201 protein-coding genes, 3 pseudogenes and 2 riboswitches (2 of these 206 cut by a window edge) are annotated in these 227,468 nt (G+C 70.9%); of the genes and pseudogenes, 113 read left to right on the forward strand and 91 right to left on the reverse strand.

Annotated elements, in window-relative coordinates; genetic code table 11:
• On the reverse strand, nt 1–968 hold the 5' portion of the coding sequence (locus ACQPXS_RS28120; RefSeq protein ID WP_433452009.1) for an NlpC/P60 family protein. Its footprint begins 223 nt before the window's first position; the window shows 968 of its 1,191 coding nt (coding positions 1–968); the start codon lies at nt 966–968; its stop codon lies beyond the left edge, outside the window.
• 7 nt (nt 969–975) lie between these two features.
• Nucleotides 976–1,144, reverse strand: a riboswitch (cyclic di-AMP (ydaO/yuaA leader).
• Between the two features lie 261 nt (nt 1,145–1,405).
• Between ACQPXS_RS28120 and pcrA the strand changes: the two genes are divergently transcribed.
• Complete coding sequence (gene pcrA / locus ACQPXS_RS28125) at nt 1,406–3,898, forward strand: DNA helicase PcrA (RefSeq protein ID WP_351802054.1); 2,493 nt, start codon at nt 1,406–1,408, stop codon at nt 3,896–3,898.
• A 58-nt stretch (nt 3,899–3,956) separates the two neighbouring features.
• Here the strand turns inward: pcrA and ACQPXS_RS28130 are convergent, their stop codons facing one another.
• On the reverse strand, nt 3,957–5,495 hold the full coding sequence (locus ACQPXS_RS28130) for a peptidoglycan DD-metalloendopeptidase family protein (protein WP_433455974.1): 1,539 nt from the start codon (nt 5,493–5,495) through the stop codon (nt 3,957–3,959).
• A gap of 260 nt (nt 5,496–5,755) precedes the next feature.
• On the reverse strand, nt 5,756–6,607 hold the full coding sequence (locus ACQPXS_RS28135; protein WP_433452011.1) for an alpha/beta fold hydrolase: 852 nt from the start codon (nt 6,605–6,607) through the stop codon (nt 5,756–5,758).
• 224 nt (nt 6,608–6,831) lie between these two features.
• Between ACQPXS_RS28135 and ACQPXS_RS28140 the strand changes: the two genes are divergently transcribed.
• Complete coding sequence (locus ACQPXS_RS28140; RefSeq protein ID WP_351802048.1) at nt 6,832–7,254, forward strand: cobalamin B12-binding domain-containing protein; 423 nt, start codon at nt 6,832–6,834, stop codon at nt 7,252–7,254.
• A gap of 104 nt (nt 7,255–7,358) precedes the next feature.
• Here ACQPXS_RS28140 and ACQPXS_RS28145 read toward each other — a convergent pair whose 3' ends face one another.
• Both ACQPXS_RS28145 and ACQPXS_RS28150 read right to left on the reverse strand, forming a co-directional pair.
• Nucleotides 7,359–9,011 carry a DUF5691 domain-containing protein gene (locus ACQPXS_RS28145; RefSeq protein ID WP_433452012.1) on the reverse strand — a complete coding sequence of 551 codons (1,653 nt, stop codon included), beginning with the start codon at nt 9,009–9,011 and terminating at the stop codon, nt 7,359–7,361.
• 186 nt (nt 9,012–9,197) lie between these two features.
• On the reverse strand, nt 9,198–10,553 hold the full coding sequence (locus ACQPXS_RS28150; protein ID WP_433452013.1) for an SWIM zinc finger family protein: 1,356 nt from the start codon (nt 10,551–10,553) through the stop codon (nt 9,198–9,200).
• Nucleotides 10,554–10,694: 141 nt separating this feature from the next.
• Between ACQPXS_RS28150 and ACQPXS_RS28155 the strand changes: the two genes are divergently transcribed.
• The 7 genes from ACQPXS_RS28155 to sucD all read left to right on the forward strand — a co-directional run bounded on the left by ACQPXS_RS28155 (nt 10,695) and on the right by sucD (nt 21,354).
• Entirely contained in the window at nt 10,695–11,870 is a 1,176-nt protein-coding gene (locus ACQPXS_RS28155; protein ID WP_433452014.1) for an ATP-binding protein, read from the forward strand.
• A complete protein-coding gene (locus tag ACQPXS_RS28160) occupies nt 11,867–14,494 on the forward strand; it encodes a DUF5682 family protein (protein WP_433452016.1) in 2,628 nt (875 codons plus the stop codon). The genes ACQPXS_RS28155 and ACQPXS_RS28160 overlap by 4 nt, the downstream gene beginning before the upstream one ends.
• Nucleotides 14,491–15,669: a VWA domain-containing protein gene (locus ACQPXS_RS28165; protein WP_399176987.1), complete on the forward strand. Its 1,179-nt coding sequence runs from the start codon at nt 14,491–14,493 to the stop codon at nt 15,667–15,669. The genes ACQPXS_RS28160 and ACQPXS_RS28165 overlap by 4 nt, the downstream gene beginning before the upstream one ends.
• A 130-nt stretch (nt 15,670–15,799) precedes the next feature.
• Nucleotides 15,800–16,663 carry a hypothetical protein gene (locus ACQPXS_RS28170; RefSeq protein ID WP_433452017.1) on the forward strand — a complete coding sequence of 288 codons (864 nt, stop codon included), beginning with the start codon at nt 15,800–15,802 and terminating at the stop codon, nt 16,661–16,663.
• A 209-nt stretch (nt 16,664–16,872) separates the two neighbouring features.
• A complete protein-coding gene (locus ACQPXS_RS28175) occupies nt 16,873–18,735 on the forward strand; it encodes a hypothetical protein (protein ID WP_433452018.1) in 1,863 nt (620 codons plus the stop codon).
• Nucleotides 18,736–19,259: 524 nt separating this feature from the next.
• Nucleotides 19,260–20,441 (forward strand): ADP-forming succinate--CoA ligase subunit beta, encoded by a 1,182-nt coding sequence (sucC, locus tag ACQPXS_RS28180; RefSeq protein WP_351802032.1) that lies wholly within the window; start codon nt 19,260–19,262, stop codon nt 20,439–20,441.
• A 28-nt stretch (nt 20,442–20,469) separates the two neighbouring features.
• On the forward strand, nt 20,470–21,354 hold the full coding sequence (gene sucD, locus ACQPXS_RS28185; protein ID WP_356302048.1) for a succinate--CoA ligase subunit alpha: 885 nt from the start codon (nt 20,470–20,472) through the stop codon (nt 21,352–21,354).
• A 155-nt stretch (nt 21,355–21,509) separates the two neighbouring features.
• On the opposite strand, the gene ACQPXS_RS28190 is transcribed toward sucD, so the two are convergent.
• Nucleotides 21,510–22,670: a sigma factor-like helix-turn-helix DNA-binding protein gene (locus tag ACQPXS_RS28190; protein WP_433452021.1), complete on the reverse strand. Its 1,161-nt coding sequence runs from the start codon at nt 22,668–22,670 to the stop codon at nt 21,510–21,512.
• 96 nt (nt 22,671–22,766) lie between these two features.
• On the opposite strand from ACQPXS_RS28190, the gene ACQPXS_RS28195 reads away from it, so the two are divergent.
• The gene (locus ACQPXS_RS28195) at nt 22,767–24,635 is read left to right on the forward strand and encodes a cell division protein PerM (RefSeq protein WP_433452022.1); all 1,869 of its coding nucleotides are present in this window, start codon (nt 22,767–22,769) and stop codon (nt 24,633–24,635) included.
• A gap of 41 nt (nt 24,636–24,676) precedes the next feature.
• Here ACQPXS_RS28195 and ACQPXS_RS28200 read toward each other — a convergent pair whose 3' ends face one another.
• Nucleotides 24,677–25,510 (reverse strand): hypothetical protein, encoded by an 834-nt coding sequence (locus ACQPXS_RS28200; RefSeq protein WP_356302042.1) that lies wholly within the window; start codon nt 25,508–25,510, stop codon nt 24,677–24,679.
• A gap of 269 nt (nt 25,511–25,779) precedes the next feature.
• Between ACQPXS_RS28200 and purN the strand changes: the two genes are divergently transcribed.
• Together purN and purH are read left to right on the forward strand one after the other, a co-directional pair.
• On the forward strand, nt 25,780–26,469 hold the full coding sequence (gene purN, locus ACQPXS_RS28205; RefSeq protein WP_356302040.1) for a phosphoribosylglycinamide formyltransferase: 690 nt from the start codon (nt 25,780–25,782) through the stop codon (nt 26,467–26,469).
• On the forward strand, nt 26,466–28,034 hold the full coding sequence (gene purH / locus ACQPXS_RS28210; RefSeq protein ID WP_433452023.1) for a bifunctional phosphoribosylaminoimidazolecarboxamide formyltransferase/IMP cyclohydrolase: 1,569 nt from the start codon (nt 26,466–26,468) through the stop codon (nt 28,032–28,034). The genes purN and purH overlap by 4 nt, the downstream gene beginning before the upstream one ends.
• Nucleotides 28,035–28,111: 77 nt before the next feature.
• Here purH and ACQPXS_RS28215 read toward each other — a convergent pair whose 3' ends face one another.
• The 4 genes from ACQPXS_RS28215 to ACQPXS_RS28230 form a co-directional block, all read right to left on the reverse strand.
• Nucleotides 28,112–28,594: a hypothetical protein gene (locus ACQPXS_RS28215; RefSeq protein ID WP_433452024.1), complete on the reverse strand. Its 483-nt coding sequence runs from the start codon at nt 28,592–28,594 to the stop codon at nt 28,112–28,114.
• Between the two features lie 97 nt (nt 28,595–28,691).
• Nucleotides 28,692–30,236 (reverse strand): protein kinase domain-containing protein, encoded by a 1,545-nt coding sequence (locus ACQPXS_RS28220; RefSeq protein ID WP_433452026.1) that lies wholly within the window; start codon nt 30,234–30,236, stop codon nt 28,692–28,694.
• Nucleotides 30,233–30,979: an FHA domain-containing protein gene (locus ACQPXS_RS28225; protein ID WP_433452028.1), complete on the reverse strand. Its 747-nt coding sequence runs from the start codon at nt 30,977–30,979 to the stop codon at nt 30,233–30,235. Before ACQPXS_RS28225 ends, ACQPXS_RS28220 begins: the two co-directional genes overlap by 4 nt.
• Before the next feature lie 150 nt (nt 30,980–31,129).
• The gene (locus tag ACQPXS_RS28230; RefSeq protein ID WP_433452029.1) at nt 31,130–31,723 is read right to left on the reverse strand and encodes a hypothetical protein; all 594 of its coding nucleotides are present in this window, start codon (nt 31,721–31,723) and stop codon (nt 31,130–31,132) included.
• Between the two features lie 260 nt (nt 31,724–31,983).
• On the opposite strand from ACQPXS_RS28230, the gene ACQPXS_RS28235 reads away from it, so the two are divergent.
• From ACQPXS_RS28235 to ACQPXS_RS28260, 6 genes and pseudogenes are all read left to right on the forward strand, one after another.
• A complete protein-coding gene (locus tag ACQPXS_RS28235; RefSeq protein ID WP_351802010.1) occupies nt 31,984–32,838 on the forward strand; it encodes a bifunctional methylenetetrahydrofolate dehydrogenase/methenyltetrahydrofolate cyclohydrolase in 855 nt (284 codons plus the stop codon).
• Nucleotides 32,828–33,289: a DUF3017 domain-containing protein gene (locus tag ACQPXS_RS28240; RefSeq protein WP_433452030.1), complete on the forward strand. Its 462-nt coding sequence runs from the start codon at nt 32,828–32,830 to the stop codon at nt 33,287–33,289. The genes ACQPXS_RS28235 and ACQPXS_RS28240 overlap by 11 nt, the downstream gene beginning before the upstream one ends.
• Nucleotides 33,290–33,408: 119 nt before the next feature.
• Nucleotides 33,409–33,555: pseudogene (locus tag ACQPXS_RS28245) on the forward strand (histidine kinase dimerization/phosphoacceptor domain-containing protein); the annotation flags it as partial.
• 326 nt (nt 33,556–33,881) lie between these two features.
• Nucleotides 33,882–35,153 carry a DUF2690 domain-containing protein gene (locus tag ACQPXS_RS28250; RefSeq protein ID WP_433452032.1) on the forward strand — a complete coding sequence of 424 codons (1,272 nt, stop codon included), beginning with the start codon at nt 33,882–33,884 and terminating at the stop codon, nt 35,151–35,153.
• Nucleotides 35,154–35,673: 520 nt separating this feature from the next.
• Nucleotides 35,674–36,663, forward strand: coding sequence for a malate dehydrogenase (locus ACQPXS_RS28255; protein ID WP_433452033.1), 990 nt, complete (start codon nt 35,674–35,676; stop codon nt 36,661–36,663).
• 210 nt (nt 36,664–36,873) lie between these two features.
• On the forward strand, nt 36,874–37,077 hold the full coding sequence (locus ACQPXS_RS28260; protein ID WP_433452035.1) for a hypothetical protein: 204 nt from the start codon (nt 36,874–36,876) through the stop codon (nt 37,075–37,077).
• Here the strand turns inward: ACQPXS_RS28260 and ACQPXS_RS28265 are convergent.
• From ACQPXS_RS28265 to ACQPXS_RS28275, 3 genes are read right to left on the reverse strand one after another with little or no spacing between them, the layout of a single operon-like run.
• Nucleotides 37,029–37,949, reverse strand: a complete 921-nt coding sequence (locus ACQPXS_RS28265) for a GNAT family N-acetyltransferase (protein ID WP_433452036.1) — start codon at nt 37,947–37,949, stop codon at nt 37,029–37,031. The genes ACQPXS_RS28260 and ACQPXS_RS28265 overlap by 49 nt on opposite strands.
• Nucleotides 37,936–38,562 (reverse strand): DUF2637 domain-containing protein, encoded by a 627-nt coding sequence (locus ACQPXS_RS28270; RefSeq protein ID WP_433452038.1) that lies wholly within the window; start codon nt 38,560–38,562, stop codon nt 37,936–37,938. Before ACQPXS_RS28270 ends, ACQPXS_RS28265 begins: the two co-directional genes overlap by 14 nt.
• A 22-nt stretch (nt 38,563–38,584) precedes the next feature.
• Entirely contained in the window at nt 38,585–38,764 is a 180-nt protein-coding gene (locus tag ACQPXS_RS28275) for a hypothetical protein (RefSeq protein ID WP_351801998.1), read from the reverse strand.
• 306 nt (nt 38,765–39,070) lie between these two features.
• Here ACQPXS_RS28275 and ACQPXS_RS28280 point away from each other — a divergent pair, with 306 nt between their 5' ends.
• The 5 genes from ACQPXS_RS28280 to ACQPXS_RS28300 are packed head-to-tail and all read left to right on the forward strand — an operon-like array spanning nt 39,071 to nt 46,144.
• Nucleotides 39,071–40,591, forward strand: coding sequence for an aldehyde dehydrogenase family protein (locus tag ACQPXS_RS28280; RefSeq protein ID WP_433452040.1), 1,521 nt, complete (start codon nt 39,071–39,073; stop codon nt 40,589–40,591).
• 37 nt (nt 40,592–40,628) lie between these two features.
• Complete coding sequence (locus tag ACQPXS_RS28285; RefSeq protein WP_433452041.1) at nt 40,629–42,161, forward strand: GMC family oxidoreductase; 1,533 nt, start codon at nt 40,629–40,631, stop codon at nt 42,159–42,161.
• Nucleotides 42,158–43,258, forward strand: a complete 1,101-nt coding sequence (locus tag ACQPXS_RS28290) for a quaternary amine ABC transporter ATP-binding protein (protein ID WP_433452042.1) — start codon at nt 42,158–42,160, stop codon at nt 43,256–43,258. The genes ACQPXS_RS28285 and ACQPXS_RS28290 overlap by 4 nt, the downstream gene beginning before the upstream one ends.
• A complete protein-coding gene (locus ACQPXS_RS28295; RefSeq protein ID WP_433452043.1) occupies nt 43,258–45,186 on the forward strand; it encodes an ABC transporter permease in 1,929 nt (642 codons plus the stop codon). Before ACQPXS_RS28290 ends, ACQPXS_RS28295 begins: the two co-directional genes overlap by 1 nt.
• Before the next feature lies 1 nt (nt 45,187).
• The gene (locus ACQPXS_RS28300; RefSeq protein ID WP_433452044.1) at nt 45,188–46,144 is read left to right on the forward strand and encodes an ABC transporter substrate-binding protein; all 957 of its coding nucleotides are present in this window, start codon (nt 45,188–45,190) and stop codon (nt 46,142–46,144) included.
• Nucleotides 46,145–46,150: 6 nt separating this feature from the next.
• Here the strand turns inward: ACQPXS_RS28300 and ACQPXS_RS28305 are convergent, their stop codons facing one another.
• Nucleotides 46,151–46,300 (reverse strand): hypothetical protein, encoded by a 150-nt coding sequence (locus ACQPXS_RS28305; RefSeq protein WP_433452045.1) that lies wholly within the window; start codon nt 46,298–46,300, stop codon nt 46,151–46,153.
• On the opposite strand from ACQPXS_RS28305, the pseudogene ACQPXS_RS28310 reads away from it, so the two are divergent.
• A pseudogene (locus ACQPXS_RS28310) lies at nt 46,268–46,405 on the forward strand (PLP-dependent aminotransferase family protein); the annotation flags it as partial. The gene ACQPXS_RS28305 and the pseudogene ACQPXS_RS28310 sit on opposite strands and share 33 nt — an antisense overlap.
• 7 nt (nt 46,406–46,412) lie before the next feature.
• Here the strand turns inward: ACQPXS_RS28310 and ACQPXS_RS28315 are convergent.
• Nucleotides 46,413–46,940, reverse strand: a complete 528-nt coding sequence (locus ACQPXS_RS28315) for a hypothetical protein (RefSeq protein ID WP_433452046.1) — start codon at nt 46,938–46,940, stop codon at nt 46,413–46,415.
• A 185-nt stretch (nt 46,941–47,125) separates the two neighbouring features.
• Here ACQPXS_RS28315 and ACQPXS_RS28320 point away from each other — a divergent pair, with 185 nt between their 5' ends.
• Nucleotides 47,126–49,552, forward strand: coding sequence for a hypothetical protein (locus ACQPXS_RS28320; protein ID WP_433452048.1), 2,427 nt, complete (start codon nt 47,126–47,128; stop codon nt 49,550–49,552).
• Nucleotides 49,553–50,246: 694 nt separating this feature from the next.
• Here ACQPXS_RS28320 and ACQPXS_RS28325 read toward each other — a convergent pair.
• The gene (locus ACQPXS_RS28325) at nt 50,247–51,077 is read right to left on the reverse strand and encodes a DMT family transporter (protein WP_433455976.1); all 831 of its coding nucleotides are present in this window, start codon (nt 51,075–51,077) and stop codon (nt 50,247–50,249) included.
• A 159-nt stretch (nt 51,078–51,236) separates the two neighbouring features.
• Here ACQPXS_RS28325 and ACQPXS_RS28330 point away from each other — a divergent pair, with 159 nt between their 5' ends.
• Nucleotides 51,237–51,572 (forward strand): hypothetical protein, encoded by a 336-nt coding sequence (locus tag ACQPXS_RS28330; protein WP_433452049.1) that lies wholly within the window; start codon nt 51,237–51,239, stop codon nt 51,570–51,572.
• Nucleotides 51,573–51,585: 13 nt separating this feature from the next.
• Nucleotides 51,586–52,770 carry a glutathionylspermidine synthase family protein gene (locus ACQPXS_RS28335; protein WP_433452050.1) on the forward strand — a complete coding sequence of 395 codons (1,185 nt, stop codon included), beginning with the start codon at nt 51,586–51,588 and terminating at the stop codon, nt 52,768–52,770.
• An 11-nt stretch (nt 52,771–52,781) separates the two neighbouring features.
• Here the strand turns inward: ACQPXS_RS28335 and rocD are convergent, their stop codons facing one another.
• On the reverse strand, nt 52,782–53,987 hold the full coding sequence (gene rocD / locus ACQPXS_RS28340; RefSeq protein WP_351801976.1) for an ornithine--oxo-acid transaminase: 1,206 nt from the start codon (nt 53,985–53,987) through the stop codon (nt 52,782–52,784).
• 114 nt (nt 53,988–54,101) lie between these two features.
• Nucleotides 54,102–54,190, forward strand: a riboswitch (ZMP/ZTP riboswitch).
• Nucleotides 54,191–54,222: 32 nt separating this feature from the next.
• Here rocD and ACQPXS_RS28345 point away from each other — a divergent pair.
• The 3 genes from ACQPXS_RS28345 (at nt 54,223) to ACQPXS_RS28355 (ending at nt 57,616) form a co-directional block, all read left to right on the forward strand.
• Nucleotides 54,223–55,674, forward strand: a complete 1,452-nt coding sequence (locus tag ACQPXS_RS28345; protein ID WP_365321679.1) for a glycine hydroxymethyltransferase — start codon at nt 54,223–54,225, stop codon at nt 55,672–55,674.
• A gap of 141 nt (nt 55,675–55,815) precedes the next feature.
• Nucleotides 55,816–56,832 (forward strand): tryptophan--tRNA ligase, encoded by a 1,017-nt coding sequence (trpS, locus tag ACQPXS_RS28350; protein ID WP_433452052.1) that lies wholly within the window; start codon nt 55,816–55,818, stop codon nt 56,830–56,832.
• 202 nt (nt 56,833–57,034) lie between these two features.
• Nucleotides 57,035–57,616 (forward strand): 2'-5' RNA ligase family protein, encoded by a 582-nt coding sequence (locus ACQPXS_RS28355; protein ID WP_399181898.1) that lies wholly within the window; start codon nt 57,035–57,037, stop codon nt 57,614–57,616.
• Nucleotides 57,617–57,659: 43 nt separating this feature from the next.
• Here the strand turns inward: ACQPXS_RS28355 and ACQPXS_RS28360 are convergent, their stop codons facing one another.
• Nucleotides 57,660–58,394: a decaprenylphospho-beta-D-erythro-pentofuranosid-2-ulose 2-reductase gene (locus tag ACQPXS_RS28360; protein WP_433452054.1), complete on the reverse strand. Its 735-nt coding sequence runs from the start codon at nt 58,392–58,394 to the stop codon at nt 57,660–57,662.
• Nucleotides 58,395–58,539: 145 nt separating this feature from the next.
• On the opposite strand from ACQPXS_RS28360, the gene ACQPXS_RS28365 reads away from it, so the two are divergent.
• The gene (locus ACQPXS_RS28365) at nt 58,540–59,460 is read left to right on the forward strand and encodes a YihY/virulence factor BrkB family protein (RefSeq protein WP_433452055.1); all 921 of its coding nucleotides are present in this window, start codon (nt 58,540–58,542) and stop codon (nt 59,458–59,460) included.
• Here the strand turns inward: ACQPXS_RS28365 and ACQPXS_RS28370 are convergent.
• Entirely contained in the window at nt 59,408–60,631 is a 1,224-nt protein-coding gene (locus ACQPXS_RS28370) for a D-alanyl-D-alanine carboxypeptidase family protein (protein ID WP_433452056.1), read from the reverse strand. The two genes, ACQPXS_RS28365 and ACQPXS_RS28370, sit on opposite strands and share 53 nt — an antisense overlap.
• Nucleotides 60,632–60,722: 91 nt before the next feature.
• Between ACQPXS_RS28370 and ACQPXS_RS28375 the strand changes: the two genes are divergently transcribed.
• From ACQPXS_RS28375 to ACQPXS_RS28385, 3 genes are all read left to right on the forward strand, one after another.
• Entirely contained in the window at nt 60,723–60,962 is a 240-nt protein-coding gene (locus tag ACQPXS_RS28375; protein ID WP_356301960.1) for an SCO4848 family membrane protein, read from the forward strand.
• Between the two features lie 124 nt (nt 60,963–61,086).
• Nucleotides 61,087–62,406, forward strand: a complete 1,320-nt coding sequence (locus tag ACQPXS_RS28380) for a metallophosphoesterase (RefSeq protein WP_433455978.1) — start codon at nt 61,087–61,089, stop codon at nt 62,404–62,406.
• A 246-nt stretch (nt 62,407–62,652) separates the two neighbouring features.
• On the forward strand, nt 62,653–64,197 hold the full coding sequence (locus tag ACQPXS_RS28385) for an ABC transporter substrate-binding protein (RefSeq protein WP_433452058.1): 1,545 nt from the start codon (nt 62,653–62,655) through the stop codon (nt 64,195–64,197).
• Here the strand turns inward: ACQPXS_RS28385 and ACQPXS_RS28390 are convergent, their stop codons facing one another.
• The 9 genes from ACQPXS_RS28390 to ACQPXS_RS28430 form a co-directional block, all read right to left on the reverse strand.
• Entirely contained in the window at nt 64,198–64,968 is a 771-nt protein-coding gene (locus ACQPXS_RS28390) for a TetR/AcrR family transcriptional regulator (protein ID WP_433452060.1), read from the reverse strand.
• 32 nt (nt 64,969–65,000) lie between these two features.
• Nucleotides 65,001–65,510, reverse strand: a complete 510-nt coding sequence (locus tag ACQPXS_RS28395; RefSeq protein WP_433452062.1) for a thiol-disulfide oxidoreductase DCC family protein — start codon at nt 65,508–65,510, stop codon at nt 65,001–65,003.
• 5 nt (nt 65,511–65,515) lie between these two features.
• A complete protein-coding gene (locus tag ACQPXS_RS28400; RefSeq protein WP_351801946.1) occupies nt 65,516–65,923 on the reverse strand; it encodes a hypothetical protein in 408 nt (135 codons plus the stop codon).
• A gap of 74 nt (nt 65,924–65,997) precedes the next feature.
• Nucleotides 65,998–66,420 (reverse strand): VOC family protein, encoded by a 423-nt coding sequence (locus ACQPXS_RS28405; RefSeq protein WP_433452064.1) that lies wholly within the window; start codon nt 66,418–66,420, stop codon nt 65,998–66,000.
• A 123-nt stretch (nt 66,421–66,543) separates the two neighbouring features.
• Nucleotides 66,544–67,323, reverse strand: a complete 780-nt coding sequence (locus tag ACQPXS_RS28410) for a succinate dehydrogenase iron-sulfur subunit (RefSeq protein WP_351801942.1) — start codon at nt 67,321–67,323, stop codon at nt 66,544–66,546.
• Nucleotides 67,323–69,077, reverse strand: coding sequence for a succinate dehydrogenase flavoprotein subunit (gene sdhA / locus ACQPXS_RS28415; RefSeq protein ID WP_433452065.1), 1,755 nt, complete (start codon nt 69,075–69,077; stop codon nt 67,323–67,325). The genes ACQPXS_RS28410 and sdhA overlap by 1 nt, the downstream gene beginning before the upstream one ends.
• Nucleotides 69,078–69,096: 19 nt before the next feature.
• Nucleotides 69,097–69,579: a succinate dehydrogenase hydrophobic membrane anchor subunit gene (locus ACQPXS_RS28420; RefSeq protein ID WP_351801938.1), complete on the reverse strand. Its 483-nt coding sequence runs from the start codon at nt 69,577–69,579 to the stop codon at nt 69,097–69,099.
• 5 nt (nt 69,580–69,584) lie between these two features.
• A complete protein-coding gene (gene sdhC / locus ACQPXS_RS28425) occupies nt 69,585–69,965 on the reverse strand; it encodes a succinate dehydrogenase, cytochrome b556 subunit (RefSeq protein ID WP_076087831.1) in 381 nt (126 codons plus the stop codon).
• A 191-nt stretch (nt 69,966–70,156) separates the two neighbouring features.
• On the reverse strand, nt 70,157–70,729 hold the full coding sequence (locus ACQPXS_RS28430; RefSeq protein ID WP_433452067.1) for a 2-oxo-4-hydroxy-4-carboxy-5-ureidoimidazoline decarboxylase: 573 nt from the start codon (nt 70,727–70,729) through the stop codon (nt 70,157–70,159).
• Between the two features lie 208 nt (nt 70,730–70,937).
• On the opposite strand from ACQPXS_RS28430, the gene ACQPXS_RS28435 reads away from it, so the two are divergent.
• The 3 genes from ACQPXS_RS28435 to ACQPXS_RS28445 all read left to right on the forward strand — a co-directional run bounded on the left by ACQPXS_RS28435 (nt 70,938) and on the right by ACQPXS_RS28445 (nt 73,724).
• Nucleotides 70,938–72,536, forward strand: a complete 1,599-nt coding sequence (locus ACQPXS_RS28435) for a beta-N-acetylhexosaminidase (protein ID WP_433455980.1) — start codon at nt 70,938–70,940, stop codon at nt 72,534–72,536.
• Between the two features lie 101 nt (nt 72,537–72,637).
• A complete protein-coding gene (locus tag ACQPXS_RS28440; protein ID WP_433452068.1) occupies nt 72,638–73,192 on the forward strand; it encodes a hypothetical protein in 555 nt (184 codons plus the stop codon).
• A 145-nt stretch (nt 73,193–73,337) separates the two neighbouring features.
• Nucleotides 73,338–73,724, forward strand: coding sequence for a hypothetical protein (locus tag ACQPXS_RS28445; protein ID WP_433452069.1), 387 nt, complete (start codon nt 73,338–73,340; stop codon nt 73,722–73,724).
• A 42-nt stretch (nt 73,725–73,766) separates the two neighbouring features.
• Here ACQPXS_RS28445 and ACQPXS_RS28450 read toward each other — a convergent pair whose 3' ends face one another.
• Together ACQPXS_RS28450 and ACQPXS_RS28455 are read right to left on the reverse strand one after the other, a co-directional pair.
• Nucleotides 73,767–76,466, reverse strand: coding sequence for an FG-GAP-like repeat-containing protein (locus tag ACQPXS_RS28450; RefSeq protein WP_433452070.1), 2,700 nt, complete (start codon nt 76,464–76,466; stop codon nt 73,767–73,769).
• 82 nt (nt 76,467–76,548) lie between these two features.
• Entirely contained in the window at nt 76,549–77,025 is a 477-nt protein-coding gene (locus ACQPXS_RS28455) for a hypothetical protein (RefSeq protein ID WP_433452071.1), read from the reverse strand.
• A gap of 1,429 nt (nt 77,026–78,454) precedes the next feature.
• Here ACQPXS_RS28455 and ACQPXS_RS28460 point away from each other — a divergent pair.
• The 10 genes from ACQPXS_RS28460 (at nt 78,455) to ACQPXS_RS28505 (ending at nt 93,933) form a co-directional block, all read left to right on the forward strand.
• Entirely contained in the window at nt 78,455–86,176 is a 7,722-nt protein-coding gene (locus tag ACQPXS_RS28460) for a DNRLRE domain-containing protein (RefSeq protein ID WP_433455982.1), read from the forward strand.
• Between the two features lie 93 nt (nt 86,177–86,269).
• Complete coding sequence (locus ACQPXS_RS28465) at nt 86,270–86,992, forward strand: Imm52 family immunity protein (protein ID WP_433452073.1); 723 nt, start codon at nt 86,270–86,272, stop codon at nt 86,990–86,992.
• Between the two features lie 32 nt (nt 86,993–87,024).
• The gene (locus tag ACQPXS_RS28470; RefSeq protein WP_433452074.1) at nt 87,025–87,426 is read left to right on the forward strand and encodes a hypothetical protein; all 402 of its coding nucleotides are present in this window, start codon (nt 87,025–87,027) and stop codon (nt 87,424–87,426) included.
• Between the two features lie 417 nt (nt 87,427–87,843).
• Nucleotides 87,844–88,536 (forward strand): hypothetical protein, encoded by a 693-nt coding sequence (locus ACQPXS_RS28475; RefSeq protein WP_433452076.1) that lies wholly within the window; start codon nt 87,844–87,846, stop codon nt 88,534–88,536.
• Nucleotides 88,537–88,861: 325 nt separating this feature from the next.
• Entirely contained in the window at nt 88,862–89,716 is an 855-nt protein-coding gene (locus tag ACQPXS_RS28480) for a hypothetical protein (RefSeq protein WP_433452077.1), read from the forward strand.
• Nucleotides 89,717–89,768: 52 nt separating this feature from the next.
• Nucleotides 89,769–90,311: a hypothetical protein gene (locus ACQPXS_RS28485; protein WP_433452078.1), complete on the forward strand. Its 543-nt coding sequence runs from the start codon at nt 89,769–89,771 to the stop codon at nt 90,309–90,311.
• A 92-nt stretch (nt 90,312–90,403) separates the two neighbouring features.
• Nucleotides 90,404–90,901 carry a DUF1877 family protein gene (locus ACQPXS_RS28490; RefSeq protein ID WP_433452079.1) on the forward strand — a complete coding sequence of 166 codons (498 nt, stop codon included), beginning with the start codon at nt 90,404–90,406 and terminating at the stop codon, nt 90,899–90,901.
• 215 nt (nt 90,902–91,116) lie between these two features.
• Nucleotides 91,117–91,512, forward strand: a complete 396-nt coding sequence (locus ACQPXS_RS28495; RefSeq protein WP_433455984.1) for a hypothetical protein — start codon at nt 91,117–91,119, stop codon at nt 91,510–91,512.
• Nucleotides 91,509–92,765, forward strand: a complete 1,257-nt coding sequence (locus tag ACQPXS_RS28500) for a DUF4241 domain-containing protein (RefSeq protein WP_433452081.1) — start codon at nt 91,509–91,511, stop codon at nt 92,763–92,765. Before ACQPXS_RS28495 ends, ACQPXS_RS28500 begins: the two co-directional genes overlap by 4 nt.
• Nucleotides 92,766–92,769: 4 nt before the next feature.
• Nucleotides 92,770–93,933 (forward strand): hypothetical protein, encoded by a 1,164-nt coding sequence (locus ACQPXS_RS28505; protein WP_433452082.1) that lies wholly within the window; start codon nt 92,770–92,772, stop codon nt 93,931–93,933.
• Here the strand turns inward: ACQPXS_RS28505 and ACQPXS_RS28510 are convergent.
• Nucleotides 93,909–94,334 (reverse strand): hypothetical protein, encoded by a 426-nt coding sequence (locus tag ACQPXS_RS28510; protein WP_433452084.1) that lies wholly within the window; start codon nt 94,332–94,334, stop codon nt 93,909–93,911. The genes ACQPXS_RS28505 and ACQPXS_RS28510 overlap by 25 nt on opposite strands.
• A 209-nt stretch (nt 94,335–94,543) precedes the next feature.
• On the opposite strand from ACQPXS_RS28510, the gene ACQPXS_RS28515 reads away from it, so the two are divergent.
• From ACQPXS_RS28515 to ACQPXS_RS28530, 4 genes are all read left to right on the forward strand, one after another.
• Nucleotides 94,544–95,470, forward strand: a complete 927-nt coding sequence (locus ACQPXS_RS28515; protein ID WP_433452085.1) for a L,D-transpeptidase family protein — start codon at nt 94,544–94,546, stop codon at nt 95,468–95,470.
• Between the two features lie 170 nt (nt 95,471–95,640).
• Complete coding sequence (locus ACQPXS_RS28520; protein WP_433452086.1) at nt 95,641–96,243, forward strand: RNA polymerase sigma factor; 603 nt, start codon at nt 95,641–95,643, stop codon at nt 96,241–96,243.
• A gap of 370 nt (nt 96,244–96,613) precedes the next feature.
• Nucleotides 96,614–97,276, forward strand: coding sequence for an RNA polymerase sigma factor (locus tag ACQPXS_RS28525; RefSeq protein WP_351801917.1), 663 nt, complete (start codon nt 96,614–96,616; stop codon nt 97,274–97,276).
• The gene (locus ACQPXS_RS28530) at nt 97,276–98,376 is read left to right on the forward strand and encodes a hypothetical protein (RefSeq protein ID WP_433452088.1); all 1,101 of its coding nucleotides are present in this window, start codon (nt 97,276–97,278) and stop codon (nt 98,374–98,376) included. The genes ACQPXS_RS28525 and ACQPXS_RS28530 overlap by 1 nt, the downstream gene beginning before the upstream one ends.
• A 253-nt stretch (nt 98,377–98,629) precedes the next feature.
• Here ACQPXS_RS28530 and ACQPXS_RS28535 read toward each other — a convergent pair whose 3' ends face one another.
• Nucleotides 98,630–99,496, reverse strand: coding sequence for a L,D-transpeptidase family protein (locus ACQPXS_RS28535; RefSeq protein ID WP_433452089.1), 867 nt, complete (start codon nt 99,494–99,496; stop codon nt 98,630–98,632).
• Between the two features lie 81 nt (nt 99,497–99,577).
• Here ACQPXS_RS28535 and ACQPXS_RS28540 point away from each other — a divergent pair, with 81 nt between their 5' ends.
• From ACQPXS_RS28540 to leuE, 3 genes are all read left to right on the forward strand, one after another.
• On the forward strand, nt 99,578–101,158 hold the full coding sequence (locus ACQPXS_RS28540; protein WP_433452090.1) for an acyl-CoA mutase large subunit family protein: 1,581 nt from the start codon (nt 99,578–99,580) through the stop codon (nt 101,156–101,158).
• 81 nt (nt 101,159–101,239) lie between these two features.
• Nucleotides 101,240–101,833, forward strand: a complete 594-nt coding sequence (locus ACQPXS_RS28545) for a Uma2 family endonuclease (RefSeq protein ID WP_433452091.1) — start codon at nt 101,240–101,242, stop codon at nt 101,831–101,833.
• 46 nt (nt 101,834–101,879) lie between these two features.
• Nucleotides 101,880–102,533 (forward strand): leucine efflux protein LeuE, encoded by a 654-nt coding sequence (gene leuE / locus ACQPXS_RS28550; protein ID WP_433452092.1) that lies wholly within the window; start codon nt 101,880–101,882, stop codon nt 102,531–102,533.
• A gap of 24 nt (nt 102,534–102,557) precedes the next feature.
• Here the strand turns inward: leuE and ACQPXS_RS28555 are convergent, their stop codons facing one another.
• Nucleotides 102,558–103,940, reverse strand: coding sequence for an FAD-dependent monooxygenase (locus ACQPXS_RS28555; protein ID WP_433452093.1), 1,383 nt, complete (start codon nt 103,938–103,940; stop codon nt 102,558–102,560).
• A gap of 71 nt (nt 103,941–104,011) precedes the next feature.
• Here ACQPXS_RS28555 and ACQPXS_RS28560 point away from each other — a divergent pair, with 71 nt between their 5' ends.
• Nucleotides 104,012–104,662 carry a TetR/AcrR family transcriptional regulator C-terminal domain-containing protein gene (locus tag ACQPXS_RS28560; protein ID WP_433452095.1) on the forward strand — a complete coding sequence of 217 codons (651 nt, stop codon included), beginning with the start codon at nt 104,012–104,014 and terminating at the stop codon, nt 104,660–104,662.
• 4 nt (nt 104,663–104,666) lie between these two features.
• Here the strand turns inward: ACQPXS_RS28560 and ACQPXS_RS28565 are convergent, their stop codons facing one another.
• From ACQPXS_RS28565 to ACQPXS_RS28580, 4 genes are all read right to left on the reverse strand, one after another.
• On the reverse strand, nt 104,667–105,611 hold the full coding sequence (locus ACQPXS_RS28565) for a class I SAM-dependent methyltransferase (protein ID WP_433452097.1): 945 nt from the start codon (nt 105,609–105,611) through the stop codon (nt 104,667–104,669).
• Nucleotides 105,612–105,715: 104 nt separating this feature from the next.
• Entirely contained in the window at nt 105,716–106,858 is a 1,143-nt protein-coding gene (locus ACQPXS_RS28570; protein ID WP_433452098.1) for an acyltransferase family protein, read from the reverse strand.
• A 132-nt stretch (nt 106,859–106,990) separates the two neighbouring features.
• Nucleotides 106,991–108,325: an alpha-2,8-polysialyltransferase family protein gene (locus ACQPXS_RS28575; RefSeq protein ID WP_433452099.1), complete on the reverse strand. Its 1,335-nt coding sequence runs from the start codon at nt 108,323–108,325 to the stop codon at nt 106,991–106,993.
• Nucleotides 108,322–109,296 (reverse strand): glycosyltransferase family 2 protein, encoded by a 975-nt coding sequence (locus tag ACQPXS_RS28580; protein WP_351798743.1) that lies wholly within the window; start codon nt 109,294–109,296, stop codon nt 108,322–108,324. Before ACQPXS_RS28580 ends, ACQPXS_RS28575 begins: the two co-directional genes overlap by 4 nt.
• Before the next feature lie 198 nt (nt 109,297–109,494).
• On the opposite strand from ACQPXS_RS28580, the gene ACQPXS_RS28585 reads away from it, so the two are divergent.
• Genes ACQPXS_RS28585 through ACQPXS_RS28600 form a run of 4 tightly spaced genes read left to right on the forward strand, consistent with a single transcriptional unit; the run spans nt 109,495 to nt 114,230 of the window.
• On the forward strand, nt 109,495–110,817 hold the full coding sequence (locus ACQPXS_RS28585) for a DUF6716 putative glycosyltransferase (protein ID WP_433452101.1): 1,323 nt from the start codon (nt 109,495–109,497) through the stop codon (nt 110,815–110,817).
• 17 nt (nt 110,818–110,834) lie between these two features.
• Nucleotides 110,835–112,064 (forward strand): N-acylneuraminate cytidylyltransferase, encoded by a 1,230-nt coding sequence (locus tag ACQPXS_RS28590; protein WP_356301868.1) that lies wholly within the window; start codon nt 110,835–110,837, stop codon nt 112,062–112,064.
• 13 nt (nt 112,065–112,077) lie between these two features.
• A complete protein-coding gene (locus tag ACQPXS_RS28595; protein WP_365321753.1) occupies nt 112,078–113,016 on the forward strand; it encodes an N-acetylneuraminate synthase family protein in 939 nt (312 codons plus the stop codon).
• Between the two features lie 44 nt (nt 113,017–113,060).
• Entirely contained in the window at nt 113,061–114,230 is a 1,170-nt protein-coding gene (locus tag ACQPXS_RS28600; RefSeq protein ID WP_366486247.1) for a hypothetical protein, read from the forward strand.
• A gap of 179 nt (nt 114,231–114,409) precedes the next feature.
• Here ACQPXS_RS28600 and ACQPXS_RS28605 read toward each other — a convergent pair whose 3' ends face one another.
• Nucleotides 114,410–115,075 (reverse strand): class I SAM-dependent DNA methyltransferase, encoded by a 666-nt coding sequence (locus tag ACQPXS_RS28605; RefSeq protein ID WP_433452102.1) that lies wholly within the window; start codon nt 115,073–115,075, stop codon nt 114,410–114,412.
• 234 nt (nt 115,076–115,309) lie between these two features.
• Between ACQPXS_RS28605 and ACQPXS_RS28610 the strand changes: the two genes are divergently transcribed.
• From ACQPXS_RS28610 to ACQPXS_RS28645, 8 genes are all read left to right on the forward strand, one after another.
• Nucleotides 115,310–116,545, forward strand: a complete 1,236-nt coding sequence (locus ACQPXS_RS28610; protein WP_433452104.1) for an amidohydrolase — start codon at nt 115,310–115,312, stop codon at nt 116,543–116,545.
• A gap of 299 nt (nt 116,546–116,844) precedes the next feature.
• On the forward strand, nt 116,845–117,900 hold the full coding sequence (locus ACQPXS_RS28615; RefSeq protein ID WP_433452106.1) for a BMP family lipoprotein: 1,056 nt from the start codon (nt 116,845–116,847) through the stop codon (nt 117,898–117,900).
• A 236-nt stretch (nt 117,901–118,136) separates the two neighbouring features.
• Nucleotides 118,137–119,663: an ABC transporter ATP-binding protein gene (locus ACQPXS_RS28620; RefSeq protein ID WP_433455986.1), complete on the forward strand. Its 1,527-nt coding sequence runs from the start codon at nt 118,137–118,139 to the stop codon at nt 119,661–119,663.
• Nucleotides 119,660–120,787 (forward strand): ABC transporter permease, encoded by a 1,128-nt coding sequence (locus ACQPXS_RS28625; RefSeq protein WP_433452107.1) that lies wholly within the window; start codon nt 119,660–119,662, stop codon nt 120,785–120,787. Before ACQPXS_RS28620 ends, ACQPXS_RS28625 begins: the two co-directional genes overlap by 4 nt.
• Nucleotides 120,787–122,073 carry an ABC transporter permease gene (locus ACQPXS_RS28630; protein ID WP_356301849.1) on the forward strand — a complete coding sequence of 429 codons (1,287 nt, stop codon included), beginning with the start codon at nt 120,787–120,789 and terminating at the stop codon, nt 122,071–122,073. Before ACQPXS_RS28625 ends, ACQPXS_RS28630 begins: the two co-directional genes overlap by 1 nt.
• Nucleotides 122,070–122,474, forward strand: coding sequence for a cytidine deaminase (locus tag ACQPXS_RS28635; protein WP_351798773.1), 405 nt, complete (start codon nt 122,070–122,072; stop codon nt 122,472–122,474). The genes ACQPXS_RS28630 and ACQPXS_RS28635 overlap by 4 nt, the downstream gene beginning before the upstream one ends.
• Before the next feature lie 81 nt (nt 122,475–122,555).
• Nucleotides 122,556–123,833 (forward strand): thymidine phosphorylase, encoded by a 1,278-nt coding sequence (locus tag ACQPXS_RS28640; protein ID WP_433455988.1) that lies wholly within the window; start codon nt 122,556–122,558, stop codon nt 123,831–123,833.
• 74 nt (nt 123,834–123,907) lie between these two features.
• Nucleotides 123,908–124,483 carry a Uma2 family endonuclease gene (locus tag ACQPXS_RS28645; protein ID WP_433452108.1) on the forward strand — a complete coding sequence of 192 codons (576 nt, stop codon included), beginning with the start codon at nt 123,908–123,910 and terminating at the stop codon, nt 124,481–124,483.
• 7 nt (nt 124,484–124,490) lie between these two features.
• Here the strand turns inward: ACQPXS_RS28645 and ACQPXS_RS28650 are convergent, their stop codons facing one another.
• The gene (locus ACQPXS_RS28650) at nt 124,491–125,411 is read right to left on the reverse strand and encodes an AEC family transporter (RefSeq protein ID WP_433452109.1); all 921 of its coding nucleotides are present in this window, start codon (nt 125,409–125,411) and stop codon (nt 124,491–124,493) included.
• A gap of 67 nt (nt 125,412–125,478) precedes the next feature.
• Here ACQPXS_RS28650 and ACQPXS_RS28655 point away from each other — a divergent pair, with 67 nt between their 5' ends.
• Nucleotides 125,479–125,865 carry an STAS domain-containing protein gene (locus ACQPXS_RS28655; protein ID WP_433452110.1) on the forward strand — a complete coding sequence of 129 codons (387 nt, stop codon included), beginning with the start codon at nt 125,479–125,481 and terminating at the stop codon, nt 125,863–125,865.
• On the opposite strand, the gene ACQPXS_RS28660 is transcribed toward ACQPXS_RS28655, so the two are convergent.
• Together ACQPXS_RS28660 and ACQPXS_RS28665 are read right to left on the reverse strand one after the other, a co-directional pair.
• Complete coding sequence (locus ACQPXS_RS28660; RefSeq protein ID WP_433452111.1) at nt 125,749–126,762, reverse strand: sigma-70 family RNA polymerase sigma factor; 1,014 nt, start codon at nt 126,760–126,762, stop codon at nt 125,749–125,751. The two genes, ACQPXS_RS28655 and ACQPXS_RS28660, sit on opposite strands and share 117 nt — an antisense overlap.
• A gap of 162 nt (nt 126,763–126,924) precedes the next feature.
• Complete coding sequence (locus ACQPXS_RS28665) at nt 126,925–128,208, reverse strand: MFS transporter (protein WP_433452112.1); 1,284 nt, start codon at nt 128,206–128,208, stop codon at nt 126,925–126,927.
• 63 nt (nt 128,209–128,271) lie between these two features.
• Here ACQPXS_RS28665 and ACQPXS_RS28670 point away from each other — a divergent pair, with 63 nt between their 5' ends.
• A complete protein-coding gene (locus ACQPXS_RS28670; RefSeq protein ID WP_433452114.1) occupies nt 128,272–129,234 on the forward strand; it encodes a LysR family transcriptional regulator in 963 nt (320 codons plus the stop codon).
• A 26-nt stretch (nt 129,235–129,260) separates the two neighbouring features.
• Here the strand turns inward: ACQPXS_RS28670 and ACQPXS_RS28675 are convergent, their stop codons facing one another.
• Complete coding sequence (locus ACQPXS_RS28675; protein ID WP_365321782.1) at nt 129,261–130,022, reverse strand: alpha/beta hydrolase; 762 nt, start codon at nt 130,020–130,022, stop codon at nt 129,261–129,263.
• 123 nt (nt 130,023–130,145) lie between these two features.
• Between ACQPXS_RS28675 and ACQPXS_RS28680 the strand changes: the two genes are divergently transcribed.
• The gene (locus ACQPXS_RS28680; RefSeq protein WP_433452117.1) at nt 130,146–131,309 is read left to right on the forward strand and encodes an adenosine deaminase; all 1,164 of its coding nucleotides are present in this window, start codon (nt 130,146–130,148) and stop codon (nt 131,307–131,309) included.
• A gap of 150 nt (nt 131,310–131,459) precedes the next feature.
• Complete coding sequence (locus tag ACQPXS_RS28685) at nt 131,460–131,828, forward strand: ATP-binding protein (protein ID WP_433452119.1); 369 nt, start codon at nt 131,460–131,462, stop codon at nt 131,826–131,828.
• An 84-nt stretch (nt 131,829–131,912) separates the two neighbouring features.
• Here ACQPXS_RS28685 and ACQPXS_RS28690 read toward each other — a convergent pair whose 3' ends face one another.
• The 5 genes from ACQPXS_RS28690 to afsQ1 form a co-directional block, all read right to left on the reverse strand.
• A complete protein-coding gene (locus ACQPXS_RS28690) occupies nt 131,913–132,113 on the reverse strand; it encodes a PspC domain-containing protein (protein ID WP_351798800.1) in 201 nt (66 codons plus the stop codon).
• 112 nt (nt 132,114–132,225) lie between these two features.
• Nucleotides 132,226–132,792: a VanZ family protein gene (locus ACQPXS_RS28695; protein ID WP_433452120.1), complete on the reverse strand. Its 567-nt coding sequence runs from the start codon at nt 132,790–132,792 to the stop codon at nt 132,226–132,228.
• Between the two features lie 117 nt (nt 132,793–132,909).
• Nucleotides 132,910–133,527, reverse strand: coding sequence for a hypothetical protein (locus ACQPXS_RS28700; protein WP_365321791.1), 618 nt, complete (start codon nt 133,525–133,527; stop codon nt 132,910–132,912).
• On the reverse strand, nt 133,527–135,131 hold the full coding sequence (locus ACQPXS_RS28705; RefSeq protein ID WP_433452121.1) for an ATP-binding protein: 1,605 nt from the start codon (nt 135,129–135,131) through the stop codon (nt 133,527–133,529). Before ACQPXS_RS28705 ends, ACQPXS_RS28700 begins: the two co-directional genes overlap by 1 nt.
• On the reverse strand, nt 135,128–135,805 hold the full coding sequence (afsQ1, locus tag ACQPXS_RS28710; protein WP_031024517.1) for a two-component system response regulator AfsQ1: 678 nt from the start codon (nt 135,803–135,805) through the stop codon (nt 135,128–135,130). Before afsQ1 ends, ACQPXS_RS28705 begins: the two co-directional genes overlap by 4 nt.
• A gap of 240 nt (nt 135,806–136,045) precedes the next feature.
• On the opposite strand from afsQ1, the gene ACQPXS_RS28715 reads away from it, so the two are divergent.
• On the forward strand, nt 136,046–136,786 hold the full coding sequence (locus ACQPXS_RS28715; RefSeq protein WP_351798810.1) for a SigE family RNA polymerase sigma factor: 741 nt from the start codon (nt 136,046–136,048) through the stop codon (nt 136,784–136,786).
• Between the two features lie 159 nt (nt 136,787–136,945).
• Here the strand turns inward: ACQPXS_RS28715 and ACQPXS_RS28720 are convergent, their stop codons facing one another.
• The gene (locus tag ACQPXS_RS28720; protein WP_433452123.1) at nt 136,946–137,581 is read right to left on the reverse strand and encodes a uridine kinase family protein; all 636 of its coding nucleotides are present in this window, start codon (nt 137,579–137,581) and stop codon (nt 136,946–136,948) included.
• Between the two features lie 127 nt (nt 137,582–137,708).
• On the opposite strand from ACQPXS_RS28720, the gene ACQPXS_RS28725 reads away from it, so the two are divergent.
• Nucleotides 137,709–138,113 (forward strand): hypothetical protein, encoded by a 405-nt coding sequence (locus tag ACQPXS_RS28725; protein WP_433452124.1) that lies wholly within the window; start codon nt 137,709–137,711, stop codon nt 138,111–138,113.
• A gap of 87 nt (nt 138,114–138,200) precedes the next feature.
• Here ACQPXS_RS28725 and ACQPXS_RS28730 read toward each other — a convergent pair whose 3' ends face one another.
• Genes ACQPXS_RS28730 through deoC form a run of 3 tightly spaced genes read right to left on the reverse strand, consistent with a single transcriptional unit; the run spans nt 138,201 to nt 141,504 of the window.
• Nucleotides 138,201–139,085, reverse strand: a complete 885-nt coding sequence (locus ACQPXS_RS28730; RefSeq protein WP_433452125.1) for an aldehyde dehydrogenase family protein — start codon at nt 139,083–139,085, stop codon at nt 138,201–138,203.
• Nucleotides 139,078–140,508, reverse strand: a complete 1,431-nt coding sequence (locus ACQPXS_RS28735) for an aldehyde dehydrogenase family protein (protein WP_356301802.1) — start codon at nt 140,506–140,508, stop codon at nt 139,078–139,080. The genes ACQPXS_RS28730 and ACQPXS_RS28735 overlap by 8 nt, the downstream gene beginning before the upstream one ends.
• Before the next feature lie 6 nt (nt 140,509–140,514).
• Nucleotides 140,515–141,504, reverse strand: coding sequence for a deoxyribose-phosphate aldolase (gene deoC / locus ACQPXS_RS28740; RefSeq protein WP_433452127.1), 990 nt, complete (start codon nt 141,502–141,504; stop codon nt 140,515–140,517).
• Nucleotides 141,505–141,639: 135 nt separating this feature from the next.
• On the opposite strand from deoC, the gene ACQPXS_RS28745 reads away from it, so the two are divergent.
• Nucleotides 141,640–142,338, forward strand: coding sequence for a PH domain-containing protein (locus ACQPXS_RS28745; protein ID WP_433452129.1), 699 nt, complete (start codon nt 141,640–141,642; stop codon nt 142,336–142,338).
• A 60-nt stretch (nt 142,339–142,398) separates the two neighbouring features.
• On the opposite strand, the gene ACQPXS_RS28750 is transcribed toward ACQPXS_RS28745, so the two are convergent.
• The 5 genes from ACQPXS_RS28750 to ACQPXS_RS28770 form a co-directional block, all read right to left on the reverse strand.
• On the reverse strand, nt 142,399–142,887 hold the full coding sequence (locus tag ACQPXS_RS28750) for a hypothetical protein (RefSeq protein ID WP_351798828.1): 489 nt from the start codon (nt 142,885–142,887) through the stop codon (nt 142,399–142,401).
• 374 nt (nt 142,888–143,261) lie between these two features.
• On the reverse strand, nt 143,262–143,792 hold the full coding sequence (locus ACQPXS_RS28755) for a hypothetical protein (RefSeq protein ID WP_433452131.1): 531 nt from the start codon (nt 143,790–143,792) through the stop codon (nt 143,262–143,264).
• Between the two features lie 446 nt (nt 143,793–144,238).
• Nucleotides 144,239–145,870: a phospho-sugar mutase gene (locus tag ACQPXS_RS28760; RefSeq protein WP_433452132.1), complete on the reverse strand. Its 1,632-nt coding sequence runs from the start codon at nt 145,868–145,870 to the stop codon at nt 144,239–144,241.
• Nucleotides 145,871–146,239: 369 nt separating this feature from the next.
• Nucleotides 146,240–147,064, reverse strand: a complete 825-nt coding sequence (locus ACQPXS_RS28765; protein ID WP_351798837.1) for a purine-nucleoside phosphorylase — start codon at nt 147,062–147,064, stop codon at nt 146,240–146,242.
• 131 nt (nt 147,065–147,195) lie between these two features.
• Nucleotides 147,196–147,633: a gamma-glutamylcyclotransferase gene (locus ACQPXS_RS28770; protein ID WP_351798840.1), complete on the reverse strand. Its 438-nt coding sequence runs from the start codon at nt 147,631–147,633 to the stop codon at nt 147,196–147,198.
• Between the two features lie 96 nt (nt 147,634–147,729).
• Between ACQPXS_RS28770 and ACQPXS_RS28775 the strand changes: the two genes are divergently transcribed.
• A complete protein-coding gene (locus tag ACQPXS_RS28775) occupies nt 147,730–149,178 on the forward strand; it encodes an NAD(P)H-quinone dehydrogenase (protein WP_433452133.1) in 1,449 nt (482 codons plus the stop codon).
• Between the two features lie 166 nt (nt 149,179–149,344).
• A complete protein-coding gene (locus ACQPXS_RS28780) occupies nt 149,345–150,289 on the forward strand; it encodes a DeoR family transcriptional regulator (RefSeq protein WP_433452134.1) in 945 nt (314 codons plus the stop codon).
• Nucleotides 150,290–150,466: 177 nt separating this feature from the next.
• Here ACQPXS_RS28780 and ACQPXS_RS28785 read toward each other — a convergent pair whose 3' ends face one another.
• Nucleotides 150,467–152,239 carry an acetyl/propionyl/methylcrotonyl-CoA carboxylase subunit alpha gene (locus ACQPXS_RS28785; protein WP_433452136.1) on the reverse strand — a complete coding sequence of 591 codons (1,773 nt, stop codon included), beginning with the start codon at nt 152,237–152,239 and terminating at the stop codon, nt 150,467–150,469.
• Nucleotides 152,240–152,606: 367 nt separating this feature from the next.
• Between ACQPXS_RS28785 and ACQPXS_RS28790 the strand changes: the two genes are divergently transcribed.
• Nucleotides 152,607–153,173, forward strand: a complete 567-nt coding sequence (locus ACQPXS_RS28790) for a hypothetical protein (protein ID WP_433452137.1) — start codon at nt 152,607–152,609, stop codon at nt 153,171–153,173.
• Here the strand turns inward: ACQPXS_RS28790 and ACQPXS_RS28795 are convergent.
• The 4 genes from ACQPXS_RS28795 to ACQPXS_RS28810 all read right to left on the reverse strand — a co-directional run bounded on the left by ACQPXS_RS28795 (nt 153,159) and on the right by ACQPXS_RS28810 (nt 155,912).
• Nucleotides 153,159–153,776 (reverse strand): Maf family protein, encoded by a 618-nt coding sequence (locus tag ACQPXS_RS28795; RefSeq protein ID WP_365321819.1) that lies wholly within the window; start codon nt 153,774–153,776, stop codon nt 153,159–153,161. The two genes, ACQPXS_RS28790 and ACQPXS_RS28795, sit on opposite strands and share 15 nt — an antisense overlap.
• 33 nt (nt 153,777–153,809) lie before the next feature.
• Complete coding sequence (mmpB, locus tag ACQPXS_RS28800) at nt 153,810–153,938, reverse strand: morphogenic membrane protein MmpB (RefSeq protein WP_351798858.1); 129 nt, start codon at nt 153,936–153,938, stop codon at nt 153,810–153,812.
• A gap of 135 nt (nt 153,939–154,073) precedes the next feature.
• Nucleotides 154,074–154,283: an acyl-CoA carboxylase epsilon subunit gene (locus ACQPXS_RS28805; protein ID WP_351798860.1), complete on the reverse strand. Its 210-nt coding sequence runs from the start codon at nt 154,281–154,283 to the stop codon at nt 154,074–154,076.
• Between the two features lie 9 nt (nt 154,284–154,292).
• Nucleotides 154,293–155,912 carry an acyl-CoA carboxylase subunit beta gene (locus tag ACQPXS_RS28810; protein ID WP_365321822.1) on the reverse strand — a complete coding sequence of 540 codons (1,620 nt, stop codon included), beginning with the start codon at nt 155,910–155,912 and terminating at the stop codon, nt 154,293–154,295.
• A 110-nt stretch (nt 155,913–156,022) separates the two neighbouring features.
• Here ACQPXS_RS28810 and ACQPXS_RS28815 point away from each other — a divergent pair, with 110 nt between their 5' ends.
• Both ACQPXS_RS28815 and ACQPXS_RS28820 read left to right on the forward strand, forming a co-directional pair.
• On the forward strand, nt 156,023–156,883 hold the full coding sequence (locus ACQPXS_RS28815) for a biotin--[acetyl-CoA-carboxylase] ligase (RefSeq protein ID WP_433452139.1): 861 nt from the start codon (nt 156,023–156,025) through the stop codon (nt 156,881–156,883).
• 306 nt (nt 156,884–157,189) lie between these two features.
• Nucleotides 157,190–158,335 carry an adenylate/guanylate cyclase domain-containing protein gene (locus tag ACQPXS_RS28820; protein WP_351798869.1) on the forward strand — a complete coding sequence of 382 codons (1,146 nt, stop codon included), beginning with the start codon at nt 157,190–157,192 and terminating at the stop codon, nt 158,333–158,335.
• Nucleotides 158,336–158,349: 14 nt separating this feature from the next.
• On the opposite strand, the gene ACQPXS_RS28825 is transcribed toward ACQPXS_RS28820, so the two are convergent.
• Nucleotides 158,350–158,979: a hypothetical protein gene (locus ACQPXS_RS28825; RefSeq protein ID WP_433452141.1), complete on the reverse strand. Its 630-nt coding sequence runs from the start codon at nt 158,977–158,979 to the stop codon at nt 158,350–158,352.
• 209 nt (nt 158,980–159,188) lie between these two features.
• On the opposite strand from ACQPXS_RS28825, the gene ACQPXS_RS28830 reads away from it, so the two are divergent.
• The 3 genes from ACQPXS_RS28830 to hutH all read left to right on the forward strand — a co-directional run bounded on the left by ACQPXS_RS28830 (nt 159,189) and on the right by hutH (nt 162,859).
• On the forward strand, nt 159,189–159,983 hold the full coding sequence (locus tag ACQPXS_RS28830; protein WP_433452143.1) for an enoyl-CoA hydratase/isomerase family protein: 795 nt from the start codon (nt 159,189–159,191) through the stop codon (nt 159,981–159,983).
• A 91-nt stretch (nt 159,984–160,074) separates the two neighbouring features.
• Nucleotides 160,075–161,220, forward strand: a complete 1,146-nt coding sequence (locus ACQPXS_RS28835) for a diguanylate cyclase domain-containing protein (protein WP_433452144.1) — start codon at nt 160,075–160,077, stop codon at nt 161,218–161,220.
• A 100-nt stretch (nt 161,221–161,320) separates the two neighbouring features.
• Nucleotides 161,321–162,859, forward strand: coding sequence for a histidine ammonia-lyase (gene hutH / locus ACQPXS_RS28840; RefSeq protein ID WP_433455990.1), 1,539 nt, complete (start codon nt 161,321–161,323; stop codon nt 162,857–162,859).
• Between the two features lie 54 nt (nt 162,860–162,913).
• On the opposite strand, the gene ACQPXS_RS28845 is transcribed toward hutH, so the two are convergent.
• Nucleotides 162,914–163,690, reverse strand: coding sequence for a hypothetical protein (locus ACQPXS_RS28845; RefSeq protein WP_366486238.1), 777 nt, complete (start codon nt 163,688–163,690; stop codon nt 162,914–162,916).
• Between the two features lie 42 nt (nt 163,691–163,732).
• Nucleotides 163,733–164,056 carry an LPXTG cell wall anchor domain-containing protein gene (locus ACQPXS_RS28850; RefSeq protein ID WP_356301757.1) on the reverse strand — a complete coding sequence of 108 codons (324 nt, stop codon included), beginning with the start codon at nt 164,054–164,056 and terminating at the stop codon, nt 163,733–163,735.
• A 109-nt stretch (nt 164,057–164,165) separates the two neighbouring features.
• On the opposite strand from ACQPXS_RS28850, the gene ACQPXS_RS28855 reads away from it, so the two are divergent.
• The 5 genes from ACQPXS_RS28855 to ACQPXS_RS28875 all read left to right on the forward strand — a co-directional run bounded on the left by ACQPXS_RS28855 (nt 164,166) and on the right by ACQPXS_RS28875 (nt 171,864).
• Complete coding sequence (locus ACQPXS_RS28855; RefSeq protein WP_433452146.1) at nt 164,166–164,510, forward strand: hypothetical protein; 345 nt, start codon at nt 164,166–164,168, stop codon at nt 164,508–164,510.
• A 233-nt stretch (nt 164,511–164,743) separates the two neighbouring features.
• Nucleotides 164,744–165,991 (forward strand): L,D-transpeptidase, encoded by a 1,248-nt coding sequence (locus ACQPXS_RS28860; RefSeq protein ID WP_433452148.1) that lies wholly within the window; start codon nt 164,744–164,746, stop codon nt 165,989–165,991.
• Nucleotides 165,992–166,134: 143 nt separating this feature from the next.
• Complete coding sequence (locus tag ACQPXS_RS28865) at nt 166,135–167,589, forward strand: ABC transporter permease (protein ID WP_433452150.1); 1,455 nt, start codon at nt 166,135–166,137, stop codon at nt 167,587–167,589.
• Nucleotides 167,590–167,642: 53 nt separating this feature from the next.
• Nucleotides 167,643–168,326 (forward strand): ABC transporter ATP-binding protein, encoded by a 684-nt coding sequence (locus ACQPXS_RS28870; RefSeq protein ID WP_433452152.1) that lies wholly within the window; start codon nt 167,643–167,645, stop codon nt 168,324–168,326.
• Nucleotides 168,327–168,627: 301 nt separating this feature from the next.
• The gene (locus ACQPXS_RS28875) at nt 168,628–171,864 is read left to right on the forward strand and encodes a S8 family peptidase (protein ID WP_433455992.1); all 3,237 of its coding nucleotides are present in this window, start codon (nt 168,628–168,630) and stop codon (nt 171,862–171,864) included.
• Nucleotides 171,865–171,983: 119 nt separating this feature from the next.
• On the opposite strand, the gene ACQPXS_RS28880 is transcribed toward ACQPXS_RS28875, so the two are convergent.
• Complete coding sequence (locus ACQPXS_RS28880) at nt 171,984–172,601, reverse strand: hypothetical protein (RefSeq protein WP_433452153.1); 618 nt, start codon at nt 172,599–172,601, stop codon at nt 171,984–171,986.
• 13 nt (nt 172,602–172,614) lie between these two features.
• Nucleotides 172,615–173,562 (reverse strand): helix-turn-helix domain-containing protein, encoded by a 948-nt coding sequence (locus tag ACQPXS_RS28885; RefSeq protein ID WP_433452154.1) that lies wholly within the window; start codon nt 173,560–173,562, stop codon nt 172,615–172,617.
• Nucleotides 173,563–173,732: 170 nt separating this feature from the next.
• Here ACQPXS_RS28885 and ACQPXS_RS28890 point away from each other — a divergent pair, with 170 nt between their 5' ends.
• Entirely contained in the window at nt 173,733–174,773 is a 1,041-nt protein-coding gene (locus tag ACQPXS_RS28890; RefSeq protein ID WP_433452156.1) for an NAD(P)-dependent alcohol dehydrogenase, read from the forward strand.
• A gap of 110 nt (nt 174,774–174,883) precedes the next feature.
• On the opposite strand, the gene ACQPXS_RS28895 is transcribed toward ACQPXS_RS28890, so the two are convergent.
• The 4 genes from ACQPXS_RS28895 to ACQPXS_RS28910 all read right to left on the reverse strand — a co-directional run bounded on the left by ACQPXS_RS28895 (nt 174,884) and on the right by ACQPXS_RS28910 (nt 178,372).
• Nucleotides 174,884–175,600, reverse strand: coding sequence for a hypothetical protein (locus ACQPXS_RS28895; protein WP_433452158.1), 717 nt, complete (start codon nt 175,598–175,600; stop codon nt 174,884–174,886).
• A gap of 102 nt (nt 175,601–175,702) precedes the next feature.
• A complete protein-coding gene (locus ACQPXS_RS28900) occupies nt 175,703–176,446 on the reverse strand; it encodes a methyltransferase domain-containing protein (RefSeq protein WP_433452159.1) in 744 nt (247 codons plus the stop codon).
• Between the two features lie 133 nt (nt 176,447–176,579).
• A complete protein-coding gene (locus ACQPXS_RS28905) occupies nt 176,580–177,173 on the reverse strand; it encodes a DUF4291 domain-containing protein (protein WP_433452160.1) in 594 nt (197 codons plus the stop codon).
• Between the two features lie 80 nt (nt 177,174–177,253).
• Nucleotides 177,254–178,372 carry a hypothetical protein gene (locus ACQPXS_RS28910; protein WP_351798917.1) on the reverse strand — a complete coding sequence of 373 codons (1,119 nt, stop codon included), beginning with the start codon at nt 178,370–178,372 and terminating at the stop codon, nt 177,254–177,256.
• Between the two features lie 195 nt (nt 178,373–178,567).
• Between ACQPXS_RS28910 and ACQPXS_RS28915 the strand changes: the two genes are divergently transcribed.
• Entirely contained in the window at nt 178,568–179,722 is a 1,155-nt protein-coding gene (locus ACQPXS_RS28915; RefSeq protein WP_433452161.1) for a cystathionine gamma-synthase, read from the forward strand.
• 103 nt (nt 179,723–179,825) lie between these two features.
• Here ACQPXS_RS28915 and ACQPXS_RS28920 read toward each other — a convergent pair whose 3' ends face one another.
• The 3 genes from ACQPXS_RS28920 to ACQPXS_RS28930 form a co-directional block, all read right to left on the reverse strand.
• Nucleotides 179,826–180,074, reverse strand: a complete 249-nt coding sequence (locus tag ACQPXS_RS28920; protein ID WP_433452163.1) for a hypothetical protein — start codon at nt 180,072–180,074, stop codon at nt 179,826–179,828.
• Between the two features lie 130 nt (nt 180,075–180,204).
• Nucleotides 180,205–180,708: a sigma factor-like helix-turn-helix DNA-binding protein gene (locus ACQPXS_RS28925; protein ID WP_351798926.1), complete on the reverse strand. Its 504-nt coding sequence runs from the start codon at nt 180,706–180,708 to the stop codon at nt 180,205–180,207.
• Nucleotides 180,709–180,865: 157 nt separating this feature from the next.
• Complete coding sequence (locus tag ACQPXS_RS28930; protein ID WP_356301722.1) at nt 180,866–181,390, reverse strand: MarR family winged helix-turn-helix transcriptional regulator; 525 nt, start codon at nt 181,388–181,390, stop codon at nt 180,866–180,868.
• A gap of 144 nt (nt 181,391–181,534) precedes the next feature.
• Here ACQPXS_RS28930 and ilvA point away from each other — a divergent pair, with 144 nt between their 5' ends.
• The 3 genes from ilvA (at nt 181,535) to ACQPXS_RS28945 (ending at nt 184,845) form a co-directional block, all read left to right on the forward strand.
• On the forward strand, nt 181,535–182,764 hold the full coding sequence (gene ilvA / locus ACQPXS_RS28935) for a threonine ammonia-lyase (RefSeq protein WP_433452165.1): 1,230 nt from the start codon (nt 181,535–181,537) through the stop codon (nt 182,762–182,764).
• A 240-nt stretch (nt 182,765–183,004) separates the two neighbouring features.
• Nucleotides 183,005–183,991, forward strand: a complete 987-nt coding sequence (locus tag ACQPXS_RS28940) for an ATP-binding cassette domain-containing protein (RefSeq protein WP_433452167.1) — start codon at nt 183,005–183,007, stop codon at nt 183,989–183,991.
• Entirely contained in the window at nt 183,988–184,845 is an 858-nt protein-coding gene (locus ACQPXS_RS28945) for an ABC transporter permease (protein ID WP_390680395.1), read from the forward strand. The genes ACQPXS_RS28940 and ACQPXS_RS28945 overlap by 4 nt, the downstream gene beginning before the upstream one ends.
• 104 nt (nt 184,846–184,949) lie before the next feature.
• Here ACQPXS_RS28945 and greA read toward each other — a convergent pair whose 3' ends face one another.
• Both greA and ACQPXS_RS28955 read right to left on the reverse strand, forming a co-directional pair.
• A complete protein-coding gene (gene greA, locus ACQPXS_RS28950; protein ID WP_351798939.1) occupies nt 184,950–185,450 on the reverse strand; it encodes a transcription elongation factor GreA in 501 nt (166 codons plus the stop codon).
• Between the two features lie 194 nt (nt 185,451–185,644).
• Entirely contained in the window at nt 185,645–186,043 is a 399-nt protein-coding gene (locus ACQPXS_RS28955) for a DUF4307 domain-containing protein (protein WP_433452168.1), read from the reverse strand.
• 124 nt (nt 186,044–186,167) lie between these two features.
• Here ACQPXS_RS28955 and mca point away from each other — a divergent pair, with 124 nt between their 5' ends.
• Both mca and ACQPXS_RS28965 read left to right on the forward strand, forming a co-directional pair.
• Entirely contained in the window at nt 186,168–187,028 is an 861-nt protein-coding gene (gene mca, locus ACQPXS_RS28960) for a mycothiol conjugate amidase Mca (protein ID WP_351800141.1), read from the forward strand.
• Nucleotides 187,021–187,260 carry a hypothetical protein gene (locus ACQPXS_RS28965; RefSeq protein WP_351798945.1) on the forward strand — a complete coding sequence of 80 codons (240 nt, stop codon included), beginning with the start codon at nt 187,021–187,023 and terminating at the stop codon, nt 187,258–187,260. Before mca ends, ACQPXS_RS28965 begins: the two co-directional genes overlap by 8 nt.
• Nucleotides 187,261–187,268: 8 nt before the next feature.
• Here the strand turns inward: ACQPXS_RS28965 and ACQPXS_RS28970 are convergent, their stop codons facing one another.
• Nucleotides 187,269–190,472 (reverse strand): tetratricopeptide repeat protein, encoded by a 3,204-nt coding sequence (locus ACQPXS_RS28970; RefSeq protein ID WP_433455994.1) that lies wholly within the window; start codon nt 190,470–190,472, stop codon nt 187,269–187,271.
• A gap of 205 nt (nt 190,473–190,677) precedes the next feature.
• Between ACQPXS_RS28970 and ACQPXS_RS28975 the strand changes: the two genes are divergently transcribed.
• Nucleotides 190,678–191,088 carry a PPOX class F420-dependent oxidoreductase gene (locus ACQPXS_RS28975; protein ID WP_433452169.1) on the forward strand — a complete coding sequence of 137 codons (411 nt, stop codon included), beginning with the start codon at nt 190,678–190,680 and terminating at the stop codon, nt 191,086–191,088.
• A gap of 27 nt (nt 191,089–191,115) precedes the next feature.
• On the opposite strand, the gene ACQPXS_RS28980 is transcribed toward ACQPXS_RS28975, so the two are convergent.
• Nucleotides 191,116–191,523: a hypothetical protein gene (locus tag ACQPXS_RS28980; RefSeq protein ID WP_433452170.1), complete on the reverse strand. Its 408-nt coding sequence runs from the start codon at nt 191,521–191,523 to the stop codon at nt 191,116–191,118.
• A 119-nt stretch (nt 191,524–191,642) separates the two neighbouring features.
• On the opposite strand from ACQPXS_RS28980, the gene ACQPXS_RS28985 reads away from it, so the two are divergent.
• Nucleotides 191,643–192,230, forward strand: coding sequence for an ArsR/SmtB family transcription factor (locus ACQPXS_RS28985; RefSeq protein ID WP_433452171.1), 588 nt, complete (start codon nt 191,643–191,645; stop codon nt 192,228–192,230).
• A 282-nt stretch (nt 192,231–192,512) separates the two neighbouring features.
• On the opposite strand, the gene ACQPXS_RS28990 is transcribed toward ACQPXS_RS28985, so the two are convergent.
• Nucleotides 192,513–192,653 (reverse strand): hypothetical protein, encoded by a 141-nt coding sequence (locus tag ACQPXS_RS28990; RefSeq protein WP_433452173.1) that lies wholly within the window; start codon nt 192,651–192,653, stop codon nt 192,513–192,515.
• 179 nt (nt 192,654–192,832) lie between these two features.
• Here ACQPXS_RS28990 and ACQPXS_RS28995 point away from each other — a divergent pair, with 179 nt between their 5' ends.
• The 5 genes from ACQPXS_RS28995 (at nt 192,833) to ACQPXS_RS29015 (ending at nt 201,580) form a co-directional block, all read left to right on the forward strand.
• On the forward strand, nt 192,833–194,875 hold the full coding sequence (locus tag ACQPXS_RS28995; RefSeq protein WP_433452174.1) for a thioredoxin domain-containing protein: 2,043 nt from the start codon (nt 192,833–192,835) through the stop codon (nt 194,873–194,875).
• Between the two features lie 216 nt (nt 194,876–195,091).
• On the forward strand, nt 195,092–196,360 hold the full coding sequence (locus ACQPXS_RS29000; protein WP_433452175.1) for a glycosyltransferase: 1,269 nt from the start codon (nt 195,092–195,094) through the stop codon (nt 196,358–196,360).
• Complete coding sequence (locus tag ACQPXS_RS29005; protein WP_433452176.1) at nt 196,357–198,003, forward strand: ArnT family glycosyltransferase; 1,647 nt, start codon at nt 196,357–196,359, stop codon at nt 198,001–198,003. The genes ACQPXS_RS29000 and ACQPXS_RS29005 overlap by 4 nt, the downstream gene beginning before the upstream one ends.
• The gene (locus ACQPXS_RS29010) at nt 198,000–199,169 is read left to right on the forward strand and encodes a glycosyltransferase (RefSeq protein WP_433452177.1); all 1,170 of its coding nucleotides are present in this window, start codon (nt 198,000–198,002) and stop codon (nt 199,167–199,169) included. Before ACQPXS_RS29005 ends, ACQPXS_RS29010 begins: the two co-directional genes overlap by 4 nt.
• Nucleotides 199,166–201,580 carry a galactose oxidase-like domain-containing protein gene (locus ACQPXS_RS29015; RefSeq protein WP_433452179.1) on the forward strand — a complete coding sequence of 805 codons (2,415 nt, stop codon included), beginning with the start codon at nt 199,166–199,168 and terminating at the stop codon, nt 201,578–201,580. Before ACQPXS_RS29010 ends, ACQPXS_RS29015 begins: the two co-directional genes overlap by 4 nt.
• Here the strand turns inward: ACQPXS_RS29015 and ACQPXS_RS29020 are convergent.
• From ACQPXS_RS29020 to trhA, 4 genes are all read right to left on the reverse strand, one after another.
• A complete protein-coding gene (locus ACQPXS_RS29020; RefSeq protein ID WP_365321882.1) occupies nt 201,564–201,896 on the reverse strand; it encodes a hypothetical protein in 333 nt (110 codons plus the stop codon). The genes ACQPXS_RS29015 and ACQPXS_RS29020 overlap by 17 nt on opposite strands.
• A gap of 47 nt (nt 201,897–201,943) precedes the next feature.
• A complete protein-coding gene (locus tag ACQPXS_RS29025; protein ID WP_433452180.1) occupies nt 201,944–202,675 on the reverse strand; it encodes a Mut7-C RNAse domain-containing protein in 732 nt (243 codons plus the stop codon).
• A 33-nt stretch (nt 202,676–202,708) separates the two neighbouring features.
• The gene (locus ACQPXS_RS29030; RefSeq protein ID WP_433452181.1) at nt 202,709–203,350 is read right to left on the reverse strand and encodes a TetR/AcrR family transcriptional regulator; all 642 of its coding nucleotides are present in this window, start codon (nt 203,348–203,350) and stop codon (nt 202,709–202,711) included.
• A gap of 324 nt (nt 203,351–203,674) precedes the next feature.
• The gene (gene trhA, locus ACQPXS_RS29035) at nt 203,675–204,388 is read right to left on the reverse strand and encodes a PAQR family membrane homeostasis protein TrhA (RefSeq protein ID WP_433452182.1); all 714 of its coding nucleotides are present in this window, start codon (nt 204,386–204,388) and stop codon (nt 203,675–203,677) included.
• A gap of 286 nt (nt 204,389–204,674) precedes the next feature.
• Between trhA and ACQPXS_RS29040 the strand changes: the two genes are divergently transcribed.
• On the forward strand, nt 204,675–206,495 hold the full coding sequence (locus tag ACQPXS_RS29040) for a phosphoenolpyruvate carboxykinase (GTP) (RefSeq protein ID WP_433452183.1): 1,821 nt from the start codon (nt 204,675–204,677) through the stop codon (nt 206,493–206,495).
• Nucleotides 206,496–206,695: 200 nt separating this feature from the next.
• Here ACQPXS_RS29040 and ACQPXS_RS29045 read toward each other — a convergent pair whose 3' ends face one another.
• Nucleotides 206,696–207,124, reverse strand: a complete 429-nt coding sequence (locus ACQPXS_RS29045) for a GtrA family protein (RefSeq protein ID WP_433452185.1) — start codon at nt 207,122–207,124, stop codon at nt 206,696–206,698.
• 127 nt (nt 207,125–207,251) lie between these two features.
• On the opposite strand from ACQPXS_RS29045, the gene ACQPXS_RS29050 reads away from it, so the two are divergent.
• A complete protein-coding gene (locus ACQPXS_RS29050) occupies nt 207,252–208,310 on the forward strand; it encodes a glycosyltransferase family 2 protein (protein ID WP_433452186.1) in 1,059 nt (352 codons plus the stop codon).
• Between the two features lie 101 nt (nt 208,311–208,411).
• Here ACQPXS_RS29050 and ACQPXS_RS29055 read toward each other — a convergent pair whose 3' ends face one another.
• Nucleotides 208,412–209,692: a hypothetical protein gene (locus ACQPXS_RS29055; RefSeq protein ID WP_433452188.1), complete on the reverse strand. Its 1,281-nt coding sequence runs from the start codon at nt 209,690–209,692 to the stop codon at nt 208,412–208,414.
• Between the two features lie 133 nt (nt 209,693–209,825).
• On the opposite strand from ACQPXS_RS29055, the gene rfbA reads away from it, so the two are divergent.
• The 4 genes from rfbA to rfbD all read left to right on the forward strand — a co-directional run bounded on the left by rfbA (nt 209,826) and on the right by rfbD (nt 214,344).
• A complete protein-coding gene (gene rfbA, locus ACQPXS_RS29060; protein WP_433452190.1) occupies nt 209,826–210,758 on the forward strand; it encodes a glucose-1-phosphate thymidylyltransferase RfbA in 933 nt (310 codons plus the stop codon).
• Nucleotides 210,759–210,787: 29 nt separating this feature from the next.
• Nucleotides 210,788–211,432, forward strand: coding sequence for a dTDP-4-dehydrorhamnose 3,5-epimerase (gene rfbC / locus ACQPXS_RS29065; protein WP_433452192.1), 645 nt, complete (start codon nt 210,788–210,790; stop codon nt 211,430–211,432).
• A 1,029-nt stretch (nt 211,433–212,461) separates the two neighbouring features.
• A complete protein-coding gene (gene rfbB / locus ACQPXS_RS29070; protein ID WP_433452193.1) occupies nt 212,462–213,436 on the forward strand; it encodes a dTDP-glucose 4,6-dehydratase in 975 nt (324 codons plus the stop codon).
• Nucleotides 213,433–214,344 carry a dTDP-4-dehydrorhamnose reductase gene (rfbD, locus tag ACQPXS_RS29075; protein ID WP_433452194.1) on the forward strand — a complete coding sequence of 304 codons (912 nt, stop codon included), beginning with the start codon at nt 213,433–213,435 and terminating at the stop codon, nt 214,342–214,344. Before rfbB ends, rfbD begins: the two co-directional genes overlap by 4 nt.
• A 68-nt stretch (nt 214,345–214,412) precedes the next feature.
• Here rfbD and ACQPXS_RS29080 read toward each other — a convergent pair whose 3' ends face one another.
• Nucleotides 214,413–215,006 (reverse strand): tetratricopeptide repeat protein, encoded by a 594-nt coding sequence (locus ACQPXS_RS29080; protein WP_433452196.1) that lies wholly within the window; start codon nt 215,004–215,006, stop codon nt 214,413–214,415.
• A gap of 202 nt (nt 215,007–215,208) precedes the next feature.
• On the opposite strand from ACQPXS_RS29080, the gene ACQPXS_RS29085 reads away from it, so the two are divergent.
• The 3 genes and pseudogenes from ACQPXS_RS29085 to ACQPXS_RS29095 all read left to right on the forward strand — a co-directional run bounded on the left by ACQPXS_RS29085 (nt 215,209) and on the right by ACQPXS_RS29095 (nt 219,431).
• A complete protein-coding gene (locus tag ACQPXS_RS29085; protein WP_433452197.1) occupies nt 215,209–216,345 on the forward strand; it encodes a glycosyltransferase in 1,137 nt (378 codons plus the stop codon).
• Between the two features lie 143 nt (nt 216,346–216,488).
• Nucleotides 216,489–216,851: pseudogene (locus ACQPXS_RS29090) on the forward strand (transposase); the annotation flags it as partial.
• Between the two features lie 504 nt (nt 216,852–217,355).
• The gene (locus tag ACQPXS_RS29095) at nt 217,356–219,431 is read left to right on the forward strand and encodes a PA14 domain-containing protein (protein ID WP_433452198.1); all 2,076 of its coding nucleotides are present in this window, start codon (nt 217,356–217,358) and stop codon (nt 219,429–219,431) included.
• A gap of 248 nt (nt 219,432–219,679) precedes the next feature.
• On the opposite strand, the gene ACQPXS_RS29100 is transcribed toward ACQPXS_RS29095, so the two are convergent.
• From ACQPXS_RS29100 to ACQPXS_RS29115, 4 genes are all read right to left on the reverse strand, one after another.
• Nucleotides 219,680–220,954, reverse strand: coding sequence for a glycosyltransferase (locus ACQPXS_RS29100; protein ID WP_433452199.1), 1,275 nt, complete (start codon nt 220,952–220,954; stop codon nt 219,680–219,682).
• A gap of 52 nt (nt 220,955–221,006) precedes the next feature.
• Nucleotides 221,007–221,561, reverse strand: a complete 555-nt coding sequence (locus tag ACQPXS_RS29105; protein WP_433452200.1) for a tetratricopeptide repeat protein — start codon at nt 221,559–221,561, stop codon at nt 221,007–221,009.
• A 251-nt stretch (nt 221,562–221,812) separates the two neighbouring features.
• Nucleotides 221,813–222,235: a hypothetical protein gene (locus ACQPXS_RS29110; RefSeq protein ID WP_433452202.1), complete on the reverse strand. Its 423-nt coding sequence runs from the start codon at nt 222,233–222,235 to the stop codon at nt 221,813–221,815.
• Between the two features lie 111 nt (nt 222,236–222,346).
• Nucleotides 222,347–223,558 carry a pyridoxal phosphate-dependent aminotransferase gene (locus ACQPXS_RS29115; protein WP_351799027.1) on the reverse strand — a complete coding sequence of 404 codons (1,212 nt, stop codon included), beginning with the start codon at nt 223,556–223,558 and terminating at the stop codon, nt 222,347–222,349.
• A gap of 281 nt (nt 223,559–223,839) precedes the next feature.
• Here ACQPXS_RS29115 and ACQPXS_RS29120 point away from each other — a divergent pair, with 281 nt between their 5' ends.
• From ACQPXS_RS29120 to ACQPXS_RS29130, 3 genes are all read left to right on the forward strand, one after another.
• Nucleotides 223,840–224,625: a hypothetical protein gene (locus ACQPXS_RS29120; protein WP_433452204.1), complete on the forward strand. Its 786-nt coding sequence runs from the start codon at nt 223,840–223,842 to the stop codon at nt 224,623–224,625.
• Nucleotides 224,626–224,797: 172 nt separating this feature from the next.
• On the forward strand, nt 224,798–224,926 hold the full coding sequence (locus ACQPXS_RS29125) for a hypothetical protein (protein ID WP_433452205.1): 129 nt from the start codon (nt 224,798–224,800) through the stop codon (nt 224,924–224,926).
• 502 nt (nt 224,927–225,428) lie between these two features.
• Nucleotides 225,429–226,274 carry a trypsin-like serine peptidase gene (locus ACQPXS_RS29130; protein WP_433452206.1) on the forward strand — a complete coding sequence of 282 codons (846 nt, stop codon included), beginning with the start codon at nt 225,429–225,431 and terminating at the stop codon, nt 226,272–226,274.
• On the opposite strand, the gene ACQPXS_RS29135 is transcribed toward ACQPXS_RS29130, so the two are convergent.
• On the reverse strand, nt 226,271–227,468 hold the 3' portion of the coding sequence (locus tag ACQPXS_RS29135) for an N-acyl-D-amino-acid deacylase family protein (RefSeq protein WP_433452207.1). Its footprint extends 422 nt past the window's final position; 1,198 of the gene's 1,620 nt are visible here — the last part of the coding sequence; its start codon lies beyond the right edge, outside the window; its stop codon occupies nt 226,271–226,273. The two genes, ACQPXS_RS29130 and ACQPXS_RS29135, sit on opposite strands and share 4 nt — an antisense overlap.

The raw sequence follows: 227,468 nt of genomic DNA on the forward strand, positions 1-227,468 counted from the left end.
AGCGTGACGCCGGCGGCCTTCCAGGCGGCCTGGGTGAGGCCCGAGCAGTCGTAGGAGTCCGGCCCGGTCGCGCCCCACACGTACGGCTTGCCGATCTGCGCGCGGGCGAAGGCGATCGCCTTCTCGGCCTTCGTGTCGTACGAGCTGGATGTGGTGGTGGACCCGGACGAGTCGGAGCCCGTCGAGCCCGATCCGGACCCTGACCCCGTGGACGAGGACGACGACGAGTCGGCCTGCTGCTGCGCTGCCTGCTGCTGGGCCGCCTGCTGCTTCGCCAGCTCGGCCGCCTTGCGCGCCGCCTCCTGCTGCTTCTCCCGCTCGATGGCGGCCAGCCGCGCCTTCTCCTGGGCGTTCAGCTGCGACAGCAGCTCGCGGGCCGACGCCAGCTTCTTCTGGACGGTGGACTTGGCGGTCTGCAGGTCGTGTTGGGAGTCGTTCAGCGTCTGCAGGCTCTGCGCGGCTTCCCGCCGCTTCTTCATGGTCGTGGCCTGCTCGCCGATGTAGTCGTCGACCGCGCGCTTCTCCCGCGAGGTCAGCCGGTTCATCAGCTGGGTCTGGTCGAAGTAGTCCTGCGGGTCGTTCGCCAGCAGGAAGGTGGCCGTGTCGGGAGCGGCGGCGCCGGTGCGGTACTGGGCCGCGGCGAACGAACCCAGCTCCTCGCGGGCCTTGTTGAGGCGTTCGGTGCGCCGGGCGAGGTCGTCGCGCAGGGCGTCGACGCGGCCCCGCTGCTTACCGGTCCGCTCCTTGGCCGCGTTGTACTTCTCGGTCGCCGACTCCGCCTGGCGGTAGAGATCGTCGACCTTCTTCTCGACCTCCTCCAGGCTCGGCTTGGCGTGATCGGTACGGGGGGCGGCCTCTGCGGTCTGCGAGAGCACGGCCATGGAGGTGAGGGCGGCGGTGGCGAGGGCGGGGGTGCGAAGGCCCGTTCCGATGGTCCCGCCGGGGCGCGGCTTGCGGTGCGACGCCAAGGGAGGCGACTCCTTCCAATGGGCCGCCTACCGGGTTAGCTGTCGGGTTCGGGCGGTGGTTCGGAAGGGTTGCCCTACGGCGGCGTCCCGGGTGGGAGCCGGCCGATTCACCCCAAGGTCGGTGGGTCCCCGGCTCCGGGCGCCCTGCGGCGCGCCGGACTCGGCGGAGGCCGCGCGGCCCGGCGGGGTTCGCCGGTAGGGGTCGTACGGCCCGGACGCACGCTAGCCAACTCGTGTGACTCCTGTGAAGGTTGGTGCGTGATATGTCCGATACATTTTCGTGACCTGGGCCGGGTTTCGCTCCTATGTCATCGGACGGTTCCCCTGTGTGAGCAGGCCGCGGGCCACTCGGCGGTGAAGACCGGCTGCGTTCCGGGCCCGCCATGTTCCGGGGACGGCGACCGGTTGTCGGTGGGGCGCCCTAGACTCGTAGAGCGATGAGCAGCCTCTTTGACGACAGCTTCCTGGCGGACCTCCAGGCCCCTCGCGGGCACGAGGAGGAGCCCCCGCCGCCGCCCGAGGACGATCACGCTCCGGAGTCGCTTCCGGACGATCTGTTCGGCGGGAAGTTCGACGTGCCGCCGGACCGGGACGCGTACTACCGCGACGGCGCCCCGCGCCCCGCCCTCGACGCCGCGGCCCTGCTGGCGGGGCTGAACGACAACCAGCGCGCCGCGGTCGTGCACGCGGGCTCCCCGCTGCTCATCGTGGCCGGCGCCGGCTCCGGCAAGACCCGTGTGCTCACCCACCGCATCGCCCACCTGCTCGCCGAGCGGCACGTGCACCCGGGCCAGATCCTCGCGATCACCTTCACCAACAAGGCCGCGGGCGAGATGAAGGAGCGCGTCGAGCAGCTCGTCGGCCCGCGCGCGAACGCGATGTGGGTGATGACCTTCCACAGCGCGTGCGTGCGCATCCTGCGCCGCGAGTCCAAGAAGCTCGGCTTCACGTCGTCGTTCTCGATCTACGACGCCGCCGACAGCAAGCGCCTGATGGCCCTGGTCTGCCGCGACCTGGACCTCGACCCCAAGCGCTTCCCGCCGAAGTCGTTCAGCGCGAAGATCAGCAACCTGAAGAACGAGCTGATCGACGAGGAGGACTTCGCCGCCCAGGCCACCGACGGCTTCGAGAAGACCCTCGCCCAGGCCTACGCGCTCTACCAGTCGCGGCTGCGCGAGGCCAACGCGCTCGACTTCGACGACCTGATCATGACGACGGTCAACCTGCTGCGCGCCTTCCCGGACGTCGCCGAGCACTACCGCCGCCGCTTCCGGCACGTCCTGGTCGACGAGTACCAGGACACCAACCACGCCCAGTACGCGCTGGTACGGGAACTCGTCGGCACCGCAGAGCGCTCCGCCGAGGACGGCGACACCCCGCCCGGCGAGCACGACCTGCCGCCCGCCGAACTGTGCGTCGTGGGTGACGCGGACCAGTCCATCTACGCCTTCCGGGGCGCGACGATCCGCAACATCCTCCAGTTCGAGGAGGACTACCCGAACGCGACGACGATCCTCCTGGAGCAGAACTACCGCTCCACGCAGACCATCCTGTCCGCCGCCAACGCGGTCATCGAGCGCAACGAGTCCCGCCGCCCGAAGAACCTGTGGACCAACGCGGGCCAGGGCGCGCGGATCACCGGCTACGTCGCCGACACGGAGCACGACGAGGCCCAGTTCGTCTCCGACGAGATAGACCGCCTGGTCGACGCGGGCGAGGCCAAGGCGGGCGACGTCGCCGTCTTCTACCGCACCAACGCCCAGTCCCGTGTCTTCGAAGAGGTCTTCATCCGCGTCGGCCTGCCCTACAAGGTCGTCGGCGGAGTCCGCTTCTACGAGCGCAAGGAGGTCCGGGACGTCCTGGCCTACCTGCGCGTTCTCGCCAACCCCGAGGACTCGGTGCCGCTGCGCCGCATCCTCAACGTGCCCAAGCGGGGCATCGGCGAGCGCGCCGAGGCGATGATCGACGCCCTCGCCCAGCGCGAGAAGATCAGCTTCCCGCAGGCGCTCAAGCGCGTGGACGAGGCGTACGGCATGGCCGCGCGCTCCACCAACGCCGTCAAGCGGTTCAACACGCTGATGGAGGACCTGCGCACCATCGTCGAGTCCGGCGCGGGCCCCGCGACCGTCCTGGAGGCCGTGCTGGAACGCACCGGCTATCTCGCCGAGTTGCAGGCCTCCACCGACCCGCAGGACGAGACCCGCATCGAGAACCTCCAGGAACTCGCGGCCGTGGCCCTGGAGTTCGAGCAGGAGCGCGGCGAGGGAGAGGCCGGCACACTCGCGGACTTCCTGGAACAGGTCGCCCTGGTCGCCGACTCCGACCAGATCCCCGACGAGGACGAGGAAGGCTCCGGCGTCATCACCCTGATGACCCTGCACACCGCCAAGGGCCTGGAGTTCCCGGTCGTCTTCCTCACCGGCATGGAGGACGGCGTCTTCCCGCACATGCGCGCCCTCGGCCAGACCAAGGAGCTGGAGGAGGAGCGGCGCCTGGCGTACGTCGGCATCACGCGCGCGCGGGAGCGGCTCTACCTCACGCGGTCGGCGATGCGCAGCGCCTGGGGCCAGCCGTCGTACAACCCGCCCTCCCGCTTCCTGGAGGAGATCCCGGCCACCCATGTGGACTGGAAGCGGACGGGAGGGACGGCGCCGGCGTCCTCCGGACCCGTCTCCGGGATCGCGGCCTCGCTGTCCTCGACCCGCTCGCGTTCCTCGGCGTCGGGCGCCTCCGGGTTCGCCACGCGGCGCACCACGGAGAAGCCGGTGGTCGCCCTGGCCGTCGGGGACCGGGTCACCCACGACCAGTTCGGGCTCGGCACGGTCGTCGCCGTGAAGGGCACGGGGGCGAACGCGGAGGCGACGATCGACTTCGGCGACGCCAAGCCGAAGCGGCTGCTGCTGCGGTACGCGCCGGTGGAGAAGCTGTAAGCCGTAGGGGGCCCTCGCCGCACGGCGAGGGCCCCCTACGGAATTCCTGCGTGGGCTCCTACGTCGGGTCGAGCCCGTGGCTCCGCAGCCACGGCAGCGGGTCTATGGCCGCCCCGCCCGCGGGCCGTACCTCGAAGTGCAGGTGCGGACCGGTGGAGTTGCCGGAGTTGCCGGAGTAGGCGATCGGCTGGCCGGCCTTGACGTATGTCCCGGCGGGGACGCGGTAGCTGGACAGATGGCAGTACCAGGTCTGCGTGCCGTCCTTCGCCGTCACGATCATCATGTTGCCGTAGGCGCTGTTCCACTTGGTGGAGACGACGCCGTCGGTCGCGGCCATCACCGTGGTGCCGTACGACACCGGGAAGTCGATGCCCGTGTGCACGGACATCCAGTTCACCCCGGCCTGGCCGAAGTAGGCGCTGAGCCCCTTCTGCGTGACCGGCAGCACGAACTTGGGACGCAGCCGCTCCTTGAGCGCGGCCGCGGCGGCGGCCTTCTTCTTCTCCAGCTCCTGCTGGTTCTTGAGGTCGATCCGCTCCTGCGTACGGCTCGCCCGGTCGGCGAAGTCGTGGGCACCGGCCGACAGGGTGTTGAGCTGGGTGTCCAGCTTGCTGTTGGCGACCGAGGCCTTGACCGTGTGCGTGTCCGAGGCGGAGGCAGTGGTGTCCTGGCCGTCGTCGGTCAGCGCACCGACCGAGGCGGCGGCGATCCCGGCGACGCCCATCACACAGACCGAGGGCACGGCGACCGTCAGCAGCGCCGAGCGCTTGGCGGTCGTACGACGACGGGAGCGCGCGGCGCTGCGCGATCCGGCACGCGGCGCCGACGCGACATCTTCCTGGTCGTCCAGCAACTCGGCGGCAGGCTGTTCACCCGTGGTGACCGACTCGTCGTCCCCGGCGCCCTGTTCGTCGAAAGCCGTGTCCGCGTACAGCGCGTCGTCCGCGTACAGCGACTCGTCGGTGTACGGCGCGTCGTCCGCGTACGGTGTGTCGTCCTCGTACGGCGCCTGCTGCTGGTACGGCACCTGCGCGAAGGCCGCGGTCGCCTGCGGGTCGCCGACCTGGTCGAAGAGGGCGGTGGCCTGCTGGTCGAACGGTTCGCCAGCCTGCTCGGGCTGTGCCGGCACGGCCTGGCCGCCGGAGTTCCACTGTGTGGCGTCGAACGTGCCCGACTCGAAGGTCTGGGTGCCCCATGCCCACTGCTGGGCCGGTTCGGCGGTGCCGGACTGGTCCGGCTGCAGCCAGGCGCTCGCGTCCCACTGGCCGCTGATGTCGTTGCCCGTGGCCTGGGCGGGGATCGTCCAGGCGGTGGAGTCGTAGACGCCGGAGTCGTACGCGGCGTGGTGCTGGGCCGCGTACGGGTCGTGGGTCAGGGCCTGGCCGGTCTGCCAGTGCGTGCTGTCGTACCCGCCGGTGCTGTGCTCGCCGGGCATGCTGCCGAAGAGCGGGTCCGAGGAGAAGGTGCCGGTGCCGTCCGGAAAACCGGTGGTGTCGTAGCCGCCGTACGTGGTGAAGTCGCCGTAGGGGGCTTCGTGCGTCCCGTACGGCGCGTAGTGCGCGGCCGAGGCGTCGGAAGCCGGGGCCGGGGTGGTCATGGTCCCCGACGGGTGACGGTCGTTCACCAACTTCTCTTTCGCCTCGACAACAGGGGCTGCCAGAGCAGTGCGGCGACTGTACCCGCCGGTACCTGGGCACGACAATCTTCGGCTGGTTTCGCGTGGGCCGGAAACGGGCATTCGGCGGTGTTTCGGGGGGCGCCGGACACGAGTTTGGCCGAGAGTTCGATTGGTGTTCGATGTGTGGTGACTGTTCGTCACCTGTGCGTCACTCCGCCGTCGGGATCCTCACGCCACCGTCAGGCCACTGTCAGGCCGCCGGTGGCCCGCTCCCCGGGCTGCGGGGCGTCGAGCGCCTCGCGTATCCCGGCCGCGACGGCGGGGTGCACGGGCAGTGCGAGATGTCCGATGCCGGTCACCCGGACGTTCTGCACGTCCAGGTCGGGGTGCTCCAGGCGGGCCGACTCCAGCGGCACCACCACGGAGTCCAGGTCGCTCCAGAAGCTGACGAACCGGGTACGGCAGCCGGGCGCGGGCCGGGCCAGATCCTGGATCACCCCCGAGCCGGGCCGCATCTGGCGCACGATCGGATGGGCGTTGGCCAGCGGCGCCGCACTGGTCCCCGAGTGCGGTGTACCCAGCGTGACGAGGACGCGCACCCGCAGGTCACCGCCCAGACACTGAACGTAATAGCGCGCGATCAGCCCGCCGAGGCTGTGGCCCACGATGTCGACCCGGTCGCTGCCGGTGCGCTCGCAGATCTCCTCGATGTGCCGGCCGAGCAGCTCGGCGGCGGCGCGGATGTCGCAGGTCAGCGGGGAGTAGTTCAGGGACACGACGCGCTGCCCGCCATGCTGGGCGAGGCTGCGGCGCAGCAGCAGGAACACGGAGCGGTTGTCGATGAAACCGTGCAGCAGCACCACCGGCGGGCCGAACCGGACCGGCAGCTGGGCGGTGCCGTCGCGGGCGGGCGGGGCGGCGGTACGGCGCTCCTGGATGAGGCCGGTCGGATAGAGCAGGAGATGGCCGGCCAGGATCGCGGCCTCGAGGGCGGTCGCCTTCAGCAGCGCCACGGAGATTCCGGCGAGTCTGCCGGGCCACAGGCGCCGGCAGAACGGGAGAAAGAGTGGCAGTACCCCGGTGACCTTCATGGGCCGACCTCCTGTCGGCACGCCGGAGGACGGCTCGACCCCCGTGTGCCCTGATGTCCCACCATGTGATTTCCCCCTCGCCGCGCACCGTAAAACTGCCGGTTGCGGGATGCTGGAGATAACGTTCGTTCACTTCGCGACGGGTGGCGGGACGCGCCAAAAGTGCGGTACTTGTCGTTACGGACGGAAGCGATCGCTTCCGTGATCGTTTGATGGAGGCAGTGATGGGTGTGGCAGCCGGTCCGATCCGCGTGGTGGTCGCCAAGCCGGGGCTCGACGGCCACGATCGAGGGGCCAAGGTCATCGCGCGAGCCCTGCGCGACGCCGGTATGGAGGTCATCTACACCGGGCTCCACCAGACGCCGGAACAGATCGTGGACACCGCCATCCAGGAGGACGCCGACGCGATCGGCCTGTCCATCCTCTCCGGCGCGCACAACACCCTGTTCGCCGCGGTGATCGACCTGCTCAAGGAGCGCGAGGCCGAGGACATCCTCGTCTTCGGCGGCGGCATCATCCCGGAAGAGGACATCCCGCCGCTGAAGGAGAAGGGCGTCGCGGCGATCTTCACGCCGGGCGCGACGACCACGTCGATCGTGGAGTGGGTGCGGGAGAACGTCCGACAGCCGGCCGCGTCGGGGGGCTGAACGCCTCCCTCCGTCGGTTGGACCGATGCTTCGGTGAGCGGGCGGCCGGTGTCCCCGGGCACTGCCGCCCCCGCAGCCCCGCATCGGTGTGAGCGGTATCGCCCTCACGACCCGGACGGGTGGTGTGCGCCGACCGGGGCCAGTTCCTGCGCCATCTCCGCCCGCAGCCGCAGGGTGGTCACCAGCCGCTGGAACGCCTCCGCCCAGTAGCCCCCCGCTCCCGGCGCCGCGTCCTCCCGTTCGTCGGGTATCGCCAGCAGCGCCTCGAGCCGAGTGGCCTCCGCGGGGTCCAGGCAGCGCTCGGCGAGCCCCATCACCCCGCTGAAGCTCCACGGGTAACTGCCCGCGTCCCGCGCGATGTCCAGCGCGTCCACGACCGCCCGGCCCAGCGGCGCGGCCCAGGGCACCGCACACACCCCGAGCAGCTGGAACGCCTCCGACAACCCGTGCGTGGCGATGAACCCGGCCACCCACGCGGCCCGTTCCGCCGGCTCCAGGGTGGCCAGCAGCTTCGCGCGTTCCGCCAGCGACACCGCGCCCGGCCCGCCGGCCTCCGGCGCCGACGGCGAGCCGAGCAGCGCCCTCGACCACTCGGCGTCCCGCTGCCGCACCGCCGCCCGGCACCAGGCCGCGTGCAGCTCGCCCTGCCAGCCATCCGTCACCGGCAGCGCCACGATCTCCGCCGCCGTCCGTCCGCCGAGCCGTCCCGGCCATGTGCCGAGCGGGGCCGCCTCCACCAATTGACCCAACCACCACGAGCGTTCCCCTCTGCCTGCGGGAGGCGTGGGCACCACACCGTCGCGCTCCATGCCGGAGTCGCACTCGAGCGGCGCCTCCACCGCGATCGCCGGCGAGTTCCCCGTACGGTCCAGGGCCACACACGCCGCCGCCCGTACGGCCATGCGCGCCGCGAGCGCCGAAGCGGGCAGCGCCGACAGCAGCTCGGCCGCCGTCGCCCGCACATTGCGGCTGCGGTCGCCCAACGCCTGCTCCAGGAACGGCTCGTCCGCGGCGGACAGGCCCGCGCGCAGCGAGTCGAGGAACATCAGCCGGTCCTCCGCCCGCTCCGTCGGCCAGGTCGACGCGAGCAGCTCGCGCGCCAACGCGGGCGTACCGGCGCGCAGCGCGCCCAGCAGGGCCACCCGCTCGGCGAACAGCCCCTCCTGCCACAGCCTGCCCACCGCCTCGGTGTCCTCCGGGTCGGGCAGCGTGGCGCCGCCGCCGGGGGCCGCGCGCAGCGCGAAACGCCAGTCCGTGTTCAGCCGGGCCAGCCACAGCGCCCGCGGACCCGCGAACGCCAGCGCCGCCGGGCGCAGGTCCGTACGGCCCCGAGCCGCGTCCAGCAGGGCGGGAAGGGTCTGCGGGGGTGGTGCGTATCCGTGCGCGTTGGCCGCCGCGAGCCACTGCGGGAGCAGCTCCATGAGGTCCGGCGAGCTGCCCCGGCGGCCGCTTCCGCCGCCGGAACGGTCGGCCAGCAGCGTGGTGAGTCTGCGGGCCGCCGCGGGCGGCAGGGCCGGGCGGGGATCCTCGGGCGCCGGGTCCGGCCGACGCGCCGCCCGTGCGGGCCGCAGGCCCGCCCGCCGCCGCACGGCCGCCACGGCGGCCTCGTCGAGCAGCGCCAGCGGTGCCTCCCGGCCGGACCCTGCGTACGCACCCGGGCGCCGGTCGGTGCCGAGAAGAGCGGTGGTGACCAGGTCCTCCCAGGAGCTTGCCTGGGCCCTGGTCTCCACGTCGGTCGGGGTCGTCGTCCCGTTCATCGCGTTCCCTTCCCTGCGCGTGTCCGAGGGGTGCCGGTGCTTTCCGCCGGTCCGGTCAGCACGGCGGTGCTCCTTCGGCGAGAGGTGCCTGAAGGCGTCGGCGGGGTTCTGGTGGGTCGGTCGGCGGCAGCGGTGCGGCTCGGTACGTTGCCCGGAGGTGCAGGTGCTTTGCCGGCGGGCGGCCGGTCAGCACAGGGGCACCGCTTCGCCCGTGCCGTCCGGCCAGGCCGTGAGCGGGGTGAAGCCGCGGTGGCCGCACTCGCCGAAGACCGTGACCGGGGCGCCGCCGGACAGGGCGACCAGCCGCCACAGGCCGGGGCGGGTGTGGGCGGCCCGGGTCAGCGGCAGGGCGGAGTCCTTGTCGGCGTCGGCCAGCTGCCACTGCTCGCCGTCCGGGACCGGTATCACCCGGTCCAGCGTCGCCGGGACGGACTCCAGCCAGGGGTCGTCGCGCAGCGCCTCGCCGTACCGGGCCGCCGCCTCGGCCGTGCTGATGCCGGGCGGGCGGAACGCGGCCGGTGCGGGAGGGGCGAACCGCTCGCCCAGGGCGGCCCGTGACTGACCGGCCCCCGGATAGGCGCACAGCTCCGCGTCCAGGGCCAGCCCGACCGGCAGGGACAGCTCGGGAGCACGGCCGGCCGCGCCGTAGGACAGCAGCAGCCGGGTGCGGCCCGAGGCGGCGCCGTGCAGCCATGTCCGGCGAGTCGTCAGTTTCGGGTCCACGATGTCGTACTGGGCGAGGACCAGCCAGTGGTCGCGAAGCGGTGCGCCGTCCGCCGTTGCGGGCAGGCCCAGCCGGGAGCGGACCGTGGCCGCGAGGGCGTCCGGCAGCCGGTCGTGTCGCAGCCAGCCCTGGTCGAGCAGGTGCAGCAGCGCGCACTCCTCCAGCAGTCGAGCCGGCCAGCCTGCACCCGATGCCGGGATCGCCCCCAGCTCCCGTACACGCGCGGCCAGTCCGGGTGCCTGGGCGTCGACCATGCGGGCCGCCGTCTCGTCCCACAGGCCGTACCCCGCCTGCTCGGCGGTGGCCAGGCCGCCGCGCAGCAGGTCCGCGAGGCGCTGCTCCAGCTCCGTCGCACCCGCGGTGACCCGCTCGGCCCGGCGCTCGGCCCGCCGCCGAGCCGCCTCCGGATCGGCGGACCCGCTCCCGGAACCGCCCTCGCTCCGGCCCTGCTTGCTCCCCTCACGACTGCGTCTGCCCGCGAGCCACTGCTCGGCCCAGTCCGGCGCCTCCGCGGACGCCGGCACCGAGCCGTCGCCGCCCGCCCACAGCAGAAGCAGCCCGAGCGCGTGCTTGCACGGGAACTTACGGCTCGGACAACTGCACTTGTACGCCGGACCGGCCGCATCGGCGAGATCGACCACCGTCTGGTACGGCCTGCTGCCACTGCCCTTGCACAGCCCCCACACCGTCCCCTCTCCACTCCCCGCCTCGGACCACGGACCGGCCGTGCCGAGCTTGCCTCCCGCTGTGCGTGACGCCGCGTCAGGCGCCAGTGACAGCACCTGCTCCGCGGTCCAGCGCACCCCCTGCTCAGTCATGTCTCCGACGGTAGGTCCCGCCACTGACAATCGGTCCGGCGCGGGCGTTCGTGCAGGTCAGAGCGATTGTCAGTGGCGTGGTGCACGGTGGATGCCAGATCCGAACCGGCCGAGCTGGAGGGGGCCTCAGCCATGTCAGCCATGCCTGCGTCTGCCACGTCTGCCACGTCTGCCACGTCTGCGTCCGTGCGACCGACGACCGCCGAACCGACCGACGGCGAGGGCGCGTCCGAGAGCGCACAGGCGCTGCGCCCGCACGCCGAGCACGCCTTCGCCGCCGAACTCGCCGCACTCGCCGCGCAGGACGACCGCCCGCGCCCGGCCCGCTGGAAACTGTCGCCGTGGGCGGTGGCGACATACCTGCTCGGCGGCACCCTGCCGGACGGCACGGTGATCACACCCAAGTACGTGGGCCCGCGCCGGATCGTCGAGGTCGCCGTCACCACGCTCGCCACCGACCGCGCCCTGCTCCTGCTCGGCGTACCCGGCACCGCCAAGACCTGGGTGTCGGAACACCTGGCCGCCGCGGTCAGCGGGGACTCCACCCTGCTGGTGCAGGGCACCGCCGGCACCCCCGAGGAGGCGATCCGCTACGGCTGGAACTACGCGCAGTTGCTCGCGCACGGACCGAGCCGCGACGCCCTCGTGCCCAGCCCGGTCATGCGCGCCATGGCCGAGGGCATGACGGCGCGCGTGGAGGAGCTGACCCGTATCCCGGCCGACGTGCAGGACACACTGATCACCATCCTGTCCGAGAAGACCCTGCCCATCCCGGAGCTGGGCCAGGAGGTCCAGGCGGTCCGCGGGTTCAACCTCATCGCCACCGCCAACGACCGGGACAGAGGGGTCAACGACCTCTCCAGCGCGCTGCGCCGCCGCTTCAACACCGTGGTGCTGCCGCTGCCGGAGAGCGCCGACGCCGAGGTCGACATCGTCACGCGCCGGGTGGAGCAGATCGGCCGCTCCCTCGACCTGCCGGCCGCGCCCGACGGCATCGAGGAGATCCGCCGGGTCGTGACCGTCTTCCGCGAGCTGCGCGACGGCATCACCACCGACGGCCGCACCAAGCTCAAGTCGCCCAGCGGCACACTGTCCACGGCCGAGGCGATCTCCGTCGTCACAGGCGGCCTCGCTCTGTCCGCCCACTTCGGCGACGGCGTGCTGCGCCCGGGCGATGTCGCCGCCGGAATCCTCGGCGCCGTGGTGCGCGACCCGGCGGCCGACCGGGTCGTCTGGCAGGAGTACCTGGAGACGGTCGTCCGCGAGCGCGAGGGCTGGACGGACTTCTACCGCGCGTGCCGGGAGGTCAGTGCATGACCGACGACACCCGCTGGCCCAAGGCCCACGGCTCCGGACCGCTCCTGCTGGGCGTGCGGCACCACGGTCCCGGCTCCGCCCGCGCGGTGCGCGGCGCCCTGGACGCCGCCCGGCCCGCCGCCGTCCTGATCGAGGGGCCGCCCGAGGCCGACGCGCTGATCCCGTTGGCCGCCGACCCGGACCTGCGGCCCCCGGTCGCCCTGCTCGCCCATGCCGTGGACGAGCCGGGCCGCTCGGCGTTCTGGCCGTTCGCCGAGTTCAGCCCCGAATGGGTGGCGATCCGCTGGGCCCTGGAACACGGCGTCCCGGCCCACTTCATCGACCTGCCGGCCACCCACACGCTGGCGTGGCAGGAGGAGGGGGAGGAGAAGAGGGGACTTCCTGCCGAGCCCGGCTCGTCCACCGGACCCGGCACCGAGGGGACCGCGGCGGACACGGAGCATGCCGATGCCCGTGGGGACGACGAGGAGAACCAGGACGCTGATGACGGCCGGGGAAGCGGCGAGCAGGTCCGGGTCGACCCGCTCGCCGTGCTCGCCGGGGCCGCCGGATACGACGACCCCGAGCGCTGGTGGGAGGACGTGGTCGAGCACCGCGGCCCGGGACAGCGGGACCCCTTCGCCCCCTTCGCCGCGCTGGAGGAGGCGATGGGCGCACTCCGCGAGCGGTACGGCGTCGGCGGGCACTCCCGGGACCTGGTCCGCGAGGCGCACATGCGACTCCGGGTGCGCGCCGCGCGCAAGGAGTTCGGCGACCAGGTGGCCGTGGTCTGCGGGGCCTGGCACGTGCCCGCGTTGCGCGAGAAGACCACGGTCACCGCCGACCGGTCCCTGCTGAAGGGGCTACCCAAGGTCAAGGCGGACCTGACCTGGGTGCCCTGGACCCACCGCAGACTGGCCCGGTCCAGCGGGTACGGCGCGGGCATCGACTCGCCGGGCTGGTACGGCCATCTGTTCCACGCCCCCGACCGGCCGGTCGAGCGCTGGCTGACCAAGGTGGCCCGGCTGCTGCGCGAGGAGGACCGGATCGTGTCCTCCGCCCACGTCATCGAGGCCGTCCGGCTCGCCGAGACCCTGGCGGCACTGCGCGGGCGTCCGCTGCCGGGGCTGAGCGAGACCACCGACGCGGTGCGCGCGGTGATGGGCGACGGCTCGGACGTGCCGCTGGCGCTGGTGCACGACCGGCTGGTGGTCGGGGACGTCCTCGGAGAAGTCCCGGAGTCGGCGCCCGCGGTGCCGCTCCAGCGCGACCTGGCCCGGCAACAGCGTTCGCTGCGGCTCAAACCCGAGGCGCTGGAGCGCGAACTGGAGCTGGACCTGCGGAGTGACACCGACGCCGGCCGCAGCCGACTGCTGCACCGGCTCAGGCTGCTCGGCATCGGCTGGGGCGAGCCGGCGCGGTCACGGGGGAGCACGGGCACGTTCCGGGAGACGTGGCGGCTGCGCTGGGAGCCGGAGTTGTCGGTGCGGGTCGCCGAGGCGGGCGTGTGGGGGACGACCGTACTGGGCGCGGCGCAGGCCAAGGCCGAGGCGGACGCGTCGGCCGCGCGCACTCTCGCCGACGTGACCGCGCTCGCCGAGCAGTGCCTGCTCGCCGGGCTGCCGGACGCTCTGCCCGTCGTCATGCGGGTCCTCGCCGACCGGGCCGCGCTCGATGCCGACGTGGGCCATCTCGCCCAGGCCCTGCCCGCCCTGGTCCGCTCCCTGCGCTACGGCGACGTGCGCGGCACCGACACCGGCGCACTGACCGACGTCGCCGCGGGCCTCGCCGAACGCGTCTTCGTCGGCCTGCCCCCGGCGTGCGCCGCGCTCGACACGGACGCGGCGCAGGAGATGCGCGGGCACGTGGACTCCGTACATACGGCGGTGGGACTGCTGGCGGAGACGGTGGCCGCAGGGGGAGTTGGGGCCGGTGCCGGAGGGCGTGCCGGTGTCGGTGCGGGTGCCGGTGTCATCCCCGCTGCCGGGCACGGTGGTCTGCGCGGCCGTTGGCGAGGGGTGCTGCGGACCTTGTCGTCGCGCGACAGCGTGCCCGGTGTGCTGCGGGGGCGGGCGGTGCGGTTGCTGTTGGACGACGGTGAGTTGGGGGCCGACGAGGCGGCGCGGCTGATGGGGCTCGCGCTGTCCCCGGGGACTCCGCCGGCCGACGCCGCCGCCTGGATCGAGGGCTTCGTCGGCGGCGGGGGCGGGCTGCTGCTGGTGCACGACGAGCGGCTGCTGGGTCTGGTGGACAGCTGGCTGACCGGGGTCTCGGCGGAGGCGTTCACGGACGTACTGCCGCTGCTGCGCCGCACGTTCGCGGCGTACGACCCCGGGGTGCGCAGAACACTCGGCGAACTGGTCCGGCGCGGACCGGGAGACGGGACGGCCGGCCGGGCGGCCCACGGGGCCGTGATACCCGGCTTCGCCGCCGAACCGGACACCGAACGCGCCGACGCCGTCCTACCGGTGCTGCGATTGCTGCTCGGCCTGACCGACCCGGCCGAGCGCGAGACGGCCGATCCCCGTACGGCGGCGGTCCGGGGGGCGGCTGGGTGGGAGAGGTCCGAGGCGGGGGCGGTCGAGCCGGTCTCGGCCGGCGGGGAAGCGAGGGATGACAACAGCCTTGCGGGGGTGGCGGTATGACGAGTGAGGCGATCGCGGTGGGCGGCGGCGATCCGGCGCGGGAGCGGTTGCGGCGGTGGCGGCTGGTGCTCGGCGGGGACCAGGCCGACGGCACCGGATGCGCGCTGTCCGGCCGGGACGCGGCGATGGACGGCACGCTCGCCGCGCTCTACGGCAAGGGGGACAAGCCGCAGGCGGGACGGGACCGTTCGGCGGGACTAGGCGCCTCGGCGCCGTCGGTGGCGCGCTGGCTCGGGGACATCCGCACCTACTTCCCGTCCTCCGTCGTCCAGGTCATGCAGCGCGACGCCATCGACCGGCTCGGCCTCGCCGCCCTGCTGCTGGAGCCGGAGATGCTGGAAGCGGTGGAGGCGGACGTGCACCTGGTCGGCACGCTGCTCTCGCTGAACAAGGCGATGCCGGAGACCACGAAGGAGACGGCGCGCGCGGTCGTGCGCAAGGTCGTCGAGGACCTGGAGAAGCGGCTCGCGAACCGTACGCGGGCCACCCTCACCGGCGCCCTCGACCGCAGCGCGCGGATCAGCCGGCCGCGCCACCACGACATCGACTGGAACCGCACCATCGCGGCAAACCTCAAGCACTATCTGCCCGAGTACCGCACGGTCGTGCCGGAACGGCTCGTCGGATACGGGCGGGCCGCGCAGTCCGTGAAGAAGGAGGTCGTCCTCTGCATCGACCAGTCCGGGTCGATGGCCGCGTCCGTGGTCTTCGCGTCCGTGTTCGGCGCGGTCCTCGCCTCCATGCGGTCGATCAGCACCCGGCTGGTCGTCTTCGACACGGCGGTGGTCGATCTCACCGACCAGCTGGACGACCCGGTCGACGTCCTCTTCGGCACCCAGCTCGGCGGCGGAACGGACATCAACCGGGCGCTGGCCTACTGCCAGTCACAGATCACCCGGCCCGCCGAGACCGTGGTCGTGCTGATCAGCGACCTCTACGAGGGCGGCATCCGCGACGAGATGCTCAAGCGGGTGGCGGCGATGAAGGCGTCCGGGGTGCAGTTCGTGGCGCTGCTCGCGCTGTCGGACGAGGGCGCGCCCGCGTACGACCGGGAGCACGCGGCGGCGCTCGCCGCCCTCGGCGCACCGGCCTTCGCCTGCACGCCCGACCTGTTCCCCGAGGTGATGGCGGCCGCGCTGGAGAAGCGGCCGCTGCCGATACCGGACACCGTGTGACGCCGGACACGAAAGGGGCGAGAAAAGGGACATGACTACCCATCGGTAACAGGGGACTTGCGCGGCTTCGGGCGTGCCGTGCAAGGATCGGCGGAGCCCGTGTCGTGCCGAGCCTAGGATGTCCAGCTCCTTGACGTTCCCCGCAGCCCTCCTTGGTACCACCGTGCGCGTGCTGCGTACGGCGGCCGGGCGGCGTGCGCTCCAACTGGTGCTGCTGGTGGGCGGACTGTTCGCGCTGGGTTTCCTGTGCGGAGAACAGGCACACGCGGCCGACGGCGCCCCGGTGCCGGCGCGGGCGACGTCGGTGCGGTCCGTGGGAGCCGCCGGGCACGGGGACGTTGTACGGGCGGTCCGCACGGTCACCCACCGGGTTGCCACCCAGGCCCACACCGTCGGCGGACAGGCCGTCACCCCCGTACGCGAGGTACTCACCACCGTTTCGCGGACCGTCGACACGGTCGGGACCGTCGAGGAGACGGCCGCCCGAGCCGTGGTCGACACGCCCCGGACCTCTGCGCCCTCCCTGCCCCTGCCCGACCTCCCTCACGGCACGGACGTCCCCGTCGACCTGACACCGGAGCCGGAGTCCACGGGGCCCCGCCCGCAGCGGTCCGGCGGGACGGCGGCGTCCGTCGCGACGGAGCGTCAGAAGCAGCGGCACACTCGCGTCCAGGGCCGTACCGCGGTCGGCGCTCCTGCGCGGGCCGCCGTGTTCGGGCCGGAGACCGCCCCCGTGCCGCGGCCCGCGGCGCACACCGTCGCGCGCCACGGGGCCGCCGCCCTGAGCGTGCCCGGCGGGCCCGTGCCCGCCGGCGACTCCGACGGCGTGCTCGGCAAGCAGGCCGCCGACGGCAACGCGTCCCGCCACAGTGACGCGCACGCCGTCGCCCTCGACTGCCGGGCACCCCTGCGGCTCGTGCCCGGCGCCGCCGCGCGCGTCGACGCGCCCCGCACCCGGGACCGGCACCGGGACATCCCCGTCTTCCCCGGCTAGGCAGCGGGGCCGACCTCTCCGCCACACATCTGTCGCGCGGGGCGGAACAGGTCTGCCCGCCCGTCCGGACCCTGCCGGCGATCGACTCTGCCGGCCGTCGAAGCGCGTTCACCGCGACCGGCGTTCAGCGGTCTCCGGACGGCCGTCCCCAACCGCTTCCAGCCGTCTCCGGCCGTTCCCGGCCGCTCCCGAAGGACTCGACGCACGCAATGAACAAGAACATCCGCCGTTCGATCGTGATAGCCGCCGGTGTCACCGGCGCGTGGGCGCTCGGCTCGGCCGTCGCCAGCGCCGACGAACTGTCCGCCACCTCCCTCTCCGTGCCGGACGCGGGCACCGAGTCCGACGGTGCCACCGACAGCGTCGCCGGGACGGTCGACGGCGTCCTCACCGGCGTCCACGACACCGTCTCCGGCGTCCGCAACACCGTCACGGACACCGTCTCCGACCTGACCGGCACGGCCACTGCCGCCACCGCGGCCGGCCCCGCCCCGTCCTCCACCTCGCTCACCTCGACGGCGTCCACCGGCACCGGCGCCACCGACCAGGCCCGTCGCCACGTCGACGCCAAGGTCCCGACCGCCGCGAGGATCCGCGGCGCCGAGGCCGTCCGGGGCGCCCAGGCGGCCCGCACGGCGCAGGGACAGGTCCAGGCCCAGGTCCGGACGGACGGCACGCGGGTCACCGGCCACGCCGCCCACGCGGCCGCGCACGCCGCCCCGACCGTCTCCCCGGCCGTCCCGCACGTCGAGCCGCAGGACGAGATCGACTACCTCTTCGGCCCGCTCTCCTCCTTCGCACCCGAGGTGGAGGAGGCCTTGGCCGCCGCCCAGACCAGGCTCCAGGCCACGCAGGCGGCGGCCCGCCTGAAGGCCCAGGGTGTCGAGGGCGCCGTACGGACGACGGCGCAGCGGACCGTCGCGGGCGCGCAGGGGCGGACCGCCGGTGCGGCGGCCGTCGTGCGCGGTACGGCCGCCCGGGCGACCGGCGTGGCCGAGGCCTCCGTCGCGGGTGTGCCCGCGCAGGTCACCGGTACGGCCACGGGTGCCGAGCAGCGGGTCGTCGGCACGGTCCGGACCGTGCTCGGCGCGGTCACGCCGGTGGTGGACGAGACGACCGCCGCCGCCGTCCCGCCGGTGGCCTCCGCGGCGATCAACGGCGCCGTGCCGGTCGCCGGCCAGGCCGTCTCGGGCGTCCGGACCACGGCCGGACACGCGGTGGCGGGCGGGTACGGAACCGCCCAGGGCACTGTCTCCTCCGTGCACGGGGTCGCCGAGGGCGCCGTGTCCGGCGTCCACGGGATCGCCGCGGGTGCCGTGGGCGACGTACAGCCGGTGGCGGCGAGGTCGACGGCGTACGCCGGCGGGCTGGCCGGGCAGGTCTCGCGGGACGCCGCCGACGCCGTGCTGCCGCCGGTGGCCGCCGGTGCCGTGCGCGGGGTCGTGCCGGTCGCCGGGCAGGCCGTCGCGGACATGGGCACCCTCGGTCACGGCGTGGCCGGTGACGTCCGGCCCTTCGCGGGCGGTGTCGTCGGCGCCGTGCCCCCGCTCGCGCACGGTGTGACCACGCGGACCGGAGTCTTCGCCGAGGGCGTCACCGCCCAGGTGCCCCCCTTCACGGCCGGGGTCACCGGCGCGACGGCACCGCTCGCCGACACCGCGACGTCCACGCTCACACGGACGGCGGACACCGCCATGGGCACCGTGTACCAGGCGGCCTTCACCGCCACCGGGACCGTGTCGCCCGTCACCGGCCAGGTCACCGGGGTCGTGCCGCCGATGGCCGACGGGGTCGGCGGCAGCACCGTCGGTCTGGTCCATGGCGTCACGGGCGAGGCCGGGCCCTTCGTGGCCGGCGTCGCCGGGTCCGCGGCCGCGCCGGTCGTGCGGCAGGCCGGAGGGTTCGCCCACGACCTCCACGACACGGTCCGGGGCGCCGGGGGCTCGCTCGCCGGGCATGCCGCCGGCGGGGCCGGCGAGGTCGCCCGTACGGCCGTACCGACGTACCTGCGGGACTTCGAGGAGGGGTACGGCGTGCAGAACGCGACATCGGGCATCGAATACCAGGGCTGAGTGCCCCGAACCGCTCCGCGGGGTGTCCGGACCCGGACGGCCGAATGCCGTCGGCGCGTCCGGCCGGGGGCCCCGCGGCCCGGGCGGGTGGTCCCCATTGGGGTGGGGATCAACCACCCCGGCTCCGGCACCACCGGGGTCGCCCAGAGGCCTCACCGGGTCAACCCCAGCCCGGTGAGGCCTCGCACATGCCCCGAAGCCACGGATCCACCGCCGATCCGCCCCCCATCCGCCGAAGTCGCGGATCCACCACGCATCCGCCACCAACCCGCCGAAGACACCCGTCCGCCCCGATGCATCGGCACGCCGTGCCAGGAAACCCGGCATCATGTGACAGGTATCACCGCTCGGGTGTGACCCTCGATTTAGGGAGCCCCCGCAAGCGGCGATAACCTGCGAGACGGACATGCCGCGCGCTCGGACACCGTGTGCGCCCCCCTTGTGACAAGCGGACGTCACGTTGCCCTTCGCGGCACGCCCACGCATCCAACGAACCGCGAGATCACTGATAGGGACGGAAGCGCGTGGACCTGTTCGAGTACCAGGCGAGGGACCTCTTCGCCAAGCACGATGTACCGGTGCTGGCCGGTGAAGTCATCGACACGCCTGAGGCGGCGCGCGAGATCACTGAGCGTCTGGGCGGCAAGTCCGTCGTCAAGGCGCAGGTGAAGGTCGGTGGTCGCGGCAAGGCCGGTGGCGTGAAGCTGGCCGCCTCCGCGGACGAGGCCGTCGCCCGCGCGACGGACATCCTCGGCATGGACATCAAGGGCCACACGGTCCACAAGGTCATGATCGCCGAGACCGCTCCGGAGATCCTCGAGGAGTACTACGTCTCCTTCCTCCTCGACCGTGCCAACCGCACCTTCCTCTCCATCGCCTCCGTCGAGGGCGGCATGGAGATCGAGGAGGTGGCGGCCACCCGTCCGGAGGCCGTCGCCAAGACGCCGATCGACCCGATCGACGGTGTGGACGAGGCCAAGGCCCGCGAGATCGTCGCTGCCGCCAAGTTCCCGGCCGAGGTAGCCGACAAGGTGGCGAACGTCCTCGTCAAGCTGTGGGACACCTTCATCAAGGAGGACGCCCTCCTGGTCGAGGTCAACCCGCTGGCGAAGGTCGCCTCCGGCGAGGTCATCGCCCTCGACGGCAAGGTGTCGCTCGACGACAACGCCGAGTTCCGCCACCCCGACTTCGAGGAGCTCCACGACAAGGCCGCGGCCAACCCGCTCGAGGCCGCCGCCAAGGAGAAGAACCTCAACTACGTCAAGCTCGACGGCGAGGTCGGCATCATCGGCAACGGCGCCGGTCTCGTCATGAGCACCCTGGACGTCGTCGCGTACGCCGGTGAGAAGCACGGCAACGTCAAGCCCGCCAACTTCCTGGACATCGGCGGTGGCGCCTCCGCCCAGGTGATGGCGAACGGCCTGGAGATCATCCTGGGCGACCCGGACGTCAAGTCCGTGTTCGTGAACGTCTTCGGTGGCATCACCGCCTGCGACGAGGTCGCCAACGGCATCGTGCAGGCCCTGAAGCTCCTGGAGGACCGCGGCGAGAAGGTCGAGAAGCCGCTCGTCGTCCGCCTCGACGGCAACAACGCCGAGCTGGGCCGGCAGATCCTCACCGACGCCAACCACCCGCTGGTGCAGCGCGTCGACACCATGGACGGCGCGGCCGACAAGGCCGCCGAGCTGGCCCACGCCGCCAAGTAAGCACTCAGGACGAGGACACCAACACACCATGGCTATCTGGCTCAACAAGGACAGCAAGGTCATCGTCCAGGGCATGACCGGCTCCACCGGCATGAAGCACACGAAGCTCATGCTCGGTGACGGCACCAACGTCGTGGGCGGCGTGAACCCGCGCAAGGCGGGTCAGACCGTGGACTTCGACGGCACCGAGGTACCCGTCTTCGGCACCGTCAAGGAGGCCATCGACAAGACCGGCGCCAACGTCTCCGTCATCTTCGTGCCGGAGAAGTTCACCAAGGACGCGGTCGTCGAGGCCATCGACGCCGAGATCCCGCTGGCCGTCGTGATCACCGAGGGCATCGCCGTGCACGACACGGCGTCCTTCTGGGCGTACGCCGGCAAGAAGGGCAACAAGACCCGCATCATCGGCCCGAACTGCCCCGGCATCATCACCCCGGGCCAGTCGAACGTCGGCATCATCCCGGGCGACATCACCAAGCCGGGCCGCATCGGCCTGGTGTCGAAGTCCGGCACGCTGACCTACCAGATGATGTACGAGCTGCGTGACATCGGCTTCTCGACCGCCGTCGGCATCGGTGGCGACCCGATCATCGGCTCCACCCACATCGACGCCCTGGCCGCGTTCCAGGACGACCCGGAGACCGAGCTCATCGTGATGATCGGTGAGATCGGCGGCGACGCCGAGGAGCGCGCGGCCGCGTTCATCAAGGAGAACGTGACCAAGCCGGTCGTCGGCTACGTCGCGGGCTTCACCGCGCCCGAGGGCAAGACCATGGGTCACGCCGGCGCCATCGTCTCCGGCTCCTCCGGCACCGCGCAGGCCAAGAAGGAGGCCCTGGAGGCCGCGGGCGTCAAGGTCGGCAAGACCCCGACCGAGACGGCCAAGCTCGCACGCGAGATCCTGGGCGGCTGAGCTTCTCGGCTCCCGTCAGGTCCAGTTCGGTAGGCCCGTCCCGTCTCCTGGGGCGGGCCTACCGGCGTTTCCCTCACCGCACCGCAGCTCCCCGGGGGGGCGCGGGGAACGCCCCCACCGCAGGGCAGCCCTGTCGCGCCCACCGGGCGACAGCCTTATCGCGCCTCCGGAACCAGCCGGTCCGGCCCCTTCGCGGCGGCGCTCCGCAACTTCGCCTGCAAAGCCCGCTCCTCCCGCGACAGCGGCCCCATCACCCCCACCGGCGGAACCCCCTGCACCGCCTGCGCCGGAGCGATCGGCGCCTCGTAGTGCGTCGGCGCCGACCGCACCGCGAGCGCCATCGCGCCGATGATCGTCACCATGAACGCGACCGCCGCCCACGTCCGGAACGCATTCCGCCGTTCGGCCTCCCGCCGCACAGGCTCCGGATCCGCCGTGCGCGCCTCCTCGTTCGCGGCCGGCAGCCGCAGCCGCGGCCGCAGTTGGCGACGCAGCTCGCCGGGCTCGGCCAGGGTCGGCACCTGCGCGGCCAGGGCCTCGCGGGCGTAGGCCAGCCGGTTCGCGGCGGCCGGTGTGCTCGCCTCCGTCTCCGCCGCCGCCTCCGGCAGGTCGAGGCCCACGCCGTCGTACAGGACGAGCGTGCGCCGGTACACCGGCGGCAGCGTCAGCAGGGCGTCCAGCAGCGCCCGGTCGGCCGGGTCGGCGGGCGGCGGCTCCGGGCGCCGGTACCGGGGCCGGAAGCCATGCCGGGGCGAGAGCGCGCAGTCGTGCGCCGCCGCCCGCACCCAGCCGCCCGGATCCCGGTCCCGGGCCACCTCGGGCCAGCGCTGCCAGGCCAGCTGAAAGGCCCGCTCCACGGCCTCGCGGGCCGCCTCCGGGCGCCCGGTGAGCAGATAGGTCTGGCGCACGAGCGCGGGGGCCAAGAACGTGTACAGCGCGTCGAAGGCCTGAGCGGGCGTCAGGGGGTGGGGGATGACGGCCTCTGGAGTCTCCCGGCCCGCCTCGACCGCTGACGCCACTTCGACCGCTGACGCCCCCTCGACCGCTGACGCCCCTTCGACCGTTGATGCCCCTTCGGTCGCTGTCGGCCCATCGACCGCCGTCACCCCTTCGGCCGCGAACGTCGTCAGCAGCCTGGTGTACGTCTCGCCCTCGCTTCCGTGCGGGACGAGGCGGCCGGACTCCCACGCGCGCAGCGTCGAGGGGCCGATGCCGACCTGCGCGGCGAGCTGAGCGTGCGTCAGCGACCGTGACTGGCGCAGGCGTCGGCGTTCCGCCGGCGGTGGCAGCGGACCGGCGGTGTTCTGCGGCGTCACCGCACGCCCTTCCGTACGAAAAAGCACATAAACGTATATTGAGCGACACTACGGAGGTTCGCCTGTTACGACGGGAAAGAGCGTGTCGTTGGGAGCATGGCGTGCGTGATCCAGATGACCGCTCGCCCACCGTCGCTCTCGCCCTTGCTGACCCGGATGCGCAACCGCGAACCCGGCCTGGCCGCCGGCCTGCTCGGCGGCGCCGTCGCGGCCGGACTCGGATTCGGCACGTTCGCGGTGCTGGTGATGGTCCTGTGGGTCAGCTCGCCGTATCCCGACAGCGGGCCGGGCGGCGCGCTGCACGTCGCCGGCGCGCTGTGGCTGCTGGCCCACGGCGTCGAACTGGTCCGCACCGACACGCTCTCCGGCGCGCCCATGCCGGTGGGGATGACCCCGTTGCTGCTGCTCGTGCTGCCCGTGTGGCTGGTGTACCGGGCGGCGAGAGTCGCGGTGGACGCGCCCGCCGACGCCGACGGTCCGCCGCCGGTTCCGGCGCAAACCGTGTGGACGGGGGTCGTTCTCGGCTACCTCGGCGTCGGCGGCGCGGTCGCGCTGTACTGCGCGGGCGCGGAACTGCGGCCCGACTTGTTCTGGATGACGGTGTGTCTGCCGCTGGTCGCGGCGGGCTCGGCGGCGGCCGGGGTGTGGTCGGCGTACGGCTGTCCGCGCGAGCCGGTACTCAGCGCGCTGGCGGTGCTGCCGGTGTCGCTGCGGCGGCTGCTGTTCGGCGCGGACGAACGGGCCCGGCTGGGTACGGCCGTACGGGCCACCGGTGCTGCCACGGCGGTGTTCTTCGGCGGCGGGGCGCTGCTCGTCGGGGTGTCGCTGGTGTGGCACGGCGGCGCGGCCCGGGCGTCCTTCGTCCAGCTGACGGAGGGATGGACGGGACGGTTCGCGGTGCTGCTGCTCGGCGTCGCGCTGATCCCCAACGCGGCGTTCTGGGCCGCGTCCTACGCCCTCGGCCCCGGCTTCCTCCTCGGCGTCGGGCATCTGGTGCAACCCTTCGCCTCCCATCCTGCCCCTCTGCTGCCGCCCTTCCCGCTGCTGGCCGCGGTGCCGGACGCCGGTGCCGGGACGCCGGCGAACTGGACGGCGGGACTGGTGCCGATGGCGGCCGGGGTGACGGCGGGGTGGTTCGTGGCGCGGGGGGCCGTAAGACGGCCGGAGCCGGGCGCGCCGGCACCGGCGCACTGGTCGGCCGGCCGCACCGCCGGGGTGGTGCTGGTGACGGCGATGCTGTGTGCGGCGGCCCTCGCCCTGCTCGCCGGCCTGGCCGGCGGCCCGCTGGGGGTGGCCGCGCTGGCCCGCTTCGGACCGGTGTGGTGGCAGACCGGGGGAGCGGCGGGGGCGTGGACGGCGCTGTTCGGGATGCCGGTGGCGCTGGTCGTGCGGGCGTGGCGGCTCTGGCGCCGGCGCACGCGGGACGGGGAGATCCCGATGCAGGGGACCGGAGTGGGGACGGGGACGGGGAGCGCCGGGAGCGGAAAGCAACAGGACAAGATCAGCGTCAAGGCCGGGAAGGCGGGTCGGGAGGAGGGGGCCGCCAAGGTCGAGGGCAGGCTCGCGGGCAGGGCCAAGGAATCCGGCAAGGGCGGGACCCCCCCACCCCGACCGGCGTCGCCCGAGCCCGACGAAGAGGAGATGTACGGCATCCTCCCGGCCGACGACCCGTTCCCCGGGGAGTGGCACGACGACCTGGCCCGCGCCTCACGCTGGGCGGCCCTGCGCGAGGCAGCCGCCCCCCGCGACCTGCCCGCCCGGACAAGCCCCGCAGTCGCTTCAGTGCCTCCGGCGCAGACGGCACCCCCGGAGGAGACGGCACCCCCGGCGGAGTCGACGCTCCCTCTGGAGGCAACGCCCCAGACGGAGCCGGCGTCCCCGGCAGGGCCTCGCCCGGACCCGGCCGACTCGTCGCCGAGCGACCCCGGAACTCCGGAGTCCCCTGACACGGCAACGGGCAAATGACCCGCCGGCGTACCCCCCGGCGATGGACGCCAGGGGGAGGCTCAGCCGTTCCCGACTCCCAGAACCCCCCGCAGCTCCTGCGGCAGCAGTTGGTCGCAGGACTGTTTCGCCTCGTGGGTGAGGGCGTCGTTCACGCACGTGTAGTAGTCGCGGTAGACGAACTGGACCGTGAAGGTCGAGGCCACCAGGACCAGGGCCAGGGATGCCGTGACCAGGCCGCCGATGGCCGCAGTCGCCTGGGGCCGGCCCGCACCCGGCGGAGGCGCCGGGGTGTCCGGGTTCGCGCCGCGGGGCTTGGCGCGCAGGGCGCTGATGCCCCAGTAGAGCGCCAGCGCGCCCAGCAGCAGGGCCACGTACGTCCAGCTGAACAGGGCGAAGAAGACGGCCCACATGCCGGACAGCAGGGCGTAGCGCGCGCGGCGCTGGGCGGGGTCGGTCGGGTCCCAGCGCATGCCGCCGGGGCCGCCCGTCCCACCCGGGCCCTGGGGACCGCCGCCGGGCCGCTCGCCGAAGCCGCCGGGGGAGCGTCCGGGCTGGCGGTCGCTCCACTGGTCGCCCCACGGGGAGCCGCCCCCATGGCCGGTCCCGTGACCGGAGCCCTGGGAGCCCTCGGGGTGACGGGGCTGCCAGGGCCGGTCCGGGGTGCCCTCGGGCGGCGGCGCGAAGGGGTTGTCGTCCTGCCGCCCGCCGCCGCGTCCGTCACCGCCCCGACCGCCGGGACCCGCAGTTCCGCCCGGACCGCCTGCACCACCGCCGTGCCCACCCTGGGGAGCCTCCGGCGGCGAGGTCGGCCGCTCTCGCAGCACGGTGCCACGCTCGCCTCCCTGGGCCGGGCTCGGAGGGAACGTGAGGAGTCGCAGACTGCGAGCGGGCATGAAAAGAGCGTCTTCCCCTAGGCGAATACGGCTGTGCATACGGCGGTGCGTACGGCTGTGAACACGGCTGGCCGATATGAGCTTCTCCCCCCGACAACGCACCGCACGACCGCCGCGTTCCCGAGGCCGCCCTCCGTGATTCCTTGCCGAACGCTACCTTCCGGCCACGCCCCCGTCCCGTGGGGGCCTTCCCGTGTGCCGGTATCGTTGCTGACGGCCGGCCGCTTCGTAGACTTCCCTGTATCGAGGGGCGTAAAGCATTCGTGCGAATGTACAAAGCTCCGGCCGGTACCGTCGCCACCCCGAGAAAGGGCCCCATCGTGGCCGCCACCCCCGCTGGCCCAGCGGTCAAGCGCCTTGTCGTGCTGGTCTCCGGATCCGGCACCAATCTGCAGGCGCTCCTGGACGAGATCGAGCGCACCGGAGCCGAGCAGTACGGCGCCCGGATCGTCGCCGTAGGGGCCGACCGCGCCGGTATCGAGGGGCTCGCCCGTGCCGAGCGGGCCGGGCTGCCGACCTTCGTGTGCAAGGTCAAGGACCACGCGAGCCGCGAGGAGTGGGACGCCGCCCTCGCCGAGGCCGTGGCCGCCTACGAGCCGGACCTCGTGGTCTCCGCCGGGTTCATGAAGATCGTGGGCAAGGAGTTCCTCGACCGGTTCGGCGGGCGGTTCGTCAACACGCACCCCGCCCTGCTGCCCAGTTTCCCGGGGGCCCACGGCGTCCGTGACGCGCTCGCGTACGGCGCCAAGGTCACCGGCTGCACCGTCCACTTCGTCGACGACGGCGTCGACACCGGCCCGATCATCGCCCAGGGCGTGGTCGAGGTCCGGGACGAGGACGACGAGAGCGCGCTGCACGAGCGCATCAAGGAAGTCGAGCGAAGGCTGCTCGTCGAGGTCGTGGGGCGGCTCGCCCGCAACGGCTATCGCATTGAGGGACGAAAGGTAGTTATCCAGTGACCGCCACCGCCGAGAGCACCAAGCGGCCCATTCGCCGGGCGCTCGTCAGCGTCTACGACAAGACCGGGCTGGAAGACCTCGCGCGCGGGCTGCACGAGGCCGGTGTCGAGCTCGTCTCCACCGGGTCCACGGCCGGCCGGATCGCCGCCGCCGGCGTTCCCGTCACCAAGGTCGAGGAGCTGACCGGCTTCCCCGAGTGCCTGGACGGCCGGGTGAAGACCCTGCACCCGAAGGTGCACGCGGGCATCCTTGCCGACCTGCGGCTGGACAGCCACCGGGAGCAGCTCGCCGAGCTCGGCGTCGAGCCGTTCGACCTCGTCGTCGTCAACCTCTACCCCTTCCGTGAGACCGTCGCCTCGGGCGCGAGCGACGACGAGTGCGTGGAGCAGATCGACATCGGCGGTCCCTCCATGGTCCGCGCCGCCGCCAAGAACCACCCGTCGGTCGCCGTGGTCACCAGCCCCGAGCGGTACGCCGACGTCCTCGCGGCCGTCAAGGACGGCGGCTTCGACCTCGCCGCCCGCAAGCGGCTGGCCGCCGAGGCCTTCCAGCACACCGCCGCCTACGACGTGGCCGTCGCCTCCTGGTTCGCCTCCTCGTACGCGCCGGTGGACGAGTCGCAGTTCCCCGACTTCCTCGGCGCCACCTACGAGCGCAAGAACACCCTGCGCTACGGCGAGAACCCGCACCAGCCGGCCGCCCTGTACGTCGACGGCAGCGGCGGACTCGCGGACGCCGAGCAGCTGCACGGCAAGGAGATGTCGTACAACAACTACACGGACACGGACGCCGCCCGCCGTGCCGCGTACGACCACGACGAGCCGTGCGTCGCGATCATCAAGCACGCCAACCCCTGCGGTATCGCGGTGGGTTCGGACGTCGCCGAGGCGCACCGCAAGGCGCACGCCTGCGACCCGGTCTCCGCGTACGGCGGTGTCATCGCCGTCAACCGGCCGGTGAGCCGGGAGATGGCCGAGCAGGTCGCGGAGATCTTCACCGAGGTCATCGTCGCCCCGGACTACGAGGAGGGGGCCCTGGAGGCCCTCGCCAGGAAGAAGAACATCCGGGTGCTGAAGGCCCCGGGCGCGCCCTGCAACCGGGTCGAGGCCAAGCAGGTCGACGGCGGTGTCCTGCTCCAGGTCACCGACCGGCTCCAGGCCGACGGCGACGACCCGGCGAACTGGACGCTGGCCAGCGGCGAGGCGCTGACCGCCGAGGAGCTCAAGGAGCTCGCCTTCGCCTGGAAGGCGTGCCGCGCGGTGAAGTCCAACGCGATCCTGCTCGCCAAGGACGGCGCCTCGGTCGGCGTCGGCATGGGCCAGGTCAACCGGGTCGACTCCTGCAAGCTGGCCGTCGAGCGGGCCGGTGAGGAGCGGGCGCGCGGCTCCTTCGCCGCCTCGGACGCGTTCTTCCCCTTCCCCGACGGGCCGGAGATCCTCATCGAGGCCGGCGTGCGGGCGATCGTCCAGCCGGGCGGTTCGATCCGTGACGAGCAGGTCGTCGAGGCCGCCAAGGAGGCGGGCGTGACGATGTACTTCACGGGCACGCGCCACTTCTTCCACTGACACGGCGCCGTGGACAGGCCGACGGCCTCCGGCCCTCCCCCGAGGGAGCCGGAGGCCGTCGGCCTTGCCAGGTCGGGTCAGCAGGGGCGCAGCGACCAGATCGGGTCCCAGGTCGCCGTGCCGGCCTGGTAGGCGGTCGAGGTCCAGCGGACGCTGCCGTCCCGGTTGAAGAACCTGGCGACCGTGCCGGGCGTCTGGTTGTTGGTGAACGGGCCGTCGCCGGTCCAGTTGTTCACGGTCCAGGTCTGGCACTTGTAGAAGTCGAACCTGGTGCCCTTGACGATCATGCACAGATGACCGTAGGCGCAGTCCAGGTCCCTGGCGGCGGCCTTGCCCCGCGGGGCCCTGGTGAGGGTCAGACCGTCGTAGCGGACCTTGTCGGCGGAGGCCGAGAGGGGCTTCGGGTGGCCCGCGAGGACCTGGTCGGCGACCTGCTGGACGCCGGTGACCCGGGTGCCGTCCGGGGCGGCGGCGGTGGCCGCGACCGTGGAGCCGGCGAGCAGTGCGGTGGCCGCGACGAGCAGTGCGGCGGGCTTGGCGATGTTCACGTGTTCCCCCATGTGAACGAACGGTGTGGTCGCTCCGCCGCAACGCTCCGGCGGAGTGGTCCCACCGTGGCAGCCGTATCCCTCGGCCGGTACCTCGGACGTCTGAGGGTCACTTCTTCCCCGGCGGCGCGTACTCCTTGAGGTAGTGGGCGACACGGGCGCAGTAGCCGCGGTACTTCGGGGGAACTCCGTTCGCGGCGTTCACTTTCCTGTACGACGTCCGGTACGCGGCGGAGAGCAGCACCCGCCTGTCCCCGGGCAGGCCGGACTTGAGGTTGGGCGCCATGAAGCAGAGGTAGCGGCCCATGGCCGGGATGGAGACGGAGGGGGTGAGGGGCGGGGTGGGCGTGGCCGACGCGGGAACGCCGTCGTCGCGCATGTACCAGCGCAGGACGGCGGGGGTCCAGCGGGCGATGCCGAACTCGTGCTTGGCCGGGTCGGAGAGGTCCGGGTCGAAATCGCTCTCGGCCTTGAGCATCGCCGCCATGAGCGCGGGGGTCACGTCGGGCTCGGGGCAGGCGTGGGCGGAGTCGACGATGAGCTTGCGGTAGCGCGCCGGGATGCCCTTGTCGGTGCGGAGTTCGGAGGCTCCGTAGGCCGCCGGAGCCCTGTCGTCCATGCCGCCACCGCCGTCGCCCGCCCAGGTGCTGATGCCGTAGCCGAGGGCGGCGACGGTCGCGGCGGCGGCGCCCGCGATGGCCGCCCGCCGGCGTCCGCGGCGCGGGAACCGCGGGAACAGCCGGCGGGGCAGGCGCGGCGAGCGGCCGGTGCCGGCGGCCGCCTCGACGCGGCGCAGCAGCGCCTCGGTGCCGATGCGTGCCTCGTGCGTCCGGGCCAGGCAGTCCCGCACGATCTCCCGCCAGGCGTCCGGGAGCCGGGGCGACAGGCGCAGTTCGTCGGTGCCGCGCGCATAGGCGGCGGCCGCGTCGCGGCGGGCGGTCGGGGTGGCGCCGGACAGCGGGAAGGAGTCGGTGAGCACGAGATGGGCGAGCACGCCGAAGGCCCAGACGTCGGCGGACGGCCGGATCCGCCGGCCGCGTTCGCCGATCTCCGCCCACAGCAGCTCGGGCGGGGTGTAGTCGGGGGTGGAGAAGGCGGGAGTGTAGGCGTGGGTGCCCTCCAGTTCGGCGGCCATGTTGAAGTCGGCGAGCCGCGCCGAACCGTCCGCCATCAGCAGCACATTGGCCGGTTTCAGATCCCCGTGCACCCAGCCCGCCCGGTGCAGCTGGGCCAGCCCCTCGCAGATCTGGGCGAGCAGGGCGGGCCCGGCGGCCGGGCGCGGCGCGGCGGCGAGCAGGGCGGACAGGGAGCCCTCGGCCCGCTCCAGGACGAGGACGGTGGCGCCGTCGAGTTCGGGGCGCTCCGGGTCGTCGACGACCAGCGACTCGTACATCCGGATCAGCCGCGGCCGTCTGAGCCGCCGGTGCAGGTCGACCTCGCGCTCGATGAGGTCGCGCAGATGGGCCAGTTGGCGCGGGGTGCCGGTGCCGGTGGGCAGGAACTTCAGCGCGGCGGCAGCGGGCAGGTCCTCGGAGCCGCCGGTGCGCCGGCCCGCGTACACGCTGCCGAAGGCGCCCGTCGCGATCGGCTCGCGCACCTCCCAGGCGCCGACCCGGTAACCCCGCGGCACCGGCACGGCGTACGGCTCGGTCACCGGGCCGTACGGCTCGCGTCGGCGGCGGGCAGGACGGCCAGGTCGTCCTCCCGTACGAGGTCGAAGCGGAGCGCCAGGGACACCAGGGACTCCTTCTTGCCGTTCAGGCGCGGACCGGTGTCCGCGGTGTCCGGGCCGGGCTTGAGCCGCAGCTTCACCGCCAGGTAGTCGATGTTCCACTGCACCGAGGTGCGCGAGGCGGCCGGCCAGGCGGGGCGCAGCCGGTCGACGACCTGGTCGACCGTGGGCAGCGGGGCGTGCGGATCGCCGCGCAGCCGCGGTTCGCACAGGGCGGCCAGGACCGCGAAGTAGCGCTTGGTGCGGTCGACGGAGAAGGCGGGGGCGGTGGTGTCCCCGTCCGGCCCGGCCCCCTGCGGCAGATAGTCGTGCCGCGGCGCCCACACCTCGATCGTCAGCAGGTCCCCGGCGGCGGGCAGCACGATCCGCGAGAACTCGAACGGGATGGGCGCGTCCAGCCGGCCCGGGCCGACCTTGACGTGCTCGCCTGCGCCCTCCGGGTTGTCCACGACGTACGTCTGACGCGCTGACAGGTTGCTCAGTATCCAGAACGCGCCCTGGGCGATGAGTTCGCCGGCCCGGCGGGAGACCCCGTCGTGCGGGATCATCAGGTCGTTGCCGGACGCCCTTCCGAAGGTGAGGCGCTCACCCGGGGCGAGCCGGATCCGGGTGCTCGGCTGCCGGTCCTCCGAGGTCGGCGGAGGTACGACGATGATGCTGTACAAGGTGCGTCTCCCCGTGCCGACGGACACCCCGGCCGCAGCGGCCGACCCGGCCAGCCTAGGGGGACACACCAGGGCCGTGCCTCCCCTGGACGGGTGAGACACGGCCCTTGGTGTGGAAATGGCGCGAACTGTACTGCCGCGCGGGCGGGTTCAGTAGCGGGGGCGGTTGAACCAGTAGCTGCCGCCCTTGTTGGCGCAGAAGACGATGATCAGGATGCTGAGCACCAGGCTCACCAGCGCGAAGACGTTGCCGCTGAGCAGGCTGAGCACGCTCAGCAGAGTGACGATGGAGGCGTACACGATCGCCGAGACACGCGCACCCCCGCCGCCGTTCGCGAACTTGGTGCCGGTGAAGATCGCCCAGAACGCGAATCCCAGGACGATCACGCCGAAGACGATCATCACACCGACGCCGATGCTGGCGGCCTTGTCCGCGTCGCTCGACGAGACGGTGCCGTCCGACGACACGATGTCCCTGATCCGGTCGGTGAACCAGGAACTGGCCACGACCATCAGCAGGCCGCCGAGCACCTGGAAGCCGCCCAGGATGTACAGGAACACCCGCGCGGCCTTCACGCCGCCCGGCATCTGCGCGGGCATGGCGGGGTAGCCGTAGCCGGGCTGCTGGACCGGAGGAGCGGCCGGGTAGCCGTAGCCGGGCTGCTGGGGCTGGGACGGGTAGCCGTAGCCGGGCTGCTGGCCCTGCGGCGGGCCGTAGGGGTTGTTCGGGTCGCCGAAGCTCATGGCGCTCTTCCTCCGTTGATCCAAGTGCGGGGACGACGCGGAGCACGGTTCGGAGGAGATTTCTACAGATGCGGTCCGTCCCCCCGGCACTGCCCGCGGCACTGTCTGCTCATCGTTCTTTAGGCGGGTCTTACTTGTCCAGACGGAATCGTGAGGTGTTGTGCAAGTGCAACATCGCTGATCATGCTGTGACATAGCGGGGGAGGGCCGTGGGGCACCCGGATTGGAACCGGGGCCGGGTCATCCGCGAGGATGGGGGTATGACCGCCCAGATTCTCGATGGCAAGGCCACCGCAGCCGCGATCAAGTCCGATCTGACCGCCCGCGTGGCGGCGCTGAAGGAGAGGGGCGTCACGCCCGGCCTCGGCACGATCCTGGTCGGGGACGACCCCGGCAGCCAGAAGTACGTCGCCGGCAAGCACCGCGACTGCGCGCAGGTCGGCATCGCCTCCATCCAGCGCGAGCTGCCTGCCACGGCCACCCAGGAGGAGATCGAGGCCGTCGTACGCGAGCTGAACGAGGACCCGGCCTGCACCGGCTACATCGTCCAGCTGCCGCTGCCCAAGGGCATCGACGAGAACCGCGTCCTTGAGCTGATGGACCCGGCCAAGGACGCCGACGGTCTGCACCCGATGAACCTCGGCCGGCTGGTGCTGAACGAGCCGGCCCCGCTGCCCTGCACCCCGAACGGCATCCTGACCCTGCTGCGCCGCCACGGCGTGGAGATCAAGGGCGCCGAGGTCGTGGTCGTCGGCCGCGGTGTCACCATCGGCCGGCCCATGCCGCTGCTGCTCACCCGGCGCAGCGAGAACGCCACCGTGACCCAGTGCCACACCGGCACCCGCGATCTGTCCGCCCATCTGAAGCGGGCCGACATCGTCATCGCCGCGGCCGGCTCCCCGCACCTGATCCGCGCCGAGGACATCAAGCCGGGCGCCGCCGTCCTGGACGTCGGTGTCTCCCGCAACGCCGAGGGCAAGATCGTCGGCGACGTGCACCCGGACGTGGCCGAGGTGGCGGCCTGGATCTCCCCGAACCCCGGTGGCGTGGGCCCGATGACCCGGGCGCTGCTGCTGGTCAACGTGGTCGAGGCGGCGGAGCGCAGTGCCGGCTGAGGGCGCCCGCGCGGGGGCGGTCACCCGCGGTACGCAGAGCGCAGGGGAAGATCCCGGGCGGAAGACCACGCGCCGCTTCCCCCGCATCACCAGGGACACCGCGCGGCCGGAGGGCGGCGGCCGCGCCGCGTCCGGTGCCGCCCCGGCCCCGGCGCGGCAGTGGCCCCTGCTCGTGGTGCTCGCCGGGGTCGCGCTGGGCCTGCTGCTGACCGCCCTGGACCTGTTCCGCGCCGGCACCCTGCTGATCGGCGCGGCCCTGCTGGCCGGCGCGGTCATGCGCTGGATGCTCCCGAGCGTCGGCATGCTCGCCGTGCGCTCCCGCTTCACCGACATCGCGACCTACGGCGTGCTCGGCCTCGTGATCGCCCTGCTGGCGATGATGGCCCAGCCCGACCCGTGGCTGCGGATCCCGTTCCTGAAGGGCATCCTGCACTTCACGCTCAACCAGTAGGGCTGTTCGTGACGCCGGTGGCCCGCGCCTCCCCCGGGGACGCGGGCCACCGGCGTACCCCCGTGCCCCGACGGCAAGGCCGCCCACCCCTGCCCCGCCTCCGGGTCCGGACATGACCGGCCGGTCGCCCTGTTGCCGAGGATCGGGGCCGGGTCGCCCGCGAGTTGCACGACGTGGTCGCCCACCGCATGTCCGTCGTCTCGGTGCGGGCAGGTCTCGCCCGGTTCGTCATCGACTCTCGCCCGGGCCGGGCGCGCGGCGTGCTCCGGTGGTGCGGGAACCGGTGGCCCGCCCCCTCCCCCGATGAGGGGCGGGCCACCGTCGCAACTCAGCCTTCCCTGCCGGGAACTGCCTGTTCAACGCCTGTCCGTGCGCTGTGGCACGGAAGTGACCGTTCCGCTACCGTGTCCACGCACTGCCACATGTGTCCTCACCATGTCGATGTCTCGACAGTTCGGGATACGTTGGGGCATGACCGGCGGCAGTGGTGCTCCTGTGCGCCCCCAGTCGGGGAACTGGGATCCCGGGTCGGCGCATCCTTGTGGGTAGCCAGGACGGGGAATGCCGGGGGGAAAGCAAGAGGGGGGAATCGATGCCTCGCTGGAAAGATCTGCCCGAGGACCTGGACCCGCAGATCAAGGAGTTCACCCAGCAGGTGCGGCGGCTCGTGGACCGCAGCGGCCTGAGCGTCGCGGTGCTCGCCGACCGCACGGGTTACAGCAAGACGTCCTGGGAGCGTTACCTGAGCGGCCGGCTGCTCGCGCCCAAGGGCGCGATCGTCGCGCTCGCCGAGGTCACCGGCACCAACCTGGGCCATCTGACCACCATGTGGGAGCTGGCCGAACGCGCCTGGAGCCGGGCCGAGATGCGGCACGACCGCACCATGGAGGCGATCCGCATCTCCCAGGCGCGCGCCGCGCTGGGGGAGTTCGGGGCGGCGGAGGCGACCGGCGGCCCGTCCGGCCGCAAGGGTGCCGATGCGGGTATGGGCATCGCCGGCCCGGCCGGCGTCTCCCCGACGATCCCCACCCAGCCGACGGCCCCCGACGCCGACGCCCGGGAGGGGGCGGGGCGGGCTCAGGGGGCGGCCGGCGGTGCCGACGGAGCCGGCCCGGGTACGGCCGGCCCGGACGGCGCCGGGCGTGGCGGGACCTCGGGCGGCAACTCCTGGGGTCTGGCCGGGTATCAGGGCCCGTCCAAGGCCGGCACCCGCCCCGGCGCCGGCGCCACTGCCGCGAACGGTGTGCGGCCCGCCGGCCCGACCGAGGTCCCCGGCCGGACCCCGACCACGCCGGACGCGTACGACGGCCGGCCGCAGGAGCCCCGGCCTGCGGGGGGTACCCCCTCGGAGGGCGGCGCCCCGGCTCCGGGGAACGCCGGCCGGCAGCGGCTGATCATGTTCCTGGCGGGGCTGGTCGGCGTGCTCGTCGTCATCGGCGCCGTCTTCTTCTTCACCAACCGGAACGGCGCGAAGCACGAGAAAGCCGCCAAACCGTCCCCGAGCGCCACCCCGCACACGACCCCGCCGCCCGGGGTCAAGTGCACCGGCTCCGCCTGCGACGGCAAGGACGCCGAGGCCATGGGGTGCAGCGGCGACCTGGTGACCACCGCCAAGACCGTCACCATCGGCACCACCACCCTGGAGGTCCGCTACAGCAAGGCATGCGGCACCGCCTGGGGCCGCATCACCGGGGCCGCCCAGGGCGACAAGGTCCAGGTCTCCGCCGGGAAGGCCCGGCAGGCCGGCGAGACCTCCGGCGCCGGCGACACCATCGCCTACACCCCGATGGTCGCCGTGAAGAACCCGGCAGAGGCCAAGGCCTGCGCGACGCTGGCGTCCGGGCGGACGGGGTGCACCAAGTAGGACGGGTGGGTGCACCGGGCGGAACGCGCAGTCCATGGCACCCGGCGGCCGATGTGCCGGGTACCGCCCGCCCGATGTCCCGTGTCCGGCCTGCCCTGTTCGGGGTACCACGTGGCCCGGCACGCCCTGCCTCGACCGCGCCGTCCGGTACGCCGTCACAGGGTTCGCGGCGCCGGCCGTCGGCTCCTGGACGGCGCGCGGAGAATCGGGGGGAGGAAATTCCGGGGACGGGTGCATGGCGGGCCGGATTCTGGGCACGCGGCCCGATACCCCCCCACGGGAGTCCGGCAATCCGGTACCCCCACCTGGCGGCCGTCTCCGTCCTCTCCCCCTCTCCCGGACGGGCGGCCGCCCCTTCGTCGCCTTCTGTCCGACTTGTGGGGTGAGCCACACGGCCCTGTACGTCTCGCATGCCGGATGCGCGATAGCCTGACCGCTGGATCGATCTCTTGACGCCAAGAGATCGATCATCCGTCCGGGGCAGGGACGCCCCACCGCCAGCTGTCATACGGAGAACGCCATGACCCGCACTCCCGTGAACGTCACCGTCACCGGCGCGGCCGGCCAGATCGGTTACGCCCTGCTCTTCCGCATCGCCTCCGGCCAGCTGCTCGGCGCGGACGTTCCGGTCAAGCTGCGCCTCCTGGAGATCACGCCCGCGCTCAAGGCCGCCGAGGGCACGGCCATGGAGCTGGACGACTGCGCCTTCCCGCTGCTCCAGGGCATCGACATCACCGACGACCCGAACGTCGCCTTCGACGGCGCCAACGTAGCCCTCCTGGTCGGCGCCCGCCCCCGCACGAAGGGCATGGAGCGCGGTGACCTGCTCGAGGCCAACGGCGGCATCTTCAAGCCGCAGGGCAAGGCCATCAACGACCACGCCGCGGACGACATCAAGGTCCTGGTCGTCGGCAACCCGGCCAACACCAACGCGCTCATCGCGCAGGCCGCCGCTCCGGACGTCCCGGCCGAGCGCTTCACCGCCATGACCCGCCTGGACCACAACCGCGCGCTCACCCAGCTCGCGAAGAAGACGGGTTCGACGGTCGCCGACATCAAGCGCCTGACCATCTGGGGCAACCACTCCGCCACCCAGTACCCGGACATCTTCCACGCCACGGTCGCCGGCAAGAACGCCGCCGAGGTCGTGAACGACGAGAAGTGGCTGGCCGAGGACTTCATCCCGACCGTCGCCAAGCGCGGTGCCGCGATCATCGAGGCCCGCGGCGCGTCCTCCGCGGCCTCCGCCGCCAACGCCGCGATCGACCACGTGCACACCTGGGTCAACGGCACGGCCGAGGGCGACTGGACCTCCATGGGCATCCCGTCGGACGGCTCCTACGGCGTCCCGGAGGGCCTGATCTCCTCCTTCCCGGTCACCACCAAGGACGGCAAGTACGAGATCGTCCAGGGCCTGGACATCAACGAGTTCTCCCGTGCTCGCATCGACGCGTCGGTGAAGGAGCTGGAGGAGGAGCGCGAGGCGGTTCGCGGCCTCGGCCTGATCTGAACCCCCTGGGCCCCGCTCCGGTTCCCTCCGGAGCGGGGCCCAGGTGTTTTCCCGGCCATCCGCCGGAGGGGCGGAGCCCTTCCCGTACCCGATGATCACCAGGACCGTGCCGGTGACGGCGACGCCCAGCGCCTGCCGAGATGTGTTCGCGCCGGGCCGCGACACCGACCTGCGGACCGGTCCGGGCTGATCACCACCTGCAGCCGGCCGATGGCCGACTCCCTCGGCCCGGTCACCTTCGAGATCCCGCTGCCGCGCCCCGCGGTGGAGGTGGGCTTCGCCTGGCACCCCCGGCACGACGCCGACCCCGCCCATGCCTGGCTGCGCGGCTGCGTACGGGAGTTGATGCACGAGGTGTCGGCCGGTCAGCCGCTTCGGCCGGTCAGCCGTTTCTCGAACCAGTGGGCGGCGTAGACGTTGTCGTCGTAGCGCGGGATCTCGGTGTACCCGCACGCCCGGTACATCGCCTGCGCCTCGGTGAGCACGGCGTGCGTGTCCAGGCGTACGACCGCCAGGCCGCGCGCCAGCGCCTCCCGTTCCAGCCCCGCCAGCAGCCGCCGCGCGAGCCCCAGCCGGCGTGCCCCGGGGTGCACCCACACATGCCGGATCTCACCGGTCCGGGGGGCCAGCCGTCTGAGGGCCCCGCAGCCCACGGGCCGCCCCTCCTCGTACGCCACCAGGAAGGCGCCGGCGTCCCCGGTCACCTCCTCGGGGCGTACCAGGGCCGCCTTGTCGAAGCCCTCGGGGAAGCGCGCGGCGATGTCCGCCGCGTAGGCGTCCAGGCAGGCCCGCGCGTCCGCCGAGGCGCCGTCGACGGTCTCCACGGTGATCCCGGCCAGCCGCAGCAGCCGCTGCGCGGTCGCCATGGCCCCGGTCAGCTCGGCCCGCTGGGCGGGGGTGAGGCCTTCGAGCAGGCCGGCGACGAGGGCGTCCGCCAGGCGCTGCTGCTCGGCGACCTCGGCGCGGCCGGCCGGGGTGGGTTCGATCACCCGCAGCCGGTTGTCGTGCGCGGGCACCGCGAGCCGGACCATGCCCTGCGCCTCCAGGGCCTTCGCCATCCGGCTGAGGTAGCCGGCGTCCAGACCGAGCCGCCCGCGCAGCTCCCGCAGGGACACTCCGTCACCGATCTCGAACAGCAGCCGGGCCTCGCCGAGCGGGCGGTCCTGACCGAGGTAGTGGTCGTCCAGGACGCCGATACGGCGCGTGAAGTACCGGTTGAAGCGGCGGAAGGCGGCCACGTCCTCGGCCCGGACCGGTGGTCTTTGACTCAGGTCAAAGTTTTCCATTCCTCGACTGTAGTCCCGGCTCGGTGGGGATGGCATGCCTGGGGCGGCTCCTCGACGAAATCTGGCCGACGAGTTCCCAGAAGCACACCAGAGCGGTGACCGGCGGGATCCCGAAGATCACTAAAGAGAGCAGCGCATGGGACGAGTGGCTGACGCACAGCGCCACGGCCATCGCGGAAGCGGCCAGCACCACGCACCACGAGCGCCGCGCACTGCGGCGCTGGGCGGTGGCCCGCACGACGGAGAGGGCGGCCACGAACCATGGCCCGTACACCGTCAGCGGCCAGCACTGCGCCAGTCTCGTCGGCAGCACCGACGAGGCGATCTCGCGCAGTTGCCCGTAGGAATAAGAGACGGACCAGCCCAGCATGAACACCGCGCACAGGGAGACCGTCGCGATCAGCAGCGTGATGTGGGTGAAGCGCCGGCCGCCGTCGAGCAGGTGCGAATCCTGGCGGAGCCGCCGGCGGCTGCTCCGGCGCGGGGACGGAATGCCCAGCGGGGTGGTGACCGGGCTCACGCTGGTCGGCGTGGACAGTATCTGGGCCAGTTCTTCGACCGGGTCCCAGTCGTTCGACGCGATGTCCTGTTCCGGGACGTGCCAGGTGTCCATCGATTTACCTCCTTACCCCGCCTCAGGACGTCTGGTACAAATCTGCCATCGTCCGCCGATATTCATTTTCCATGATGTTGATTCTCTTCAGGAAATCATCGAGCAGGTCCGAGCATGACGTGACGTCCACATCACCGCTCCAGCGGAACGTCGTCGTCGGATGATCCTCTGCTGTGTGCCAGTCCAATCGCGTCACGGTCACCTAACGAGGGTCACCGGAGGCGGGCTTTGGGGCATTCGGGCGAATACGCATGACCTGAAGGAGGGTTTTTCGAGTGTGTGTTGACGCACGTTTGAAGGGGTTGTGAATACGCAGGAAATTACATTCCGTGAATTCTGGAATTAAATGATCTCTGCTCGCCTTGTGGTGGTTCCGGTGTGATGCCGCGCACTTTCGGCCATTGATTGCGCATGCGATGTCCGCGTCCTGGGCAGGCGGCGACGGTCCCCGAGCGTGACACACGTGTGACACAGGGGCACGGATCAGGAACGGAAGGCAACACCGATCATGGCGGACAGAGCGGCACGACAGGCCCAGGCGACCATCCACGCGGGAGGCGAGTGGCTGGAAGCGATCTCCGGCGCGACGCGCGAGGTCCTCGACCCCGCGGACGCCCGACCGTTCGCCGTGGTCGCGGAGGGCGACGAGAAGGACGCCGAGCGCGCGGTGGCCGCGGCCCGGCAGGCCTTCGACCACGGCCCCTGGCCACACACCCCGGTCGCCGAACGCGCCGCCCTGCTGCGCCGCGTCGCCGGCCTCCTCGTGCGGGACCGCGAGGAACTCGGCCTGCTGGAGAGCCGGGACGCGGGCAAGACCGCCGAGGAGGGCCGGATCGACATCGACTGTGTCGCCGATGCCTTCCGCTACTTCGCCGACCTGGTGGCCGCCGAGGCACCGGGCCGGGTCGTCGACGCGGGTTCCCCCGACGTCCACAGCGTCGTCGTGCACGAGCCGGTCGGCGTCTGCGCCCTGATCACGCCCTGGAACTACCCGCTCCTCCAGGCCAGTTGGAAGATCGCGCCGGCGCTCGCCGCCGGCAACACCTTCGTGATCAAGCCCAGCGAGATCACCCCGATGACCACCATCGCGCTCATCGAGCTGCTGGCGGAGGCCGGTCTGCCCGCAGGAGTGGCCAACATCGTCACCGGCCCCGGCCACACCGTCGGCGCCCGGCTCGCCGAGCACCCCGACGTCGACCTGGTCTCCTTCACCGGCGGCCTGGTCAGCGGCACCAAGGTGGCCCAGGCCGCCGCCCCGACCGTGAAGAAGGTCGCCCTCGAACTCGGCGGAAAGAACCCCAACGTCGTCTTCGCCGACGCCTGCGCCACCGAGGAAGGCTTCGACACCGCCGTCGACCAGGCCCTCAACGCCGCCTTCATCCACAGCGGCCAGGTCTGCTCGGCCGGCGCCCGGCTCATCGTCGAGGAGTCCGTAAGGGACCGCTTCGTCGGCGAACTCGCCCGCCGCGCGAGGAAGATCAGGCTCGGCCGCGGCACCGAGGACGGCGTGGAGTGCGGCCCGCTCGTCTCCGAGCAGCAGCGCGCCAAGGTGGCGGCGTACGTCGCCTCCGCGCTGGAAGAAGGCGCCGTACTGCGCTGCGGTGGCAAGCGGCCGGAGCCGTCACCGCAGCGCCCCGAGGCCGGCTACTTCTACGAGCCGACCGTCCTCGACGCCTGCCACCGCGAGATGCGGGTCGTCCGCGAGGAGGTCTTCGGCCCGGTCCTCACCGTCGAGACCTTCCGCACCGAGGAGGAGGCCGTCTCCCTCGCCAACGACACCGAGTACGGCCTCGCCGGCGCCGTCTGGACCACCGACGCGGGCCGGGCCCGCCGCGTCGCCGGCCGGCTGCGCCACGGCACCGTCTGGATCAACGACTTCCACCCCTACCTGCCGCAGGCGGAGTGGGGAGGCTTCGGCAAGAGCGGCACCGGCCGCGAGCTGGGGCCCGCCGGACTCGCCGAGTACCGGGAGACCAAGCACGTCTACCAGAACCTCGCGCCGAGGCCGGTGCGCTGGTTCGCAGGCTGAGTCCCTCTTCTTTCCGCACCCCAGGAGTAGTACCCCCATGTCCCACACCCCCCACGTCTACGACTACGTCGTCATCGGCGGCGGCACGGCGGGCTCCGTCATCGCCTCCCGCCTCACCGAGAACCCGGACGTCACCGTCGCCGTCATCGAGGGCGGCCCGAGCGACGTCGGCCGCGACGACGTCCTCACCCTGCGCCGCTGGATGGGCCTGCTCGGCGGCGACCTCGACTACGACTACCCGACGGTGGAGCAGCCCCGCGGCAACTCCCACATTCGGCACAGCCGCGCCCGCGTCCTCGGCGGCTGCTCCTCCCACAACACCCTCATCTCCTTCAAGCCGCTGCCGTCCGACTGGGACGAGTGGGAGGCGGCCGGTGCCAAGGGCTGGGGCGCCGTCCCCATGGAGGCCTACTTCGCCCGCCTGAAGAACAACATCGTCTCCGTCGACGAGAAGGACCGGAACGCCATCGCCCGCGACTTCGTCGACGCCGCCCAGGCCGCGCTCGGCGTCCCCCGCGTCGAGGGCTTCAACAGGAAGCCGTTCACCGAGGGCGTGGGCTTCTTCGACCTCGCCTACCACCCGGAGGACAACAAGCGTTCCTCGGCGTCGGTGGCGTACCTCCACCCGGTGATGGACGAGCGCCCGAACCTGACGATTCTGCTGGAGACCTGGGCGTACAGGCTGGAGATCGCCGGGGGTCGGGCCGAGGGCGTGCACGTGCGCACCAAGGACGGCGAGGAACTGCTGATCCGCGCCCGGGGCGAGGTCGTCCTGTGCGCCGGCGCCGTGGACTCGCCCCGTCTGCTGCTGCACTCGGGCATCGGCCCCCGCAAGGACCTCGAAGCCCTCGGCATCCCGGTCGTGCACGACCTGCCGGGCGTCGGCGAGAACCTGCTGGACCACCCCGAGTCGGTCATCGTCTGGGAGACCCACGGCCCGATCCCGGAGAACTCCGCGATGGACTCCGACGCGGGCCTGTTCGTGCGCCGCGACCCCGAACACGCGGGCCCGGACCTGATGTTCCACTTCTACCAGATCCCGTTCACGGACAACCCGGAGCGGCTCGGCTACGAGCGCCCCTCGTACGGCGTCTCGATGACCCCGAACATCCCCAAGCCCAAGAGCCGCGGCCGCCTCTACCTCACCAGCGCCGACCCGACCGTCAAGCCCGCCCTCGACTTCCGTTACTTCACCGACGAGGACGACTACGACGGCCGGACCCTGGTCGACGGCATCCGCATCGCCCGTGAGATCGCCAGGACCGAGCCGCTCGCGAGCTGGCTGAGGCGCGAGGTGTGCCCCGGCCCCGGGATCCAGGACGACGCCGAGCTCGGCGAGTACGCCCGCAAGGTCGCGCACACCGTCTACCACCCGGCCGGCACCTGCAAGATGGGCGCCGCCGACGACGAACTCGCCGTAGTGGACCCGGAACTGAGGATCCGCGGCCTCGACGGCATCCGCATCGCCGACGCGTCCGTCTTCCCGACCATGACCGCCGTGAACCCGATGATCGGGGTGCTCATGGTCGGGGAGAGGGCCGTCGACCTGATCGGAGGTGACGCCCGATGACTCTCACCGTCCCCACCCGCAAGCCGCCCACCGCCGGCACCCCCGTCTTCTCCGTCTCCGGCCTGTGGAAGGTCTTCGGCCCCAAGGCCCAGCGGATCCCAGCCGACCCCGAACTCGGCGCCCTCGACCCCGCCGACCTGCGCGCCCGCACGGGCTGCACGGCGGCCGTCCGAGACGTCTCCTTCGACGTCCGCAAGGGCGAGGTCTTCGTGGTCATGGGCCTGTCGGGCTCCGGCAAGTCCACCCTCGTCCGCTGCCTGACCCGCCTCATCGAACCGACGGCGGGCACGATCTCCATCGACGGCGAGGACGTCCGCGCGATGGACAAGGCCCGCCTGCGCGCACTGCGGCGGCACCGGGCCGCCATGGTCTTCCAGCACTTCGGCCTGCTCCCGCACCGCACGGTCCTGGACAACGTGGCGTACGGCCTGGAGATCCAGGGCGTCGGCAAGGCCGAGCGGCGCGCACGGGCCGCCGAGGTCGTCGCCAAGGTCGGCCTCGAAGGCATGGAACACCGCCGCCCCGCCCAGCTCTCCGGCGGCCAGCGCCAGCGCGTGGGTCTCGCACGGGCCCTGGCGGTCGACCCCGAGGTGCTGCTGTTCGACGAGCCGTTCAGCGCCCTCGACCCGCTGATCCGCCGCGACATGCAGGACGAGGTGGCCCGCCTGCACCGCGAGGAGGGCCGCACGATGGTCTTCATCACCCACGACCTGTCCGAGGCACTCAAGCTGGGCGACCGCATCGCCCTGATGCGCGACGGCAAGGTCGTCCAACTGGGCACGCCGGAGCAGATCGTGGGCTCCCCGGCCGACGACTACGTCCGCGAGTTCGTCCGCGACGTTCCGCGCGAGCAGGTGATGACCGTGCGTACGGCCATGAAGCCGGGTGCCTGCGGCGGCCCGGAGCACCCGGGCGCCCTCGCCCCGGACGCGGTGGTGGCGGACGCGATCAAAACCGTGGCCGGGCTCGGCACACCGGCGTGCGTGCTGGAGAACGGCACCTGCGTGGGGAGCGTGGACCACGAGCGGCTGCTGGACGTCGTAGCCGGCATGGACGTGTGCGTACCCGGCCCCCGCACCAGCCCGGAGGACGTCTGATGGCAACGCTCACCGTCCCGGCCTCCTCCCGCACGACCACCCTCCGCCTGCTGAAGAGCCGAACCGCAGCGAAACTGCTCCTGCTCGCGCTCGTCACCGCCGTACTCCTGCCCCTCCTGCGCGGCGGACCGTGGCCCCACCACCTGACCGTCAGCCTGGACAAACCCCTCACCAGCGCCAGCAACTGGGTCATCGACAACCGGGACAGCCACCCCCTGTTCCTCTACTTCTTCGGCTACATCAGCAACGCGGTCGTGCTCTCCGTACGCGCCGTCTACCTCGCCCTGCTCGCCGCGGGCTGGACCGGCGTCACCGCGTTCGGCGCGCTGATCGCCTGGCGCGTCGCCGGCCCCCGCCTGGCCGCCGGCACGGCGCTCGCCTTCCTCACCTGCGGCGCCCTCGGCATGTGGGTGCCGACCATGCAGACCCTCGCGCTCATGGTCGTGGCCGTCCTCGCCTCCGTCGTCGTCGGCGCGCTCCTCGGTCTCGCCGGCGGCCTGTCCGACCGCCTGGACCGCGCCCTGCGCCCGGTCCTGGACACCATGCAGGTCCTCCCGGCCTTCGCCTACCTCCTCCCCGTCGTCCTGGTCTTCGGCATCGGCGTCCCCGCGGCCGTGCTCGCCACCGTCGTGTACGCGGCCCCGCCGATGGCCCGCCTCACCGCGCTCGGCCTGCGCGGCGCCGACCCCGAAGTTCTGGAGGCCGTGGAGTCGCTCGGCGCGACCCGCCGCCAGCGGCTGCTGACCGCCCGGATCCCGCTGGCCCGGGGAGAACTCCTCCTCGGCCTCAACCAGACGATCATGATGGCGCTGTCCATGGCCGTCATCGCCTCGGTCATCGGCGCCGGCGGCCTCGGCGACCGCGTCTACCAGGCCCTCGCTTCGGTCGACGTCGGCCAGGCCCTCGCCGCGGGCATCCCGATCGTGCTGCTCGCGATCGTCCTGGACCGCGTGACCGCGGCGGCAGGCGCCGGCACCGCGCGCCCGAAGACCACCGGCCGGGCCTACGCCCTCGCCGGCACCGTGGCCCTGGCCCTGGCCGCCCGGCTCCTCGGCGGCCTCGACTGGCCCGCCGGCTGGACCCTGGACATCGCCGAACCGGTCAACCGCGCCGTCGACTGGATGACCAGCCACCTCTACTCCGGCGTCCCGGTCATCGGCGGTACGGCCGACTGGGCGGGCCACTTCACCACGTGGATCCTGGACCCCGTGCGCGGCGGACTGCAGTGGCTGCCCTGGTGGTCGGTGCTGCTGATCGTCGCCGCCCTGGCCTGGTCGCTCGGCACCTGGCGCACCGCCCTGACCGCCGTCCTCGCCATGGCCGCGATCGGCGTCCTCGGGGTCTGGGAGCCGGCCCTCGACACGCTCTCCCAGGTGCTCGCGGCCGTCGCCGTCACCCTCGTCCTCGGCTTCGCCACCGGCATCGCCGCCGCCCGCAGCGACCGCGTCGAACGCGCGCTGCGCCCGGTCCTGGACGTGTTCCAGACCATGCCGCAGTTCGTGTACCTGATCCCGGTCGTCGCCCTGTTCGGCGTCGGCCGCGCCCCCGCCGTCGCCGCGGCCGTCGTCTACGCGCTGCCCGCCGTCGTCCGGATCACCGCGCAGGGCCTGCGCCAGGTCGACCCGGCCGCCCTGGAGTCCGCGCGCTCGCTCGGCGCGACCGGCCGGCAGCAGCTGTGGCAGGTCCAGCTCCCCCTCGCCAAACGGTCGTTGCTGCTCGCCGTCAACCAGGGCGTGGTCCTGGTCCTCGCCGTCGTCATCATCGGCGGCCTGGTCGGCGGTGGCGCCCTCGGCTACGACGTGGCCTTCGGCCTCGCCCAGGGCGACCTGGCCACCGGACTGGTGGCCGGTGCCGCGATCGTCTGCCTGGGCCTGATGCTCGACCGGGTGACCCAGCCGACCGAGCGACGCGCGACGAAGGGAGCCTGACATGCGCGCACGTACGACACTCGCGGTGGGCTCGCTGCTGCTGCTGACGACGGTGACCGGCTGTGGCGCCGCCGACATGACCAAGCAGGCCAGCCCGTTCGCGAACGCCCGCAGCTCGAAGACCGTCACCCTGTCCGTGCAGTCCTGGGTGGGCGCGCAGTCCAACGTCGCCGTCGCCCAGTACCTCCTGGAGCACAAGCTCGGCTACCGCGTCGACACCGTCCAGGTCGACGAGGTGCCCGCCTGGGACGCGCTCAGCCAGGGCCGGGTCGACGCCATCCTGGAGGACTGGGGCCACCCGGACCAGGAGAAGCGGTACGTCCAGGACAAGAAGACGATCGCGCGGGGCGGCGGCCTCGGGGTGACCGGTCACATCGGCTGGTACGTGCCGACGTACCTGGCCAAGCAGCACCCCGACATCACCGACTGGAGGAACCTGAACAAGTACGCCTCCCTCTTCCGCACCGCGGAGAGCGGAGGCAAGGGCCAGCTGATGGACGGCTCCCCGTCGTACGTCACCAACGACAAGGCCCTGGTGAAGAACCTGAAGCTGAACTACCAGGTCGTCTTCGCCGGCTCCGAGGCCGCCCAGATCACCCAGATGAAACAGTTCGCCAAGGCGAAGAAGCCCTTCCTGACCTACTGGTACGCCCCCCAGTGGCTGTTCGAGAAGGTCCCCATGACCGAGGTGAAGCTGCCGCCGTACAAGGACGGCTGCGACGCGGACGCGGCGAAGGTCGCCTGCGCCTACCCGCACACCCCGCTGCAGAAGTACCTCAACGCCGGCTTCGCCGAGTCGGGCGGCAAGGCGGCGGCCTTCCTGAAGAAGTTCCGGTGGACGACCGAGGACCAGAACGAGGTCTCCCTGATGATCGCCGACCAGAAGCTGTCGCCCCAGGACGCGGCGAAGAAGTGGGTGGACAGCCACCCCGACGTCTGGAAGGGGTGGCTGTCCTGAACCCCCTCAGCCCTTGAGGGTGGCGGCGATGTCCCGGACCGCCGCGGTGGCCAGCCGCTGCAGTCCCGGTCCGAACGTGATGCGGATGGCCCCGAGTTCGCCGAGCTCGGCGAACTCGGGGCCCTGGCCCTGCACGGCCTCGCCTTCCACCGCCATCCGGAGGCCGTCGCCGAGCCGTTGGACGTCCTGGTCGTGGGGTACGCGACACCGCCGGACAGCGCGTGGGCGGGGGCGCTGGAGGCGTTGTGCCGGGTGTTGCCCCAGCGGGTCAGGCGTCCGACGCGAGCCAGGGGCGGAGTTCGTCGCGCCAACCCTCGAAGTGCTCCAGGGCGACGCCCAGATGGGAGTTCTCCGCCCGGTAGAGGGCGCCGACGATCTGGTGCGGATCGACGGTCGGGAGTAGGGACTCGCCTTCCTCCTCCGACGCGGCCACGGCGTCGGTCTCCGGCCCGGTGAGCCGGTCGTACGGGTAGGTCAGGGACGGGCACGACCGTTCCCGGCTGGGGCAGGGAGTGTCGGGCGGCCACACCCAGACCGCGTCGTGGTGCCGTACGAGGACTTCCCCCAGGTACCAGGCGACCGCCCGCAGGAACGGGCCTCGCCGGTCGTCGTACTGCTCCTCCCAGGTGGCGTAGCGGTCCAGGACGAGACGTTCGAGGCGGGGGAGGGAGCCGGGGGAGAAGTCCCACCGGCCGCCGGTCTGTTCGGCGAGGGCCGTGAAGTCGGCGCGGGCGGTGTCCAGCCAGGCGTTCAGATGCGGGTTGTTCCGGTAGGAGGGGGCGTCGATGGGGCGCATGCCCGGCACTCTACGACCGGCCGGAGCGGCAGGTTGTGACGATCCTGTGTGCGGGGCGAGTTGACGGGGGCGCGTCAACCGGCCCGGTGCATAGGGTGAGGGCTCCTGCGGCGCCACACATGCAACGGGGGCCCCTGGCGCCGTACGAGAACCCACATCGCGTGGGCTCCCAGTGGAGAAGTCTCGTGACTCAACAGATACTTGCGGCCCGCCGACCGGTGTGGGCGCGTGCCGTGCTGGCCTTAGCCGCGGCCGGTGTGCTGACCGTGACCGGGCTGCCCGGCCTGCCGGGCGACGCCGCGTACGCGGCCAAGGGCAAGCGCTGTGACAGCCTTCCCGAGGTCACCGCGACGAAGCCGGGCACGAACGATCTGCCGTGGGACCGCAACATCCACGTCCGCGCCCCGGGCGACTGGGACTCCTACCCCTTCGACGCCCCGCGGCAGACCTTCGACGGACTGACGCTGCCGGGCGATGCGGAGAACCCGACCGAGGAGCAGATCAAGCAACGCGACGCGTTCCTCGACAAGTTCGACAAGCCCTACACCAAGTACCCGGAGAACAGCGAAGAGCGTGCCTTCGCCCGCTACAAGAAGTACCTCGCCGACAACCAGGGCAAGACGCCGAAGTACTCGACGTTCTCGAAGTGGCTCTCGGACGGTTACATCCTGCCGCACAACAACAACAAGCGCGGCGCCGCGTTCGAGACGAAGGTGATCAACGATCTCGGCCTGGTCGGCGAGGACTGGCTGTGCCAGGAAGAGATCGAGATCAAGGACAAAGACGGCAAGACCATCATGGTCAAGGACCCCAAGACCGGCCGGATGAAGCCGCTGGTCCGCAAGTTCGACGCCGTCAACTACAAGACGGGCCAGTTCCTGGAGTTCAAGGCGGGACCGGGGCGTGACACCGGGCAGGACTTCGCGAACCAGAAGTTCCTGGAGGACCCCCGCTTCAACAACGGGAAGATCGCCTACGTCAACGGCCAGTCCAAGGACTCCGCCACCACCAAGTACCTCGGCCGCATGGCCGACGCGTACAAGGACGCGAGCGGCCAGTCCCGCGTGCGGGCGTACGAGCACGTGTCCACCGACATCCCCAGGTACAAGTCCGTCAGCTACAAGAACGTGCCGGGCTCGACGCTTCCCGACCCGAACTTCGCCGCGAACGGCGACAACCGGGCCGCCGGCGGCGCCGCCCGCACCATCGGCCGGTCCCCGGCCACCCCCCTCGACATGGAGAAGCAGCTCCAGCGCATCGGGAAGAACGGCGCTTCCAACTTCGGCGTGCGCGGGCCGGGCGGAGTGGACTTCTCCACCCTCGACCTCTCCTACGTCGGCAAGCCCGTCAAGGGCAAGGGCCTGCCCTACGCCTTCTCCGCGAACAGGATCCAGGACGAGAGCAAGGACTACGGCTGGGGAGGCAAGGCCAAGGCCCAGCTGATCTCCGACTCCTTCTTCACCTGGCTCGCGCTCACCCCGGACAAGTTCTGGGTCAACCTCAACCCGGACCAGCCCGACACGATCATGGACAAGACGTTCGGCAAGACTGACGCCGGTCGCGTCCTGCTGGAGGCCGATCTCCAGATGAAGCACGACTACGCCAAGGACGTCGACCCCCGCAAGGACCCGGGCAAGAAGTACTGGGACGCCATGCAGGCCGCCGGACTCGACTGCGGCGACACCATCCGCCTGTGGATCACGCCCAAGACCGCCAAGGTCCGCGCCGACGACGACGGCCTCTACATCCTCGACACGCCGCTGAAGGTCAACGTCGCCCACATCGAGCGCAAGACGCCCGACCCCAACGGCACGTGCACCCTGACCAAGGCCCAGCAGAACACGGCGAACAACCTGCTCAAGCAGTACATCATCCCCGGCGTCGAGCAGAAGGTGAACACCGCGCCCCAGTACGCCGACCTGCGCCGCGTCTACAGCGCCCGCGTCGCCGCCGAGTACGTCCGCCAGCAGGACGCGCAGCAGGCCTCCGACTACCACTCCGTCATCAACAGCGGCAACGTCAGCCGGTGGCCGCTGCGCGCTCCCAACGCCAAGTGGACGCCGAAGAAGACCTGGGACGAGTACATGGTCTCCTTCACCAAGGGCGACTACTCCTACCCCTGCCAGTTCGGCGGGCAGCAGAAGATGTGCGTCATGGGCGGCGTCGACTTCGGCAAGGCGCCCCGTCGCAACGTCACCCGCGTCGAGTTCCAGGTCGAGCACCCGCATCTGAAGAAGACGACCAGGATCGCCACTCAGGCCCAGGCGGAGAGCGCCGACAACCCGAAGCTGGCCCTGCTCGGCGGTGGCAGCGAGTCCACCGGCACCGGCGGCGGGGACAACCCGACCCCGACCCCCGCCCCCACGCACACCAGCACCCCCACCCACCAGCCCACCACGTCCCCCACCGGCCACAGCCCGGCGCCGGGACACTCCACCCCCGCGGGAGGACACACACCGCCCGCCTCCCCGCCCACCGATGAGGACCAGGGCGGCGGCCTCGCGAGCACCGGAACCCGGGTACTCGGCATCGCCGGGATCGCCGCCGCACTCCTCGCGGCCGGAACGGTCCTGCTCTGGCTCAAGCGCCGCCGCACCACCGGCGAGAGGTAGAGACCCGAGCCGACCGGCCCCCACCCGGTGGATTTCCCTGGGTGGGGGCCTTCCGTGTCTCGTGGTGAGGGGCGGCAGGAGGTTCGCGTCCGGCCGGGTCTGCGCAGGGGAACCTGCCCGAGGGACGGTCCTGCTCTGGTTCAGGCGCGGCCATGTCATGGGCGAGGGGTGGGGGCCTGAGCCGGCCGGCCCGGCACCTGTGAGGCCCTCACTCGGGAGGTTTTCCCTGGGTGGGGGCCTTCCGTGTCTCGTGGTGAGGGGCGGCAGGAGGTTCGCGTCCGGCCGGGTCTTCGTAGAGGAACCTGCCCGAGGGACGGTCCTGCTCTGGTTCAGGCGCGGCCGTGTCACGGGGAGGGGTGGGGGCCTGAGCCGGCCGGCCCGGCACCTGTGAGGCCCTCACTCGGGAGGTTTTCCCTGGGTGGGGGCCTTCCGTGTCTCGTGGTGAGGGGCGGCAGGAGGTTCGCGTCCGGCCGGGTCTTCGTAGAGGAACCTGCCCGAGGGACGGTCCTGCTCTGGTTCAGGCGCGGCCGTGTCACGGGGAGGGGTGGGGGCCTGAGCCGGCCGGCCCGGCACCTGCGAGGCCCCCGCCCGGGAGGATTTCCCTGGGTGGGGGCCTTCCGTGTCTCGCCGTGAGGGGCAGCAGGAGGTCGCGTCCGGTCGGTCTGCGCTGCGGAGCCCGCCCGAGGAGGCGGCCTCAGCTCTCCTCGGCCACCACCGGCGCCTCGCCGAAGCGCGCCAGCGCCATCGCCCCCACCACGGCCACCACGAACCCCAGGACCGCCAGCCAGGTCAGCCCCTCCCTCGTGCGGTCTCCCAGCCACACCACCCCCACCGCCGCGGGTCCGATCGTCTCCCCGAGCACCATCCCGGCGGTCGCGGTGGTCACCGAGCCCCGCTGGAGAGCCGACGTCAGCAGCATGAACGCGGCGCCGCCCCCGATCAGCAGCGCATAGACCGCCGGGTTGGTCAGCAGGTCCAGTGGCGCGAGGCTGTCGATCAGCCGGACCGACACCTCCACCACCCCGAACCCGAAACCGGCCCCGAGCCCGAGCGCCAGCGCCCGCCCCGGGCCGGACAGCCGCCCGCCCGCGAGGGCCAGCAGCAGCATCCCGACCGCCACGGCGAGCATCACGTACCCCAACGCGTCCGAGCCGCCCTCCTCGCCCTCCGGGCCGGACGCCAGTCCGAGCATCGCCAGCCCGGCACACACCACGGCCACCGCGGTCCACTCCGTGCCGCTCAGCCGCACCCGCAGCAGGCGCGCCGCCACCACCGCGGTCACCGCCAGACTCGACGCCAGGGCCGCGCTGACCGCATAGATCGGCAGGGACCGCAGCGCCGCGATCTGGAACAGGAAGCCGAGCCCGTCCAGCGCCAGTCCCGCCAGATACCGCCACTGTCTGAGCGCCCGCAGCAGCAGGGCCGCCTCGCCGCCGGCCCCCTCCGTGCCCGCCGCCCGCGCGGCCACCGCCTGCAACACCGTCGCGGTGCCGAAGCAGACCGCCGCGCCAAGGGCGCACACCATTCCAAAGACCACAAAGGGACTCTAGGAGACGGCCGATCCGGCCACCCCCCGTGGCCTGCGCTCTTACCGTTCTCTAGGCTGACCGCCGGCATCACGCCACACGGACACGTCCACGCACACGGACACGGCCACGGACACGGACACGGGGGAGACACGAACATGGCTGACACCCGGCGGCGGCTGCGCTCCGGCACGGTCGTCCTCGGCGGCATGGGCCTGCTGGCCGCCGCCCTCACCGCCTGCTCGTCCGACCCGGACAAGCGCTGCGTCGACCGCGACAGCTACACCTACGCCAAGGGCTACAAGGTCGTCTCCGACAAGAACTGCAAGACCTCCTCCCTCAAGACCTCGGTGAACGGCGGCTGGTACTACGGCGGCAAGAAGAAGGGCTCCTGGGTGAGCGGCGGCTCCTTCATCAAGCCCCACAAGAGCTCGGGCGGCACCGGAGTCCACCGCGGCGGCTTCGGCGGCGGCCACCACAGCTCCGGCGGCTGACCGGCACCGGCCCATGGAACGCCGTACCACCACCCCCCGCCCCGGCTGGCAGCGGACCGTCGAGGAGCAGGGGCTCGTCTACCCCCTCACCCGCCACCCCGACGGCTCCCTGCGCCCCTACTGGGACGAGAGCGCCTACTACGTCTTCACCCTGGACGAGATCGAGGCGCTGGAGGAGACCGTCGAGGAACTGCACCACATGTGCCTCGCGGCCGCCGAGCACATCGTGGCGAAGGACCGGCTCGCCGACCTTGGCATCACCGACCCCGGCGTGGCCGCCGCCGTCACCGAGGCCTGGCGGCGCCGCACCGAACTCCCCTCCGTCTACGGCCGCTTCGACCTCCGCTACGACGGCACCGGCCCGGCCAAGCTGCTGGAGTACAACGCCGACACCCCGACCTCACTGGTGGAGGCCGCCTCGCCCCAGTGGTTCTGGATGGAGGACCGCTTCCCCGGCGCCGACCAGTGGAACTCCCTGCACGAACGCCTCGTCGAGGCCTGGCGGACCCAGGCCGCGCTGCTGCCTCCCGGCAGCCCGCTGCACTTCGCGCACTCCTCGGCCGACGAACTCGGTGAGGATCTGATGACGGTCGCCTATCTGAAGGAGACCGCCGAACAGGCCGGCCTCGACACCGACTGGCTGTCCATGGAGGAGATCGGCTGGGACACCCTCTCCGGCCGCTTCGTCGACAACCAACTCCGGTTCATCCGCGGCATCTTCAAGCTCTACCCCTGGGAGTGGCTCACCACCGACGCCTTCGGCGGGCACGTCCTGGACACCCTCGACAACGGCGGCGGCACCGGCAGCACCCTGTGGATCGAACCCGCCTGGAAGATGCTGCTCAGCAACAAGGCCCTGCTGGCGATCCTCTGGGAGCTGTACCCCGGCCACCCCAACCTCCTCCCCGCCTACCTCGACGGCCCGCGCGAGCTGGCCTGCGCACCCGGCTACGTCGCCAAACCCCTGCTCGGCCGCGAGGGCGAGGGCGTCACCGTCCACCAGGCGGGCGCCCCGGCCGTACTCCGCGACGAACCCTGCTGCTACCAGCAGCTCGCCCCGCTGCCCGCCTTCGACGGCAACCACGTCGTCCTCGGCGCCTGGGTCGTCCAGAACGAGCCGGCCGGCCTCGGCATCCGCGAGTCCTCCGGCCTGATCACCGACGAGTACGCCCGCTTCCTGCCCCATGTGATCCTCTAGCGCGCCTGCTGTCAGCCGCTCAGTACCGCCCGGAACTGCTCCAGCCCCCAGTCCAGGTCCTCCTCGCTGATCACCAGCGGCGGAGCGATCCGCACGGTGGCGCTGTGGGTGTCCTTCACCAGCACCCCGCGGTCCATCAGCCGCTCCGAGACCTCCCTCGCCGTGCCGGCCTTCCGCGCGATGTCCACGCCCGCCCACAGCCCACGCCCGCGCACCGCCGTCACCGCGCCCGTGTCCAGCAGTGCCCCCAGCGCCCGGTGCATCCGCTCGCCCAGCTCGGCGGCCCGGGCCTGGAACTCGCCCGTGCGCAGCATCGCGATCACCTCCAGCGCCACCGCGCAGGCCAGCGGATTCCCGCCGAACGTCGAGCCGTGCTCGTTCGGCCGGAACACCCCGAGCACCTCCGCGCTCGACACCACCGCCGACACCGGCACGATCCCGCCGCCCAGCGCCTTGCCCAGCACGTACATGTCCGGGACCACCCCCTCGTGCTCGCACGCGAAGGTCCGCCCGGTACGGCCGAGACCCGACTGGACCTCGTCGGCGACGAAGAGCACGTTCCGCTCACGGGTCAGCTCCCGGACGGCGGGGAGATAGCCGGCCGGCGGCACGATCACCCCGTTCTCGCCCTGGATCGGCTCCAGCAGCACCGCCACGGTGTTCTCCGTCAGCGCCTGACGCATCGCCGTGAGATCGCCGTACGGCACGATCTCGAAGCCCGGCGTGTACGGCCCGAAGTCCGCCCGGGCCTCCGGATCGGTGGAGAAGCTGATGATCGTCGTCGTACGCCCGTGGAAGTTGCCGCCCGCCACCACGATCTTCGCCATCTCCCCGGGCACCCCCTTCACCCGGTAGCCCCACTTCCGGGCCGTCTTCACCGCGCTCTCCACCGCCTCCGCGCCGGTGTTCACGGGCAGCACCATCTCCATCCCGCACAGCTCGGCGAGCTCCGTGCAGAACGCCGCGAACCGGTCGTGCAGAAAGGCGCGGGACGTCAGCGTCACCCGCTCCAGCTGGGCCTTCGCCGCCTCGATCAGCCGCCGGTTGCCGTGCCCGAAGTTGAGCGCCGAGTAACCGGCCAGCAGATCCAGATACCGCCGCCCCTCCACATCCGTCATCCACGCCCCCTCCGCCGTCGCCACGACGACCGGCAGCGGACGGTAGGTGGGAGCACAGTGCGCCTCGGCGGCGCTGATGAGGTCTTCTGCAGTGGTCATGGCCTCTCCCGGATCCGACGAGAACACTTCGGGAACACGACGGTGACCTCTTTCCTATCGTCGCTCGCATGGTGGACGCGGGACCTGCGCCGTCCGGCTCGCCCGGTAGGCTGATCAGCGGGCCGTGACTGGCGCGCTTGGGATGGGACGGACCATCGGGAAGCGGCCCCAGCGGGAAAGTGCCGTGCGCCTGGGCCGAACGTGAACGCTGTACGCACACCGTCCGGAGGTCCTCATGCCAGAGCAGCAGCCCCTCTCCACCGAGTCCACCGCCTTCCGAGCCGCCCTCGACGTCATCCGCGCCGTCGAACCGCGAGTCGCCGACGCGATCGGCCAGGAGGTCGCCGACCAGCGCGAGATGCTCAAGCTGATCGCCTCCGAGAACTACGCCTCCCCGGCCACCCTGCTGGCGATGGGCAACTGGTTCAGCGACAAGTACGCCGAGGGCACCGTCGGCCGCCGCTTCTACGCCGGCTGCCGCAACGTCGACACCGTCGAGGCCCTGGCCGCCGAGCACGCCCGCGAGCTCTTCGGCGCCCGCCACGCCTACGTCCAGCCGCACTCCGGCATCGACGCCAACCTCGTCGCCTTCTGGGCCGTCCTCGCCGACCGGGTCGAGGCCCCCTTCCTGGAGAAGACCGGCGCCCGCCAGGTCAACGACCTGACCGAGGCCGACTGGGCCGAACTGCGCCAGGCCTTCGGCAACCAGCGCATGCTCGGCATGTCCCTGGACGCCGGCGGCCACCTCACCCACGGCTTCCGCCCGAACATCTCCGGCAAGATGTTCGACCAGCGCTCCTACGGCACCGACCCGGCCACCGGCCTCATCGACTACGAGGCCCTGCGCGCCCAGGCCCGCGAGTTCAAGCCGCTCATCATCGTCGCCGGCTACTCGGCCTACCCCCGGCTGGTGAACTTCCGGATCATGCGCGAGATCGCCGACGAGGTCGGGGCGACCCTGATGGTCGACATGGCCCACTTCGCGGGCCTCGTCGCCGGCAAGGTCCTCACCGGCGACTTCGACCCGGTCCCGCACGCCCAGATCGTCACCACCACCACCCACAAGTCGCTGCGCGGCCCGCGCGGGGGCATGGTCCTGTGCGACGACTCCCTCAAGGACCAGGTCGACCGCGGCTGCCCGATGGTCCTCGGCGGCCCCCTGCCGCACGTGATGGCCGCCAAGGCCGTCGCCCTCGCCGAGGCGCGGCAGCCCGCCTTCCAGGGCTACGCCCAGCGCATCGTCGACAACTCCCGCGCCCTGGCCGAAGGCCTCATGCGGCGCGGCGCCACCCTGGTGACCGGCGGCACCGACAACCACCTCAACCTGATCGACGTCGCCACCTCCTACGGTCTCACCGGCCGCCAGGCCGAGGCCGCCCTGCTGGACTCCGGCATCGTCACCAACCGCAACGCCATCCCGGCCGACCCCAACGGCGCCTGGTACACCTCCGGCATCCGCATCGGCACCCCCGCCCTGACCACCCGGGGCCTGGGCACCGCCGAGATGGACGAGGTCGCCGGCCTCATCGACCGCGTGCTCACCACCACCGAGCCGGGCACCACCAAGTCGGGTGCCCCCTCCAAGGCGGCCCACGTCCTGGACGAGAAGGTCGCCCAGGAAATCGCCCAGCGGGCGACGGACCTGGTGGCGGGCTTCCCGCTGTACCCGGAAGTCGACCTGGGCTGATCAACGCCGCGAGGGGCAGCCGGCCCGAGGGGAGCGGGGCACTGCGCGGGTGACCACGGACCACGCGCAGTCCCCGACGCTCCGAAACCACGCCCACCTCACAGGCCGATCCCACCCTCAGCCGATGAGAGAATGGGCGACATGGCCACTGCTGATCGCCCCCGCGTGCTCTCCGGCATCCAGCCCACCGCCGGCTCGTTCCACCTCGGCAACTACCTCGGCGCCGTCCGCCAGTGGGTGGCCCTGCAGGAGTCCCACGACGCGTTCTACATGGTCGTGGACCTGCACGCGATCACGGTCCCGCAGGACCCGAAGGAGCTGCGGGCCAACACCAGGCTGGCCACCGCCCAGCTGCTCGCGGCCGGACTCGACCCGGACCGCTGCACGCTCTTCGTCCAGAGCCACGTCCCCGAGCACGCCCAGCTCGCCTGGATCATGAACTGCCTCACCGGCTTCGGCGAGGCCAGCCGCATGACCCAGTTCAAGGACAAGTCCGCCAAGCAGGGCGCCGACCGTGCCTCCGTCGGCCTGTTCACGTACCCGATCCTCCAGGTCGCCGACATCCTGCTGTACCAGGCGAACGAGGTGCCGGTCGGCGAGGACCAGCGCCAGCACATCGAGCTGACCCGCGACCTGGCCGAGCGCTTCAACGGCCGCTTCGGCCAGACGTTCACGATCCCGTCGCCGTACATCCTCAAGGAGACGGCGAAGATCTACGACCTGCAGGACCCGTCGATCAAGATGAGCAAGTCGGCGTCCACGCCGAAGGGCCTCATCAACCTCCTCGACGAGCCGAAGACCACCGCCAAGAAGGTGAAGAGCGCCGTCACCGACACCGACACCGTGATCCGCTACGACGCGGAGAACAAGCCGGGCGTGTCGAACCTCCTCACCATCTACTCCACGCTCACCGGCAAGTCGATCGCCGACCTGGAGCGGGAGTACGAGGGCAAGATGTACGGCGCCCTCAAGACCGACCTAGCCGAGGTCATGGTCGACTTCGTGACGCCGTTCCGGGAGCGCACGCAGCAGTACCTGGACGACTCCGAGACGCTCGACTCGATCCTGGCCAAGGGCGCGGAGAAGGCGCGCGCGGTCGCCGCGGAGACGCTCGCGCAGGCCTATGAGCGGGTGGGTTTCCTGTCGGCGAAGCACTGACCCGCGCCGACGGAGCACCGGGAAGCACGGACCGGCGCCGCGGCGCACGGCCGTACACACGTCCGAGTGGGCAGAGCGCTGCACATCACTTCCGCCGCTCCTGCCCACAGGACATCCATAGCCGTACAGTCGATAGCCGACGGCCCGAACGTGACGAAACGGGACGGCCGAGAAAACGACAGACGCGACGACAGGAGACGACGTGGGGACCGTAACGATCGGCGTGTCGATCGCGGTCCCGGAGCCTCACGGCAGCCTGCTCCAGGAGCGGCGCGCGGGCTTCGGCGACGCCGCGGCTCACGGCATCCCCACGCACGTCACCCTGCTGCCGCCGACCGAGATCGACGAGAGCGAGCTGCCGGCCGTCGAGGCGCACCTCACCGAGGTGGCCGCGGGCGGGCGGCCGTTCCCGATGCGGCTGTCCGGCACGGGCACGTTCCGTCCGCTGTCCCCGGTGGTCTACGTCCGGGTCGTCCAGGGCGCCGAGGACTGCACCCTGCTGCAGCTGCGGGTGCGGGACGCCTCGGGGCCGGTGGCGCGCGAGCTGCAGTTCCCGTACCACCCGCATGTCACCGTGGCGCACGGCATCGACGAGGCGGCGATGGACCGCGCCTTCGAGGAACTGGCCGGCTTCGACGCGCAGTGGCCGTGCACGGGGTTCGCGCTCTACGAGCAGGGCGCGGACGGCGTGTGGCGCAAATTGCGGGAGTACACGTTCGGGGGTTCCGTGGTCCCGTCGCAGGCCGGTGCGCTCCGTGGGGTGGGCCGCAGCGCGGTGTCGTAGCGGCGGGGTCTGTCGTCCGGCGGCCGCGGCCGCCTCGTGGGCGCTAGAGGGGCAGCCGCCGGAACAGTGCCCTCGGCGTATGCCGCAGCGCGGCCATCACCAGCCGTAGCGCGCCCGGCACCCACACCACCTCCGAGCGGCGGCGCAATCCCAGTTCGATCGCCGTGGCCACCGCCTCCGGGGTCGTCGAGAGCGGCCCCTCGCCCCGGACGTACCCGGGCCGTACGACCATGACGTGCACGCCGGTGCCGTGCAGGGCGTCGCCGAGGCCCTGGGCGAAGGTGTCGAGGCCGGCCTTGCTGGAGCCGTAGATGAAGTCGGCGCGGCGGGCGCGCTCGCCGGCGACGGAGGACAGGACCACGAGGGAGCCGTGTCCCTGGGTCTGCAGGGCGCTGGCGGCGACCAGGCCGGCGGAGACGGCTCCGGTGTAGTTGGTCTGGGCGACCTGGACGGCGCGTACCGGGTCCCGTTCGTCGTGGGCCTGGTCGCCGAGGATGCCGAAGGCGAGCAGCACCAGGTCGATGTCGCCCTCGGCGAAGACCTTGCCGAGGACGGTCTCGTGGGTCGCGGGGTCGAGGGCGTCGAAGGCGACGGTGCGGACGTCCGCGCCGAGTGCGCGCAGGCTCTCGGCGGCCTGTTCCAGGGCCGGTGAGGGGCGGCCGGCCAGCCACACCGTGCGGGTGCGGCGGGCGATCAGCCGGCGCGCGGTGGCCAGCGCGATCTCGGACGTGCCGCCGAGGACGAGCAGGGACTGGGGGAGACCGAAGGCGTCCTTCACGTCAGCTCCTCGAGAGGGTCCGGAGGCATGTCGGTGACCGTATCGTCCCTATATGGCGGATTAGTTACTGAACATTCGCCCGCTCCACACAATGGGTGATTAGTGGGATGTCTTACGAGCGCGCGGTCACGGGCAGGAGCGGATCATGGACTGGCTGAAGAGACTCCCCGGCATCGGGCCGCTCGTGGTGCGGCTGATGCGGACGCACGCGTGGCACTGCTACGAACGGCTGGACCGGGTGAAGTGGACCCGGCTGGCCGCCGCCATGACGTTCATCAGCTTCGTGGCGCTGTTCCCGCTGCTCACCCTGGTCGCCGCGGTCAGCGCCGCCACGCTCAGCCCGGCCCGGCAGAAGACCGTCGAGCACAAGATCGCCGAGCAGTTCCCCGGCGTCCTCTCCAGCCAGTTGGACCTCACCTCGCTCGTCCACAACGCCGGTACCGTCGGTGTCATCGCGGGCGCCGTGCTGCTGTTCATCGGGATCGGCTGGGTCGGCCAGACACGGGACTGCCTGCGCGCGGTGTGGGAGCTGCCGGACCAGCAGCAGAACCCGGTGGTGGCCAAGGCCAAGGACGCCGGCATCCTCCTCGGCCTCGGCGGGGCCCTGCTGATCACGCTTGCCGCGTCCACACTCGCCTCGGCCGCCGTCGGGGTCGTTTCGCGCAACCTCGGCCTGGCCGAGCACGGTTGGGGCAGTGCGCTGCTGCAATTCGCCGCGTTCGCCGTCGCCGTGCTCGCCGACTTCCTCGTCCTGCTCTACGTCCTGACCCTGCTGCCCGGCGTGGAGCCGCCGCGCCGCCGCCTGGTGGTGGCCGCACTGCTCGGCGCGGTCGGCTTCGAACTGCTGAAACTGCTGCTCAGCGGCTATATCCAGGGAGTCGCCGCGAAGAGCATGTACGGCGCGTTCGGCGTCCCCGTCGCACTGCTGCTGTGGATCAACTTCACCGCGAAACTCGTGCTGTTCTGCGCCTCCTGGACGGCGACGAACAGCTCGGAGGCCGAAGCCGCCGACGTCAGGGACGCGACCGACGGCGCATCAGGTCCGGCAGCGGCCACCGGCGATTGATCAGGAACGCCGCGCCCGCGAGCAGCACCAGTGCCCCGCCCGCGATGGCCGCGGCGGTGCCGATGCCGGAGCCGGAGTCGGTGGTGGCATCGGCCATCGGCCTGGCGCCGGATCCGTCCTTCCCCGCGGACTTCCCGGCGGAGGCGCTGGCTCCAGGGCTCGGCAGGGCGCTCTTCGGCGGCACCAGCTCACCCACCGGACTGACCTTGCCGGCCGCCTGGAAGCCCCAGTCGAACAGCTTGGCCGCCTCCTTGTAGACCTCGTTGTGCTCGGGCTTCTCCGGATGCATCACCGTGACGAGCAGCACCCTGCCGCCCCGCTCGGCGACCCCGGTGAAGGTGGCGCCGGCGTTGGTGGTGTTGCCGTTCTTCACGCCCGCGATGCCCTGGTAGACGGGCACGTCGGTGTCACCGCTCAGCAGCCGGTTGGTGTTGCGGATCTCGCCCGACTCGAACGTGGCGCTGACGGTCGAGCAGTAGTCGCGGAAGTCCTTCTTCTGCAGTCCGGACCGGGCGAACAGCGTGAGGTCGTACGCCGACGACAACTGCCCCGGCTCGTCGTAGCCGTCGGGCGAGACCACGTGCGTGTCCCGGGCCTGCAGTTCGTCGGCGTGGTGCTGCATGTCCTTGACGGTCTGTGCGACGCCCTCGTTCATCGAGGACAGCACGTGCACGGCGTCGTTGCCCGAGCGCAGGAAGACCCCGAGCCACAGGTCGTGGACCGAGTAGGTGTGCCCCTCCTTTATCCCGACCACGCTGGAGCCGACGCCCATGCCCGCGAGGTCGGAGGGCACCACCTTGTGCTTCTCCTCCTTCGGGAAGCGGGGCAGCAGGGTGTCCGCGAACAGCATCTTCAGCGTGCTCGCCGGGGGCAGCCGCCAGTGCGCGTTGTGCGCGGCGAGCACCTCGCCGGACTCGGCGTCGGTGACGATCCAGGAGCGCGCGCTGATGTCCTTCGGCAGCACCGGGACACCCGGCGCGAGGTTGACCTGGGTGCCGGGCTGCCCCAGCCGGGCGCCGCCCACGGCCGACATCCGGGCCGGGGGCGTGGCCGTCGGGCTCGTCGACGGGGACGGGGCGGCGAGGGCGGCGGGCGCGGTGACGGACAGGGACAGCAGGGTGGCAGAGGTGATCAGCAGCGATCGCCCGCCGATCTTCTTCGGTGCAGACACGGCCGAGAACGTACCTTTTGTCGACTGTGAAATCCCATGACCCACCTCACCCCGGCCACGGAACCGGTCGGCGAACGGCGATACTGGTCGCATGAAGCTCAGCCGCCCGGTCTCCTGGTTCCTGCTCGCCTTCGGGGTGTGGTCCTGGGTCATCTGGGTCACTTTCGTCAAGAACCTGATCAAGGACAGCAGCGGGCTCGCCTTCGACGACGGTCACCCGACCGCGTACTTCTGGGTCCACCTGCTGCTGGCGGTCGTTTCCTTCGTATTGGGGACGGTCATCGGGGTCATCGGGTTGCGCGGACTGCGCGCACTGCGCCGCGCGTCATAGCGGCCCGCACCATAGCGGTCCGCACGCCATGGCCGCTCGCACAGGCGCTCGCACGTCACAGCCGCTCGCCCATCACAGCCGTCCGCTCGTCACAGCCGTACGTCACCACGGGGGTTCGGTCGGGTTGGTCATCGTCCTCGCGCTCGTCGCCGTCGCCGTCCTGGCCGTCGTGGCGGGCCTGCACTGGTACGTCTGGCGGCGCCTGGTCCGCGACACCACGCGCGGCCCCGGACCGGCCCGCCGGGCCGGCACGGCGGTCTTCGTCGCCGGCCCGGTCCTGATGGTCGCGGCCCTGGTCACGGAGCGCTCCGGCGCCCCCTTCCGGCTCCAGCGCACCCTGGCCTGGCCCGGCTTCCTGTGGATGGCCCTCGCCCTGTACCTGCTGCTGGCGGTCCTGGTGGGAGAGGCGGTACGCCCCCTGCTCCGCCGCACCCTGCTCCGCCGGCGCCAACCGGGCGCGAACCCCGCGGAGCCGCCTCCCGGCCGGCCGGGCCAGGACCCCGCCGGGTCACTTCCCGGCCGACCGAGCCGGGACGGAGGGCGAGGTCCTGGTACGGCCACCGTCGCAGCGGACACCCAGGAGGCACCCGGCACCCGGGAGGCACCGGGCACCGAGGAACCCACGCGCCGCCTCTTCGTGTCCAGAGTCGTGGCCGGCGCGGCCGCGACCGCCGCCGCGGCGACCGTCGGCTACGGAACCTGCGGAGTTCTCCGCGGCCCGCGGGTGAAACGCGTCACCATCCCCCTGGCCAAGCTCCCCCGGGCGGCACACGGTTTCCGTATCGCCGTGGTCAGTGACATCCACCTCGGCCCGATCCTCGGCCGTGACTTCGCGCAGAAGGTCGTCGACACCGTCAACGCCACCCAGCCCGACCTGATCGCGGTCGTCGGCGACCTGGTGGACGGCAGCGTCAAGGACCTTGGCCCGGCGGCCGCGCCCCTCGCCCGGCTCCGCGCGCGGCACGGCGCCTATTTCGTCACCGGCAACCACGAGTACTTCTCGGGCGCCGACCAGTGGGTGGCCGAGGTGCGGGCCCTCGGCCTGCATCCGCTGGAGAACGCCCGCACCGAGCTGCCGTACTTCGAGCTGGCCGGGGTGAACGACCTCCAGGGCGAGAGCGAGGGCCGGGGCCCGGACTTCGGCAAGGCACTCGGCGACCGGGACACGGCACGCGCGTGCGTGCTGCTGGCCCACCAGCCGGTGCAGATCCACGAGGCGGTCCGGTACGGCGTCGACCTCCAGCTCTCCGGTCACACCCACGGCGGCCAGCTCTGGCCCGGCAACCTCCTCGCGGCCGCCGCCAACCCGACCGTCGCCGGCCTCGACCGCTACGGCGACACCCAGCTGTACGTCACCCGGGGCGCCGGCGCCTGGGGCCCGCCCACCCGCGTGGGGGCGCCGTCGGACGTGACGGTGATCGAACTGGCCGCCACGCGCGCGTGAGCCGCACCCGCGCCCGAGCCGCACCCCCCTGGCCGGAACCGCTCCCACGCCTGTGAAGACGCTGTGAAACCCGGGGGAAACAAACGCCTCGGCAAGTTCTTTCCCCAATGGTCAGAAAGCCCTTCCCCCAGGCGAAACCCGTGTGATTAGGTGAGCCGCGCCACGAGGGGAGTGGCGAATTCGTGCTGGCCAGGGGTAGGGCCTTTGAAGGGGCCTGGGGAGGGCACCACCATGCGATCTGTTCGCATGCGCGTTTTCGTGACACTGCTCGTGCTCGCGATCGTGGGAATCGGCGGCTGGCGACTGCTGCCGTCGCAGGGAAACAAGAACAAGACCATCGCGGTCGGTACGACGGACGCCGTCACGGCCCTCGACCCGGCGGGCGCCTATGACGCCGGGTCCTGGGCCCTGTTCAGCAATGTCTTCCAGTCGCTGCTGACATTCGAGCCGGGCGGCGTCGAGCCGGTCCCGGACGCCGCGAAGAGCTGCGCCTTCCAGGGCGGTGGTCTGCGGACGTACCGGTGCACGCTGCGCTCCGGGATCACCTTCCCGAGCGGGCGCGCGATGACGGCCGAGGACGTGAAGTACTCCTTCGACCGGGTCAAGAAGATCAACTCCGATGTCGGCCCGGCGTCGCTGTTCTCCACGCTCGGCTCGGTGACCGCCGACAGCACGACGACCGTCACCTTCCATCTGTCGTCCGCGGACGCCACGTGGCCGCTGAAGGTCGCCACGGGCGCCGGGGCGATCGTGGACAAGGACAAGTACCCGGCCGACTCGCTGCGCGGCGGCACCGCCGTCGACGGCACCGGCCCGTACACGCTGACGTCGTACACCAAGAACCAGAAGGCCGTCCTTCAGCCGAACGCCCACTACGAGGGCTACCTCAGCGGTGCCGGCCGCCCGATCGAGCTGCGCTACTACGCGGACTCCGCGAAGCTCGACAGCGCCTGGAAGGCGGGGCAGGTCGACGTCGCCACCCGGGAGCTGCCGCCGGGCGTGCTCTCCGCGCTGAACCCGAGCGACCCCGACCAGCGGGTCACCGAGTCCGACAGCGCCGAGACCCGCAACCTGTACCTCAACACGCGCGCCGGCTCGCCTTTGCACGACGCGCGGGTGCGCCGCGCGATGGCCTGGCTGATCAACCGCGAGCAGCTCGCCTCGACGGTCTACGAGGGCACGGTCGACCCGCTGTACTCGCTGATCCCGGCCGGTATCACCGGCCACACCACGTCGTTCTTCGACGACTACCCGGCGCAGAGCGTGCAGAAGGCGCGGGCGCTGCTCACCCAGGCCGGGGTGACCCTGCCGGTCCGGTTCACCTTCGGCTACGGCAAGAACCGGGGCGCGGGTGAGCAGGAGGCCGCGGCGCTGAAGCAGCAGCTGGAGGCGGGCGGCCTGTTCAAGGTGGACGTCCAGGGGTACGAGTGGACCGACTTCCAGAAGCGCTGGGCCACCGGGAAGATGGACGCGTGGGCGGTCGGCTGGGTGCCCGACTATCCCGACCCGGACACCTTCGGCTCCGCGCTCGTCGGCACCGGCTCCACGATGAGCACCGGGTACAGCAACAAGCTGGTCGACCACCTCGTCCTGGACAGCCAGCAGTACGCCGACCGCAGCCGGGCCGCGAACGACTTCAAGGACATCCAGGCGGACGTGGCCCGGGACGTCCCGCTGATCCCGCTGTGGCAGCGCAAGGAGTACGTGGTCAGCACCGAGGACGTGGGCGGCAGCCAGTACCTGGACGACGGCACGGGCGTCTTCCGCCTGTGGCGTCTGAACTGGATCTGATCAGCCGGCCTTCTCGTCGCGCCCCTTGGTTCCCCTGGTCTCCTTGGTCCGGGGATCCGGCAGTGCCTTCGTCATGCCGGGCAGGAAGTCCGTGAACAGCTCATGGACCTCCAGCACCAGGGGGCGCAGCACGCGGAAGCGGGCGAGCGCCACCCCGCGGGCGGTCAGCCGGGCCCCGCGCCGGGCCAGCCGGTAGCTGCGCTCGCGCCCTTCCGTCCGGTCGAAGACCCAGTACAGGACCAGCCCCATCTGGGAGAGCCACATCAACTCCGGGAGCACGTCCCGCAGTTCGGGGGCGACCTTGGACTTCGAGCCGGCCAGCACCTCGCGGTGGACGGCGATGGCCTGCTCGCGGGCGTGCTCGCTCTCCGGGGAGAAGGGGCTGAGCGGGCTGTCGGGGTCGGCGGCGTTCTTGAAGAACTGCACGGCGAACTCGTGGTACGGCCGGGCGATGTCGAGCCAGACGGTCAGCACGCCCGCGAGCCGTGCCTCCAGGTCGGTCTCCCGGTCCAGGACCTCGCGGACCGCCCTCTGGTGCTCGGCGGCGATCCGGTCGTAGAAGCCCTGGATCAGGTGTTCCTTGCCCTCGAAGTAGTAGTAGGCGTTGCCGACGGAGACGCCGGCCTCCTTGGCGATGGCCCGCATGGTGGTCTTGTCGTACCCGCGCTCCTGGAACAACCGCATCGCGGTCTCCAGGATCAGCGCGCGGGTCTGCTCGGACTTGCTGCTGGGGGAGCCGGCCGTCTCGGGGCCGTCGTTCTTCGCGGGCACGGTAGAAGAGCCTAACGAGTCGGCTCGGGGGCCTAACCGGTGGTGCAGGTCCCGCCGGGGCAGGACGGCGGCTCGTAACTCCAGCCGGTGTCCGGCCGGTACGTCCACCCGTCCTGCCGCCGGTAGACCGTCCCGCCCCAGTTCCACCCGGCGTCGCGCCGCTGCGCACCCCGCCACTTCGCCGCCGCCAGCACCGCACCGCGGGCGAGCCGGGCGCCGGAGGGGGTGCTCAGCCGGTGGGCGAGGGGCCGGTGCTCGCGCAGGGCCCACAGGACGACGATCCAGGCGCGCGAACCCCGGTAGACCTGGCCGGAGTCGCCGACGACGGTGACCTCGTCGAGCGTGGCGGCGTGGTCGAGTCCGGGGAAGCGGGTGCGGGCCCCGTCCGAGCCGGCCGGCACCAGTTCCAGCGGCACCAGCTGCGGCTGCCGTGCCAGCCAGCCGCGCAGATGGGTGCACAGCCCGCACTCGGCGTCGTACAGGACGGTGAGCCGGCGGACCGGGACGCCCCCCGTGACGCCCCGGTCCTCAGTGGTGGTCACCGCGGTCACGCCCCGGCCGCCGGGGCGATCCACTCCTGCGGGTCGACCGGAGGCCGCTCCTCGCGCTCCATGATCCCGCGCCGGCGGATCCGGTTGAGCACGTACACGTTGCCCAGGTGCATCACGCCGAGCACCAGCAGGACCACGCCCAGCTTGGTCGACAGGGCCTCGAAGACGCCGCGGGTGTCCTCGATCGTCTCGTCCCCGCTCAGGTACAGCGCCACGAAGCCGAGGTTGACCAGGTAGAAGCCGACGACCAGAAGGTGGTTGACGGCGTCCGCGAGCTTCTCGTTGCCGCGCAGTACGTCAGCCAGGAAGATCCGGCCGTTGCGGCTGAGCGTGCGGGCCACCCAGATGGTCAGCGCGATGCTGACGACCAGGTAGATGACGTAGGCGATGACCGTGCGGTCCATGCCCCCACCCCTTCTTGAACGCGTTCAAAACGCTGACAGGGATGACTGTAGACCTGTTTTTGAACATGTTCAACTCAAGAGTGCGCCCGGCTTCCGCGCCCCAGCTCCGGACGCTTGGTGTAGTCCGTGAACCCGAGGACGTTGCCCCACGGGTCGGCGATCTCCACGGTCCAGCCGGTGGCCACCGGGAGCACCTCGTCCAGCGGTGTGATGCCGGCGGCGGCCAGCGCCCGCGCCGCCGCCCGCGCGTCCGGCACCTCCAGCCAGATGCGCGGCGAGGGCCACGGCGGCGACCGGTGCCCCAGCGTCTCCTCGGTGCGCAGCAGGATCCCCGGGGTCTCCTTGCCGACCTTCAGCAGGGCGATCCCGCCCTCGTCGAACCGGAACTCGACGCCGAAGCCGGCCCGCTCGTAGAACCCGACGGCCTCGCCGAGGTCGCCGACGGGGAGCAGCACGTTGTCGAAACCGAGCAGTTCGTACGACTCATCGTCTGACATGTCGTCACATTAGAACCGCCGAGGTGCGAAACCCGACAAAAACGCCCGAAGGCCCTGCTTCCAAACGCTCGGAAGCAGGGCCCTCGGGCCGATTCGGCGGTGCCGGGAAGACCGGCGGACGGATCAGTAGCGACGCGTGATCAGCGCGCGCTTGACCTCCTGGATCGCCTTGGTGACCTCGATGCCGCGCGGGCAGGCGTCCGTGCAGTTGAAGGTCGTGCGGCAACGCCACACGCCGTCACGGTCGTTCAGGATCTCCAGGCGCTGCTCGCCCGCCTCGTCACGGCTGTCGAAGATGAAGCGGTGGGCGTTCACGATCGCGGCCGGGCCGAAGTACTGGCCGTCGTTCCAGAACACCGGGCAGGACGACGTGCACGCGGCGCACAGGATGCACTTGGTGGTGTCGTCGAAGCGCTCGCGGTCCTCGGGAGACTGCAGCCGCTCACGCGTCGGCTCGTTCGTGTCCTTGGTGACCAGGAACGGCATGACGTCCCGGTACGCCTGGAAGAACGGCTCCATGTCCACGACCAGGTCCTTCAGGACCGTCAGGCCCTTGATGGGCTCGATCGTGATCGGCTTCTCGGGGTTGATGTCCTTGATCAGCGTCTTGCAGGCAAGGCGGTTCTTGCCGTTGATCCGCATCGCGTCCGAGCCGCAGATGCCGTGCGCGCACGAGCGGCGGAAGGTGAGAGTGCCGTCGATGTCCCACTTGATCTTGTGGAGGCCGTCGAGGACACGCTCCTTCGGGTCGATCTCCAGCTGGAAGTCTTCCCAGGCCGCCTCGCCGGAGACCTCCGGGTTGAACCGGCGGACCCGGAAGGTGACCGTGATGTAGGGGGAGTCGGCGAAACCGGGCTCGGGCTTGCCGGCCGCCTCTTCCTTGTCCAGAACAGGGGTAGCCATCAGTACTTACGCTCCATCGGCTGGTAGCGGGTCTGGACGACCGGCTTGTAGTCGAGACGGACGGTTTCCGAGCCGTCGGCGCCGACCTCGCGGTACGCCATGGTGTGGCGCATGAAGTTGACGTCGTCGCGGTTCGGGTAGTCCTCGCGGTAGTGACCGCCGCGGGACTCCTTGCGGGCCAGCGCCGAGACGGCCATGACCTCGGCCAGGTCCAGCAGGTTGCTCAGCTCGATGGCCTCCAGCAGGTCGGTGTTGAACCGCTTGCCCTTGTCCTGGATCGCCACGTTCTTGTAGCGCTCGCGCAGCTCGGCGATCTTCTCGACCGCCGTCTTGATCGTCTGCTCGGTGCGGAACACCATGACGTTGGCGTCCATGGTCTCCTGCAGCTCGCGGCGCAGGGTGGCCACCCGCTCGTTGCCGGTCGAGTTGCGCAGCCGCTCGATCTGCTCGACGACGAGGGACTCCGGGTTCTCCGGCAGCTCCACGAACTGCGCCGTGTGGGCGTACTCGGCGGCGGCGATGCCCGCGCGGCGGCCGAAGACGTTGATGTCCAGCAGCGAGTTGGTGCCGAGGCGGTTGGCGCCGTGCACGGAGACGCAGGCGACCTCGCCGGCCGCGTACAGACCCGGGACGACGGTGGTGTTGTCCGCCAGGACCTCACCCTCGACGTTGGTCGGGATGCCGCCCATCGCGTAGTGCGCGGTCGGCTGGATCGGGATCGGGTCCGTGTAGGGCTCGATGCCGAGGTAGGTGCGCGCGAACTCGGTGATGTCCGGCAGCTTGGCGTCCAGCTGCTCCGGCGGCAGGTGGGTCAGGTCGAGGTAGACGTGGTCGCCCTCGGGACCGCAGCCACGGCCCTCGCGGATCTCCGTGTAGATGGAGCGGGACACGACGTCACGGGACGCCAGGTCCTTCATGACGGGAGCGTACTTCTCCATGAAGCGCTCGCCGTCCTTGTTGCGCAGGATGCCGCCCTCACCGCGGGCGCCCTCGGTGAGCAGGATGCCCATGCGCCAGATGCCGGTCGGGTGGAACTGGAAGAACTCCATGTCCTCCAGCGGCAGACCGCGGCGGTAGACGGCGGCCTGGCCGTCACCGGTGAGGGTGTGCGCGTTGGAGGTCACCTTGAAGAACTTGCCGCAGCCGCCGGAGGCGTAGATGACGGCCTTCGCCTGGAAGACGTGGATCTCGCCGGTCGCCAGCTCGTAGGCCACCACACCGGCGGACTTCTTGACGCCGTCGACCTCGGTGATCAGCTGGTCCAGGACGTAGAACTCGTTGAAGAACTCCACGCCCTCCTTGACGCAGTTCTGGTACAGCGTCTGGAGGATCATGTGGCCGGTGCGGTCCGCGGCGTAGCAGGACCGGCGGACCGGGGCCTCGCCGTGGTTGCGGGAGTGACCGCCGAAACGGCGCTGGTCGATGGTGCCGTTCGGGGTCCGGTTGAACGGCAGTCCCATCTTCTCCAGGTCGAGGACGGCGTCGATGGCCTCCTTCGCCAGGATCTCGGCGGCGTCCTGGTCGACCAGGTAGTCACCGCCCTTGACCGTGTCGAAGGTGTGCCACTCCCAGTTGTCCTCCTCCACGTTGGCGAGCGCGGCGGCCATACCGCCCTGCGCGGCGCCCGTGTGGGAGCGGGTGGGGTAGAGCTTGGTCAGCACGGCGGTGCGGCTGCGCTTCGTCGCCTCGATGGCGGCGCGCATGCCCGCGCCACCGGCGCCGACGATGACGGTGTCGTACTTGTGGATCTTCATGATTCTCGCAGCCCCGTGCCTAGCGGATGTTCGGGTCGAAGGTGAAGATCACCAGCGTGCCCAGCAGGATGGTCCACACCGTGGCGGTGTACAGCAGGGCCTTCAGCCACATGCGGGAGGCCGGACGCTCGGCGTAGTCGTTGATGACCGTGCGCAGGCCGTTGGCGCCGTGCAGCATCGCGAGCCACAGCATCAGCAGGTCCCAGACCTGCCACCAGGGGGAGGCCCAGCGGCCGGCCACGAAGGCGAAGCCGATCTTGGAGACGCCGCCGTCCAGCACGAGCTGGATCAGCAGGTGGCCGAGGACCAGGACGACGAGCACGATGCCGGACAGGCGCATGAACAGCCAGGCCGCCAGCTCGAAGTTGCCCCGGGTCGACTTGGGGGACTTCTTGGTGCGCTTGCGCGGCGCCTCGATCAGCGGGGCCGGGTTGTCGACGCCGTAGACGGGGGCACCCTCGACGGGGCCGACGCCGGACGCGGTGGTTTCAGTCGTGGACATCGGCGTCAGCTCCCAAAGAGAACGCGGGCGGCGTGGCCGAGGACCGGGTAGATCGCGCCGGCCATCAGGACGACCCAGACACCCATCACGGTCCAGAACATCTGCTTCTGGTAGCGCGGGCCCTTCGACCAGAAGTCGACGGCGATGACGCGCAGGCCGTTGAGCGCGTGGAAGAGGATGGCGGCGACGAGGCCGTACTCCAGCAGCGCGACGATCGGCGTCTTGTACGTGGCTACGACCTTGTCGTAGTCCTCGGGGGAGACACGCACGAGAGCGGTGTCCAGCACGTGAACGAACAGGAAGAAGAAAATGAGGACGCCGGTGACTCGGTGAGCCACCCAGGACCACATTCCTTCCCGGCCGCGGTACAGCGTTCCAGCCGGCACGGAAGAACCCTCCGGGAGCGGGGACTAGGGCCGCGCCGGCTTCACGGTCGGTCGGGCCCGGCCGGGTACGGTCCACCGGCCCTCTGCATCGTAGCGAGACGCTGCGCCGCGCTTTACGGGGGGCCTACCTTGTGTGATCAAATTGGCACCGGATGGGGGAGCGGACGCGGCTCCCGGGGTGGTGCGAGCCCCTATCTGCCGTGTGCGGGTGCGTTGTGGCCGGGCCCGCCCCGCGGCGGAGCCGCCGGGCGATGCGGCCTCGTGCCCCTCAGCAGGACCAGCAGCCGTTCCCTCGCCAGACGCCGCAGTTCGTCCGCCGCTGTCACCCGTTCCTCCTCGGGATCGTTCGTCAATCGTGATCGGATCGCTTCGAGGGTCCGGTCGAGGGATTCGTCCGGGTGGGTGTCACCCAGGTAGATGACGAACGCGTGTCCGAATCTCGCCTCGTAGGCGGCGTGCGCCGCGCTCAGGGCCATGTGGGCGGCCGAGTACGTGTCCTCGGGCAGGTCGGGAAGGGTTTCTCCCGCCAGGGCCTCCGACAGGTCGTGCGGTGACAGGTCGTAAGCCGCCTCGTCCGCCGCGGCCAGGAGGGAGTCCAGGTCGGGGTAGGGGCGGTGGTCCGCGACGCGGTGGGACCAGCGCAGGCTGTGCAGGCAGTGGAGCAGCAGCGCGCGTGCCTCGTCGGCGGGTGCCGCGTTGAAGGCGTCGAGGGGCTTGGGGAGATAGGGGTGGCGGTGGGCGGGCAGCGTGGGTCCTCGCGTCACATGTGGCGTGGCAGGGGATGCTGTGAAAGGTGTGTCGTCACGTTATCGAGATTGGTCACTGTGTGTCCGCGTGGTATCTGAAATTCACCCGGACGGGAGAGTTTCGGAGCGTCTCGATGACGGATGAAGGGCCGATCGGTCGTACGTTGGCACAGTGACCCAGCACAAGCGCCCTGCTTCGGCGCAGCAGGTGGTACGGAAGCGGGTGATGGTGGCCGCCGCGGTCGTCGGGACCGTCGCGCTCGGCACGGGTGTCGGCGTGTGGGCCTCCTCGGGCGGAGGCGGCGGGAGCCAGGAGGACGGTGCGCGGCAGTCGTCGTCCGGCCCGGGGGCCGGCAGCGGGACGGCCACACCCTCGGCGAGTCCGACGCCCCACCAGACCTATCCGATGTCCCAGGCGCCGCGCACGATCCCCGCGGTGCGCTCCCACACCCCGGCGCGCGGGCCCGGCTGGAAGCCGCAGAAGGCGGACCGGGTGGTGATCAGCGACGGGGAACTGGCCGACGAGGGCCGGCTGATCGCCGGGGAGCTCGGGCTGACCTACGCCGGGGAGAAGGACGACGTGCGGGCCGGGGACGTGCGGCTGGCGCTCGGCGGCGGGGACGGGAACCAGGAGTCGTACACCATGACCGTCCGTTCGGGGCGGGTCGACATCAGCGGGCCCGGCGAGGCCGGCGTCTTCTACGGCACCCGGACCCTCAAGCAGGAGGTCCACGGCGGTGGCACGGCCCCGGAGGGGGTCGTACGGGACGAGCCGGCCAAGCCGGTGCGCGGGTTCAACCTGGACATCGCGCGCAAGCCGTACTCCGAGTCCTGGATCGAGGACCGGATCCGGGAGCTGGGGGACCTCAAGTTCAACGAGCTGGGGCTGCACTTCTCCGACGACCAGGCGTTCCGGATCGAGTCCAGCACCCACCCCGAGATCGTCTCCAAGGACCATCTGACCAAGGCTCAGGTCAAGCGGATCGTGGACCTGGCGAACAGCCGGCACATCACCGTCGTGCCCGAGATCGACTCGCCGGGGCATCTGGGCGCCGTCCTCGCCGCCCACCCCGACCTCCAGCTGCGCAACGCGAGCGGCATCGCCACCAAGGGCGCGATCGACATCTCCAAGCCCGCCTCCGCGAAGCTCGTCGACGATCTGCTGAACGAGTACGCCGGGCTGTTCACCGGCGACCAGTGGCACCTCGGCGGCGACGAGTACCAGGCGCTGACCGTGAAGGATCCGCAGGCCTCCTACCCGCAGCTCGCGGCCGCCGCCCGGCAGAAGTACGGCTCCACCGGCACGGTCGCCGACCTCACCACCGGCTGGCTGAACGACCGCGCCGGCACCGTCCGCGCGCACGACAGGACCATGCGCGCCTGGAACGACGGCTTCTACCGCGGCACGTCGGTGCAGGCGGCCAAGGACCTGCAGGTCGCCTACTGGACCGGCAAGGAGATCAGTGCCCGGCAGCCCGTGGAGTACCTGAGCGCGGGCCGCAAGGTGATCAATTACAACGACGAGTTCCTCTACTACGTCCTCGGCCAGCCGCAGACCTTCGTCTATCCGACGGGACAGCGGATCTACGAGCAGTGGAACCCGCGGGTGCTGCGCGGCACGACGGCCGTACCGGCGAGATACGACGGCCAGATCCTCGGCGGGTCGTTCGCGGTGTGGGGCGACTTCCCGAACGCGCAGACCGAGGCCCAGATCGCGGCCGGCATCCGGATGCCGCTGCGGGCCACCGCCCAGAAGCTGTGGGACCCGGGCACGCCCGCGATGTCCTGGACCGACTTCCGGAACCTGGCGGACCGGCTGGGCTGACTTGGCCGAAAACCTCTGCTGTGACACTCCCGCGCCGTATCACGCAGTAAAGGGAAGTGCGGGCTCCGTAACGGTCGGCGCCCCGGCGAGGGAGACATTTCATGAGCCTGGTGGAACGGATCGCACAGGCCGACGAACGTGGACTGGCCGCCAGTGGGCTGGCTTGTTTGGATCGGTGCCTGCCCCTGCTCGGCGCCGACGACGACCTGCTGCGACCCCTGTGGGCGAGCCTTGCCGACGGCTCCGGCTGGGGCGCGAGCCTGGAGAAGGCGCGGGCGGCGCTCGGTGCCGGGCAGCCGGACGACGAGGCCGTGCTGCTCGTCCGGCGCATGCTGGACGCGGCCCCGGCCGAGCGCACCGCCGACGCGCTACGGCCCTGGGCCGACGCCTGCTCGGTCGCCTCCCTGCGCATCCACCGGCTGCTGGATCCGGCGGCGGACGGTACGTCGTCCGTCGAGGGGCTCGACGCCGGGCGGACGGGGGACACGGCGGATCTGCCCCCGCTGGTCGCGGCGGAGCAGCGGCGGCAGGCGGCGGTGCTGGACCTTCTGGCCGAGCACGGTCCGCACGGCCTGCGCCGTGCGCTCGACCTGTCGATCGAGGGGCGCCGGGTGCTGCGCGCGGTGGTGTCCCGGCGGGCGCGCAGCGGGGCCTGAGCGGCTCAAACCCCCCTGTATGCGCGAGTCCTGTGCGGGTGGTGCGGTGGACGTGGGTTAGTACTGCGACGGTTGCCGAAACGCTTCGAAACGCGGTGACGGTTGCCTCGTCCCGGTCGCTCTTCCTTATGTGACAGCCCAGTACGTGACAGCACATCAGGAGACCAGGCCGCACGCCGCGGCGAAGCCCGTGCGATGGGCCGCGGACACCGTTGCGACCATGCGCGAGGGCGCCCGGGTCTGGCTCGACTACTCGGCGCAGAGCCTGTGGCGGGTGGACCGGATGATCGAGGAGATCCGGCGCGAGGGGCCGCCGTACGCCGCCGTCGAGAGCGTGCTGCGCGGCTTCGGCGCCTACGCCGGTGAGGTGATCGTCCGGCAGAGCGGCGCCGAGTGGTGGGCGGCCGGCGGCGAGCACTGGGTGCGCACCCCCGACGGCCGGCTCTGGGACCCCATCGACGAGGCCCGGCGCGCGTACGACGGCAACGGCTCGCTGCGCCTGCTGTGCCGGGACGCGACCGGCTCCCGCTGACCGGCCGGGGCCCGCACGCGCGGCGGGTCCCGGCCGGGAGCGTCACGGCGTCAGGTTCGTGCCCAGGGCCGCGTCCGTCGGCGTGCCGAGGGCGGACTTGCTGAGCACCGCCGTCTGGGAGTAGCCGAGGCCCGTGCTGTTGCTCGGCAGGTACATCAGGATGCCGTCACCGCCGTCCTCGCCGCCCACGCCGAACGTCAGGTCGGCCCGCCCGTACCCGGACAGGTCGGTCAGCGACACCGCCGTACCGAACTGGTCGCCGCTCTCGGTGGAGCCGGGGACGCCCGAGGTGTCCTGCGAGACCGCGATCGCGCCGGTGCCGGTGATGCCGGTGGAGCCGCCCTTGAGCAGGATCGCCTGGCCGGCGTTGGTGCGGTTCACGCTGTCGCGCGTGATGTCCTCGTTGGGGACTCCGGTCAGCACGTCGGGGTAGCCGTCACCGTTGTAGTCGCCCGCGGAGACCGACCAGCCCATGGCGTCACCGTCCTCGGCGGCGCCCGGCACGCCGGTGGTGTCCTGGGTGATCGTCTTCATGCCGGTGGTGGTGAACCCGGTGGAGGAGCCGAGCAGCATCGTCACCTGGCCGCCCTTGTAGGCGCCGGACTCCGAGGTGTACGGCTGGCCGACGACGATGTCGTCGTAGCCGTCGGCGTTGAAGTCGGCCGAGGCGATGGACCGGCCGCCCTTGACGCTGAGCACGCCCGCCTTGGTCAGCCCGCTCGCCGAGCCCGCGAACCGGACCACCCGGGAAACACCGCCCGCGTCCCGGTAGTTGAGGGCGACATCGGTGTATCCGTCCCGGTTGAAGTCGCCGGTCGCGGCGTCCAGGTACGCCACCGCGCCGGTGGACGTGGTGAGCGTGCCGGAGGTGGTGGTGCCGCCGGTCAGCCGGACGTTCCAGTTGCCGCCCGCGCCCGTGCCGGCCGAGAACAGGTCCGCCTTGCCGTCGCCGTTGAAGTCGCCGACGGTGACGGTGGAGCCGAGCTTGGCGCCCGCCGCCGTGACACCCGAAGTGGTGTACGCGAAGCCGGAGTTGAGGACCGGCCCGTACAGCACGGTCACCGCGCCCCGGTCCGCGTTCCCGCTGGTGTCGTCCTCGCCGGGCGCGCCGATCGCGAGGTCCGCGTAGCCGTCGCCGTTGACGTCGCCCCAGGCGGTCGAGGCGCCGAAGTCGTCGCCGGTCTCGGTGGTGCCGGGGACGCCGGTGCTGTTCTGCGTGAGGGTGACCTTCGACGCCGTGACCGGCCCGTCGACGCCGCCCGGGACCACGGTCAGCGAGTTGGCCTTAGGAGTGCCCGCGACCAGGTCGCTGACGCCGTCCCGGTTGTAGTCCGAGGTGCGCAGGGCGTGCGAGACGCCCGGGGTCTTGGCCAGCGCGGCGATCAGGGAGAGCTTCTTGTACAGGTTGTCGCCGGGACAGGCCGTGGCGTTGGTGTCCCGGTGGCCGAAGACGCGCGGCAGCGTGATCTGCTGGCCCTGGTCGATCAGGTTGCCGTCCTGGCCTTTGGGGCTGCCCGAGGTCAGCGTCACCTTGCCGGTCGGGTCGATGCCGTACATCCCGAACTTCCAGGCGATGATCCGCGCGATCGCGTCGAGCGCCGCCCGGGACGGCTGCGCGGTCATGTAGTTGCCGATGTACGAGATGCCGACGGTGTTCGTGTTGAACCCGATGTCGTGCGCGCCGATCACCGGCAGATCCATGCCGCCGCTGCGGCCCTCGAAGATCTGGCCGCACCTGTCGACGACGAAGTTGTAGCCGATGTCGAAGAAGCCGCGGGCGAAGTGCTCCTGCTGGATGGAGCGCATCCGGGCCCGGGACTGGGCGCAGGACAGGGTGTTGTCGCTGTCCATGCCGGTGTGGTGGATGACCGCGGCCTTGATCTCGGTGCCGTACTCCGGCGTGCCGTTGTAGTCCGTGGACGCGCCCCACTCGGCCTGCGTGATGATCGGCGGCTTGGCGACCGTGGAGGGCCGGGGGGCCGGGACCGTGCTGGTGGGGGAGGGGGAGGCGGACGTCGACGCCGAGTCCGTCGGGGCCGGCGAGGTGGTCGCCGGGTCGGTCGGCGTCGGCGAGGTGGTCGCCGGGTCGGTCGCCGTCGGCGTCTGCGTCGGCGTGTCCGTCGGCGAGGGGGTCGCCGTGTCGGTCGCCGTCGGGTCGGTCGCCGTCGGCGTGACGTCCGCGGCGAACGCGGCCGGCTGCGGGCCGCCCGCCGGGTCGGTGCCCGGATCGAGCAGCTTGACGTCCATGCCGGCCGGCTGTCCGCCCGCCTCGGTGCCGTCGGCGTTCACCAGGCGCACCTGGACGCCGTCGGAGTCACCGGTCCACAGCGAGGCCGTACCGCCGCGGATCGCGTCGCCCCGGGCCCCTTCCGCGCCGTCGGCCTGGAAGGGGTCGTCCTGCAGCTTCTGCCAGGCCGACCACTTGCCGCTCTCCAGGTCCCGGGTACGCACCTCGGGCGTGCCCTTGCTCTTGGCGTCGGGGTCGTCCCAGGTCAGCAGGACCGCGCTGAACCGGTCCGTGTCCTTCTTGCCGAGGCTCTCGCGGCCCGAGCCCTTGCTCTCCAGCTTCAGCGTGTGGATCGACGCCTTGCGGCTCTGCCCCTTGCCGTCGGACTGCGCGCCCGGATCCGCGATCGCGTACGTGACGATGCCCGCACCGCTCAGGACGACCGCTCCGGTCGTCAGCCAGGCCCTTTGTTTCAGGCTGAGCGGTTTGTACGCACGGGTCCTGCGAGGACTCAACTACCCCACCCCTAGAAATGAACACGATGACACCACCTGTCACACAGGCGGCACTTGTAGAGCGCACAGAAAGGTCCGGACGTCACCCGGTCTTGGCGGGCGCCGGAGAGGCGAGCTCGGCCTGGCAGGTGGCGCGCCCGAACTTCCCGTACGCGGAGGCGGTCTGGACGTGCCTGCCGCGGACGGCGAGTGAGCAGCTGGCCCGCCCGCCCTTCGCGCCGAGCGTGATCGAGACCAGCGGCGGCCGCCCCAGCGGGACGTCCACGGTCTTCTTCCACGGCAGCGCGACCGCACGGTCGACGGTGACGGAACCGGCTTCACTGCGGCCCTGGTAGGCGATGTCGGCGGTGCCGTCGCCGGTCACCTCGTACGTCACGGCCGCGGTCGGGACATGCGGCTTGGCCGGCTTGTCCGCCGTGTCGAGCACGCCGTACAGCACGAGTCCGCCGCAGAGGGCGACCAGCGCCCCGGCGACGGTCAGGGAGCGCCAGTCCAGGCCGCCTTCGGATGGCTCCTTTTCCGAGGATTCCGTGGATTCCGTGGACTCCGTGGATGACATGGGTTCCGCTTTCGGCTCGGCAGCGTTTGCCGACACTCGCGCATGGAGTGCCGAGCCGGGGTTTATAGCGCACAGGAAAGCCACAGGCCAGCGAGCGGAAGAATCGGGCGAATCGACGCCGAGAAAACATGGCTCCGACCCAAGGTGAGGTCAAGTGTCCTTTTTGCGTTAGCAATTGACAGGGCATCACCGAGGTGATTAGAACGGCGCCCGCCACACAGGAAGAACACAGCGAGAACACGGTGAGGAGCGACTGAAAGCGCCAGTCGGGCGCGCTTCCGCGTGGCACGGCTCGACACAGTCTCCGGCCGGGATTCCCCGGTTCGGAAGTTCGGCGTGCCCGCATTCGCCCTGGCGCACGCGCGCGCAAGGGCGTCGGTGAAAACGCGGGTGCGCCACCAAAGAAAGGGCACTGGACGTGAAAGTCCGATATGGGAGATTGATCTCCTGCCTTGTCGTGTCGGCGGTGGCAAGTACCGCGCTGCCGCAGATCGCCTATGCCGTACCCGAGTCCGATTCCGGATCGGGCGGCCACGACAAGGGCATCGTCGACACCGTCAAGGGTTGGTTCACGGACGACGACCACCACCTCGACAAGCCGCCGTCCCATGACGAACTGGACGTGGCCGACCGGCAGAAGCTGCCGAAGGGCAAGAAAACCCCGAAGGCCCGGCGGGTCAAGGAGCTGAAGGGGCGGCGCACCTCGACCGCGCGGTTCTGGCAGTTGTCCGACGGCCGGGTGCAGGCGGAACTGTCGGCGGTCCCGACGTCGTACCGCTCGGGCTCCGGTAAGGAGGCGACCTGGAAGCCCATCGACACGGCCGTCCACGCGACGGACGCGAAGGGCTTCGACTACGCCAACACCACCAACGACGGCCGGAGTTGGTTCGGCTCGGACGCGGACCACCTGATCCGTTTCCGGTCACCGGACGGCCGCACGGTCACCCTCGGCCTTCAGGGCACGCACGGCGCGCTGAAGCCGGCCGTGAAGGGCTCGACGGTCACCTACAAGGACGCGGTCAACGGCGCGGACCTGGAGTACGGTGTCGGCCCCGGCCGAGTGAAGGAGAACATCACCCTCGCCGAACGGCCCACCGCCCCGTTGAAGTTCACCTTCACCCTCGACACCGACGGTCTGGTGCCGAGGGCCCGCAAGGACGGCTCGATCGCCCTGTACGGCGCGCTGCCGAACACGCCGGTGATGGTGATCCCGGCGCCGTTCATGACGGACGCGAAGAAGGCGGACAAGTCCGTCTTCGGCAAGACCTACAGCACGGCCGTACGGCAGCAGCTGACCCGGGACGGCAAGTCCTGGAAGCTGACCGTCACGCCCGACGCGAAGTGGCTGGCGTCGAAGGACCGTCAGTATCCGGTGGTGATCGATCCGACGATCACGATCGCGCCGTCGCCGACGGACTCGCAGGACGCGATGGTCCTGTCGGACCAGCCGACGACGAACTTCAACACCTCCTGGAAGCTGTCGGTCGGCCGCACGGCCACCGGCACGGCCCGCTCCCTGATCAAGTTCCCGCTGAGCGAGATCCCGTCGGGCACGAAGATCGACTCGGCGCGCCTGGAGATGTACTTCGACAACGCCCACGACGGCGGCGGCACGAAGGTGCCGGTCGAGGTGCACCGGATGACCAACCCCTGGGACGAGACGTCGGCGACCTGGAACAGCACCAGCGCGTACGTCGGTGAGCTGTCCGGCACCAGCTACACGGTGGACGACGGCGACGCGGGCACCACGGCGGCCACCGGCTCCTGGCCCGCGACGACGTCCTCGCTCGCGCAGTACGGCATCAACGGCGACTACCACTACAACAAGGACACGGTCGCCGGGGACACCTACACCTGGCAGCCGAACATCAAGGACGCGGGCACCTACCAGGTCGACGTCCACTACGTCGCCGCCACCGACCGCGCCATCAACGCCCCGTACACGGTGACGTCCAAGACCGGCTCCACCACCTACACGGTGAACCAGCAGTCCGGCACCAACGGTGTCTGGGCCCCGCTGGCGGGCGGCGCGCAGATCGACTTCGCGGCGGGTACGGCGGGCAAGGTCGTCCTCGGCGACGGCCCGGCCTCCGCGACCACGGCGGTGATCGCAGACGCGGTCCGCTTCACCAACCCGGCGGTGATCAACAAGGACATCGGCGAGTACAGCCAGTGGCACAAGTTCCCGGTGACCGACACCGTGCAGCAGTGGCTGGACGGCACCTCGGTCAACAACGGGTTCATCCTCAAGGCCGCCGACGAGTCGACGGCCGGCCCGATGGGCGGTCCGCGCTACGAGGCCGGCGACGGCGACTACGGCGGCGAGACGTCGACGATCCCGCGGCTGACGGTGACGTACGGCAAGGTCGGCACCACGCTGAACTCGCCCACCGTGGTCCACGGCACCGGCCCGGAGCTGAGCTGGAAGGCCTACTCGAACACCACCGGTGACCCGAACAACGACATCGTCGAGTACCAGCTGCACCGCTCCACGCAGCAGGCGTTCACCCCGTCCGCGGCCACGCTCGTGGCGCCGATCGACAAGTCGGCGACGGCGTACATCGACACCACCGCGACACCGACGCCGGACTCCTCCTCGGTGGAGATCGGCCGGTCGTACTACTACCAGCTCGCGGTGAAGACCAAGGACGGCCAGCTCCTCGGCTCCCCGACCCGCATCGTCGGCGTGCCCAAGGCGGGCCGCACGATGCGCCTGATCCAGGGCACCACGCCCGGCGTCACGGACACCACGCTGTCCTCCGCGACCCCGACCACCAACCTGGACACCGTCAGCCGGGACGGCGTGGGCCAGAAGTGGCTGAGCGTGGGCAACAACACGCCCACGAACTCCACCGAGAAGACCCGCGCGGTCATGAAGTTCCCGACCAGCGCGATCCCGACGACGGCGACGGTGCTGGAGTCCCGCCTGTTCATGTGGGGCGCGGAGACCACCACCAAGACCAACGGCGCGATCTACGAACTCCACGGCCTGAACAAGGACTTCACCGAGACCCAGGCCACCTGGAACAACGCCGCGACCGGCACGGCGTGGACGACGGCGGGCGGCGACTACTCGGGCACCGTCTCCGACACGGTCGCCGCGGTCTCCGACGTCGGCCGCCATTGGTGGGACGCGACCTCCCTCACCCAGGGCTGGACCCGCACCCCCACCTCCAACCACGGCGCCCTCATCAAGCTGAAGGACGAGACCGCCACGGGCCCGCAGGAACAGACCATGTTCCTGGCCTCGGAGACCGCCGACCAGCAGATCGGCCCGCTGCTGCGCGTGATCTACGTCGACTCCACGACGGACGACACGTACTACGCGCCGCAGACCCCGGCCCGTATGACGCCCAACTCCCAGTACACGGTGGACTTTACGGTCACCAACACCACGTCGACTGCGTGGGCGACGGGTGAGCGGGTCCTGTCGTACACCTGGCAGCTGCCCGACGGCACGGACGTGACGAACGGCGGCAACCAGCTCTCCACCGCCATCCCGGCCCTCTCGCCCGGCCAGTCGACGACGATCCAGGCCCAGGTCAAGACCCCGATCAACTCGGACTCGGGCAGCAAGCGCACCAAGTACGTGCTCGGCTGGGACGTCAAGAAGGTCTCGGATGGCAGCTGGCTGTCCGCCGGAACCGGGGGCATACCGCCGCTGAAGCAGAACGTGGCGGTGGAGGACCCGACGTCGAATGCGCTGGGCCTGGAGAAGTTCTACTCCTACACGGGTAAGAACACGGGCGCCGGTTCGACGGTGATGAACAACCTGGCCTCCGGCAACACGGTGTGGTCGTACAACGCGTTCAGCAACCCGGGCCGTGGTCTGACGACGTTCGCGCGGTTCGCGTACAACTCGCTGGACACCGACAACACCACCGGTGGCACGGGCGCGGGCTGGTCGGCGCAGCTGGGCGGGCCCATCCGGCTCGGCGCACAGCTGGACTTCCACCCGAACCCGGTGCAGAACGCCACGGAGATCCGCCTGCCGGACGGTGACGGCACCACCCACGTCTTCACCAAGCAGGCCGACGGCAGCTGGAAGGCCCCCGCGGGCGTCCACTACCGGATCACCATGAAGGCGGGCCTGGACTGCACCCCGGACAAGGACCCGGTCCCGGACGCCTGGACCCTGCTCCGCCCGGACGGCACCAGGTTCCTCTTCGGCTGCGACGGCTACCTGACGTCGGTCGTAGACAAGAACGGCAACACACAGACCTACACCTACGAGCAGCACAAGACCCAGGGCAAGGCGGCGAAGTTCCTCGCCTACGTCACCGACCCGGCGGGCCGGCAGACCCTGACGCTCGACTACTACAAGAAGGGCGACGCGTCGTACGACTACATCGACGGCACGGGCGCCAAGGTCACGGGCACGAACCTGACCGACCCGGACATCTACGACCACCTGAAGTCCGTCACGGACATCTCGGGCCGCAAGGTCTCCTTCTTCTACACGGTGCAGGGCCTGCTCGGGCGGTTCACCGACGGTGACGGCTCGTCCCAGCCGAAGAACTTCAAGTTCACCTACGACGCCACCCAGGGCAACAAGAACGTCAAGCTGGTGACGGCCACGGACCCGCGCGGCCACGACACCAAGCTGGCCTACTACGCGCCGCAGAACGGTGACGACCCGAAGTACCACTGGTGGACGAAGACGATCACCGACCGTCTGAACGGTGACACCGGCTTCGCCTACGCGGCCGACACCACAAACACCAAGTTCACCGACACCACGGTCACGGACGCCGAGACGCACGCCACGAAGTACGTGACGGACGACTACGGCCGCCCGGTCCAGACGACCAACGCCAAGTCCCAGACCACGAAGATGAGCTGGGACGCCGACAACAACGTCACCTACCTGGAGGAGGACAACGGCGCCAAGACCGCGTACTGCTACGACCAGAAGACGGGCTACCCGCTCTGGCAGCGCGACGCGGAGAACAACAAGTCGGGCGTGCCGGACCAGACGGCCACCTGCGTCACGGACTCCACCAAGTGGCCGGCGAACGTGGCGAAGTACGAGTACCAGACGCGCGCGGACGGCTTCTCGGCGGACTTGTTCCGCAAGACGTCGCCCGAGGGGCGGGCCTGGCAGTTCGGGTACGACTCGTTCGGCAACCTGAAGACGGTCACGGACCCCAAGGGCGTCGCGACCACGTCGGTGCCGGACGACTACACCACGAAGTACGAGTACGACGCCTACGGCGAGCTGACCAAGGCGACCGACGCCAACGGGAACCCGACGACGTACAGCGGCTTCGGGCCGACCGGGTATCCAACGACGATCACCGACGCGAAGAACAACTCGACGACGTACGTCTACGACGAGCGGGGCCAGGTCACCAAGGTGACCGACGCCTACCAGAAGGTCACCACGCAGACGTACGACACGTTCGGGCGCCCGCTGGTCAAGACGGAGCCGAAGGACCAGGATGCCGGTGTCCTGCTCACCACCCCGGCACCGGTATACGACGAGAACGACAACGTCACCAAGGCGACAACGCCCAACGGTGCGGTGTCGACGGCGGCGTACGACAACGCGGACCAGGTCGCCTCGGCGACGGCGCCGGCGAACAGCCAGACCGCACCGCGCACGACGACCTACACCTACGACAAGGTCGGCAACCTGAAGACGACGACGGAGCCCAAGGGCACGGCGACGACTTCGGACACGACCGACTACGTCACGACGAACTACTACGACGAGATCTACCAGGTCACCTCCGCGGTCAACGCGAAGGGCGACAAGCTCTCGTACGAGTACGACGACGTCGGCAACGTCACCAAGGTCATCGACCCGGTCAAGAACGCCACCGCCGACACGACCGACTACACGGCCAAGACCGACTACGACCTGGACCACCGGCCCACGGTCGTCACGGATGCGGCCGGCAAGACCACCAAGCGGGGCTACGACAAGGACTCACTGGTCACGTCGACCACGGACGCGGAGAACAACACCACGCTCATCACCCACGACGAGCGCGGCAAGACCAGTCAGGTCAAGGTCCCGCACGACGGCACGTCGACCATCACGTACCGCACGACGAAGTACGAGTACGACCAGGTCGGCAACACCACCAAGGTGCTCACGCCGCGGGCGACGGCGGCCGGTTCCACCGACGCCTTCACGGCCCGCACGTCGTACGACGAGCTGAACCGGCCGGTCAGGCAGTACCAGCCGTACGACCCGGCGGACTCCCGCTACAACGACCCGAACGTCTACACCGAGACGACGTACGACAAGGTGGGCCGGGTCGCCAAGACCTCCCTGCCGCCGTCGGACGGCGAGACGGTCCGCAACGACACCACCTACAGCTACTTCGACAACGGCTGGGTGAGGTCGTCCACGGACCCGTGGGACATCGCCACGACCTACGAGTACAACGAACTGGGCCAGCAGACCAAGCGGACCCTGACCTCGGCGGGCGGCTCCTCGGACCGCACGATGACGTGGTCGTACTACCCCGACGGCTCACTGAAGTCTCGTGCGGACGACGGTGTCCCAGTGGGCAAGTCGGTCGTCCTGGTGGACAACTCCGACACCCAGAACACCTCGAAGACCGGTACCTGGACCAAGGGAGACGTCACCGGCCAGCAGGGCTACAACCACGAGACCCACGCGGCCGGCACCGGCACGGACGCCTACACGTGGACGCTCAACATCCCCAAGGACGGCACGTACGCCGCGTACGTGAAGTTCCCCAAGGTGACGGGCGCCGCGACGACGGCCAAGTACACGGTGACGTACGACGGCGGCACGGTCGACAAGACGATCGACCAGAACGCCACCGCCAACCAGGGCACCTGGGTCTCACTGGGCTCCTTCGCCTTCAAGCAGGGCAACGCGGCGAAGCTGCAGCTGTTCCAGAACAGCGGCGGCACGGTCGTCGCGGACGGCGTGAAGCTCGTCCGTGACACCAGCGGCGACCCGGCCGACACGGAGAAGAAGAACTTCGCCTACTCCTACGACCTCAACGGCAACCTGACCCAGATCGACGACACCTCGTCGACCGCGAAGATCGACGCGTACACGATCGCCTACACGGGCCTCAACCAGGTCCAGAAGGTGAGCGAGTCGCTGGCCGGCGTGGAGAAGAAGGCCACGTCGTACACGTATGACGCGGATGGTCAGCAGGACACCGTCACGCATCCGGACCAGTTCTCCAAGTACACGTACGACCTGCGCGAGCTGGTGAAGACGGTCTCGGTCGGCAAGACCGCGACGGACGCCAACCCGAAGGTCACGTCGTACACGTACACCGACCGTGGCCAGAAGCTCCAGGAGACCAAGGCCAACGGCAACACGGTCGACTACACCTACTACTTGGACGCCGTGGTCAAGTCGACGACGGAGAAGAAGCCCAACGGCACCCTCGTCGACTCGCACGCCTACGCCTACGACCCCAACGGCAACAAGTCGCAGGACGTGGCGAAGAAGATGAACGCCGACAACCACGCGGCGTACCTCGACTCCACCACGGACTACACCTACGACCCGACCGACCGGCTCAAGCAGGCGGTGAAGACCGGCAACGGCGCCGGGACCGAGACGTACGTCCACGACGACAACGCCAATGTCATCAGCCAGACGGTCAAGAGCACCACGACAACGTTCGAGTACGACCGCAACCGTCTGCAGAGCGCCACTGTCGGTGGTGCCACCGCCAAGTACAACTACGACCCGTTCGGCCGTCAGGAGTCGGTGACGTCAGCGTCGGACGGGAAGGTCATCTCCCGGAATGTGTACGACGGCTTCGACCACGTCGTGGAGTCCCAGAAGATGGACGACACGGGTGCGATGAAGTCCACCACTTACACTTTCGACCCGTTCGACCGCACGGCCTCGAAGACCGCTGCAGGAAAGACCACGGACTTCGAGTATCTGGGCCTGTCCGACGAGGTCCTGGACGAGAAGGTCGCCGGCCAGCTCACCAAGTCCTACCAGTACAGCCCGTGGGGCGAACGCCTGTCGCAGGTCAAGCACAACAGCGACGGCACGACCGAGGACGGCTACTACGGCTACAACAGCCACACCGACGTCGAGACGCTGACCGACCGGAACGGCGACACCAAGGCGACGTACGGCTACACGGCCTACGGCTCCGACGACACGTCCGAGTTCACCGGCATCGACAAGCCTGACGCGGCCGACCCGACCAAGGAGGAGTACAACGCCTACCGCTACAACGCCAAGCGGTGGGACGCCCAGTCCGGCACGTACGACATGGGTTTCCGTGACTACAACCCGGGCCTGAACCGCTTCACCTCCCGGGACGTGTACACGGGCGCACTCGCCGACATGAACCTCGGCGCAGACCCCTACACCGGGAACCGGTACGCATTCACCGGCGGCAACCCCACCAGCCGCATCGAACTCGACGGCCACGGCTGGCTCGACGACGCGGCAGGGTGGGTCAGCGACAACGCGGGCACGCTGGTGGACGCCGCGGCCCACACCGCTGAGATCATCGCCGGGGCCGGGAACATCACCGGTGGCTTCTCCATGATCGCGAGCGGCGTCGGTGTCTGCATCGGCGGCGGCATCGAGACCGTCGGCGCCGCGTGCGTCGTCGGTGCCGGTGCCGTGATCGCTGGCGCGTCGCGGATCGCGGCCGGGTCGGCTCTGGTCGTCGACGGTGCCGTCGGACTGAACAACGACATCACCGCGCTGCGCAACTCCAGTGGTGACGGCGGCGGATCGGGCGTCAGTACCCGGACACCCTCGGGTGGCGAGGGCGGGCCAGGATCCTGGAAGCACGTCAATCGGGGCAACTCCGACGGCCTCTGGTCGCGCTACGAGCAGCAGGTCACCGGAGTCGACAACGGCTATGAGTACGAGGTCATCAACCCGGTGACCAAGCGGCCGGTGAAGTTCGACGGCTGGGACCAGAAGCTGAAGAAGCTCATCGAGGTGAAGTTCGGTTATTCCAACGGCAAGTGGATCGATGCCGACGGAAACCCGACCAAGCTGCTGACGGAAAAGTTCCTGGAACAGGGAACCCGGCAGACTCAGGCCGCGAACGGAAAGGCTGTCGAATGGGTCATGTCCAATGAGAAGGCGGCCACCGCCGCCCGCAAGATATTCGAGGAGAACGATCTGGACATCACTGTCCGGGTGGAACAGATGACGAACTGGTAGTGCCGGTTCGGGAATAGTGCATGGGTCGCATCGAGGCGCTTTTGCCCAGGTGCGGCCCATGTCCGCGTCTCGGGCAGGTGCTAGGCTTTCCGCATGGCTGATCAACTTATGATGCGCGGGTTCTGGGGGCCGAGGCAGGAAAGTGCTGAAGGTCTGAGTGAACGTCTTTCTGCATTCTGTGGACGATTGGGTGAATTGTTCCCCGGTGGGGCAAAGGAGTGGCTCGACGCGCAGGAGGTCGCGGCCCCGCTCGCGAGTCCGGACGGAGCCAGGGCCTTCGTTGAGCAGCGGTTCGCGAAACTGTCTGAAGGCGAAGCCGAGTTGGGAGTGGTGCTGGTCGCGTCCGCGGAGTACGCGGACGGGACGAAGCTGACGTTCAATGCGAGCGCTGGAGGTTTCAGCGAGCTGCGGACGCTCAAGAACAATGTCGTCCTCAAGGTCGACCTGCCTTCCGGTGCTTCGACGCAGGATCGTGTTCTGATCGCTCGCGAGTGCTTCGGCGTCCTACTGCGGGAGTGGGAGCCCGACTGGGCCGATGTCACGTCGCACGAGTTGTGGGACGCGATCCGTGGCACAGTGCAGGTCAAGAGCAGGGCGCCGCGTGCCGGATTCGTGACGTATCTGTCTTCCGGCCGTAAGGTGGGCGTGCCCTCCGGCATCGCGGCGCAATCTGTGGAGACGTCCGACGGAGGCATCCTCATCGGGAGTGTCACGGACAAGGAATTCCTCACCCCGGCACAGGTCGCCGATATCGACAACGCCCTGCGACCCACGTCGGCATTCGAACCCGTCCCCACGGACCGGAGCCGCCTGTGATGAGATTCGGCAGCGGCAGGAAGCGTTCATCGATGAAATTCAACCTGAAGTACCCGCCCATCGCAGAGAACGGGCCCAGGTTCGCGTCCGACATCGTCGTGGCTGCGCGGGACATCTCCGGGGTCGAGCTCGACTACACGGTGCAGAGCCTTGTGGCGGCCGACGAGTTGATCGACAGCATCCGGAGCGAGGGCGCGCCGATAGAGGCCATCGGCGGGACGCTCTTCGGTTTCGGTGCGTACCTGGGGCAGGTGATGGTCGGCCATGGGGGTATGCGCTGGGTCAATTTCGACGCCGAAGCGCGCGGGAAGTTCGGTCACGCCTTCGGCGTGGCGGAATCCGACGGCGCCTTGTGGAATCCGTTGGCGAAGGCGTTCGACCGCTTTGCCGGTGCCGACTCACTGCACCACTTCTACCGCGTCGCCTGTGGGTAGCGCCGGCGGTCTTACGCGTCGCCCAGACGTACGAGCTGCGAAAAGCGGTTGCGCAGCCGAGGACATCGAGTGGTGACCATCGATCCTCGAATCGCAATGACCTGCGGGGGGGGCTTCGCCATGACGGTTGAGGCGCGCAATCCGGCGGCGTTTCCGGGCCGACGAGGACGACGGGAAATTCGGCGCACTGCTGTGCGCGGGGCGTGGGCCCTGTGCCGATTGGGGGTGACATGCGGAATCATGACGCCAGGGCGCATGTTCCTCTTGGGTGATAACCGCGAAAACTCAATGGACTGAGTGCGTTGTGGTCAACCGAGTGGTGTTCGGGGCAACCGCCATGGGGATCATTCTGTCATTGACGGCAAGATTTTGCGGGAGCGGTACTTCTTCAAGAGCGGCCCCTATTTCGACCCGCCCGTGGAGGTCACCGTCACTGAGGGCCGGCTCTTCCTCCTCGCAGACCACCGGGAGGTCGCCGCCGACTCACGCGCCCACCTCTCTGAGAACAGCGGAACCGTCGCCCAGTCTGCCGTTGTCGGGTATGGCGGTGGACAACGCGAGTGTGCCCTCCCGCGATCGTCTGTGGATGTGGGTGGGCGCGGCGACGGCCTTCGGATCCTCGGATTCACATCTTGGAGTCTCATGCTTGACATCACCTTTGTTCCGGACTCCATGCGGGAGCTCACTGGCAAGCAACTCGCCAAGTTGGCGCGGGCAAGTGAGATGGATTTGCGGTACGAGTACTTCAAAATGGAAGTGTCCATCACCACTGACGAGTTCGGAAGCGATCCATTCCCTGGGGCGCCGGCCCTCGATTTCGTGTTCTGTGTGCTTCTCGCGGCCGGTGATATTCGGCAGGGTAATCCTGGGCGCATCAGCTTCACGGAGAACGATCTGCTGATTCATCTCACCCGCGACGGCGAAACGGTGACCGTGACGAGGTCCTGGGATTCCGTGCCCGGGCACTGCACAGTCACGGATTTCTTCGCTGTCGCCTCCAGATTCTCCAGGGAGGTTCTGGAATTCATTGTGCGGCGCTATCCGGCCTTCCAGATGAATCCGGCCCGTGGGAAGCTGGTCGGCATGGTGGGAGAGTTGAAGGCGTCGTAGACGTACCGGCGACTGGAGGCGATCGTCTCTCGGCGGGGTCGTACACCGGCGCGGTCGCCGGACAGCGGAGGCACCGAGCCGGCTGAACCACGTGCCGTCGTGGCGCTGTCCCCCGACGCTGGGCGATCGGCTGCCGCGGTCGTCTCCCACCTGGCGGCCGGTGACCGTACTGTTCGCCCCGCTTCATCCGGGCGCTCGCCGTCCTCTCCCTACCTGTTGTATAACCGGGCACCCATTGAACTCATCTGCCCCGCTGAAGGGTTGTGACGTGCTGTCCGGAACCGCAATACGTGCGTGTCCGAGTGGGCGCCGTGCCGTCGGGGCCGTGCTGGTCCTCGCTGCCGTGGCCGTGTCGTCCGGATGCTCGACGCACGACGGAGGGCGAAAGCCGGCGGGCAGGCATGCCCCCTCGAAGACCGCGCGGGCCGAACCGGCTCAGAAGGGCGAGCGGAAGCCGGAGCCGAAGACCGCCGCGCAGTTCGTCGCCCGCGCCCGGCAGGCCGTGCGGGCCGAGAAGGGCTGGACGTTCGCCCTGCGCGGCAGCGAGTCCGCCGTCATGCAGGGGCAGGCGCCGTCCAGCGCGACGTACGCCGCGACCGTGCACCGGACCACCGCCCCGGTCGCGGTCCAGCAGACCGGAACCGTCACCACCAGCAAGGGCGAGCGCAAGCCCGAGGCGGTGTACGTCGTCGGCGGCACCGGTTACGTCAAGGAGGGCGCCGACGGGTGGAAGCAGGGGCCGCTCTCCGACCCCGACATCGCCAACGAGGTCGAGGACCCCTTGGCCGAGCTGGACGCGTTCGCGGGGTACGCCAAGAGTGCGACGGTGAACCGTACGGCGGTGGGCGTGCGGCTTCGGGTCAGCGCGTCCGGATGGCAGTTGTCCGCCGCCCGGAACCGTCCTGCGCTCAAGCGAGCCGTCCGCGAAGTGGAGCCCACGCTGGCTCAGTTGCGCAAGGCGGGGGTGACGGCGACCGACAGCCAGATCACGCTCAAGGGTCTCAGCGAGACGTGGGACCTGGGCGACGGGGCGCAGGGTTACCGGGTTGCGTCCCACCGGTACGCGTTCACCTTCCTGGTGCCTTTCCACGGCGGAGACATCACGGTGAGCCAGGAGGTACGGGCCGACAACCGCGGCGTGTTCGACGGGCAGGTGGCCTTGCCGTCGGGCGTGGGGTGACCGGTGCCCGCCCGTTACCCGTAGTCGAAAGCAGCCCGGATCGGCGGACGACATGCTGAGAATCGAAGAGCTGGAGGCCGCGCTTCCGGCGATGACACGGTGGCGTGTGCCTGGTGGACGCAACGTGCATTGGGCCGCTCTTGAGGCGGGTCTCGGGACGGCGTTGCCCTCGGACTTCCACTCTCTGGCGCAGGCGTATCCGGTCCTGGTCGTCGACGACTTCCTGACGGTGTACGTTCCCCGGCCCGGCGCCGAGATGTCGTGGGCGTCCGGGGCCAGGGAGGACGAGATCCTTCAGGACCTGTACGAGATGGGTGACACCGAGGACTACGTTCCCTACCCGCAGCCGGGAGGCCTGATCTCCTGGGCGGAGTCCAACTCGGGGGACGTCTTCTACTGGAAGACGGGCCCCGCGGACCCGGACGCATGGCCGGTGGTCGTCCGTACGGCCAACGCCGACTGGATCGAGTTCCCGGTCGGTGCCGTCGAGTTCCTGGCCGGCGTGTACGGGCGCACTCTCGACCTGCCGGGCATGCCCAGGGACTTCCCCGGCGAGTCCCCGCAGGTGCTCGGCCTGAGCGACCGCATCGACTGAGCGGCAACTGATCGCGTGCGCTGTCAGTGCCGTCGAATAGGTTCCGTCCCTCCGGCCCGACAGATGGGCCGCCGAACCAGAGGAACGTCGCCGTGAGCCTTCACATGCACCTCCGCGCCGTCGCGGAGTCCGAGATCCGGGACGACCACACCTGGCTCGCGGCGTTCATGGCCGCGGCCTGGGAAAACCACCCCGACGAGTACGCAGCGGGTACCGCCGGCTCGATCGACAAGGTCTGGAGTTCCGTCAACGAGCTCTACGCCGCAGCCGGTGTCCTCGAAGCGGACGCCGAGGAGCCCTGGACGCTGCCGATCTACGGCGGCCGCCCCGTGGCGCACAGCGCCGACGCCGATCCCGCCGACCCGCCCCTGATGATCCTGGAGCCGCTCGGGGTGTCACAGGCTGCGGACTTCCTCGCGCGTGTCTCCTTCGACGAGCTGTGGAGCGTCGCCGGCGCCAAGCTCCGTGGCTGGGGAAGCGACGATGCACAGGCCAGGCAGGAGTTCCTCGGCCATCACAGGGACCTCCGGGGGTTCTACGGGCGGGCGGCGGCAGCAGGCCACGCCGTGGTCAAGGCGGTCTGGGCCTGAGAGGGCCTGGCGCTGCTGGACGCACAGCTTCCGGAAGGGTTGTACGCGCCTCGCGAGCTTTTTGTGTGGCGCATGACACGCATGTGCACCTGTGATGTTCAAGGCTCGGTATCCGCTTGATCAAGAGGGGGAATGCGTTCGTGTGTTCTCCCGTCGATCAGAGGGGGAGCGGAACCGTGGCTGAGGTGGACGAACGGGTGCCGTGCGCGGTCGGGATGAGGTCCTACGCAGCGGGTTTCCTCGCACGCGTGACCACCCGCAACCGGCTGCCGCTGGACTACTCCGAGCGCAGTCTGCGGGTCGTCGACTTCCTCATCGACGGGCTCCGCAAGGGCGGTGCCGACCGGGAAGGTGCCCGGAACGCTCTGCTCGGCCTCGGGGCGTACGTCGGTGAGGTGCTCGTGCGCCGCGCGGGGGCGGTGTGGGTGGACTTCGACGCGGACCAGCGCAGCTACTTCGGGCAGCCGGTCGGTGTGCGCATGCCGGACGGGCGGGTCTGGAACCCCCTCGGCAAGGTCGTCAACCGCTTCGAGGTGGGCGGTCCCGAGGAGTCCCTGCAGACCTTCTACCTGACCCTGCACGGACGGGCGCGGAGGGCCGCGGCCCGATGACCGGCCGGCAGATCATCGACGTCGCGTACGGCGAGGGGTGGGACTCCGGGCGCCGAGCCGTGCTCGGCCCGATCGACGCCTCGGTGGCGGCGGCGCGGGATGCCGCGGGGCTGCCCTACGCGGTGGTTCTCCGGCAGGCGAGCGCCCAGGGCCTGATCGTCGCGCATGTGGCCTGGGAGAGCCACTACCTCGGGCTGTGGGCGTACGACGCCCAAGGGCGCCGGTTCCTCGAGATGGACCTGCGGCGGCTGGACAAGGATCGACTCTTCCTCCTTCACCAGCGCGGCTGGGCCTATGCGGCGGAGGGGATGCCTGAGTTCGCGTCGGACGCCGGACGGGTGACGACCGAGCTTCGGCCGGACGGGCGCGGTACCCGGATCGTCGAACCCAAGGGCGACAAGGGCGGCTCCCTGCGCACGATCGCAGAAGTGCCTGAGGAGCGGCGCTGGTTCCCCGTGCCCGCCTTCGGGCAGTGGCAGGGACTGCTCGCCATGCTGGACTTCCCGGACGCCGGCGGCTGGGAACTGCGCGAGGTCACGGAGACGCCGGAGGGCGAGCCCGCCGAACCCAACTGGTCGGCACCGCGCGGGATGCGACCTCGGCACCTGGACGAACTGTTCACCGCGGGCACCCGTTTCACCACCGACGAGGTGTACACCGTCTGGGACCCCGTCGAGGCCGGGAAGCTGCACCTGCCCAGCGGACGGCTGGTGGCGCGCGACCCCACGTACGGATCCTGCGCCGAGGACGCCGGGTTCACCGTGTCGGTAGCGCCAGGGAGTTACCCGGTGCAGCTGGCCTCCGCCGGGTACACGGCCGAGTTCGGCGGCCGGACGCTCATCATCGACGAGTACACCGCGGTCCGTGTCCTGATCTCCGGGCGGCCGACGGTGAGCTGGGAGCCGGCGCTGCTCGACGGACAGGACGAACGCCTGCTGCGGGACGGGGAGTTCTACGGCTTCGGCGTGGACTCCGGCACCTGCTCCTTCGCCGACGCGAACATGGCCGAGGAACTGGCCGGGCGGTTCCGAGACGGCCCGGTGGCAGGCGTACGGCAGGACGGTGACACCGGCATCTCGATCGTCGACGACCCGGCCACCGGCACCAACCTGATCGCCTGCCCCAGCGGGCGAGGAGACGGCTCCTACCCCGTGTGGATCGGCCGGGACGCGGCCGAGCAGATCACGTGTTTCGTGGCGGACATGCTCGTCCTGCACGGGGCGACGCCTGCCGGCTCCACGCGGACTTCCTGATCCCGTGAACGCGTTCGTCGACGCCCTGGTGGTCCTCTCCGTCGTCGTCGGCCTGGCGCTCGCCCCGCGCGCGGCGGCCCGCCGCCCGGGCCCGTCCGGCGGGCGCACGGCCCGACCCGCACTGTCGCCACTCGCCGTGCTGGCGGTGGTGACCGGGTTGGTCTACGTCAACCAGGTGCTGTTCACCGTGTACGTGCTGCGGGTGCACGGCGGTGATCCCTCGTTCGTCGCGCGGTACCTGCCCGAGGGGTGGTTCGACCTCGCCTCCGGAAGCGCCGTGCTGTGCGGGCTCGCCGACGGCTTCCCCACGCCCGGGCTTCTCGCCCCGTCGGTCCTCAGGGTCCAGGCGTTCCTCGAACTGCCCTTCGTGCTGTCGGCGTTCGCGACCGTCGTGCGGTGGCTCGACGCCGGCCTCTACCGGGGAATCGCCCGGTCGGCCCTGCTGCCGCTGGCCTCCCTGTCGTACACCGCCGTGTTCTGTCTGGTGGAGTGGGGTCTGCGCAATCCGTACACGGTCGATGACATCGTCGTACGCGGGGTCTCGGCCGTGCTGACTCCCTGCCTTCTCCGGTGGCTCGCGGCACGGGACACGGGGGCGTCCCGCACGCCCGCCTCCGTGCCCGGACTGCTCGTGTTCATCGGGTCGCTCGGTGCCCTGGGCGCGCTCGTCCTCGTCGTCTACGACACCGCTCTCCTCTACAACCTGGGGCGAGTGGCCGAGCGGCTGCCGGTGGCCGCGGTGGCCGTCGTCGCGCTCGCGGGTCTGCGCCGTGCCGCCGCCCGCCTGCCGGACCCGGTCGCCCCCGGACCCACCCTCACCTTCGCGCTGCACGCCCTGCGCCACTGGCTCGCGCTGTTCTTCCTGCCCGCCCTCGCCATCCGGTACGGCGTCATGTTCGGGACGCCTCAGCTGGCCGCGGCGGCCGGTGTCGCGGTGGCGGTGGCCGCCACCGTCCTCGCCTGGCGGGAGGCGGCGCCCGACGCGAAGCGGCTCGGGCTCGCCGTTCTCGCCGCTGCATGCGCCGCCCGCGCCGCGACCTGGGCGACCCCCGCGTCGTACTACGAGGTGACCCTCCTCGCGGCGATGGCCGCGTTCCTCGTCACGGGGGTCGTCGTCGGCGGGCTCGTCGACGCGCTGTCACGTCAGTCCGCCGTGACCCCCCAGTAGCCGATGTGGGTCGGCACACCGTCCGTGTAGAGCACCGTGCATCGGCCCTGTGCCCGGCCCGGGAGGTCCAGCCGCTCGGAGTCCAGGGCCTCGTCCCAGTCGGAGTACGTGGGGCGGCCGTCCGGGGCGAAGGCGCGGATCTCGGCCTCCGCCAGCGGACGCATGTAGGGGCCGTCGTCGGGGTCCGTGGCGTCGATCACGAGGGGGAAGTCCAGGACCGTGCCGGTGCCGCCGGTGAAGACGTACTCCTGCCAGGCCGGGTCCCGCCACAGTTCCTCGACCGTCCGGCCCTCGCCGAAGCCGTTGTCGTCCCTGGCCAGTTCCTCCGCCTGGGCCTGACGGAAGGCCGCCGCCAGGTCCCGTTGGTACGGGCCGGTGTCCGCCCAGCAGTTGCCGCCCATGTCGATCCCCTCGGGTCCTTCGGCCGGTGCGGGAGCAGCGTAGGAGGCGGCACTGACAGTCGCGCGAACCGTCGGCTCGCGAATGGTCCGCTTTGTCCGGTCGCTCGCCGTGGCTTTCCCAACTGCTGTATAACCAGCGCTCGTTCCGGCCCGCCGCTTCCGGCCGTGGTCCCGCATGCCTCCGTTCCCGCCCATCGAAGGGTCTCTTCGTGCTGCCCTCTTCGCGCTCCCGTGCCCGTACCTGCTCCGCCGCGCTGGCCGTTGCCGGTGTCCTGCTGCTGTCGGCCTGTGGACAGGGGGAAGGCGGCGGCGGAGGAGGGGCGGGGGCCGGCGACGCGGCCGAGAGTGTCGCCGTCGAGTCCTCGCCGGCCTCCGAGGCGTCCTCCGCCGCCGCCTCGCCCTCGCCCTCCAAGTCCGCCTCCGCCTCCGCATCCGCTTCCCCCTCGGCGAAGGCCAAGCCCAGTGCCTCGGCCGCGTCCAGCGGCTCGTCGGCCGCCGGCGGCACGAGCCCGAGCTCCGGCGCCCCCGCCGCCGTCAGCACGCCCCACTTCCCCGTCCCCGCCACCCCCGGCGACGCCACCCAGCTCATCACCGTGAAGGCCAGCGGCTCGTACGCCACGGTCACCGCCTGGGCCAAGGGGTCCTCGGGGTGGAAGGCGCAGTTCAGCACGACCGCCGGGCGCGTCGGGTCCAACGGGGTCGTGGACGGGTCGACCCGGCGGCAGGGCACGTACACCACCCCCACCGGGACCTACACCATCACCCAGGGCTTCGGCGTCGAGGCGGGCGGCACGAGCATGCCGTACACGCAGGTGAACTCGACGCACTGGTGGGACGAGGACCCGGAGTCGAAGCACTACAACTCGATGCAGACCGCGGCGAACGCCGACTTCCCGCTCACCGAGAGCGGCGACCGGGGCAGCGAGCACCTCGTCGACCATCCTGTGCAGTACGCCAAGGCGCTCGTCATCGACTTCAACCGGTGGCCCGCCGTGCCCGGCCGCGGTGCCGGGATCTTCCTGCACGTCAACGGGCAGGGCGCGACCGCCGGTTGTGTGTCCGTGCCGCGCGCCACGATGGACCGGATCATGGGGTGGATACGGCCCGGCGCGCACCCGCGCATCGCCATCGGCTGACAGCGCCGCCGCCGCGTGGGCGACCCGCGGGACGGCCGACGGCTGTGACACATCTGTGAGCCTCGGCGCTGATCACCGTGGGACATGGCCACCGGGGCCGTGTCCCACGACGCGGATTCGCCGCGAGCGCGGGCACGGGTCCCGCCGCCGGGTACGGACGAGGACGGTTCTTGGGCCAGGGAGGGGAGCCCCGGCGCCCGCAGCCGCGGGACGGGGAGCTGGGTGCGGCCGTGGCGCGGGCCCAGGACGGCGACGAGACCGCCTTCGCGGTGGCCTACCGGATCGTGCAGCCCGCACTGCTCGGCTATCTGCGGGGCCTGGTCGGCGAGGACGCCGAGGACGTGGCGTCCGAGGCCTGGCTGGAGATCGCCCGCGACCTGCGCCGGTTCAAGGGCGACGGCGCCGGCTTCCGCGGCTGGACCGCGACCATCGCCCGGCACCGCGCCCTGGACCATCTGCGCCGCCGGCGGGTACGGCCCCAGGCCGCGCCGCTGGAACAGGACGCGCTGGAGCTGCCCGGCCGGCTCGACACCCACGACCAGGCCCTGGAGTCGCTGTCCACCGCACGGGCGCTGGAGCTGGTGCACAGCCTGCCGCGCGACCAGGCCGAGGCCGTGCTGCTCCGGGTGGTCGTCGGCCTCGACGGCCCGGCCGCCGCACGCGTCCTCGGCAAGCGCCCCGGCGCCGTCCGCACGGCCGCGCACCGCGGCCTGAAACGCCTCGCCCGGCAGCTGGGCGGCCAGGACCCGGCGGACGAGAAGTGGCAACGGTAGCGATTCGCCTGTGAAGGGGTGGACTGCCACCAGCCGTAACAACGACGTAAATGGCGGCAATTCGGTCCGTAAGGTTCCCGGGGAGAAGTAATCCTCGTCACCCGGGCGTCCCGCGAAAGGCAACGGCCGGGGCCGCCACCCCCCACAGGAGAGGCCCCGGCCGTCGCGCGGTCGGGCCGCGTGCGGCCCGTACCTTCTACAGCGCCGTGCGTGCTGTTTCTGTCACACCCGGCCACCGCCGATCCTCACCCTGCGCACATCCGCACCCGGTCACGAGTTAGTTGCATCTTCTACGGACATGGACGGGGAGCGGTTTGACGCCGTAACGTGCCTTTCGCGCCGACCGGGAACCAGGCGTAAAGGGAGTGCGGTGCTGGGGGACGACGCGGAGCTGACCGCCGCGGTGCGTGCGGCACAGGACGGAGACGAGACCGCGTTCCGTACGGTGTACCGCGCCGTGCATCCACGGCTGCTCGGATACGTACGCACGCTGGTCGCCGATCCGGACGCCGAGGACGTGACGTCCGAGGCCTGGCTGCAGATCGCCCGCGACCTCGACCGGTTCAGCGGAGACGCCGACCGCTTCCGCGGCTGGGCCGCCCGAATAGCCCGCAACCGCGCCCTGGACCACATACGCATGCGCGGCCGCCGCCCCGCCATAGGCGGCGACGAGACGGAACTGACCGGCCGGGCCGCCGAGTCCGACACGGCCGGCGAGGCCATCGAGGCCCTGACCACCGACAGCACCCTCTCCCTCATCGCGCGGCTGCCGCAGGACCAGGCCGAGGCGGTCGTCCTGCGCGTCGTCGTCGGTCTCGACGCCAAGAGCGCCGCCGAGACCCTCGGCAAACGCGCCGGTGCGGTGCGCACCGCGGCACACCGCGGCCTGAAGCGGCTCGCGGAACTGCTCGGCGACGATCCGGAATCGGCGGGCGTGCTCGACGCTCTCCCGCCCCAGCGAGAACCGCGTGGTCGCGCGGTGTCGTCCGCAACTGTGACGGATACGCGTGCGCGGACGCAGAAGGACATGTGATGGCCGACGAGCAGTACAAGTGGCTGGACCGTGAGACGGCGGAACGCCTGCTGCGCGGTGAGTCGCTGGAAGCCGTCGACGCCTCAGCCCGTGACCAGGCCGAACGCCTCTCCCGGGCGCTCGGCGCACTGTCCGCGCAGACGGCCCGCGCCACCGCTGAACTTCCCGGCGAAGAGGCCGCCCTGGCCGCGTTCCGCAAGGCCCGCGCGGCCGCCGGCACCGAACGCACCGCCGCCGGCCGCGCCGGCGGCACCTCCGGCCTGCCCGTGCCCGGCGCCGACGCGGGCCTGGTCCGCATCGGCGCCCCGGGCCGTACCGGAATCCCGCTGCGCCGCCCCCGCTGGGCCCGCCCGGTGCGGCTGGCGCTGGCCGCGGTGATGGCCGTGGGCACGGTCGGCGGGGTCGCCATGGCCGCCGGGACCGGGATGCTGGGCACGCCGTTCGGGCCCGAGCGCCCCGGGCCCGCCACCTCCGTCTCCGCCGGGCCGAGCTCCGGAGCGCCGCTAGCCTCGGTCCCGCAGGGCACCCCCGGTGCGACCACGGGGCCCGGCACGCCGGGCGGCAGCGCGGGCGCGAGCCGCGGCGGGGCCTCCGGCGAGGCCGTGGCACCGGACGACCGCACCGGCAAGACCACCGCTCCGGGCACCGGCGAGCCCTCCGGCACGCCCGGCTCCCGCTGGAAGGAAGCGACCTCGGCCTGCCGGGACATCCGGGACGGCAAGGAGCTGTCCGCGAGCCGCCGGCGCGCCCTGGAGAACCTGGCGGGCGGCAGCGCCCGGGTGAGCCGGTACTGCAAGGTCGTCCTGGCCGGCACCGACCCGGGCGACGGCGCGACGAGCGGCGGCAAGGCCGACGACAAGGGCAACAAGGGCAAGGGCAGCGGGAACAGCCAGGGCGGCGACGAGGAAGGCAATCCCGGCCGGGGCGGCGACGGCCACCACGGCGAGGGCGGTCATTCCGGCAAGGGCGACGGCGGCGGCAAGGGCCGGCACGGCGACGAAGCCGCGCCCGCTCCCACGGCCTTCGCTCCGGCCCGCCCCGCCCGGACGACCGGCACCACCCTGGGCCCGACGCCGAGCCCGACGTACAGCTCGCTCTGATCCGGCAGGCTTCGGCAGGCTCCGGCAGTGCCGCTCTGACGCCTCTCCAACCCATCTGACCTGTGAATTCGTGGGCCGCGAAAAATTCTTCGCGCGGGGTGTGACGTTTTCGGAGCCCGGGACGCAGTACTGAGTGAGCCGACTGGTCATCGGCCGTCGCACTGAGCCGGGGTTCCCCCCGTACCCACGGCTCGTGCACCTGGCGCGGGCGGGACACGTTCCCCCGGTCCCGCCCGCGCCCCGCAATCCCTCCTCACCAGTGGACGACGACCTTGTCGCCCACCCGCACCTGAGCGAACAACTGCTGGATCGCCGCCTCGTCCCGGACGTTCACGCACCCGTGCGAGGCTCCCGCGTACCCGCGCGCCGCGAAGTCGTACGAGTAGTGCACGGCCTGGCCGCCGCTGAAGAACATCGCGTACGGCATCGGCGAGTGGTAGAGCGTCGACACCCAGTCCCGCGCCTTCCAGTAGACGTGGAACACACCCTCCCGGGTCGGCGTGTACTGCGCCCCGAACCGCACCGACGTCGTCGAGAGCGTCCGCCCGTCGACCATCCAGCGCAGCGTCCGTGTCGTCTTGTCGATGCACAGCACGCGTCCGGTCGTACAGCGCGGGTCGGGCGCGCCGGCCGGCTGACCGCCCATCAGGAACAGCTCCCACGTGCCCGGTGCGTGGGTCATCCGGACCAGCCGCTGCCAGGTGACGGTGTCCGTCCGCCCGGTCCGCGGCAGCCCGCGCTTTCCCTGGAAGCCCCGCACGGCCCGCTCGGTCAGATCGTCGTACGAGCCCGTCGGTCCGTCGAACAGCCAGTCCAGCTGACGCAGCCGGGCCTGCAGCTCCCGTACGCCCGCCCCGCTGTCGCCGCGCGCGTACAGCACCCGGGGAGGGGGCGCGGCCGGCTGCTCCGTTCGGGTGGGATGTGCCGGGCCATTTGTGGGGGTCCGGCCTGGGGTCCGTCCCTGCGCCTGTCCCGGGGTCTGTCCCTGAGTCCGTGCCCGGGCCGGGGCCGGCGCCCGGGCTTTGCCGTCGGCGTCCGTGGGCTGGACGGTGCAGCCGCAGAGGGCGGCGAGGGCGGCGGCGGAGGCGAGCAGAGCGGCGGGTCTTCCCGAGATCCTCATGCAGGAGATGCTTCCCAGCGTGACCGCCGCCGAACGACGGGGCATGGTGAGGGGGTGACAGGACGCACCCCGGAGGCATCCATGACACATGAGTCGGAGTCGGGACTGCCCATCGAGCCGGTCTACCGGCCGCAGGACCTACAGGGCTGGGACCCGGACGGGAAACTGGGCGAACCGGGCACGTACCCCTTCACCCGCGGGGTCTACCCGACCATGTACACCGGCCGCCCCTGGACCATGCGCCAGTACGCCGGCTTCGGCACCGCAGCCGAATCGAACGCCCGCTACCGGCAGCTGATCGCCCACGGCACCACGGGCCTGTCGGTCGCCTTCGACCTGCCCACCCAGATGGGCCACGACTCCGACGCGCCCCTCGCGCACGGCGAGGTCGGCAGGGTGGGCGTGGCGATCGACTCGATCGAGGACATGCGGCTGCTGTTCGACGGCATCCCCCTGGACCAGGTGTCGACCTCGATGACGATCAACGCCCCGGCCGCCCTCCTGCTGCTCCTCTACCAGCTGGTGGCGGAGGAGCAGGGGGCGCGCGCCGACCGGCTGACGGGCACGATCCAGAACGACGTGCTGAAGGAGTACATCGCGCGGGGGACGTACATCTTCCCGCCCAAGCCCTCCCTGCGCCTGACCGCGGACATCTTCAAGTACTGCACCGCCGAGATCCCGAAGTGGAACACGATCTCGATCTCCGGCTACCACATGGCCGAGGCCGGGGCGTCACCCGTCCAGGAGATCGCCTTCACCCTGGCGGACGGCATCGAGTACGTCCGTACGGCGGTCGCGGCCGGTATGTCCGTCGACGACTTCGCGCCCCGCCTGTCCTTCTTCTTCGTGGCCCGTACGACGCTGCTGGAGGAGGTCGCCAAGTTCCGTGCCGCGCGCAGGATCTGGGCCAGGGTGATGCGGGAGGAGTTCGGCGCGCGGAATCCGAAGTCCCTGATGCTCCGCTTCCACACCCAGACGGCGGGCGTCCAGCTGACGGCCCAGCAGCCGGAGGTGAACCTGGTCCGGGTCGCCGTCCAGGCCCTGGCCGCGGTGCTGGGCGGCACCCAGTCCCTGCACACCAACTCCTTCGACGAGGCGATCGCCCTGCCGACCGACAAGTCCGCCCGTCTGGCCCTGCGCACCCAGCAGGTGCTGGCGCACGAGACGGACGTGACGGCGACGGTGGATCCGTTCGCGGGGTCGTACGCGATGGAGCGGATGACGGACGACGTCGAGGAGGCGGCCGTCGATCTGATGCGGAGGGTGGAGGACCTGGGCGGGGCGGTCGCGGCGATCGAGCGGGGCTTCCAGAAGGCGGAGATCGAGCGGAACGCGTACCGGATCGCCCAGGAGACGGACTCCGGCGACAGGGTGGTCGTCGGAGTCAACCGCTTCCAGCTGGACGAGGAGGAGCCGTACGAGCCCCTGCGCGTCGACCCGGCCATCGAGGCCCGCCAGGCCGAACGCCTGGAGAAGCTCCGGGCCGAGCGGGACCAGCGGGCGGTGGACACGGCACTGGACGCGTTGCGGAAGGCGGCGCAGGGGGAGGACAACGTGCTGCACCCGATGAAGGAGGCGCTGCGGAGCCGGGCGACGCTGGGGGAGGTGTGCAACGCGCTGCGCGGGGTCTGGGGGGCGTACGAGCCGTCGGAGGTGTTCTGAGCAGGACGGTTCCCTCTCATGAGTGATCTAGGGCGGACATCGCACATGTCCGGCTACGCTCGTGAAGAGTGAGCCCCCGAAATGGAGGATGCCGTGGCTGTACTGCAACACGGGCTGACGTTGGGCGAGGCCGCCGACCTGCTCTCCCGTGCACTGCCTGGGCACCGCGTGGAGATTCTCCAGGGGAGGCTCACTGTGACACCGCCGCCGGACGGCTCGCATGCGCTGTCGTTGTCTTGGCTGGTCGTGGAATTCCATGCGGCCGGGGCACGGGAGGCTGGGCTCAGGTACGTCCAGGGCGTTGGACTCTGGCTGCCCACCCTGCCCGAGGACTTCGCCATCCCTGACTTCTCTGTCGTCGATGAGGACTTCCGCGATGCTCACGTCACCAAGAACTACTACGCTCCGAACGTCTTCCGCATGGTCGTCGAAGTGACGTCGTCGAACTGGTCCGACGACCTCGGTCCCAAGGTCGAGTGCTACGCCCAGGCCGGCATCCCGGCTTACCTCATCGCCGACCGCAAACACGGCGAGGTCCTCCTCTACACCGACCCTGCCGACGGCACATACCCCGACCCCGTCCGCTACAAGCGAGGTCAGTCCGTCCCCGTCCCCGAATCCGTCGGTGTCACCCTCGACCTGTCCGTCGACACCCTCCTCGACGGCGACGACTGACCCACCCCGGACCCGGCTGTCGTACCCCCGTGCGACACTCCTTTTCATGTTCGGCGTCATCGACCTTCCCACCTATCTGGCAGGACTCGTCCTGATCGTCCTGCTGCCCGGGCCCAACTCCCTCTACGTCCTCTCCGTGGCCGCCCGGCGCGGCGTGCGGGCCGGTTACACCGCGGCCGCCGGCGTGTGGTGCGGCGACACCGTGCTGATGACGCTCTCCGCCGCCGGAGTCGCCTCCCTGCTCAAGGCCAACGCCGTGCTGTTCGGGATCGTGAAGTACGCCGGTGCCGGATATCTGAGCTGGCTGGCGATCGGCATGCTGCGGGCCGCCTGGCAGATGTGGCGCACCCGGAGAGAGCAGGTGGCCATGGCGGAGGAGAGCCCGTCCGGCACCGGGTACGAGCGGCCCTTCCGGCGCGCGCTCGTCGTCAGTCTCTTCAACCCCAAGGCGATCCTGTTCTTCGTCGCCTTCTTCGTGCAGTTCGTCGACCCGGACTACGCCTACCCGGGCCTGTCCTTCGTCGTCCTCGGCACCTTCGCCCAGCTGGCGAGCTTCCTCTACCTCAGCGCGCTGATATTCAGCGGCACGCGTCTGGCTGCCGCGTTCCGGCGCCGCAAGCGGCTGTCGGCGACGGCCACTTCGATGGCGGGCGCGCTGTTCCTCGGGTTCGCGGTGAAGCTGTCGCTGGCCAGCGCCTGAGCCATCGTCGGCGGGTGGCGGCCGTCACCCCGCCGCGAAGGCGCCCGTCCGTGCCGCGTACGCGTCCAGGCCCTTGGTCGTCCCGCCCGCCCAGCCCACATGGCCGTCCGGGCGGACGAGGAAGACCCCCGGGCCGTACGACTCCGGCGCCGTGGGGAACGCGCGCACGCCGGTGACCGGGGCCTGTGCGCCCAGCAGTGTCCAGTGCGGGCCCCGGAACGCGTCGAAGAGGCGGACCCCGGACACCGTGCCGTCGGGGGCGCGGTCGCCCGCCCGGACCCCGGTCGGGTCCTCCCGCGTCTCCACGCTCAGGGACGACTCCCGGTAGCCCAGCCCCAGTTGCACCGTCGCCTTTCCGCGTCGCACCTCGCCGCGGTGCACCCCGGTCGACAGGTCCAGCATGGCCGCCGCGTTCGCCCGGCGCTCCTCCTCGTAGGTGTCCAGCAACGCCTCCGGCGCCCCGCCGCGCAGGACCGCGCCCAGCTTCCAGCCCAGGTTGTAGGCGTCCTGGACGCTGGTGTTCAGGCCCTGGCCGCCGGCCGGTGAGTGGATGTGGGCCGCGTCGCCCGCGAGGAAGACGCGGCCCACCCGGAAGCGGTCCGCGAGGGCGGCGCGGGGGCGGAAGTCGGAGGACCAGCGCAGGTCCGTGACGTCCTCGGCGGACAGGTGCGTGTACGCGGCCACCAGCTTGCGGATGCCGTCGAGGGTCGGGTCGGGTGCGGTGCCCTCCCGAAGGCGGGCCTGCAGCTGGAAGTCCTCCGTGCCGGCCAGCGGGCACAGGCCGAGGGCGGTGCCGTCGTCCCTGGGGAAGGTGTGCCAGGAGTCCCGGTCGAGGCCCGTCAGCCGTACGTCCGCCACCAGGAACGGTGCCGGGTCTACCGTCTCCCCGGTCATGCCGACCCCCACCGCGCGCCGGACCACCGAGCGTCCGCCGTCGGCCGCGACGACGTACCCCGCGCGGGCGGTCGTACCGTCGGCGAACCGCACGGTCACGCCCTCGGCGTCCTGCTCCAGGCCGGTCACCTCGCGCCCGAAGCCGACCCGGCCCCCCTGCTGCACCAGCCGCGCCTGGAGGATCTCCTGCGTCCGCCACTGGGCGACCATCCACGGCTCGGCGTACGGCGTGCCCTCGTCCGCCTCGATGTTCTCGAACATCGGCCGCTCGCCGACCCGCTCGCCGTCCTTCCAGATCATCCGCGTCGGGTAGGGGCCGCCCGCCGCACGGATCGCGTCCAGTACCCCCAGGTCGTCGAAGACCTCCAGGGTGCGCGGCTGGAGCCCCTTGCCGCGCGAGCCGGGGAACAGTCCCTCCGCCCGCTCGACGACCAGCGCGTCCACGCCCCGGCGGGCCAGGTCGATGCCGAGAGTCAGGCCGGTGGGACCCGCGCCCACGATCAGGACATCCATCACAAATCTCCTTAACGTCGTTAAGTGCCGTCGCCCACGAGGGTGCCCTTAACGCTGTTAAGGTGTCAAGTGTGAGCCCCGAGAAACGCGCCCCCCTGGACCGCCGACGCGTCGCCGACACCGCCCTGCGGCTGCTGAACGAGGTCGGCCTGGACGGCCTGACCCTGCGCGCCATCGCCCAGGAACTGGACGTCAAGGCACCCGCGCTGTACTGGCACTTCAAGGACAAGCAGGCGCTGCTGGACGAGATGGCCACGGAGATGTACCGGCGGATGGCCGCCGGCACCGCGCTCGATCCCGCCGACAGCTGGCAGGAGCGGCTGCTCAGGGCGAACCGCGGGCTGCGGGCCGCGTTGCTCGGCTACCGCGACGGCGCCCGGGTGTTCAGTGGCTCACGCTTCACGGGCACGGAGCACGCCCCCGCGCAGGAGTCGAACCTGCGGCTGCTGACGGAAGCCGGCTTCACCCTCGCCCAGGCCGTCCACGCGGGCCGTACGGCCAACGCGTACACCGTCGGCTTCGTCATCGAGGAACAGGGGGTGCAGCCCCTCCCGGGCGAGCGCCGGGAGGGGTACGACGTCGAGGAACGCGCCCGGCGCCTGGCCGAGTACCCGCTCGCCGCCGAGGCCGGGAAGCTGCTCTTCGCCGGGTACGACGAGCAGTTCGAGGAGGGACTGGCGCTCGTGATCGCGGGTATCGGGGCGCGGTACGGGATCGGCTGACCGATCAGCCGACCGGCCGGCGCCTGGCCGCGCGCGCGTTGCGGATCGCCCGTGTGACCACCGGCGGCAGCAGGTCCACGGCGACCCGGCGGACCCGGCTCGCGCTCCGGCGGGGAGCGGGCCGGACCGGTGCGGGAGCGGGCGCCGCTGCCGGGGTCCGCTGCGGAGCCGGCTGCGGCTGCTCCGCCTTCGCGTGCTTGGAGGGCGGGAACTCCGGCGCCCGCATGCCCTTGGACTTCAGCCGGACGATCCGGTGCCCGGCGGCCTCCTGGACGCTCAGGTGGCAGTCGGACCGCTGCCGCACCATGGCCAGCAGCTCCTCCTGGATCGGCTCCGGGTCGCCCCAGGTGCCGTAGAGCTTCTGGGTGCTCAGGCAGATGGGGCGCAGGCCGCGGTTGAGCACGGCCTCCCAGGTGGCGATGGAGACTCCGGGGGTGTGCTCGGAGCGGAAGTCGTCCAGGACGACGATCCCGTCCGGGAGCAGCAGGTCGTGGGCGGCTCCTATGTCGCCGTGCACATGCTCGTACAGGTGGGAGGCGTCGATGTGCACGAACCGGCAGGAGCGCGGCTCGACCTCGCCGGGCACGACCGAGCTGGGCCCCTGCAGCACGCGGGGGAGCTCGTCGTGGAAGGAGAGGTAGTTGTCCTCGAACACGCGCCGGGTCAGGGCGCTGTAGGACTTGGTGGACTCGGCCTGGTTGGCGTCGTCCGGGGCGTCGCCCTCGAAGAGGTCGCACACGGTGTAGCGCTCGCCCGGCTGCTGGTGCCGGCCGACGAAGATCGCGCTCTTGCCCATGTAGACCCCGACTTCCAGCAGATCACCCCGCATCTCCGCGGTCTCCTGCCGGCTCAGGAACCAGTCGAAGAGCACCTGGTCGAGCACCGGGAACCAGCCCGGCACGTCGTCCAGACGATGGGGGTGTCGCGTCGTTTCCTGGATGGTGGCCATGCGGGGTGGGCACTCCCTCGGTACGGCGTCTGTGGGATCCCTGCGAAAAGCCTGTGCGGCCTGGGGGTGGCAAGGGCTCTACGGTGCCTGCCCGATGGGCCGGTTCAAAACCCAAGACGAGGTGAACGGCTGCCCAACTTCCGCCCCTTCAGTGCCCGCTTCAGTCGCGGGCCGAACGGCGTCTCCACGAACCGGTGGATCAGCCAGGCCAGCAGCAGCATGGAGACCACCGTCACCCCGAGCGTCGGCCACGCGGGCAGTCCGAGCCCCCGGTGCAGCACCCGGATGACGAACCAGCCGAGGTGCTCGTGGACCAGGTAGAACGGGTACGTCAGCGCGCCGGCCGTGACCAGCCAGGACCAGGAGGCCCGGCGTGTCCAGCCCAGCGCCACCGCGGCGACGGCCGCGAAGGCGACGGTGACGACCAGGACGACGACATAGGGGTCCCGGTGCGGGTGCGGGCCCCACAGACCGCGGGTGGCCTCGCTCTGGGCGAGCAGCCAGGACATCGCGACGATGCCCCACGCGAGCAGGTCGCTGCCGAAACGGTGGATCAGGTACAGCGCCAGACCGCCGATGAAGAACGGGGCGTACTCGGGCATGACCACCTGGTTCAGCAGCTCGTTGCCGGACGAGTGGCACAGCACGGCCGCCAGGGTCCACACGCACGCGAACAGCACCACCCGGCGGTGGGTCACCCCGCGCAGGACGACGAGCAGCGCGAACAGCGCGTAGAAGCGGACCTCGACCCACAGCGTCCAGCACACGCCCAGCACGCGGGTCGCGCCCATCGGCTGCTGGAGCATCGTCAGGTTGACCAGGAACTCGTCCAGACGGACCGGGCGGACGACGGCCGGCAGCGCGAGCGACGCCACCGTGATCAGGACCAGGGCCACCCAGTAGGCGGGGTAGAGGCGCGCGACGCGGGAGCGGAAGAAGTCGCCGAGAGTGCGGCCCCAGCTGCTCATGCAGATGACGAAACCGCTGATGACGAAGAAGAACTGCACACCGAGATTGCCGTAGACGGCGGCGCGGGACAGCGTCGGGAAGAGGTGGCCCGGACTCCCGTGCCAGGACGCGGAGACCGGGCCGCCGCGGCCGGTGTAGTGGTAGACGCAGACCATCAGCGCGGCGACGAGCCGCAGACCGTCCAGGGCGAGCAGACGGCCTCGGGGTCTGGGGGCGGGTGCCGTTCCGGCGGTGGGGGGAGCGGGAACGGCGGCGAGGGTGGGGGTTGAAACAGCCATAGTGTTCGGCGCCTACCCGAACAAACGCTGATCATCTCGGTACTTTGTGTGAAAGTACCTGAAATGAGCGCATAGTTGGGTTGACGTACAGGTGAACGAGGAGGGCGGGCCCGTCGCCGGGCCCGCCCCGCCTCAGCGTCGTACGGAGTTGCGGAGGCTGCGCGCCTTCTTGGCCACGCGGCGGACGGTCGCGTTGCGCGGGATGAACGCGAGCTGGGCGGGCACCCCGCCGGGCAGGGCCAGCGAGGACAGGCGCCGGCGCTTGAAGTAGCGCATGGTCTGCTGGTTCAGGTTCCGCGCCAGCCAGGTCTCGGCCTGCGCGCGCAGCTTCGGGTAGATCTTCGGCTGCATCGCGAAGCCCACCGCGCGGATCAGCGCGCCGAGCGCCTCCACGTCCATGCCGGCGCGCTGCTCGGCCACCGCGGCGCGGTCGCCGAGGTCGGGCAGCAGCGCGTCGGCGATCGTCACCGGGACGCGGTTGCTGTTCTCGTACGGCGTCAGCTGCTCCAGCAGCAGCTCGGTGCCGATGCGGGCCACCGGCAGGCCGTACAGGGCCTGCGCCGTGAGCAGGGCGGTGGAGAAGCAGCCGACGACCAGCGCGGGACGCATCCGCTGGTACAGCACCTCGGCGAGGACCGGGGTGTCGAGCACGGTCAGCTCGACCTTCAGCCGCTCCGCCTCCTGCTCCAGCAGCCGGGTGAAGCGGGCCGGCGCGGACGGGTGCGGCTTGAACACCACCTTGGTGTGCCCGAGCGCGGCCGCGCCCTTCAGCATCCGCACATGCAGGTTCTCCTCCTGCTCGGCGGTGAGGATGTCCAGCGCGGACATGTACTGGCCGAGCAGCAGCGCGGGCTCCTCGATGTCCGGCAACTCCGCGCCCGAGGGAGCGAGTTCGGCGAGGACCTTGATGAAGGCGGACGTCTGCAGCACCTCGCCGGGCACGCCGAACTCGGTCAGCAGCAGCGGCTTCAGGCCCGGCACCAGGTCCAGGTGGAGCACCCGGTCCACGCGGGTGCCGACCAGCGGGTCGATCTTGTTGCGGGTGGGGCCGTAGCTCATCAGGCCGTCGGCGTAGACCGTCACCGGGGCGCCGGTGAAGATCTGCGCGAGCGCCAGGGACGGGTTGACCTGGATCGACTCGACGGCCAGCGCCACGTCGTCGTCGCCCAGCCGCCACTCGTGGCGCAGGAAGCGTTCCCACAGCGGCAGGTCGTCGCCGCGGGGCGCCCAGCCGCCCGGGTGGAAGGGGAAGATGGTCTGGTTGTACGAGATCACCTCGTCGAACCGGTCGCGCAGCTTCTCGAAGCCGGGCGCCTCGTCCAGCGCGGGCGTGGTCTCGGGCGTGGCCGCGTTGTTGCACACCAGCAGGATCCGCCGGTCGGCCGGGGGGAAGCAGCCGGAGTCCAGGGCGGCGGCGAGCGTGGCCGTGCCGTACAGCGTCGAGGCCTGGAAGATCTGGGTGGTCACGCGGCGGCCCCCGCGGCGGGACGGCGGCGCAGCCGGCGCAGCTTGGTGGCGCGCTGGAGGTCCATGGATTCCAGCGCCTCGTCCAGCACGTCCTGCGGCATGCGGCGCAGGGCCGCGGCACTCATGGATTTCAGTTTCTTCGCCACCGCGGGCTCGAACCTTTCGATGGATCCCAGGTGATGGGAAATGATGGCGCAGTAGGTGCGGACGGCCTTCGGCAGCAGCTCGTCGGCGTCCCGGTCCTGGGCGGTTTCCGCGATGACCTGGTCGAACGCGCGAATGAAATCGAGCTGCCGGACATCGCCGATCTGGGTGAGCGAGGAAGCGACTCCGCGCCGGTAGAACACCCCGAGCATGCTGACCGCGGCGAAGGATTCCGCCTCCCGGTGCAGCTTCCAGATCCAGGGGCGGTCCTCGGCCGTGCGCAGTCCGTCGGTGAAGTGCAGCAGCCCCTTGTCCACGAGCCGGCGGTGGTAGGCGCCCGCCCACGCGTACGCGTAGTCGACGGACGTGGACCGGTCGGCGGGCAGGATCGCCTCGCGCGGGTCCATCACCACGTTCCGCCGGCCGACGGGCACCCGGTTCACCGTGCGTGACCGCGCGGTGCACTGCACATGGTCGGTGCGGATGAAGTCGCAGCCCAGCTCCTCCATGGCCGCGACCAGCTGCGGGAAGTAGCCGGGAGCGAGCCAGTCGTCGCCGTCCAGGAAGGTCAGGTACTCGCCGCGAGCCCGGTCGATTCCGGTGTTGCGGGCGGTCGCCAGACCTCCGTTCTGCTCGTGCCGGACGTAGACCGCTCCGGGCAGCTCGCGCTCCGCGCGCGCGAGAATCTCTGGTGTCCCGTCGCGGGAACAGTCGTCGACGAGAATGAATTCGAAGTCCTCACGCGCGTTCGCCTTCAGGCTCCTGAGCGTGTCGGGCGCGTATTGCTGCACGTTGTAGAACGGCACGATGACGGAGAGCTTGACCACGTCAGGGACGTTAGGCGGAAGCCCGTCATTCGTCTTGACCGTCTGCTTGATGCTGGGTGAACGGCACGTGGCGAAGCTGTGAACCAGGCTTTTTTCCTGCCCTCTCGCGGCCTGATTCGCCATTCGGCGATGTGCTGTTAACCGTTTGTTGTATTCGGGTTGGGCGGAACCTCGGAATGGCTTCCTAGCGTCTTCGGCGTGCCAGCAAGTGCTACGAAGTCCCTGCGGGTCGCCGTCCTCGCCGATTCCGACACCCGGTGGAAGTGGGGCGCGCTCACCGCGCAACGCCTCGCTCCCGCGGACGCCGAGATCCGGCTCGACGGCTACCTCCTGCGGGGACGAGCCACCCCGACAGCCCGCCAGCTGCGAGAGGTCGGCGTCCGGGCGGACTCGCTCCGCGAGGTCACCGGCGTCGAGTTCCTGCGTGCGATGGGTGGAGCCGCCGAGGACCCGTACGACGTGCTCATCCTCGCGCTCGTCGGCGGTGGCGTCCAGGCCATGCTGCACGGACTGCGCGCCGCCTGGGCGGGCGCCGGCAAGCGTCCCGTCGTCGTCACCGGGTACGTCGGTGTCGTCTACGAGAAGCTCGCCGACGGCCTGCTGCTGCGGCACGGCGCGGACCTCGTCCTCGCCAACTCCCGGCACGACGCGGACCGGTTCCGGGCCGTGTACGAGGGCGTGGGCGCCGACGCCTCCTCGGTCACCGAGGTCGCGCTGCCCTTCCTCGGCGGGGCGCCGTACACCGGTGAACACGAGCCGTACACCGTCGTCTTCGCGGCCCAGCCGTCCGTCCCGGACAGCCGCAAGGACCGCACGTACCTGCTCCGCCGGCTGATCGAGCACGCCCGCAGGCACCCCGAGCGCGAGGTGCTGCTGAAGCTGCGCTCCAAGCCGGGCGAACACACCACCCACATCGAGGAGCTGCCGTACCAGAAGCTGGCGCAGGGCACGGACCTGCCCGCCAACTTCCGCCTGGTGTACGGCCACATGGGCGAGGTGCTGGACCGCACCGACCTGCTGGTCACGGTCAGCTCCACGGCCGCCCTGGAGGCCCTGCACCGCCGTATCCCCACGGTGATCCTGACCGACCTGGGCGTGCGCGAGGTGCTCGGCAACCACCACTTCACCGGCTCCGGGTGCCTCGCCTCCTGGGACCAGCTCGACGCCGGGCACCGGCCGGTGCCGGACGCGGAGTGGGTGGCCCGGCAGGGAGTCGCCGCCGACGGCTCCTACGCCACGGCCTTCGACACCGCCCGCGAACGCATCGTCAAGCTGCTCGACCGCCCCGGCGGCCTGCCGCCCCTGAACCCCTACTACACCCCCGAGACCGCGCCCGGCTACCTGCCCGGCATCCTCGCCCGGCACCACCTCGGCCCCGACGGCGTCCCGCTGCCCGGCGCGCCCGCCGCCGACAAGGAGCCCGGACCGGTCCGCCAGATCGTGCGCCGCGCCGCGCGTGGCGCCTACCGCCACGGCGTGCAGCGGGTCGCTCCGGTGATCCGCCGGATGGGGGAGCTGTGACCATCCAAGGAGACCCCATGTCCAACCCGGAAGCGGGCCAAGGCGCGACGGTGCGCCGGGTGCTCGCGGTGATCCCCGCGCGCGGCGGCTCCAAGGGCGTGCCCGCGAAGAACCTCGCGCCCGTCGGCGGGGTCCCGCTGGTGGCGCGCGCGGTGCGCGAGTGCCGCGCGACCCGGCTGGTGACCGACGTCGTCGTCTCCACCGACGACCAGGCCATCGCCGCCGCCGCCCGCGAGGCCGGCGCCGAGGTCGTGCTGCGGCCCGCCGCCATCGCCGGGGACACGGCGACCTCCGAGGCCGCGGTCCTGCACGCCATGGACGCCCACGAGGCGCTGCACGGCGCGGCGGTCGACGTGGTCCTGCTCGTGCAGTGCACCAGCCCCTTCATCGTCCGCGAGGACATCGACGGGGTGGCCGGCGCGGTCGTCGAGAACGGCGCGGACACGGCGTTGACCGTGGCCCCGTTCCACGGCTTCGTCTGGCGCGAGGCCGACGCGGAGACCGAGGGCGGGGTGGGCGTCAACCACGACAAGTCCTACCGCCCGCGCCGCCAGGACCGCCCCCAGGACTTCCTGGAGACCGGCGCCGCCTACGCGATGGACGCGGCCGGCTTCCGCAAGCACCAGCACCGCTTCTTCGGCCGTACGGAACTCGTCCGCACCGACCCCGCGCGCGTGCTGGAGATCGACGACCCGCACGACCTCGCCCGGGCCCGCGCCCTGGCGCCCCTCTTCGACGCGGACCGCCCCGGTTCGCTGCCGACCGCCGACGACATCGACGCGGTCGTACTGGACTTCGACGGCACCCAGACCGACGACCGGGTGCTGATCGACTCCGAAGGACGGGAGTTCGTCTCCGTGCACCGCGGCGACGGACTCGGCATCGCGGCCCTCCGCAGGAGCGGCCTGAAGATGCTGATCCTGTCCACGGAACAGAACCCTGTGGTCGCCGCCCGCGCCCGGAAGCTCAAGCTCCCGGTGCTGCACGGCATCGACCGCAAGGACCTCGCCCTCAAGCAGTGGTGCGAGGAGCAGGGCATCGCGCCGGAGCGCGTGCTCTACGTCGGCAACGACGTCAACGACCTGCCGTGCTTCGCCCTCGTCGGCTGGCCCGTGGCGGTCGCGAGCGCCCACGACGTCGTACGCGGCGCCGCACGCGCGGTCACCACCCTGCCCGGCGGTGACGGCGCGATCCGAGAGATCGCCAGCTGGATCCTCGGCCCCTCTCTCGATTCCCTCCCCAAGTAAGGACATCCCCCTGATGAGCACCAACTCCCGTCTGCGTACGTTCGGTTCCCGCGAGGTCGGCCCCGGCAAGCCCGTCTACATCTGCGGCGAGATCGGCATCAACCACAACGGTGAGCTGGAGAACGCCTTCAAGCTGATCGACGTGGCCGCCGAGGCCGGCTGCGACGCGGTCAAGTTCCAGAAGCGCACCCCGGAGATCTGCACCCCGCGCGACCAGTGGGACATCGAGCGCGACACCCCCTGGGGCCGGATGACCTACATCGACTACCGCCACCGCGTGGAGTTCGGTGAGGACGAGTACCGCCAGATCGACGAGTACTGCAAGGAGAAGGGGATCGACTGGTTCGCCTCCCCGTGGGACACCGAGGCCGTCGCCTTCCTGGAGAAGTTCGACCTGCCGGCCCACAAGGTGGCCTCCGCCTCCCTGACCGACGACGAGCTGCTGCGCGCGCTGCGTGCCACCGGCCGCACGGTCATCCTCTCCACGGGCATGTCGACCCCGAAGCAGATCCGCCACGCGGTCGAGGTCCTGGGCAGCGACAACATCCTCATGTGCCACGCCACCTCCACCTACCCGGCGAAGGCCGAGGAGCTGAACCTCCGCGTGATCAACACGCTGGAGAAGGAGTACCCGAACGTCCCGATCGGCTACTCCGGCCACGAGACCGGCCTGCAGACCACGCTGGCCGCCGTCGCCCTCGGCGCCACCTTCGTCGAGCGCCACATCACCCTCGACCGTGCGATGTGGGGCTCCGACCAGGCCGCCTCCGTCGAGCCGCAGGGCCTCACGCGCCTCGTCCGTGACATCCGCACCATCGAGGCCTCCCTCGGCGACGGCGTCAAGAAGGTCTACGACTCCGAGCTCGGCCCGATGAAGAAGCTGCGCCGCGTCACCGGTGTCGTCGCCGAGGCGGAGATCGCGGCCGCGGCCGGCGAGCCGGTCACCGTCTGAGCACTGGCCTCTTGATTCCCTTAGGACGGGACGGTCGTACGCCGATGAGCCCCCGCGCCGGTCACGCCGGCCACCCTCCCCGCACGCTCGCCTTCGTGGAGAGCCCGGTCCAGCTGCTCAACGTGCTGGAGTGGGCGCATCTGCACGGCCTGCGCGGCGCGGAGCCGGACCCGCTGCCGGGGACGGACCCGCTTCCGTCCGTGCCCGCGCAGGTACGGCGGAAGGTGGCCGGCGACCCCCCGCAGACCGGCGCGGAGCTCACGGTCGTCGTCCTGTCCCCGACCGACCCCATGACCCGGGGCCAGCTGCGCCGCATGGCGGACCTGGCCCGGGACGAGGGGTACCGGGTGCGCTGGGAGGAGGCGCGGGGCGGTACGACCGCGCCCTTCTCGACGATCGGCGGCCTGGCGGGCTCGCTCCGCCGGGCCGACCGGATCGTCATGGGCGACCCGTTCTCGCGGTATGTGCAGTTGCTGCTGACGATCACCCGGGCGAAGGACCTGGTCGTGGTCGACGACGGCACGGCGACGATGGAGTTCGTCGCCCAGCTGGCCCGGGGCGAGCGGCTGGTCCGCTGGCACCGCAAGGGCGGCCGCCCGGGCGCCCGCGACCTGCTCTTCGCGCCGGTGTCCTCCTCGGCCCGCCGCCGGCTGACGCCCAGTGCCCGCCGCCGGGTCGAGGTCTTCTCCTCCATGCCGGTGACGGAGACCCCGGACGGGGTGACGGTCACGGCCAACGACTTCTCCTGGACCCGCGCCCGCTTCGGGCCCCCGCGCATCACCAAGGGGGCCGACATGGTGGGGACGTCCCTGGTGGAAACAGGGGTCGTGGACGCCGACGCCTATCTCGCGGCAGTCCGTCACCTGGCCAAGACGCACGGTGCGACGCGCTACTTCGCGCACCGCCGGGAGAGCACGGACAAGCTCCACCGCCTGGCCGTCGAGACCGGCCTGGAGATAGTCCGCCCGGATCTCCCCCTGGAGCTGATCGCCCGCCGGGGCCCGATCGGCCGTACGATACTGAGCTTCCCGTCGACCGTCGTCCACACCCTGCCGCTGGCCCTGGCGGGCACGGGGGTACGGGTCGCGGTCTGCGACATCGACCCCGCCTGGCTCACGGAAAACGCGTCACCGCGAGCACAGGGCTTCCTGTCGGGAGTGACAGGCACGGCCCGCGACGTCCACCGCCTGGCCGCGGTCACGCGGTTGGCGTAGGGGGCGGCGACCTGCTGGGCGGCCGGGGTCGGGCGGATTGCCGGGGCCGGGCGAGCCTCTGGCGGGGATTGGCGGATTCGTTCCGCACGCCTGCCTGTCGCTGTCGGCTGACCTGCTGCTTCGTAGCAGGGGGCTGGTACGAATCCGCCAATCGGGGGCGCGTGAGTCGCCGGGTCGGCTCACGCTTCGGGGGCGGGCTTGCGGGACAGGATGAAGGCCCTTGATCGGGTTTCCTCGCCAGTTGGTTCCCGGTGCACCGTCGCCACCAGTTCCAGGCCGGCCTCCGTCAGGACCGCGGTGAGCTGTTCCGGGGTGCGCCAGTAGTAGTCGAGGTCGATCTCGTGGCCGAAGCGCTCCGGGAGGTGGAGGTGGCCGGGCGCGTCGGCGGTCTGGAAGGCGAGGAGGACGTGGCCGCCGGGCTGGAGGGTGCGGTGGAATTCCGCGCAGGCCCTCGGCAGGTGCGCGTCGGGGACGTGGATCGTCGAGTACAGGGCGAGAATGCCGCCCAGGGTGGCGTCCGGCAGGTCCAGGGACGTCATGGAACCGATGTGGAAGCGCAGCCGGGGGTAGGTGTCGCGGGCCAGCGCCACCATGGCGGGGGAGAGGTCGACACCGAAGGCCGGGACGCCCAGCTCGTCCAGGAGCGCGGTCACATGGCCGGGGCCGCTGCCCAGGTCGGCCACGGGAGCCGTGCCGTGCCTGGTGACCAGCTCGGCGAAGGCCGCGATCACGGTGCGGTCCAGGGGATGCCGGCCGCCGGCGGGGAACTGGGCGGCGTAATCCTTCGCGATCGCGTCGTAGGAGGTGCGGGTCGTCCGCAGGAAGGTCTCGGTGGCGTCCGTCACGGGCCCGGACCCTACCGGCCGGGGGCGCGGGACGGGGTCCGGTTCGTGGACACGGCGCGCGTGAGTGCGCGGAGGCGTGGTATGCGTGGAAGAGGAAACAGAGGTTTTACCCATCCGTGTCCGCCGCCATGCGTCCGCCGGTCAGATTTTCTTCCCCCAAACGGGCTGAACTTTTGTTGATCGAGGGGTAGTTGACCAGCCGGGCGTCCTACCCTTCAGAGGGTGAAGCAATTGATGTCCCTAGAGTCCGAGGCCGGCCTCGCGGGGGATGTGCTCCCCGGCGTGTTGAGCGAAGCCCTGCACGCCGACCTCGTCGCCTTCCGCCGCGACCTGCACATGCACCCTGAGCTGGGCAATCAGGAGTTCCGTACGACCGCCGCGATCAAGGAGCGGCTGGAGCTGGCCGGGCTTCGGCCCCGGGTGCTCGCCAAGGGAACCGGGCTCGTCTGTGACATCGGCCTGACGGAGGGTGAGCGGCCGGCCCTGCCGATGCTGGCCCTGCGCGCGGACATCGACGCCCTGCCCATCCCGGACACGAAGAGTGACTGCCCGTATCGGTCGACCGTGCCCGACCGGGCGCATGCGTGCGGGCACGACGTGCACACGACCGTCGTGCTCGGCGCCGGGCTCGTGCTCGCCGACCTGCACGCCAAGGGCCTGCTGCCCCGTCCGGTGCGGCTACTCTTCCAGCCCGCCGAGGAGGTGCTGCCCGGCGGCGCGCTGGACGCCATCGAGGACGGGGCGCTGAAGGGGGTCGAGCGGATCCTCGCGGTGCACTGCGACCCCCGCGTCGACGCCGGGAAGATCGGGCTGCGGCACGGCGCGATCACGAGCGCCTGCGACCGGCTGGAGATCGCCCTGGACGGGCCCGGCGGGCACACCGCCCGGCCGCATCTGACCACCGACCTCGTCACCGCCGCCGCCCGGGTCGCCGTCGACGTGCCCGCGCTGATCGCCCGCCGCGTCGACACCCGGGCCGGGCTGGCGCTGACCTGGGGGCGGATCGAGTCGGGCCACGCGCCGAACGTGATCCCGCAGCACGCCGAGCTGTCCGGGACCGTGCGCTGCCTGGATCTGGACGCCTGGCGGCAGGCCCCCGACATCGTGCACGCGGCCATCGACGAGGTCGCCACCATGCACCGCGCCAAGTCCGAGATCACCTATGTGCGCGGGGTGCCGCCCGTCGTCAACGACCGGGAGTCGACCGACCTGCTGCGCCGGGCGATGGCGGCGCGCCGCGGGCGCGACTCCGTCGAGAGCACCGAGCAGAGCCTCGGCGGCGAGGACTTCTCCTGGTACCTGGAGCACGTACCGGGCGCCATGGCACGGCTCGGTGTCCGCACGCCCGGCGAGCGCACCGTACGCGATCTTCACCAGGGCGACTTCGACGCCGACGAGTACGCGATCACCGTCGGCGTGGAGATGTTCACGGCGGCGGCCTTCCTGGAGCCGAACGGCGTACAGGGCTGAGCCTCGCGGCCCCCGGGGCGCCTCCGAGACGGGAGCCCGGGGCCCTCTCCCCGGTCGGCGCAACATACTCGTAAGCCATTCGTGCACGCTGGGCAACACCGCCATGAGAGGACGGGGAGAGCGAGTTCAGACGCTGTTTGCCTCGAATCGATAACGGCTTCGCGAGAGGGTTTTTTGCGACATCTACGCGCGTTACGATGCCGCGAAGCCGACGCCGCCGGGGCGTTTCGGCTCGAGCACTGGCATGGTGCTCACATCAAGCGCCGACACGGCGCTCAGGTCAGGTGAAGGAGCCTCCCGTGCGCCGGGTAGCCAAGCTTTCCGCCGCGTGTGCAGCGACCGCGGCACTCGCCCTCACTGCCACTGCCTGTGGCAGCACCTCCTCCGACAACAACGCCTCGCCGTCCTCCTCGGCCGGCGGCAAGGGTGTCAAGATCGGTCTCGCCTTCGACGTCGGCGGCCGCGGTGACCGTTCCTTCAACGACTCCGCCGCGCGTGGTGCCGACAAGGCCAAGAGCGAGTTCGGCGGCGACATCAAGGAACTGACCGCGAAGACCTCGGACACCGAGGCCGACCGTGAGCAGCGCCTGTCGGACCTGGCCGAGGCCGGCTACAACCCGATCATCGGTGTCGGCTTCTCCTACGCCACGTCGATGTCCAAGGTCGCCGCGAAGTACCCGAAGACGAGCTTCGGCATCGTCGACTCGGTCGTGGACGCCAAGAACGTCGACAGCATCACCTTCACCGAGGAGCAGGGCTCCTACCTGGCCGGTGTCGCGGCCGCGCTGAAGTCCAAGGCGCACCACATCGGCTTCATCGGCGGCGTCGACGTCCCGCTGATCAAGAAGTTCGAGGCGGGTTACGTCCAGGGCGCCAAGGCCACCGACCCGAAGATCAAGGTCGACACCCAGTACCTGAGCCACGGCTCGGACTTCTCCGGCTTCGCCAGCCCCGACAAGGGCAAGGAGGCCGCGCAGGGCATGCTGGACAACGGCGCCGACGTGATCTACTCGGCGGCCGGCTCCTCCGGCAACGGTGCCATCGAGGCCATCAGCGGCAAGAAGGGCACCTGGGCCATCGGCGTCGACTCGGACCAGTACAACATCCCCGGTCTGGCCAAGTACAAGAACTCGATCCTGACCTCCATGGTCAAGAACGTCGACGTCGGTGTCTACGACTTCATCAAGTCCGTGCACGACGGCAAGCCGCTGACCGGCGTCAACACCTACTCCCTGGAGAAGGGCGGCGTCTCGCTGGCCACCAGCGGTGGCTTCATCGACGACATCCAGGCCAAGCTGGACGCGGCGAAGAAGCAGATCGTCGACGGCCAGATCAAGGTCAAGACGACCCCGTGACCCGACCGGTACGGCCGGCCCGTCGAACCGACGGTCCGGCCGTACCGTGGAACTTGAGGCTCGGCGCTTGGGGTGCCTTCCGTGGCCCCCGCCGAGCCATAACAATGTGTCAACTCTACGCGTGTAGCGCGGAGTTGCCGCGCTAGCGTCGCCGACGCCCGCCACCTCCCCCATGCAGCCCCTTTCCTCGAGGAGAGTGCGCCATCAACGCGTCCAGCCCTCCCGCTGCCGTCGAACTGCGCGGCATCACCAAGCGCTTCCCCGGCGTCGTCGCCAACCGCGACATCGACATCACGGTCCGCACGGGCACCGTCCACGCCCTCTGCGGTGAGAACGGCGCCGGCAAGTCCACCCTGATGAAGATCCTCTACGGCATGCAGCAGCCGGACGAGGGCACCATCACCGTGAACGGCGAGACGGTCACCTTCAACAACCCCGCCGACGCCATCGCCCGCGGCATCGGCATGGTGCACCAGCACTTCATGCTGGCCGACAACCTCACCGTGCTGGAGAACGTCGTCCTCGGCGCGGAGAAGCTGTACGGCATCGGCAACAAGGCCCGCACCAAGATCAAGGAGATCTCGGACGCGTACGGCCTGAACGTTCGCCCGGACGTGCTGGTGGAGGAGCTGGGCGTCGCCGACCGCCAGCGCGTGGAGATCCTCAAGGTCCTCTACCGCGGCGCCAAGACCCTCATCCTCGACGAGCCGACGGCCGTGCTCGTGCCGCAGGAGGTCGAGGCGCTCTTCGACAACCTGCGCGAGCTGAAGTCCGAGGGCCTCACCGTCATCTTCATCTCCCACAAGCTGGGCGAGGTGCTGTCGGTCGCCGACGAGATCACCGTCATCCGGCGCGGTACGACGGTCGGCACGGTCTCGCCCGAGGGCACCACCCCCAAGCAGCTCGCCGAGCTGATGGTCGGCGCCGAGCTGCCCACCCCGGAGACCGCGGAGTCCACCGTCACGGACGTCCCGATGCTCAAGGTGGAGGGGCTGCACCTGGCGCAGACCGACCTCGAGGGCATCGAGCGGATCATCCTCGACCAGATCTCCTTCACCATCCACAAGGGCGAGGTCCTCGGCATCGCCGGTGTGGAGGGCAACGGCCAGTCCGAGCTGGTCGAGGCGATCATGGGCATGCGCCACCCGGACGCCGGCGTCGTCACCCTCGACAGCACCGACATCTCCCACACCCCGACCCGCGACCGCCGCGAGGCCGGCATCGGCTACATCCCCGAGGACCGCCATCGCCACGGCCTGCTGCTGGAAGCGCCGCTGTGGGAGAACCGCATCCTCGGCCACGTCAGCGAGCGGCCCAACTCCCGCGGCCAGCTGCTCGACATCAAGGCCGCCCGCGCCGACACCGAGCGGATCGTCCAGGCCTACGACGTCCGCACCCCCGGCATCGACGTGACCGCGGCCTCGCTGTCCGGCGGAAACCAGCAGAAGCTGATCGTCGGCCGCGAGATGAGCCACGACCCCAAGCTGCTCATCGCCGCCCACCCCACCCGCGGCGTGGACGTCGGCGCGCAGGCCGCGATCTGGGACTACATCCGCGAGGCCCGCCGCGAGGGACTGGCCGTCCTGCTGATCTCCGCGGACCTGGACGAGCTGATCGGGCTCTCCGACACCCTGCGGGTGATGTACCGCGGCCGCCTGGTCGCCGACGCCGACCCCGCCACCATCACCCCCGAAGAGCTGGGCTCCGCCATGACGGGTGCGGCCACCGGCCACCTGGAGCACACAGAGGACGACGAGCGATGAACAAGCTGACCTCACGGATCGACAAGGAGCGGCTGCTCCTCGGGATCGCGGCACCGCTGCTGGCGATTGTCGCCGCGCTCGTCGTCACCACCCTGGTGATCCTCGCGACCGGCAAGAACCCCGGCGACGCGTTCAGCGACATGGTGACCTACGGCTTCGCCAGCGACAGCCAGGTCTACATCCTGAACAAGGCGACGACGTACTACCTCGCGGGCGTCGCGGTGGCCATCGGCTTCCGCATGAACCTGTTCAACATCGGCGTCGACGGCCAGTACCGGCTCGCCGCGTTCTTCGCCGCCGTCCTCGGCGGAGCGCTGACCGTGCCCGGCTGGATCGCCATCCCGCTGATCCTCGTCTGCGCCATGGCGACCGGCGCCCTGTGGGCGGCCATCGCCGGCATCCTCAAGGTGACCCGCGGCGTCAGCGAGGTCATCTCGACGATCATGCTGAACTCGATCGCCACCGCGATCATCGCCTACCTGCTCCAGCCCGGGCGTCTCGCCGAGCTGCAGCAGGGCGGCACCCTCGTCTCCACCAAGCCGCTGCCGTCGTCCTCGTACTTCTTCTCGATCGACACGGGCCCGGCCGGCACGCTGTGGGGCTTCATCTTCGTCGCTGTGCTCGTCGGCATCGCGTACTGGTTCGTGCTCGGCCGCACCCGGTTCGGCTTCGACCTGCGCACGGTCGGCCAGTCCGAGAGCGCCGCCTCCGCGAGCGGTGTGTCGGTGAAGAAGATGGTCGCCACCAGCATGATCATCTCGGGTGCGGTGGCAGGTCTCATCGGCATGCCGACCCTGCTCAACGACAGCCACCAGTTCAGCAACGACTTCCCGGTCGGCATCGGCTTCACCGGCATCGCCATCGCGCTGCTCGGCCGCAACCACCCGATCGGCATCGCGCTCGGCGCCCTGCTCTGGGGCTTCCTGGAGCGCACCACCAACCACCTGGAGTTCCAGGGCTACGACAAGGAGATCCTCGGCGTCATCCAGGGCGTCATCGTCCTGTGCGTCGTGATCGCCTACGAGGTCGTGCGCCGCTACGGCCTCAAGCGCCAGCAGCAGAAGGTCGGCGCCGAACTCGCCGCCCAGCCCGCCGCCCCGACGAAGAAGCAGGAGGTGGCGTGATGACTGCCACGATGACCGACACGCCGCCGCCCGCGGCGCCCAAGGCGGCCGGCGCGCCGCAGCGCTCGGGCCGCTCCTTCGGCCAGATCCTCCTGTTCGTCGCCGGTGCGCTGCTGCTCCTGGCCGCGGTCCGCATGATCACCGGCTCCAACCAGCTCGACTCCGCCGGGCAGGTCAGTGCCGCGCTGGGCCTCGCGGTGCCGATCGGCCTCGCCGGCCTCGCGGGCCTGTGGTCCGAGCGGTCCGGTGTGGTCAACATCGGCCTCGAGGGCATGATGATCCTCGGTACCTTCGGCGCCGGCTGGGTCGGCTGGCAGTCCAGCCCCTGGCTCGGCCTGCTGTGCGGGATCGGCTTCGGTGTCCTCGGCGGCCTGCTGCACGCCGTCGCCACCGTCACCTTCGGTGTCGACCACATCGTCTCCGGTGTGGCGATCAACCTGCTCGCGCTCGGTGCCACCCAGTACCTCGCCAAGCTGTTCTTCGCGGGCGGCAGCGCGGCCGACGCGGGCGGCAACCCCAAGCAGTCCCCGCCGGTGGACTCGCTGCCGCAGGTCACCGTGCCCGGCCTGTCCGACGGCCTCTCCTCGATCGAGAAGCACCACTGGTTCCTGGTGTCCGACCTCGCCGGCATCATCGGCGGTCTGATCACCAACCTGTCCGTGATCACGATCCTGGCCGCGGTGCTGTTCGTCGGCAGCTGGTGGCTGCTGTGGCGCACCCCGTTCGGTCTGCGGCTGCGCTCCTGCGGCGAGAACCCGACCGCGGCCGAGTCCCTCGGCGTCAACGTCTACAAGTACAAGTACGCGGCCGTGGCCGTCTCCGGCGGCCTGGCCGGCCTCGGCGGCGCCTTCCTCGCGCTGGTCACCTCGCACACCTACCTGGAGGGCCAGACCGGTGGCCGCGGCTACATCGGCCTCGCGGCGATGATCTTCGGCAACTGGCGTCCGGGCGGCCTCGCGATGGGCGCTGGCCTGTTCGGCTACTCCGACGCCCTCCAGCTGCGCAACGGCGGCACGACCGTGCACGCGCTGCTGCTCCTGCTGGTCATCCTGCTCGTCGCCCTGGCAGGCTGGAAGCTGTACCGCACGTCGCTGTGGCAGGGCGCGATCAGCCTCGTCGTGGCCGCGCTGGTCCTGCTCTGGTACCTGGTCACCGACGAGGTCCCGAGCGACTTCGTGGGTGCCACGCCGTACGTCGTCACCCTGCTGGTGCTGTCGCTGTCGGCGCAGCGCCTGCGGATGCCGAAGGCGGACGGTATGCGCTACCGGAAGGGTCAGGGCAAGTGACACAGGAAGCCGCCGGGTTCGACTGGGAGGCACTGCGAGTGGTGGCGCGTGAGGCGATGTCCCACGCGTACGCCCCCTACTCCGGCTTCCCGGTCGGCGTGGCGGCCCGGGTCGACGACGGCCGCACGGTCACCGGCTGCAACGTGGAGAACGCCTCCTACGGCATCGGCCTGTGCGCCGAGTGCGGGCTGGTCTCCGACCTGCAGCGCACGGGCGGCGGCCGCCTCACGCACTTCACCTGCGTGGACGGCAAGGGCGGCCTGCTCGTTCCGTGCGGCCGCTGCCGTCAGCTGCTGTACGAGTTCGGCGGCCCGGACCTCCTGCTGGACACCCCCGCGGGCGTCCTCCCGCTCTCCGAGATGCTGCCCCAGGCCTTCGGCCCGGACCATCTCACCAAGTAAGTCCCGTACGGCCCCCCTGTCCCGCTCGCAGGGGGGCCGCACACTTCGCACCTCCCGGAAGGAACAACACCCGCCATGGCCATGGACGCCATCTCCGTGATCCGCACCAAGCGGGACCGCGGCGAGCTGACCGACGAGCAGATCGACTGGGTCATCGACGCGTACACCCGCGGCGAGGTCGCCGACGAGCAGATGTCCGCGCTCGCCATGGCGATCCTGCTCAACGGCATGAACCGGCGCGAGATCGCCCGCTGGACGGCGGCCATGATCGCCTCCGGCGAGCGCATGGAATTCTCGGCCCTGTCCCGCCCGACGGCCGACAAGCACTCGACGGGCGGCGTCGGCGACAAGATCACCCTGCCGCTGGCCCCGCTGGTGGCGGCGTGCGGCGCGGCCGTACCGCAGCTCTCCGGCCGGGGCCTCGGCCACACCGGCGGCACGCTGGACAAGCTGGAGTCGATCCCCGGCTGGCGGGCCCTGCTCTCCAACGAGGAGATGCTGAACGTCCTCGACACCACGGGCGCGGTGATCTGCGCGGCGGGCGACGGCCTGGCCCCGGCCGACAAGAAGCTGTACGCGCTGCGGGACGTGACCGGCACGGTGGAGGCGATCCCGCTCATCGCCTCCTCGATCATGTCGAAGAAGATCGCCGAGGGCACGGGCTCCCTGGTCCTGGACGTGAAGGTGGGCAGCGGCGCCTTCATGAAGACCCTGGACGACGCCCGCGAACTGGCGACCACGATGGTCGGCCTCGGCACCGACCACGGCGTGAAGACGGTGGCGCTCCTGACCGACATGTCGACCCCGCTGGGCCTGACGGCCGGCAACGCGCTGGAGGTCCGCGAGTCGGTGGAGGTCCTGGCGGGCGGCGGCCCCGCGGACGTGGTCGAGCTGACCGTCGCCCTGGCCCGCGAGATGCTCGAAGCGGCCGGCATCAAGGACGCCGACCCGGCGAAGGCCCTGGCCGACGGCTCGGCCATGGACGTCTGGCGCCGCATGATCGCGGCCCAGGGCGGCGACCCGGACGCCGTGCTGCCCACGTCGAAGGAACAGCACGTCATCAAGGCGCCGTCCTCGGGTGTCCTCACCCGCCTGGACGCCTACGACATCGGCATCGCCGCCTGGCGCCTGGGCGCCGGCCGCGCCCGCAAGGAGGACCCGGTGCAGGCGGCGGCGGGCGTCGAGATGCACGCCAAGCCGGGCGACACGGTCACCGAGGGCCAGCCCCTCCTGACCCTCCACACGGACACCCCCGAGCGCTTCGAGTACGCGCTGGAGGCGGTGGAGGGCGCGTACGACATCGCGGCACCGGGCACGGAGTTCCAGGCGACGCCGGTGGTGCTGGAACGTATCGCCTGACCAGGGGATTTCCCTTTCGGGTGAACGGGACCGGTGGACCTCCGCCGGTCCCGTTCGGCATGTTGGATGAGTCCGTGGACGAGTTCGAGGGCGACTATCTGCTGACCGACAACGAGTGGGACGAACTCGTCTGGGTCTGGAAGCGGACCGACGCCCCCAAGGGCTGCAAGGTGGAGATCATCCAGGGACTCGTCACCGTGGCTCCTTACTCAGCCGTGGCCCACCACCGCATGTCGGGGCCCTTGCAGAGGCACCTCTACGAGGTGATCCCCGATTCGTGGGGCGTCTACCATCAGCTGGCCTTGGCGGTCCCTTCGCGGCTCGAGCTGTATGTGCCCGACCTCGCCGTGGTGCCGGAGGAGGCATTGCGAGGCGGGGACGAGTACATCGCTTCCGCTGAGGTGGCTGAACTCGTTATGGAGATCACCTCGGCCACCACCGCGCGGACCGATCGCATCACCAAGGCTGCGGGTTATGCCGAGGCAGGCGTTCCGCTCTACCTTCTCGCAGACCGGCTGGCGCCGTCAGGCCCCACGGTCACCCTGTACGGCGAACCAGAAGACGGCACCTACCGGGTCCTGGCCTCGGCACCGTTCGGCTCGTCCGTCGAGTTGCCCGCACCCTTCCGCCTTACGTTCACCGTCGACTGACCCGGCGTCACCCCAACACCGCCGCCACCCCCACCAGCACCGGCACCGACACGACCGTCGACAGCAGGATGGACTCGCGGGCCAGGGCTTCGGCCACCCGGTAGCGGCTGGCGTAGGTGAAGATGTTCTGCGCGGCCGGGAGGGCCGAGGTCACCACCACGTCCAGCAGCGGGGCGCCGTGGAGACCGAAGACCGCTGTCGCCAGCGCCCACGCCACCAGCGGCTGGCCCAGGGACTTCAACGCCGCCGACAGCAGGACTAGCTGGCGGTTCCGGCCCCGGCCCGGGGCCGAACTGCCGTGCAGCGACATGCCGAAGGCCAGCAGGGCCGCCGGGACGGACATGTTGCCGATCAGGGTGAGGGGGTTCAGCAAGGGGGTCGGGATCGTCCAGCCCGCCGCAGAGACCGCCACCCCCGACAGCGAGCCCACCGCTATCGGATTCCGCAGCGGTGTCAGCAGGCGCCGCCACAGCGTGCCCTTCTCGCCCACGCCGGACAGGTCCAGGATCGTCAGCGCGACCGGCGCCACCAGGACCACCTGGAAGAGCAGCACCGGCGCCACCAGGGAGGCGTCGCCGAGGACGTACGCCGCGATCGGGATACCGAGGTTGCCCGAGTTGACGTAACCGGAGCACAGGGCGCCGATGGTCGTACGGCCGACGCCCCAGCGGCGTACCGTGCCGATCACGGCGAAGGTCCCGGCGACCGCCGCCGTGCTCAGCGCCGTCACCAGCAGGCGAGCCGAGAACAGCACCGGCAGGTCGGCGCGCGCGAGGGTCGTGAACAGGAGCGCGGGGCCCGCCACCGTGAAGGCGAGCCGGGTCAGCACCTCGCCGCCCTGCGCCCCGAGCGTCCCGCGCCGCCCGAGCGCATAGCCCACCCCGATGACGACCGCGATCACCGCGAACCCGCTCAGCACCCCCGTCACACGGCCAACCCTCCGAGGTGGAGAGGGAACCGGTCAATGTGATCTGCGTCGACAGTGATCCTTACCGATGAGTTCCGCCCCGACCGCCGGTCTACCGCACGTGGATGCCAAGGAACCCGCCGTGCTCGTGCTGCCCGGCCCCGTCACCCGGGACGAGGTGGCGGCGCTGTGTGCCCGGGTGCAGAAGCTGCTGGCGGGCGGGGGGCCCCGCGTGGTCGTGTGCGACGTGGCCGGGCTAGGGCCCCCGGGCCTGGCCGCCGTGGACCTGCTGGCGCGGCTGGCGCTGGCCGCCCGCCGGGCCGGCGGGCGGATCCGGCTGCGGGACCCCGATCCCGCGCTACACGCCCTTCTCGACCTCGTCGGGCTCCGCTTCCAGGTGGAGGGGGAGGCCGAAGAGCGGGAACCAGCGCTTGGTGTCGAGGAAGCAGTGGAAACCGGTGATCCGGCCGTCTGACAGCTCCAGCACCTGCACGGCCCAGGGAGCGAAGCCGCCCTTCTCCTCGTCCGGCTTGTAGTGCGCGAATCCCGGAAGGCCGTTGACCTGCACCGGCAGCAGCCGGGAGCCGGCGCAGGAGGCGCCGAGGGTCGTCATGAAACCGGTGATGTCGGCCGGGCCGCGCAGCCACAGGTCGAACGGCGGCATCGTCATGACGGCGTCCTCGTGCAGCAGCGCCGTCAGCGCCGTCATGTCGTAGCCCTCGAAGGCTTTGACATAGCGCTCCAGGAGTTTCTGCTGCTCCTCGTCGAGAGGATCGGACACCGCGCCCTCGGGGCTCGCGTCCGCGCGCTCCGCGAGCGTGGCCCGCGCCCGCTGCAGCGCGCTGTTGACCGAGGCGACCGAGGTGTCCAGCAGCTCGGCGACCTCGCTCGCCTTCCAGGCCAGCACCTCGCGCAGGATCAGCACCGCCCGCTGCTTGGGCGGCAGTTGCTGGAGGGCCGCCATGAAGGCCAGCCGGACCGACTCCTTCGCCACGGCGGCCTCCGCCGGATCGTCGACCGTCGGCAGCACGCGCGCGTCCGGCATCGGCTCCAGCCAGGTGTGATCCGGGCGGGGGGAGAGCGCGGCCTGCGCGAGCGGGGTCGATTCCGTCAGGTCCATCGGTCTCGCCCGCTTGTTGCCCGCCGTCAGCATGTCCAGGCACACGTTCGTCGCGATCCGGTACAGCCACGAGCGCAGGCTGGAGCGGCCCTCGAACTTGTCGTAGCTCCGCCAGGCCCGCACCAGGGTGTCCTGCACCGCGTCCTCCGCCTCGAAGGAGGAGCCGAGCATGCGGTAGCAGTACCCGGTCAGCTCGGTCCGGTGCTTCTCCAGTGCGACGTCCAGGTCCGCCGTCGCCGTGCTGTCGCCCATCGTCCACCCACCCCTGTGGCGTTCCCCGCGGCGCGTCCTTGCGCCCCAGCACTTGGAAGCTACCGCAGGGCACTGACAATGGCCCCCGGAGTCGGGAAACGCGCAGGTGAGGGAGGGCGCGCCGGAGAACCGGCCGCCCGCCCGGCCCCTTTCCGGGGCGCCTCAGTGCGCGTGGGCCACGACGGTTCGCCGGGCCGCCACGGAACCGAGCACCGTGATGGTGACGACTCCGACGACCGCGAGCAGGCCGACCTCCACCGTGCCGCTCCACCCCGCCGCGTGGAACGCCGTCGCGCCGACCGTGCTTCCGACGCTGGAGCCGATGTAGTACATGGACTGGTACAGCGCCGACGCCTGGGCGCGGCCCTGGGTGGCCGTCTTGCTGACCGCCGAGGAGGCGACCGCGTGGCCGGCGAAGAAGCCCGCCGTGATCAGCACCAGGCCCAGCAGGACCAGCGGCAGCACGGGTGCCAGCGACAGCAGCAGGCCCGCGGCGGTCGTACCGCCCGCCAGGTACAGCGCGCCCCGGCGGCCGAGCCGGCCCACCAGCTGGCCCGCCGTGGACGCCGACACCGTACCCACCAGGTAGACCAGGAAGATCGAGCCGATGATGCCCTGCGGCAGCCCGAACGGCGCGCCCGTCAGCCGGTAGCCGATCACCGTGTACACACCGCCGAACACCGTCATGAACAGCGCGCCGATCGCGTACAGCCGTCGCAGCAGCGGGTTCGCGAGGTGGTCGCGGACCGTGCCGAGCAGAATCCGGGGCCGCAGCGAGCCGGCCGTGAAGTGCCTCGGCGCCGGCAGCAGCAGCCGGAAGGCGACCGCGCACCCGACGGCGATCACACCGATCACACCGACGGCGGCCCGCCAGCCCCACTCCTGGGCCACCCAGCCGGTGATCACCCGGCCGCTCATGCCGCCCACGCTGTTGCCCGCCACGAACAGGCCGATCGCCGTGACCAGCGCCTTCGGCCGGACCTCCTCGGCCAGATAGGCCTGCGCCGAGGCCGGCAGACCGGCCAGCGCCGCACCCTGAACCGCCCGCAGCACCACCAGCACGCCGAGCGACGGCGCGAACGGCACCAGCAGCCCCACGGTCACCGCCACGGCCAGCGAGCCCGTCATCACCGTACGGCGGCCGAAACGCTCGGACAGGGCGCTCATCGGCAGGACGAACAGGGCCAGTCCGCCGGTCGCGGCCGCCACCGTCCAGCTCGCCTCGCTCGCCGCGACCCCGTACTCGCCGGAGATCAGCGGCAGCAGGGCCTGCGTGGAGTACAGAAGAGCGAAGGTCGCGACTCCGGCGAGGAAGAGGGCGAGGCTCATCCGGCGGTAGCCGGGCCCGCCCGGAGTCATACGGGAGTCGGCGGCGGGGGTGTCGGAGACGGGGACGGTCGCTGCGGCGCCCACGGTGGTGGACGCCCCGGTACTGGCGGGAGACATGCTTCGACCGTAGGTACGGCACGTCTCATCCGTCCAATGCATGGAATCGCCATAATCGTTCCCATGCCGCATCAGCAGAGCTCACAGCCCCGCCTGTCACCGAACAGTGACACAGAAGACATGTCCGCGATGTCGCGGGTGCTGGCTCCCCGCCTCGCGTACTTCGCCGGCGTGGCCCGCACCGAGCACGTCACCCGCGCCGCCCAGGAGATGAACGTCCCCCAGTCCACCCTCTCCCGCGCGATGGTCCGCCTGGAACAGGACCTGGGCGTCGACCTGTTCGCCCGGCACGGCCGCACGGTCTCCCTGACCCCCGCCGGCCGCACCTTCCTCACCTCCGTCGAACGCGCCCTCGCCGAGATCGAGCGGGCCGCCGAGGAGGTGCGCGCCGACGCCGACCCGGCCACCGGCAAGGTCGCCTTCGGCTTCCTGCACACCATGGGCGCCGAGACCGTCCCCGGCCTTCTGCACGCCTTCCGCGAGGACCACCCGCGCGTCCGCTTCAGCCTGGTCCAGAACTACGGCGAGGCCATGCTGGAGGGCCTGCGCGCCGGCGAGCTGGACCTCTGCCTCACCTCACCGGTCCCCGACGCGCCCGACCTGGTCGCCCGTCGCCTGGACGAGCAGAAACTCCGCCTGGTCGTCCCCGCCGACCACCGCCTGGCCGCCCGCCGCCGCATCCGCTTCGCCGAGGCCGCCGACGAGTCCTGGGTCACCCTGGAACCCGGCTACGGCCTGCGCCGCATCTTCGACTCCCTGTGCCGGGAGGCCGGCTTCCGCCCGAGGGTCGCCTTCGAGGGCGAGGAGGCGGAGACCCTGAGGGGTTTGGTGGCCGCCGGCCTGGGGGTCGCCCTCCTGCCACCGCCGACCGTCCCCAGGCCGGGGGTCGTGGAGCTGACGGTCACGGCCCCGAGGGCGGTGCGAGAGATCGGTGTCGCCTGGCTGGCGGACCGCCCCGACACCCCACCGGTGGCCGCCTTCAAGAAGTTCCTGCTCTCCAGAAGGGGCAACCTGCTGCCGACCTGAGCGGCGCCGGCCCGAAGGGGCGGGCTCTACCGCTTCAACGACTTGCCGAACCCCGCGGCCAGCGGCATCCGAAGCCCGATCGGCGGCGGAGCGGCAAGCGCATCCTCGACAGGGCGGGAGACGGAGTGCCCGAACAGCGCCCCCATCATGAAGTCGACGGCCAGCCAGGCCACTTCGTCCCGGTGCCCGTGCAGCCCGTGCCCGTCGGAGTGCACTTCGAACCGGCACACCTCCCGGTTCACCTTCTTCGCCCGCGCGGCGAACCGGAACGACAGCTCGGGATCGGTCCGCTCGTCGTTCGTGCCGTGCACGATCAGCACCCGCCGCCCCACGAGCTGCTTCACCGGCTCGGCAGGCACGGCGACGTCGTCCTCCGGCAGCCAAGGGGCCAGTGCCACCACGGAGTTGACGGCCTCATGGCCACCGGCCCGCAGCGCCGCCCGGCCGCCCATGTCCATTCCGACCAGGCACACGGGAACGTCCCCGTACCGTCGTACGACCTCGTCGGCGGCCCACTGCGCGTCCGCCGCCAGATGCGCCTCGCTGCCGTTCCAGCCCCGGTACCGGTAGTGGACGGTATGGACGGCCAGGCCCTCCTCCCGCCCCGCGCGAGCGAACCGTCGGCCCAGCGAGCGCAGCGCGGTCGCCGCCCGGACGAGGGATGGCCCGCGATCGGAGACCTCCTCCCCGCCGGGGAGCAGCACCACCGCTGCGCACACCGCCGCCGGCTCCGGGCCGACTGCCTTTCCGAGCCTGGCCGTTCGGGCCGGCGTCGCTTGCTGTCCCATGGCAGAACAGTGTCAGAAGGAGCGGTGTACGAAACCAGTACGTGGGGTCACCTTTGCGTATCGGCGGAAAAGCGATGTCGCCGATTCCCGGTCCTCTACGCGCGTAGGCGTTACAGTGCGGAAATGACGAGCCAGACCGCACCGACCGGGACGCTTCCGACGCCGGACCAGATCCGCCGGGCGCCCAAGGTTCTGCTGCACGACCATCTCGACGGCGGGCTCCGCCCCGGAACCGTCGTCGGACTCGCCCAGGAGACCGGCTACTCGGACCTTCCCGAGACCGATCCCGACAAGCTGGGCATCTGGTTCCGCGAGGCCGCCGACTCCGGCTCGCTGGAACGGTATCTGGAGACCTTCAGGCACACCGTCGGCGTGATGCAGACGCGCGAGGCGCTCGTCCGCGTCGCCCGCGAGTGTGCCGAGGACCTCGCGGAGGACGGGGTGGTCTACGCCGAGGTGCGCTACGCCCCCGAGCAGCACCTGGAGCGCGGGCTCACCCTGGAGGAGGTGGTCGAGGCCGTCAACGAGGGGTTCCGGCAGGGCGAGCGGCTCGCCCGCGAGAACGGCCACCGGATCCGGGTCGGCGCCCTGCTGACCGCCATGCGGCATGCCGCCCGCTCCCTGGAGATCGCCGAACTCGCCAACCGCTACCGGGACTCCGGGGTCGTCGGCTTCGACATCGCGGGCGCCGAGGCCGGCTACCCGCCCACCCGGCACCTGGACGCCTTCGAGTACCTCAAGCGCGAGAACAACCACTTCACCATCCACGCCGGCGAGGCCTTCGGGCTGCCGTCCATCTGGCAGGCGCTGCAGTGGTGCGGCGCCGACCGGCTCGGGCACGGGGTGCGGATCATCGACGACATCGAGATCCACGAGGACGGCTCCGTCAGCCTCGGCCGCCTGGCGTCGTACGTCCGTGACAAGCGGATCCCGCTGGAGCTGTGCCCCAGCTCCAACCTGCAGACCGGGGCGGCACCCTCCTATGCCGAGCACCCGATCGGGCTGTTGCGCCAGCTGCACTTCCGGGCCACCGTGAACACCGACAACCGGCTGATGTCGCACACCAGCATGAGCCAGGAATTCGAGCATCTCGTCGACGCGTTCGGCTATACGCTCGACGACCTGCAGTGGTTCTCCGTCAATGCGATGAAATCAGCGTTCATTCCTTTCGATGAACGACTCGCCATGATCAATGACGTAGTCAAGCCCGGATATGCAGAGCTGAAATCCGAATGGCTGTTCCGGCAGACCGCCTCTACCAGCGGTTCCGGCGATTCGGAGGGCTAGTCGCACCCCGGACTCCGATACGGAATGCGGACGCGCTTTCACAAGCCGTCCGCATTTCGGTGTTTGCGGCGGGCGGCCCGGCGTGTTTACGGTCGTGGACCGCTCGGATCGTTCGTGATCTCCGTCTCCGCATTCAAGGACGCATTCACCATGAAGCAGTCTGCTGCCAAGACCCTCGGTGTCGCCGCCCTCGGTGCCGCCTTCGCCGCCGTCGGCGCGGGCGCGGCCAACGCGGCCCCGGCCGTCCCCGACGCCGCCCCGGCCACGCAGGCCCTGGGCTCCGTCGCCAAGACGCTGCCGGCCGAGAACGTCTCCAAGGCGCTGCCGGGCGCCACCGAGGCGCTCACCCAGGGGCAGGGTGCCGTGGGTGCCCGGATGGCCGCCGCGCAGCCGGCCGTCCAGAACCTGCTCGCCAAGGGCCCGACCGCGCCGGTCGCCGGGCTGCTCGGCGGGCTGCCGCTGCACAACACCGGCCTGCCCACGCACGGTGTGCCGGTGAACGGGATCCCGCTCGGCTGACCCCGACGCCGACGGTCGTACGACGCCGCTGGGGCGCCCCCGGAACTGTCCGAGGGCGCCCCAGTGGCGTTCACGCGTCCGCTCTCACCAGGCGGTGCGCGTCTTGTCCTCGGCGGGCAGCAGGATCCACAGCGCTATGTAGAGCAGGAACTGCGGGCCCGGCAGCAGACAGGAGAGCAGGAAGATCACCCGCATCGTCGTCGCGGAGGTGCCGAAGCGCCGTGCCAGCGCGGCGCACACTCCGCCGATCACGCGGCCGTGGGTGGGGCGGGCAAGGGCGGTCATGGCGACTCCTCCGTGGTCGTCGGCTCGCTCGCCGAGCCGGGGTCGGGGCCGCCCCGGTGGCGTCCCTCAACTGTCTTCCACGGTAGGCAGACGAAGCGGGCGAAGCGTCGCTCTACGGGGCGATCCCGACCCTGGGAATCGTCGGGGTGCGACCCTGAGGCAGCTCCTCCTGCACGGCGGCGGGCTGCTCCACCCCGGCGTCCGGCCGCGCGTCCCGGCGCCGCAGCCAGGCGCGGCCCGCCGGCACGACGGCCAGGTGGGCCAGGGCCACGCCCGCGGTGTTCAGCAGCAGCGAGTCGACGTCCACGACCCTGCCCGGCACGCCGGTCTGCAGCAGGGCTATGCCCGTGGAGACGAGGGCGCCCGCGGCGGTGGTACGGATCAGGGAGGAGAGCGGGGAGCCGCCGAGCCTGCCGTGTGCCATCGGCAGCAGCACACCCAGCGGGGCGAGCAGGGCCAGGCCCTCGCCGATGCGTCTGGTGGCCACCGGCCAGCCCAGGGCCAGGTCGCCCCGTATGCCGACGAGGGGGTGCAGGTTGGGGGGTGCCACCCAGGGGACGTTCAGGGGCCGCAGCATCAGCCAGGCGACGAGGGCGAGGTGGGCGACGAGGAGGACACCCCCTGTCACCCGGACATGTATCGCGGCGCTGCCGCCGCCGATGGAGCCTTGACGCTGCACGCCCCCCTAGACGCCGAGCCGGTGCCGATCGGTTCCGCGCCGCAACGCTCCGGTTGCCCTGTGCTGTGGAAAGGGGTTTCACCGCGGGGCTTCCGGTTCGCTTGCCCGCGGCTGCGCCTACGGCCCCACGACCTCGCTCGACGGCGGCTCCACGTTGCCCGGGCGGTCGCGGACGTCGTCGGTGCACTCGTAGCGGCGCAGCGGCCCGGTGTCCGGGCCGCCGAGGATGACCGAGCCGTCGCCCTCCGTCGCCGCCGAGTCGGAGAGGGTGCACACCAGCTGGGCCAGGGCGTAGGAGGGCAGACGGGACGGCGCGGTGCTCAGGTGGAGCGCGTCCTCGGGGTCCTTCGGGCCGGGCCCGCGCACGGAGAGGCCGCCCGGCACGTACGTCGTATAGCCCGCGGAGCGCTCCGCGGCGGACGGGGACGCGGCCAGCTGGTCCAGCAGCCCCTGTGCCACGATCACCCGGCGCCGCGCGTCCGGGGTGCCCTCGGGGACGCGTACCGTCCGGTCCACGGTGACCAGGGACGCCCCGCAGAGCAGGAAGACCTGCACGGGGACGCCCTGCGAGGACTGCTTGGCCAGGTCGGGGCCGGCCAGTGAGCACGGCACCCGGGACGGCGCCGCCCCGAAGTCGGTCGGCACCTGGGTGGCCCGGATGCCGCAGCCGGAGAGCAGCAGGCCGAGGAGGGGCAGCGCCAGCAGACCTCGCACGGTCAGGCGTCGTACGGTCATCACCCCTCCTTTCCTGAACTTCCCGAGCTTCCGGAGTCCCCGGAAGCGTCCTTGCCGGTCTGGTCGCCCTCGCCGGTCTCCTCCGTGAGCCGGGAGGCGTCCCGCGGCAGCCGCAGTGTGAACACCGCACCGCCTTCGGGTGAGTTGGCGGCGGTGATCTCGCCGCCGTGGATGTGGGCGTTCTCCATGGCGATGGACAGGCCCAGCCCGCTGCCCTCGGAGCGCGGCCGGGAGGCGCTCGCCTTGAAGAAGCGGTCGAAGACGTGCGGGAGCACGTCCTCGGGGATGCCCGGACCGTGGTCGCGCACCGCGATGACCAGGTCGTCGCCGTCTATGCGCACCGACACACGTACCGGCGACCCGCCGTGCTTGAGGGCGTTGCCGATCAGGTTGGCGAGGATGACGTCCAGCCGGCGCGGGTCGAGGCGGGCGTGGATGCCGCGCTCGGCGTCCAGGTCGACGGCGTCCAGCCAGGCCCGGGCGTCGATGCAGGCCGTGATCTGGTCGGCGAGGTCGACGTCGTCCAGGACCAGCCGGGCGGTGCCCGCGTCGAAGCGGGTGACCTCCATCAGGTTCTCGACCAGGTCGTTCAGGCGCCGGGTCTCGCTCACCACCAGCCGGACCGCGGGCTCGATCATCGGGTCGATGCCGCCCGCCTCGGAGTCCAGCTCCTCCTCCAGCACCTCCGTCACGGCGGTGATGGCGGTCAGCGGCGTCCGCAGCTCGTGGCTCATGTCGGCGACGAAGCGACGCGAGGCCTCGTCCCGCGCGGCCATCTCCGCGACCCGCTTCTCCAGCGCCTCGGCGGCGTTGTTGAAGGTCCGGGACAGATCGGCGAGTTCGTCGGTCCCCGACACCCGCAGCCGCGTGTCCAGCCTGCCCTCGCCGAGCCGCCGGGCGGCGACGCCCAGCCGGTGCACCGGCTTCAGCACGGTCGTGGCCGCGGCCTGCGCGAGCAGCGCGGCCCCGATCAGCGCGAGCCCGGTGGCGATGCCCAGCGACCAGGCCAGCGAGTTGAGGTCCTTCGCCTCCGGCTCCAGCGACTTGGCCATGTAGCCCGTGGGCCCGCCGCCGATCACCCGCGAACCGGCCACCAGATACGGCGTGCCGTGGTCCACGACCCGCTGCCAGTACAGGTGGTACGGCTCCTTGTTGTCGTCGGTCACCTTCTGCCGCTTGTTCACGGCCGCGCGCAGCGACTTGGGCACGTCCTCCAGCGAGAAGCCGTTGATACCGCCCGAGTTGCCGTACACCGTCTTGCCGTCGGCGTCCTGGGCGACCAGCAGCACGCTGAAGTGCTGACTGCTCGCGGCCATCTGGCCCGCCGCGCGCTGCAGTTCGTCCTGCGTGGGATGCGCCGGCAGCGCGCCCGCCCGGTTCTGCATCTCCTGCCGGAAGTCGCGCAGCACCGCGTCCTGGGCCCGGGTGAGCACCGCTTCCCGGTTCAGCCAGTAGGCGATGCCGGACGCGGAGACGGCGGCCGTGAGCGCCACCAGCGCGAAGACGACGACCAGGCGCAGCCTGAGACTGGTGAACCTGAGCCGCGACAGACTTCCCGTGCGCCGCGCGGACCAGCCGCGCAGCCCCCCTTGCGTGTCGGTCACTGAGGCGCGTCCAAGCGGTAGCCGACCCCACGGACGGTACGGATCAGCGTCGGGGACGACGGCACGTCCTCGACCTTGGCGCGCAGCCGCTGCACACAGGCGTCCACGAGCCGCGAGTCACCGAGGTAGTCGTGCTCCCACACCAGCCGCAGCAGCTGCTGCCGGGACAGCGCCTGACCGGGCCGCCGGCTCAGCTCCAGCAGCAGCCTCAGCTCGGTCGGGGTCAGCTGCAGGTCCTCGCCGTTCTTCGTCACGGTCATCGCCGACCGGTCGATGACGAGGCTGCCGAAGGTCGCCGAGTCGCTGGACTCGCGCTCCCCGCGCCGCAGCACCGCGCGGATCCGGGCGTCCAGCACCCGGCCCTGCACCGGTTTGACGACATAGTCGTCGGCGCCGGACTCCAGTCCGACCACCACGTCGATGTCGTCACTGCGCGCGGTCAGCAGGATGATCGGCAGCTGGTCGGTGCGCCGGATGCGACGGCACACCTCGAAGCCGTCGATGCCGGGCAGCATCACGTCCAGCACGATCAGGTCCGGCCGCTGCTCGCGCAGCAGTTTCAGACCGTCCTCACCGCTGGCAGCGGTCGCCACCCGGTGTCCCTGGCGCGTCAGGGAGAGCTCCAGGGCCGTGCGGATGGCGTCGTCGTCCTCGATCAGCAACAGGGAAGGCACGCGCTCATTCTGGCCCATGGACGGGCTGTCGTACGACCCGCCGACACCAGGCCTTCCCTACCGCCACGACCTGTGCACTTGCTGTGACGACGCCGGGCCGGGCCCCTGTGACAGGTCTGTGACAGTCGGCGGACACGGCCATGAAGTGGCCCCGGCAGTCTTTTGGACACGGGCAGGGCGGGACAGACCAGTCGGCCCGGCGAGACCGAACCACCGGAAGTCCACCACGGGGAGCGCGAGATGAACACGCTGCACAGCATCAGCACCAGCGCCGTAGTCACGCGTCTGCACGACGTGCACCGGGGGTCCGAGAAGTCCGGTGCCGTGAGCGGGCGGGGGTGCGCTCGCGGCACCGGGCGCCAGCACACCGCCTACATGACGGTGGTCGACGCGCACACAGGGGACGCGCACGGGGGATCCGCGTACGGGGAGGACTCGGGGGAGCAGCGCCGTTCCCTGACGGAGGCGGAGTTCACCGCCTACGTCCAGGAGCGCCGCGCCTCCCTGTACGCCACCGCCTACCACCTGACCGGCGACCGCTTCGAGGCCGAGGACCTGCTGCAGAGCGCGCTGTTCTCGACGTACAGGGCCTGGGACCGGATCAGCGACAAGGCCGCGGTCGGCGGATACCTCCGCCGCACCATGACCAACCTGCACATCAGCGCCTGGCGGCGCCGCAAGCTCAACGAGTACCCGACCGAGGAACTGCCGGAGACGCCCTCCGACACGGACGCGATGCGCGGCACCGAGCTGCGCGCGGTCCTGTGGCAGGCGCTGGCCCGGCTGCCCGAGCTCCAGCGCACCATGCTGGTCCTGCGCTACTACGAGGGCCGTACGGACCCGGAGATCGCGGAGATCCTCGACATCAGTGTCGGCACGGTGAAGTCCAGCATCTGGCGCTCGCTGCGCCGGCTGCGCGAGGACGAGGTCCTCAGCTTCGGCCGTGACGAGGAGAACGCCTTCGGCGAACTGGTCGCCTGAGGTCAGGGGTCACCGGGGGGTGACCCGCGGGGGAATCACGGGGGAGGAACCACGGGGGAACGGGGGAGCAAGAGAAGCGGGACTGGAGGGTCGGGGGGCCCGTCCAGTCCCGTTTCCGTTGCCCGTACGGCGCTCGGGTCACCGTCTTCCGTACGGCTCCTACGCCACCGTCCGCTGACGCGCCTGCCGCCCCGCCGCCGCTGCCGCGAGCCGTCCCAGCGCCTCGTCCCGATCACACGGATGCGCGCCCAGGGCCACCTGGCGGGTGACGATCGACCGCTCGGCGCGCATCAGCCGCCAGCCGCGGCGCAGCAGGAACGGCACCGACTTGCGGCCCTCCTTCAGATCCCGCAGGAACCGCCGGCGGAAGGTGACGACCGGTCCGCGGCTCAGGCACAGCGCGTCCGCGAGCAGGCCCAACTCCCGGCAGCGCTCGACGATCTCCGCGGCGAAGATGCCCTCCGCGATGAACAGCGGGGTACGGCCGATGTGCAGCGTCTCCTCGCCGGTACGGGCGCTCCGCGCGATGTCGTACACCGGCACCGGCGTCGAACCGGTGGCACACAGCCGGGTGATGGCCTGGACGGCGACATCCGCGTCCCAGGACTCGGGGTGATCCCAGTCGATGTCCGAACTCCCCTCCACCAAGGGCAGAGTCGGGTCGTCACCCTCCTTGTAGAAGTCGTCCAGACGCAGGACGGGGAGCCCGGAACGGGCGGCGACGAGTGACTTGCCCGAGCCCGAGGGGCCGCACAGCAGCACGACACGGGCGGGTGACGGGGGATGAATGCTCACGGAACACCAGTTTGACGTATGACGGCGCGCCTGCCGACCCCGTGGGTCGGCTTTTGAGCGTGACTCCCGCCTCAACTACCCTACGTGTCGACACCATCACCCTGCGCACCAGAAGGCGGCACCAGCGATGGCCCGACACATCTCCCCCCAGCACCCCGTCGCACAGCGCGCCCTGATCGCCCTGGCGACCGCGGGAGCGGCCCTGGGCGCGGGCGCGGCGACGGCCCAGGCGGACGCCGCCGCCCCGGTCATGGAGGTGCCGTGGCGGCCGACCTCGCTCGGTCACATCGACCCGCAGGCCGGCCTCGCCGCCGTCACCGGCACGGTCGGCTACGTCACGGGCCCGGTGGCCGGCCTCAAGCCCAACCCGCTTGCGGGCACGGGCGTGGACCCCCTGAACAACGGGGTGGGGGCCCAACTGGCCGACTTCAAGCCGGCGACGTCACAGATGCTGACGGCACCGGTGGCCGAGGCGCAGTCGCTCGGGTCGGTGCCGGTGGTGGGCCAGGCGCTTGGGGCACTAGGGCACTGAGGCGCCCCGTCAGGGTGCGGGGAACTGCGCGACCGGCCATGGACCACCCGCAGCCGGCAGACCACCGCGGTTCCCCGCCGGATCCCGTCAGTAAGAAGAGCCCGACGCGCCCAGCGACCCCGTCGGATGCCACACCGTCTTCGTCTCCAGGAACGCCGTCATCCGCTCGATCCCGGGCGTCTCGAAGTAATCCACAGCCTGTGGACGAAGAACCCGCTTCAGGTTGTCGGCGGCGGCGACCTCCAGCTCCTTCGCCAGTGCCTCGTCCGCGCCCGCGAGATCGATCGCGTTGACGTCCTGGTGCGCGGCCAGCGGCGTCGCGATCTCCGCCGTACGGCCGGAGAGGATGTTCACCACACCGCCCGGCACGTCGGAGGTGGCCAGCACCTCGGCCAGGGACAGGGCGGGCAGCGGGGCCTTCTCGGAGGCGATCACGACCGCCGTGTTACCGGTAGCGATCACCGGCGCGAGCACCGACACCAGGCCCAGGAACGACGACTCCTGCGGGGCCAGTACGGCCACCACGCCCGTCGGCTCCGGCGAGGACAGGTTGAAGAACGGCCCGGCGACGGGGTTCGCACCGCCGATAACCTGGGCGATCTTGTCGGTCCAGCCGGCGTACCAGACCCAGCGGTCGACGGCCGCGTCCACGACGCCCGCCGCCTTCGCCTTGGACAGGCCCTCCGCGTCGGCCACCTCGCGCACGAACTGCTCTCGGCGGCCCTCCAGCATCTCCGCTACGCGGTACAGCACCTGGCCGCGGTTGTACGCCGTCGCGCCGGACCAGCCGCCGAACGCCTTGCGGGCCGCGACGACCGCGTCACGGGCGTCCTTGCGGCTGGACTGCGGAGCGTTGGCCAGCCAGTTGCCCTTCGAGTCCGTCACCTCGTACACCCGGCCGCTCTCGGAACGCGGGAACTTCCCGCCGACGTACAGCTTGTAGGTCTTGAAGACGCTCAAACGGTCAGACATCGAGGTATGCCTCCAGGCCGTGGCGGCCGCCCTCGCGGCCGAAGCCCGACTCCTTGTAGCCGCCGAACGGCGAGGTCGGGTCGAACTTGTTGAACGTGTTGGACCAGATCACGCCCGCGCGCAGCTTGTTCGCGACCGCCAGGATGCGCGAGCCCTTCTCGGTCCAGATGCCCGCCGACAGGCCGTACTGCGTGTTGTTGGCCTTGGCGACCGCCTCGTCCGGGGTGCGGAAGGTGAGGACCGACAGCACCGGGCCGAAGATCTCGTCGCGGGCGATGGTGTGCGCCTGGGTGACGTTCGTGAAGAGCGTCGGGGCGAACCAGTAGCCGGAGGAGGGGAGTTCACAGGCGGGGGACCAGCGCTCGGCGCCCTCCGCCTCACCCCGCTCGGCCAGCGCGGTGATCCGGGCCAGCTGCTCGGCGGAGTTGATCGCACCGATGTCGGTGTTCTTGTCCAGCGGGTCGCCGAGGCGGAGCGTGGACAGGCGGCGCTTGAGGGAGTCCAGCAGCTCGTCCTGGATCGACTCCTGGACCAGCAGACGCGAGCCCGCGCAGCAGACCTGGCCCTGGTTGAAGAAGATGCCGGTGACGATGCCCTCGACGGCCTGGTCGATCGGGGCGTCGTCGAAGACGATGTTGGCGCCCTTGCCGCCCAGTTCGAGGGTGAGCTTCTTGCGCGTGCCGGCGACGGTCCGCGCGATCTCCTTGCCCACGGCCGTCGAGCCCGTGAAGGCGACCTTGTTCACGTCCGGGTGCGCGACGAGCGCGGCGCCCGTGTCGCCGTAGCCCGGGAGGATGTTGACGACACCCTTGGGCAGGCCGGCCTGGCGGCAGATGTCCGCGAAGAACAGCGCGCTCAGCGGCGTGGTCTCGGCCGGCTTCAGGACGACCGTGTTGCCGGTCGCGAGGGCCGGGGCGATCTTCCAGGCCAGCATCAGCAGCGGGAAGTTCCAGGGGATGACCTGGCCGGCGACGCCGAGCGCCTGCGGGTTCGGGCCGAAACCGGCGTGATCGAGCTTGTCGGCCCAGCCGGCGTAGTAGAAGAAGTGGGCTGCCACCAGGGGCAGGTCGGCGTCCCGCGTCTCCTTGATCGGCTTGCCGTTGTCCAGCGTCTCCAGGACGGCCAGCTCGCGGCTGCGCTCCTGGATGATCCGGGCGATGCGGAACAGGTACTTCGCGCGCTCGGAGCCGGGCAGCGCCGACCACTTCTCGAAGGCCTTGCGGGCGGCCTTGACGGCCCGGTCCACGTCCTCGGCGCCGGCCTGGGCGACCTCCGACAGCACCTCCTCGGTGCTCGGGCTGATCGTCTTGAAGACCTTGCCGTCGGCCGCGTCCACGAACTCGCCGTCGATGAACAGGCCGTAGGACGGGGCGATGTCGACGACGGAGCGGGACTCGGGCGCGGGTGCGTACTCAAAAACCATGATCGATCAGTCCACCGTCACGTAGTCGGGGCCGGAGTAGCGGCCGGTGGCCAGCTTCTGGCGCTGCATCAGCAGGTCGTTCAGCAGCGAGGAGGCGCCGAAGCGGAACCAGTGGTTGTCCAGCCAGTCCTCGCCCGCGGTCTCGTTGACCAGGACCAGGAACTTGATCGCGTCCTTGCTGGTGCGGATGCCGCCGGCCGGCTTCACGCCGACCTGGACGCCGGTCTGGGCGCGGAAGTCCCGTACGGCCTCCAGCATGAGGAGGGTGTTGGCGGGGGTCGCGTTCACCGCCACCTTGCCGGTCGAGGTCTTGATGAAGTCGGCGCCCGCCAGCATGCCGAGCCAGGAGGCGCGGCGGATGTTGTCGTACGTCGACAGCTCGCCGGTCTCGAAGATGACCTTCAGCCGGGCGCTGTCGCCGCAGGCCTGCTTCACGGCGACGATCTCGTCGTACACCTTCAGGTACTTGCCGGCGAGGAACGCGCCCCGGTCGATGACCATGTCGATCTCGTCGGCGCCCGCGGCGACGGCGTCACGGACGTCGGCCAGCTTCACGTCGAGGGCGGCACGGCCGGCCGGGAACGCGGTGGCGACCGAGGCGACCTTCACGCCGGAGCCGGCGACGGCCTCCTTGGCCACGGCCACCATGTCGGGGTAGACGCAGACCGCGGCGGTCGTCGGGGTCGTGCGGTCCGTGGGGTCGGGGTGGACCGCCTTGGCGCCGAGCGCCCGGACCTTGCCCGGGGTGTCCGCGCCTTCCAGCGTCGTCAGGTCGACCATCGAGATGGCGAGGTCGATGGCGTACGCCTTCGCGGTGGTCTTGATGGAACGGGTGCCGAGAGACGCGGCGCGCGCCTCCAGGCCGACCGCGTCGACGCCGGGCAGCCCGTGCAGGAAGCGGCGCAGCGTGCTGTCGGACGCGGTGACGTCGGCGATGGGGGTACCGCCCACGCGTTCAGCTGTGGGGGACTGTGCTGTGGGTGCAGTGGTGGGCATGGTCACCAGACGAGCATATCTACGCGCGTAGCAGCTGTACAGTCCCGGCGCTCGTCTTCCGACCGAAGATCACAGCTGAGCGCCGGTTCCGGGGCGCGTGGCGGCAGTGCCGACGGTGTCATGCAGACTTGGCCCATGACCACCCCCGACCACCAGTCACCCGCGTCACAGCCCCCGGTCCCCACCGCCAAGGACCGGATCTACCGCTCCCCGATGGCGCTCGTGGGCGGCGTGCTGCTGCTCGTCGTCGTCGGCTGGCTCGGCTTCGACGCGCTGTTCCAGGGCCATGGCCGCACGCCGTGGCTGGCGCTCGCCGCGATGATCCTGATCGTGCCGCTGGTGATCGCCTTCACGCTCCGCCCGGCGGTCTTCGCGGGCGAGGCCCGGCTGCGGGTGCGCAATCCGTTCCGGGTGATCAGCCTGCCCTGGGGCCAGGTCGCCGCGCTGCGCTCCGGCTTCTCCAACGAGGTCGTCGCGAAGTCCGGCGGCAAGTACCAGCTGTGGGCGATTCCCGTGTCGCTGCGGGCCCGCAAGAAGGCGGAGATGCGCAAGTCCCGGGCGGCGGCGGAAGCGGCGCGCGGCGGGGAGCCGACGCGCCGGAACTTCGGCTTCGGCACGGCGGGTGGCTTCGGAGCCCCCGGCGGCGCCGGCCTGAGGTCCGGGCCGACCCGCGCGGACACCGACCAGGTCATGGACGAGCTGCGGGAACTGCTGGACCGGCACGGCGAGGCGGAGCCGGCGCAGGGAGAGGTCGCCGTGCGCTGGGCGTACGAGGTGATCGCGCCTGCGCTGGCGGGTGCGGTGTTGCTGCTGATCCTGCTGGTCACCGGGTGAGGTTCTCCTGGGCCTCCCGGCGGGGATGAGCGGAAGCCCGGCCGCAGGGGTGGGCGGGCGTCAGCCGGGGGTCACCGAGCCGCAGCGCTGGCCGTGAAACATGCGTGAGCCGCCGCCGCCGTTCGTCCTGGACGGATGGAATCTGCGCCGGAAGTCCACGGGGATGTCCAGCGCGAAGAAGTTCTTTCCGTTCCCCGTCCGCGCGCGCAGGCGGATCCGGTGCTCGGCCACCGGCACCGTCTCGGGTAGCCGCAGCACCCACGCCTGCTTCCAGGGCCCGGCGGGGGGCCTGGGATCCCCGGACAGGGTCGCGCCCATGCGGGCCAGCAGGTCGGGCAGCCGATACCAGCGGTCCAGCATCTTCACCGGACCGAACTTCATGATCACATTGCAGGTGACCTGAGTCAGGTCGACGGCCTCCTTCAAATGGCCGTCCAACTCGCAGCGCACCTGGTGCCCGAGCCACGGCAGCGCGGGGGTCAGCGTGATGGTGAGGAGGTCCAGGACGTAGGTGTCGTCGCTGATGTCCTCCACCGTGTCCACACTCATCTCACTCACTCCGCGGTTTCACGAACACGAATACGGATGCTCCCGGGCCGCGCCCCCGTTCCCGCCCAGGGGAAGGGGTAGCGGCCCTCGGCAGCGTCTGACGCCGCTTCCTCACCCGTTCGGCGGTGTGGAAACGACGGAAGGAAGCCGACCGCCGTGGTGCAGGGACAGGCACCGACGGACGGCGCCGGGCGGACATCACCGGGCGGTTCGGCCGTGGACGAACGGACGGCCGCCCGGACATCCGGCGTACGGCGCCCGGTGTCCGGTCCTGGCGGGATGCGCCCGGCGTGTCGGCCGTCCGACAATGGCCAGGGCGGGTGCTCCGGCCCGATTCCGGCAGGCCGGAGCACCACATGTGCACTCGGCGAGGACTAGTCCCAGCCCCCGTCCCAGCCCCCGTCCCAGTCCCCGTCGAAGTGCCGGACCACGCGGAAGCTGGCCACCACGCCGTCCTTGATCTTGATGCCGTCGACGTGCCCGACGCGCACGCCTTCCGCGGAGCTGCGGGGCCCGACGGTGGCGACCGGAGCGCCGTTGTCGCAGACCACCCCGCGGAAGACCTCGACGGTCTTGCGGCTGTCGTTGCGGATGTTCAGGGTCCTCGCGCCCAGGCCGCTGATCACGGTGACGCAGTCGCCGGGGTGGGCGGAGTACGAGCGCTCGTTGATCTCGATCCGGCCCCAGTCCTCGTGGCCCCTGCCCCCCGGGCCCCTGCCTCTGTTCCCGCCCTCGTTGCCCTTGCCCGGTCCGGCGTTGCCGCCGAGGGGAGACGTGGCGGGAGCGGCCGGAGCGGACTGGGGCGCCGGGACGGAGGCCGCCGAGGCGTAGGTGATTCCTGACGCGGCCAGGGCGGACGCGGCCGCGATACCAGCGGTGACGACGGTGGAACGGGGGAGCTTCATGTCGCTTCTCCTGTCTCCGGTTTCAGAGATACCGGCCCGTCAGCCGGCTTGTGAGTAAAAGTACCCACGCCGGTCATATCGGTCATATAAGACAACCGGAACGAGGGGCTGATAGGGGTATTTTTGTCGCCGCGCACTGCTCCCCGGGGTCGTCGTCAGCCCATCAAGTAGACGCAATTAAAAGCAGATTGACCTACTATTAGCCCTTTTGAAGTATCTTCTGACGCCCGCTCACTTCCGTCGTGTCGCGGCGTGTCGCGGTGTGCCGCCGCGTGTCGCTGCGGCGGCGGAGACGAGTCCGTGTTAAAAGGGCGTCGCCTCGGCGCCGTCGGCCGCGGAGGGCGCGACCGCAGTGCGAGCGACGAGCCACCGTCCGGATCCGGGGAGTTGAGGAACGACGAAATGGGGTGCCCCCGGCTCGGGGCACCCCATCGCTGTCGTACGGATCAGATGCCGGCCGCCGCCGACAGGTCGCGCTTGATCGCGGTGAGGAGGTCGGTCGCGCGGGCGCGGGCGGCCGGGAGGGCCGCGTGGTCCGCGACCGGGACGACGACCTCCAGGTAGCACTTCAGCTTCGGTTCGGTGCCGCTGGGGCGGACGATCACGCGGGCGCCGTCGAGGGTGTAGCGCAGGCCGTCCGTGGGCGGGAGCTTCTCGCTGCCCCGGGTGAGGTCCTCGGCGCCGGTGATGGCCAGGCCCGCCAGCTCGGTCGGCGGCTGCTCGCGCAGGCGGCGCATCGCGTCCGCGATGAGCGAGAGGTCCTGCACACGGACCGACAGCTGGTCGGTGGCGTGCAGACCGTGCTCCACGGCGAGGTCGTCGAGGAGGTCGAGGAGGGTACGGCCCTCCTCCTTGAGGCCCGAGGCCAGCTCCGTGATCAGCAGCGCGGCGGTGATGCCGTCCTTGTCGCGCACGCCCTCGGGGTCCACGCAGTAGCCGAGGGCCTCCTCGTAGCCGTAGCGCAGGCCGTCCACGCGGGCGATCCACTTGAAGCCGGTCAGCGTCTCCTCGTAGGGCAGGCCCGCCTTCCCGGCGATCCGGCCGAGGAGGGAGGAGGAGACGATCGACTCGGCGAACACCCCGGTCGCGCCCCGGCGGACCAGGTGGGCGCCGAGCAGCGCGCCGACCTCGTCACCGCGCAGCATCCGCCACTCCGCGCCGTCCTTCACGGCCACGGCACAGCGGTCGGCGTCGGGGTCGTTGGCGATGATCAGGTCCGGGTCGGCCGTGCGGGCCTGGGCGAACGCCAGGTCCATCGCACCCGGCTCCTCGGGGTTCGGGAAGGCGACCGTCGGGAAGTCCGGGTCGGGGTCGGCCTGCTCTGCGACCAGCACCGGCTTCGGGAAGCCGGCCCGGGCGAAGGCGGCCAGCAGGACGTCCTTGCCGACGCCGTGCATCGCCGTGTAGACGGTGCGGGCGGTGCGCGGGGAGCCCTCGGCGAGGACGGCGTCCGTACGCGCCAGATAGGCGTCCAGGACCGCGTCGTCCAGGGTCTGCCAGCCGGACTCCGGGCGCGGTACGTCGTTCAGGGAGGCGATCGCGTCGATCTCGGCGGCGATCCCCGCGTCGGCGGGCGGCACGATCTGGGAGCCGTCGCCGAGGTAGACCTTGTAGCCGTTGTCCCGGGGCGGGTTGTGGCTGGCGGTGACCTCCACGCCCGCGACCGCGCCGAGATGCCGTATGGCGTACGCCAGGACCGGGGTGGGCAGCGGGCGGGGGAGTACGGCGGCGCGCAGGCCGGCACCGGTCATCACGGCGGCGGTGTCGCGGGCGAAGTCGGCGGACTTGTGGCGGGCGTCGTAGCCGATGACGACGAGTCCACCGGTGTGGCCGTTCTGCTTCAGGTACGCGGCGAGGCCGGCCGCTGCCCTGATGACGACGCTGCGGTTCATGCGCATCGGGCCGGCGCCGAGCTCGCCACGCAGACCCGCGGTGCCGAACTGGAGGGTGCCGCCGAAGCGGGCCGACAGTTCGTCGACGTCACCGGCCTCGATCAGCTTGGCGAGTTCGTCGCGGGTCTCCTGGTCGGGGTCCTCGGCGAGCCATGCGTGGGCCTTGGCCATCAGATCGTCGTGCACCTTGGGATCAACCTCTCCTCGTTTCGCTGGGGGCTCCGCCCCAGATCCCCGTTTCCCACGCGCCCACCCGGCTCGGTCGGCTGCGAAGTGAACGAGCGGCACCGCGCCACCGCTCCCACCCGCCGAGGCCGGCTCGCGCCGCCACGGAACCGGCGAGTCCCCGCGCTCGTCGCTCGGTGATGCGCCGGCAGCCCGGGGTGTCCCCGAGCCGCCGCTCGGCCGTCCACTCGGGGCCCGCTCGCGCCGCCACAGAAGCACCCGCGACCCCCCGAGCCGCCGCCCGTCGGTGAGCTCGCGGACCCGCGAGTCCCCCGATGGTCCCGCCGCTGCCGCCGCAACCCGCGAGAGCCCGGCGGCATGCCGTATGTCTTACAGCTTCCCCAGCACCTGGCCCAGCAGCTCGCCCATCCGTGCCGCCGAGTCGCGGCCCGCCTGGAGGACCTCCTCGTGGTTGAGGGGCTCGCCGGTCATGCCGGCCGCCAGGTTGGTGACCAGGGAGATGCCCAGCACCTCGGCGCCCGCCTCGCGGGCGGCGATGGCCTCCAGGACCGTGGACATGCCGACCAGGTCCGCACCGATGACGCGGGCCATGCGGATCTCGGCCGGGGTCTCGTAGTGCGGGCCGGGGAACTGCGCGTAGACGCCCTCCTCCAGGGAGGGGTCGATCTCCTTGCACAGGGCGCGCAGGCGGGGGGAGTAGAGGTCCGTCAGGTCGACGAAGTTGGCGCCGACGATCGGGGAGGTGGCCGTGAGGTTGATGTGGTCGCTGATCAGGACCGGCTGGCCGGGACGCATGCCCTCGCGCAGGCCACCGCAGCCGTTGGTCAGGACGACCGTCTTGCAGCCCGCGGCCACGGCCGTGCGGACGCCGTGGGCGACGGCGGCGACGCCGCGGCCCTCGTAGTAGTGGGTGCGGCCGAGGAAGACCAGGGCCCTCTTGTCACCGAAGGAGTACGAGCGGACCTTGCCGCCGTGCCCCTCGACGGCCGGCGGCGGGAAGCCGGGCAGCTCGGTGACCTGGAACTCGGCGTCGGGCGCGCCCAGGGCGTCGACGGCCGGAGCCCAGCCGGAGCCCATCACGAGGACGACGTCGTGGGTCTCGGCGCCGGTGAGTTCGCGCAGGCGCGCGGCGGCGGCGTCGGCGGCGGCGTACGGGTCGCCCTGGATGTCGTCCGGAAGAAGAGATGCGTTCACGAGGTCGAGGGTAGCCGGTCCGCGCCTACGCGCGTAGATGATAGACGTCACGGGATTGCTTTCGTTGTCTTGTTGTTTCCGACCAAGCCCGTGACATGAGGGGCTTTGCGTCACCTGTGAGCCCTCTGTGCTCAGCAGGGGCGCTTGCGGAGCTCCATCACATAGTCGTGGGGTGCCCCGGCCGACTCCGCCGCGTCGGCGATCTCGCCCAGGTAGCGGGCGGAGGGCAGACCGCCCTCGTAAGCGTTCAGGACGTACGTCCACGCGGCCTCCTCGCCGTCGAGGGTGTGCACGCGCACGCGCACCCGGCGGTAGAGATCCAGTCCCACGCCCTCCCACCGGTCGAGGGACTCCTCGTCCAGGGGTGCGATGTCGTACAGGCCGACGAAGACCTCGGCGAGCGGGTCCTCGACGATCGTCGCGAGCGCGCCCTCCCAGCCCAGGTGCTCGCCGCCGAACGTCAGCCGCCAGCCGTTCAGCCAGCCCGTGGCGCGCAGCGGGGAGTGCGGGGCGCGGTGGGACATCAGGCGCGCGTCGAGGTTGCCTGCGTACGCGGCATAGAGCGACATGGGGAGAGGGTACGGCAGGGGGCACGCGAGTCACTTGAGTCCCAGGGGAAGCTTCCGCGCGCCCCCGGGCAGTAGCACCTTGAAGCGTGCGGGACAATGGAGTACGTGACTCGGATCGTGATCATCGGTGGCGGACCCGGCGGATACGAAGCGGCCCTGGTGGCCGCCCAGCTCGGTGCGGAGGTGACCGTCGTCGACTGCGACGGTCTGGGCGGAGCGTCGGTGCTGACCGACTGCGTGCCGTCGAAGACGCTCATCGCTACGGCCGAGGTGATGACCACCTTCGATTCGTCGTACGAAGAGCTCGGGATCATCGTCGCCGACGACACCCCGCCGCTGGAGCAGGCGGCCCGGGTGGTCGGGGTGGACCTCGGGAAGGTCAACCGGCGTGTCAAACGGCTCGCGCTCGCGCAGTCGCACGACATCACCGCCTCCGTCACCCGCGCCGGAGCCCGGGTCATGCGCGGCCGCGGCCGGCTGGAGGGCATGCAGGCCCTCGACGGGTCCCGGAAGGTCGTCGTCACCGCCGCCGACGGCACCGAGGAGACCCTCACCGCCGACGCCGTCCTCATCGCCACCGGCGGTCACCCGCGCGAGCTGCCCGACGCCCAGCCCGACGGCGAGCGCATCCTGAACTGGACCCAGGTCTACGACCTCACCGAGCTGCCGGAAGAGCTGATCGTGGTCGGCTCCGGTGTGACCGGTGCCGAGTTCGCCGGCGCCTACCAGGCCCTCGGGTCGAAGGTCACGCTCGTGTCGTCCCGGGACCGGGTCCTTCCCGGTGAGGACCCGGACGCCGCCGCCGTGCTGGAGGACGTCTTCCGGCGCCGTGGCATGAACGTCATGGCCCGCTCCCGCGCCGCCTCCGCCAAGCGGGTCGGGGACCGGGTGGAGGTGACGCTCGCCGACGGGCGCGTCATCAGCGGCACCCACTGCCTGATGGCCGTCGGTGCCATCCCGAACAGCGCGGGCCTCGGCCTGGAGGAGGCCGGCGTCAAGCTGCGCGACTCCGGCCACATCTGGACCGACAAGGTGTCCAGGACGACCGCTCCGGGCGTCTACGCGGCCGGTGACGTGACCGGCGTCTTCGCGCTCGCCTCCGTCGCCGCCATGCAGGGCCGTATCGCCATGTACCACTTCCTCGGCGACGCGGTGGCCCCGCTGAACCTGAAGACCGTCTCCTCCAACGTCTTCACCGACCCCGAGATCGCGACCGTCGGCTACACGCAGGCCGACGTGGACGCGGGCAAGATCGACGCCCGGGTCGTGAAGCTCCCGCTGCTGCGCAACCCGCGCGCCAAGATGCAGGGCATCCGGGACGGCTTCGTGAAGATCTTCTGCCGCCCGGGTACGGGGATCGTCGTCGGCGGTGTGGTCGTGGCGCCGCGCGCCTCGGAACTGATCCACCCCATCTCGATCGCCGTCGACAACAATCTGACAGTCGAACAGATCGCGAACGCGTTCACGGTGTACCCCTCCCTTTCGGGGTCGATCGCGGAGGTGGCCCGCCAGCTCCACACCCGCAAGGCGGGCGTGGAGGGCTGACGGCCGGTTCCAACTTCCCGCTGGTCACGGGGAGTTGCCGCGTTTGCGCACGGCATAGTCAGGGCGGGTAGGTCCTATACCACTTCCCGCCCTGCCATGCGAACAACTTCGTTTATTCGGCGCAAACTGCTGAAAGCAGACGGTCGCTGGGGTTACTGTCAGTTTCGTGTTCGCTGCTGAACGTCGCCAATTGATCCTCGAAATGGTGCGAGCGAACGGTGCCGTGTCGCTCCGTGAACTCGCCCGCGTCGTCCAGACCTCCGAAGTGACCGTACGGCGGGACGTGCGGGCACTGGAGGCAGAAGGACTCCTCGACCGCCGGCATGGCGGTGCGGTACTGCCGGGCGGGTTCACGCGAGAGTCCGGCTTTCCGCAGAAGTCCCATCTCGCGACCGCCGAGAAGACGGCCATCGCCGACCTCGCGGCGGGCCTCGTCGAAGAGGGCGAGGCCATCGTGGTCGGCGCCGGTACGACCACGCAGGAGCTGGCCCGCCGGCTCGCGCGGGTGCCCGGGCTGACCGTCGTCACCAACTCCTTGCTGGTGGCTCAGGCGCTGGCCCACGCCAACCGGGTGGAGGTCGTGATGACCGGTGGCACCCTGCGCGGCTCCAACTACGCCCTCGTCGGCTCCGGCGCGGAGCAGTCCCTGCAGGGGCTGCGGGTGTCCAAGGCCTTCCTGTCGGGGAGCGGGCTCACCGCCGAGCGCGGGCTGTCCACCTCCAACATGCTCTCCGCGTCCGTCGACCGGGCCCTCGTCCAGGCCGCCGCGGAGGTGGTGGTCCTCGCCGACCACACCAAGCTCGGCACGGACACGATGTTCCAGACCGTGCCGACCGACCTCATCACGCGCCTGGTCACCGACGAGCCGCCGACCCACGACGACCGTGCCGCCACCGAGTTGCAGGCCCTTGCCGACCAGGGGGTGCAGATCGCCGTCGCCGGGGCGAACGGAGCCTCTCCGGGGGGTGAGCAGGCCCCGGGGCGGCGCGCTCCTCTGCCGGGGCCACGCAGGGGGCACGTGCCGGGTTCCTCACCGCTGAGGTCGGCTGCGGGGTTGGGGGAGCACGCGGGGGTGGAGCGGGGGCGCGTCGCTGATCTGCGGCGGCGGTGAGGTGCCTGCGCCTGATCGCCGTGGGGGCCGCAGGTACCACTGGAGCAGCCCTTCGGCCTGACCGTGGCCGGCGCTGGTCACCGTGAAGACGAAGTCCACGCGACCAGCTCAGGACCCGGAACAGCGGTTGGCCCCCGGTGTGCACCGGGGGCCAACTCAGTTTCTTGCGGCGGGACTTCAGTCCTTGATCTCGCAGATCGCCGCGCCGGAGGTGACGGACGCGCCGACCTCCGCGCTCAGGCCCTTGATGGTGCCCGCCTTGTGGGCGTTGAGGGGCTGCTCCATCTTCATGGCCTCCAGGACGACGACCAGGTCGCCCTCCTTGACCTCCTGGCCCTCCTCGACCGCGACCTTGACGATCGTGCCCTGCATCGGGGAGGCGAGGGTGTCGCCGGAGGCGACGGGGCCGGACTTCTTGGCCGCGCGGCGCTTCGGCTTGGCACCGGCCGCGAGGCCGGTGCGGGCCAGGGACATGCCGAGGGAGGCCGGGAGGGAGACCTCCAGGCGCTTGCCGCCGACCTCGACGACGACCGTCTCGCGGCCCGCGTCCTCCTCCGCCTCGGTGTCGGCGGGGGCGGCGAACGGCTTGATCTCGTTGACGAACTCGGTCTCGATCCAGCGGGTGTGGACCGTGAACGCCTCGGTGGAGCCGGTCAGCTCGGGCGCGAAGGCCGGGTCCCTGACCACCGTGCGGTGGAAGGGGATCGCCGTGGCCATGCCCTCGACCTGGAACTCGTCCAGGGCGCGCGCGGCCCGCTGAAGGGCCTCGGCGCGGGTACGGCCCGTGACGATCAGCTTGGCGAGCAGGGAGTCCCAGGCCGGGCCGATCACGCTGCCGGCCTCGACTCCGGCGTCCAGGCGGACGCCGGGGCCGGACGGGGCGTCGAACCGGGTGACCGTGCCGGGCGCCGGGAGGAAGTTGCGGCCCGGGTCCTCGCCGTTGATGCGGAACTCGAAGGAGTGACCCCGCAGCGGCGGGTCGTCGTAGCCCAGCTCCTCGCCGTCGGCGATGCGGAACATCTCGCGCACCAGGTCGATGCCGGCGACCTCCTCGGTCACCGGGTGCTCGACCTGGAGGCGGGTGTTGACCTCCAGGAAGGAGATCGTGCCGTCCTGGCCGACCAGGAACTCACAGGTGCCGGCGCCGACGTAGCCGGCCTCCTTCAGGATGGCCTTAGAGGCCCGGTACAGCTCGGCGACCTGCTTGTCGGACAGGAACGGGGCCGGGGCCTCCTCCACCAGCTTCTGGTGGCGGCGCTGCAGGGAGCAGTCACGGGTGGAGACGACGACCACGTTGCCGTGCTGGTCCGCCAGGCACTGCGTCTCCACGTGGCGGGGGCGGTCCAGGTAGCGCTCGACGAAGCACTCGCCGCGGCCGAACGCGGCGACGGCCTCACGCACCGCCGACTCGTACAGCTCGGGGACCTCTTCGAGGGTGCGGGCGACCTTCAGGCCGCGGCCGCCGCCACCGAAGGCGGCCTTGATCGCGATCGGCAGGCCGTGCTCCTCGGCGAAGGCCACGACCTCCTCGGCACCGCTCACCGGGTCCGGGGTGCCGGCCACCAGCGGGGCGCCGGCGCGCTGCGCGATGTGCCGGGCGGCGACCTTGTCACCCAGGTCGCGGATGGCCTGCGGCGGCGGGCCGATCCAGATCAGGCCCGCGTCCAGGACCGCCTGGGCGAAGTCGGCGTTCTCCGAGAGGAAGCCGTAGCCCGGGTGGATGGCGTCCGCGCCGGACTCGCGCGCCGCGTTCAGCACTTTCTCGATGTCCAGGTAGCTGGTGGCCGGGGTGTCACCGCCCAGGGCGAACGCCTCATCCGCGGCGCGGACATGCAGAGCGTCCCGGTCCGGGTCGGCGTAGACGGCCACGCTCGCGATCCCGGCGTCCCGACAGGCCCGGGCCACGCGGACAGCGATTTCGCCACGGTTGGCGATGAGCACCTTGCGCACGATTGAGGCTCCCTCCTTGAAACAAGCCGAGTTTAGGGACTGCCGACACGGCACTTCGACCCGTCCCCAATGGTGAGCTTGCCCACACGGAGCGTGATGCGAGGCGCGCTCGACCCGCGAAAAGCCTTGTCGCACCTCGGTACGCAGGGCTCCTTCGGGAAACCCTAGCCCCGTCATGTGGTCAAGGTCTCTGTGAGAGCGTGCTGCGCCCCACTCTGTTTCTTTGTCGAGTCCCTACGAATGGCCCAATGATTCTTTGCTGCCGCGCGAACCCTTGTCCCACGGTTTACCCGTTAGTAGCGTTCATGACGACTCGAACGTACCTGGGGTAACAGCGACGTGGCTTGAGAGTGGGTGGGGACCGGTGGTGCGCAGACCGGTGGCATGGGTCGTGGCGATCGTCCTTTTGGCGGAGGCGTTCTTCATCGGGGCGCTGAACTGGTTCCTCGGTGTGGTCGTCGACCGCCAGGACATGTCCCTGGCCGGCCTGGACCCGGACGTGATGGCGACGTCCTCGAAGATCGGCGGCCTCGTCTTCGGCCTCTACTTCGCGCTGTGCGCGCTGGTGGCCGTCCTGGTCGCGATACGTGACCGCGCCCCCGCGGGCTTCGGCCGCGTCCTGCTGATCAGCGTGGCGGTCGTCCACGGCCTGCTGGGCGCCTTCGCCTGGGGCTTGGTCGGCTGGACGGCGTTCCTGTTCATGGTGGCGGTGCTCGGCCTCGTCGTCCTGCTGCTGATGACGTACGACCGTGACGGCGGCCCGCAGCGGGCCGTGGCCGGGGGCGGTGCGGACGAGGGCGGCGACCCGAAGGCCGAGGCCGAGCCGGGTCCGGTCACGGCCGAGGCGGCCTCGCCGGCCCCGCGCACGGACGAGCCGCGGGACGGGGACGACGAGCCGCGGGACTCCGTGCCCGCCCAGTCACTCGTCCGGTGACCACAACTCCGTGATGCCGACGCCCAGTTCGGCCAGCAGCTTGCGCACCAGGGGCAGGCTGATGCCGATCACGTTGCCGTGGTCGCCCTCGATGCCCTCGATGAACGGCGCCGAACGGCCGTCCAGGGTGAAGGCCCCGGCGACGTAGAGGGGCTCGCCGGAGGCCACGTACGCCGCGATCTCCTCGTCGCTGGGGTCACCGAAGAGGACCACGGTGGACGCGGTCCCGGACACGTACCGCTTGGCCGTCGTGTCCCAGATGCAGTGCCCCGTCTGGAGGGTCCCGGCGCGCCCGCGCATCGCCTTCCAGCGGGCGGTCGCCTCCTCGGCGTCGGCGGGCTTGCCGAGGGCCTGCCCGTCCAGCTCCAGCACCGAGTCGCAGCCGATCACCAGGGCGCCCTGCACGCCCGGCTTCGCCGCCACGACCGAGGCCTTCGCCTCGGCCAGGGCGAGCGCCAGCTCCGCCGGGGTGGGGGCCGTGATGGCGTCCTCGTCGACGCCGCTGACGATCACCTCCGGCGCGAGGCCGGCCTGCCTGAGCAGGCCCAGGCGGGCGGGGGACTGGGAGGCGAGGATCAAGCGGCGGCGTGGCTTGGCAGTCATGCCGTCAGACTAGCCAGCGGGCGCCTGTCCGGCTCACCTCAGGCCGATGACCAGCATGATCAGGACCATGGCCAGGGCCATGAGAAAGCCGAGCCGCCGGAGCATGTCGTGCGCGTCGCGCATCTCCTTCGGCGGCTCGTTCTCGGGGTCTGACCACAGCACTCGTCCAGGGTGCGGGTCTGCGGGGGGTGGGCGCCTGAGTACGGCTACTCAGGTTGGCGCCCGGTGCCTCCCCGCTGTGCGCCCACGCGGCGGGGCCGCATGCCGATACGGCCCCGCACCTCGCGCGTGTCGCGCCTAGCCCGGCCAGTAGGTGCGGGTCCAGGACGCCGGCCCGGGCTTGGGCAGGTGGGCGGCGGCGATCCTGCTCGGGTCGGACCACGCGTCCCTCGGGCCCTTCGCGCCGGGCGGCGCCGCCGCTGCCGCCGCGGCGCGGGCGCGGACCACCGCCAGAGCGGCGGCCAGCTCCTCCGGGGTCGGGTTGCCCCGTACGACTCTGATCGTCACAGCGGCTCCTTACAGGGGGATGTTGCCGTGCTTCTTCGGAGGCAGGGATTCCCGCTTCGTGCGCAGCTGACGCAGGCCGCGGACGATGTGGGCGCGGGTGTCGGACGGCATGATCACCGCGTCGATGTAGCCGCGCTCGGCCGCGATGTAGGGGTTGAGGAGGGTGTCCTCGTACTCCTGGATCAGCCGGGCCCGGGTGTCCTCGCCCTGTCCGGCGGACTCCGCCTCGGCGATGGTGCGGCGGTGCAGGATGTTGACCGCGCCCTGGGCGCCCATGACGGCGATCTGGGCGGTCGGCCAGGCCAGGTTGAGGTCGGCGCCCAGGTGCTTGGAGCCCATGACGTCGTAGGCGCCGCCGAAGGCCTTGCGGGTGATGACCGTGATGAGCGGGACGGTGGCCTCGGCGTAGGCGTAGATCAGCTTGGCGCCGCGCCGGATGATGCCGGTGTGCTCCTGGTCGACGCCCGGCAGGAAGCCCGGCACGTCCACGAAGGTGAGCACCGGGACGTTGAAGGCGTCGCAGGTGCGCACGAACCGGGAGGCCTTCTCGGACGCGTCGATGTCGAGGCAGCCGGCGAACTGCATCGGCTGGTTGGCGACCACGCCGACCGGGTGGCCCTCGACCCGGCCGAAGCCGGTGAGGATGTTCGGCGCGAAGAGCGCCTGGGTCTCGAAGAACTCGCCGTCGTCCAGCACGTGTTCGATCACCGTGTGCATGTCGTACGGCTGGTTCGCGCTGTCCGGGACGACGGTGTCCAGCTCGCGGTCCTCGTCGTTGACCGCGAGGTCCGCCTCCTCCGGGAAGACCGGGGGCTCGGAGAGGTTGTTGGACGGCAGGTACGACAGCAGCTGCTTGACGTACTCGATGGCGTCCTTCTCGTCGCCGGCCATGTGGTGGGCCACGCCGGAGGCGGTGTTGTGGGTGCGGGCGCCGCCCAGCTCCTCGAAGCCGACGTCCTCGCCGGTGACGGTCTTGATGACGTCCGGGCCCGTGATGAACATGTGCGAGGTCTGGTCGACCATGACCGTGAAGTCGGTGATGGCCGGGGAGTAGACCGCGCCGCCCGCGCAGGGGCCGACGACCAGGCTGATCTGCGGGATCACACCGGAGGCGTGGGTGTTGCGGCGGAAGATCTCGCCGTAGGCGCCGAGGGAGGCCACGCCTTCCTGGATGCGGGCGCCGCCGGAGTCGTTGATGCCGATGACCGGGCACCCGGTCTTCAGCGCGAAGTCCATGACCTTGACGATCTTCTGGCCGTAGACCTCGCCGAGGGCGCCGCCGAAGACGGTGAAGTCCTGCGAGAAGACGGCGACCGGGCGGCCGTCCACGGTGCCGTAGCCGGTGACCACGCCGTCCCCGTACGGCCGGTTCTTCTCCAGGCCGAAGTTGGTGGAGCGGTGCCGGGCGAACTCGTCGAGCTCGACGAAGGAGCCCTCGTCGAGAAGGAGTTCGATGCGCTCACGGGCCGTCAGCTTGCCCTTGGCGTGCTGCTTCTCGACGGCGCGTTCCGAGCCGGCGTGCGTCGCCTCGTGGATGCGGCGCTGGAGATCCGCGAGCTTGCCCGCGGTCGTGTGGATATCGATCCCTTGAGGCGTGTGGATCTCTTGACGCTCTTCCGGCTCGGACATCGGGATGCGGCTCCCTGCCTGCTCAAAAGGGGGGACGGTTACTCATCCGTAGAGTAGTGCTGGGCCTGTGCGTCGGCAGTGCGGCGTTTCCCACACCTAGGGTGACTTGCATGACGCCGCACAATGCATCAGATGACAGCCGCTGGTCCAACCTGGACCGTCCGCCCCTGAACGCCGCGGCTCTGCGGCGCGCGCTGGTCCGGGAGGACAGCCTGTACAGCGCGGTGGACGTGGTGCAGCGCACCGGCTCCACCAACTCCGACCTGGTCGCCCGGGCCGTCGCCGGGAAGGCGGACGAGGGGGCGGTGCTGGTGGCGGAGGAGCAGACCGCGGGCAAGGGGCGCCTGGACCGCCGGTGGACGGCGCCGGCGCGCTCGGGCCTGTTCTTCTCCGTGTTCCTGCGGCCCGCCGAGGTGCCGGTGGCCCGGTGGGGCTGGCTGCCGCTGCTCACCGGAGTCGCCGTGGCGACCGGGCTGTCCCGGGCGGCGGGCGTGGACACGGCCCTGAAGTGGCCGAACGACCTGCTGGTGACCGTGGCGGGCGAGGAGCGCAAGGCCGGGGGCATCCTCGCCGAGCGGGCCGGTGCGGACGGTGTGGTCATCGGCGTCGGCGTCAACGTCACGCTGCGGGCGGAGGAGCTGCCGGTGCCGCAGGCGGGGTCGCTGGCGCTGGCCGGGGCGGTGAGCACGGACCGGGATCCGCTGCTGCGGGCGGTGCTGAGGGCGCTGGAGGACTGGTACGGGCGGTGGCGGGGCGCCGAAGGCGATCCTGCGGTCAGCGGCCTTCAGGAGACCTACGCGGCGGGGTGCGCGACGCTGGGACGCACCGTGCGGGCCGAGCTGCCGGGGGAGCGGTCGATCGTGGGTGAGGCGGTGGCGGTCGACGGGGACGGGCGTCTGGTCATCGCGACGGAGACGGGTGTGCAGGAGCCGGTGGGGGCGGGGGACATCGTCCATCTGCGGCCCGCGTGAGCGGATGCCTGCGGCGCCGCGGCCATGAGGCCGACAGCACGGCAGCGCCCCGCAGGGGCGCGGGGAACTGCGCGGCCAACCGCGGGGGACCGGTACTGGGCGACTGCGGGGGGCGCACCCCCGGACCTGCCCCGATGCGGGGGCCCGGGGGTGCAGCCCCGGGGTGGCCGGCGGCGACGCCGGTCAGCGCGTCCGGCACCGGGAAGTGGACCGTCGGCCGAACCCGACGGAGTGAGCTGGCGCACACCTGCCGTAGAGTTGAGGCCGGTCGAAACGTGACCGCGGCAGATCGGAAGGGCAGCAGGCGTGACCGTCGACGACACGGGCTCCGGCGCGGACGCGGACGGCCGGGTGGACCCTCCCCAGGAGCGGGGGAACGCCCACGCCGCCGACCCGGGCGAGGACCCGCTGGCCCTGCGCCTCGAACAGCTCATCCTGGGCGCCGAGCGCCGCTACACGCCGTTCCAGGCGGCCCGTAGCGCCGGTGTCTCCATGGAGCTGGCGTCCCGGTTCTGGCGGGCGATGGGGTTCGCGGACATCGGGCAGGCCAAGGCGCTGACGGAGGCCGATGTGCTGGCCCTGCGCCGGCTCGCCGGTCTGGTCGAGGCGGGGCTGTTGAGCGAGGCCATGGCGGTGCAGGTCGCCCGGTCCACCGGGCAGACCACCGCCCGGTTGGCCGAGTGGCAGATGGATTCCTTCCTGGAGGGTCTGACCGAGCCGCCCGAGCCCGGGATGACCCGCACCGAGGTGACGTACCCGATCGTCGAGCTGCTCCTGCCCGAACTGGAGGAGTTCCTGGTCTACGTGTGGCGGCGCCAGCTCGCCGCCTCTGCCGGCCGGGTCGTGCAGTCGGCGGACGACGAGGAGATGGTCGACCGGCGGCTCGCCGTCGGCTTCGCCGACCTGGTCGGGTTCACCCGGCTGACCCGCCGGATGGAGGAGGAGGAGCTCGGGGAGCTGGTCGAGGCCTTCGAGACCACCGCCGCCGACCTGGTGGCCGCGCGGGGCGGCCGGCTCATCAAGACCCTCGGCGACGAGGTGCTCTACGCGGCGGACGACGCCGGCATCGCCGCGGACATCGCGCTGCGGCTGGTGGAGACGCTGGCGAACGACGAGACGATGCCCGAGCTGCGGGTCGGCATGGCGTTCGGCACGGTCACCACCCGTATGGGTGATGTGTTCGGTACGACGGTGAACCTGGCCTCCCGGCTGACCTCCATAGCCCCCCGGGACGCCGTGCTGGTGGACAGCGCCTTCGCCGAGGAGCTGATCCGTACCGGCGAGGCGCCCGCCTCCGAGGCCGAGGCGGCCGAGGCCGCGGCGGCCGCCGAGAAGGAGGGCGAGGAGCCGCCGACGTACCGCTTCGCACTCCAGCCGATGTGGCAGCGCCCGGTGCGTGGGCTCGGTGTGGTCGAGCCCTGGCTGCTGGCCCGCCGTGACGGCCGGCCGTAGGTGCGCGCGCCTCCTCAGTGGACGTCCACGCACAGGCCCAGCACCGGTACGCACAGCCCGCCCGGGCCTGGGTGCGCCTTGCTGTGACTCGGTGACGGTGTGGTCGGCGCCGGTGGGGTGGTCGTGGGGGCCGGACGCGGGGCGGACGTCGCCGCCGAGGGCTGAGGTGTGGTGCCGGAGGTGGTGCCCGGAGCGGTCGGGAGGGCGGTCGCGGTCGGTAGGGCGGTGCCCGTCGGCGATGCCCTTTTCGCGGCCGGACCGGTGCGTGCGCCCGTGGGCGTCGGCGCGGGGCTCCTGCCGCCCATGACGGAGGTCGCCGAGGGCGGTGCGGTGGGGTCGGCGGAGACTGTGGCGGCCGTGTTCGACGCGTGGTCCGCGGTGCCGCCGCCCGCGCCGGCGCGGGGCTCGGCCTCCGCCGTGCCCGGGGCGCCGACGCCCGACTCCGGCGAGACCCGGACCAGGCTGAGCACGCCCGCCGCGAGGGCGAGACCGCCGGCGGCGAGCAGGACCTTGCGGGGGCGCGGTTTGCGGTGCCGCCCGCGCCGTACGCCCGACGCACCGGCCGGCTCGCCGCGTCCTTCCGGCTCCCCCTCCGCGCCCGGTGCCGTCTGTGCCGTACGGGCCTGTGCACGTATCGGTGCCATGGTTCCCCTCCCCGGTTCCCCTTCCGGCCGCGCCGCAGGCATGCCGTGGCGGACGCACGCTATGCGGTCCTGTGGGCGATGTGGGGTGAGACGGCCGGGATGTCACTCGAACGGGCGTAGCCCTCTGGACTTTCCCGAGATCGGGTACGGCTGCGATGATCGGGCCGAGAGTGCGTTAACCCGCGTTAACACGTGAGCCGGAGGATGTCATGAGCGAGGAGCGGTTCGGGGAGTTCGTGCTGGTGCGGCGACACGGGCATGTCGCGGAGCTGGTCATGGACCGGACCAAGGCCATGAACGCCGTCTCGACGGAGATGGCCCGCTCCCTCACCGCCGCGTGCACGGCGCTGGCCGGTGACCGGGACGCGCGTGTGGTGGTCCTGACCTCGTCCCATGAGCGGGCCTTCTGCGTCGGCGCGGACCTGAAGGAGCGGAACTCCTTCAGCGACGCGGACCTGCTGCGGCAGCGGCCGGTGACGCGCGGGGCGTACACCGGGGTGCTGGAGCTGCCGATGCCGACGATCGCGGCGGTGCACGGCTTCGCGCTGGGCGGCGGTTTCGAGCTGGCCCTGTCCTGCGACCTGATCGTGGCCGACCGCACGGCGGTGGTGGGGCTGCCGGAGGTGTCCGTGGGCGTGATCCCCGGGGGCGGCGGCACGCAGCTGCTGCCGCGGCGGGTCGGCGCGGCGCGGGCGGCCGAGCTGATCTTCTCGGCCCGGCGGCTCGAGGCCTCGGAGGCCGCTGAACTCGGGCTCGTGGACCGGCTGGTGGACGAAGGCCGGGACCGGGAGGAGGCGCTGGACCTGGCCGCCCGCATCGCCGGCAACTCACCGGTCGGCCTCAGGGCCGCCAAGCGTGCCCTGCGCCTCGGCCACGGCCTGGATCTCCGGGCGGGCCTGGAGGTCGAGGACGCGGCGTGGCGCACCGTGGCGTTCTCCGGGGACCGGGCGGAGGGCGTGGCGGCCTTCAACGAGAAGCGCAAGCCGGAGTGGCCCGGTGAGTGAGGCGTCCCGAAAGGGCCCGGGGCCCTGAGATCCCTCCACCGATCGCCCCATCAATGTCCCGATTACCCCAAATCATCCCTAACCTGGAGTAATGGCTGAGGACAAGCGGCTGGCCGCCGTGGTGGCGCTGGCGCAGGGGATGGCGGCGGCGCACACCCCCCGGGACTCGTGGCAGGCCGCCGCACTCGGCGCCTGCCGGGCGCTGGACGGCAACTTCGCCGCGCTGTCGGTGTGGGAGCGGGAGCTCGGCCGGCTCCGCGTCCTCGTGAACGTGGGGGACCGGCGCCCGGACGAGGAGGAGTTCCCCGAATCCGAGGCCTACCCGGTGCACCAGTTCCCGGAGATCACCGAGTTCCTGCACGAGCGGTGGGCCGGCGGGGGCGGCCCCAACGCGTGGGTGGAGACCGCCGAGGGGACGGCCGCCGGCACCCCGGGCTACTTCCACCACCGGGTCGCCGCCCTGCGCCGCCGCGGCCGGGGGTGCTGCGTGGTCGCCCCGGTCCTGCTGCACGGCAGGGCCTGGGGCGAGTTGTACGTCGCCCGGCCCGTCAAGGCCCCCGTGTTCGACCCGGCCGACGCCGACTTCGCGACCGTGCTGGCCGCCGTCGTCGCCGCCGGGCTTGCGCAGACCGAGCGGCTGGAGGAGGCCCGCCGGCTCGCGTACACCGACGCCCTCACCGGACTCGCCAACCGGCGGGCCGTGGACGTGCGCCTGGAGGAGGCGGTCGAGCGGCACCGCATGGAGGGCCTGGTCGTCAGCCTCGTCGTGTGCGATCTCAACGGGCTGAAGCGGGTCAACGACACCCTCGGGCACGCCGTCGGCGACCGGCTCCTGGAGCGCTTCGGCTCGGTGCTCTCGCTGTGCGGCGCCATGGTGCCGGGCGCGCTGGTCGCGCGGCTCGGCGGGGACGAGTTCTGTCTGCTGGCCGTCGGGCCGGCCGCCGACGACGTGGTCAAAGCCGCCGATGAACTGTGCCGGAGGGCGGGGGAGTTGGAGTTGGGGGAAGGGGTGGCGTGCGGGGTCGCCTCGACCGAGGATCCGATCGGGGAGGTGCGGGACGCGCGGCGGCTGTTCCGGCTCGCCGACGCCGCCCAGTACCGGGCCAAGGCCCTCGGCGCCGACCGGCCGGTGGTGGCGGGCCGGGGCGGGCCGGAGGACCCGGTCGTCCGGCTGGCCGACGAGCCGCCGCACGTGTCGCCCGCCGAGCGGCGCCGGTTCCGCGGGCGCCGGCCGTAGTTTCGCCGCTGAGGCGAAGGCCACACGGATCGGTAAGGGTCTCTCCCGTACTCCACTAGTGACATCGCCGCATTCAATGCGTACGCTCCTGAATATGGATATGCACACTGTGGTGGTGGGGACGTCGGGTGTCACGGCGTCCGACGTGCTCGCCGTGGCGCGGGGCGGTGCCCGCATCGAGCTGTCGGCCGAGGCGGTGGCGGCCCTGGCGGCGGCCCGCGAGATCGTGGACGCGCTGGCGGCCAAGCCCGATCCGGTCTACGGCGTCTCGACCGGCTTCGGCGCCCTGGCGACCCGGCACATCAGCCAGGAACTGCGCGCCCAGCTGCAGCGCAACATCGTCCGCTCGCACGCCGCCGGCATGGGCCCGCGGGTCGAGCGCGAGGTCGTACGGGCCTTGATGTTCCTGCGGCTGAAGACCGTCTGCTCCGGACACACCGGCGTCCGGCCCGAGGTCGCGCAGACCATGGCCGACGTGCTGAACGCCGGGATCACCCCGGTCGTGCACGAGTACGGCTCCCTCGGCTGTTCCGGTGACCTGGCCCCGCTGTCCCACTGCGCTCTGGCCCTCATGGGCGAGGGGGACGCGGAAGGGCCCGACGGCACCGTCCGCCCCGCCGGTGAGCTGCTCGCCGAGCACGGGATCAGGCCGGTCGAGCTGCGCGAGAAGGAGGGTCTCGCCCTCCTCAACGGCACCGACGGCATGCTCGGCATGCTGATCATGGCCCTCGCCGACCTCGACACCCTGTACAAGTCCGCCGACGTGACCGCCGCGTTGAGCCTGGAGGCCCTGCTCGGGACGGACAAGGTGCTGGCGCCCGAGCTGCACGCCATCCGCCCGCACCCGGGGCAGGGCGCGTCCGCCGCCAACATGCTGGCCGTGCTGAAGGGTTCGCAGCTCACCGGGCACCACCAGGACGACGCTCCGCGCGTCCAGGACGCCTACTCCGTGCGCTGCGCCCCGCAGGTCGCCGGCGCCGGGCGCGACACCATCGCGCACGCCCGCCTGGTCGCCGAGCGGGAACTGGCCTCCGCCGTCGACAACCCGGTCGTGCTGCCCGACGGCCGCGTGGAGTCCAACGGCAACTTCCACGGCGCGCCCGTGGCCTACGTCCTGGACTTCCTCGCCGTCGCCGCCGCCGACCTCGGCTCCATCGCCGAGCGCCGCACCGACCGGCTGCTGGACAAGAACCGCAGCCACGGCCTCCCGCCGTTCCTCGCCGACGACGCCGGTGTCGACTCCGGGCTGATGATCGCCCAGTACACGCAGGCCGCCCTGGTCAGCGAGATGAAGCGGCTCGCCGTACCGGCCTCCGCGGACTCCATCCCGTCTTCCGCCATGCAGGAGGACCACGTCTCCATGGGCTGGTCGGCCGCGCGCAAGCTGCGCACCGCCGTCGGCAACCTCACCCGGATCATCGCCATCGAGCTGTACGCGGCCACCCGCGCCATCGAGCTGCGCGAGGGCCTGAGCCCGGCGCCCGCCTCCCAGGCCGTGATCGGGGCCGTGCGCGCCGCCGGTGTGCAGGGCCCGGGTCCGGACCGGTTCCTGGCGCCCGACCTGGCCGCCGCCGACGCGTTCGTGCGCGACGGCCGGCTCGTCGCCGCGGCGGAGTCGGTCACCGGCCCGCTGCAGTAACGTCTCCGCGCGAGAAACAGGGGCCCTGCCGGGTGCGGGGCCCCTGTTGGCGTGTCACTTCAGCTTGGCCTGCTGGGCCCTGACGACCTCGGGCGACACCGTGTACGCCTCCTTGGCCATCATCGCGCCCAGGTTCGAGGTGAAGTAGACCGACAGGTTGTTCCCGCGCCGGAGCACCTCGGCGTGGACGGGAGCGGCGTCCCCGTCGTCCGAGTCCATGGTGGCGGTGAACGCCACCGACCCGTCCCCGGCGCCCGTCGCCTTCTCCTCGGCGACCTTCGAGAACTGCACCTTGGTCCCCGCCTGCTGGGCGGGGAAGCCGCTCGCGCAGTCCTTCACCGCGGTGGAGAGCGACGCGAGGGCCTTCTCGGCACCGTCCCCGTCGTACGAGGCCAGGGTGACCGTGGTGAGGTCCCGGTCCAGGGACTTGTGCATCGCCTCCTCGAACTTCCCCTCGTCGAGGTCGTCCAGGGAGGTCGGCTTGGCGGCGGGCTCCTTCTTCTGCTTCTCCGTGGCCAGACGGTCGGTCTTGGCCGCCGCATCGGTCGGCGGGAGCCCGCTCAGCACGCGGACCAGCGGCCGGCACTGCGCGCTGCCGGTGGTGATCGCCTTGGCCCGGGCGGCCGGCACGGCGCCCACCGTGAACCCGGGCACCTCGCCCTCCGCGATGATCAGTTTCTTCAACTCGGCGGCGCTCAGGGCCTTCGCGGCCGTACCGGAGTCCTTCGAGTCCCCGCCGGAATCCCCGCCGGAACAGCCCGTGACGAGGGCGAACGACAGCGCACCCAGAACTGCGGTGGCGCACAGCCGCACGCCCGATGATCTCTTCATGGGCGCACTATGTGTGAAACGTCAAAGGTTCGTCAAGGCAGATTAAAAGCCCATGCGTTCCCGGCGCACCGAATACACCACGAAGCCGGCGCCCACACCGAGGAAGAGGGTGCCGCCGACGACGTACGGCGTGGTGTCGATGCTTCCGGTGTCGGCGAGTTGGGTGTCGTCCGCCGCCTCCCGCGCGGTCTCGGCGGTCGCCTGCGACACCGCCCTGGCCTGCTGGGTCAGGTGTGTCGTGGAGGTCTCCGTGCTCGCTCTGTCCGAGGAGTCCTGCGACGCGTTGGCGGACGGGACGAACCACAACGCACACAACAGAGTGGCCGCGGCGGTGGCGGTCAGCAGCGGACGGCGAGCGGATGACACGGAATATCGATCCCCTTGTGACGCTGGCGAATTGGCCGTGGGCAGTGATGTTAGTGAAAGTTGCGGGTCACAGGAAAGTCACGGGAGGTTTCAGTCGTACGCTCCCGCCATGAACGCTGAAGACACATCACGTTTTGTACGGCTTCGAGTGGAGCTGGTGCTCGAGGTGCACGACGAGGACGAGGTCGGCAAGGCCGCGATGCGCCGGCTCGCCGCCGATCCGGATCTGCCGGCGGCGGAGCGGGCCCAGGCAGAGGCCGCTGTGACGGAAGACACCGCCGAGGCCCTGGCGTATCTCGTGGACCCGTTCGACCTGGTCAGCGAGGTGCCCGGGGTGGAGCTGCAGCAGGCGTCCTGGTCGAGTGAGCGAATCGACTACGACCCGGACTCGCCGGACTGGGAGCTGGACGAGGAAGATGTGGAGGACGACGAAGACGAGGACGGCATGGGCTGAGCGTCACGGGACACCCTGAACCCCGGGCGGCAACCGCCGTCCGGGGTTTCGTCGTCTCAAGGGACGCACGGACCGGCACCCGCACCACCCGCACCACCCGCGCGCGCGGACGTGGTGTGCCCCACAGATCCGGCGAAGGTGGAACGGGACGACACGGCCGTAGCGTTGAGGGTTCTTGCGGGGACTCATCTACGGGGCTTTCCGGCCAACCGGCAACGATGGAGAAGTGTGTGATGACGGACAGTAAGCGGCGCAAGGGCCTGATGGCCGCGTCCGCACTGCTCGGTGGTGTCCTGGCCCTCGCGGGCTGTTCCGGCGGCGGCAACGCCAATACGTCCGACAAGGACGAATCCTCGCAGGCCCAGGCAGACGCGGCGGCGGCGAAGAAGTCCTCCCAGGCGCAGATCACGATCACGCCCAAGGACGGCTCCGACAACGCGTCGATCAACAACTCCGCCGCCGTCACGGTCAGCAAGGGCACGCTCACCGGCGTCACGATGACCACCCAGGACGGCAAGACCGTCTCCGGTCAGCTCTCCGCCGACAAGAAGAGCTGGAAGCCCACCGTCCAGCTGCAGCGCTCGACCACCTACAAGGTCGCCGCCGAGGCCAAGGACGCCCAGGGCCGCATAGCGAACGAGAACGCGTCCTTCACCACCGTCTCCCCGGCCAACAGCTTCATCGGCACCTTCACCCCGGACGACGGCTCCACGGTCGGCGTCGGCATGCCGGTCTCGATCAACTTCGACAAGGCGATCACCAACAAGGCGGCCGTCCAGAAGGGCGTCACCGTCACCTCCAGCAGCGGCCAGGAGGTCGCCTGCCACTGGTTCAACGCCAACCGCATGGACTGCCGCCCGGAGCAGTACTGGAAGGAAGGCTCCACCGTCACCCTGAAGCTCGCCCTCGACGGCGTCCAGGGCGCGCCCGGCGTCACCGGCGTCCAGCAGAAGACGGTCACCTTCCACATCGGCCGCAACCAGGTCTCCTACGTCGACGCCAAGACCAAGCAGATGAAGGTCACGCAGGACGGCAAGGTCGTCAAGACCATCCCGATCTCCGCCGGCGCCCCCGAGCACACCACCTACGAGGGCCAGATGGTGATCTCGGAGAAGTTCAAGCAGACCCGCATGAACGGCGCGACCGTGGGCTTCAAGGACTCCGACGGCAAGGGCGAGTACGACATCAAGGACGTGCCGCACGCCATGCGCCTGACCACCTCGGGCACCTTCATCCACGGCAACTACTGGGGCGCGCCGTCCGTCTTCGGCAACGTCAACACCAGCCACGGCTGTGTCGGCCTGCAGGACAAGAAGGGCGCGAACGACCCGAGCACCCCGGCCGCGTGGTTCTTCGAGCACTCGCTGGTCGGTGACGTCGTGGTCGTCCAGAACACCGGCGACAAGACGGTCTCCCCGGACAACGGCCTCAACGGCTGGAACATGGACTGGGCACAGTGGAAGGCCGGTTCGGCCGTCTGACGGTTCGTCCACAGCTTCCCGGTGCCGCCCTTCGAGGGCGGCACCGGCGTTTCCGGGCCCTTTATGGGCTGGACCACAGCGTTCTCATGCTTCTTTTATGCCGGCCTTAGGGTGCCGTCACGGTCCGTCCCTAGCTTGCGGCCATGTTCTTCACCTACCTGAGGCGCGAACTGCGCCGCCGCAGAAAGGCGGCCCTCGTCGTCGCCTCCGGCCTCGCGCTGGGCATCGCGCTGGTCATCGTGGTCAACTCCGTGTCCAGCGGCATGGGGAAGGCCCAGGACAAGGTCCTGCAGTCGTTGTACGGCCTGGGCACGGACATGACCGTCACCAAGGCGCAGACGCCGAGCGGAAGCAGCTCGCAGCGGCCCCGCTTCCAGTTCGACGCACGGGGCGACGACGACAAGTCCACCCAGAGCAGCGACCGGGTCATGGTGCAGGGCTTCACCACCCTGTCCTCCTCGACCGTCGGCAAGGTCGCCGGCCAGCAGGGCGTCTCGACCGCCGTCGGGGGGCTGAGCCTCAACGTGTTCAAGGTCAGCGGCCAGTTCACCCGCGGCCAGTTCCAGCAGAACGGCGGCACCGGAGGGTTCCAGCGGGGCGGCCCCACCGGCGCGCCGCAGGGTGAGGTCAAGGGCGGCGGCGCGAACTTCGACATCAACCAGTACACCGTCTTCGGCACGGACGTCACCAGGACCGGTGTCGGCCCGCTGACCTCCTCGAAGATCACCAGCGGCCGTGGCTTCAGGACCAGCGAGACGAACGCCAAGGTGGCCGTGGTCGACTCCGCGTACGCCAAGGAGAAGAAGTACAAGGTCGGTTCGACCGTCACCGTCAAGGGCTCCAAGTTCCAGGTGATCGGCATCGCCACCGCCGACAGCGGAGACTCGGCGGCCAACCTGTACATACCGCTGCAGCAGGCGCAGACCCTCGCGGACGAGAAGGACAAGGTCACCACGATCTACGTCAAGGCGACCGACTCCCAGAAGATCGACTCCGTCAAGAGCGCCATCCAGAAGAACGTCTCGGGTACGACGGTCACCACCTCCTCCGACCTGGCGAAGACGGTCTCCGGCTCCCTGTCCACCGCCTCCTCCCTCGCCACCAAGGTCGGCAAGTGGCTGTCCATCGCGGTGCTGGTGGCCGCGTTCCTGGTCGCGGGCCTGCTGACGTCCTCCGCGGTCTCCCGCCGCGTCCGCGAGTTCGGCACGCTGAAGGCGCTGGGCTGGAAGTCGGGCCGGGTGACCCGCCAGGTGGTCGGCGAGGCCGTCGTCAACGGCCTGGTCGGCGGCGCCCTCGGCATCGCCCTGGGCCTCGCGGGCGCCTACGCCGTCACGGCCATCAGCCCCACCCTGCAGGCCCAGCTGGGCGGCGGCAGTGGTGGCGGCGGCTTCGGCGGCGGGCCCGGTGGTGGCGGCTTCGGCGGTCCCGGCCGCCAGGCGGCGAAGTCCCTGGAGGTCGCCCTGACGGCCCCGGTCAGCGTCACGACGATCGCCCTGGCGGTGGGCCTGGCCGTGGCCGGTGGCCTCGTCGCGGGCGCCTTCGGCGGCTGGCGCGCGTCGCGGCTCCGCCCGGCGGACGCCCTGCGCCGAGTCGAGTAGCCGACGGCGAAGGCGCACCACCCCCGAACCTCACTCACCCGGGAGCCACCCGCATGTACGACCTCAGAAACGTCACCAAGCGCTACACCCGCGGCAAGGACACCGTCCACGCCCTCGACGGCGTAGACCTGACCATCGCCGACGGCGACCGGCTCGTCATCCAGGGCCCCACCGGCGGCGGCAAATCCACCCTCCTGCAGATGCTCGGCGGCCTTGACCGCCCCACCTCCGGCGAAGTCGTCCTGGACGGCACCGACCTGGCCAAGCTCAGCGAGGCCCGGCTGACCCGGATCCGCAGCGAGAACATCGGGTTCGTCTTCCAGTCCTTCAACCTCATCCCCACCCTCACCGCCCAGGAGAACGTGGAGACGGCCCTCGTCCCCCTCGGCATCAAGGTCAAGGAACGCCGCGAACTCGCCGCGGACGCACTGAAGTCCGTCGGCCTCGGTGAGCGCCTCTCCCACCTCCCCGGCGAGATGTCCGGGGGACAGCAGCAGCGCGTCGCCATCGCCCGGGCCGTGGTGAAGAAGCCCAAGGTGCTGCTGGCCGACGAACCGACCGGCAACCTCGACGAGGGCATGCGCGACGAGATCATGGACGTACTCGAACGCCTGTGGAAGGAGCACGGATTGACCTTCATCATGGTCACCCACGACTCCGCGATAGCGAAGAAAGCCCCGCGGCTGGCCACCATCCGCAAGGGAAGGATCACGGTGAAGGAGAACGCGGGCACCTGACGGCCCGTAACGCCCTTTGCGGCGGGCGCACTTCGCGGTTCTGTAACAGTGGCCCGGAGGCGGCGTAACAGTTTCCCGTCGCTCTTTCTTACCGTCCTTTCGTCCATTGAGCCGTCTGATCACCCCCCGGCATACTGCGTGATCCGGGGGGTGACGCTCCTGCGTACGAGACCACCCCCGGCCGGGTGAACGGGGAATTCGCCCGGTACTTCATCTCCAGGGGGAGATCTTGCGCAGACAAGTGAAAAGAGCTGCCGCGGCCAGTGTGGCCACGGCCGCAGCCGTCGCCCTCGCAGCGGGTATGACCAGCCCGGCGTCGGCGAAGCCCACCGAGCGCACCCCGGCCGCCGCCTCCGCGCTCACCGCGAGGACCCATGTCACCCTCATCACCGGTGACCGCGTCGCCCTCGACGCCAAGGGCCGGATCGTCGGCCTCCAGCGGGCCAAGGGCCGCGAGCACATACCCTTCCAGGTCCGCAGGACCGAGGGCCACACGCTGGTCGTCCCGGCCGACGCGGCCCACCTGATCGCCTCCGGCAGGCTGGACCAGCGCCTGTTCGACGTCACCGAACTGAACAAGGCCGCCACCCGCCGGGCGCAGAAGAACGGCCTGAAGGTCATCGTCGGCTACACCGGCTCCGCCGCGGCCGCCAAGGCGAACGTCCGGGGCGCGGGCCATCTGCGCCGCAGCCTGGGCGCCCTCAACGCCGACGCCGTGCAGACGCCGGTCAAGGACACCGCCGGACTGTGGCACGCCGTCACCGACGGGAACACCACCGCCTCCGGCATCGCGCACGTCTGGCTCGACGGCGTCCGCACGGCCTCCCTCGACAAGTCCGTGCCGCAGATCGGCGCCCCGGTCGCGTGGAAGGCCGGCTACACCGGCAAGGGCGTGAAGGTCGCCGTCCTGGACACCGGCGTGGACACCGGCCATCCGGACCTCAAGGACCAGGTGATCGCGTCCAGGAACTTCTCCGGCGCCGCCGACGCCACCGACCACTACGGGCACGGCACCCACGTCGCCTCCATCGTGGCGGGCACCGGGGCCAAGTCGGGCGGCAAGTACAAGGGAGTCGCCCCGGACGCCAGGATCCTCAACGGCAAGGTCCTGGACGACTCCGGCTCCGGCGACGACTCCGGCATCCTCGCCGGCATGGAGTGGGCGGCCCAGCAGGGCGCCTCCGTCGTCAACCTCAGCCTCGGCGGCTTCGACAGCCCCGGCATCGACCCGCTCGAGGCCGAGGTGAACAAGCTGTCCGCCACCAAGGGCATCCTGTTCGCGATCGCCGCCGGCAACGACGGCCCGCAGTCGATCGGTTCGCCGGGCAGCGCGGACGCCGCGCTCACCGTCGGCGCCGTCGACAAGAAGGACAAGCTCGCCGACTTCTCCTCCACCGGCCCGCGCCTCGGCGACGGCGCCGTCAAGCCCGACGTCACCGCGCCCGGCGTGGACATCACCGCCGCCGCGGCCAAGGGCAGCGTCATCGACAAGGAGGTCGGCGAGAAGCCCGAGGGCTACCTGACCATCTCCGGCACCTCGATGGCCACCCCGCACGTCGCGGGTGCCGCAGCGATCCTGAAGCAGGAGCACCCCGACTGGGGCTACGCCGAGCTGAAGGGCGCGCTGACCGGCTCCGCCAAGGGCGGCGACTACACGCCGTACCAGCAGGGTTCGGGCCGTATCGCGGTGGACAAGGCCATCGGGCAGTCCGTGATCGCCGACCCGGTGTCGGTGAACTTCGGGATGCAGCAGTGGCCGCACACCGACGACAAGCCGGTCACCAAGAAGGTGACGTACCGCAACCTCGGCGACAAGGACGTCACGCTCACCCTGGGCAGCACCGGCCTCGACCCCAAGGGCCACGCGGCCCCCTCGGGCTTCTTCAAGCTCGGCGCGACCAAGCTGACGGTTCCTGCGCACGGCAAGGCCTCTGTCAGCCTCACCGTCGACACCAAGCTGGGCGGCACCCTCGACGGCGCCTACTCCGCGTACGTCACCGCGACCGGCGCCGGCCAGACGGTCCGCACCGCCGCCGCGGTACAGCGTGAGGTGGAGTCGTACGACATCACGCTGAAGGTCATCGGCCGCGACGGCAAGCCGGCCAAGTACTACCAGGCCGATCTCAGCGGTGTGGCCGGTCTGGCGAGCGGCACGCAGCTGAGCCCGTACGACAAGTCCGGCACGGTGAAGGTGCGCGCGCCCAAGGGCACGTACATCCTGAACTCCGCCGTCTACGTGGACCAGGACGGCACCAAGGGCACCGACTGGATCGCCCAGCCGAAGCTCACCATTGCCAAGAAGCAGACGCTCACGATCGACGCGCGCAAGGCCAAGCCGGTGGACATCACCGTCCCGGCCCCGGGCGCGAAGCCGGAGTTCGCCGCGCCGGGGTACGCCCTGACGCTCCGTGACGGCTGGTACAGCTACAGCTGGTTCCTGGACTCCTACAAGAACTTCCGCACCGCCCACCTGGGCCCGCAGCTGCCCGCGGGCCAGCTGTTCCAGCAGTGGGACGGCCACTGGAGCAAGGGCACGGGCGAGGAGTACGACGTCACCGCCGGCGGCCCGGTCAAGAAGCTCGCCACCGGCTACACCAAGCACTGGAAGGCGAGCGAGCTGGCCACCGTCAAGGCCCGGCTCGGCGCTGCCGCGAGCGGCAAGACCGGCTCGATCAGCGCCACCGGCTGGCTGCCCGGCAGCTCCAGCGCCTCCTCCATCGACATGCCGCAGAAGCTGCCCGGCACCCGCACCCTGCACGTGTCCGCGGGCGGCGGGGTCGTCTGGGACCTGGACTTCAGCCAGTACGGCGGGAGCGACCAGGACGGCTTCCCGATCCAGGACGCGGGCTACACGCTCGGCCAGTCCACCTTCAAGGCCGGCCACAGCTACACCAGGACCGTCAACACCGCGGTCTTCGGGCCGCACGTCGACAAGGACCTCGGCCTGTTCCGCACCGGCAACGAGATCTACGGTTCGCTGCCGCTGTTCGCCGACTCCGCCAAGCACGCCGGGTACTCGGAGTTCACCTCGGTGCACACCACCCTGTACCGCGACGGCACCGAGGTCGGCTCCAACGAGGACCCGCTGTTCGGCGACTCGACCTTCAAGGTCCCGGCCGGTGACGCCGCGTACCGGCTGACCACCTCGGTCAAGCGCTCGGCGAAGGTCGCCCGGGCCTCCTCACGGATCGACGCCACCTGGACCTTCCGCTCCAAGAAGGTGTCCGGCGCTGTCCGGCTCCCGGCCTCCGTCCTGCACTATTGCGCCACGACCGGCCTGGACAGCCGGGTCGCGGCCGGGAAGACGGTCACCTTCCCGGTCACCGTCGAGGGCTCGGCCGCGGGCGCCGACCTGAAGTCCCTCGCGGTGTACGTCTCCTACGACGGCAAGACCTTCACCAAGGTCGACGTCCGGGCCGGCAAGATCACCGTGAAGAACCCGGCGAAGGGCAGGTCCATCTCCTTCCGCTCCAAGATCACCGACAGGAAGGGCAACACGTCGGAGATCACGATCTACGACGCGTACTTCGGCAAGTGAGCTGGTAGCAACCGGTCAGCGGAGCGCGGGCGGCCCGCCGGAGGCATCGGCTTCCGGCGGGCCGTCGTACATGGATCATCCGCATGCGGATCAGGCGTACGCGCCTCAGGCGTACGCGGTCAGGCGTGCCTGGCGAAGATCTCCCGGATCGCCGCCAGTTCCGCCTCCTGCGCCCGCTCGTCCGCGTACCAGCCCTCCTCGGCCCGGTCCTCGACGACACCTTCGGGGGTGAAGTCCCGCCCGAACCGGTAGTCCTGGAGGCAGTAGTCGAACCCGGACTCATTGAACAGGTCCAGTTTCTTGCGGCGGCAGTACCCGGCCACTCCGTCGGCCACCCGCCACTCGGTGCCGTCGCACCAGAAGACGCCGCCGGCGTAGTGGATCGTGTCCTTCGTCTGCGGGTCCGTGAGGTTCAGGGACTCGTAGTTCTCCGGGCGGTTGCGCACCAGCCGGACGAGATCCTCGGGGACGCCGTCGTAGAACGACCGCTGAAGGGCGTAGTCGCCCCTGGCGTACAGGTTCAGCTCCGCCTCGTGGTCGAAGGTCAGCAGCAGTCCGCGCCCGTCCTCGGTGAAGTACCAGACGGCCGACTGACCGCCCCCGTCGTTCCAGCCGAACCGCCGCGCCCCGTCCACCGTCACCGGCGCGACCTCGACGATCTCGTCGACGATCGCCGCACGCCGCCGCACCTCGGCGAGAGGGGTCGCCCTGAAGGCGTCCCAGGTGTCGTCACTCATGGCCGCAGGCTAGTCAGTGACCGCCGACCGCCCCGGGCTGGCTCGGCGACTGGGCCGACGGCACCGCGCGGGTCGCGTCCGTGCCCCAGCTGGCCAGCAGGCGCAGGGAGTCGGCGGACGGAGAGCCCGGCTCGGCGTGATAGGTGATCAGCGACTGCTCCGAGTCGTCCGGCAGGCGGAAGGACTCGAAGTTCAAGGAGAGGTCGCCGACCAGCGGGTGGTGCAGACGCTTGACGCCATGGCTCTTCTCCTTGACGTCGTGCGTCGCCCACAGACGGCGGAACTCCTCGCTCTTGACGGAGAGTTCGCCGACGAGTGCCGACAGCTTCGGGTCGTCCGGGTGGCAGCCCGCGTCCATGCGCAGCGCGCAGACGATGTCGATCGCCTTCTGCTCCCAGTCGATGAACAGCTCGCGGTAGTCCGGGCGCAGGAACACCAGACGCGCCCAGTTGCGCTCGCCCGCCGGCAGCTCCGCCCAGTCGCCGAAGACCGCCGACGCCATCCGGTTCCACGCGAGGATCTCCGAGCGGCGCCCGACGACGTACGCCGGTACGCCGTCCATCGTGTCCAGCAGCTGCCGCAGCGCACCCCTGACCTGCTGCTGCCGCGCCGCCGGCTTCTTCTTGTGCGACTTCGGCTTGGCCAGATGCGTCAGATGCGCGTGCTCGGCGTCCGTCAGCCGGAGCGCCCGGGCGATCGAGTCCAGGATCTCCGCCGAGACGTTCCGCCCGTTGCCCTGTTCCAGCCGGGTGTAGTACGCCACCGACACCCCGGCCAGCTGCGCCAGCTCCTCGCGGCGCAGCCCCGGCACCCGCCGGTGCCGTCCGAAGTCCGGCAGCCCCACGTCCTCCGGCTTCAGCCGGGCCCGCCGGCTGCGCAGGAACTCGCTCAGCTCGGCCCGCCGGTCCAGCGGCCGCCCGGCGGCTGCTGCGGCTTGCGGTGCTGGGTCCCTGTGTTCCATACGTCCAGTATTCCTGGTCGTACGCGCACCAGCCTGACCCCGCCAGTGGTAGGCACAGCGGTCGTACGCAAAGGCGTGGTCTGGGTGGCAGGCCGGGGTCGCGGCAGGCTGGGAGCCGTTCCCGGTCGGAAGACGCCGGGCACGGAACACCTGCTTAGGAGAACCCTGGCATGACCACTGTTGCTGCGTACGCCGCGCCCGCCGCGAAGGCTCCGCTGGAGCGGACCACCATCGAGCGGCGCGCGGTCGGCGAGTTCGACGTCCTGATCGACATCAAGTTCGCCGGTATCTGCCACTCCGACATCCACCAGGCCCGCGAGGGCTGGGGCGAGGCCATCTTCCCGATGGTGCCCGGCCACGAGATCGCGGGTGTGGTCTCCGAGGTCGGCCCCGGTGTGACGAAGTTCGCCGTCGGCGACCGGGTGGGCGTCGGCTGCATGGTCGACTCCTGCCGTGAGTGCGAGAACTGCCTCAAGGGCCTGGAGCAGTTCTGCCTCAAGGGCATGGTCGGCACGTACAACGCCGTCGGCAGGGACGGCGAGCCCACCTACGGCGGCTACTCCGAGAAGATCGTCGTCGACGAGAACTACGTCGTGCGCATCCCCGACGGCCTGTCGCTGGACGTGGCGGCCCCGCTGCTGTGCGCCGGCATCACCACCTACTCCCCGCTCAGGCACTGGAACGCGGGCCCCGGCAAGAAGGTCGCCGTGGTCGGACTGGGCGGCCTGGGCCACATGGCCGTCAAGATCGCGCACGCGATGGGCGCGGAGGTGACCGTCCTGTCGCAGTCCCTGCGCAAGAAGGACGACGGCCTGAAGCTGGGCGCCGACCACTACCACGCCACCAGCGACCCGAAGACCTTCCAGGAGCTGGCCGGCACCTTCGACATGATCGTCTCCACCGTCTCGGCCCCGATGGACTTCGGCGCGCTGCTGTCGCTGCTGAAGGTGGACGGCGCGCTGGTCAACGTGGGCGCGCCCGAGGAGCCCATCGCCCTGAACCTGTTCTCGGTGATCAGCGGCCGCAAGACCCTCGCGGGGTCGATGATCGGCGGCATCGCCGAGACCCAGGAGATGCTGGACTTCTGCGCCGCGCACGGCATCGGCGCCGAGATCGAGCTGATCAACGCCGAGCAGGTCAACGAGGCGTACGAGCGGGTGCTGTCGAGCGACGTCCGCTACCGCTTCGTGATCGACACGGCGACCATCTGACGGGCCCGCTTGGGGGACTCCGTCGCCGGGTGCGGGGTGCGGGGTGCGGGGTGCGGGGTGCCGGGTGGGGGTGCGCCGGTGAGCGCCCCGACCCCCGGCCCGCGCCGGCCCTAGCCGATCGCGAACCCTTCCCCCGCACGGTAGGCCCGCACGAGCACACCCCCGTCACCGCCCGGCCGTACGACGTGGGCGCGCCCCGCCCCCGCCACCCGGACCTCGCCGTCCACCACGTGGAGCAGGGTGTTCTCGTCCACGGCGACCCCGTACGGTGCCGTACCCCGCCCGACCACCGAGATCAGCCGCGCGAGCGTCCCCCACTGGGCGGCGTGCACGTCCACCGCGAACGGCACAAGGCCGAGCCCCGCCCGTACCTCGACCTCCGCCAGGTCCTCCCCGGTCTCCTCCGGGCACACCGGCGCCCCGTCCACCAGCCACCCTCCGACCACGGCCCGCCGCGCGGCGACGGCGGCACCGGCGGAGAACCCCGCGTACGGCATCCCGCGCCCGGCGAGCAGCGCCGGCAGCCGCTCCGGACAGTCCCGGAGCGCCTCCTGGTACGCGGGCGTCAGCCCACCGCACACCAGCAGCCCGTCGACCCCGTCCAGCGCCGCCTCCGGCTCGAACCGTCCGCCGAGCGGCACGAGCAACGGCACGGGCGTGACCGGTCCCGCCTTCCGCAGCACCTCGGCGTACCGCTCGAACTGCGCGGCCCCGTCCCCCTCGTCGACGATCAGACACCCGATCCGCCGGTCCCCTCCGACCGCGCGGACGAACGGCTCGTACACCTCGGCCGCGTCCCAGCCGCCGCCGATCAGAAACGTGCTCACCGGTTTCTCCCCCCTCTTGCTCCGCGGCCGTGACGGCTTCTGTGGCTGCCATGGCCTCGCGAACGGCGAATGTACGGGGAACGGCCGCCGTCGTCGTCGGAATTACAGGTCGGTCACCAGGAGGCGGTAACCGACGTCCACGGTCTCGTGCGTGAGCAACTCGGCGTGACGGCTGTGCCATCGGCCGGTCGCCAGGTCGTCCGCAAGCCGGGTCAGGCCCGGCGCGATGACGTCTTCGCCGGTCTGGGCGAGCAGGGAGATGCCCGCGCGTACCCGCGGATCGAGGTAGGCGTGCGGACGGCGCCAGTATGCGGCGGCGAATCCGTCCGTGCAGTCGTGGGGCACCGGAACCGGTTCCTGGCGTGCCCCGCCGAGCAGGGCGGCCAGCCGGTCGGTGGGGACGGCACGGGTGTCGTCGAACGCGGCCGCCTGGGGGAGGTACTCCCGCACGAGCCAGAACCGCTCGCGGAACACGCGCTGGTCCCAGGTCAGGACGACGATCCGGCGGCGGGCCACCCGGCGCAGCTCCCTGATTCCGGCGACCAGGTCGGTCCAGTGGTGGATGGTCAGGAGTGCCATGACGGCGTCGGCGGCATCGTCACGCAGGGGGAGGCGTTCCGCGACCGCCCGCACGGCGACCGCGGATCCGGGCGGGCGCTGGGCCAGCATGACCTGGCTGGGTTCGACCGCAAGGACCGTCTGCGGCGGTTCGTAGGAGCCGGTCCCCGCACCGATGTTGATCACATCCGTCACGTTGCCGAGCGCGGCGTGGATCTGCGCGGCGATCCGTCCGTCGGGCCGCCGGGTCCGGGCATAGGTCGCGCCGAGCGTGTCATAGGTCGCCATGCCGGTCAGTCTGCCCAGCCCATGCGTCGGACTGCCGCGGAGACGGTACGCGCCCGTGTCCGCCCGTAGCCCGCCGAGCTTGCGCTGCCATGTGGCCCATGGTGGCAGTCGGCTTCCGGACGGGCGTGCACGGTCACGAGTGCAGGTGCGCCAGTAGTCCGCCCTCGGCCGGGTACGGCCGCTCCTCGGGCAGCAGCCGGGTCGCCGCGTCCAGGTCGCCGCTGCCCACGAGTTCGTGGATCTCTCGGGCGAGAGGAGTCACGTCGCTGATGGAGAGGATCCACTCGTCCGCGTAGCGCTCCACGGCCTCACCGGAGAGCCCGAGTTGCAGCGAGCGGTACGGCAGGGGCTGCAGGTGCAGATCGCGCTCGGGGTCCCACTGGACGCGGGTCGGTGAGCGCTTCAACCGGCGTTGCCAGGTGCCGCGGTCGGGGTGCAGCCCGCGGTCGTAACTCGACAGGCACGCGTTGCGCAGCGCCCACTCGAAGCCGTCGCGGGCGATCTCGACAGCGAGTACGGTCTCCTGCCCCGGCTTCGTGCCCCAGCCGCAGCGGTACATCATCCACAGGAACGACGGCTTGATCCACGTCATCCGGCTCCGCTTCCACGAGGCGGGGAACCTTCCTTCCCGGACGGCGGGCAGGCCGAGTTCCGGAGAGTACGCCTGATAGACGGTGATCGTGGAGGCTCCATAGGTGGCGCGGATCTCACGCTGCGGTCGTTCCATGACGTACAGCGTCGGGCCGGTCCGCGCGGGTGGCCACCGATTTTCCTGGGGCGGCCCTTGAGCGCCTGCTCGGGCGTGGCTCAGCCGGGGAGGGTGGCCGGGCTGCCGCCGTTGGCCTCGTAACCGGCCACCGCCAGGGCGCGGTAGAGGGCGAACTCGGCGGCCGGGTCGGCGGACAGCGTCCAGGGCAGCGCGCCGACGTGCCCGTCGACCTGTATCAGCTGGTGCATGGCCTCCTGCCAGCGCTCGGCGCGGACCAGGAAGAAGATCAGCAGATGGCGGACGTGCGCGAGCATCGGGTCGTCGGGGCGGGCCGAGTGCACGGCGTGCAGGGCGCCGTGCATGGCCTTGGTGACGACCTCGCTCTGGTAGAAGCCCGCCACCAGGTTCACCTCGGGGAGGTGCTCGAAGACCGCGAACAGGGGCAGCGCGGCGAGCAGCGAGCCCTGCGGTGCGCGGGCCGCGGCGGCCTCGGCGAAGGAGTAGGCCTGCTCGCGCGAGCCGTGCCACTTCTCGCACCAGTAGTGCAGCGCCGCCAGGTGCGCACCCATGTGGTTCGGGGCGCGGTCGAGGATCTTCAGCCACAGCTGGTCGAACTCGGCCTGCGGGTAGGCGAGTCCACGCGCGATGGACAGCTCGACGATGTACGGCACCGGGTCCCCCGGAGCGAGCAGCGCCGCCTGCCCGCACGCGTCCCGCGCCTCCTCCATGATGATCCGGAAGTCGTCCGTGCCCGGCGTCGAGGTCCGCCAGGCCTGCTGGACCAGGAACTCCGCGTACACGGCGGCGCAGCCCGCGTCCTTGGGCTGCTCCGCCCGCCACACCCGCAGCCACTGGCCGCCCGGCGTCTCGTGCACCCCGCCGGGCCGCTGCTGCAGTTCCAGCGCGGCCGCGCCCGCGAACGCCTGCACCCGCTGCCAGCGCAGCTCACCCTCGGTCTCGGTGCCGGCCAGCAGTTGGGAGGCCGCGCGATAGTCCTGCGTGCGCTGCACCAGATCCAGGACGTCCAGCAGGTCCTGGTCCGGGCCCGGCATGCGCAGGTCCAGCTCCTCCTGGCGCACGAAGCCGTAGGCCGCCGGGTCGGCGGCGTCCGGGTGTCCCGGGGGAACCTGCTCGATCACGCCGCGCCTGCGCCGCATGACCGACAGCAGTACGAAGCTCAGCATGAGCAGCGCCATGAGCAGCCAGAGAATCGACATGCCTCAAGCGAACCAGACGCCGCCGACAATTGGCCAACCCCACCGCTGTGCTGTGGAAAAACTCCGGTCTTGTCCATGACAGGACACTCCGGGCGCGGTGACCGCACGGCCTCCACGCAGGGAAAACCCTTCGTCCGATGCCGCCCGAGCCCGGCGGGCGTCAGCATTCGGCCAAGCGCACTACGCTCGGTGCACATGAGCGACAGGCACATCAGTCAGCACTTCGAGACCCTCGCGATCCACGCGGGCAACACCGCGGATCCCCTCACCGGCGCGGTCGTCCCGCCGATCTACCAGGTCTCGACCTACAAGCAGGACGGCGTCGGCGGGCTGCGCGGCGGCTACGAGTACAGCCGCAGCGCCAACCCCACCCGCACCGCCCTCGAGGAGAACCTCGCCGCGCTGGAGGGCGGCCGGCGCGGCCTGGCCTTCGCGTCCGGCCTGGCGGCCGAGGACACCCTGCTGCGCACGCTGCTCAGCCCCGGTGACCACGTGGTGATCCCGAACGACGCCTACGGCGGCACCTTCCGCCTCTTCGCCAAGGTCGTCACCCGCTGGGGCGTTCAGTGGTCCGTCGCCGACACCAGCGACCCGGCCGCCGTACGGGCCGCGATCACCCCGAAGACCAAGGCCGTCTGGGTGGAGACCCCGTCCAACCCGCTGCTCGGGATCACCGACATCGCCGCCGTCGCTCAGGTCGCGCGCGACGCGGGTGCGAAGCTCGTCGTCGACAACACCTTCGCCACGCCGTACCTCCAGCAGCCGCTGTCGCTGGGCGCGGACGTCGTCGTCCACTCCCTGACCAAGTACATGGGCGGCCACTCGGACGTGGTCGGCGGCGCGCTGATCGTCTCCGACCAGGGCCTCGGCGAGGAACTGGCGTACCACCAGAACGCGATGGGCGCCGTCGCCGGCCCCTTCGACTCCTGGCTGGTGCTGCGTGGCACCAAGACCCTCGCGGTGCGGATGGACCGGCACAGCGAGAACGCCGGGAAGATCGCCGACATGCTGACCCGGCACCCGCGCGTGACCGGCGTGCTCTACCCGGGCCTGCCCGAGCACCCCGGCCACGAGGTCGCCGCGAAGCAGATGAAGGCCTTCGGCGGCATGGTGTCCTTCCGCGTCGAGGGCGGCGAGGAGGCCGCGGTCGAGGTGTGCAACCGGGCCAAGGTGTTCACGCTCGGCGAGTCGCTCGGCGGCGTCGAGTCCCTGATCGAGCACCCCGGCCGGATGACGCACGCCTCCGTGGTCGGCTCCGCGCTGGAGGTCCCCGGCGATCTGGTACGCCTGTCCGTGGGCATCGAGAACGTCGACGACCTGCTGGCCGACCTTCAGCAGGCGCTGGGCTGACACCAACGGCCCTCTGCCGCGGGGCCGGGCTGCGGAGGCCTGGCGGGGCCGGCTGGTGGGTGGCCGGTGGCCGTACCAGAAACTGCCGCCGCCGACCCGCGGCTCACCAGCCGGTGATCGACGGAGTCGTCTGGGAGGGCGGCTCCGTCCACGGGTGCACTCGGGCCGCCCACACGCTGAACGCGACGACCGCGGCGCAGGCCAGCAGCCACAGCACCCGGCGGACGAGCTGCCTGCGCCGCAGCAGGCGCTCGCCGCGGCGCACCGCCTCCGCGCCGAGGTCCGGCGGCACCGGTGCCGAGGCCTGCTCCATGATCTGCCGTGCGGCAGCTTCCCGTTCGGGCCGGTTCACGCCGCCCTCCTGATGCTCCGGCTTCCTGGAATCCGAGCGCTACTGGCACCCTCCCCGCGCACGGTGCTCTCGCCGCCCCGCCCGCTCGCCGCAGGCTGAGCACCCTCCACGCCGCCCACTCCGCACGCCCTCATGAAGGCGCCACCTCCCTGCCCGTCGCCCGTGGTGTGGGGCGGCTCGCTGGGTGGAGCAGTGTGGCTGTCGCGCGGTCGCAAATGGTGTGGACGCGGTCCCGTGGGAGGCCGAGGAGGGCCGCTGCCTGTTCCTCGGCGACGCCTTCGTAGAGGCGCAGCACCAGGATCAGCCGCTCCTGCGGGGTGAGCGCGGCGAGCGGGCTGCGCGGATCCGGGCGGGTCCGGCCGAAGGCGCCGTACTGGTGCCAGGTCGCGCGTGCGAAGCGGGTGGCGAGGTACTGGCGGGCGCAGTCGTACGGGTCCTCGCCGTGCAGCCGGTCCCAGCGGGCATAGGTGTGGGCGAGCGCGAGCGTCAGCAGGCGTCGCGCGCGCGGGTTGGCGTTCGGCGCCTCCGCGGTCAGCAGCGTGGCGGCATGCAGCAGACGTCCGGCCGCGCCCGCGACGAACGCCTCGAACTCCCGGGCCCGGCGGGCTCCTCGGGACACCTGCCGATCACGCACCGCGCCTCCCCCTAGAGGGGCCCTGTCCGGTACGGGACAGGTGAACCGCGTACGACGCAGGACCCGGTCTCATATGAGGCCAGCGGCGGGCCGGGGTCAAGACTCCGGCACCGACCGGTGCGTGTCCCCCGTGGGCCTCCGCGGTGGGCGGCCGCCCTCAGGACGCCGGGGTCTGTTCCCCCGGCGCGGTCCCCTGCACGGTCATCCGCGCGGACAGCGCGCCGTTGAACCGGGTCAGGAGCGTGCAGAACTGCTCGCGCTCCTCCGGTGCCCAGTCCTCCGTCAGCTCGGCCATCAGCTGACGCCGGGAGGAGCGCACCTCCTCCAGCCGGGCGACCCCGCGCGGGGACAGCTGGAGGACCACCGCCCGCCCGTCCTCGGGGTGCGAGGTGCGCTTGACGAGCCCGGTGTCGACCAGCGGAGCCACCTGCCGGGTGACCGTGGAGGAGTCGATGCCCATGCTCGCGGCGAGCGCCTTGACGCCCATCGGGCCTTCCTTGTCGAGGCGGTTGAGCAGCAGGTACGCCGCGCGGTCCATGGAGTTGCGCACCTGCCCGACCCCGCCGAGCCGCGTCTGTTCGGCACGCCGGGCGAACACCGCCACCTCGTGCTGGAGGGTGTCGAGAAGACCGGTGTCACCGACGGTCGTCATGTCCATCGACATTTCAGGTGTTGTGGGCATGGCCGGAGGCTCGCTTCATGAAGGGCTGCTGGGTTGGGGGACAGGGTACGCGGCCCGGCGGCGGGCCGTACCGGCGCTGCACAAACCGGTCTCGGAGCTTGGTCACAACCGCCGTGTACGACCGTGAACTGCGATGCTGGAGTCATGAGCTACAGCACGGCTGACTCCTTGCGTTCCGTCACCCTCGACGATGTGCGCGGCGCCCAGAAGATGCTCTCGGGTGTGGCGCGGGTGACCGCGATGGAGGGCAGCCGGCACCTGTCCCAGCTGGTCGGCGCACCGGTGCATCTGAAGTGCGAGAACCTGCAGCGGACCGGCTCGTTCAAGCTGCGCGGCGCCTACGTGCGCATCGCCGGTCTGCTGCCGGAGGAGCGGGCGGCCGGTGTGGTGGCCGCGAGCGCCGGGAACCACGCGCAGGGCGTGGCGCTGGCGTCCTCGCTGCTCGGGGTGCACTCCACGGTGTTCATGCCGAAGGGCGCCCCGCTGCCCAAGATCAGCGCGACGCGCGACTACGGCGCGGAGGTGCGCCTGCACGGCCAGGTGGTCGACGAGACGCTGGCCGCCGCCCAGGAGTACGCGGCCGAGACGGGCGCGGTGTTCATCCACCCCTTCGACCACCCGGACGTCATCGCCGGTCAGGGCACGGTCGGCCTGGAGATCCTGGAGCAGTGCCCGGAGGTGCGCACGATCGTCGTCGGCATCGGCGGCGGCGGTCTCGCGGCCGGGATCGCGGTGGCGGTGAAGGCGATCCGGCAGGACGTCAGGATCGTGGGCGTGCAGGCGGAGGGCGCGGCCGCCTACCCGCCCTCGCTGGCCGCCGGGCGTCCGGTCTCGGTGGAGAACCCGGCGACGATGGCCGACGGCATCAAGGTGGGGCGGCCGGGCCTGGTGCCGTTCGGGATCGTCAGGGATCTGGTCGACGAGGTGCGCACGGTCCGCGAGGACCAGTTGTCGGCCGCGCTGCTGCTGTGTCTGGAGCGGGCCAAGCTGGTGGTGGAGCCGGCCGGGGCGAGCCCGGTCGCGGCGCTGCTGGGCGCGCCGGACACCTTCGAGGGGCCGGTCGTCGCGGTGCTCTCCGGGGGCAACGTGGACCCGGTGCTGATGCAGCGGGTGCTGCGGCACGGCATGGCCGCACAGGGCCGCTACCTGGCCGTTCGGCTCCGGCTGACGGACCGCCCGGGTGCCCTCGCCACGCTCCTCGGGGTGTTGTCAGTGGTCGACGCTAATGTCCTCGACGTGAGTCACGTACGAACCGACCCCCGGCTCGGGCTCACGGAGGCGGAGGTGGAGCTGCACCTCGAGACGAAGGGCCCGGCGCACTGCGCCGAGGTCGGACAGGCCCTGCGGGACGCGGGTTACACGGTCATCGGCTGAGAGTCCCCGCTCCCGCTCCCGCCTGCCGACTGCCGGCTCGTGGCTTCCGGTCCGGACCCCATCGGTCACTCGTTCGAGTCAATCCCCGATCCAGCCCATTGAGTGACGCGATACATCGCGTTATGGTGTGGTGGCCGCCGGTCGTCTGCCCACAGGAAAACCGCGGGCGGAGCGGGGCGCGCAAACCTAGCCTTTCCGAAGAATCCCGGACGACGATCCCCGACGACGTGGAGAACAGATATGCCAGGCGCCATCCATGCCGAAGGCCTGGTGAAGACCTTCGGCGACGTAAGGGCTCTAGACGGCGTAGACCTGGACGTGCCGGAAGGCACGGTCCTCGGCCTCCTGGGGCCGAACGGCGCCGGCAAGACGACGACCGTCCGCTGCCTGACGACCCTGCTGCGCCCCGACAGCGGCAAGGCGGTCGTCGCGGGCGTGGACGTCCTGAAGGACCCCGACGCCGTACGCCGCTCCATCGGCCTGTCCGGCCAGTTCGCGGCGGTCGACGAGTATCTGACCGGCCGGGAGAACCTGGTGATGGTCGGGCAGCTGTACCAGATGAAGGGCAAGGCGGCGAAGGCACGCGCGGCGGAGCTGCTGGAGCAGTTCAACCTCGCGGACGCCGCCGACCGCCCCGCCAAGACCTACTCCGGAGGCATGCGCCGCCGGCTCGACCTCGCCGCGGCCCTCGTGGTCTCGCCACCGGTGATGTTCATGGACGAGCCGACGACCGGCCTGGACCCGCGCAACCGCCAGCAGCTGTGGGAGGTCATCAAACAGCTCGTCTCCGGCGGCACGACGCTGCTGCTCACCACCCAGTACCTGGAGGAGGCCGACCACCTCGCCCACGACATCGCGGTGGTCGACCAGGGCCGGGTCATCGCCAAGGGCACCTCCGACCAGCTCAAGGCCCGCACCGGCGGCGAGCGCGTCGAGGTCGTGGTGCACGAACGCGACCACATAACGAGCGCCACCGAGGTGTTGCGCGGCTTCGGCAAGGGCGAGCTCACGGTCGAGGAGCACACCCGCAAGCTCACGGTCCCGGTGACCGGCGGCGCCAAGCTGCTCGCCGAGATCATCCGCGAGCTGGACACCCGGGGGATCGAGATCGACGACATCGGGCTGCGCCGCCCCACCCTCGACGACGTCTTCCTGTCGCTGACGGGACACGTGGCCGAGATCCCCGCCCAGGACAACGAGGCGACCGCCAAGGAGGCCGTGAAGTGAGCGCCGTCAGCGAAGCCGTGCGGGTGGCCCCGCCGGGCAACCCCATCAGCCGCTCCTTCCGCGACTCGATGGTCGTGGCGAAGCGGAACCTCATCCGCATGTCGCGGATCCCCGAGATGATCATCTACGGGCTGATCCAGCCGATCATGTTCGTGGTGCTGTTCACCTACGTGTTCGGCGGTTCCATGCAGATCGGCGGCAGCACCAGCGCCGTCGACTACAAGAACTTCCTCATGGCGGGCATCTTCGCGCAGACCGTCACGTTCGCCACCGCAAGTTCCGGCGCCGGAATCGCCGACGACATGCACAAGGGGCTCATCGACCGGTTCCGCTCCCTGCCGATGGCGCGCGGCGCGGTGCTGACCGGGCGCACCATCGCCGACCTGGTGCAGACGGCCGTGACCCTGGTCGTGCTGGCCGTGGTCGCCCTGCTGGTCGGCTGGCGCGTGGGGTCCGACGGCGACACGAACGCCGGCAAGGTGCTCGCCGCGTTCGGCCTGCTGCTCCTGCTCGGCTACGCGTTCACCTGGATCGGCGCCCTGATCGGCATGTCCGTGCGCACCCCCGAGGCGGCCACGTCCAGCGGACTGATCTGGCTGTTCCCGGTGACGTTCATCTCGAATGCCTTCGTGGACCCCACCCATATGACGCCGTGGCTGCGGCACATAGCCGAGTGGAACCCCTTCAGCGCCACCGCGCAGGCCTGCCGCGTGCTCTTCGCCAACCCCGGCCGGTCCACCTCGCAGGCCTGGCCCATGGAGCACCCGGTCTGGGCCTCGCTGATCTACTCGGTCCTGATCATCGCCGTCTTCCGCAGCCTCGCGGTCCGCAAGTACCGCTCGGCCACCGCCTGACGGCTCCGGCACGGCTTCGGGCACGCCTCGGGGCATGGCAAAGCCCCCGGTGCCGGGCGGGATCCGCCGGGCACCGGGGGCTCAAGATCACAGGGGCGGGTGGATCAGCCCGAGTACGGCTCGGCCTTCAGGATCCGCACCGAGGCCTTCTTGCCGTTCGGCAGTTCGTACTCCGCGTCCTCGCCGACCTTGTGGCCGATGACTCCGGCGCCGAGCGGGGACTGCGGCGAGTACGTCTCGATGTCGGCGCTCGCGTACTCGCGGGAGGCGAGCAGGAACGTCATCGTGTCGTCCTCGTCACCGTCGAAGGCGATCGTGACGACCATGCCCGGCGCGACGGCACCGTCGGCGGAGGCCGGGGCCTCGCCCACCTTGGCGTTCTCGAGAAGCTGGGTCAGCTGCCGCACGCGCAGCTCCTGCTTGCCCTGCTCCTCCTTGGCCGCGTGATACCCGCCGTTCTCACGCAGGTCGCCCTCCTCGCGCGCGGCCGCGATCTTGGCGGCGATCTCCGTGCGCGCAGGACCAGTAAGGTACTCAAGCTCGTCCTTGAGCTTGTTGTACGCCTCCTGGGTCAGCCAGGTGACGTTCTCGCTGGTCTGGGTCACAGGGTGCTCCTCGTCGGTACTGGGAATACAAAGCATCGCCCTACCCAGAAGAATGTTCCCTCTTGGATGGGCGAAACCACGAGCCTAACAATTCAAGGCCGGAAGGGGGAGGACATAAGCCATCAGAATCACATCAACGCAGGTCAGTGTGTACGTATTCCGGGTGAAGTCGGGAAGTGTCCGGCCGGCCCCGGTCAGGCGGTATGGCAGCCGAGCAGCTCGGCCGTGGTGCCCTTCGCCGTCGTACGCAGCGTGACGACCTTGTCGATACGCGTGGCCGACCCGCTGAAGCGGAAGTCGGCCCGGCCCACCTCGGAGCCGTCCGCCGCCTGCGAGCGCAGGGTGCAGTAGCCCGAGGTGCCGGAGTCCTTGTGGACCTCCAGATGCACCGTGACCGCGCTGTCCGTGGCGTCGAAGGCGATCACCTGGGCGCTGATCTTGTTCTCCACGACATAGTGGTAGGCGAAGTAACCGACCAGTGCGAGCAGGACCGCGCCGAGCACCGCACCGGCGACCTTGAGCTTGCGGTCCGCACGCTCGTCCGAGGAACGGCCGTAGCGGCCCTCGGGCAGCCGCGCGCTCGCCGTACTCATGATCGTCCTCTCCGCGGAATTATTCGCCCCCCGATTCCGTCACTATAGAAGCCGCCGACTGCGCCCGGAGCCACGGGGGCGCCGACTTACCGAGGATTGAGTCTTGACTGACCAGTTGCGACTGATGGCCGTTCACGCGCACCCCGACGACGAGTCCAGCAAGGGCGCGGCCACCATGGCGAAGTACGTGTCCGAGGGGGTGGACGTGCTGGTGGTGACGTGCACCGGCGGAGAGCGCGGGTCCATCCTCAATCCGAAGCTCCAGGGCGACACGTACATCGAGGAGCACATCCACGAGGTGCGCAAGAAGGAGATGGACGAGGCCCGCGAGATCCTCGGGGTCAAGCAGGAGTGGCTCGGCTTCGTCGACTCCGGCCTGCCCGAGGGCGACCCGCTGCCGCCGCTGCCCGAGGGCTGCTTCGCCCTGGAGGACGTCGACAAGGCGGCCGGCGAGCTGGTGCGCAAGATCCGCGCCTTCCGCCCGCAGGTGATCACCACCTACGACGAGAACGGTGGTTACCCGCACCCCGACCACATCATGACCCACAAGATCTCCATGGTGGCGTTCGAGGGCGCGGCGGACACCGAGAAGTACCCGGAGGCCGAGTACGGCCCCGCCTACCAGCCGCAGAAGCTGTACTACAACCAGGGCTTCAACCGCCCCCGCACCGAGGCGCTGCACCAGGCGATGCTCGACCGCGGCCTGGAGTCGCCGTACGGGGAGTGGCTCAAGCGCTGGAGCGAAATGGAGCGCACCGAGCGCACGCTGACCACGCACATTCCGTGCGCGGACTTCTTCGAGATCCGCGACAAGGCGCTGATCGCGCACGCCACGCAGATCGACCCCGACGGCGGCTGGTTCAGGGTGCCGATGGAGCTGCAGAAGGAGGTCTGGCCGACGGAGGAGTACGAGCTGGCGAAGTCGCTCGTGGACACCTCCCTCCCCGAGGACGACCTCTTCGCGGGCATCCGCGACAATGCCTGACATGAGTGCAAGCGTGAGCCTGGCAGTGACGCACCTCGTCCCCCTCGCCAAGGAGGTCGACGAGAACAAGGTCACCCCCGGCGTCCTCGGCTTCATCGTCTTCGCGGTGATGGCCCTGGCGGTGTGGGGACTGATGAAGTCGATGAGCAAGCACATGAACAAGGTCGACTTCAAGGAGTCCCCGGACCCGGAGGCCGAGCAGAAGGCCGACTCCGCCGCACGGCGGAGCTGACCCGGGCCTCAGCGCCCCGCCGGTACCGCCACCCCCATCACCTCCCGGGCGTGGCGGTCCGGCGTCATACGCAGCCGCCAGGCCTGCCAGCCGTCCTCCAGGCTGATCCCGCGCTCCAGCAGCAGGGCGTAGGCCGGGACGTAGTCGGCCAGCTTCTCGTCCCGCAGGGGATGGCCGGCGCGGGCCAGCTGGGCCAGCTCCTCCTGGGCGACCGCCGTGCCCACCTCCACCCCGCCGGGCGCCGCGTAGGGCAGCAGGGTGCAGCGCAGGAAGCGGGCCCAGTCCTCGCCGCGCCGGTCGCCGTAGGAGACGAACAGATCCAGCGCCTCGTCCGCCAGGGCCAGCGCGGCCTGCGTACGGGCATTGCCCGCGTCGACCACCGCCAGCTCCAGACAGGTCCACGCCTCGCCGTGGGCGACGCCGATCCGCTGGAAATCGGCGCGGGCGTCCACCAGGAGCTGCCGGGCGAAGCCGGAGTTGCGCAGCGAGCCGGTCTGCGCGGCCCGCTGGTCGCGGGTGACCCGCGCCGAGTGGTGCCGGGCGCAGGCCAGGCCGTAGACGTCCCGCATCCGGGAGAACATCGTGCGGGACCGCTCGAGGTCGCGCACCGCCAGGTCCAGATCGCCGGCCTCCTCCAGTGCCTGGCCCAGGTAGTACAGCGTCCAGGCCTCGCCGCGTGCGTCCTCGTTCTCCCGGTGCCGGGCGGCGGCCTGCCTGAGGCTGTCCACGGCCGGTGCGGCGTCGCCGGCCACCAGGCGGGCCCGGGCCAGCTGGGTCAGTGCCCAGGCCTCCCCGCGCGCGTCCTGCGTACGGCCGTACCGCTCCAGGGCCGCCCGCAGCTCCGACTCCGCCCGTGGCACGTCCCCCATCCGCAGCGCCAGCTGGCCGAGCTGGAAGTGCGCCCATGCCTCGCCGTGCACCGAGCCGCCCTCGCGGTGCAGCACCAGGGAGCGGGTCAGCAGCTCCAGCGCCTCCGCCAGCCGGGCCCGGTCCCGCTGGACGGCGGCCAGGGCGTGCATCGTCCAGGCCCGGTCCGTGGCCAGCTGCGGCGCCGCCTGCAGATCCAGTGCCTCCTGCAGCTTGGCCGCGGCCTCGGTGAGATTGCCCTGGTGGTGCAGGGTGATCCCGAGCGAGCCCAGGGCACGGGCCGCGCCCGCGTCGTGGTGCGCCTCCCGGTACAGGTCCACCACCGAGGCCAGCGTGGTGCGCGCCTTGTCCAGTTCGCCCAGCTGCCGGGCCGCGATACCGGTGCGCCACTGCACCGAGCGCACCAGCAGCCCCTGGTCCACGGCCTGCGCCAGCTCGCTGATCTCCCCGAGCCGGTACAGGTCGCCGCGCAGCAGGCAGTAGTCGCACAGCGCGCCCAGCAGGTTCTGCACCGCTCGCTGGTCCACGCCCTCCGCGTGGCGCAGGGCCGCGGTGATGAAGCTGGACTCGTCGTCCAGCCACCGCAGTGCCTCGTCCAGCGAGGTGAACCCGTGCGGGCCGAACTGGTGCGAACGCGTCGACATGTTCCCGTCGACCAGGCGCAGCACCGAGTCGGCCAGATCCGCGTAGTTCACGATCAGCCGTTCCTGAGCCGCGGCGCGCTCGGCCGGGTCCTCCTCGTCCAGCAGCCGGGCCTCTGCGAAGGCGCGCACCAGGTCGTGCAGCCGGTAGCGGCTGCCGCGCACATGGTCGAGGAGGCCGGCCCGGGCGAGGTCGGCGAGATGCCGCGTGGCCTCGGCCTCGTCCGTGGCGAGCAGAGCGGCGGCCGCCGCGGCGCCCAGCGAGGTCCGGCCCGCGAGCGCGAGCCGGCGCAGCAGCCGGCGCGCGGGCTCCGGCTGGTCGGTGTAGGGCAGCCACAGGGCACGCTCCACCGGCTCCACCGGGCCGTACGCGCCGAGGTCCGTGGCCAGCTGCCGGGGCGAGCGCGGGCCGAGCGCGGAGCCGGCGATCCTGAGCGCCAGCGGCAGCCCGCCGGCGAGCTCGCGGATCCGGTCGGCGGACTCGGCGTCGTACGGCCCTGACGCGTCCTCGGCGACGAGACCGAGCAGTTCCTCGGCGCCCGCCGCGTCCAGCGCCTCGACCGGCAGATCGTGCACCCAGGCCGGCAGGTCCGCCGGCAGGTCCAGGGCCGTACGGGCGGTGACCAGGACCAGGCTGTCGGAGCGCTCGGGGACCAGCGCCCGCACCTGCTCCGGGTCCGAGGCGTCGTCCAGCACGATCGTCACCGGCAGGCCGGACAGATGCTGGTGGTACAGCTCGCCGAGCCGCTTGACCTGCTGGTCGGGGGAGGAGCGCTCCCGGAACAGCAGCTGCTCGCGGGGCGCGCCGAGCCGGTTGAGCAGATGCAGCAGGGCGTCCCGGGTCGCCAGCGGCGCCTCCTCCCGCCGGCCGCCGCGCAGGTCCACGACCACCGCGCCCCGGAAGTGGTCCCGCAGCTCGTGCGCCGCGCGCACCGCGAGCGTGGTCCGGCCCGAGCCGGGCTCGCCGTGCAGCACGACCACCGTGGGCCGGGTCTCCGAGGCCGCCCGGGCGGACTGTGCCCACTGCCGGATCCGCGCCAGCTCCGCCCGGCGCCCCGCGAACGGGCCGTCGGCGTCCGGGAGTTGCCCGAACGACTGCTCCAGCACCGTACGCCGGCGGGCCGCCGCGCTCTTGTCCGCGCCGCGCAGCGCCGGACCGCCCTTCTTCTTCGGGGCCGTGGAGGCGGTCAGCACCCGCTGCTGGTCGAGGAACGGGCGGATGCCGCGCACCTCCAGCGCGGTCAGCCACTGCAGCCGCAGCTGCTCGGGCCCGCCGGGCTGGCCGGCCGCGCCCGCCCGGTGGTGCGCGGCGGGCAGATGGGCGCCGGCCACCTTCACCACGGAGGCGGCGGCACCGACCACGCCCGCGGCGACGCCCGCGCCGACCGCCGTACCGGTACCGGTGCCGAGGGAGAGGTCGGCCACGGCCGCCGCCACCGCGGCAACCGCCGCCACCAGCAGGGCGGTTCCGGCGCCCTGGCGGGCGTACCGCTGCCCGAAGGTGAGCCGGCCCGCCTCGGTCTCCTCCAGCGCGCGGATGTAGGCCTCGTACTCCTCGCCGGCCGCCCCCGCCATCGCCTCCAGCGCACCGCGCGCCCGCGACAGCAGCAGTTGCCCGTCGATCCGTCCGCCGGAGCGCCGTACCTCCTCCTCGACGGCCCGTACCAGCAGCCGCTCGGCCTCCGCCCGATGGCCGTCCCGCATGTCCCGTCCCCCTCCGGTGACAACTTCCTTGTCCACGAGTGTCCTTCGTGGGGCGCGGAATCGGGAGGGGTGGTCGCCGGTGGGGAGTTGGGGAGGTGCGGCAACGTCCTTGTGAGCGCGTGCCGTTCGGCGCGAGGCAACGGCGGCCAATGCCCGGGGGCCAATTCGGTCGACAGCCGGCCACGGGCCGACCTAGGGTCCGGGCGTGACAGCCGCCTTGAACGATGCCGTACGTACGTTGCTGGACGCTGCGGTTCCCGCCGTCCTGGGCACGGTGAACGCGGACGGGAGCCCGCAGACCTCGGTCGTCTGGGTGGGCCGCGACGAGGACGACCTGCTCGTGTCGACGGCCGCCGGTCGCCGCAAGGAGCGGAACGTACGCCGGGACGGGCGGGTGAGCCTGACGGTGTACGACCCGGTGGACCCCCTGCGGTACGTCGAGGTGCGCGGCACGGCGACGGTCACCGAGGACGTCGGCCGTGAACTGGCCGTCAGGCTGGCGGAGCGGTACGAGGGTCCTGGCGCCGGCCAGGAGTACCTTGAGCTGCCACCGGAGGTGACGCGCGTGGTGATACGGATCAGCCCCCTGCGGGTTCTGGGCACGCTCACCGGCTGAGTGCCCTGCGAGGACGTGCTCGGCCCTTCAACGCCGGGCGGTCCGCCACCGCTTGCCCACCGCCAGGTACACACACGCCGCCGCCAGCGCCCCCTCCGCCACGGCGCACAGCAGCGCCTCGGCCAGCGGGGCGCCCGTGCCCGCTGTCGTTATGTCGAACCAGGCGTCCAGCACCGCCACCGACGCGGTCGCCGAAGCCGTCAGTCGGGACCTCTGATCTCCGCGCAGGCCGAGCAAGGCCGTTGCGGCGCAGCCCGTGGCCATGAGGACGTCGAGGCCGATCCAGGCCAGGGGCCAGTGGTCGACCTCCGTGCTGCCCGGCAGGGTCAGGGCCAGCACCACCGTCCACGGGACCAGCAGGACCGCCGCCGCCCCCAGCAGGACCCAGGGCCACTTCTTCCGCGCGTCCCCGGTCACCCTCGCACTCACGCCCATGTCCGCCCCCTTCTCGTCGTCCTTCGACCGCTTCCACCGTAGACCGCAGAGAAAATTCTGCAAAGAAAACTCGGCAGACATCGGGGACTTCTCAGGGTCCTCAGGGTTACCGTGACCGCATGACCGACGGCACGCCCGAGATGACCAGCCTGGAGCGCACCGCTCTCTACAAGTCCCTCGGCAACCCCCTGCGCCGCCGGATCCTCGACTACCTCGGCCGGCACGGCGAGGCCAACTCCACCGTGCTCGCCCGCGAACTCGGCGAAAGTTCCGGCACCACCAGCTACCACCTGCGCAAACTCGCCGAGCAGCGGCTCATCGAGGAGATCCCGGAGAAATCCGGCGGGCGCGAGCGATGGTGGCGGGCGCTGCCCTTCCGGCACACCACGCCCGACCCCGCCGCGATGACCCCCGAGGAGTACGAGGCCGCCGCCCGGCTCGCCCATCTGAAGATCGAGTTCGACACCGCCCTGTACCGCCGCGCCCACGAGGAGTACCGCGGCCCCGAGGGCTGGGCCCAGGTCCAGCGTCACGGCACCTGGCTGACCCGGGAGGAACTCGTCGACTTCATGCGGGAGTACCGCGCGCTGCTCGACCGCTACGGCCGTTCGCGCGAGGAGGCCCCGGACGGGGCGCGCCCGGTGCTCATGCGTTTCTACGCCGTCCCCGAGCCCGTGGAAGAGCGAAACGGCGAACCGACGGGCTGACCGCCCCAGCCTGCCGGAGGGCGCGTCGTCCCGACCGAGGACCCGGCGTCAGCGCGAGAGGGTGAGCAGGCGCCGGAAACCCCGGGACACGCGCGTTGGTGTACCAACCACACCAGCCACGCTGGGCCTGGTGGGCCGTCGGAATCGTGGTTCCGGTGGTGGGAATTCTCGTCACGGTCCTGGTGGGCCGACCGGGCTCGTCGGACGACAAGAGCGCGGCGCCGGCGCCCACACGGTCGGCCCCCCCCCGGCCTGCTCCTCCTGCGCGGACCAGTCCGCCGATCAGCCCTCCGGGGAACCCGGCGAGACTGCCCCGGCGGCGAAGACGGCGTTCGGCCCCCAGGTCATCGAGGCCGGCACCACCAACTCGGGGTCGTACATCGAGGTCGACACGTCGGAACCGGTCGTGGTGGCAAACTCCACCCCCCTCTACCTTGCCGGCCACACGCGGCGGACGCTTCTGCCCGACGACCACCGGGGGCCGTACCGTCTCCCTCAAGCTCCCTCAAGGTGATCACCGCTCCGCCCGCCGGTCCGGCGAAACTCGAGGTCGCCGTCTGGGGCTGACGCCGGCCTGCACGGTACTGCGGCAGGATGGGGGTATGCCGAACCGACTGGCTCACGAGACGTCCCCCTATCTCCTCCAGCACGCCGACAACCCGGTCGACTGGTGGCCCTGGTCGGCCGAGGCCTTCGGCGAGGCCCGCAAGACGAACAAACCCGTTCTGCTGAGCGTCGGGTACAGCAGCTGTCACTGGTGCCATGTCATGGCTCACGAATCCTTCGAGGACCATGCCACCGCCGACTACCTCAACGAGCACTTCGTCAACATCAAGGTCGACCGCGAGGAACGCCCCGACGTGGACGCCGTCTACATGGAGGCCGTGCAGGCCGCCACCGGGCAGGGCGGCTGGCCCATGACCGTCTTCCTCACCCCGGACGCCGAGCCCTTCTACTTCGGGACCTACTTCCCGCCCGCGCCCCGGCACGGCATGCCGTCCTTCCGGCAGGTGCTGGAGGGCGTGCAGCAGGCCTGGAGCACCCGTCGCGGCGAGGTCGCGGAGGTAGCCGGGAAGATCGTGCGCGACCTCGCCCAGCGGGAGATCGTCCGGCACGGCGACCGCGCGCCCGACGAGCAGGAACTCGCGCAGGCGCTGCTCGGGCTGACCCGGGAGTACGACCCGCAGCGCGGCGGATTCGGCGGGGCGCCGAAGTTCCCGCCGTCCATGGTGCTGGAGTTCCTGCTGCGGCACCACGCCCGCACCGGTGCCGAGGGCGCGCTGCAGATGGCGCAGGACACGTGTGAGCGGATGGCCCGCGGGGGCCTCTACGACCAGCTCGGCGGCGGGTTCGCCCGGTACTCCGTCGACCGTGACTGGGTCGTGCCGCACTTCGAGAAGATGCTGTACGACAACGCGCTGCTCTGCCGCGTGTACGCCCATCTGTGGCGGGCCACGGGATCGGACCTCGCCCGGCGGGTGGCCCTGGAGACCGCCGACTTCCTCGTGCGCGAACTGCGCACGGACGACGGCGGGTTCGCCTCGGCGCTCGACGCCGACAGCGACGACGGGAGCGGGCGGCACGTCGAGGGCGCGTACTACGTGTGGACGTCCGAGCGGCTGCGCGCCGTCCTCGGGGAGGCGGACGGCGACCTCGCCGCCCGGTACTTCGGCGTGACCGACGAGGGCACCTTCGAGCACGGCCAGTCCGTCCTCCAACTGCCGCAGGACAACAGCGTCTTCGACGCGGGGAAGATCGCCTCCATCAGGGAACGGCTCCTCGCCGAGCGCGCCGGACGTCCCGCACCCGGCCGGGACGACAAGGTCGTCGCGGCCTGGAACGGCCTCACCATCGCCGCGCTCGCCGAGACCGGCGCCTACTTCGACCGGCCCGACCTGGTCGAGGCCGCCCTCGGCGCCGCCGACCTGCTCGTCCGGGTCCACCTCGACGAGCACGCGCGGCTCGCCCGCACCAGCAAGGACGGCAGGGTCGGACCCAACGCGGGCGTGCTGGAGGACTACGCCGACGTCGCCGAGGGCTTCCTCGCGCTCGCGTCGGTGACGGGCGAGGGCGTCTGGCTCGATTTCGCCGGTCTGCTCCTCGACCATGTGCTCGCCCGCTTCACCGACCCCGAGACAGGCGCCCTGTTCGACACCGCGTCGGACGCCGAGCGGCTGATCCGCCGGCCGCAGGACCCCACCGACAACGCCACCCCGTCGGGCTGGACCGCGGCGGCCGGTGCCCTGCTGGGCTATGCCGCGCACACCGGCTCCGAACCGCACCGGACCGCCGCCGAGCGGGCGTTGGGGATCGTGAAGACCCTCGGGCCGCGCGTACCCCGGTTCATCGGCTGGGGGCTCGCCGTCGCCGAGGCCCTCCTCGACGGGCCGAAGGAGGTCGCCGTCGTCGGACCGGGGCCCGACCTCGCGGACGAGAAGACGGCCGCCCTGCACCGTACGGCACTTCTCGGTACGGCCCCCGGTGCCGTCGTCGCCGTCGGCACTGCGGACAGTGACGAGTTCCCGCTCCTCGCCGACCGGCCCCTGCAGCAGGGCGAACCGACCGCGTACGTCTGCCGTAACTTCACCTGCGACGCGCCGACGACCGATCCGGAACGGCTGCGCGCCTCCCTCAACAGGCGCTGAGCATCCACAACCCAAGGGCGGCAGAAGTGTGAACTGTCCGAAACGGAGCACGTGTTCGGATAGATCCCACTACTCGCACCACCGTTCCGAAACAAGCTATTTATCGGAAGAGCTCCCACACTTCACAGATCCCCCCTACGCTCTCCACTGCGGGTCGACGGGTGGTGACTCACCGTCGCGCCCACAGGGGGTAATTGGGGATCTGGGGGGATCTTTTTGCTCACGTCTGTCTTCATCGCTGCCGTCTCACTGGCCCTGTTCTGGATGGCGGCGTTCACTTTGTGGTGGCAGATGCACGCGTGGCGTACGCCCGAGGTGCTGGCCTCCACCCGGTTCGGCAGGCCGGACGGCGACGAACACCTGTCGTTCTCCCTGCTGCTGCCCGCCCGGCACGAGCAGGCGGTGCTGGACCACACCATCCAGCGGCTGCTGGAATCCACGCACACCGACTTCGAGATCATCGTGATCGTCGGGCACGACGACCCGGAGACCACGGAGGTGGCCGAGCAGGCCGCCGCACGGGACGCACGCGTCCGGGTCGTCGTCGACACCCACGAGAAGAAGAACAAGCCGAAAGCCATGAACACGGCGCTGCCGCACTGCCGCGGCGACGTCGTCGGGGTCTTCGACGCCGAGGACCAGGTCCACCCGGAGCTGCTCGCCCACGTCGACCACGCCTTCCGCACCACCGGCGCGGACGTCGTGCAGGGCGGGGTCCAGCTCATCAACTTCCACTCCAGCTGGTACAGCCTGCGCAACTGCCTGGAGTACTTCTTCTGGTTCCGCTCCCGGCTGCACCTGCACGCGCAGAAGGGGTTCATCCCGCTCGGCGGCAACACCGTCTTCGTGCGGACCGGCGTCCTCAGGGAAGCGGACGGCTGGGACCCCGACTGCCTCGCCGAGGACTGCGACCTGGGCGTCCGGCTGTCCAGCGTCGGCAAGAAGGTCGTCGTCGCCTACGACTCCGACATGGTGACCAGGGAGGAGACCCCGGGTTCCCTCATGTCGCTGCTCAAGCAGCGCACCCGCTGGAACCAGGGCTTCCTGCAGGTCTACCGGAAGAAGGACTGGAGGCAACTGCCGGGATTCGGGCAGCGGTTGCTCGCCCGGTACACCCTGATGACCCCGTTCATGCAGGCCTTCTCCGGCGTGGTCATCCCGCTCAACGCGGCCGTCGCGCTCTTCCTCGACGTGCCCGTCGGGATCGCCTTCCTCACCTTCCTGCCGCTGGTCACCGCCGCCGTCACCTTCGTCTTCGAGGTCGTCGGGCTGCACGACTTCGGCCGGCAGTACGGCCTGAAGGTCCGCCTCGTGCACTACGTGAAGCTCATCGTGGGCGGGCCCTTCTACCAGGTCCTCCTCGCCGGAGCCGCCATCCGTGCCGTCTGGCGCGAGCAACGCGGCCGTAACGACTGGGAGTTGACCACGCACGTCGGCGCCCACCTCACCGCCGCCGAGCCCATCCGAGAGGACGTTCCTGCGTGACCTCCACACTTCCCGCGGTGACCGCAGCGAAGGTCCCCGCGCAGCGCCCGCCTGCGCCCGAAACGCCCTCGGCCGGCCGCGCCCGGCCACCGATACGACTCCGTTCCTCCCGCCCCGACCTGCTGCTCTGCGGTGCCCTGCTCACCGCGATCCTCGTCGTGCAGGGCTGGAACATCACCGACTACCCGACCCTCAGCGACGACGAGGGCACCTACCTCGCCCAGGCCTGGGCCGTCCAACAGGGCCGGGGCCTCGCCCACTACACCTACTGGTACGACCACCCGCCGCTCGGCTGGATGCAGATAGCCCTGCTCACCCGGCTCCCCTCGGCGATCAGCCCCGGCTCGATGACCGTCGGCACCATGCGGTTCACCATGCTGCTGGTCGGCGGCGTCAGCGCCGTCCTCGTCTACGTCCTCGGCCGCCGGCTCTCCCTGCCCCGCTGGGCCGCCGGACTCGGCATGGCCCTGTTCGGGCTCTCCCCGCTCGCGGTCGTCCTGAGCCGGGAGATCTTCCTCGACAACATCGCCGTGATGTGGCTGCTGCTGGCCTTCTGCCTCGCCGCCTCGCCCAGCCGTCACCTCTGGCACCACTTCGGCGCGGGCCTCGCCGCCGCCGCGGGCGTGCTCACCAAGGAGACGATGCTCGTCGTCCTGCCCGCCCTGTTCGTCACCATGTGGCGGCACAGCCACCGCGACACCCGCAAGTTCGCCCTCACCGGAGCCGTCACCGGCTGCGCCCTGATCGGCTTCTCCTACCCGCTGTTCGCCCTGCTCAAGGGCGAGCTCCTCCCCGGCGCCGGGCACGTCTCCCTGTGGGACGGCATCACCTACCAGATGTCCAGACCGGGCTCGGGATTCATCCTCGACCGCTCTTCCGGCTCCTACGGCGTCCTGCACTCCTGGCTGTACTACGACCGCGTCCTGCCCCTCGGCGGCCTCGCCGCAGCCCTGCTCCTGCTGCTCACCTGGCGCTGGTCGGTCACCGCCCGCGCCCTCGCCGGACCGGCCTTCACGGTCGCCGTCCTGGCCGCGGTGGCCCTGCGCCCGGACGGCTATCTGCCCGCCATGTACATCATCGGCGCGCTGCCCTTCCTCGCCCTGGTCCTCGCCGGCGGAGCCGCCTCCGTCACCCACGCGGTGCTCCGCAGATGGCGCACGGAGGGCGAGAAGCGGTACGTCACCGGCGGCCGGTACGCCCTCGCCGCCGCCTTGGCCCTCGCCGCCGGCGCCTACGTCGTACCGCACTGGTACGACGGCGACCGCACCGCCGTCACCGCCGACGCCAACAGGCCCTACCGGCAGGCCTCCCACTGGCTCAGCACCGAGGTGGCGGACCCGAAGGACACCCGCGTGCTCGTCGACGACGCCCTCTGGCTGGACCTCGTGCACGCCGGATACCGGCCCGGGCTCGGCGCCATCTGGTTCTACAAGGCCGACCTCGACCCGGCCGTCACGAAGACCATGCCGCACGGCTGGCGGGACATCGACTACGTCGTCGCCTCGCCGACCGTCCGCCGCGACGCCAAGGACCTGCCCAACGTGCGGGCCGCGATCCGGCACTCCACGCCGGTCGCCACCTTCGGCAGCGGACCCGACCGCATCGAGATCCGGCGGATCCAGGCCCTGGGAGGGGCGCGATGAGCGAGTACACCGCCCCGGCACAGGGCCTCGACGCCGTAGAGGTCCCCGAGCCCGGCGCCGTCACCGTCGTCGTACCGACCTTCAACGAGTCCGCGAACATCCGGCAGCTGCTGCACCGGATCACCGAATCGGTGCCCGCGCGGCTGCCCTGCGAGGTCCTCTTCGTGGACGACTCCACCGACGACACCCCCGAGGTCATCCGCGAGGCCGCCAAGGACTGCCCGTTCCCCGTGGCCGTGCTGCACCGCGAGGAACCCGAAGGCGGGCTCGGCGGGGCGGTCGTGGAAGGGCTGAAGGCGGCGGTCTCGGAGTGGATCGTCGTCATGGACGGCGACTGCCAGCATCCGCCGTCCCTGGTACCGGAGCTGGTGGCCACCGGCGAGCGCACGAACGCCTCCCTGGTCGTCGCCTCCCGGTACATCGAGGGCGGCAGCCGGGCGGGGCTCGCCGGCGGTTACCGGGTGGCCGTCTCGCGTGGCGCGACCTGGCTCGCCAAGGGCCTCTTCCCGCGCAGGCTGCGCGGGATCAGCGACCCGATGAGCGGCTTCTTCGCCATCCGGCGCAGCGCGGTCACCGCCGACGTCCTCAGGCCCCTCGGCTACAAGATCCTGCTGGAGCTGGCCGTGCGCAGCCGCCCGCGCGGGGTCGCCGAGGTGCCGTTCGTCTTCGAGGACCGGTTCGCCGGCGAGTCCAAGTCCACCGCCCAGGAGGGTTTCCGCTTCCTGCGCCACCTGGCGGGCCTGCGCACCGCGTCCCCGGTCGCCCGCATGGTCGGCTTCGGGCTGATCGGCGCGAGCGGGTTCGTGCCGAACCTCGCCGGACTGTGGGCGCTGACCGTCCTCGGGATGCACTACCTGCCCGCCGAGATCCTCGCCAACCAGTTCGGAGTCGCCTGGAACTTCCTGCTCATCGAGCAGCTGCTGTTCCGCGACCGGCGCGCGCACCGCCGCTGGTGGGACCGGCTCGGCCGGTTCGCGCTGCTGGCCAACGCCGACCTGCTGCTGCGCATCCCGCTGATCGCCCTGCTCGTCGGCCGGTTCGGCATGGGCGCCCTGCCCGCCACCGCGCTCGCGCTGGTCATGACGTTCGTCCTGCGCTTCGTCGGCACCGAGGCGCTGGTCTACCTCCCCCGGCGCCGGGGGAGCCGAGCAAGGAGAGCCGTGTGAGTACGACGACGTATCGCAGACGCCGCAGACGGACCGCGCTGGCCGGGGTGGGCGCCCTGACCGCCGGTCTGCTCCTGACCGCGCCCCAGCCGGCGGAGGCCGCCAACCTGATCAAGAACCCCGGCTTCGAGACCGCCGGCAGCGACGGCATGCCGTACTGCTGGGAGAAGTCGGGCTGGGGCGACAACGACTTCACCTTCGAGACGACCGCGGACGCGCACTCCGGGTCCAAGGCCATGAAGGTCACGCTGACCCGCCGGGTCGACGGCGACCGCAAGGCGCTGATCACGGAGTCCACGGACTGCGCGCCCGCCGTGTCCGTGGGTAAGCAGTACGACCTGGGGCTCTGGTACAAGACCACCACCCCCGACGCCAACATCACCCTCTTCCGGCACGACACGACCGCCGGCTGGCAGTACTGGACCGACCTCAAGACCCTGGACATGGCGTCGGCCTGGACGCAGGCCACGGTCCGCACCCCCGCGGTGCCGGCCGGCACCGACCGCATCACCTGGGGTGTCTCCGTCTACGGCACCGGCTCGGCGACCACCGACGACTACACCATGGACCAGGTGGCCGATCCGCTCCCGCCGGCCCAGTGCACGGGCACTAACGACCAGTGCTCGAACGGCAGTTGGTCGGTCCTGCCGACACAGAACCCGGTCCGCTCCATGCACTCCGTCGTCCTCGACAACGGCAAGGTGCTGCTGATCGCCGGATCCGGCAACAGCGAGGAGAACTTCAACGCGGGCACGTTCACCTCGGCGGTGTACAACCCGGCCAACGGCACGTACAAGGTCATCCCGACGCCGAAGGACATGTTCTGCGCGGGCCACGTCCAGCTGCAGGACGGCCGGGTGCTGGTGCTGAGCGGCAACAAGGCGTACCCGGTCGCGGGCGGGCACGGCTACGAGGGGTTCAAGGACTCGTACATCTTCGACCCGACGACCGAGACCTACAGCAAGACCAACGACCTCAACGACGGCCACTGGTACCCGTCGGCGACCGAGCTGGGCAACGGTGACGTCATCTCCTTCGGCGGGCTGCGCGAGGACTCCACCGGCTCGGTGACCGCGGAGAAGTTCAGTTACGCGCAGAACCAGTGGCTGCCGCTGTGGCAGGTCAACCAGACCTGGTCGTACTGGGGTCTGTACCCGGCGATGATCCTGATGCAGGACGGCCGCCTCTTCTACACGGGCAGCCATGTCTTCGGCAACAACATCCCCGGCACCGGCTCGGCGGTCTACGACTACGACGCCAACACGATCACGCAGGTCCCGGGACTGCAGAACAAGGACGAGCGGGACCAGTCGGCGAGCGTGCTGCTGCCTCCCGCGCAGGACCAGCGGGTGCTGACGATCGGCGGCGGCAACATCGACTCCAACCCGGACGCGAACCGCCTCACCGACCTGATCGACCTCAAGCAGGCGAACCCGTCGTACGTCGCCGGGCCGCCGATCCCGCAGGGCACGGTCGATCTCGGCAACGGGCCCCAGCCGGAGACCGGCAACCAGGGCAAGATGTACGTCTCCGCGGTGCTGCTGCCCGACGGCAAGGTGCTGGAGACCGGCGGCGCCCTGCACAACCGCGCCAACCCGGTGTACGAGTCCTCGATCTACGACCCGGGCACCAACACCTTCGACCCCGTGGCCGCCGACCCCGAGTCCCGCGGCTACCACTCCTCGGCGTTCCTGCTGCCCGACGGCCGCGTGATGGCCACCGGCGACAACCCGGGCAACGGCACCTGGAACCACAACGTGTCGATCTACACCCCGCCCTACCTCTACAAGGGCACCCGGCCGACGATCACCTCGGTGATCAACCAGGAGTGGAAGTACGGCGACACCCAGCGGATCACCGTCGACCGCCCCATCGCCAAGGCGGAGTTGATCCGCCCGGCGGCGGTCACGCACTCGTCCGACCCGAACCAGCGGTTCGTGGACCTGCCGCTGAGCGTGGACGGCAACAACGTGGACCTGAACGTCACGAACAACCCGAACATCGCCCCGCCCGGCTGGTACATGCTCTTCGCCGTGGACGCCAACGGGGTGCCCTCGGTGGCCAAATGGGTCCACCTGACGGGCCCGTCGGCCCTCGGCGCCGCGTCCCCCCACGTCCACGCCTTCGCCGACTCCCTCTCCGGCACGGTGTCGGGCCCCGGCAAGAAGAAGACCGCACAGCGGGTCAGCCCGACCATCTCCGGCTGCGACCGGCACTACGGCTCGGCCAACGTGTGCGTGCCGACGGTGTTCCCGCCGCAGGTGAGGAAGACGACGGCTGCTCGGTGTGCCTGGCTTCACCAGAACCACTACGGCCGGCTGAACGTGAACGGCGCCGACGATCCCCTGGCGTTGGACCGGAACCGCGACGGGGTGGCGTGCGGGAAGGGAGACGTCAGGAGCCGTAGCTGAGGATCAGCAGGACGAGCAGGACCTGGGCGCTCCACTGGAGCACCACGGCCCAAGTCCGCGCGACGGTCCCTCGGTGCCGCGGCCAGAGCAGGGCCGCCAGCCCGGCGGAGACGGCGGTGAGGAGACTGCCGTAGACGAGTGCCCCCGGAACCCGGGGGCACTCGTTGTACTCGACGCAGCGGGAGCCCTGGTAGGTGGACACCGCCGCGATCGCCGCCGCGAGCACGCTCGGGATGAGCAGGGCCAGACCCCAGGCCGCCCACCGGGTGAGAACGCGGCCGGGAGCGGACGGGTGTGCCGAGTTCGCTGTCGTCATGCCCTCAGCCAACCGCGCGGCCGGTCCCGCCTGATCGGGGCGCGTACTCAATCCCCCTGGGTACGCATGCTCAACGCCCGCTCCACGACCGCCTCCAGCTGTTCGTGGTGCGCGCCCTTCCAGTACACGCGGCCGCACTCCGTGCACTGGGCGAAGACGTCGTACGACCGCTGGGTGCCGTGCTCCAGCTGGTCGGCGACGTCTTCCTTGGTGGCCTCCTCCAGCAGGCCGTTGCAGGCGGTGCAGCGGCTCCAGGGGTGCAGGTCGGGGGCGAAGCGGTCGAGGACGTCGTGCAGCTGGTCGTCGGGGCGGGTGCTGTAGACGAACGCGCCGGCCCACAGTTCGCGGCGGCGCAGCAGACCCCGGTCGCGGCTGAGCATGACGCGCTTCTCGGTCGCCGAGCGCTTGGCGAGGGCCGCGTCGCCGATGTCGGTCGACTCGTACGCCGTGTCCACGCCGAGCAGCCGCAGCCGGCGGGCGAGCGTGCCGAGGTGCACGTCGAGGAGGAAGCGGAGCGGGGCGCCGGGGACGCGCTGGGGGCGGTCGACGGGCCGTACCTGCACCGTCTCGCCGGCCTTCGGGATGTGCGACGCCGGGGCCTCGCGGCCGTCCACGACCAGCGCGCCGACCTCGGTCAGCGGGACGCCGAGGGACTCGATGACATGGCCCAGGGTCGAGACGCCGTCCGTGGCCAAAGGTGTGGCACCGGCCCGCCGGACGTGCGGCACGAACAGGTGGAGCGCGGGGGCGACTTCGACGTGGATCTCGGGTCGGTTCACTGTGTCAGGATCGCACGGGAGTCCGCCCGGACCTCAGTGCTTTTCGTTCGGCAGACCGTGCTGCATGACGTCCAGAGCGCGGTCGATCAGGGCCGTGAAGTCGTCCCGGTGGTCGTTCTCCGCCCAGTACATGGAGGTCTCCATCAGACCGCCGATCAGGGACATGGCGTAGACCCGGACCTCCAGGCTGTCGGGGGAGCGGCCGGTGCGCTCGCCGATGGCCTCGCAGAGCATGCGGCCGGTGGCCGACATGCTCTCCATCATCCGTGAGCGCACCGCGGGGACCTGGACCATGAGACGGGTGCGCAGCCGGGACACCGCGAGGTCGTTGTCCATGCCGAGTTCGACCGCCCGGTGCAGGACGTGCCGGATGGTCTCGGACCAGGGCTCGTCGGCGGGCCGCGCCCTGATCTCCTCCAGGATGACCGGGTCGTACTCGTCCGTGAGGACGATGTCCTCCTTGGTCGGGAAGTAGCGGAAGACGGTCGACGGCGACACCTCGGCCCGCTCGGCGATCTGGTCGATCGTCGTGGCGTCGTAGCCCTGTTCCCGGACGAGGGCGTAGGTCGCCGCGCGGATCGCCTCCCTGGTCTTGATCTTCTTGCGCTCGCGCAACCCCAGCTGCGGGCGGTCGGCGGAGGGCAGGGGGGAGAGGGGGGAACGTGCGGCCGTCATGCGGTCATTCTCCGGCATCCGCCACGGGGGCGGCCATGGCCGGGGCGTCCCGTGGACCGGTGGGCCGTACCACCGGGGGTTCGGCAGCAGCACCGCGAGCGGTTCCGCCACCAGGGAGGCGGTCCCACACGCATCCGACGCCGGCCGAACCGGTCGCCGAGCAGGGTCGCAGGTGGGCCGAGCTCTGCGGCGACAGTCGGCATAGAAAAGAAAGTAACTCTCAAATACTTATGACTGTCAAAAGGGGGTGGTCTCAGTCGTTCAGGGCAAACCAAAACGGCCACGGCTGGTGAGCCGTGGCCGCAAAGACGGGAGGGGTCGGGCCTACGCGTGCTGGTAGGCCACCAGTGAGATGCCGACGTAGTGGACGACGAACGCGGCGAGGGTGAAGGAGTGGAAGACCTCGTGGAAGCCGAACCAGCGCGGTGACGGGTTCGGGCGCTTGATGCCGTAGACCACGCCGCCGGCGCTGTAGAGCAGGCCGCCGACGACCACCAGGACCAGGACGGCGATGCCGCCGGTGCGCAGGAAGTCGGGCAGGAAGAACACGGCCGCCCAGCCCATCGCGATGTAGCAGGGCGTGTAGAGCCAGCGCGGGGCGCCCACCCAGAAGACCCGGAAGACGATGCCGGCCGCGGCGGCGGCCCAGATGCCCCACAGCAGCCACTGGCCCTTGGCTCCGGGCAGGAGCAGCAGGGTGAGCGGGGTGTAGGTGCCCGCGATGATCAGGAAGATGTTGGCGTGGTCGAGGCGGCGCAGGACGCCGTCCATCCGTGGGCTCCAGTTGCCCCGGTGGTACAGCGCGCTGACGCCGAAGAGCAGGCAGGCCGTGAGGACGTAGATCCCGCAGGCTATGCGGCCTCTGGTGGAGTCGGCGAGGGCGGTGAGCACGAGGCCCGCGATGAGTACGGCCGGGAACATGCCGAGATGCAGCCAGCCGCGGAGCCTGGGCTTGATCGGATGCGGCAGGGAGGGCGCGACGGGACCGCGGCCGTCGGCCGGCGTCTCCGTGGGCGCGTCGGGAGCGGACGCAGTCATGCGGGGCATGGTACCTACGGCACCGTAAGTCGGGTGTCAGCGCGGCTCTTGGTCGATCGAACGCAAAAAGACCTTCAGGTGACACAAATCTGGACGTAAAGGAAACGTAAACAGGCCTGGAAACCGTGGCCTTCCTCACGTCGCTCACTTGTGAGGTCCCCTGGACAGATGCGCACGAACGGCGGATGATCATATGAGTGCGGTCGGCACCGGATGAGCATCCGAAGCATCCGGGTCGCAGCCCCCACGGGGCCACAAGGACAAAATCCCTCACTTAGGAGCAACCGTGGCGCGCGACAACTCGGCTCCCAGCGTTCCCACCACCCATCAGGAACTGATCTCGTGGGTCAACGAGATCGCCGAACTGACGCAGCCGGACAGCGTGGTCTGGTGTGACGGCTCCGAGGCGGAGTACGAGAGGCTCTGCGAAGAGCTCGTGGCCAAGGGCACTTTCAAGAAGCTCGATCCGATCAAGCGCCCCAACTCCTACTACGCGGCCTCCGACCCGACCGACGTCGCGCGCGTCGAGGACCGCACCTTCATCTGCTCCGAGAAGGAGGAGGACGCGGGCCCCACCAACCACTGGAAGGCCCCCGCCGAGATGCGGGAGATCTTCAGCGGCGAGAAAGGCCTGTTCCGCGGCTCCATGCGCGGGCGCACCATGTACGTCGTCCCGTTCTGCATGGGCCCGCTCGGCTCCCCGCTGTCCGCGATCGGTGTGGAGATCACCGACTCCGCCTACGTCGCCGTCTCCATGCGCACGATGACGCGCATGGGCCAGGCCGTCCTGGACGAGCTCGGCGACAACGGCTTCTTCGTGAAGGCTGTCCACTCCCTCGGCGCGCCCCTGGAGGAGGGCCAGGAGGACGTTCCGTGGCCGTGCAACTCCACCAAGTACATCTCGCACTTCCCCGAGGACCGCGAGATCTGGTCCTACGGCTCCGGCTACGGCGGCAACGCCCTGCTCGGCAAGAAGTGCTACGCGCTGCGTATCGCCTCCGTCATGGCGCGTGACGAGGGCTGGCTGGCCGAGCACATGCTGATCCTCAAGCTCACCCCGCCGCAGGGCGAGTCCAAGTACGTCGCCGCCGCCTTCCCGAGCGCCTGCGGCAAGACCAACCTCGCCATGCTGGAGCCGACGATCTCCGGCTGGACCGTGGAGACCATCGGTGACGACATCGCCTGGATGCGCTTCGGCGAGGACGGCCGCCTGTACGCGATCAACCCCGAGGCCGGCTTCTTCGGCGTCGCGCCCGGCACCGGTGAGCACACCAACGCCAACGCGATGAAGACCCTGTGGGGCAACTCGGTCTTCACCAACGTCGCCCTCACCGACGACGGCGACGTGTGGTGGGAGGGCATGACGGAGGAGACCCCGGCCCACCTGACGGACTGGAAGGGCCGCGACTGGACCCCGGACTCCGCCGAGCCCGCCGCGCACCCCAACGCCCGCTTCACCACCCCCGCCGCGCAGTGCCCGATCATCGCGCCCGAGTGGGAGGACCCCAAGGGCGTGCCGATCTCGGCGATCCTCTTCGGCGGCCGCCGCGCCTCCGCGGTGCCGCTGGTGACGGAGTCCTTCGACTGGAACCACGGCGTCTTCCTCGGCGCCAACGTGGCCTCCGAGAAGACCGCCGCCGCCGAGGGCAAGGTCGGCGAGCTGCGCCGCGACCCGTTCGCGATGCTGCCGTTCTGCGGCTACAACATGGGCGACTACATGGCCCACTGGATCGACGTGGCCAAGGACAAGGACCAGTCCAAGCTGCCGAAGATCTACTACGTCAACTGGTTCCGCAAGAACGACGAGGGCAAGTTCGTCTGGCCCGGCTTCGGCGAGAACTCCCGCGTCCTGAAGTGGATCGTGGAGCGCCTGGAGGGCAAGGCCGAAGGCGTCGAGACCCCGATCGGCGTCCTGCCGACCAAGCAGGCCCTGGACACCGACGGTCTCGAACTGTCCGAGTCCGACCTGGACTTCCTGCTCTCGGTCGACAAGGACGTCTGGCGCGAGGAGGCCGCCCTCGTCCCCGACCACCTCAACACCTTCGGCGACCACACCCCGAAGGCGCTGTGGGACCAGTACCACGCGCTGGTGGAGCGCCTGGGCTGAGGCCCGTACCCCGAAAGACTCCGCGGCCGGTCCGGATGCCCTGACCAGCGATCGTCACGGCCGGCCGCGGTGACAACACCGTGAAGAAGGGCCCGGGGCCCGCCCCGTACAACGGCGTACGGGGCGGGCCCCGGACCCGTTTTCGGGGAGTCGGGGTCCTCTGGGCGGCAGGGCCCTGTGGGAGGCAGGACCTTGTGGAGTCAGGGACCTCTGAAGACCCACAGCCGCAGCAACACGAAGCGGAGCGCCGTCGCGGCGGCATTGGCCACGATCAGTGCGCCGACCTCCACCTGCGTCTCGTCCGGCAGGGTCCGGTGCACCACGGCGAGGGCCCCGCTGCTCAGCGCGAGCCCGGCGAAGAAGGCCACCAGTCCCTGGAGTTGATGCCGGGCGGCCCCGTCCGAGCCGCGCACCCCGAAGGTGAACCGGCGGTTGGCGGCGGTGTTCGCCACGGCCGTGACCAGCAGCGCGACCAGGTTGGCGGACTGGGCGTCGACCACCGGCCGCAGCGCCGTGTACAGGCCCAGATAGGCGGCGGTGGACAGTACGCCGATGATCGCGAACACCGGCAGTTGCCGGGCGACTCCGGTCTCGGTCACATCGGCGGCGGTCTCGGTGGAGTTCGGCATCGATTACGGCACCTGGGGTTCGAGAACGTGTGTCTGACGCACTGAAACAACCCCAGACAGTACCTTATGCGAGCAAATCGGGCGCAGTAGTGCGCCGACCCGCTCGAGAATGGGCTGGCATCTCCAAATGATTGATGTGCTCCACGATCCCACCGACCGGCTCGAGTCGGCCGTCGAGTTGTCGGTCGTGATTCCGATGTTCAACGAGGAAGAGGCGTTGCCGGCGCTGGTGGCGCGACTGCGGCCGGTGCTGGACGCCACGGGCGAGCTGTACGAGGTCGTCGCGGTGGACGACGGCTCAACGGACCGGACGGTGGAACTGCTGAAGGAGCTGCGGGCCGGCTGGCCGCAACTGCGGATGGTACGACTGCGCCGCAACAGCGGACACCAGGCGGCGCTGACCGCCGGCCTGCACCACGCCCGCGGCCGCTACGCCGCGAGCCTCGACGCCGATCTCCAGGACCCCCCGGAGAAGATCCCCGAGATGCTCGACCTGGCCCGCGCCCGGCACCTGGACATCGTCTACGGAGTACGTGCCAACCGCTCCACCGACACCGGCTTCAAGCGTCACACGGCCGGGGTCTACTACTGGCTCATGCGGCGCATGGTGGGCAACCACGTCCCCGCCCAGGCCGGCGACTTCCGGCTGCTGTCGCGCAATGTCCTCGACGCTCTGAAGGCCCTGCCCGACCAGCCGCAGGTATACCGGCTCCTGGTGCCCTGGTTCGGCTTCCCCAGTGGAGAGGTCACCTACCACCGCGACGAACGCGTCGCCGGCCACACCAAGTACCCCCTGCGCAAGATGATCCTGCTGGCGGTCGACAGCATCATCAGCTTCTCCGTCGCCCCGTTGCGCCTGGCCACCTGGCTCGGCGCCCTCGCCTTCATGATCTGCCTCGGCACGCTCGTCTACACGCTGGTCGTGTACTCGGCGGGCAACACCACCCCCGGCTGGGCCTCCCTGATCATCGCCGTGCTCTTCATCGGCGCCGTCCAGCTCATCTGTCTGGGCGTGCTCGGCGAGTACATCGGCCGCGTCTACTCCGCCGTCCAGCGACGCCCGACCTACTTCGTCGCCGACGACACCGGCGCGGCGATCGCCCCCATGGCGGGGATCGCGTGGCCCGGTCCGCAACGCGGTCAGGGAAGCGCTCTGGACTCCCTCGGCGGGCCGGGAACCCCATAGGAGTTCTGCCCCGTGACGGCCCGGTGCGCAGCGTTGCGGCGCACCGGGCCGTTTGTCGTCGTGAGCGACTCCCTGGCGGAACGCTCCTGGTGGAACGGCCGCTACGTGCGGGCAGGCTCGGCCGCGCCGCTGTCGGGGGCCGCCTGGCCGGGCACGGTCGGTGCTTCCGATTCGTGGCGGAACTCGTGGACCGTCGTCCGGACCACGGCGATCAGCGCGAACAGCATCAGCACACCGAGCGCGGGCATCGAGACATACGGACCGACTTGCGGGGAAACGCAGTACATGTAGCTGCCGAACGACGCGATCTGCACCAGCACCGGCAGGTACCAGAGCCGCCGGGGCCGCTGGAACGCGGCCATCACCGTGAGGACGTCCGCGGGGTAGAAGTAGCGCTCGTGCATCGAGGGCAGCAGGAACGGCACCAGGATCGCGGAACAGGTGGCCAGCAACACGATCCGGGTGTCCGTGAGTTCCGGCACGCGAAGGCCGGAGCCCGGCGCGCCGCGTCGGCCGCGCCGCAGCGACCAGACCGCCAGCCCCATCAGGAGCGACACCAGCACCCCCGCGACCAGAACGCCCGCCCTGCGCACGGGGTCGGTGTTGCCGGGCACCGACACGAACTGGTAGAGGGACGGCGCGTTCATGGTGAGCAGGCGGTAGGTGTCCGTCTGCCGGGCGTAGACCGTCAGCAGCCGCCCCGGGTCGGCGCCGATCAGGAGGGCCGGGACGTCGAGTGCGAGGTACACCCCGGGAATGGCGAGCAGGCACCGCCACGGCACCCGTCCCACCAGCACCAGGACGAGCAGGAAGGGGAAGAGGAAAACGGCCTGGAACTTGAAGGCCAGGGCGATCCCGAAGAACGTGCATGCCCACCACGGCCGGTGGCGCAACACATAGTAGATCCCACCGACGAGGAAGGCCGTGTAGATGCCGTCGCACTGCCCCCACCACGCGCTGTTGGTGACGACGGTGGGCAGGAAGAGTACGACCGCGGCCGCGCCGAAGGCCGCCCAGCGGTGTGTGGACCGGAACAGGGACACGGTCCGGAAGGTGTAGTACGCCAGCGCCAGGTCGGACAGCATCGAGACCGACTTGATGCCCACCAGCGACGACATCGGCAAGTAGGTCAGCGCGGCCAGCAGATAGAGATAGGGAACGTTGTAGTCCGAGAAACTGGGTTCGGCTAGAGCGTCGAATCCGCCGTGGCTCACGATGTGCCAGTACCAGAGCTGGAGAAAGATCTTGTAGTCCCCGGACTCGTCGGCCAGCAGAGGCATGCGGACCAAGAGGGCTACGGCCAGCGTGATGCACGCGGCCAGTGCCAGTACCGTCGAATATGTGGCGCGCCGGCGCGGGGCCATTGCGGCTGTGTCGAGCATTCCGGACTCCATTCAGGTCTCGCTCGATCGCGCCGTGCGGTATCCGGGCGCGACGGCGATCAGTATGTCTGAAACGCTCCTTGTCGACGTGTAGGAAACCGGCATTTACCGGCATTGCGCCTATGGTGCTGCCATGCGCGGAATTCTCCTGGCCGGGGGTACCGGCTCGCGGCTGTGGCCACTGACCCGCTCGGTATCGAAGCAACTGCTGCCGGTTTTCGACAAACCGATGATCTATTACCCGCTTTGCACACTGGTGATGGCCGGTGTGCGTGAGATCCTTGTCCTCACCACGCCCGAAGACCAGTACCAGTTCCGCCGCTTGCTCGGCGACGGTCGTCAATTCGGCCTTCGACTGGAGTACATGGCACAGGAGCGTCCGGAGGGAATTGCCCAGGCCTTCCTTCTGGGGGCCGACTTCATCGGCGACGAATCGGTGGCCCTGATCCTGGGCGACAACATCTTCTACGGGAGTGGCCTCGGTACCCGGCTTGCCAACCACGACGACGAATTCAAGGGCGGGAGGGTGTTCGCCTACCAGGTCGCCAACCCGTCGGCCTACGGCGTGGTGGAGTTCGACGAGGCGGGCCGGGCACTGTCCATCGAAGAGAAACCGGCCCGGCCGAAGTCCCGCTACGCCGTGCCCGGCCTTTACTTCTACGACCATCACGTCGTGGAAATCGCCCGCGGTCTGCGACCCAGCGCCCGAGGCGAGTTGGAGATCTCCGACCTCAACCGGGTCTATCTGGAGGCCGGGACGCTGCAGGTCACCCGGCTGGACCGCGGCACCGCATGGCTGGACACCGGGACCTTCGCTTCCATGATGCAGGCGTCGGAGTTCGTCCGGGTGATCGAGGAGCGCCAGGGCTTCAAGGTGGGGTGCGTGGAGGAAGCGGTGTGGCGTGCCGGCCTGATCGATGACGACCGGCTCCGGGAACTGGCCCAGCCCCTGCTCAAGAGCGGGTACGGCCACTATCTGCTGGGGCTGCTGGAGGACTACCGGCATGTCGTCCTGCCCCAGAGAAGCAGCGGATCGCACTACCGGGAATCGCTCGGCCGACCCTGAGCCGGTTGCGAGCTGAAAGGAGCATTCACATGGAGCCACTTGGCATCGAAGGGGCCTGGCTGGACACGCCCGAGGTGTTCACGGATACCAGGGGCAGATTCCATGAGTGGTTCAAGGGGGAACGGTTCCTTGATTCCATCGGCCACGGATTCCGACTGGTGCAGGCCAACTGCTCGCGCTCCGTTCTGGGCACTCTCCGCGGCATCCACTACGCAGCGGTCCCACCAGGCCAGGCCAAGTTCGTCACCTGCGTCAGCGGCGCCGTCCTCGACGTGGTGGTCGACATCCGCACAGGTTCTCCGAGCTTCGGAAAATGGGAAGCGGTCAGGCTCGACGACACGACGCACCGCTGCGTCTATATCTCGGAAGGCCTGGGCCATGGCTTCATGGCTCTGGAGGATAATTCAACCGTCATCTACCTCTGTTCGGAGGGGTACGCGCCGCACCGGGAATACGGGATCAACCCGCTCGACCCCGATTTGGCCATCTCCTGGCCCGAGGAACTCACCCCGCGCCTTTCCGGCAAGGACGCCGCTGCGCCAACGCTGGAGGAAGCGCGGCGACTGGGCCTCCTGCCGTCCTTCGAGGACTGCATCGCGTATCGCAGAGGGCTCGCCAAAGGAATCCGCGAGGAAGGCACGGTGGAAGCAGGTTCATTGAGCCCGCACGGGTGATCTTGGCGCAAGTCGCGGTGTGACCCTGACCATTCAGTTGCTGCGAGTTTAAGAATGGATTTGTCCGTAGCCAGAGGCGACGCGACGCGCATGCGAAAAGCGCACTGGTGCGCCCGCTTGCGGTCTGACTCCCTCCCAGTTACTGAGGAAGGTTCTCTTGAACCGTAGAACGATCCGAAGTTCACGCCTGAGGTCCACCACGCTGGTGTCGGCAGGCGTTCTCGCGGTGGCGCTCAACGTTGGGCAGAGCTCGGTGGCCATCGCCGACGCGATCCACCGGTCTGTGCCCCAGGCGACCAGCAGTACGCACGAAGACACGGCCGGCGGCTGGGGCGGCCATGACGGCCATGACGGCAAGCCCGGCAAGCGAGGTCCGCAGGGTCCGCAGGGTCCGCGTGGTCCCCGGGGCTTCCAGGGCCCGCAGGGTCCGCAGGGTCCGCGGGGTCCGCAGGGCGCTCAGGGCGCTCAGGGCGCTCAGGGTGCTCAGGGCGCGCAAGGCGCGCAGGGTGCTGCGGGCACGGGTGTCCAGGGCCCGCAGGGTGCTCAGGGCGCGCAGGGTGCTCAGGGTGCTCAGGGTGCTCAGGGGCCCCGGGGTGTCAGGACGTACGTCAACTCCATTTCGTTCCCTGTGACCGCCCAGACGGGGACTGCCACGTGTGACCCCGGCGACGTGGCCACCGGCGGCGGATTCAATTCATTCGGCGCCAACGTCCAGACCAGTAGGCCGGTCCCCGTCGGCCCCAACGGAACCGTCCCCATCGGGTGGCAGGTTTCCCTCCCGCCTGGTCTCGTCACTGGGCCTGGTCTCCCTCCGACTGTCGACGTCTACGTGGTCTGCGCCGACATCGCGTAACTCCCACGCGAGCGGTAGTTCACCACCGGCAATCCGGTACCGCTTCTCCTGGGAATGATCGACGGTGCCCCGAGGCTTCGGCCTCGCGGGCACCGTCCGCGTTGTGTCCGCGCCCGTGACCAGGCGCCTGAAGATTTGATGCCGTACGCGGGGCAGCAAGAAAGACTCGGAGAACTATGCGCATCCTTGTGACTGGCGGCGCCGGATTCATCGGTTCGGAGTACGTCCGGCGAATCTTGAATTCGGATCCGGCAGTGCGGATCACCGTCCTCGACGCACTCACCTATTCGGGAGTCGAGGCCAATCTGGCACCGGTGGCGGAACACTCGGGCTACACCTTCGTCCGAGGCGACATCTGCGACCCGGACGTGGTCGACCAGGTGATGGCGGGCCAGGACGCCGTGGTCCATTTCGCCGCCGAGTCGCACGTGGACCGGTCGATCGACGGGGCCGGCCCGTTCGTCCGCACCAATGTGATGGGCACGCAGGTGCTCCTGGACGCGGCCCACCGGCACGGCGTCGGCCGCCTCGTCCATGTATCCACCGACGAGGTCTACGGCTCGATCAGCGAAGGCGCATGGACCGAGGGGTGGCCTCTGGCGCCGAACTCCCCGTACTCCGCGTCGAAAGCCGGCTCCGACCTGCTGGCGCTCGCCTACCACCGCACCCACGGCCTGGACGTGGTCGTCACCCGCTGCACCAACAACTACGGGCCGTACCAGTTCCCCGAGAAGGTCATCCCGCTCTTCATCACCAACCTGCTCGACGGGAAAACGGTCCCCCTGTACGGAGACGGCCGCAACCTGCGCGACTGGCTGCACGTCTCCGACCACTGCCGGGGCATCGACCTGGTCCTGCGCGGCGGCCGGGCCGGAGAGATCTACCACATCGGTGGCGGGACCGAACTGACCAACCACAAGCTCACCGGCCTGCTGCTGGACGCGGTCGGCGCGGGCTGGGACCGGGTCGAGTACGTGGCCGACCGCAAGGGCCACGACCTGCGCTACTCGCTGGACGACAGCAAGATCCGCGAAGAGCTCGGCTACGCCCCTCAGGTGGCCTTCAGCGAGGGCCTTGCGGCCACGGTCGCCTGGTATCGGGAGCACCGCGCCTGGTGGGAGCCGCTGAAGGCGAGGGCCGCAGTGCAATGAGCACCAACTGGCTGGTGACCGGCGCCCGGGGGCTCCTCGGCCAGGACGTGCTGGCCGAACTCGCCACCGACCCGGATGCCGTGGTCACGGGGCTGGACCGGGAGCAGCTGGGCATCACCGACCGGGACGCCGTGCGCGCCGCCGTCGCCGGTCACCGGGTGGTCGTCAACTGTGCCGCGTGGACGGACGTCGACGGCGCGGAGCGGTCCGAGGCGGCTGCCACGGCCGTGAACGGTACGGGCGTCCGCCACCTCGGCCACGCGTGTGCAGACGCCGGTGCCATCCTGCTGCACATCTCCACCGACTACGTGTTCCCGGGCGACGTCCGCCGCCCGTACCCGGAGAACGCGCCGACGGGGCCCGTCAACGCATACGGGAGAAGCAAACTGGCCGGGGAGCGGGCGGTCGTCGAACTGCTCCCGCGCACCGGCTACATCGTGCGTACCGCCTGGCTCTACGGCGCGCACGGCCCGAATTTCGTGGCCACCATGCTCGAACTCGCCGCCCGGCGGCAGACCTTGGACGTGGTGGCCGACCAGCACGGTCAGCCGACCTGGTCCCGGGCGCTCGCCCGGCAGTTGGCCGCGCTCGGCCGCGCGGCGCTGACCGGAGGGGCACCGGCCGGCATCTACCACGGCACGGCGGCAGGTCGCACCACATGGTGCGGCCTGGTGCGTGAGACCTTCCGGCTCAGCGGTCTCGATCCCGAGCGGATCCGCCCGGTCGGCTCGGACAAGTTCCCGCGTCCGGCCACCCGTCCAGCCTTCGGTGTCCTCGACCACGGCAACTGGCTGCGAGCCGGCCTCGCCCCCCTTCCCCCGTGGGACGACCAGCTGGCGGCCGCCCTGAAGGATCCCGCGTTCGCCGATCTGGCGGCCGCGGCGCGCGCGAGCGCCCGCCACACGTAGAAGGCGCCCCGCGGAACCAGACGGGTCCGCAGGGCGCCTTCCGGGGCGTCGTCCGCGCAGCCAGGCACTCAGCGGCTCACGGAATCCCTGAACCCTTCCGGCACTTGGGAAAGGAGCCGGTGGTCGACCGCGACCGCATGACGGAAAGCATCCTCGGCCTCGTCCTTGCGGTGGCGCTCGGCCAGGAGGTTGCCCAGTTGCATCTGGATCGCGGTGGCCTTCGGATCGGCGGCGACGGCACGCTTGAAGAGCTCGATGGCCCGGTCGGGGTCACTCGTTCTCAGCATGTACGCCTCGCTGTAGAGAGCGGACATGAAGCGGGGATCGATGTCGAGCGCCTTGTCGAAGTCCGCCCGGGCATCCGCCGTCCTGCCGGACTGCTGATCGACGAGCCCGAGGCCGTACCAGGCACGCTTGTTCGTGGGGTCCAGTTCCAGGACGTGCCGGAAGTCCTCGGCGGCACCGCTGGAATCCTGCTGAATCTGGCGCTTTAGGCCGGAATTCAGCAGCGCCTCCACCGACTTCGACTTCGCGTTCCGGATCTCTGAAGCGGCCTTGGATTCAGACGGCTCGGCCAACGGGGAATGAATCGCCCAGACGGTCACCCCGGTGGCAACCATCGCCGTCGCGGCGAGCCCGGCCCACAATCTCGTACGTTTCACTTGGTCACTTTTCGTGGAAGGTGGCGGATGGATGGAGTTCGCCTGTCTCAGGTCTTGTCAACGACGTTACGAGGAGCCCCCGATGGAGCCGTCGTACGGCAGGCGCGAGGGGTGTTCAGACCACTCGAATGCACGAGTCCTGAGAAAGGGTTGCGGCCCAGCCTCTTTGCAGGGATTTCATCGGCTGGATTGGATGGGACCCGTGAAGTCAACGGTCTGTCTCAACATGATCGTCAAGGACGAGGCCCCGGTGATCCGGCGTTGCCTCGAATCCGTACGGCCCCTGATCGACACCTGGGTCATCGTGGACACCGGCTCGACCGACGGCACGCAGGACGTCATCCGCGACGTCTACAGCGACCTGCCCGGCGAACTCTACGAACGGCCTTGGAAGGGTTTCGACGGCAGCCGTACCGAGGCGATCGAACTCGCTCGTGCCCACGCGGACTATCTGCTCTTCATGGACGCCGACGACATGATGGAGGTGCCGCCCGGCTCCAGCATGCCCGAGCTGGCCCTCGACGCCTACCGGCTCAACATCAGAAGCGGGCGCTACATGCACCGGCGCCGTGCTCTGGTCTCGACCCGGCTTCCGTGGCGGTACGTCGGTGTCCTGCACGAGTACCTCGACTGCGGTTCGCGGTACAGCCTCGGGAACCTGGAAGGCGCCACCATTGTCGTCGTGGGCGACGGGGGACGCAGCAGGGGGAAAAGCCTGCGGGAGAAATACCTGGGAGATGTCGAGATCCTCCAGCAGGGCCTGATCAAGGAGCCCGGCAACGAGCGCTATGTGTTCTACCTGGCCCAGAGCTGGGGCAACGTGGGTGAGTTCGAGAAGGCGATCGAAGCCTACGACCGCCGTGCGGGCATGGGCGGCTCGGACGAGGAGGTCTTCTTGGCCCGCCTGTTCGCCGCACAGTTGGCCGAAAAACTGGAGCGGCCGCCGGCCGAGGTGATGGACCGCTACCTCGGTGCGCACGAGAGCCGCCCCACACGCGCCGAAGCACTCGGTGAGCTCGCGCGCTGGTGCCGCGTCAACGGGCAGCGGTGGCCGCTCGCCCACCTGTTCGCGCGGCAGGCGGCACGCCTCCCGTATCCGAGGGAGGACCACATGCTCGTCGAGCCCGACTGGTACGACTGGCGCGCACTCGACGAACTCGGGGTGTCCGCCTACTGGGTGGGGGAGTACGAGGAAGCGGAGGACTGCTGTGAACGCCTGCTGGCAGGGAACAAGTTGCCCGCCGAACATCGTGACCGCGTGCTCCAGAATCTGGAGTTCTCACGACGCCACCTGCGCTCGAGGCAACTCGTCGGGGCGAAGCAACGCGTCGGCGTCTGAAGCGGTGTCAGTCCGGCCCACAGACGTCTAAGGGCGACCGGCAGTAGGCGTGCACCGGCGGTCGGAGGGTGTCCCGAACGGAGAGCAGACACGAGCTTCGGTGATCATGGAGTTCTCTACGCTCAGTGATCACCGGAGGGCTCGTGCCTGTTCTGCCACCGTGCCTGCTCGACCCCCTGTGGGACCAATTCGCGGCGCTGCTGCCCGAGCACGTGGACACCCACCCGCTGGGCTGCCACAACCCGCGCATCCCCGACCGGATCGTGTTCGAGCACGTGATCGCCGCCCTGGTGCACGGGAGCGGCTACGAGCGCATCGCCGTGCCCGGCTGTTCGGACCGCACCATCCGACGGCGCCTCACATACTGGGCCGAGCTGGGGATATCCGCGCAGGTCCACGCACTGGCGCTGCAGGCGTACGACCGCATGATCGGCCTGGAGCTCGGCGAGCTGTCCGTGGACGGCTGCATCACCAAGGCGCCCTGCGGCGGGAGGCGCGCACCCCGTGTGCAGCGGGCGCACGCGCACGCTCCCGGCATGTGGCGTGCGGCGGTGCACTGATCCCGCAGGCCCGCGCGGGAGACGGCTTCCCCGCGCGAAGGGGCCGCCGATCCATTCCCTGCCCTCGGTCGGCGGCCCGGGAGCCGCACGCCGTCAGGCGACGGCCCGGGGGGCACTGCCACGCGGGCCCCGAGGGCACCCTCACGCTCCCCGTGTAAACGGGGCGCACGCGCCCGTGGCCACGCGCACTTTCCCCGTGCGCCCCGGCAGGAGTGGACCGGGCCCCAGCCCCGCACAGGATGACGGTCCCCGTGCGGCAGCGGGTCGCCGGCCTCACCCAGCCCTGGTACGGCGGCCCGTGGCGTACCCGTACGAACACGACACCCGCCCCCACGCCATACGTGAGGGACGCCACACCCGAAACCCGCACAACCCCCCGCCTTTCCCGAAGGTCTGGTCGGCGGTGGGAAGACACCGTCTTCCCACCGCCGACCCAGACCGAAGGAAGGCATGAACCGAGCCACTCGTGCGTCCGCCCTCGCCGCGACCACCGTCCTCGCGACGACCGGAGCCCTGCTCACGTGCACGTCCGCCGCCGGTGCCGCCACGGCGACCGTGACCTGTAAGTCGCCCGTCTTCAAGCGGCAGTTCTACGCGAACACGACCTTCTCCGGTACGCCGAAGAAGACCGACTGCGATTCGAAGATTGATCAGAACTGGGGCACCGGCGCCCCCGCCGCCGGGCTGCCCAGCAACTACTTCGGCGTGCGCTGGACGGTCACCCGGGACTTCGGCTCCGGCGGCCCGTTCTCGATCCCCGTCGCGACCCGCGACGGTCTGCGCGTCTACCTCGACGGCACGCGCAAGGTCGACATCTGGAAGAACGTCTCGACAACCCAGACGAAGACCGTCAACATCACCATCCCGTCCGGGACGCACACCCTCCGCTTCGACTTCGTCAACTGGACGGGCGCCGCGAACGTCAAGGCGGACTACCTGCCCCGCACGTCCGCTACCGTCGACACGGTCAAGCCCCTCGTGCCCACCGGCACGTCCCTCACGTACGACTCCTCGTACCAGGCCAACTTCAGCTGGACGGCCAACAAGGAGATGGACCTCGCGGGCTACCGCGTGTACCGCCGGCTCCAGGGCACCTCGTACGGCACCAAGCCGCTGGCCACGACGACTTCCACCTCGTACACGGACACCACGCTGCCGAAGAACGGCGCGGTCTACTACTACGAGGTCCGCGCCTTCGACAAGGCGGGCAACGAGTCCGCGGGTACGGCGGACAAGTCCGTCACCACCGTCGACGAGAGCGCTCCCGCGGCGCCGAAGGGGGTCGAGGATGCCTGGAAGCCCGACTACTCCGAGAAGGTCAGCCTTTCCTGGTACGGGAACACCGAGGCGGACCTCGCCGGGTACAACGTGTACCGCTCCACCACCGGCAGGCCGGTCGCGCTCACCGCGGCGAACCGGCTGAATGGTGACAAGCCGCTCACCTATTCCTGGTACCAGGAGCCGCTGCCGCTGACCGGGGACACGTACTACTACGTCGTCACGGCGGTCGACACGCACGGCAACGAGTCGGCGGCTTCCGGCACGGCGGAGTTCTACACGCGGGACAAGACGGGCCCCGTGGACACCGCGCACAACGCAACGGCGGTCGAGGACGAGCGCGGGGTCACGTTGACGTGGGACAAGTCCGAGACCACCAGCGAGGACTTCGCCGGGTACACGGTCCTGCGCTATGACAAGCCGCGCACGGAGCCCGGGCGCACGATCGTGGAGGTCGCCAAGGGCATCCGGGGCACGTCCTTCACGGACGCGGCCCCGCCGCCGGGTGCCACGTACTACTACTCAGTCGTGGCTGTGGACGACGCCGGGAACGGGGGCACCCCCTCCGTCGAGATGCCGGTCGCGGTCGCCGGAAACAACACGCCGCCGCCCCCGGTGACGGGCACGACCGCCACCGCCCAGGAGAACGGCGTCTCGCTGAGCTGGGACGCCAGTGACGATCCCGGTCTCGACCACTACCGCATCCTGCGGGGCACCCTCGTCGACGGCGAGTGGGTCTACAAGCCGCTCATCGACGCCTGGACCCTCAAGCCCAAGGAGTTCACGGAGACCCACCACTTCGACCGTATGGCCGCCGACGGTGAGCAGTTCCGCTACAGCGTCATCGCCGTCGACCAGTACGGCAACCAGCTCACCGTCGAGACCGGGGCCCCCGTCCAGGACGTCACCGAGCTCGACCTGCGCCCCGACGCCGACGCGGGCCCCGCCGTGGGCGACACCCCGATCGGCCACCTCTACGGCGACGTGAACGGCTGGGTCGGCTGGTGGCTGGGCAGCGACACGGGCGCCAACGGCAGCAAGGTGACCGGCTTCACCGTCTACCGCTGGAACCGGTCGACCCACGTCTTCGACAAGGTTGACGTCCAGACGCGCGGTGACAGCACCAGTTGGTCGTACGTGGACACCGCCCGGCCCAAGGGAACGACCACGTACTACCGCGTGACGACCACCCTCGCGGACGGCACGGAGACGGCCGCCCGCGAGATGGCGTTCGCCTCGGAGAATTAGCTCTCGCCAGGGGAAGCAGTGGAGGCGCCCGGCCGGGGTTCCCGGCCGGGCGCCTGCCTGTTTTGTGCCGCTGTATGCGTCAGAACGAGCCGCGGGCCGCTGCCTCGACGAAGTCCGAGAACGCCTTCGGCGCCACCTTGAAGGCGGCCGCGCCACCACCCGCAAGCTGAAGTAACGCCTACTGCCGGACGCTCTAAGGCGCCCGGTGGAACCTCACGGTCCACCGGGCGCCTGCTGTCTCGGGCGGCCTAGACGAGCAGCTTTCCGCCGTGCCGCGCGGTCCCGTCCTTCATCGCGATGAGGTTGGCGACCACGTACGAGATGTCGTTCTTGGAGTGCCACTCGCTCGGGAAGTAGGTGACCAGCCGCGACGACTGGAACCGGGCCTCCAGGTCCGGCACGAAGGTGCGGTACTGGTCGTCCGTGTAGTACCAGAACGAGTTCTCGTTGTAGTAGGCGGCGTGCGTCGGGTCCTGGTAGGCGCCGCGGCCGTCGGAGCTGGGCGTCATGGTGAGGAGCATGCCACCGGGCGCCAGCAGCCGGTACAGCTCGTTGATCAGCGGCACCTTCGCGGGCACGTACTCGAGGAAGTCCACCGCCCGCACCAGGCCGACGGAGTCGTCGGGCAGGTCCAGCTTCCCGGGCAGGGTCGCGACGATGTCGACACCCTCTCCCGGCCGCCGGTCCACGCCGACGTAGCCCGGCGGCTTCCGGTGGGCCGCGCCGAGGTCCAACGCGATCAGCCCGCGCCGGTAGGTCCATGCGAGGGCGTTGGCCTCGATGTACTTGTCGTACAGGGCGACCGTCTCGCGCTGGATGTGCGCGTTGATCTCCGGGTCGCTCTGGGTGTTCCCGGGGTGTACCCGCTGGAGGTAGAGGCAGCGGTTGATGTGGTGGAAGTCGCCGAGGTGGAAGAGGCGGCACATCAGGTCCTGGTCGTCCAGCACCGTACGCTCGGGGTCGTACCCGCCGGCCTTCTCGTAGCTCTCCTTGCGGAACGCCCGCACGTGGTTGGGTGCGTACCAGATGTAGGCGACGTTGTGCGGCGTCGGTGCGAGGGAGATGACCTGCAGCAGCTTGCGGCCGTCGACGTTCACCTCCTCGTACTGCCAGCCGAACGTCTCGTCGAAACGGCTGTCGTCCCGACCCCCGTCCTCGGCGATCTGCGCGGTGTTGCTGTAGACGAAGACGGCGTCGGGATTTTCGTCGAACGCCTTGCCGACCTCCGCCAGGCACGACTTCGCCATCAGGTCGTCGTGGTCGAGTTCCACCAGGATCTCGCCGCGCGCCAGTTCACAGGCCCTGCGCTTCGCAGCCCCTACGCCGTTCACGTTGTCCGCGATCTCGATGCGGACGCGGTCGTCGGGCCGCTCCGGCCGCCACCGGGCGCCGTTGTTGAGCAGGACGATCCACTCCCAGTCCGAACAGGTCTGTGCCTGCAGGGTTGCCAGGCACTCATCGAGGAAACGGGGCCGGTGGCTGGGGGTGAAGACGGAGAACCTCGGTGTCGCGGTCGACGTCATCTGTTGCTCCCTGCTTGGCTCGATGTCGGTGACAGAGTTGAGGAGTCGGGAATCATCGGAATTCCGCCGGCACTTGGGAACTCAGTGAGGGATCGGCGGCGATCGCACGACGGAACTCGTCCGCGGCGTCCTTGGCACGGTTCTGCCGCGCTCGGATTCGTCCGAGGTGCAGATGTGCCGGGCCGGCCTTGGGCTTGGCGGCGATGACACGCTTCAGGAGTTCGCCGGCCCGTTCGCGATCGCTCGACTCCAGCAGAAGCGCCTCGTTGAAGAGAGCCGACGTGAACACCGGGTCGATGTTCAGGGCCTTGTCGTAGTCCGCACGGGCATCGGCCGCCCTGCCGGCCTGGTGCGCCATGACTCCCAGGTTGTACCAGGCGTACTTGTTCTGCGGGTCCAGCCTCAGGACGCGCCGGTACGTACGGTCGGCCCCTTGGGCGTCGTGATTCTGCTGCTGCGCAATGCCGGCCTGCAACAGGATGTCGGCATCCTGCAGGTTCTGGTCCGCCGATGACCGGGCCTTGGAATCCGGAGGCGCTGCCGAGTACGAATGAATGGCCCACGATGTCACTCCGGTGGCAACTGCAGCCGTAGTGAAGAGCCCCACCAACAATTGCCTATGTTTCACTTTGTCATATCTCGTGGAATAGTGAGGGACGATGGGGTGTCGAAGTCCGAACCACCGTCATTTCCACCGACGTTACGAGGCAGTGGTGGTGCGGCCGCCTTTTGGCGGCCACTTGGCGTGTGCAGTCCACCCGAATGTACGCGTCGCGCGCACGAAAAAATGGCGCCCGGTCCGCGCGTCGCTGCGGGTGCACGCGGACCGGGGCCGTCGAGGTGATCCCGGGGGAGGGATCAGTGGGCCGCGCTGAGGTCCTTCGGGTCGGCCAGTGCGGCGGTGTGTGCGTCCATGCGTTCGGCGGACAGGATCGCCGCCGCCGTATCGGCGCGGGAGGCCGCGACGACGAGGGCGCGACCGGCGAGGGTGTGGGCCCGCTCGTGCAGGGCCGCCAGTCGGGGCTCGGGAGCGGTGCCGGTCGTGCGGGCCGGCGTTCGGCCGCTCCGCAGCCGGGCCACCTGCTCGGCGAGCCGCTCGGCTGCGGTGTCCAGATCGGCCGACGGGGTCAGCCCGCGCAGCTCGTCGGTCACGGCGAGCAGCGCGGCGAGGTGGCCGGCGAGCTGGATGTCCAGCTCCTCCTCGCGCGACCGGTGGGGGAAGTCGGAGGCGGTGTCGGCCATCGTGCTGTGGACCGACTTGGTGCGGATCGGTTCGTACATGGGGATGGCCTCCTGTGCTCTGACAGGAAACCATCCTAGCTTGGATTTCGTCTAAAGTTGAGTCGGGTCACGGAATGACGTCCACCGACTACGGCCGGCTGCACCCGTCGCCTACGGCTGGCTGTATCCGTCCAGGAAGTTCCCGATCCGGCCGACCGCGTCCCGGAGATCGCCGACCGACGGCAGGGTCACCACCCGGAAGTGATCCGGCTCGGGCCAGTTGAAACCCGTGCCCTGGACGACCATGATCTTCTCCTGGCGCAGCAGGTCCAGGACCATCTGCCGGTCGTCCTTGATCTTGAAGACCTGGGGGTCGAGGCGCGGGAAGAGATACAGCGCGCCCTTCGGGCGGACGCAGCTCACGCCCGGGATCTGCGTCAGCAGCTCGTACGCCGTGTCCAGCTGCTCCTTCAGCCGCCCGCCCGGCAGCACCAGGTCGTTGATCGACTGCCGTCCGCTGAGCGCGGCGACCACCCCGTGCTGTCCCGGCATGTTGGCGCACAACCGCATGTTCGCCAGGATCGTCAGGCCCTCGATGTAGGAGTCGGCGTGGGCGCGCGGGCCGGAGATCGACATCCAGCCGACCCGGTAGCCGGCCACCCGGTACGCCTTCGACATGCCGTTGAAGGTGAGGGTGAGCAGGTCGGGGGCGATCTTCGCGGTCGGGGTGTGCGTGGCGCCGTCGTAGAGGATCTTGTCGTAGATCTCGTCGGAGCAGACCAGCAGGTTGTGCCGGCGGGCGATGTCGGTCAGGCCCTTCAGCATCGCCTCGTCGTACACCGCGCCCGTGGGGTTGTTGGGGTTGATGATGACGATGGCCTTGGTGCGGTCGGTGACCTTGCGCTCGACGTCGGCGAGGTCGGGCATCCAGTCGGACTGCTCGTCGCAGCGATAGTGCACCGCCGTACCGCCGGAGAGGGAGACGGCCGCCGTCCACAGCGGGTAGTCCGGGGCCGGTACGAGGACCTCGTCGCCGTCGTCGAGAAGCCCCTGCATCGCCATCACGATCAGCTCGGAGACGCCGTTGCCGATGAAGACGTGCTCGACGTCCGTCTCGATGCCGATGGTCTGGTTGTGCATGACGACGGCACGGCGGGCCGCCAGCAGGCCCTTGGCGTCGCCGTAGCCGTGTGCGGTGGAGACGTTGCGGAGGACGTCCTCCAGGATCTCCGGGGGGCACTCGAAGCCGAAGGCGGCAGGGTTGCCGGTGTTGAGCTTGAGGATGCGGTGTCCCGCCGCCTCAAGCCGCATGGCCTCTTCGAGAACCGGGCCCCGGATCTCGTAACAGACGTTGGCGAGCTTGGTCGACTGGATCACCTGCATGTCGTGAGCTTACGGCGCGCACATGCCTCATGAGTCGTGTTTTCCGCCACGTGAGACACGGCGATTTGCCCGGATATCGCCGATGGCTGTCTCAGGGGCCACTTGCGTCCCTAGAATGCTGTGCCGCTCCGCCGGGTCGGGCCGGTACGGCGGGGTTGTCAGGGGGTGGGCCCGAATGGGTGGCTTGTGTGCACAGCGAGGCGGAGTGGGGCGGGATGCACGGAGAGACGGGGACGGACGACAGACGCGGACCGGGTGAATCGCCCCGGGTGCCGCCGAACGTGTCGTACGCGCAGCCGGTCGAGCAGACGCCGCATGTGATCGAGCAGACTCCGCATGTGTACGACACCGAGACGGGGCAGGCGGCACTGCCCGACGCCGGTCACGCGCCGTCGGCCTCGCCGAACGTGTACCTCCCCCAGGCGGACTCCGCTCCGGCCTACGACGAGTACGCCGACCCCGCCGCCGCCCACGGCTGGACCAGCGCCTACGACGAGACCCGCGAGCTGCCCGCACAGGCCGCGCCGAGCGAGCCGACCGGGGCGGCGGAGCCGGCCGAGCCGACGGGGGCGAACGAACCGGCCGAGCCGATCGGCATGTCCCGGACCGGCGAGGGGCGGGCCGCTCGGCGGCGCGCCGAGCGGCGCACGGGGGGCCGCCGCCGGGTCGTGGCCGTCGCCGGGGCGCTGGGTGTGGCCGGCGCGGTCGCGGTGATCGCGGCCGTGGCGGGCGGCTCGGGTTCCCCCGCCTCGGACGGGCCCGGTCCGGACGGCGGCACACACGCCGTCGTCGGCGACTCCGCCACCGCGAGCCCCCGTACGGACGCCGGCTCCTCGGCCGCCTCGACGACCGCCCCCGGCGCCTCCTCGGCCTCGCCGTCCCGCTCGTCCGCCTCCCCGTCCCAGGGGAAGGCGAGCACCGGCCCGGCCGGCTCGGCCCCCGCCACGACCTCCGCGACGGCCGGCGCCCCCACGCCCACCGCGACCACGGCGGACCCGCCCACCTCCACGTCCGCCTTCCCCAGCGGCCGGGGTCACGGCCACGGCGCCACCAAGCGCCCACGCTGACCGCTGACGGCCCTCCGCCTAGGCCGACGTCGACGCCTCCCGCGTGTACGTCGGCCCGTGTGTCCGGCAGGCTTCCGCATCCCGCTGATGCCGTGCGCGCGCTTCCGCCACGGCCGATGTCGATGCCTGCGGTGTGCGCGACGGCCTGTGTGTGCCGGGGTGCGGCTCCCTCATGGCCGACGTCGCCTTCCGCGTGCGCGTCGGCCTGTGTGTCCGGCAGGTCTTCCGTATCCCGCTGGTGCCGTGGGCGCGGCCCGCACTGTGTCCGGCGTCGGCGGACGGCAGGGCGGCGGACGGCTGAAGACGGGCTGCGCACTTTTTCAGCCAACCGTGGTCTGCGGGCGGCCGCCTGGCGCTGGGTGAGCTGGACGAGCGGCTCGACCGCGTCCACGGCGCCCGGACGCTCCGCGAGCCGGCGGTCGCCTCACGTGGGCTGCCCGAGCCCGGGCACAGGGACTCCCTGGTGGTGGACCGGGCGCCCACCTCGCGTTTCACCCTCGGCGTGTTCCGCAGGTGTGGGGCCCGCGGAGTGGGGCGGCCGTGTGCCTCACGTGTCGTCATCAAGGGCCTGGCTCTGTTCGGCGTCGTCATCACCAAGCCGAAGCCCGCCGGGAAGTAGCCGGAGCCAGCCTCCAAGTCGCCAGGGTTACGGGGGAGTTGCATTGGCCTCTCCGCACAGGGAAACCCCTACGACCTGACCCCGCTTCTTGTTCCCGTCCCCTTGATGTGCTGAAGATGTGCATGACAAACGAGCGGGCGGCCGGAACACTCCGGTCGCCCAAGTCGTCAGAGGGGACCCCCACATGAACAAGCCTCTCCTTGCCGCACTCTCCTCCCTGGCCATAGCCGGCCTCGGCGCCACCCCCGCGGTCGCCGCACCGCACACCGCAGAGCCCGCCGCCAAGCCCGCCGCGGTGACCGTCAACTTCGCCGGTACCGTCGCGCTCAGCAACTGCTCCGGCTCCGTCATCCGCTTCCCCGACTCGGCCGACAGCGACCCCGCGCTCGTGCTGACCAACGGCCACTGCCTGGAGACCGGCTTCCCGGACCCCGGCGAGGTCATCACCGGACAGTCCTCCAGTCGCTCCTTCGGCCTGCTGAACGCCTCCGGCAGCAGGGTCGCCACCCTGCGCGCCAACCAGGTCGTCTACTCGACCATGACGGACACGGACGTCACGATCTACCGGCTGACCACCACCTACGCGCAGATCAAGAGCGCGTACGGGATCAGCCCGCTCACCGTGAACGACACCCACCCCACCGCCGGCTCCGCCATCAAGGTCGTCTCCGGCTACTGGAAGCGGACCTACAGCTGCAGCATCGACGGGTTCGTGTACCGGCTGAAGGAGGGCGACTGGACCTGGAAGGACTCGGTCCGCTACACCTCCTCCTGCAACACCATCGGCGGTACCTCGGGCTCCCCGGTGATCGACACCTCCACTGGCAAGGTCGTCGCCGTCAACAACACCGGCAACGAGGACGGCGAGACCTGCACGGAGAACAACCCGTGCGAGGTGGACGAGAGCGGCGACGTCACCATCCACCAGGGCATCAACTACGCCGAGGAGACCTACCAGATCCCCGCCTGCTTCACCACGGGCAACAAGCTGAACCTCGGCGCGGCCGGCTGCACCCTGCCGAAGCCCTAGGCCGTACGGCGGACGGACCGGCCCGCGAGCACGTCCGTCCGCTTCCCGTCCTCGATGACGAACCGCCCGTCGACCAGGACGTACGGGATACCGGTCGGCAGCGTGCGGGGCTCGGCGAAGGTCGCGCCGGGCGCCACCGTCCGCGGGTCGAACAGCACCAGGTCGGCCCGGTAGCCCTCGCGCACCAGCCCCCGGTCCGGCAGCCGCAGCCGGGCCGCGGGCCGGGACGTGAGGTGGGCGACGCATTCCTCCAGCGACAGGATCCCCAATTCGCGTACGTAGTGGCCGAGATAGCGCGGGAAGGTGCCGTAGGCGCGCGGATGCGGCTTGTCGCCCCGCAGGATGCCGTCGGAGCCACCGGTGTGGGTGCGGTGCCGCATGATCGTGCGGACGTTGTCCTCGTGGCCGACGTGCTGCAGGATCGTCGTACCGAGCCGGTCCTCGACCAGCAGCCGGCGGGCGGTGTCCCACGGGGTCTCGCCGCGCAGCCCGGCCGCCTCCCGGACGGTACGGCCCACCAGGTCGCCGAGCGCGGGGTCGCCGACCGCGTCGGTGACGCCGGAGATCTCGATCGTCTCCCACTCCACCGGCACGCCGTGACAGCCGTCCGAGCCGGTCACCTCCAGGTCGTGCCGGATCCGCGCGGCCGTCGCCGGGTCGGTGAGCCGCGCCAGGACCTCCTCGGGGCCGCCCTCGCTCGCCCAGCTCGGCAGCAGCGCGGCCAGGGTGGTGCAGCCGGGCGTGTAGGGATAGGTGTCCAGCGAGATGTCGGCACCGGCGTCCAGCGCCTCGTCCAGCAGGGCCAGCAGCTCCGGCGCCCGGCCCTCGTTCACGCCGAAGTTCATCGTCGCGTGGGCCAGATGCAGCGGACACCCGGCCTCCCGCGCCAGGGCGACCATCTCGGCGTACGCCTCAAGAGCGCCGGCGCCGTAGGAGCGGTGGTGCGGGCAGTAGTAGCCGCCGTACGACGCCACCACCCGGCACAGCTCGGTCAGTTCCGCGTCGGGGGCGTACATGCCGGGCGTGTAGGTCAGCCCGGAGGACAGCCCGACCGCGCCCTGCTCCATCCCCTCCGCGACCAACCGCCGCATCCGGTCCAGCTCTTCGGGGGTCGCCGGGCGGTCCTCCCAGCCGACGGCGAGCGCGCGGACCGTGCCCTGGGGGATGAGATAGGCGGCGTTGACGGCGATGCCC

Source organism: Streptomyces sp. CA-142005 (genome assembly GCF_050942335.1).
Classification (GTDB): domain Bacteria; phylum Actinomycetota; class Actinomycetes; order Streptomycetales; family Streptomycetaceae; genus Streptomyces.

Excerpts from the sequence above, each read along its gene's own strand:
- ACQPXS_RS28265 (WP_433452036.1), bottom strand. The coding sequence starts at position 37,949 with ATGGAAAACTTTGACCTGAGTCAAAGACCACCGGTCCGGGCCGAGGAC.
- ACQPXS_RS28625 (WP_433452107.1), top strand. The coding sequence starts at position 119,660 with ATGAACAAGCTGACCTCACGGATCGACAAGGAGCGGCTGCTCCTCGGG.
- sdhA (WP_433452065.1), bottom strand. The coding sequence starts at position 69,077 with ATGAAGATCCACAAGTACGACACCGTCATCGTCGGCGCCGGTGGCGCG.
- ACQPXS_RS29045 (WP_433452185.1), bottom strand. The coding sequence starts at position 207,124 with ATGCCGAACTCCACCGAGACCGCCGCCGATGTGACCGAGACCGGAGTC.
- ACQPXS_RS28595 (WP_365321753.1), top strand. The coding sequence starts at position 112,078 with ATGAGCACCAACTCCCGTCTGCGTACGTTCGGTTCCCGCGAGGTCGGC.
- ACQPXS_RS28940 (WP_433452167.1), top strand. The coding sequence starts at position 183,005 with ATGCCAGGCGCCATCCATGCCGAAGGCCTGGTGAAGACCTTCGGCGAC.
- ACQPXS_RS28455 (WP_433452071.1), bottom strand. The coding sequence starts at position 77,025 with ATGTCATCCACGGAGTCCACGGAATCCACGGAATCCTCGGAAAAGGAG.
- ACQPXS_RS28155 (WP_433452014.1), top strand. The coding sequence starts at position 10,695 with ATGCCTGCGTCTGCCACGTCTGCCACGTCTGCCACGTCTGCGTCCGTG.
- ACQPXS_RS28145 (WP_433452012.1), bottom strand. The coding sequence starts at position 9,011 with ATGAACGGGACGACGACCCCGACCGACGTGGAGACCAGGGCCCAGGCA.
- ACQPXS_RS28630 (WP_356301849.1), top strand. The coding sequence starts at position 120,787 with ATGACTGCCACGATGACCGACACGCCGCCGCCCGCGGCGCCCAAGGCG.
- ACQPXS_RS28215 (WP_433452024.1), bottom strand. The coding sequence starts at position 28,594 with ATGGGGGAACACGTGAACATCGCCAAGCCCGCCGCACTGCTCGTCGCG.
- ACQPXS_RS28995 (WP_433452174.1), top strand. The coding sequence starts at position 192,833 with ATGCCGAACCGACTGGCTCACGAGACGTCCCCCTATCTCCTCCAGCAC.
- ACQPXS_RS29030 (WP_433452181.1), bottom strand. The coding sequence starts at position 203,350 with ATGACGGCCGCACGTTCCCCCCTCTCCCCCCTGCCCTCCGCCGACCGC.
- ACQPXS_RS28250 (WP_433452032.1), top strand. The coding sequence starts at position 33,882 with ATGCCTCGCTGGAAAGATCTGCCCGAGGACCTGGACCCGCAGATCAAG.
- ACQPXS_RS28195 (WP_433452022.1), top strand. The coding sequence starts at position 22,767 with ATGGCGTGCGTGATCCAGATGACCGCTCGCCCACCGTCGCTCTCGCCC.
- ACQPXS_RS28540 (WP_433452090.1), top strand. The coding sequence starts at position 99,578 with ATGACACATGAGTCGGAGTCGGGACTGCCCATCGAGCCGGTCTACCGG.
- ACQPXS_RS28300 (WP_433452044.1), top strand. The coding sequence starts at position 45,188 with ATGCGCGCACGTACGACACTCGCGGTGGGCTCGCTGCTGCTGCTGACG.
- ACQPXS_RS28135 (WP_433452011.1), bottom strand. The coding sequence starts at position 6,607 with ATGAAGGTCACCGGGGTACTGCCACTCTTTCTCCCGTTCTGCCGGCGC.
- ACQPXS_RS28235 (WP_351802010.1), top strand. The coding sequence starts at position 31,984 with ATGACCGCCCAGATTCTCGATGGCAAGGCCACCGCAGCCGCGATCAAG.
- ACQPXS_RS29050 (WP_433452186.1), top strand. The coding sequence starts at position 207,252 with ATGATTGATGTGCTCCACGATCCCACCGACCGGCTCGAGTCGGCCGTC.
- ACQPXS_RS29010 (WP_433452177.1), top strand. The coding sequence starts at position 198,000 with ATGAGCGAGTACACCGCCCCGGCACAGGGCCTCGACGCCGTAGAGGTC.
- ACQPXS_RS28955 (WP_433452168.1), bottom strand. The coding sequence starts at position 186,043 with ATGAGTACGGCGAGCGCGCGGCTGCCCGAGGGCCGCTACGGCCGTTCC.
- ACQPXS_RS28270 (WP_433452038.1), bottom strand. The coding sequence starts at position 38,562 with ATGGACACCTGGCACGTCCCGGAACAGGACATCGCGTCGAACGACTGG.
- ACQPXS_RS28755 (WP_433452131.1), bottom strand. The coding sequence starts at position 143,792 with ATGAAGCTCCCCCGTTCCACCGTCGTCACCGCTGGTATCGCGGCCGCG.
- ACQPXS_RS28535 (WP_433452089.1), bottom strand. The coding sequence starts at position 99,496 with ATGAGGATCTCGGGAAGACCCGCCGCTCTGCTCGCCTCCGCCGCCGCC.
- ACQPXS_RS28870 (WP_433452152.1), top strand. The coding sequence starts at position 167,643 with ATGTACGACCTCAGAAACGTCACCAAGCGCTACACCCGCGGCAAGGAC.
- ACQPXS_RS28500 (WP_433452081.1), top strand. The coding sequence starts at position 91,509 with ATGACCGGCCGGCAGATCATCGACGTCGCGTACGGCGAGGGGTGGGAC.
- ACQPXS_RS28440 (WP_433452068.1), top strand. The coding sequence starts at position 72,638 with ATGAGCCTGGTGGAACGGATCGCACAGGCCGACGAACGTGGACTGGCC.
- ACQPXS_RS28600 (WP_366486247.1), top strand. The coding sequence starts at position 113,061 with ATGAGCCCCCGCGCCGGTCACGCCGGCCACCCTCCCCGCACGCTCGCC.
- ACQPXS_RS28150 (WP_433452013.1), bottom strand. The coding sequence starts at position 10,553 with ATGACTGAGCAGGGGGTGCGCTGGACCGCGGAGCAGGTGCTGTCACTG.
- ACQPXS_RS28815 (WP_433452139.1), top strand. The coding sequence starts at position 156,023 with ATGACGCCGCACAATGCATCAGATGACAGCCGCTGGTCCAACCTGGAC.
- ACQPXS_RS28690 (WP_351798800.1), bottom strand. The coding sequence starts at position 132,113 with ATGACCGCCCTTGCCCGCCCCACCCACGGCCGCGTGATCGGCGGAGTG.
- ACQPXS_RS28715 (WP_351798810.1), top strand. The coding sequence starts at position 136,046 with ATGAACACGCTGCACAGCATCAGCACCAGCGCCGTAGTCACGCGTCTG.
- ACQPXS_RS29055 (WP_433452188.1), bottom strand. The coding sequence starts at position 209,692 with ATGCTCGACACAGCCGCAATGGCCCCGCGCCGGCGCGCCACATATTCG.
- rfbB (WP_433452193.1), top strand. The coding sequence starts at position 212,462 with ATGCGCATCCTTGTGACTGGCGGCGCCGGATTCATCGGTTCGGAGTAC.
- ACQPXS_RS28470 (WP_433452074.1), top strand. The coding sequence starts at position 87,025 with ATGAAATTCAACCTGAAGTACCCGCCCATCGCAGAGAACGGGCCCAGG.
- ACQPXS_RS28860 (WP_433452148.1), top strand. The coding sequence starts at position 164,744 with ATGACGGACAGTAAGCGGCGCAAGGGCCTGATGGCCGCGTCCGCACTG.
- ACQPXS_RS28970 (WP_433455994.1), bottom strand. The coding sequence starts at position 190,472 with ATGCGGGACGGCCATCGGGCGGAGGCCGAGCGGCTGCTGGTACGGGCC.
- ACQPXS_RS28435 (WP_433455980.1), top strand. The coding sequence starts at position 70,938 with ATGGTGGCCGCCGCGGTCGTCGGGACCGTCGCGCTCGGCACGGGTGTC.
- ACQPXS_RS28590 (WP_356301868.1), top strand. The coding sequence starts at position 110,835 with ATGTCCAACCCGGAAGCGGGCCAAGGCGCGACGGTGCGCCGGGTGCTC.
- hutH (WP_433455990.1), top strand. The coding sequence starts at position 161,321 with ATGCACACTGTGGTGGTGGGGACGTCGGGTGTCACGGCGTCCGACGTG.
- ACQPXS_RS28610 (WP_433452104.1), top strand. The coding sequence starts at position 115,310 with ATGTCCCTAGAGTCCGAGGCCGGCCTCGCGGGGGATGTGCTCCCCGGC.
- ACQPXS_RS28555 (WP_433452093.1), bottom strand. The coding sequence starts at position 103,940 with ATGGATGTCCTGATCGTGGGCGCGGGTCCCACCGGCCTGACTCTCGGC.
- ACQPXS_RS28670 (WP_433452114.1), top strand. The coding sequence starts at position 128,272 with ATGCCGCATCAGCAGAGCTCACAGCCCCGCCTGTCACCGAACAGTGAC.
- rfbA (WP_433452190.1), top strand. The coding sequence starts at position 209,826 with ATGCGCGGAATTCTCCTGGCCGGGGGTACCGGCTCGCGGCTGTGGCCA.
- ACQPXS_RS29110 (WP_433452202.1), bottom strand. The coding sequence starts at position 222,235 with ATGTACGAACCGATCCGCACCAAGTCGGTCCACAGCACGATGGCCGAC.
- ACQPXS_RS28900 (WP_433452159.1), bottom strand. The coding sequence starts at position 176,446 with ATGGCGACCTATGACACGCTCGGCGCGACCTATGCCCGGACCCGGCGG.
- ACQPXS_RS28745 (WP_433452129.1), top strand. The coding sequence starts at position 141,640 with ATGACCACCCCCGACCACCAGTCACCCGCGTCACAGCCCCCGGTCCCC.
- ACQPXS_RS28530 (WP_433452088.1), top strand. The coding sequence starts at position 97,276 with ATGGCCGACGAGCAGTACAAGTGGCTGGACCGTGAGACGGCGGAACGC.
- purN (WP_356302040.1), top strand. The coding sequence starts at position 25,780 with ATGTACAAAGCTCCGGCCGGTACCGTCGCCACCCCGAGAAAGGGCCCC.
- ACQPXS_RS28885 (WP_433452154.1), bottom strand. The coding sequence starts at position 173,562 with ATGGAACACAGGGACCCAGCACCGCAAGCCGCAGCAGCCGCCGGGCGG.
- ACQPXS_RS28285 (WP_433452041.1), top strand. The coding sequence starts at position 40,629 with ATGTCCCACACCCCCCACGTCTACGACTACGTCGTCATCGGCGGCGGC.
- ACQPXS_RS28865 (WP_433452150.1), top strand. The coding sequence starts at position 166,135 with ATGTTCTTCACCTACCTGAGGCGCGAACTGCGCCGCCGCAGAAAGGCG.
- ACQPXS_RS28345 (WP_365321679.1), top strand. The coding sequence starts at position 54,223 with ATGCCAGAGCAGCAGCCCCTCTCCACCGAGTCCACCGCCTTCCGAGCC.
- ACQPXS_RS28330 (WP_433452049.1), top strand. The coding sequence starts at position 51,237 with ATGGCTGACACCCGGCGGCGGCTGCGCTCCGGCACGGTCGTCCTCGGC.
- ACQPXS_RS28905 (WP_433452160.1), bottom strand. The coding sequence starts at position 177,173 with ATGGAACGACCGCAGCGTGAGATCCGCGCCACCTATGGAGCCTCCACG.
- ACQPXS_RS28565 (WP_433452097.1), bottom strand. The coding sequence starts at position 105,611 with ATGGCCACCATCCAGGAAACGACGCGACACCCCCATCGTCTGGACGAC.
- ACQPXS_RS28460 (WP_433455982.1), top strand. The coding sequence starts at position 78,455 with ATGGTCCTGTCGGACCAGCCGACGACGAACTTCAACACCTCCTGGAAG.
- ACQPXS_RS28410 (WP_351801942.1), bottom strand. The coding sequence starts at position 67,323 with ATGGCTACCCCTGTTCTGGACAAGGAAGAGGCGGCCGGCAAGCCCGAG.
- ACQPXS_RS28660 (WP_433452111.1), bottom strand. The coding sequence starts at position 126,762 with ATGGGCGACAGCACGGCGACGGCGGACCTGGACGTCGCACTGGAGAAG.
- ACQPXS_RS28295 (WP_433452043.1), top strand. The coding sequence starts at position 43,258 with ATGGCAACGCTCACCGTCCCGGCCTCCTCCCGCACGACCACCCTCCGC.
- ACQPXS_RS28465 (WP_433452073.1), top strand. The coding sequence starts at position 86,270 with ATGGCTGATCAACTTATGATGCGCGGGTTCTGGGGGCCGAGGCAGGAA.
- ACQPXS_RS28810 (WP_365321822.1), bottom strand. The coding sequence starts at position 155,912 with ATGTCCGAGCCGGAAGAGCGTCAAGAGATCCACACGCCTCAAGGGATC.
- ACQPXS_RS28375 (WP_356301960.1), top strand. The coding sequence starts at position 60,723 with ATGAAGCTCAGCCGCCCGGTCTCCTGGTTCCTGCTCGCCTTCGGGGTG.
- ACQPXS_RS28290 (WP_433452042.1), top strand. The coding sequence starts at position 42,158 with ATGACTCTCACCGTCCCCACCCGCAAGCCGCCCACCGCCGGCACCCCC.
- ACQPXS_RS28385 (WP_433452058.1), top strand. The coding sequence starts at position 62,653 with ATGCGCGTTTTCGTGACACTGCTCGTGCTCGCGATCGTGGGAATCGGC.
- sucD (WP_356302048.1), top strand. The coding sequence starts at position 20,470 with ATGGCTATCTGGCTCAACAAGGACAGCAAGGTCATCGTCCAGGGCATG.
- ACQPXS_RS28930 (WP_356301722.1), bottom strand. The coding sequence starts at position 181,390 with ATGCCCACAACACCTGAAATGTCGATGGACATGACGACCGTCGGTGAC.
- ACQPXS_RS28200 (WP_356302042.1), bottom strand. The coding sequence starts at position 25,510 with ATGCCCGCTCGCAGTCTGCGACTCCTCACGTTCCCTCCGAGCCCGGCC.
- ACQPXS_RS28140 (WP_351802048.1), top strand. The coding sequence starts at position 6,832 with ATGGGTGTGGCAGCCGGTCCGATCCGCGTGGTGGTCGCCAAGCCGGGG.
- ACQPXS_RS28855 (WP_433452146.1), top strand. The coding sequence starts at position 164,166 with ATGAACGCTGAAGACACATCACGTTTTGTACGGCTTCGAGTGGAGCTG.
- trpS (WP_433452052.1), top strand. The coding sequence starts at position 55,816 with ATGGCCACTGCTGATCGCCCCCGCGTGCTCTCCGGCATCCAGCCCACC.
- ACQPXS_RS28735 (WP_356301802.1), bottom strand. The coding sequence starts at position 140,508 with ATGGTTTTTGAGTACGCACCCGCGCCCGAGTCCCGCTCCGTCGTCGAC.
- mca (WP_351800141.1), top strand. The coding sequence starts at position 186,168 with ATGGCCGTTCACGCGCACCCCGACGACGAGTCCAGCAAGGGCGCGGCC.
- ilvA (WP_433452165.1), top strand. The coding sequence starts at position 181,535 with ATGAGCTACAGCACGGCTGACTCCTTGCGTTCCGTCACCCTCGACGAT.
- ACQPXS_RS28665 (WP_433452112.1), bottom strand. The coding sequence starts at position 128,208 with ATGTCTCCCGCCAGTACCGGGGCGTCCACCACCGTGGGCGCCGCAGCG.
- ACQPXS_RS28730 (WP_433452125.1), bottom strand. The coding sequence starts at position 139,085 with ATGTCTGACCGTTTGAGCGTCTTCAAGACCTACAAGCTGTACGTCGGC.
- ACQPXS_RS29100 (WP_433452199.1), bottom strand. The coding sequence starts at position 220,954 with ATGACGTCGACCGCGACACCGAGGTTCTCCGTCTTCACCCCCAGCCAC.
- ACQPXS_RS28315 (WP_433452046.1), bottom strand. The coding sequence starts at position 46,940 with ATGCGCCCCATCGACGCCCCCTCCTACCGGAACAACCCGCATCTGAAC.
- deoC (WP_433452127.1), bottom strand. The coding sequence starts at position 141,504 with ATGCCCACCACTGCACCCACAGCACAGTCCCCCACAGCTGAACGCGTG.
- ACQPXS_RS28965 (WP_351798945.1), top strand. The coding sequence starts at position 187,021 with ATGCCTGACATGAGTGCAAGCGTGAGCCTGGCAGTGACGCACCTCGTC.
- ACQPXS_RS28795 (WP_365321819.1), bottom strand. The coding sequence starts at position 153,776 with ATGACTGCCAAGCCACGCCGCCGCTTGATCCTCGCCTCCCAGTCCCCC.
- ACQPXS_RS28570 (WP_433452098.1), bottom strand. The coding sequence starts at position 106,858 with ATGGCTGTTTCAACCCCCACCCTCGCCGCCGTTCCCGCTCCCCCCACC.
- ACQPXS_RS29115 (WP_351799027.1), bottom strand. The coding sequence starts at position 223,558 with ATGCAGGTGATCCAGTCGACCAAGCTCGCCAACGTCTGTTACGAGATC.
- ACQPXS_RS28420 (WP_351801938.1), bottom strand. The coding sequence starts at position 69,579 with ATGTCCACGACTGAAACCACCGCGTCCGGCGTCGGCCCCGTCGAGGGT.
- ACQPXS_RS29020 (WP_365321882.1), bottom strand. The coding sequence starts at position 201,896 with ATGACGACAGCGAACTCGGCACACCCGTCCGCTCCCGGCCGCGTTCTC.
- ACQPXS_RS28335 (WP_433452050.1), top strand. The coding sequence starts at position 51,586 with ATGGAACGCCGTACCACCACCCCCCGCCCCGGCTGGCAGCGGACCGTC.
- ACQPXS_RS28305 (WP_433452045.1), bottom strand. The coding sequence starts at position 46,300 with ATGGCGGTGGAAGGCGAGGCCGTGCAGGGCCAGGGCCCCGAGTTCGCC.
- ACQPXS_RS28405 (WP_433452064.1), bottom strand. The coding sequence starts at position 66,420 with ATGTCAGACGATGAGTCGTACGAACTGCTCGGTTTCGACAACGTGCTG.
- ACQPXS_RS28485 (WP_433452078.1), top strand. The coding sequence starts at position 89,769 with ATGCTGAGAATCGAAGAGCTGGAGGCCGCGCTTCCGGCGATGACACGG.
- ACQPXS_RS28685 (WP_433452119.1), top strand. The coding sequence starts at position 131,460 with ATGAAGCAGTCTGCTGCCAAGACCCTCGGTGTCGCCGCCCTCGGTGCC.
- ACQPXS_RS28165 (WP_399176987.1), top strand. The coding sequence starts at position 14,491 with ATGACGAGTGAGGCGATCGCGGTGGGCGGCGGCGATCCGGCGCGGGAG.
- ACQPXS_RS28980 (WP_433452170.1), bottom strand. The coding sequence starts at position 191,523 with ATGGGCGTGAGTGCGAGGGTGACCGGGGACGCGCGGAAGAAGTGGCCC.
- ACQPXS_RS28655 (WP_433452110.1), top strand. The coding sequence starts at position 125,479 with ATGAGTTCCGCCCCGACCGCCGGTCTACCGCACGTGGATGCCAAGGAA.
- ACQPXS_RS28325 (WP_433455976.1), bottom strand. The coding sequence starts at position 51,077 with ATGGTGTGCGCCCTTGGCGCGGCGGTCTGCTTCGGCACCGCGACGGTG.
- ACQPXS_RS28400 (WP_351801946.1), bottom strand. The coding sequence starts at position 65,923 with ATGGACCGCACGGTCATCGCCTACGTCATCTACCTGGTCGTCAGCATC.
- ACQPXS_RS28640 (WP_433455988.1), top strand. The coding sequence starts at position 122,556 with ATGGACGCCATCTCCGTGATCCGCACCAAGCGGGACCGCGGCGAGCTG.
- ACQPXS_RS28130 (WP_433455974.1), bottom strand. The coding sequence starts at position 5,495 with ATGACCACCCCGGCCCCGGCTTCCGACGCCTCGGCCGCGCACTACGCG.
- rfbD (WP_433452194.1), top strand. The coding sequence starts at position 213,433 with ATGAGCACCAACTGGCTGGTGACCGGCGCCCGGGGGCTCCTCGGCCAG.
- ACQPXS_RS28680 (WP_433452117.1), top strand. The coding sequence starts at position 130,146 with ATGACGAGCCAGACCGCACCGACCGGGACGCTTCCGACGCCGGACCAG.
- ACQPXS_RS28845 (WP_366486238.1), bottom strand. The coding sequence starts at position 163,690 with ATGAAGAGATCATCGGGCGTGCGGCTGTGCGCCACCGCAGTTCTGGGT.
- ACQPXS_RS29125 (WP_433452205.1), top strand. The coding sequence starts at position 224,798 with ATGGCCGACGTCGCCTTCCGCGTGCGCGTCGGCCTGTGTGTCCGGCAG.
- ACQPXS_RS28175 (WP_433452018.1), top strand. The coding sequence starts at position 16,873 with ATGAACAAGAACATCCGCCGTTCGATCGTGATAGCCGCCGGTGTCACC.
- ACQPXS_RS28880 (WP_433452153.1), bottom strand. The coding sequence starts at position 172,601 with ATGAGTGACGACACCTGGGACGCCTTCAGGGCGACCCCTCTCGCCGAG.
- ACQPXS_RS28915 (WP_433452161.1), top strand. The coding sequence starts at position 178,568 with ATGAGCGACAGGCACATCAGTCAGCACTTCGAGACCCTCGCGATCCAC.
- ACQPXS_RS28495 (WP_433455984.1), top strand. The coding sequence starts at position 91,117 with ATGAGGTCCTACGCAGCGGGTTTCCTCGCACGCGTGACCACCCGCAAC.
- ACQPXS_RS28750 (WP_351798828.1), bottom strand. The coding sequence starts at position 142,887 with ATGAGTGTGGACACGGTGGAGGACATCAGCGACGACACCTACGTCCTG.
- ACQPXS_RS29130 (WP_433452206.1), top strand. The coding sequence starts at position 225,429 with ATGAACAAGCCTCTCCTTGCCGCACTCTCCTCCCTGGCCATAGCCGGC.
- ACQPXS_RS28875 (WP_433455992.1), top strand. The coding sequence starts at position 168,628 with ATGACCAGCCCGGCGTCGGCGAAGCCCACCGAGCGCACCCCGGCCGCC.
- trhA (WP_433452182.1), bottom strand. The coding sequence starts at position 204,388 with ATGACTGCGTCCGCTCCCGACGCGCCCACGGAGACGCCGGCCGACGGC.
- ACQPXS_RS28230 (WP_433452029.1), bottom strand. The coding sequence starts at position 31,723 with ATGAGCTTCGGCGACCCGAACAACCCCTACGGCCCGCCGCAGGGCCAG.
- ACQPXS_RS28260 (WP_433452035.1), top strand. The coding sequence starts at position 36,874 with ATGGCCGACTCCCTCGGCCCGGTCACCTTCGAGATCCCGCTGCCGCGC.
- ACQPXS_RS28835 (WP_433452144.1), top strand. The coding sequence starts at position 160,075 with ATGGCTGAGGACAAGCGGCTGGCCGCCGTGGTGGCGCTGGCGCAGGGG.
- ACQPXS_RS28825 (WP_433452141.1), bottom strand. The coding sequence starts at position 158,979 with ATGGCACCGATACGTGCACAGGCCCGTACGGCACAGACGGCACCGGGC.
- pcrA (WP_351802054.1), top strand. The coding sequence starts at position 1,406 with ATGAGCAGCCTCTTTGACGACAGCTTCCTGGCGGACCTCCAGGCCCCT.
- ACQPXS_RS28700 (WP_365321791.1), bottom strand. The coding sequence starts at position 133,527 with ATGACCGTACGACGCCTGACCGTGCGAGGTCTGCTGGCGCTGCCCCTC.
- ACQPXS_RS28510 (WP_433452084.1), bottom strand. The coding sequence starts at position 94,334 with ATGGGCGGCAACTGCTGGGCGGACACCGGCCCGTACCAACGGGACCTG.
- ACQPXS_RS28255 (WP_433452033.1), top strand. The coding sequence starts at position 35,674 with ATGACCCGCACTCCCGTGAACGTCACCGTCACCGGCGCGGCCGGCCAG.
- ACQPXS_RS28160 (WP_433452016.1), top strand. The coding sequence starts at position 11,867 with ATGACCGACGACACCCGCTGGCCCAAGGCCCACGGCTCCGGACCGCTC.
- ACQPXS_RS28280 (WP_433452040.1), top strand. The coding sequence starts at position 39,071 with ATGGCGGACAGAGCGGCACGACAGGCCCAGGCGACCATCCACGCGGGA.
- ACQPXS_RS28545 (WP_433452091.1), top strand. The coding sequence starts at position 101,240 with ATGGAGGATGCCGTGGCTGTACTGCAACACGGGCTGACGTTGGGCGAG.
- ACQPXS_RS28365 (WP_433452055.1), top strand. The coding sequence starts at position 58,540 with ATGGACTGGCTGAAGAGACTCCCCGGCATCGGGCCGCTCGTGGTGCGG.
- ACQPXS_RS28775 (WP_433452133.1), top strand. The coding sequence starts at position 147,730 with ATGGAGTACGTGACTCGGATCGTGATCATCGGTGGCGGACCCGGCGGA.
- leuE (WP_433452092.1), top strand. The coding sequence starts at position 101,880 with ATGTTCGGCGTCATCGACCTTCCCACCTATCTGGCAGGACTCGTCCTG.
- ACQPXS_RS28910 (WP_351798917.1), bottom strand. The coding sequence starts at position 178,372 with ATGTCGATTCTCTGGCTGCTCATGGCGCTGCTCATGCTGAGCTTCGTA.
- ACQPXS_RS28770 (WP_351798840.1), bottom strand. The coding sequence starts at position 147,633 with ATGTCGCTCTATGCCGCGTACGCAGGCAACCTCGACGCGCGCCTGATG.
- ACQPXS_RS29095 (WP_433452198.1), top strand. The coding sequence starts at position 217,356 with ATGAACCGAGCCACTCGTGCGTCCGCCCTCGCCGCGACCACCGTCCTC.
- rocD (WP_351801976.1), bottom strand. The coding sequence starts at position 53,987 with ATGACCACTGCAGAAGACCTCATCAGCGCCGCCGAGGCGCACTGTGCT.
- ACQPXS_RS28830 (WP_433452143.1), top strand. The coding sequence starts at position 159,189 with ATGAGCGAGGAGCGGTTCGGGGAGTTCGTGCTGGTGCGGCGACACGGG.
- ACQPXS_RS28725 (WP_433452124.1), top strand. The coding sequence starts at position 137,709 with ATGGCCCGACACATCTCCCCCCAGCACCCCGTCGCACAGCGCGCCCTG.
- ACQPXS_RS28985 (WP_433452171.1), top strand. The coding sequence starts at position 191,643 with ATGACCGACGGCACGCCCGAGATGACCAGCCTGGAGCGCACCGCTCTC.
- ACQPXS_RS28675 (WP_365321782.1), bottom strand. The coding sequence starts at position 130,022 with ATGGGACAGCAAGCGACGCCGGCCCGAACGGCCAGGCTCGGAAAGGCA.
- rfbC (WP_433452192.1), top strand. The coding sequence starts at position 210,788 with ATGGAGCCACTTGGCATCGAAGGGGCCTGGCTGGACACGCCCGAGGTG.
- ACQPXS_RS28890 (WP_433452156.1), top strand. The coding sequence starts at position 173,733 with ATGACCACTGTTGCTGCGTACGCCGCGCCCGCCGCGAAGGCTCCGCTG.